Annotated in this window: 184 protein-coding genes and 2 pseudogenes (1 of these 186 cut by a window edge); 83 read left to right on the top strand and 103 right to left on the bottom strand. The window is 73.6% G+C overall.

Annotated features, from left to right (window positions below):
- Positions 1–753, bottom strand: partial view of an ABC transporter ATP-binding protein gene (locus ACZ7RU_RS10125; protein WP_470340411.1) — the 5' portion only. It extends 72 nt beyond the left edge of the window; only the first 753 of its 825 coding nucleotides appear in the window; the start codon lies at positions 751–753; the stop codon falls past the left edge of the window.
- Between the two features lie 225 nt (positions 754–978).
- Between ACZ7RU_RS10125 and ACZ7RU_RS10120 the strand changes: the two genes are divergently transcribed.
- Positions 979–3,075, top strand: a complete 2,097-nt coding sequence (locus ACZ7RU_RS10120) for an amino acid adenylation domain-containing protein (RefSeq protein ID WP_470340410.1) — start codon at positions 979–981, stop codon at positions 3,073–3,075.
- 7 nt (positions 3,076–3,082) lie between these two features.
- Here the strand turns inward: ACZ7RU_RS10120 and ACZ7RU_RS10115 are convergent, their stop codons facing one another.
- On the bottom strand, positions 3,083–4,411 hold the full coding sequence (locus ACZ7RU_RS10115; protein WP_470340409.1) for a hypothetical protein: 1,329 nt from the start codon (positions 4,409–4,411) through the stop codon (positions 3,083–3,085).
- Positions 4,412–4,480: 69 nt separating this feature from the next.
- Positions 4,481–4,882: a GNAT family N-acetyltransferase gene (locus ACZ7RU_RS10110; RefSeq protein ID WP_470340408.1), complete on the bottom strand. Its 402-nt coding sequence runs from the start codon at positions 4,880–4,882 to the stop codon at positions 4,481–4,483.
- A 156-nt stretch (positions 4,883–5,038) separates the two neighbouring features.
- On the opposite strand from ACZ7RU_RS10110, the gene ACZ7RU_RS10105 reads away from it, so the two are divergent.
- Positions 5,039–6,634, top strand: coding sequence for a M4 family metallopeptidase (locus ACZ7RU_RS10105; protein ID WP_470340407.1), 1,596 nt, complete (start codon positions 5,039–5,041; stop codon positions 6,632–6,634).
- A gap of 240 nt (positions 6,635–6,874) precedes the next feature.
- On the opposite strand, the gene ACZ7RU_RS10100 is transcribed toward ACZ7RU_RS10105, so the two are convergent.
- The gene (locus ACZ7RU_RS10100) at positions 6,875–7,867 is read right to left on the bottom strand and encodes an ArsR/SmtB family transcription factor (RefSeq protein ID WP_470340406.1); all 993 of its coding nucleotides are present in this window, start codon (positions 7,865–7,867) and stop codon (positions 6,875–6,877) included.
- Between the two features lie 84 nt (positions 7,868–7,951).
- Between ACZ7RU_RS10100 and ACZ7RU_RS10095 the strand changes: the two genes are divergently transcribed.
- The 4 genes from ACZ7RU_RS10095 (at position 7,952) to ACZ7RU_RS10080 (ending at position 11,512) form a co-directional block, all read left to right on the top strand.
- Positions 7,952–8,911, top strand: a complete 960-nt coding sequence (locus tag ACZ7RU_RS10095) for an oxidoreductase (protein WP_470340405.1) — start codon at positions 7,952–7,954, stop codon at positions 8,909–8,911.
- 133 nt (positions 8,912–9,044) lie between these two features.
- A complete protein-coding gene (locus ACZ7RU_RS10090) occupies positions 9,045–9,674 on the top strand; it encodes a histidine phosphatase family protein (protein WP_470340404.1) in 630 nt (209 codons plus the stop codon).
- A 97-nt stretch (positions 9,675–9,771) separates the two neighbouring features.
- The gene (locus tag ACZ7RU_RS10085) at positions 9,772–10,347 is read left to right on the top strand and encodes a TetR/AcrR family transcriptional regulator (protein WP_470340403.1); all 576 of its coding nucleotides are present in this window, start codon (positions 9,772–9,774) and stop codon (positions 10,345–10,347) included.
- A gap of 109 nt (positions 10,348–10,456) precedes the next feature.
- Positions 10,457–11,512: an SDR family oxidoreductase gene (locus tag ACZ7RU_RS10080; RefSeq protein WP_470340402.1), complete on the top strand. Its 1,056-nt coding sequence runs from the start codon at positions 10,457–10,459 to the stop codon at positions 11,510–11,512.
- A gap of 50 nt (positions 11,513–11,562) precedes the next feature.
- Here ACZ7RU_RS10080 and ACZ7RU_RS10075 read toward each other — a convergent pair whose 3' ends face one another.
- From ACZ7RU_RS10075 to ACZ7RU_RS10060, 4 genes are all read right to left on the bottom strand, one after another.
- Positions 11,563–12,255, bottom strand: a complete 693-nt coding sequence (locus tag ACZ7RU_RS10075; protein ID WP_470340401.1) for a DUF4937 domain-containing protein — start codon at positions 12,253–12,255, stop codon at positions 11,563–11,565.
- Positions 12,256–12,598: 343 nt separating this feature from the next.
- Positions 12,599–12,946 carry a peptidoglycan-binding domain-containing protein gene (locus ACZ7RU_RS10070; RefSeq protein ID WP_470340400.1) on the bottom strand — a complete coding sequence of 116 codons (348 nt, stop codon included), beginning with the start codon at positions 12,944–12,946 and terminating at the stop codon, positions 12,599–12,601.
- Between the two features lie 347 nt (positions 12,947–13,293).
- Complete coding sequence (locus tag ACZ7RU_RS10065; protein ID WP_470340399.1) at positions 13,294–13,803, bottom strand: hypothetical protein; 510 nt, start codon at positions 13,801–13,803, stop codon at positions 13,294–13,296.
- 104 nt (positions 13,804–13,907) lie between these two features.
- Complete coding sequence (locus ACZ7RU_RS10060) at positions 13,908–14,138, bottom strand: hypothetical protein (protein ID WP_470340398.1); 231 nt, start codon at positions 14,136–14,138, stop codon at positions 13,908–13,910.
- Between the two features lie 241 nt (positions 14,139–14,379).
- Between ACZ7RU_RS10060 and ACZ7RU_RS10055 the strand changes: the two genes are divergently transcribed.
- Positions 14,380–14,880, top strand: a complete 501-nt coding sequence (locus ACZ7RU_RS10055; RefSeq protein WP_470340397.1) for a hypothetical protein — start codon at positions 14,380–14,382, stop codon at positions 14,878–14,880.
- Here ACZ7RU_RS10055 and ACZ7RU_RS10050 read toward each other — a convergent pair.
- The 3 genes from ACZ7RU_RS10050 to ACZ7RU_RS10040 form a co-directional block, all read right to left on the bottom strand.
- Entirely contained in the window at positions 14,871–17,045 is a 2,175-nt protein-coding gene (locus ACZ7RU_RS10050; protein WP_470340396.1) for an acyltransferase family protein, read from the bottom strand. The genes ACZ7RU_RS10055 and ACZ7RU_RS10050 overlap by 10 nt on opposite strands.
- A gap of 222 nt (positions 17,046–17,267) precedes the next feature.
- Positions 17,268–19,007 (bottom strand): glycosyltransferase family 2 protein, encoded by a 1,740-nt coding sequence (locus ACZ7RU_RS10045; RefSeq protein ID WP_470340395.1) that lies wholly within the window; start codon positions 19,005–19,007, stop codon positions 17,268–17,270.
- Between the two features lie 174 nt (positions 19,008–19,181).
- Positions 19,182–19,751, bottom strand: coding sequence for a GNAT family N-acetyltransferase (locus ACZ7RU_RS10040; protein ID WP_470340394.1), 570 nt, complete (start codon positions 19,749–19,751; stop codon positions 19,182–19,184).
- 216 nt (positions 19,752–19,967) lie between these two features.
- Here ACZ7RU_RS10040 and ACZ7RU_RS10035 point away from each other — a divergent pair, with 216 nt between their 5' ends.
- Both ACZ7RU_RS10035 and ACZ7RU_RS10030 read left to right on the top strand, forming a co-directional pair.
- The gene (locus tag ACZ7RU_RS10035) at positions 19,968–21,224 is read left to right on the top strand and encodes an SLC13 family permease (protein WP_470340590.1); all 1,257 of its coding nucleotides are present in this window, start codon (positions 19,968–19,970) and stop codon (positions 21,222–21,224) included.
- Positions 21,225–21,228: 4 nt separating this feature from the next.
- A complete protein-coding gene (locus ACZ7RU_RS10030) occupies positions 21,229–21,720 on the top strand; it encodes a universal stress protein (protein ID WP_470340393.1) in 492 nt (163 codons plus the stop codon).
- 153 nt (positions 21,721–21,873) lie between these two features.
- On the opposite strand, the gene aspA is transcribed toward ACZ7RU_RS10030, so the two are convergent.
- From aspA to ACZ7RU_RS10010, 4 genes are all read right to left on the bottom strand, one after another.
- Positions 21,874–23,310: an aspartate ammonia-lyase gene (aspA, locus tag ACZ7RU_RS10025; protein WP_470340392.1), complete on the bottom strand. Its 1,437-nt coding sequence runs from the start codon at positions 23,308–23,310 to the stop codon at positions 21,874–21,876.
- A 47-nt stretch (positions 23,311–23,357) separates the two neighbouring features.
- Positions 23,358–24,374, bottom strand: coding sequence for an asparaginase (locus tag ACZ7RU_RS10020; protein ID WP_470340391.1), 1,017 nt, complete (start codon positions 24,372–24,374; stop codon positions 23,358–23,360).
- A gap of 99 nt (positions 24,375–24,473) precedes the next feature.
- Positions 24,474–25,913 carry an amino acid permease gene (locus ACZ7RU_RS10015; protein WP_470340390.1) on the bottom strand — a complete coding sequence of 480 codons (1,440 nt, stop codon included), beginning with the start codon at positions 25,911–25,913 and terminating at the stop codon, positions 24,474–24,476.
- Positions 25,910–26,638 (bottom strand): FadR/GntR family transcriptional regulator, encoded by a 729-nt coding sequence (locus ACZ7RU_RS10010; protein WP_470340389.1) that lies wholly within the window; start codon positions 26,636–26,638, stop codon positions 25,910–25,912. Before ACZ7RU_RS10010 ends, ACZ7RU_RS10015 begins: the two co-directional genes overlap by 4 nt.
- Positions 26,639–26,891: 253 nt before the next feature.
- Between ACZ7RU_RS10010 and ACZ7RU_RS10005 the strand changes: the two genes are divergently transcribed.
- Together ACZ7RU_RS10005 and ACZ7RU_RS10000 are read left to right on the top strand one after the other, a co-directional pair.
- Positions 26,892–28,307: a non-reducing end alpha-L-arabinofuranosidase family hydrolase gene (locus ACZ7RU_RS10005; RefSeq protein ID WP_470340388.1), complete on the top strand. Its 1,416-nt coding sequence runs from the start codon at positions 26,892–26,894 to the stop codon at positions 28,305–28,307.
- A gap of 141 nt (positions 28,308–28,448) precedes the next feature.
- Positions 28,449–30,866, top strand: coding sequence for a SpoIIE family protein phosphatase (locus ACZ7RU_RS10000; protein WP_470340387.1), 2,418 nt, complete (start codon positions 28,449–28,451; stop codon positions 30,864–30,866).
- A gap of 75 nt (positions 30,867–30,941) precedes the next feature.
- On the opposite strand, the gene ACZ7RU_RS09995 is transcribed toward ACZ7RU_RS10000, so the two are convergent.
- Positions 30,942–32,099, bottom strand: a complete 1,158-nt coding sequence (locus ACZ7RU_RS09995; RefSeq protein ID WP_470340386.1) for an ROK family transcriptional regulator — start codon at positions 32,097–32,099, stop codon at positions 30,942–30,944.
- Between the two features lie 69 nt (positions 32,100–32,168).
- Positions 32,169–33,599 (bottom strand): xylulokinase, encoded by a 1,431-nt coding sequence (gene xylB / locus ACZ7RU_RS09990; RefSeq protein ID WP_470340385.1) that lies wholly within the window; start codon positions 33,597–33,599, stop codon positions 32,169–32,171.
- Positions 33,600–33,695: 96 nt separating this feature from the next.
- On the opposite strand from xylB, the gene xylA reads away from it, so the two are divergent.
- Positions 33,696–34,868, top strand: coding sequence for a xylose isomerase (gene xylA / locus ACZ7RU_RS09985; protein ID WP_470340384.1), 1,173 nt, complete (start codon positions 33,696–33,698; stop codon positions 34,866–34,868).
- Positions 34,869–34,943: 75 nt separating this feature from the next.
- Here the strand turns inward: xylA and ACZ7RU_RS09980 are convergent, their stop codons facing one another.
- From ACZ7RU_RS09980 to ACZ7RU_RS09955, 6 genes are all read right to left on the bottom strand, one after another.
- Positions 34,944–37,085, bottom strand: a complete 2,142-nt coding sequence (locus ACZ7RU_RS09980; protein ID WP_470340383.1) for an alpha-galactosidase — start codon at positions 37,083–37,085, stop codon at positions 34,944–34,946.
- Positions 37,086–37,127: 42 nt separating this feature from the next.
- Positions 37,128–39,113, bottom strand: a complete 1,986-nt coding sequence (locus ACZ7RU_RS09975; RefSeq protein ID WP_470340382.1) for a glycoside hydrolase family 31 protein — start codon at positions 39,111–39,113, stop codon at positions 37,128–37,130.
- Positions 39,114–39,396: 283 nt separating this feature from the next.
- Entirely contained in the window at positions 39,397–41,679 is a 2,283-nt protein-coding gene (gene yicI, locus ACZ7RU_RS09970) for an alpha-xylosidase (RefSeq protein ID WP_470340381.1), read from the bottom strand.
- Positions 41,676–43,076, bottom strand: a complete 1,401-nt coding sequence (locus ACZ7RU_RS09965) for a GH1 family beta-glucosidase (protein ID WP_470340380.1) — start codon at positions 43,074–43,076, stop codon at positions 41,676–41,678. The genes yicI and ACZ7RU_RS09965 overlap by 4 nt, the downstream gene beginning before the upstream one ends.
- Positions 43,077–43,143: 67 nt before the next feature.
- Positions 43,144–44,127 (bottom strand): acetylxylan esterase, encoded by a 984-nt coding sequence (locus ACZ7RU_RS09960; RefSeq protein ID WP_470340379.1) that lies wholly within the window; start codon positions 44,125–44,127, stop codon positions 43,144–43,146.
- A gap of 198 nt (positions 44,128–44,325) precedes the next feature.
- Entirely contained in the window at positions 44,326–47,172 is a 2,847-nt protein-coding gene (locus ACZ7RU_RS09955) for a glycoside hydrolase family 3 C-terminal domain-containing protein (RefSeq protein WP_470340378.1), read from the bottom strand.
- Positions 47,173–47,395: 223 nt separating this feature from the next.
- On the opposite strand from ACZ7RU_RS09955, the gene ACZ7RU_RS09950 reads away from it, so the two are divergent.
- From ACZ7RU_RS09950 to ACZ7RU_RS09905, 10 genes are all read left to right on the top strand, one after another.
- Complete coding sequence (locus ACZ7RU_RS09950) at positions 47,396–49,078, top strand: ABC transporter substrate-binding protein (RefSeq protein ID WP_470340377.1); 1,683 nt, start codon at positions 47,396–47,398, stop codon at positions 49,076–49,078.
- Positions 49,000–50,022: an ABC transporter permease gene (locus ACZ7RU_RS09945; protein WP_470340589.1), complete on the top strand. Its 1,023-nt coding sequence runs from the start codon at positions 49,000–49,002 to the stop codon at positions 50,020–50,022. The genes ACZ7RU_RS09950 and ACZ7RU_RS09945 overlap by 79 nt, the downstream gene beginning before the upstream one ends.
- Positions 50,019–50,993 (top strand): carbohydrate ABC transporter permease, encoded by a 975-nt coding sequence (locus ACZ7RU_RS09940; RefSeq protein WP_470340376.1) that lies wholly within the window; start codon positions 50,019–50,021, stop codon positions 50,991–50,993. Before ACZ7RU_RS09945 ends, ACZ7RU_RS09940 begins: the two co-directional genes overlap by 4 nt.
- Positions 50,994–51,105: 112 nt before the next feature.
- A complete protein-coding gene (locus ACZ7RU_RS09935) occupies positions 51,106–52,134 on the top strand; it encodes a LacI family DNA-binding transcriptional regulator (RefSeq protein ID WP_470340375.1) in 1,029 nt (342 codons plus the stop codon).
- Between the two features lie 27 nt (positions 52,135–52,161).
- Complete coding sequence (locus tag ACZ7RU_RS09930; RefSeq protein WP_470340374.1) at positions 52,162–54,147, top strand: beta-galactosidase; 1,986 nt, start codon at positions 52,162–52,164, stop codon at positions 54,145–54,147.
- A gap of 33 nt (positions 54,148–54,180) precedes the next feature.
- Positions 54,181–56,334 (top strand): glycoside hydrolase family 36 protein, encoded by a 2,154-nt coding sequence (locus tag ACZ7RU_RS09925; protein ID WP_470340373.1) that lies wholly within the window; start codon positions 54,181–54,183, stop codon positions 56,332–56,334.
- A 221-nt stretch (positions 56,335–56,555) separates the two neighbouring features.
- On the top strand, positions 56,556–58,283 hold the full coding sequence (locus ACZ7RU_RS09920; protein ID WP_470340372.1) for a cellulose binding domain-containing protein: 1,728 nt from the start codon (positions 56,556–56,558) through the stop codon (positions 58,281–58,283).
- 83 nt (positions 58,284–58,366) lie between these two features.
- On the top strand, positions 58,367–59,878 hold the full coding sequence (locus ACZ7RU_RS09915; protein WP_470340371.1) for a glycoside hydrolase family 43 protein: 1,512 nt from the start codon (positions 58,367–58,369) through the stop codon (positions 59,876–59,878).
- Between the two features lie 48 nt (positions 59,879–59,926).
- Positions 59,927–61,678: a cellulase family glycosylhydrolase gene (locus ACZ7RU_RS09910; protein ID WP_470340370.1), complete on the top strand. Its 1,752-nt coding sequence runs from the start codon at positions 59,927–59,929 to the stop codon at positions 61,676–61,678.
- 70 nt (positions 61,679–61,748) lie between these two features.
- Positions 61,749–63,866 carry a beta-galactosidase gene (locus ACZ7RU_RS09905; RefSeq protein ID WP_470340369.1) on the top strand — a complete coding sequence of 706 codons (2,118 nt, stop codon included), beginning with the start codon at positions 61,749–61,751 and terminating at the stop codon, positions 63,864–63,866.
- Positions 63,867–63,928: 62 nt separating this feature from the next.
- On the opposite strand, the gene ACZ7RU_RS09900 is transcribed toward ACZ7RU_RS09905, so the two are convergent.
- From ACZ7RU_RS09900 to ACZ7RU_RS09880, 5 genes are all read right to left on the bottom strand, one after another.
- The gene (locus ACZ7RU_RS09900) at positions 63,929–65,017 is read right to left on the bottom strand and encodes an aldose epimerase family protein (RefSeq protein ID WP_470340368.1); all 1,089 of its coding nucleotides are present in this window, start codon (positions 65,015–65,017) and stop codon (positions 63,929–63,931) included.
- Between the two features lie 83 nt (positions 65,018–65,100).
- On the bottom strand, positions 65,101–66,609 hold the full coding sequence (araA, locus tag ACZ7RU_RS09895) for an L-arabinose isomerase (RefSeq protein WP_470340367.1): 1,509 nt from the start codon (positions 66,607–66,609) through the stop codon (positions 65,101–65,103).
- 11 nt (positions 66,610–66,620) lie between these two features.
- Positions 66,621–67,298, bottom strand: a complete 678-nt coding sequence (locus ACZ7RU_RS09890) for an L-ribulose-5-phosphate 4-epimerase (protein WP_470340366.1) — start codon at positions 67,296–67,298, stop codon at positions 66,621–66,623.
- Positions 67,295–68,995, bottom strand: a complete 1,701-nt coding sequence (locus ACZ7RU_RS09885; RefSeq protein WP_470340365.1) for a ribulokinase — start codon at positions 68,993–68,995, stop codon at positions 67,295–67,297. Before ACZ7RU_RS09885 ends, ACZ7RU_RS09890 begins: the two co-directional genes overlap by 4 nt.
- 324 nt (positions 68,996–69,319) lie before the next feature.
- Positions 69,320–70,351: a LacI family DNA-binding transcriptional regulator gene (locus ACZ7RU_RS09880; protein ID WP_470340364.1), complete on the bottom strand. Its 1,032-nt coding sequence runs from the start codon at positions 70,349–70,351 to the stop codon at positions 69,320–69,322.
- A 454-nt stretch (positions 70,352–70,805) separates the two neighbouring features.
- Here ACZ7RU_RS09880 and chvE point away from each other — a divergent pair, with 454 nt between their 5' ends.
- The 3 genes from chvE (at position 70,806) to mmsB (ending at position 74,780) form a co-directional block, all read left to right on the top strand.
- On the top strand, positions 70,806–71,900 hold the full coding sequence (gene chvE, locus ACZ7RU_RS09875; protein WP_470340363.1) for a multiple monosaccharide ABC transporter substrate-binding protein: 1,095 nt from the start codon (positions 70,806–70,808) through the stop codon (positions 71,898–71,900).
- 93 nt (positions 71,901–71,993) lie between these two features.
- The gene (gene mmsA, locus ACZ7RU_RS09870; protein WP_470340362.1) at positions 71,994–73,541 is read left to right on the top strand and encodes a multiple monosaccharide ABC transporter ATP-binding protein; all 1,548 of its coding nucleotides are present in this window, start codon (positions 71,994–71,996) and stop codon (positions 73,539–73,541) included.
- Positions 73,542–73,544: 3 nt separating this feature from the next.
- A complete protein-coding gene (mmsB, locus tag ACZ7RU_RS09865) occupies positions 73,545–74,780 on the top strand; it encodes a multiple monosaccharide ABC transporter permease (protein WP_470340361.1) in 1,236 nt (411 codons plus the stop codon).
- A 250-nt stretch (positions 74,781–75,030) separates the two neighbouring features.
- Here mmsB and ACZ7RU_RS09860 read toward each other — a convergent pair whose 3' ends face one another.
- The 3 genes from ACZ7RU_RS09860 to ACZ7RU_RS09850 form a co-directional block, all read right to left on the bottom strand.
- Positions 75,031–75,393, bottom strand: a complete 363-nt coding sequence (locus tag ACZ7RU_RS09860) for a DUF1304 domain-containing protein (protein ID WP_470340360.1) — start codon at positions 75,391–75,393, stop codon at positions 75,031–75,033.
- A gap of 146 nt (positions 75,394–75,539) precedes the next feature.
- Positions 75,540–77,027, bottom strand: a complete 1,488-nt coding sequence (locus ACZ7RU_RS09855) for a SulP family inorganic anion transporter (protein WP_470340359.1) — start codon at positions 77,025–77,027, stop codon at positions 75,540–75,542.
- A 124-nt stretch (positions 77,028–77,151) separates the two neighbouring features.
- Positions 77,152–77,754, bottom strand: coding sequence for a carbonic anhydrase (locus ACZ7RU_RS09850; protein ID WP_470340358.1), 603 nt, complete (start codon positions 77,752–77,754; stop codon positions 77,152–77,154).
- 510 nt (positions 77,755–78,264) lie between these two features.
- On the opposite strand from ACZ7RU_RS09850, the gene ACZ7RU_RS09845 reads away from it, so the two are divergent.
- The 6 genes from ACZ7RU_RS09845 to ACZ7RU_RS09820 all read left to right on the top strand — a co-directional run bounded on the left by ACZ7RU_RS09845 (position 78,265) and on the right by ACZ7RU_RS09820 (position 87,301).
- Complete coding sequence (locus tag ACZ7RU_RS09845; RefSeq protein WP_470340357.1) at positions 78,265–80,913, top strand: RICIN domain-containing protein; 2,649 nt, start codon at positions 78,265–78,267, stop codon at positions 80,911–80,913.
- A 220-nt stretch (positions 80,914–81,133) separates the two neighbouring features.
- Positions 81,134–82,069 (top strand): expansin EXLX1 family cellulose-binding protein, encoded by a 936-nt coding sequence (locus ACZ7RU_RS09840; RefSeq protein WP_470340356.1) that lies wholly within the window; start codon positions 81,134–81,136, stop codon positions 82,067–82,069.
- Positions 82,070–82,200: 131 nt separating this feature from the next.
- Positions 82,201–82,731, top strand: coding sequence for a SigE family RNA polymerase sigma factor (locus tag ACZ7RU_RS09835; protein ID WP_401118920.1), 531 nt, complete (start codon positions 82,201–82,203; stop codon positions 82,729–82,731).
- Complete coding sequence (locus ACZ7RU_RS09830) at positions 82,728–83,522, top strand: hypothetical protein (protein WP_470340355.1); 795 nt, start codon at positions 82,728–82,730, stop codon at positions 83,520–83,522. Before ACZ7RU_RS09835 ends, ACZ7RU_RS09830 begins: the two co-directional genes overlap by 4 nt.
- Positions 83,523–83,961: 439 nt before the next feature.
- The gene (locus ACZ7RU_RS09825; RefSeq protein ID WP_470340354.1) at positions 83,962–85,491 is read left to right on the top strand and encodes a cellulose binding domain-containing protein; all 1,530 of its coding nucleotides are present in this window, start codon (positions 83,962–83,964) and stop codon (positions 85,489–85,491) included.
- A gap of 13 nt (positions 85,492–85,504) precedes the next feature.
- Positions 85,505–87,301, top strand: coding sequence for a glycoside hydrolase family 6 protein (locus ACZ7RU_RS09820; RefSeq protein WP_470340353.1), 1,797 nt, complete (start codon positions 85,505–85,507; stop codon positions 87,299–87,301).
- A 57-nt stretch (positions 87,302–87,358) separates the two neighbouring features.
- On the opposite strand, the gene ACZ7RU_RS09815 is transcribed toward ACZ7RU_RS09820, so the two are convergent.
- Complete coding sequence (locus ACZ7RU_RS09815) at positions 87,359–88,381, bottom strand: LacI family DNA-binding transcriptional regulator (RefSeq protein ID WP_470340352.1); 1,023 nt, start codon at positions 88,379–88,381, stop codon at positions 87,359–87,361.
- 329 nt (positions 88,382–88,710) lie between these two features.
- On the opposite strand from ACZ7RU_RS09815, the gene ACZ7RU_RS09810 reads away from it, so the two are divergent.
- Entirely contained in the window at positions 88,711–90,192 is a 1,482-nt protein-coding gene (locus ACZ7RU_RS09810; RefSeq protein ID WP_470340351.1) for a GH1 family beta-glucosidase, read from the top strand.
- Positions 90,193–90,250: 58 nt separating this feature from the next.
- Here the strand turns inward: ACZ7RU_RS09810 and ACZ7RU_RS09805 are convergent, their stop codons facing one another.
- Together ACZ7RU_RS09805 and ACZ7RU_RS09800 are read right to left on the bottom strand one after the other, a co-directional pair.
- On the bottom strand, positions 90,251–90,538 hold the full coding sequence (locus ACZ7RU_RS09805; protein WP_470340588.1) for a hypothetical protein: 288 nt from the start codon (positions 90,536–90,538) through the stop codon (positions 90,251–90,253).
- 68 nt (positions 90,539–90,606) lie between these two features.
- Positions 90,607–91,422, bottom strand: a complete 816-nt coding sequence (locus tag ACZ7RU_RS09800) for a phytanoyl-CoA dioxygenase family protein (protein WP_470340350.1) — start codon at positions 91,420–91,422, stop codon at positions 90,607–90,609.
- A 101-nt stretch (positions 91,423–91,523) separates the two neighbouring features.
- Here ACZ7RU_RS09800 and ACZ7RU_RS09795 point away from each other — a divergent pair, with 101 nt between their 5' ends.
- Entirely contained in the window at positions 91,524–92,339 is an 816-nt protein-coding gene (locus ACZ7RU_RS09795; protein WP_470340349.1) for a helix-turn-helix domain-containing protein, read from the top strand.
- A gap of 93 nt (positions 92,340–92,432) precedes the next feature.
- Here ACZ7RU_RS09795 and ACZ7RU_RS09790 read toward each other — a convergent pair whose 3' ends face one another.
- Entirely contained in the window at positions 92,433–93,407 is a 975-nt protein-coding gene (locus tag ACZ7RU_RS09790) for a glycoside hydrolase family 6 protein (RefSeq protein WP_470340348.1), read from the bottom strand.
- Positions 93,408–93,711: 304 nt separating this feature from the next.
- Here ACZ7RU_RS09790 and ACZ7RU_RS09785 point away from each other — a divergent pair, with 304 nt between their 5' ends.
- From ACZ7RU_RS09785 to ACZ7RU_RS09770, 4 genes are all read left to right on the top strand, one after another.
- Positions 93,712–94,734: a LacI family DNA-binding transcriptional regulator gene (locus tag ACZ7RU_RS09785; protein WP_470340347.1), complete on the top strand. Its 1,023-nt coding sequence runs from the start codon at positions 93,712–93,714 to the stop codon at positions 94,732–94,734.
- A gap of 303 nt (positions 94,735–95,037) precedes the next feature.
- Complete coding sequence (locus tag ACZ7RU_RS09780) at positions 95,038–96,339, top strand: ABC transporter substrate-binding protein (RefSeq protein WP_470340346.1); 1,302 nt, start codon at positions 95,038–95,040, stop codon at positions 96,337–96,339.
- A gap of 204 nt (positions 96,340–96,543) precedes the next feature.
- Complete coding sequence (locus ACZ7RU_RS09775) at positions 96,544–97,545, top strand: carbohydrate ABC transporter permease (RefSeq protein ID WP_470340345.1); 1,002 nt, start codon at positions 96,544–96,546, stop codon at positions 97,543–97,545.
- 17 nt (positions 97,546–97,562) lie between these two features.
- Positions 97,563–98,477, top strand: a complete 915-nt coding sequence (locus ACZ7RU_RS09770) for a carbohydrate ABC transporter permease (RefSeq protein ID WP_470340344.1) — start codon at positions 97,563–97,565, stop codon at positions 98,475–98,477.
- A gap of 77 nt (positions 98,478–98,554) precedes the next feature.
- On the opposite strand, the gene yjfF is transcribed toward ACZ7RU_RS09770, so the two are convergent.
- The 4 genes from yjfF to ACZ7RU_RS09750 all read right to left on the bottom strand — a co-directional run bounded on the left by yjfF (position 98,555) and on the right by ACZ7RU_RS09750 (position 103,227).
- Positions 98,555–99,532 (bottom strand): galactofuranose ABC transporter, permease protein YjfF, encoded by a 978-nt coding sequence (gene yjfF, locus ACZ7RU_RS09765; protein ID WP_470340343.1) that lies wholly within the window; start codon positions 99,530–99,532, stop codon positions 98,555–98,557.
- The gene (locus tag ACZ7RU_RS09760) at positions 99,529–100,611 is read right to left on the bottom strand and encodes an ABC transporter permease (protein ID WP_470340342.1); all 1,083 of its coding nucleotides are present in this window, start codon (positions 100,609–100,611) and stop codon (positions 99,529–99,531) included. Before ACZ7RU_RS09760 ends, yjfF begins: the two co-directional genes overlap by 4 nt.
- Entirely contained in the window at positions 100,608–102,131 is a 1,524-nt protein-coding gene (locus ACZ7RU_RS09755; protein WP_470340341.1) for a sugar ABC transporter ATP-binding protein, read from the bottom strand. Before ACZ7RU_RS09755 ends, ACZ7RU_RS09760 begins: the two co-directional genes overlap by 4 nt.
- A gap of 115 nt (positions 102,132–102,246) precedes the next feature.
- Positions 102,247–103,227: an ABC transporter substrate-binding protein gene (locus tag ACZ7RU_RS09750; protein ID WP_470340340.1), complete on the bottom strand. Its 981-nt coding sequence runs from the start codon at positions 103,225–103,227 to the stop codon at positions 102,247–102,249.
- A gap of 309 nt (positions 103,228–103,536) precedes the next feature.
- Here ACZ7RU_RS09750 and ACZ7RU_RS09745 point away from each other — a divergent pair, with 309 nt between their 5' ends.
- Positions 103,537–105,702 (top strand): glycoside hydrolase family 9 protein, encoded by a 2,166-nt coding sequence (locus ACZ7RU_RS09745; protein ID WP_470340339.1) that lies wholly within the window; start codon positions 103,537–103,539, stop codon positions 105,700–105,702.
- Between the two features lie 109 nt (positions 105,703–105,811).
- Here ACZ7RU_RS09745 and ACZ7RU_RS09740 read toward each other — a convergent pair whose 3' ends face one another.
- The 5 genes from ACZ7RU_RS09740 to ACZ7RU_RS09720 all read right to left on the bottom strand — a co-directional run bounded on the left by ACZ7RU_RS09740 (position 105,812) and on the right by ACZ7RU_RS09720 (position 112,706).
- Complete coding sequence (locus ACZ7RU_RS09740) at positions 105,812–107,218, bottom strand: extracellular catalytic domain type 1 short-chain-length polyhydroxyalkanoate depolymerase (RefSeq protein WP_470340338.1); 1,407 nt, start codon at positions 107,216–107,218, stop codon at positions 105,812–105,814.
- Between the two features lie 67 nt (positions 107,219–107,285).
- Complete coding sequence (locus tag ACZ7RU_RS09735; protein WP_470340587.1) at positions 107,286–109,646, bottom strand: beta-xylosidase/alpha-l-arabinosidase; 2,361 nt, start codon at positions 109,644–109,646, stop codon at positions 107,286–107,288.
- Between the two features lie 8 nt (positions 109,647–109,654).
- Positions 109,655–110,473 (bottom strand): carbohydrate ABC transporter permease, encoded by an 819-nt coding sequence (locus ACZ7RU_RS09730; RefSeq protein ID WP_470340337.1) that lies wholly within the window; start codon positions 110,471–110,473, stop codon positions 109,655–109,657.
- Positions 110,473–111,402, bottom strand: coding sequence for a carbohydrate ABC transporter permease (locus ACZ7RU_RS09725; protein WP_470340336.1), 930 nt, complete (start codon positions 111,400–111,402; stop codon positions 110,473–110,475). The genes ACZ7RU_RS09730 and ACZ7RU_RS09725 overlap by 1 nt, the downstream gene beginning before the upstream one ends.
- 11 nt (positions 111,403–111,413) lie before the next feature.
- Entirely contained in the window at positions 111,414–112,706 is a 1,293-nt protein-coding gene (locus ACZ7RU_RS09720; RefSeq protein WP_470340335.1) for an ABC transporter substrate-binding protein, read from the bottom strand.
- 156 nt (positions 112,707–112,862) lie between these two features.
- Between ACZ7RU_RS09720 and ACZ7RU_RS09715 the strand changes: the two genes are divergently transcribed.
- The 4 genes and pseudogenes from ACZ7RU_RS09715 (at position 112,863) to ACZ7RU_RS09700 (ending at position 118,375) form a co-directional block, all read left to right on the top strand.
- Complete coding sequence (locus ACZ7RU_RS09715) at positions 112,863–113,888, top strand: LacI family DNA-binding transcriptional regulator (RefSeq protein ID WP_470340334.1); 1,026 nt, start codon at positions 112,863–112,865, stop codon at positions 113,886–113,888.
- 396 nt (positions 113,889–114,284) lie between these two features.
- A pseudogene (locus ACZ7RU_RS09710) lies at positions 114,285–115,757 on the top strand (glycoside hydrolase family 10 protein); the annotation flags it as partial.
- 106 nt (positions 115,758–115,863) lie between these two features.
- Positions 115,864–117,291 (top strand): non-reducing end alpha-L-arabinofuranosidase family hydrolase, encoded by a 1,428-nt coding sequence (locus tag ACZ7RU_RS09705; RefSeq protein WP_470340333.1) that lies wholly within the window; start codon positions 115,864–115,866, stop codon positions 117,289–117,291.
- A 196-nt stretch (positions 117,292–117,487) separates the two neighbouring features.
- Entirely contained in the window at positions 117,488–118,375 is an 888-nt protein-coding gene (locus tag ACZ7RU_RS09700) for a lysozyme (protein ID WP_470340332.1), read from the top strand.
- Positions 118,376–118,442: 67 nt separating this feature from the next.
- Here the strand turns inward: ACZ7RU_RS09700 and ACZ7RU_RS09695 are convergent, their stop codons facing one another.
- From ACZ7RU_RS09695 to ACZ7RU_RS09685, 3 genes are all read right to left on the bottom strand, one after another.
- Positions 118,443–120,131 carry a S53 family peptidase gene (locus tag ACZ7RU_RS09695; RefSeq protein ID WP_470340331.1) on the bottom strand — a complete coding sequence of 563 codons (1,689 nt, stop codon included), beginning with the start codon at positions 120,129–120,131 and terminating at the stop codon, positions 118,443–118,445.
- 218 nt (positions 120,132–120,349) lie between these two features.
- The gene (locus ACZ7RU_RS09690; RefSeq protein WP_470340330.1) at positions 120,350–122,185 is read right to left on the bottom strand and encodes a M1 family metallopeptidase; all 1,836 of its coding nucleotides are present in this window, start codon (positions 122,183–122,185) and stop codon (positions 120,350–120,352) included.
- A 136-nt stretch (positions 122,186–122,321) separates the two neighbouring features.
- Complete coding sequence (locus ACZ7RU_RS09685) at positions 122,322–122,951, bottom strand: maleylpyruvate isomerase N-terminal domain-containing protein (RefSeq protein WP_470340329.1); 630 nt, start codon at positions 122,949–122,951, stop codon at positions 122,322–122,324.
- A 204-nt stretch (positions 122,952–123,155) separates the two neighbouring features.
- Here ACZ7RU_RS09685 and ACZ7RU_RS09680 point away from each other — a divergent pair, with 204 nt between their 5' ends.
- The 4 genes from ACZ7RU_RS09680 (at position 123,156) to ACZ7RU_RS09665 (ending at position 126,416) form a co-directional block, all read left to right on the top strand.
- Positions 123,156–123,770: a LysE family transporter gene (locus tag ACZ7RU_RS09680; RefSeq protein WP_470340328.1), complete on the top strand. Its 615-nt coding sequence runs from the start codon at positions 123,156–123,158 to the stop codon at positions 123,768–123,770.
- Positions 123,771–124,171: 401 nt separating this feature from the next.
- Entirely contained in the window at positions 124,172–124,894 is a 723-nt protein-coding gene (locus ACZ7RU_RS09675) for a TetR/AcrR family transcriptional regulator (RefSeq protein ID WP_470340327.1), read from the top strand.
- 106 nt (positions 124,895–125,000) lie between these two features.
- Complete coding sequence (locus tag ACZ7RU_RS09670; RefSeq protein ID WP_470340326.1) at positions 125,001–125,327, top strand: hypothetical protein; 327 nt, start codon at positions 125,001–125,003, stop codon at positions 125,325–125,327.
- Positions 125,328–125,342: 15 nt separating this feature from the next.
- Positions 125,343–126,416 (top strand): M14 family metallopeptidase, encoded by a 1,074-nt coding sequence (locus tag ACZ7RU_RS09665; RefSeq protein WP_470340325.1) that lies wholly within the window; start codon positions 125,343–125,345, stop codon positions 126,414–126,416.
- A gap of 110 nt (positions 126,417–126,526) precedes the next feature.
- Here ACZ7RU_RS09665 and ACZ7RU_RS09660 read toward each other — a convergent pair whose 3' ends face one another.
- The 4 genes from ACZ7RU_RS09660 to ACZ7RU_RS09645 form a co-directional block, all read right to left on the bottom strand.
- Complete coding sequence (locus ACZ7RU_RS09660; protein WP_470340324.1) at positions 126,527–127,912, bottom strand: hypothetical protein; 1,386 nt, start codon at positions 127,910–127,912, stop codon at positions 126,527–126,529.
- 6 nt (positions 127,913–127,918) lie between these two features.
- Complete coding sequence (locus ACZ7RU_RS09655) at positions 127,919–128,692, bottom strand: hypothetical protein (RefSeq protein ID WP_470340323.1); 774 nt, start codon at positions 128,690–128,692, stop codon at positions 127,919–127,921.
- 18 nt (positions 128,693–128,710) lie between these two features.
- Entirely contained in the window at positions 128,711–128,974 is a 264-nt protein-coding gene (locus ACZ7RU_RS09650) for an ABC transporter permease (RefSeq protein WP_470340322.1), read from the bottom strand.
- 405 nt (positions 128,975–129,379) lie between these two features.
- Positions 129,380–130,006 (bottom strand): TetR/AcrR family transcriptional regulator, encoded by a 627-nt coding sequence (locus ACZ7RU_RS09645; protein ID WP_470340321.1) that lies wholly within the window; start codon positions 130,004–130,006, stop codon positions 129,380–129,382.
- 227 nt (positions 130,007–130,233) lie between these two features.
- Here ACZ7RU_RS09645 and ACZ7RU_RS09640 point away from each other — a divergent pair, with 227 nt between their 5' ends.
- Genes ACZ7RU_RS09640 through ACZ7RU_RS09630 form a run of 3 tightly spaced genes read left to right on the top strand, consistent with a single transcriptional unit; the run spans position 130,234 to position 132,745 of the window.
- The gene (locus tag ACZ7RU_RS09640; protein ID WP_470340320.1) at positions 130,234–130,992 is read left to right on the top strand and encodes an SDR family oxidoreductase; all 759 of its coding nucleotides are present in this window, start codon (positions 130,234–130,236) and stop codon (positions 130,990–130,992) included.
- Positions 130,989–131,777: an SDR family NAD(P)-dependent oxidoreductase gene (locus ACZ7RU_RS09635; protein WP_470340319.1), complete on the top strand. Its 789-nt coding sequence runs from the start codon at positions 130,989–130,991 to the stop codon at positions 131,775–131,777. Before ACZ7RU_RS09640 ends, ACZ7RU_RS09635 begins: the two co-directional genes overlap by 4 nt.
- Entirely contained in the window at positions 131,774–132,745 is a 972-nt protein-coding gene (locus ACZ7RU_RS09630; RefSeq protein ID WP_470340318.1) for an NADPH:quinone oxidoreductase family protein, read from the top strand. The genes ACZ7RU_RS09635 and ACZ7RU_RS09630 overlap by 4 nt, the downstream gene beginning before the upstream one ends.
- A gap of 63 nt (positions 132,746–132,808) precedes the next feature.
- Here the strand turns inward: ACZ7RU_RS09630 and ACZ7RU_RS09625 are convergent, their stop codons facing one another.
- Positions 132,809–133,285 carry a hypothetical protein gene (locus ACZ7RU_RS09625; RefSeq protein ID WP_470340317.1) on the bottom strand — a complete coding sequence of 159 codons (477 nt, stop codon included), beginning with the start codon at positions 133,283–133,285 and terminating at the stop codon, positions 132,809–132,811.
- Positions 133,286–133,687: 402 nt separating this feature from the next.
- On the opposite strand from ACZ7RU_RS09625, the gene ACZ7RU_RS09620 reads away from it, so the two are divergent.
- Both ACZ7RU_RS09620 and ACZ7RU_RS09615 read left to right on the top strand, forming a co-directional pair.
- Positions 133,688–134,644, top strand: coding sequence for an ArsR/SmtB family transcription factor (locus tag ACZ7RU_RS09620; RefSeq protein ID WP_470340316.1), 957 nt, complete (start codon positions 133,688–133,690; stop codon positions 134,642–134,644).
- Between the two features lie 154 nt (positions 134,645–134,798).
- Positions 134,799–135,371 carry a hypothetical protein gene (locus ACZ7RU_RS09615; RefSeq protein WP_470340315.1) on the top strand — a complete coding sequence of 191 codons (573 nt, stop codon included), beginning with the start codon at positions 134,799–134,801 and terminating at the stop codon, positions 135,369–135,371.
- A 65-nt stretch (positions 135,372–135,436) separates the two neighbouring features.
- Here the strand turns inward: ACZ7RU_RS09615 and ACZ7RU_RS09610 are convergent, their stop codons facing one another.
- On the bottom strand, positions 135,437–136,258 hold the full coding sequence (locus tag ACZ7RU_RS09610; protein WP_470340314.1) for an NAD(P)H-binding protein: 822 nt from the start codon (positions 136,256–136,258) through the stop codon (positions 135,437–135,439).
- Between the two features lie 80 nt (positions 136,259–136,338).
- Between ACZ7RU_RS09610 and ACZ7RU_RS09605 the strand changes: the two genes are divergently transcribed.
- On the top strand, positions 136,339–136,752 hold the full coding sequence (locus ACZ7RU_RS09605) for a winged helix-turn-helix transcriptional regulator (protein WP_470340313.1): 414 nt from the start codon (positions 136,339–136,341) through the stop codon (positions 136,750–136,752).
- A gap of 110 nt (positions 136,753–136,862) precedes the next feature.
- Positions 136,863–138,029: a serine hydrolase domain-containing protein gene (locus tag ACZ7RU_RS09600; RefSeq protein ID WP_470340312.1), complete on the top strand. Its 1,167-nt coding sequence runs from the start codon at positions 136,863–136,865 to the stop codon at positions 138,027–138,029.
- 19 nt (positions 138,030–138,048) lie between these two features.
- On the opposite strand, the gene ACZ7RU_RS09595 is transcribed toward ACZ7RU_RS09600, so the two are convergent.
- A complete protein-coding gene (locus ACZ7RU_RS09595) occupies positions 138,049–139,329 on the bottom strand; it encodes an alpha/beta hydrolase family protein (protein WP_470340311.1) in 1,281 nt (426 codons plus the stop codon).
- Positions 139,330–139,615: 286 nt separating this feature from the next.
- Here ACZ7RU_RS09595 and ACZ7RU_RS09590 point away from each other — a divergent pair, with 286 nt between their 5' ends.
- Positions 139,616–139,819: a hypothetical protein gene (locus ACZ7RU_RS09590; RefSeq protein WP_470340310.1), complete on the top strand. Its 204-nt coding sequence runs from the start codon at positions 139,616–139,618 to the stop codon at positions 139,817–139,819.
- Between the two features lie 73 nt (positions 139,820–139,892).
- Here the strand turns inward: ACZ7RU_RS09590 and ACZ7RU_RS09585 are convergent, their stop codons facing one another.
- Positions 139,893–141,110, bottom strand: a complete 1,218-nt coding sequence (locus ACZ7RU_RS09585; protein WP_470340309.1) for an acyl-CoA dehydrogenase family protein — start codon at positions 141,108–141,110, stop codon at positions 139,893–139,895.
- Positions 141,111–141,184: 74 nt separating this feature from the next.
- Positions 141,185–142,210: a phosphotransferase family protein gene (locus ACZ7RU_RS09580; protein ID WP_470340308.1), complete on the bottom strand. Its 1,026-nt coding sequence runs from the start codon at positions 142,208–142,210 to the stop codon at positions 141,185–141,187.
- A gap of 246 nt (positions 142,211–142,456) precedes the next feature.
- Here ACZ7RU_RS09580 and ACZ7RU_RS09575 point away from each other — a divergent pair, with 246 nt between their 5' ends.
- Positions 142,457–143,248, top strand: a complete 792-nt coding sequence (locus ACZ7RU_RS09575; protein ID WP_470340307.1) for a hypothetical protein — start codon at positions 142,457–142,459, stop codon at positions 143,246–143,248.
- A gap of 21 nt (positions 143,249–143,269) precedes the next feature.
- On the opposite strand, the gene ACZ7RU_RS09570 is transcribed toward ACZ7RU_RS09575, so the two are convergent.
- Positions 143,270–143,491: a hypothetical protein gene (locus tag ACZ7RU_RS09570; protein ID WP_470340306.1), complete on the bottom strand. Its 222-nt coding sequence runs from the start codon at positions 143,489–143,491 to the stop codon at positions 143,270–143,272.
- Between the two features lie 217 nt (positions 143,492–143,708).
- Positions 143,709–143,939, bottom strand: coding sequence for a Scr1 family TA system antitoxin-like transcriptional regulator (locus ACZ7RU_RS09565; RefSeq protein WP_470340305.1), 231 nt, complete (start codon positions 143,937–143,939; stop codon positions 143,709–143,711).
- A gap of 167 nt (positions 143,940–144,106) precedes the next feature.
- Here ACZ7RU_RS09565 and ACZ7RU_RS09560 point away from each other — a divergent pair, with 167 nt between their 5' ends.
- The gene (locus ACZ7RU_RS09560; protein ID WP_470340304.1) at positions 144,107–145,369 is read left to right on the top strand and encodes a polysaccharide deacetylase family protein; all 1,263 of its coding nucleotides are present in this window, start codon (positions 144,107–144,109) and stop codon (positions 145,367–145,369) included.
- Positions 145,370–145,621: 252 nt separating this feature from the next.
- Here ACZ7RU_RS09560 and ACZ7RU_RS09555 read toward each other — a convergent pair whose 3' ends face one another.
- Positions 145,622–148,633, bottom strand: coding sequence for a hypothetical protein (locus tag ACZ7RU_RS09555; protein ID WP_470340303.1), 3,012 nt, complete (start codon positions 148,631–148,633; stop codon positions 145,622–145,624).
- Between the two features lie 558 nt (positions 148,634–149,191).
- Here ACZ7RU_RS09555 and ACZ7RU_RS09550 point away from each other — a divergent pair.
- Positions 149,192–149,647, top strand: coding sequence for a PASTA domain-containing protein (locus ACZ7RU_RS09550; protein ID WP_470340302.1), 456 nt, complete (start codon positions 149,192–149,194; stop codon positions 149,645–149,647).
- A 332-nt stretch (positions 149,648–149,979) separates the two neighbouring features.
- On the opposite strand, the gene ACZ7RU_RS09545 is transcribed toward ACZ7RU_RS09550, so the two are convergent.
- Together ACZ7RU_RS09545 and ACZ7RU_RS09540 are read right to left on the bottom strand one after the other, a co-directional pair.
- Positions 149,980–152,982 (bottom strand): ATP-binding protein, encoded by a 3,003-nt coding sequence (locus tag ACZ7RU_RS09545; RefSeq protein WP_470340301.1) that lies wholly within the window; start codon positions 152,980–152,982, stop codon positions 149,980–149,982.
- Positions 152,983–153,081: 99 nt separating this feature from the next.
- Positions 153,082–155,145 (bottom strand): transglycosylase domain-containing protein, encoded by a 2,064-nt coding sequence (locus tag ACZ7RU_RS09540; RefSeq protein ID WP_470340300.1) that lies wholly within the window; start codon positions 155,143–155,145, stop codon positions 153,082–153,084.
- Between the two features lie 229 nt (positions 155,146–155,374).
- Between ACZ7RU_RS09540 and ACZ7RU_RS09535 the strand changes: the two genes are divergently transcribed.
- A complete protein-coding gene (locus ACZ7RU_RS09535; RefSeq protein WP_470340299.1) occupies positions 155,375–156,484 on the top strand; it encodes a hypothetical protein in 1,110 nt (369 codons plus the stop codon).
- A 130-nt stretch (positions 156,485–156,614) separates the two neighbouring features.
- Here ACZ7RU_RS09535 and ACZ7RU_RS09530 read toward each other — a convergent pair whose 3' ends face one another.
- From ACZ7RU_RS09530 to ACZ7RU_RS09515, 4 genes are all read right to left on the bottom strand, one after another.
- Positions 156,615–157,514, bottom strand: a complete 900-nt coding sequence (locus ACZ7RU_RS09530) for a Gfo/Idh/MocA family protein (protein ID WP_470340586.1) — start codon at positions 157,512–157,514, stop codon at positions 156,615–156,617.
- Between the two features lie 84 nt (positions 157,515–157,598).
- On the bottom strand, positions 157,599–158,270 hold the full coding sequence (locus tag ACZ7RU_RS09525; RefSeq protein ID WP_470340298.1) for an O-methyltransferase: 672 nt from the start codon (positions 158,268–158,270) through the stop codon (positions 157,599–157,601).
- Between the two features lie 141 nt (positions 158,271–158,411).
- On the bottom strand, positions 158,412–159,071 hold the full coding sequence (locus tag ACZ7RU_RS09520) for a DedA family protein (RefSeq protein WP_470340297.1): 660 nt from the start codon (positions 159,069–159,071) through the stop codon (positions 158,412–158,414).
- 201 nt (positions 159,072–159,272) lie between these two features.
- On the bottom strand, positions 159,273–160,088 hold the full coding sequence (locus tag ACZ7RU_RS09515; protein ID WP_470340296.1) for a class I SAM-dependent methyltransferase: 816 nt from the start codon (positions 160,086–160,088) through the stop codon (positions 159,273–159,275).
- Between the two features lie 311 nt (positions 160,089–160,399).
- Here ACZ7RU_RS09515 and ACZ7RU_RS09510 point away from each other — a divergent pair, with 311 nt between their 5' ends.
- Complete coding sequence (locus tag ACZ7RU_RS09510) at positions 160,400–162,706, top strand: hypothetical protein (protein ID WP_470340295.1); 2,307 nt, start codon at positions 160,400–160,402, stop codon at positions 162,704–162,706.
- A gap of 28 nt (positions 162,707–162,734) precedes the next feature.
- Here the strand turns inward: ACZ7RU_RS09510 and ACZ7RU_RS09505 are convergent.
- The 5 genes and pseudogenes from ACZ7RU_RS09505 to ACZ7RU_RS09485 form a co-directional block, all read right to left on the bottom strand.
- Positions 162,735–163,271 (bottom strand): annotated as a pseudogene (locus ACZ7RU_RS09505) (HAD domain-containing protein); the annotation flags it as partial.
- Positions 163,272–163,388: 117 nt separating this feature from the next.
- Positions 163,389–164,183: a spermidine synthase gene (locus ACZ7RU_RS09500; RefSeq protein ID WP_470340585.1), complete on the bottom strand. Its 795-nt coding sequence runs from the start codon at positions 164,181–164,183 to the stop codon at positions 163,389–163,391.
- Between the two features lie 107 nt (positions 164,184–164,290).
- Positions 164,291–165,277: an alpha/beta hydrolase gene (locus ACZ7RU_RS09495; RefSeq protein WP_470340294.1), complete on the bottom strand. Its 987-nt coding sequence runs from the start codon at positions 165,275–165,277 to the stop codon at positions 164,291–164,293.
- 17 nt (positions 165,278–165,294) lie between these two features.
- On the bottom strand, positions 165,295–165,444 hold the full coding sequence (locus ACZ7RU_RS09490) for a hypothetical protein (RefSeq protein ID WP_470340293.1): 150 nt from the start codon (positions 165,442–165,444) through the stop codon (positions 165,295–165,297).
- Positions 165,445–165,527: 83 nt separating this feature from the next.
- Complete coding sequence (locus tag ACZ7RU_RS09485) at positions 165,528–166,169, bottom strand: hypothetical protein (protein WP_470340292.1); 642 nt, start codon at positions 166,167–166,169, stop codon at positions 165,528–165,530.
- A 272-nt stretch (positions 166,170–166,441) separates the two neighbouring features.
- On the opposite strand from ACZ7RU_RS09485, the gene ACZ7RU_RS09480 reads away from it, so the two are divergent.
- Positions 166,442–167,845 (top strand): selenium-binding protein SBP56-related protein, encoded by a 1,404-nt coding sequence (locus ACZ7RU_RS09480; protein ID WP_470340291.1) that lies wholly within the window; start codon positions 166,442–166,444, stop codon positions 167,843–167,845.
- Positions 167,846–167,882: 37 nt separating this feature from the next.
- Here the strand turns inward: ACZ7RU_RS09480 and ACZ7RU_RS09475 are convergent, their stop codons facing one another.
- The 4 genes from ACZ7RU_RS09475 to ACZ7RU_RS09460 all read right to left on the bottom strand — a co-directional run bounded on the left by ACZ7RU_RS09475 (position 167,883) and on the right by ACZ7RU_RS09460 (position 171,454).
- Positions 167,883–169,142 carry a globin domain-containing protein gene (locus ACZ7RU_RS09475; protein ID WP_470340290.1) on the bottom strand — a complete coding sequence of 420 codons (1,260 nt, stop codon included), beginning with the start codon at positions 169,140–169,142 and terminating at the stop codon, positions 167,883–167,885.
- 209 nt (positions 169,143–169,351) lie between these two features.
- Positions 169,352–169,780, bottom strand: coding sequence for a DUF6114 domain-containing protein (locus ACZ7RU_RS09470; RefSeq protein ID WP_470340584.1), 429 nt, complete (start codon positions 169,778–169,780; stop codon positions 169,352–169,354).
- A 104-nt stretch (positions 169,781–169,884) separates the two neighbouring features.
- Positions 169,885–170,541, bottom strand: a complete 657-nt coding sequence (locus ACZ7RU_RS09465) for a DUF6230 family protein (protein WP_470340289.1) — start codon at positions 170,539–170,541, stop codon at positions 169,885–169,887.
- A gap of 184 nt (positions 170,542–170,725) precedes the next feature.
- Positions 170,726–171,454, bottom strand: a complete 729-nt coding sequence (locus ACZ7RU_RS09460; RefSeq protein ID WP_470340288.1) for a TetR/AcrR family transcriptional regulator — start codon at positions 171,452–171,454, stop codon at positions 170,726–170,728.
- 607 nt (positions 171,455–172,061) lie between these two features.
- Here ACZ7RU_RS09460 and ACZ7RU_RS09455 point away from each other — a divergent pair.
- The 3 genes from ACZ7RU_RS09455 to ACZ7RU_RS09445 all read left to right on the top strand — a co-directional run bounded on the left by ACZ7RU_RS09455 (position 172,062) and on the right by ACZ7RU_RS09445 (position 175,216).
- Positions 172,062–172,730: a Tat pathway signal sequence domain protein gene (locus tag ACZ7RU_RS09455; protein ID WP_470340287.1), complete on the top strand. Its 669-nt coding sequence runs from the start codon at positions 172,062–172,064 to the stop codon at positions 172,728–172,730.
- Between the two features lie 180 nt (positions 172,731–172,910).
- Entirely contained in the window at positions 172,911–173,795 is an 885-nt protein-coding gene (locus ACZ7RU_RS09450; RefSeq protein WP_470340286.1) for an AAA family ATPase, read from the top strand.
- Positions 173,792–175,216: a VWA domain-containing protein gene (locus ACZ7RU_RS09445; RefSeq protein ID WP_470340285.1), complete on the top strand. Its 1,425-nt coding sequence runs from the start codon at positions 173,792–173,794 to the stop codon at positions 175,214–175,216. The genes ACZ7RU_RS09450 and ACZ7RU_RS09445 overlap by 4 nt, the downstream gene beginning before the upstream one ends.
- Positions 175,217–175,322: 106 nt before the next feature.
- On the opposite strand, the gene ACZ7RU_RS09440 is transcribed toward ACZ7RU_RS09445, so the two are convergent.
- The 3 genes from ACZ7RU_RS09440 to ACZ7RU_RS09430 form a co-directional block, all read right to left on the bottom strand.
- On the bottom strand, positions 175,323–176,306 hold the full coding sequence (locus tag ACZ7RU_RS09440) for an alpha/beta fold hydrolase (RefSeq protein WP_470340284.1): 984 nt from the start codon (positions 176,304–176,306) through the stop codon (positions 175,323–175,325).
- A gap of 141 nt (positions 176,307–176,447) precedes the next feature.
- Complete coding sequence (locus tag ACZ7RU_RS09435; RefSeq protein WP_470340283.1) at positions 176,448–179,963, bottom strand: S8 family serine peptidase; 3,516 nt, start codon at positions 179,961–179,963, stop codon at positions 176,448–176,450.
- Positions 179,964–180,148: 185 nt separating this feature from the next.
- Positions 180,149–181,000 (bottom strand): siderophore-interacting protein, encoded by an 852-nt coding sequence (locus ACZ7RU_RS09430; RefSeq protein WP_470340282.1) that lies wholly within the window; start codon positions 180,998–181,000, stop codon positions 180,149–180,151.
- 80 nt (positions 181,001–181,080) lie between these two features.
- Here ACZ7RU_RS09430 and ACZ7RU_RS09425 point away from each other — a divergent pair, with 80 nt between their 5' ends.
- Complete coding sequence (locus ACZ7RU_RS09425) at positions 181,081–181,860, top strand: TetR/AcrR family transcriptional regulator (protein WP_470340281.1); 780 nt, start codon at positions 181,081–181,083, stop codon at positions 181,858–181,860.
- A gap of 75 nt (positions 181,861–181,935) precedes the next feature.
- On the opposite strand, the gene ACZ7RU_RS09420 is transcribed toward ACZ7RU_RS09425, so the two are convergent.
- Both ACZ7RU_RS09420 and ACZ7RU_RS09415 read right to left on the bottom strand, forming a co-directional pair.
- Complete coding sequence (locus tag ACZ7RU_RS09420) at positions 181,936–182,946, bottom strand: aldo/keto reductase (protein ID WP_470340280.1); 1,011 nt, start codon at positions 182,944–182,946, stop codon at positions 181,936–181,938.
- A gap of 216 nt (positions 182,947–183,162) precedes the next feature.
- Positions 183,163–183,360 carry a hypothetical protein gene (locus ACZ7RU_RS09415; protein WP_470340279.1) on the bottom strand — a complete coding sequence of 66 codons (198 nt, stop codon included), beginning with the start codon at positions 183,358–183,360 and terminating at the stop codon, positions 183,163–183,165.
- 186 nt (positions 183,361–183,546) lie between these two features.
- Here ACZ7RU_RS09415 and ACZ7RU_RS09410 point away from each other — a divergent pair, with 186 nt between their 5' ends.
- The 4 genes from ACZ7RU_RS09410 to ACZ7RU_RS09395 all read left to right on the top strand — a co-directional run bounded on the left by ACZ7RU_RS09410 (position 183,547) and on the right by ACZ7RU_RS09395 (position 186,441).
- Positions 183,547–184,905: a D-alanyl-D-alanine carboxypeptidase family protein gene (locus ACZ7RU_RS09410; RefSeq protein ID WP_470340278.1), complete on the top strand. Its 1,359-nt coding sequence runs from the start codon at positions 183,547–183,549 to the stop codon at positions 184,903–184,905.
- Between the two features lie 88 nt (positions 184,906–184,993).
- Positions 184,994–185,518, top strand: a complete 525-nt coding sequence (locus ACZ7RU_RS09405; RefSeq protein WP_470340277.1) for a P-loop nucleotide/nucleoside kinase family protein — start codon at positions 184,994–184,996, stop codon at positions 185,516–185,518.
- A gap of 50 nt (positions 185,519–185,568) precedes the next feature.
- Complete coding sequence (locus tag ACZ7RU_RS09400) at positions 185,569–185,982, top strand: PPOX class F420-dependent oxidoreductase (RefSeq protein ID WP_470340276.1); 414 nt, start codon at positions 185,569–185,571, stop codon at positions 185,980–185,982.
- 57 nt (positions 185,983–186,039) lie between these two features.
- Positions 186,040–186,441: an NTP pyrophosphohydrolase gene (locus tag ACZ7RU_RS09395; RefSeq protein WP_470340275.1), complete on the top strand. Its 402-nt coding sequence runs from the start codon at positions 186,040–186,042 to the stop codon at positions 186,439–186,441.
- Between the two features lie 122 nt (positions 186,442–186,563).
- Here ACZ7RU_RS09395 and ACZ7RU_RS09390 read toward each other — a convergent pair whose 3' ends face one another.
- Together ACZ7RU_RS09390 and ACZ7RU_RS09385 are read right to left on the bottom strand one after the other, a co-directional pair.
- On the bottom strand, positions 186,564–188,765 hold the full coding sequence (locus ACZ7RU_RS09390) for a M4 family metallopeptidase (protein ID WP_470340583.1): 2,202 nt from the start codon (positions 188,763–188,765) through the stop codon (positions 186,564–186,566).
- Positions 188,766–189,141: 376 nt separating this feature from the next.
- Positions 189,142–190,809: a TROVE domain-containing protein gene (locus tag ACZ7RU_RS09385; RefSeq protein WP_470340274.1), complete on the bottom strand. Its 1,668-nt coding sequence runs from the start codon at positions 190,807–190,809 to the stop codon at positions 189,142–189,144.
- A 283-nt stretch (positions 190,810–191,092) separates the two neighbouring features.
- Between ACZ7RU_RS09385 and ACZ7RU_RS09380 the strand changes: the two genes are divergently transcribed.
- The 3 genes from ACZ7RU_RS09380 to ACZ7RU_RS09370 are packed head-to-tail and all read left to right on the top strand — an operon-like array spanning position 191,093 to position 193,988.
- Positions 191,093–191,254 carry a hypothetical protein gene (locus tag ACZ7RU_RS09380; RefSeq protein ID WP_470340273.1) on the top strand — a complete coding sequence of 54 codons (162 nt, stop codon included), beginning with the start codon at positions 191,093–191,095 and terminating at the stop codon, positions 191,252–191,254.
- Positions 191,251–193,488: a heavy metal translocating P-type ATPase gene (locus ACZ7RU_RS09375; protein WP_470340272.1), complete on the top strand. Its 2,238-nt coding sequence runs from the start codon at positions 191,251–191,253 to the stop codon at positions 193,486–193,488. Before ACZ7RU_RS09380 ends, ACZ7RU_RS09375 begins: the two co-directional genes overlap by 4 nt.
- Entirely contained in the window at positions 193,485–193,988 is a 504-nt protein-coding gene (locus ACZ7RU_RS09370; RefSeq protein ID WP_470340271.1) for a copper chaperone PCu(A)C domain-containing protein, read from the top strand. Before ACZ7RU_RS09375 ends, ACZ7RU_RS09370 begins: the two co-directional genes overlap by 4 nt.
- 258 nt (positions 193,989–194,246) lie before the next feature.
- On the opposite strand, the gene ACZ7RU_RS09365 is transcribed toward ACZ7RU_RS09370, so the two are convergent.
- Entirely contained in the window at positions 194,247–195,098 is an 852-nt protein-coding gene (locus ACZ7RU_RS09365; protein WP_470340270.1) for a universal stress protein, read from the bottom strand.
- Positions 195,099–195,359: 261 nt separating this feature from the next.
- Positions 195,360–196,199 (bottom strand): alpha/beta fold hydrolase, encoded by an 840-nt coding sequence (locus tag ACZ7RU_RS09360; RefSeq protein ID WP_470340269.1) that lies wholly within the window; start codon positions 196,197–196,199, stop codon positions 195,360–195,362.
- A 38-nt stretch (positions 196,200–196,237) separates the two neighbouring features.
- Here ACZ7RU_RS09360 and ACZ7RU_RS09355 point away from each other — a divergent pair, with 38 nt between their 5' ends.
- Together ACZ7RU_RS09355 and ACZ7RU_RS09350 are read left to right on the top strand one after the other, a co-directional pair.
- Positions 196,238–197,383: a saccharopine dehydrogenase family protein gene (locus ACZ7RU_RS09355; RefSeq protein ID WP_470340268.1), complete on the top strand. Its 1,146-nt coding sequence runs from the start codon at positions 196,238–196,240 to the stop codon at positions 197,381–197,383.
- Positions 197,380–197,961, top strand: a complete 582-nt coding sequence (locus ACZ7RU_RS09350) for a TetR/AcrR family transcriptional regulator (RefSeq protein ID WP_470340267.1) — start codon at positions 197,380–197,382, stop codon at positions 197,959–197,961. Before ACZ7RU_RS09355 ends, ACZ7RU_RS09350 begins: the two co-directional genes overlap by 4 nt.
- A gap of 101 nt (positions 197,962–198,062) precedes the next feature.
- Here ACZ7RU_RS09350 and ACZ7RU_RS09345 read toward each other — a convergent pair whose 3' ends face one another.
- The 10 genes from ACZ7RU_RS09345 to ACZ7RU_RS09300 form a co-directional block, all read right to left on the bottom strand.
- Complete coding sequence (locus tag ACZ7RU_RS09345) at positions 198,063–198,782, bottom strand: response regulator (protein ID WP_470340582.1); 720 nt, start codon at positions 198,780–198,782, stop codon at positions 198,063–198,065.
- A 199-nt stretch (positions 198,783–198,981) separates the two neighbouring features.
- Positions 198,982–199,515: a hypothetical protein gene (locus ACZ7RU_RS09340; RefSeq protein WP_470340266.1), complete on the bottom strand. Its 534-nt coding sequence runs from the start codon at positions 199,513–199,515 to the stop codon at positions 198,982–198,984.
- Between the two features lie 112 nt (positions 199,516–199,627).
- Positions 199,628–201,451, bottom strand: coding sequence for an aa3-type cytochrome oxidase subunit I (ctaD, locus tag ACZ7RU_RS09335; RefSeq protein ID WP_470340265.1), 1,824 nt, complete (start codon positions 201,449–201,451; stop codon positions 199,628–199,630).
- 170 nt (positions 201,452–201,621) lie between these two features.
- On the bottom strand, positions 201,622–202,527 hold the full coding sequence (locus ACZ7RU_RS09330; protein WP_470340264.1) for a Vgb family protein: 906 nt from the start codon (positions 202,525–202,527) through the stop codon (positions 201,622–201,624).
- A gap of 172 nt (positions 202,528–202,699) precedes the next feature.
- Positions 202,700–203,794, bottom strand: coding sequence for an AI-2E family transporter (locus ACZ7RU_RS09325; protein ID WP_470340263.1), 1,095 nt, complete (start codon positions 203,792–203,794; stop codon positions 202,700–202,702).
- 98 nt (positions 203,795–203,892) lie between these two features.
- Positions 203,893–204,990, bottom strand: a complete 1,098-nt coding sequence (locus ACZ7RU_RS09320) for a winged helix DNA-binding domain-containing protein (RefSeq protein WP_470340262.1) — start codon at positions 204,988–204,990, stop codon at positions 203,893–203,895.
- Entirely contained in the window at positions 204,987–205,691 is a 705-nt protein-coding gene (locus ACZ7RU_RS09315; protein WP_470340261.1) for a glycerophosphodiester phosphodiesterase, read from the bottom strand. Before ACZ7RU_RS09315 ends, ACZ7RU_RS09320 begins: the two co-directional genes overlap by 4 nt.
- Positions 205,688–206,143: a hypothetical protein gene (locus ACZ7RU_RS09310; protein ID WP_470340260.1), complete on the bottom strand. Its 456-nt coding sequence runs from the start codon at positions 206,141–206,143 to the stop codon at positions 205,688–205,690. The genes ACZ7RU_RS09315 and ACZ7RU_RS09310 overlap by 4 nt, the downstream gene beginning before the upstream one ends.
- A gap of 53 nt (positions 206,144–206,196) precedes the next feature.
- Positions 206,197–206,613: a TOBE domain-containing protein gene (locus ACZ7RU_RS09305; RefSeq protein ID WP_470340259.1), complete on the bottom strand. Its 417-nt coding sequence runs from the start codon at positions 206,611–206,613 to the stop codon at positions 206,197–206,199.
- A 101-nt stretch (positions 206,614–206,714) separates the two neighbouring features.
- Positions 206,715–207,899 (bottom strand): ROK family transcriptional regulator, encoded by a 1,185-nt coding sequence (locus ACZ7RU_RS09300; RefSeq protein ID WP_470340258.1) that lies wholly within the window; start codon positions 207,897–207,899, stop codon positions 206,715–206,717.
- 109 nt (positions 207,900–208,008) lie between these two features.
- Here ACZ7RU_RS09300 and ACZ7RU_RS09295 point away from each other — a divergent pair, with 109 nt between their 5' ends.
- From ACZ7RU_RS09295 to ACZ7RU_RS09260, 8 genes are all read left to right on the top strand, one after another.
- Positions 208,009–209,253: an MFS transporter gene (locus tag ACZ7RU_RS09295; RefSeq protein WP_470340257.1), complete on the top strand. Its 1,245-nt coding sequence runs from the start codon at positions 208,009–208,011 to the stop codon at positions 209,251–209,253.
- A 107-nt stretch (positions 209,254–209,360) separates the two neighbouring features.
- Entirely contained in the window at positions 209,361–210,140 is a 780-nt protein-coding gene (locus tag ACZ7RU_RS09290; RefSeq protein WP_470340256.1) for a dienelactone hydrolase family protein, read from the top strand.
- Positions 210,141–210,157: 17 nt separating this feature from the next.
- Positions 210,158–210,715 (top strand): RICIN domain-containing protein, encoded by a 558-nt coding sequence (locus ACZ7RU_RS09285; protein ID WP_470340255.1) that lies wholly within the window; start codon positions 210,158–210,160, stop codon positions 210,713–210,715.
- A gap of 48 nt (positions 210,716–210,763) precedes the next feature.
- Positions 210,764–211,558, top strand: a complete 795-nt coding sequence (locus tag ACZ7RU_RS09280) for a TVP38/TMEM64 family protein (RefSeq protein ID WP_470340254.1) — start codon at positions 210,764–210,766, stop codon at positions 211,556–211,558.
- 82 nt (positions 211,559–211,640) lie between these two features.
- Positions 211,641–212,156: a DinB family protein gene (locus ACZ7RU_RS09275; RefSeq protein WP_470340253.1), complete on the top strand. Its 516-nt coding sequence runs from the start codon at positions 211,641–211,643 to the stop codon at positions 212,154–212,156.
- Between the two features lie 282 nt (positions 212,157–212,438).
- Positions 212,439–212,831 (top strand): cell division protein SepF, encoded by a 393-nt coding sequence (locus ACZ7RU_RS09270; RefSeq protein ID WP_470340252.1) that lies wholly within the window; start codon positions 212,439–212,441, stop codon positions 212,829–212,831.
- A 150-nt stretch (positions 212,832–212,981) separates the two neighbouring features.
- The gene (locus tag ACZ7RU_RS09265) at positions 212,982–213,659 is read left to right on the top strand and encodes a TetR/AcrR family transcriptional regulator (protein WP_470340251.1); all 678 of its coding nucleotides are present in this window, start codon (positions 212,982–212,984) and stop codon (positions 213,657–213,659) included.
- On the top strand, positions 213,656–215,227 hold the full coding sequence (locus tag ACZ7RU_RS09260) for an MFS transporter (protein ID WP_470340250.1): 1,572 nt from the start codon (positions 213,656–213,658) through the stop codon (positions 215,225–215,227). Before ACZ7RU_RS09265 ends, ACZ7RU_RS09260 begins: the two co-directional genes overlap by 4 nt.
- Before the next feature lie 81 nt (positions 215,228–215,308).
- Here ACZ7RU_RS09260 and ACZ7RU_RS09255 read toward each other — a convergent pair whose 3' ends face one another.
- From ACZ7RU_RS09255 to ACZ7RU_RS09215, 9 genes are all read right to left on the bottom strand, one after another.
- Positions 215,309–217,804, bottom strand: a complete 2,496-nt coding sequence (locus ACZ7RU_RS09255) for a SpoIIE family protein phosphatase (RefSeq protein WP_470340249.1) — start codon at positions 217,802–217,804, stop codon at positions 215,309–215,311.
- A gap of 148 nt (positions 217,805–217,952) precedes the next feature.
- The gene (locus ACZ7RU_RS09250; RefSeq protein ID WP_470340248.1) at positions 217,953–218,573 is read right to left on the bottom strand and encodes a TetR/AcrR family transcriptional regulator; all 621 of its coding nucleotides are present in this window, start codon (positions 218,571–218,573) and stop codon (positions 217,953–217,955) included.
- Positions 218,574–218,686: 113 nt separating this feature from the next.
- Complete coding sequence (locus ACZ7RU_RS09245) at positions 218,687–220,285, bottom strand: 4-coumarate--CoA ligase family protein (RefSeq protein ID WP_470340247.1); 1,599 nt, start codon at positions 220,283–220,285, stop codon at positions 218,687–218,689.
- Positions 220,286–220,598: 313 nt separating this feature from the next.
- Positions 220,599–221,771: an acyl-CoA dehydrogenase family protein gene (locus tag ACZ7RU_RS09240; protein ID WP_470340246.1), complete on the bottom strand. Its 1,173-nt coding sequence runs from the start codon at positions 221,769–221,771 to the stop codon at positions 220,599–220,601.
- Positions 221,772–221,783: 12 nt separating this feature from the next.
- A complete protein-coding gene (locus ACZ7RU_RS09235) occupies positions 221,784–223,844 on the bottom strand; it encodes an acetyl/propionyl/methylcrotonyl-CoA carboxylase subunit alpha (protein WP_470340245.1) in 2,061 nt (686 codons plus the stop codon).
- A gap of 15 nt (positions 223,845–223,859) precedes the next feature.
- Complete coding sequence (locus ACZ7RU_RS09230; RefSeq protein ID WP_470340244.1) at positions 223,860–225,458, bottom strand: acyl-CoA carboxylase subunit beta; 1,599 nt, start codon at positions 225,456–225,458, stop codon at positions 223,860–223,862.
- On the bottom strand, positions 225,455–227,185 hold the full coding sequence (locus ACZ7RU_RS09225) for an acyclic terpene utilization AtuA family protein (protein ID WP_470340243.1): 1,731 nt from the start codon (positions 227,183–227,185) through the stop codon (positions 225,455–225,457). Before ACZ7RU_RS09225 ends, ACZ7RU_RS09230 begins: the two co-directional genes overlap by 4 nt.
- Positions 227,186–227,367: 182 nt before the next feature.
- Positions 227,368–228,102 (bottom strand): hypothetical protein, encoded by a 735-nt coding sequence (locus tag ACZ7RU_RS09220; RefSeq protein ID WP_470340242.1) that lies wholly within the window; start codon positions 228,100–228,102, stop codon positions 227,368–227,370.
- Positions 228,103–228,238: 136 nt separating this feature from the next.
- The gene (locus ACZ7RU_RS09215) at positions 228,239–229,093 is read right to left on the bottom strand and encodes a LysR family transcriptional regulator (protein ID WP_470340241.1); all 855 of its coding nucleotides are present in this window, start codon (positions 229,091–229,093) and stop codon (positions 228,239–228,241) included.
- A gap of 81 nt (positions 229,094–229,174) precedes the next feature.
- Between ACZ7RU_RS09215 and ACZ7RU_RS09210 the strand changes: the two genes are divergently transcribed.
- On the top strand, positions 229,175–229,669 hold the full coding sequence (locus ACZ7RU_RS09210) for a cupin domain-containing protein (protein WP_470340240.1): 495 nt from the start codon (positions 229,175–229,177) through the stop codon (positions 229,667–229,669).
- A 66-nt stretch (positions 229,670–229,735) separates the two neighbouring features.
- Entirely contained in the window at positions 229,736–230,095 is a 360-nt protein-coding gene (locus ACZ7RU_RS09205) for a DoxX family protein (protein WP_470340239.1), read from the top strand.
- A gap of 158 nt (positions 230,096–230,253) precedes the next feature.
- Here the strand turns inward: ACZ7RU_RS09205 and ACZ7RU_RS09200 are convergent.
- The coding region (locus ACZ7RU_RS09200) for an IS5 family transposase (RefSeq protein WP_470340238.1) at positions 230,254–230,686 on the bottom strand (433 nt) is incomplete at its 5' end.

Here is a 230,686-nt window from a genome sequence, read left to right as displayed (position 1 = left end):
GTGGCCGAAGGTCTCGCTGATCAGCTCCGTGGTCATCACCTCCGCCACCGGCCCGGCCGCGACGCACTCGCCGCCGCGCAGCAGCAGGGCGTGGGTGGTGCTCTCCGGCAGCTCCTCCAGGTGGTGGGTGACCAGGACGCTGGCCAGTTCCGGGTGCTGGTGGCGCAGCAGGTCCAGGCTGTCCAGCAGCAGTTCGCGGGCGGTCAGGTCGAGGCCGGTGGCGGGCTCGTCGAGCAGCAGCAGCCGGGGGCTGGGCATCAGCGCGCGGGCGATCAGGGCCCGGCCGCGCTCGCCCTGGGAGAGCGTGGTCCAGGCGGCCTCGGCCAGCGCGCGCATGCCGAGCGTGTCGATCAGCAGCTCGGCCCGCTCCAGCGCCTCCGGGGCCGGCTTGCGGTGGAACTCCGGCTCGATGGTGTTGGTGTGCCCGGTGAGCACCACCTCGCGCACGGTCAGCGGCGAGCGCAGCGGGTGGCGCGGATTGACGTGCCCGAGATGGGCGCGCAGCTCCCGGACGTCCACCCGGCCGAGCCGGCGGCCGAGCACGTCCACCTCGCCCCGGGTCGGGTGGGAGACCGCGCCGAGCAGCGCGAGCAGGGTGGACTTGCCCGCGCCGTTGGGGCCGAGCAGCGCCCAGTGCTCGCCCGGCCGGATCTCCAGGGTGATCCCGCGCAGCAGGTGGCGGCCGTCGCGCACGACGTCGACGTCCCGGGTGCGCAGCAGCGGCCCGGCGGCGTCGGGGGCAGATGGGTGCATGGGGCTCCGATCGCGGCGTCGGACGGGGCGTGCGGGCGGGGCGCCGCACGCGGGCAGGGTGGGAGGGGCGCGGCGGACGTGCCGGCGCCGTCCGTCCGCGTGCAGAGTACAACCGTCGCCCGGGGGCGGGCCCGCCCGTCCGAGGGGTGGACGCGCCAGAACCCTGTTGCCCGGCGGGAGTTGGTAGGAGGATCGTGCCTCCGAGGGGAACAGGGGGAGACGAGGATGACCGAGGAGCGGGCCGACACCCTGCACGCACTGGTCGAACGGCGGGCCCGCCGGGCGCCGGAGGCGGTGGCCGTGCGCTGCGGCGAGCGGGAGCTGACTTACCGGGAACTGGACGCGCGGGCCGGACGGCTGGCCGCCGTGCTGACGGAACGGGGCCTGGCCCCGGGCGGCCGGGCGGCGGTCGCACTGGGCCGGGGCACCGAGGTGTACGTGGCGCTGCTGGCCGTGCTGAAGGCGGGCGCGGCGTTCGTACCGCTGGAGCCGACCGCGCCGGACACCTTGCTGCGGCACGTGCTGGCGGACGCCGCGCCGGACGTGGTGGTGACCGAGAAGCGCCACCGCGGCCGGCTGGCGGACGCCGGCGGGGTGCGGCTGGTCTGCGTCGACGAGGCCGCCCCCGCGACGGCCCCGTTCGAGCCGCCCGAGACCTCCTCCGCGGACCTCGCCTGCGTCCTCTACACCTCCGGCTCCACCGGCCTGCCCGTCGGCGCGCTGATCGAGCACCGCAACCTGCTGTCCGCGTACGAGGGTTGGCGCGAGGTGTACGGGCTCACCGCCGAGGACCGGATCCTGCAGACCGCGAGCCTGGAGTTCGACGTCTTCACCGCCGACTGGGTCCGCGCCCTCGGCACCGGCGCCACCCTGGTCGTCACCCCGTTCAACCTCGCCCTGGACCGTGCCGTCGACCTCGGCGCGCTGCCCGCCCTGGTCGCCGCCGAGCGGATCACCGTCCTGGAGCTGAACGTCCGCACCGCGCGCAGGCTGGCCGCGCTGCTGGCGCGGACCGGCGACGGGCTGCCCGGGGTGCGGCTGCTCACCGTCGGCGCCGAGAAGTGGTACCTGGACGAGCAGTCGGGCCTTCAGCGGCTGCTCGGCGAGCGGACCAGGGTGCTGAACGTCTACGGCCTGGCCGAGGCCACCGTGGACAGCACCTGGTTCGACGCCCGGGGCACGGCCGCCGCCGACGGCGCCGAGCGGGTCTCGCTGGTCGGCCGGCCCTTCCCCGGCACCCGGGTGTACGTGCTGGGGCCGGAGGGGACGCCGCTGCCGCGCGGACGGTTCGGCGAGATCGCGATCGGCGGCGCCGGCCTGGCCCGCGGCTACCTGAACCGGCCCGCGGACACCGCCCGCAGCTTCGTCCGGGCGGACTTCGACCCGGACGGGCGGGTGCTGCTGACCGGCGACGTCGGGCGGCTGCGGGACGACGGGGTCCTGGAGTTCACCGCCCGGGCGGCGACGGTGGTCGGGCCGCTCGGCCCCCGGCCGGTCGCCACGGTGCTGCCCCTGGTCCGGGCGGCGGCGCGGGCCGAGGGCGTGCTGCGCGGCCATCCGGGGGTCCGGGAGGCGGCCGTCGTCGAGGTGGAGCCCCGACCGGGCAAGCGGCAGCTGGTCGGCTACGCGGTGACCGAGCCGGGCTGGGACGGGACGGACGGCTGGTCGCTCTCCCAGTACCTGGGGACGCGGCTCCAGGGCCGGTCGGTGCCCGCCGCCGTCGTCCCGGTGCCCGAGCTGCCGCGCACCCGGGCGGGCAAGCTGGACCGCGCGGCGCTGCCGCTGCCGGCCCCGCCGGGGCACACCGCCCCGCGTCCGGGCGGGTCGGCGGGGGCGAAGGGCGGTCCGCGCCGTAGTGGTGGCAAGGCCGGGGGCGCGGGCGGCGGCGCGGACGAGTCCCTGGGCTGCGCGGCGGCACTGCTGGTGGCGATCGGGGCGCTGTTCGCCTGGCTGACCACCGAGGTGTTCTTCCCCGGCGCGACCGACCTCAGCGGCGTGCCGTCCGGCTACCGGGCCGGCTTCCAACTGCTCTACCTGTGCGAGAACCTGGCGTTCGGCGCCGGGGTGGCCTTCCTGGTCCTCGGCTTCCCGGCGGTGCTGCGCCAGGGCCGGTCGTTCGGGCTGTCGCTGCTCGCCCACCTCTCGGCGGTCTGGCTGCTGGCCTCCTGGTGGCCGCAGGACAACCTCTACCGGCTCACCTCGGCGACGGACTGGCCGCGCCAGACGGCGATGGTGTTCGCCTTCAACGTCCCGTTGATGCTGGCGGCGGTCGTCGTGGTGGCCTTCCTGTTGCGCAAACCCCGTGCCCGCAAGGGTCGGTGACGATTCGTCAGCGAAGCGCCTCGAAGATCCCGGCCAGGGCGTGGTGGGCCGCGGTGACCAGGGCCTCGGCGGCGTCCAGCGCCTCGAGGTCCGGCCCAGCGAGGGCGAGGCCGACGGTGGGCTCGGGCTCGCGGCCGGCGGTCGGGATCAGCGGCAGCAGGGTGACGCCGAGCCGGGCGCAGCGCGGCCGCAGCCGTTCCAGGTGGTCGTGCAGCGCGCCCTGGTCGAGCCGGGCGCCGAGCGGCATCGCGTCCAGGGTGCGCACCAGGTGGCCCGGGCCGCGCACCCGGTCGAGGCGGGCGCGCAGCATGAGGGCGACGGCCGGGCCGGTGAGCCGCAGGTTGATCTCGGTGGGGGCGAGCCGGCGCTCCCGGTCGGTGACGAAGTCGACGTCGTACCAGCCGCGGTAGCCCTCGGCGGCCAGCCGCTCCCCCACCGCCAGGGTGAACCGGCGGGCGGTGTCGGCGGCGCCCCGCGGCACCGCGCCGGGGCCGACGGTGACGCCCCGGTAGCGGGTGCCGGCCACGTCCATGGCGCCCGCGCCGACCGGGTGGACCGTGCCGTCCGGGCCGACCAGGGCGTCGTAGGTGAGGTCGCGCAGCCGGGCGGCCGGGCCCGGGTCCACGTACTCCTCCAGCAGCAGCGGGCCGTCGGACGGCAGGTCTCCGGTCCGGACCAGCCGCCGCAGCAGGGCCCCGCCGCCACCCGCGGCGAACAGTTCGGCGGGCTCCACCACGACGGTGCCGTGGCCGCCGACGCCGTACGGGCTCTTCAGCACCGTGGTCAGCCCCCGGACGGCGCGGGCGGTCAGCCGGCGGGCGGCCCGGCGCCGGCCGTCCGGGCGCTCCTGGTGCGGCACGCGGATGCCGGGGTGCTCGGGGGCGAGGGCGGCGAACAGGTCGTGGGCGGCGGCCTTGGACTCGAAGCGGCGGACGGCGGCGAGCTCGGGCCCCTCGCCCTGCGCGGCCGTCCGGCCCCAACCCACCACCGGACGGCCGGAGCCGGTGATCCGCGCCGCCAGGGCGGGGCGGTCGGCGAGCGCCTCGGCCACCGTCCGGTCCGGGGCCACGCCGGCGTGCACCTCGACCGGGCCCCAGGCCAACTCCCGGCCCAGCCAGGCGGTCCACTCCGGGGCGACCTCGGCGGGCAGCACCAGCACGGCCGGTTCGGGGCTGTAGCCGACGGCCAGGCAGGCGTAGTGGTGGGCCTGCCGCAGCCGGCGCAGGCGCTGCGCCCGGTCCGTGCCGGGGGCGAGGAACTGCGCGTCGAAGTCCGCCACGTCGCCCACGTGGACCGCCGCCCGGCCGCCGGTCCAGGCCCCCACCCATCCGTCCATGGGGCGGAAGCCTAGGGGGTGCGGCCACGCCGCCGACAGCCCCCGGTCCGGTCGGCGGCGGGCCCCCGGTCAGAGCGCCAACAGCCCCGCGTCGGTGGGCCGCAGGCCGCAGGCGTCGAGGTAGTAGGGGCGCAGGTGCGGCTCGAAGTCGACGTGCAGCCAGCTGCAGCCGGCCGCGCGGGCGCCGTCGGCGGCCTCGGCGACCAGCCGGGTGGCGACTCCCTGCCGCCGGGAGTCCACGGCGACCACGGTGTCGAGCAGGAAGGCGTGGACGCCGCCGTCCCAGGCGAGGTTGACGAAGCCGACCAGGGTGCCGTCGGCGGCGCGGCGGGCGGTGACCCAGCCGAGGCTGTACCGCTCCAACCGGGCGATCCGGCCGTCGGGTTCCACGGGCCCGCCGAAGCCCTCGGCGTGCAGGGCGCCGAGTTCGGCGCCGGTGAGCGGTCCACGCCACAGATAGTCGATCGTCACGACGGCACTGTAGACCGCTTGTTAATTCCTGGTCACTTTTGACCGTCCAAGGACACAACTTGGCAAAGTTATGACCTTTCCTCTAGCTGCACCTGACTGACCGCCGTCAATCTCTGACCAGCTCCTTTCCCTGCAGCTACCCCCACTGGAGTCAGAGTGATCCCCACGCCCTCCTCCCGCCGTGCCCGCGTGGCCGCGGCCGTCGCGGTCGTCGCCGCCCTCGCCGGCGCCACCGTCCCGGCCGCCACGGCCTCCGCCGCCACCGGCCCGCGCGACGCCGCGATATCCCAGGCCCGCGCCAACGTGGCCCACAACGCCGCGGTGTTCGGCTTCGGCACCGGTCAGGACCTCGTGCTCAAGGACGTCGTGCTGGACGCCGACGGCACCTCGCACGTGCGCTTCGACCGCACCTTCCAGGGCCTGCCGGTGGTCGGCGGCGACCTGGTCGTCCACCAGGACGCCAAGGGCCGGCTCAAGGACTCCTCCCGCGCGGCCGCCCACGACGCCGCCGTGAAGTCGACCGTCCCCAAGGTGACCGCGCAGTCCGGCGCGGCCGGCGCGCTGGCCGCCGCCCCGGGCGTCCAGGACGCCGTCAGCACCCCCGAACTGGTCGTCTGGGCCGCCGACGGCACGCCCCGACTGGCCTGGCGCACCACCGTCGAAGGCACCGGCGAGCACGGCCAGCCGGCCGGCAAGGTGGTCGTCACCGACGCCACCACCGGCGAGCAGATCGAGTCCTACGACGCCGAGCACCAGGCGACCGGCACCGGGAACTCCGAGTACACCGGCAAGATCAGCATCGACACCACCGCCAAGACCGGCGGGGGCTACACGCTGACCGACCCGATCCGCGGCCACGTCACCAAGGACGCCAACAACCTCTCCGCGAGCTCGCTCAAGGCCACCTCCGGCACCCCGTTCAGCAGCACCACCAACGTCTGGGGCGACGGGCGCAAGTTCTCCACCGACCGCTCCACCGCCGCCGTCGACGCCCACGCCAACACCGCCTGGACGTACGACTACTACAAGAACGTCCACGGCCGAAACGGCATCAAGAACGACGGCAAGGGCGCCACCGTCTTCGTCCACGTCGGCACCAACTGGGACAACGCCCAGTGGTCCGACACCTGCTTCTGCATGATGACCGGCGACGGCGACGGCACCACCGACCCGGAGCAGGTGGACCTGGACACCATGGGCCACGAGATGACCCACGGCGTCACCAGCGCCACCGCCAACCTGCGCTACAGCGGCGAGTCCGGCGGCCTCAACGAGTCCACCAGCGACATCTTCGGCACCATGGTCGAGTGGTACGCCAACAACAGCATCGACACCGGTGACTACCTGTTCAGCGACCAGTCCACCCCGCCGTGGCTGCGCCGCTTCGACAAGCCCTCGCTGGACGGCCGCTCGGCCGACTGCTGGAGCAGCTCGGTCGGCAAGCTCGACGTCCACAACTCCTCGGGCGTCGGCAACCACTGGTTCTACCTGGCGAGCGAGGGCAGCGGCAGCAAGACTGTCAACGGCGTCACCTACAACAGCCCGACCTGCAACGGCTCCACGGTGGCCGGCGTCGGCCACGACAAGATCGCCAAGATCTGGTACCGCGCGCTGACCGTCTACATGACCTCCACCACCACCTACAAGGGCGCCCGTACCGCCTCGCTGAACGCGGCCCGCGACCTGTACGGCGCGGGCAGCGCCGAGTACAACGCGGTGGCGGCTGCCTGGAGCGGCGTCAACGTCAGCTGACGCCGTCCGGCTCCACCCGTTCCCACCGACAGCGGCCCGGCCCGGCGGATCCCCGCCGGGCCGGGCCGTCCGGCTACCGGAGTTCCGGGGGGGCGCAGGCCTTAAGACGTGTCTGACGGCGGCGGAGGTACGGAGGGGTACCCCGGGGCGCCGACGAGGTGTCATGGCCCGCGCGCTGCGGGCGTCCGGAGCCTCCGGGCCCGAGGACGCCGTCGCGTCGGGCGGGCCGGGGTCACCCGGTCACCCGCGCTCGAACGGGGCCAGCAGTGCCTCCGCCGAGGCCGTCCGGGCGTAGAGCACCCAGCGGCCCGCACGGTGGGCGCTCACCAGGTGCGCGTCGCGCAGCGCCGTCAGGTACTGCGAGACGGCCGAGGGCGAGAGTCCGGTGCGCCGGGCGAGTTCGGTGGTCGACGCCGGGTCGGCGAGCTCCGCCAGCAGCAGGGCGCGGGAGCGGCCGAGCACCGCGGCGAGCGCCCCGGTGCCGGGGATCGGCGCCGTCGCCCACAGGCCGCCGGTCCCGCGGGCCGGGTAGGCGACCTGGGGCGGGTCCGCCGGGGCGAGCCGGGTGAACAGGCCCGGGCCGGTGAAGGCCGACGGGATCAGCAGCAGGCCCGCTCCGGCCTTCCGGTCGGGCAGCGGGCGGGACCGGTGGAGCAGCCGGAGGGTGTCCTCCGACCAGCGCAGCTCCGCGTGCAGGTCGTTCAGCACCCGCGCGGCTCCGTACTCGGCGGCCTGCCGGGCCCGGCGCAGCACCTCGGCGTCCAGAACGGCACGGATCCGCGCCCAGTACGGTGCCAGCGCCAGCTCCCAGTACGTCCCGATCGCCCCGGTCAGCCGGGGCAGTCCGGCCTGCGGATCGGCGTGCAGGGCCCGCAGCCGGGGCCCGAGCGGGCCCTGTTCCTCCGCCAGCCGGTCGAGGTCGCGCCGGACCCGCGCGGTCGGGGTGGCCCGGATCGCGGCGAGTTCCTCGGCGAGGGTCGGCGCGGGCCCGGGCGGGGCCGGGTTGATGAAGTCGGGCACGTAGCCGGTGGGCGGGACGAGTTCCGCGAGCAGCCCGTACGCCGGGCCGAGCGCGGCGAGCCGGGGCCGGACCTGTTCCACCCACGGCTGGTGGACGGCGTGCGGGAGGCCCGAACGCAGCAGGCGCAGGCTCGGACCGACCTCCCACATCGGCGAGACCGCGAACCGCATCCGGGCCAGGTCGCCCGCCGTGAACAGCAGCTCGGTCGGCAAGGCTCCCCCTGATCGGCCTCCGGTGGATTCACACATTCCCGAATCACTGGCGGTCAGGTTAGAGCATTGGCGATCATGATCGGCATGACTTCCGACAGTGCCTCGATCACCGCCCCCGCAACCACCGCCCGCGCAACCAGCACGCCCGCGAGCATCACCGCCGCCGCCTCCGGCACCTGGCGGCTCGGCGACCGCACCGTGCACCGGATCGGCTTCGGCACGATGCGCCTGCCGCAGACCGGCCCGGCGCTCGTCCCGCACGCCGTCCCGCGCGACCGCGACCAGGCGCTGCGGGTGCTGCGCCGCGCGGTCGAACTGGGTGTCAACCACATCGACACCGCCGCCTTCTACTTCTCCCCGCTGCGCTCCGCCAACGAGCTGATCAACCGGGCGCTCGCGCCGTACGCCGACGACCTGGTGATCGCCACCAAGGTCGGCCCCGGCCGCGGCCTCGACGGCGAGTGGGTCGAGCACGCCCGCACCCCCGAGCGGCTGCGCGCCCAGGTCGAGCAGAACCTGCGCCAGCTCGGCCGCGACCACCTCGACCTGGTGAACCTGCGCGTCCTCGGCACCGACTCGGTCGCCGAACGCTTCGGCGCGCTGGCCGAGCTGCGCGAGGCCGGGCTGATCCGGGAGCTGGGCCTGTCCAACGTCCACCCGCACCAGCTCGCCGAGGCGCGGACCATCGCGCCGGTGGTCTGCGTGCAGAACCCGTACGGCATCGGCGCCTCGGCCGAGCAGGACGAGCTGCTGCGGATCTGCGGGGAGCAGGGCATCGCCTTCGTCCCCTTCTACGCGATCGCCGGGGCCGGACGGGAGGGCGGCGCCGGCGAGGCCGAGTCCGCCCAGGTCCGGACGGTCGCCGAGGCGCGCGGGGTGAGCACCGCCCAGGTGCGGCTGGCCTGGACGCTGCAACGCGGACCGCATGTGCTGGCCATCCCGGGCACGGGCGACGTGGCGCACCTGGAGGACAACATCGCCGCCGGGGCGCTGCGGCTGTCGGCGGAGGAGCTGGCGCTGCTGGACGAGGCCCACCGGGGCTGACCCCGGCGCGACCACCGGGCCTCCGGGGGCTGGCCCCGGCCCGGCTCACCGGGCCTGACCCGGAACCGGGCACGGCCCGCGGTACGTCACTCCGGCACGACGTGATCTTCGTCCATCGTGAGGAGTCCCGAGCATGACCGACCGCGCCACCCGTTACCTCTACCTGGCCCGCCACGGCGAGGCCGCGTCCGAAGGCGACGACAGCGGACTCACCGCCGCCGGCCGCCGCCAGGCCGCCCTGCTGGGCCGGCGGCTGGCCGGACGCCCGGTCTCGGTGCTGTACCACGGCCCGCTGCCCCGGGCGGCCGAGACCGCGCGGCTGGTCGCGGAGCAGCTGGGCGGCGTACGGCCGGAGCCGTGCGAGGAGGCCGGGGACTTCGTTCCGTACGTGCCGGCGCGGGACGAACTGCCCGACGACAGCGCCGAGTTCCTGCTGGCCTACCTCGCGGGCACCACGGCGGAGGAGCGGGCGGGCGGGGCCGCGCTGGCACGGCGGGCCGTCGAGCGGTTCACCGGGCCGGTGCCGGGCGGCGAGGAGCGGCACGAGCTGGTGATCACCCACGCCTTCCTGGTCGGCTGGCTGGTCCGGCACGCGCTGGACGCCCCGGCCTGGCGCTGGCTCGGCGTCAACGCCGCCAACGCGGCGCTGACCGTCCTGCGCTACGCGCCCGGCCGGCCGCCCGCCGTGCTGCTGCTGAACGACCAGGGCCACCTGCCGGAGGAGCTGCACTGGACCGGCTACCCGCCCCGAATCCGCTTCTGACAAGGGACCGAGCGCCGGCCGAAGGGCCGTCGCGAGCCTTCGGAAGCCTGTCGGAAGCTTGTCGACAGGAATATGCAGACCGGTCTACTATCGCCGCATGGGAGTCAAGGGCGAGGAGACCCGGGCCCGGCTGATCGCCGGCACCAGGGAACTGATCGAGGCGCAGGGCTACTTCGGGACGGGCCTCAACCGGATCGTGGCCGCCACCGGCGCCCCGCGCGGTTCGCTCTACTTCCACTTCCCCGGCGGCAAGGACCAGTTGGTGGCCGCCGCGCTCACCCAGGCCGGCCAGGAGGTCGAGGCGCTGCTCACCGCGCTGGCCGGGGACGGCGCCGACACCGCCGCCCTCGCCGAGCGGCTGATGGAGGCCTTCGCCGAACGCCTGGAGCACTCCGACTACGCCAGCGGCTGCCCGATCGCCACCGTCGCCCTGGAGGTGGCCGGCACCAACGAGACCCTGCGGACGGTCTGCGCCGAGCTGTACGCGGGCTGGCAGCAGGTCCTGGCCGGCCGACTGGAGGCCGAGGGCTTCAGCCCGGAACAGGCCGAGGCCGCCGCCGGGCAGGTGCTCGCCCTGCTGGAGGGCGCCGTGCTGCTCGCCTCCGTCCGGCGCAGCCGCGAACCGCTGGACCACGCCCGGCACGCCGTACGGCACCTGCTCGGCCGCGGGTAGGCGACGGGTGGGCGGTAGGTAGGCGGCGCACGGGCCGAACACCCGCGCCGCCTCCTGCCCAAAAAATATGCAGACCGGTCTACTGATTCCTGATACCTGGAGCTTCGCCATGATCCCCGCCACACCGCCCCGCACCCTCGTCCTCGGCGCCACCGGCTTCCTCGGCCGCTGGCTCCTCCTCGAACTCCTCACCCGCGGCGAGCCGGTCGCCGCCGCCGTCCGCGACCCGCGCAGCGCCGACGCCCTGCGCCGGTGGCTGCACGACCACGGCGCGGACGGCAGCGCGCCGACCACCGTCACCGCCGACCTCACCCGCCCCGGCCTCGGCCTCTCCCCCGAGGACGACGCCCGGCTCGGCGAGGTCCGCGACGTCCACAACCTCGCCGCCCGCTACGCCTTCGGCCTCACCCGCGCCCAGGCCGAACCCGCCAACGTCCTCGGCGCCCTGCACACCCTGCACTGGTCCGCCACCCGCCCCGGGCTGCGCCGCCTGGTCCACCTCTCCGGCTACCGCGTCGGCCGCGACCCCCGGCCGCGGTACCCCCTCGACCCGACCGCCACCGCCGCGCTCTACACCCGCCTCGGCGCGTACGAGGCCTCCAAGCAGCTCGGCGACGCCGCCGTCCGGGTCACCGCACCCCGCCTCGGCGTCCCGCTCACCACCGTCAACCCGAGCAGCGTCATCGGCCACTCGCGGACCGGCGAGGCCGGCCAGTACCTCGGCCTCGCCCACCTCGTCCGCCTACTCCACCGCGGCCGGCTCCCCCTGCTGCCCGGCACCCGGCGCACCTTCCTCCCCGTCGTCACCGTCGACCACCTGGCCCGCTTCCTGGCCGCCGCCCCCGAGCACGACCGCGCCCCGCTCGCGGCCCACACCGTCCTCGACCCGGCCACCCCCCGCCTCCCCGAGCTGATCGCCCTCCTCGCCCACCACCTCGGCGTCCGCCCGCCCCGCGCCCTGATCCCCGTCCCCCTCGTCCGCCGCCTCCCCCGCGCCCTCACCGGCGCCGACCCGGAGACCCTCACCTTCCTCTCCGAGGACCGCTACGACACCGCCTCCGCCGACCACCTCGCCACCACCGCCGGCCTCGCCCACCCACCCCTCACCCCGGCCCTGACCCGCTGGGCCGACCGCTTGGCGGCGGAGGACTTCGGCACACCGTGACGCCGCACGGGAAGCCGGCCCCGCCGACTTCCCACGCGGCACCCGGCCCCTCAACCACCGAGGCGCCGGCGGGTGCGGGTCCGGTGACCAGCGGGAGGCTCGGCGGGTCGTGGAACGGGCAGGACGCGCCAGGCCGCCTCAAGGGGCAACACGTGGCCGGTCATCGACCGGATGTCACCCTCCGGTGCGGCGCGGGAGCGCAGGGCCGGCAGGTGCCGGGTGGCGTAGCGCCGGTGGGCGGTGGAGCCGGACCACAGGGTCGTGACCAGGTAGCGGTCCGCCTCCAGCCGGGTGACGGCACCGGCGAGCATGCCGCCGGCCGCCGCCATGCCTGGAGCCCACACCGTGCGCTGGACGTCGAGGAAGTGCTCCCTGCGTCCGGGCAGTAGCCGGCAGTCGGCGACCCGTAGGAGAGTGGCGCGTGGAAGAGCACGGGCCAGACCGGCCGTCTCCCCCCGCATCTCCAGGACGGTCCCGCCGGTGGCGGCCTCGACCACGCAGTAGCCGACGCCCTGTCGGTCGTCGGCGACCACCGCGTCGTGCCGCTCCCGCATGAAGCCGCCGTAGGCCTCCGCATCGGTCCACAGTCCCAGCAGATGAGCACAGCCGGTGGCCGGATCCCAGCCGCCGACCTGCCCGACCAAGCCTGGTTGATCACTGATCCCCGACCAGCGGAGCTGGTCCGCGAAGAACTGTCCACGCGCCGCCGCCGGTACCCTGCAACTGATCCATTTGCCCCACATGAGCAGCTTGCTCCCCACCCGACCACGACGGACCGACGCAGGGAATCATCGATCGCGGCCCCCGACCGGCGTCAATCGGCCCGCGGACGAAGCGAGCCCGGGACCAGCGAAGTAGGACCCGAGGCGTAGCCGGCGGCTCCCCGGTGGAGCCGAGTCGACCGACGTACGCCCGGCTCGGGACAATGCGGTCGGCACCGGTGGCCTGTCGGGTGCGATCCTCCCGCCGGGGCGCCATGACGTGATGCTCCGTCAGTTCAGCGCGGGGAGAGGCTGGACAGTGTTCGCCGGTACGGGCTGAGGCCCGGCCGCGTGCGGGCGGGGCCGGGCCTCAGGGCGCGGTGGGTCAGCAGGCCGAGCCGGACGCCTTGGTCCACTTGTCGAGCTGCGCCCAGGTCTTGGGGCCGACCAGGCCGTCCTGCGCGAGGCCGACGCAGCCCTGGAACTTCTTCACGTCGCTCAGGGTGGCCGGGCCGAAGTCGCCGTCGCGGGTCAGGTTGCTGCTCACCATCGAGTAGTAGAGCTCGCACTGGAGCTGCTTGACGGCCGTCGAGTGGTCGCCGTACGACAGGAACGGCTCGCTGTTGGTGTAGGCGCACCGGCTGGACGACTCCGCGGAGGCGGCGGGCGCGGCGGCGACGCCGACCGAGAGCGCGAGCGCGGCGACGCCGAGCGCGGCGGTGATCCTCTTCATGGGGCATGCCTTTCAGGGCTCGTCAGGAACCGGGGGCAGGAGACCGCACCCGGCACGGACGGGGGGCGATGGACGCGGCGCCGGCCGGAGGCCGTCCCCGGCGTTCTCCGACCGCTGTCTCCCCCGTCGGCACAGCCATCGTGCCGACGGCCCCGACCCGGCGTCGCCCTACTTCGGCGTCACCCGAATCACGGACAATCGCGGCGTCCTGCCCGCACCACGCGAAATCCCCCGTGCCGTGCCGTGCAGGAGAGCACGCGGCCGCCTCCGCTGCGCCCACGGTCGAACTCGCCCGGAACAGCGCCGTGTTCGGACGGCGATGCGCTCGGAGCGGACGGCGGGCGGGTTCACTCCGCCTCGCGGACGACCACCGCGTCACCGGCCGCGGCCGCGCCGGCGAAGAAGTCCCGCAGCTCGCGCAGGTCGTGGACGACGAGTGCCGCCCAGGTCTCGGACCAGGGCGTCGGGTAACCGAGGTGCGCGGCCTTGCGGGCGAGCACGGTGTTCTGCTGGCGGACGAGTTCGCCGAGCGCCGAGCCGCGCAGGAAGGCGGCGGCCGCCGCGACCTGTTCGGGGCGCAGCACCGGCACGGCGCCGTCCGGCAGCGCCCCGTCCGGTTGGTGGCGTCCGCCGCCGTAGACGGGCAGTCGGGCGGCCGGGTCGGGATGGAGGCCGTTCTCGGTGAGTGCGAGTTCCATCAGGACGGCGGTGCGCCGCACACCGAGGGCGAGCCCGGCGGAGGCCAGCCGGTCGTACCGGACGTCGCGGTCGCGGGGTACGAGTTCGCCGAGCTCCTCCGGCGAGCAGGCGTCCACGGCCCGGCCGGGCACGCGGCGCCAGAAGTGATCCACACTCACCCGCCCAGCGTAACGAAGTCACGGGGTCGGCCTTCCTGCCCCCGGCGGGTTCCGGCCGCGCCGACCCGGTGCGGAATCCGGGGCCGGACCCGGCCAGCAGCCGGTCAGGCCTCGCCGGGGTGCCAGGCGGGCCACTCCCACGGGCGGTCGGCCCAGTGGACCCGCCGGGGGTCGCGCGGGTCGAGGTCGGGGAAGAGCTGGTGGACGCGCGGCTCGAACTCCTCCGGTGCGAGCGGCTCCCAGCCGTGGCCCTCGAAGTGGACGAGCCGGTAGCGGCTGTCGGTCCGGAACGCGGCCACCTCGACCAGGGCTTCGGACGTGCTGTTGGTCTCCATGCCCCCCAGCATGTGGCGCGGTGGCAATCAACGCCCGTCCAGACCCCTCTTCCGGGTCATGTCCCGGCGTCGGCGCGCTCGTTGAGCACGGAAAGGTTCGAGGGGGGCCGCTGGAAGGGACGAGCACATGACTGGGCAGCCCACCGGAGGGCCGTGGCAGTGGCCGCAGAACGCTTGGCAGCCGCCGCCGGTCCCGACGAATCCGCTACCGCCGTGGTCCACCGCCCCGCCGCCGAGGCGGTTGTCACGCAAGGCCTGGACGGCCGCGATGGTCGGGACGGGCGCCGTGCTGGCGTCCGTCCTGGTGATGTGCGGGCCGGGGAAGGGGGACGAGGTCAGCGTGGCGGCGGTGCCGGACGCCTCGCCCTCCGCCTCGGAGTCGGCGGCGCAGCTGCTGCCGGTCTCGCCGTCACCGGCCACGCCCGCGCCGTCCCCGCTGCCGCCGCCCGCCCCGGGCACGGCGGTGCCGGTGGGTGGTCCGGTCCCGGTGCCGGCCGCGTCCGGTGCCGGGGCCGACGCGACGCCCGACGCCCAGCGCGCCTCGGCGAGCGCGCGTCCCAAGCCGACGCACAGCCCGCACTCCGCGGCTCCGGCCCGTAGCCCGTCGGGCGCGCCCGCCCCGGCGAGTGCCGGGGCGGGCTCGGGCGGCGGCCGGAGCACCATCTGCGACCAGGCGGAGCGGGCGGGCCACTGGCCGCCCGGGTCGGACCAGGCCCGGATCTGCCACAGCCTCTACGGCTGAGCCGACGGCGGCCCGGGGGCCACGGACGCGGCGGGAGCGGCCGGACCGGTCGCACCGACCGGGGCCCCCGGCGCCCCCAGCAGGCCCTTGTCCAGCCGGGGCGCCAGCACCCGCGCCAGGGTGTCGGTGATGTGCCCGGTGTCCCGGTACAGCACGACGCCCTCCAGCACGGCCGGGCAGGACGGCCCGGTGCCGGGGCAGAGCAGCGGTCCGAGGTCGAGGGTCCGCACCCCGTACCGGGCGGCGAGCCCGCCGTCCAGTACGGGGTCCGGCTCGAAGGCGGTGTCGCGCGGGAAGAAGCAGGCGTCCGAGCGCCCGTCGGAGGCGGCCAGGCAGGTCGGGATGTCCTTGCCGGGCATCGGGGTGTCGCCGAGGTAGGCGAGCGGGGCGCCGAGGGCGGTGAGCCGGTCCAGGGTGCGGGTCCAGCCCTCGGCGCGCTCCTCCTGGCTGCCGTACCGGTTGAGCCCGGCCATCAGGACCAGGCGCGGTGCGGGCCCGGAGGTCAGCCGGGTGAGGGTGTTCTCGCGCCAGCGGTCGCACTCCTCGAAGGTGCGGCCGAGCACGTTGTTGCGCACGGTGAGGGTGGCCAGCGGGCAGCCGGGCTTGACCAGGACCTCCAGGGCCCAGCGCCGCTGCTCGGCCAGGGCGAGGGCGGCGGAGATCCACTGCCCGGCGTGCGAGTCGCCGACCAGCACGATCCGGTCGGGGCTGTCCTCGGCGCCGAAGAGGCAGCGCGGGCTGCTGTCGGCGTGGAGCGGGATCTCGCAGCCCTTGCCGGGCGGGAAGTCCTCCCTGGCCCGGGCCAATGAGGGCGTCAGCGCGAGCACCCGGGTGCCGGGGGCGAGCAGGTTCGGGCCGTCGGCGGCTCCGGCGGGGGCCGCCGTGGGCCCGGCGGCGGGGTCGCCGAGAGCGCGGACGGTGCCGCCGCCGAGGGTGAGTGCGGCGATCAGCGGGATGACCAGGGCGCTGGCGCCGACCGCGAGCCCGCGCCGGGGAGCCGGGCTGCTGCCGTACCGCAGCGGCCGCTCGACCAGTCGCAGGGTGAGCCAGGCGGGCAGCGCGCTGGCGGCGGTGAGCGCGAGCAGGGTGGTCCAGGGCAGCGCGCCGTACCGGGCCTGGGCGATGGTCAGCACCGGCCAGTGCCAGAGGTACCAGGCGTAGGAGAGCCGTCCGGCGGCGCGCAGCGGGCGGCCGACGAGCAGCCGTCCGGCGTCGGCGGCGCCGGGGGTGCCGCGCCCGGCGAGCAGGACGGCGGCGGTGCCGAGGACGGGCAGCAGCGCGGCGGTGCCGGGGAAGGCGGTGGTGCGGTCGTACAGGACGACCGGCGCGAGGACGGCGGCCAGGCCGAGCCATCCGACCACCCGTGCGAACCACGCCGTCGGCCGCCGCTCGGCGCGGGAGGCCAGTGCGGGGACCGCCAGCGCCGCGCAGGCGCCGACCGCGAACTCCCAGAGCCGGCTGCCGGTGGAGAAGTAGGCGAGCGGCGCGGAGCTGGCCGTCCAGCGCAGGCAGAGCGCCAGCGAGACGCCGCCGACGGCCACGGTGGCGAGGGTGATCGCCAGGGTGCGGCGGCGCCCGTGCAGGTAGCGGGCGAGACCGAGCAGCAGGACGCCCCAGAGCAGGTAGAACTGGTTCTCCACGCCCAGCGACCAGAAGTGCTGCAACGGACTGGGGTCCCGTTCGGCGGCCAGGTAGTCGGTCTGCTGGCCGACGAGGCGCCAGTTGGCGAACTGGCCGGCGGAGGCGATCAGGTCGCGGGCCAGGTCGGTGCCGCGCAGCGGGTCGAGCAGGGCGCCGCCGGCGACGGCGGTGGCGACCAGCACGGTGGCGGCGGCGGGCAGGATGCGCCGGGCCCGGCGGGCGGCGAAGTCCCACAGGCCGAGCGGGCGGCCGATGAGCAGGCCGGTGATCAGGAAGCCGGAGATGACGAAGAAGACGTCGACGCCGACGAAGCCGCCGGTCAGGCCGGGGACGGCGGAGTGGAAGGCGAGGACGCAGAGCACGGCGACGCCGCGCAGCCCCTCGATGTCGGGACGGAAGGCGGCACGCGGGCTGGTCCGCCCGTTCTCGGCGACGGCGGCGCGCTGCGGGGCGGCGGCTTCCCGACCCACCCGGACGACGCCGGGCAGCAGGTCGGTGGACGTCTCCGCGGAGTCGGCGGGCATCCCGGCGGAGTCGGCGCGTATCCCGGAGACGGAGGCAGCGGAAGAGGAGGAATCGGAGGACGGCGATGGTGGTACGGCCGTTGACACGGCGGTGCTCCTTGCAGGAGTGGCAGCGGTGGTCGGGCCCGCCGGGCCGATGGGGCGGCCGGGCGGTGTCCGCGCCGGTGGGGCGACGCGCAAGGAAACGCAACGATCGGTCGGTGAAGTGGAACTGACGGCAGGTCAGAAGATCAGCGGATCGGCCCAGCCGGAGGCCAGCAGTCCGCACAGCAGCAGGACGGCGGTGACGGCGACGGCCTCGGCCCGGCCGAACCCGAGGTCGGAGCGGCCCCGGGCGGGCGCGGCGACCTCTCCGACGGCGGCGCCCTTGCCGCCACCGGACCCGTTCAGCAGCGGCCACAGCTCCCGGATCAGCGGGACCATGGTGTACGCGGTGAGCGCGAGCAGCCCGGCGAGCGCCCAGTAGGGCTGCCAGCCGTACAGCAGCGCGGCCCGGACCAGTCCGGCGATGCCCGCGAGGACGACGAACCCCAGCCAGCCGACCCCGATCCGGGCGACGGCGCGGGCGAGCGAACTGCCGCCGGAAACGGCGCCGGTGGGCACCCAGTCGGCGGAGCGGCGGCGCAGCGCGTGCGCGATGGCGACCACGTGGCAGAGCCCGCCGAGGAGTTGGACCCGGGTGACCTCGAAGCGCCAGCGGGTGCGGGACATCGCGGGCAGCAGCACCAGGGCGACCCAGATCGGCGGCAGGAACGGCAGCACCTGCCAGGGCTGGATCTCCTCCGGCCGGAAGAACAGCATGATCAGGGCGGGCAGCGGCACGGCGAAGACGTTCACCGCGCTGGTGACGTAGCCGAGGATGCCGTTCCAGAAGCAGAGCCGGGCGGACCTGGGCAGCGGCCCCTTGCGGAAGTCCGGGTCGCGGACCAGGGCCAGGGAGCCGAGGCACCAGCGGTACTGCTGGCTGATGAAGGCGGGCAGCCCGGTGGGCGACATGCCCTTGGCGACCAGCGCGGGGACGTAGCGGGTGGCCCATCCGGCGCGGGCGAGGGCGAGGCCGGTGTAGAGGTCCTCGCTGTGGTCGATCTCGGCGAAGCCGCCGATCCGCTTCAGTGCGGCGCGGCGGTAGAGGGCGTTGGTGCCGCAGCAGACGGTGCCGTCCTGCGCGTCCCGGGAGGGCTGGATCCAGCGGTAGAAGATCTCCTGGGTGGCTCCCGCGGCGCGTTCGAGCCAGGACATGTCGGCGTCCGTGTCGAAGCACTGCGGGCTCTGCACGATGCCGACCTCGGGGTTGTCGAGGTAGGGCACCAGGTGGTGCAGGAAGTCGGGGCGGGGGCAGAAGTCGGCGTCCAGGACGGCGACGATCTCGCCGGTGCCCTCGGCCAGGCCGTGGTTGAGGTTGCCGGCCTTCTTGAACCGGCCCCGGTCGGGGCGGGCGCGGTACCGGAAGCCGTAGGACTCGGCGAGTCGGCGCACCTCGGGGCGGCCGGCGTCGTCGAGGACCAGGACGGTCAGCTCACCGGGCCACCGGACGGCCGCGGTGTGCCGGTAGGCGTTGTCCAGGACGGCCAGCGGTTCGCCGGCGGTCGGCAGCAGCAGGTCCACGCTCGGGGCGCGGGCGGGGTTCCAGGCGCGCAGCAGCAGGTCGTGCGAGTCGCGGGTGAAGCGCCGGGCGCGCTGGCCGTCGGCGAGCGAGAGCAGCCAGGTGGCCGCGTTGAGCACGGTGAGCACCAGGAACGGCCAGAGCAGCGGCTTGCTGAGGGCGAACAGGCCGAGTGTGGCGGTGGCTCCCGCGTAGGAGAGGGTGGCGCAGAGCAGCACCCAGCGGCGCTGCGGGCCGAAGTACCAGTAGAGCTCCTCGTCGTCGGGCGGGCTGGGCAGTCGGTGGTCGTCGGGCTCCTCGGGTGTCCGGCGCGGGCCGGTGTCGGGTGCGGGCATGGCGGTGCCATGGAGAACGGGCATGCGGAAATGGCCCCCCTGGGCATCGGACGGAACGTGGCCGTTCGCGCTCAGCTTCTCACATTGGCCTAGACCAATAATGAACGAGGTGTGACATCTCCGCATCGCCCCAGCTCAGCGACTTGACAGGGCGTCACCTGCGGAAACCGGGTCCAACGGCACCGAATCGCCCACTCCTCACCCGGCCGCCGTCAACTCCTTGACGAGGTGGGCGAACCGCAGGTCCGGCCGCAGCGGTATGCCGAACCGCTCGTCGCCGTACGGGAACGGGCTGAACTCCCCGGTGCGCCGGAAACCGCGCCGCTCGTACCAGGCGATCAGCTCGGCGCGCTGCTCGATCACCGTCATCTCCATCGCGCCGACGCCCCACTCCTCGGCGGCCACCCGCTCCGCCTCGGCCAGCACGGCCCGGCCGATCCCGCCGCCCTGGAGCCCGGGGCGCACCGAGAACATGCCGAAGTACGCCCGCTCGCCGCGCCGTTCGAGCTGGCAGCAGGCGAGCAGTTCGCCGTCCCGCTCGGCCAGCAGCACCAGGCCCTCGGGGTGGCCCACGGCCTCCGTGACGGCCTCCGGGTTGGTGCGCCGGCCGTCCAGCAGGTCCGCCTCGGTGGTCCACCCGGCCCGGCTGGCGTCGCCCCGGTAGGCGGACTCGACCAGCTCGACCAGCGCCGGGACGTCGGCGGGCACGGCGGGCCGGAACACGGGATCCCCGGCGGGCCCGGTGGATGCGGTGGCGGTCTCGGTCATGGCTGGTCCTCTCCTCACCTTCGCGGGGCCGCCCGTGGTGGCCGGCCCGCGGGCATCGTGCCACAGCGCGCCGGGCGCCCCCGGAACCGACCGGGCCCGCCCCGGCACTCCCCCGCCCGGCGCTCTCCGGCCCGCTCCCCGCGCCGCCCCTGGTGGCACCGTCGCAACCGGTACATTCCTACCGGTTCACCCGCGTCACCTGCGAGGAGCAAGACCCTGAGTACGTCATCCGCGGAAACGCTGTCCATCGGGCTGCTGGTGCTGGTGCTGGTCTGCGCCGTGGTGCGGCCGTGGGGCTGGCCGGAGGCCGTGGTCGCGGTCCCGGCGGCCGGGTTGGTGGTCGCCGCCGGGGCGATCTCCTGGGACCACGCGGTGGCCGAGGCGCAGCGGCTCGGGCCGGTGATCGGGTTCCTGGCGGCCGTGCTGGTGCTGGCGCAACTGTGCGACGACGAGGGCCTGTTCCGCGCCTGCGGGGCGTGGATGGCGCGGACGTCGGCCGGGAGTCCGCGGCGGTTGCTGGCGCAGGTGTTCGTGGTCGCCTCGGTGGTCACGGCGGTGCTCAGCCTGGACGCCACCGTGGTGCTGCTGACACCGGTGGTGTTCGTCACCGCGGCCCGGCTCGGCGCCCGGCCCAAGCCGCACCTGTACGCCTGCACCCACCTGTCGAACACCGCGTCGCTGCTGCTGCCGGTCTCCAACCTCACCAACCTGCTGGCCTTCGCCGCCAGCGGGCTGAGCTTCACCCGGTTCGCCGCGCTGATGGCGCTGCCGTGGCTGGCCGCCATCGCCGTCGAGTACGTGGTGCTGCGCCGGTTCTTCGCCGCCGACCTGGACGCGGGCGCCCCGACCGCCGACGAGGTGACGGCGCCGGAGATGCCGCTGTTCGCGCTGGTCACCGTCGCCTGCACGCTCGCCGGGTTCGTCCTCACCTCGGTCGTCGGCGTCGATCCGGCCTGGGCGGCGCTGGCCGGAGCGCTCGTGCTCGCCGTCCGGGCGCTGGTCCGGCGCCGCACCACCCCGCTGGCGATCGTGCGCTCGGCCGCCGTTCCGTTCCTGGCCTTCGTGCTGGCGCTCGGCATCGTGGTCCGGGCCGTCGTGGACAACGGGCTGGCCTCCGCGCTCGGGCACCTCGTCCCCCACGGCACCTCGCTGCCCGCCCTGCTCGGCGTCGCGGCGCTGGCGGCGGTGCTGGCGAACGTCATCAACAACCTGCCCGCCACCCTCGTGCTGCTGCCGCTGGCCGTCCCGTCCGGCGCCGGGGCGGTCCTGGCGGTGCTGCTCGGGGTGAACATCGGCCCCAACCTCACCTACGCCGGCTCCCTGGCCACCCTGCTGTGGCGGCGCATCGTCCGTGAGCACGACACCGACATCGGCCTGGGCGAGTTCACCCGGCTCGGACTGCTCGTCGTGCCCGCCGCCCTGGCAGCGGCCGTGGTGGCACTGTGGGCATCCCTACAAGTCCTCGGAGGCTGACACCGTGACCGTCGTCGTCTGGATCACCGAAGGCACCTGGCCCGCCTGTGTCGACGCCGCCCGCGCGCACGCGCCGCAGGGAGCCGAGATCGTCCTGCTGCACGTCAGCGGCCAGGAGGTGCCCGGCGTGGCGCACGGCGCCTTCGCCGGACTCCTCGGCCGCGGCCACCGCGAACGGGACCCCGGCACCCGGGTGGAGACCCTGGCGGCGGCCTCCGCCCGACACCTGCTCGACGCCGCGGCCGACCGTCTCGGCCTGCCCTGCGCCCACGTGGAACGCACCGGACGGGTCGAACGCGAGGTCGTCGCGGCCGTCGAGGGCGCCGAGTTGCTGGTCCTCGCCCGCGACGGCGACCGCACCCGGCTCGGCCCGCACAGCCTCGGCCCCGCGACCCGTTTCGTCGTCGACCACGCGCCCTGTCCCGTCCTGCTGGTCTGGCCGGAACCCGCACCCGGCGCCGACACGCTTCCTCCCCCGCCGCACCACCACCGGTGACGCGACCGGCCGGCGTCCGGTGTCCGGAGCCGGCCCGGGCGGACGGGGCGGGCGGGGCGGACGGGGCGGCGGCACCGGACGGACGGACGCGACGAGCCGCCGCACCGGCACCGGTGCGGCGGCTCGTCCTGCGTTCGCGAACGGCGCCCGCGCTCAGGCCACGGGCACGCCGCTGCCCGCGATCACCTCGAGCGCACCGCTGCCCGCCAGCACCTCGGGCCGCAGCAGCGCCCTGAGCGTCTCGGCCGGGAGCAGACCCTTCTCCAGGACGAGTTCGGCCACGCCCCGGCCGCTGGCGAGGGCTTCCTTGGCGATGTCGGTGGCGGCCGTGTACCCGATGTGCGGGTTGAGGGCGGTCACCAGGCCGATGGAGTTCTCGACGCTCGCGCGCAGCGCCTCGGTGTTGGCGGTGATGCCGACCACGCAGCGCTCGGCGAGGGTGAGGCAGGCCGCGCGCAGGTGGGTGACGGACTCCGAGAGCGAGTGCAGGATGATCGGTTCGAAGGCGTTGAGCTGGAGCTGACCCGCCTCGGCGGCCATGGTGACGGCGACGTCGTTGCCGATCACCTCGAAGGCGACCTGGTTGACGACTTCGGGGATCACCGGGTTGACCTTGCCGGGCATGATGCTCGAACCGGCCTGCACCGGCGGAAGGTTGATCTCGCCCAGACCGGCCCGCGGCCCGGACGACAGCAGGCGCAGGTCGTTGCAGGTCTTGGAGAGCTTGACGGCGATGCGCTTGAGCACGCCGGACATCTGGACGAACGCGCCGCAGTCCTGGGTGGCTTCGACCAGGTTGGCCGCGGTGACGAGGGGCAGCCCGGTGATGGCCGCGAGGTGGCGCCGGGCGGCTTCGGCGTAGCCGGCGGGGGCGTTGAGGCCGGTGCCGATCGCGGTCGCGCCGAGGTTGATCTCGTGGATCAGACCGACCGCCTCGGCGAGCCGGCTGCGGTCCTCGTCGAGCATGACCGCGAAGGCGGAGAACTCCTGTCCGAGCGTCATCGGCACGGCGTCCTGGAGCTGGGTGCGGCCCATCTTCAGCACGTCGCGGAACTCGACGGACTTGCGGGCGAACGCGTCCTGGAGGACGGCCATCGCGTCGAGCAGGCCGCGCACCGCGAAGACGGTCGCGATCCGGACCGCGGTCGGGTAGACGTCGTTGGTGGACTGGCCGAGGTTGACGTCCTCGTTGGGGTGCAGGTGCCGGTACTCGCCCCTGGCGCGGCCCAGCAGTTCCAGCGCCCGGTTGGCGATGACCTCGTTGGCGTTCATGTTGGTCGAGGTGCCGGCGCCGCCCTGGATGACGTCCACGACGAACTGGTCGTGCAGCGTCCCACCGCGGATCTCGCGGCAGGCGGCGACGATCGCGGCGGCCTTGCGGGGCTCCAGCAGGCCGAGTTCCTCGTTGGCGAGGGCGGCGGCCTCCTTCACGGCGGCCAGGGCGTCGATCAGGTGCGGGTAGGTGGAGATGGGCGTGCCCGTGATGGGGAAGTTCTCGGTGGCACGCAGCGTGTGGACGCCCCAGTAGGCGTCGGCGGGGACGTCGCGGTCTCCGAGCAGGTCGTGCTCGCTCCGGGTGGCGGCGGTCATGGTGTGCGGGTCCTCTTCCTGAGGTGGGTGCGGGGTTCGTGGACCGGTCACGCCGGAGCGGCGCAGGCCTGCGGCGCCAGGGCCGGCACCGGGCGGACTTCGCCGACGCGGTGGCCGCCGCCGGCCGTCGCCTCGCCGGCGCAGTCCACCAGCAGCGCGGGATCGACTCCGGCCAGCGCCAGGGCGGCGGCCGTCACCGGGACGCGTGCCCGGTTCGCCCCGTCCGCGATCTTCACGGCGACGGCGCGACCGTCCGGCAGCGCGGCGGTCTGGACGCCCTCGAAGCCGTCCTTGGCGAGCAGTCCGGGCACCGCGCGCATCAACGCGGCCGTGTCCCGTCCGCTGCCCGAGGCCATCTCCGGGTGGCCGCGCAGCGCGTCCGCGACCCGGAACTCGGCGGTCCCCGGTGCCGCGGCGGCGATGCGGGCGGCGGCGAGGGCGAGGCCGCGCAGGGAGACCGCGAACAACGGGGTGCCGCAGCCGTCCACGCTGGTGTGCGCGGTGCGCCGGCCGGTGAGCTCCTCGACGACGGCGGCGATCTCCCGCTGGAGCGGGTGGCGGGGGTCGAGGTAGGTGGTCAGGGGCCAGCCGTTGAGCTTGCAGAGGTAGAGCATCGCGGCGTGCTTGCCGGAGCAGTTCTGGGCGAGCCGGGACGGCGGCCGGTCGGCCCGCACCCAGGTGTCCCGGACGGCCGGATCGTACGGGTGGTCCGGGACGTTGCGCAGGTCGTCCTCGGTGAGTCCGGCCAGTTCGAGGATCCGCCGGGTGCCGGCGAGGTGGCGTTCCTCGCCGGAGTGGCTGCCCGTCGCGAGGGAGAGCAGTTCGCCGTCCAGCGGCAGCCCGGCCCGCACCATGGCGACGGCCTGGACCGGCTTGAGCGCCGACCGCGGATAGCAGGCCGCCTCGATGTCACCGAGCCGGAACCGGACCTCGCCGTCCGCGTCGAGGACGACGACGGAGCCGTGGTGGACCCCCTCGATCATGCCTCCGCGGGTGACGTGGGCGACGGGGACGTGGTGGGGTTCGCGGATCGCCGGAGCGTCCGCCGGGGAACTTCTGTGCATCACTGCCTCGATCGGTGGTGGGTCACTTCCGGTCCGTCGGCCGGCGGGCCCCGGCGACGGCGGGACCGGTCCGCACGTCGCCGTGGGCCGCCGCCCGGTTCAGTCGTCGGTCCCGGCGGCTTCGCGCGCGAGGCGCCCGCGGACGGCGTACCAGCCGGCGACGAGCGCGGCGGCGATCAGCGGCACGCACAGCACGGTGGTGCGTCCGGCGCCGCCGTCGGCGTACATGAGGACCAGGACGGAGGCGAGGAAGGCCAGCGTCACGATCTCGGTCCAGGGCGAGCCGGGCAGGCGGTACGCGGGGCGGGCCAGTTCGCCGGCCCGGGTCTTCCGCCAGAAGAAGAGGTGGCAGACCATGATCATGGCCCAGGTCGCGATGATGCCGATCGCCGCGAGGTTGAGCACGATCTCGAACGCCTCGGCGGGCACCACGAAGTTGAGGCCGACGCCCAGGACGCACATGCCGCTGGTGAGCAGGATGCCGCCGTACGGCACCTGGCTGCGGCTCATCCGGGCGGTGAAACGCGGGGCGGACCCGTTGACGGCCATCGAGCGCAGGATGCGGCCGGTGGAGTAGAGGCCGGAGTTGAGCGAGGACATGGCCGCGGTGAGGACGACCAGGTTCATCACGCTGCCGGCCGCCGGGACGCCGATGTGGGACAGCACGGTCACGAAGGGGCTCTGGCCGGCGGAGTACCTGTTCCAGGGCATCAGCATCGAGAGCAGGAGGACCGAGCCGACGTAGAAGAGGCCCACCCGCCACATGATCGAGTTGATCGCCTTCGGCATGATCTTCTCGGGGTTCTCGGTCTCCCCGGCCGTGACGCCGACCAGTTCGACGGAGGCGTAGGCGAAGACGACACCCTGGATGATCAGCAGCATGGGCATCAGGCCGTGGGGGAAGACGCCGCCGTTGTCGGTGATCAGCGACGGTCCCGGGACGGTGCCGTCCACCGGGTGCCGGGTGACGACAAGGAAGATCGCGATGCCCATGAAGACCACCAGCGCGCCGACCTTGACGATGGCGAACCAGAACTCCAGTTCGCCGAAGAACCGCACCGAGATCAGGTTCACGGTGAGCACCACGGCCAGGGCGATCAGCGCGATGACCCACTGCGGGACGCTGGAGAACAGGTGCCAGTAGTGGGTGTACGTCGCCACCGCGGTGATGTCGGCGATGCCGGTGGTCGCCCAGTTGAGGAAGTACATCCAGCCCGCGGTGTACGCGCCCTTCTCCCCGAGGAACTCCCGGGCGTACGACACGAAGGCCCCGGAGGACGGGCGGTAGAGGACGAGTTCGCCGAGCGCGCGCACCACGAGGAACGCGAAGAGGCCGCAGACGGCGTAGGCGACGAACAGCGAGGGGCCGGCGTCGGCGAGACGCCCGCCGGCGCCGAGGAAGAGGCCGGTGCCGATCGCGCCGCCGATGGCGATCATGTTGACGTGACGGGGTTTCAGGGACTTGCTGTAGCCGGTGTCCCCGGCATCGACGTGACGGGTCGTGGGGCGCTTCTCGTCTTCGAGGAACTGCTCGCTCACGCCTCGGATCCGCCTTCCGTGGGGGTGTCCGCCCGCTTGGGGCGCACGATGTCGGTGAGGGTCGTCTCGACCCGGTGGAGGTGGTGGGACATCGCCTCGACGGCGTCGTGCTCGGAACCGTCCACCAGCGCCTCGACGATGGCCCGGTGCTCGCAGTTGGACTGTTCGCGCCGGCCGCCCAGCTCGTTGAGGAAGGTCGACTGACGCGCCAGTGCGTCACGGATCTCCTCGATGACCCGGCGGAACACGGGGTTCTGGGCCGCCTCCGCCACCGCCAGGTGGAACACGGTGTCCAGCGCGACCCACGCGGTGGTGTCGGTCTCCCGCTCCATGCGGTCGAGCAGGTGGGCCAGGTGGTCCAGGTCCTCCGGGGTGCGACGCAGCGCCGCGTACCCGGCGACCGGGATCTCGACGTGCCGACGCACCTCCAGCAGGTCACTCGCCGCGTAGTCGCCGAAGGTGGGGTCCTCGACCGCGTTCGCCACGACGAAGGTGCCCTTGCCGCTCCTGGAGACGGTCAGGCCCATGGCCTGGAGGGCCCGCAGTGCCTCCCGCAGCACCGGCCGGCTGACCTCCAGGGTCCGGCACAGTTCCGCTTCGGACGGGAGCTTGTCGCCCACCGCGTAGTCACCGCGCTCGATCGCGCCGCGCAGGTGGCCGAACACGGCTTCGGTGGCGCTGATCCGCCGCGGGGTGCCAGCTGTCTGGCTGTCTGACAGGTTCACGGGGCCGATCCTCGGGGCACCGGTGCCACGGTGTCAAGGCATCGGCGCGACCGGAACGGCCCGCCGTGCGGCGTGCGGAAGTGGGCGGAAGACAGTGCTCGCACGTCTCTGGACAGGGTAGAGGCGCCGGGTCTATAAACGTGGAATCCACGCCGCGCTCTCGTCGCTGACTCTGCTTCAGCATTTTGTTAGCGCTAACATTCCACGTCGCCCTCCCTCCCCCACCGAGCCGCTCGCCCAAGGATGACGACCCATGTACAGATCGAGTTCCCTCCGCACCCGTCCCTTCGCGGTGCTCGCCGCCGCCGTCGCGGCCCTGGCCGCCCTGGCGGCGATGCTCGTCGCCGGCCCGGCTCAGGCGGCCACCACCGGCGCCGTGCGCGGCACGGCCTCCGGCCGGTGCCTCGACGTGCCGGGCGCCGACCGGACCGACGGCACGAACGTGCAGATCTACGACTGCTGGGGCGGGACCAACCAGCAGTGGACGTCGACGGACAGCGGTCAGCTGACCGTGTACGGCGACAAGTGCCTGGAGGCCCCGGGCCACGCCACCACGGCCGGGACCCGGGTAGCGATCCGGGGCTGTGGCGGCGGCGCCAACCAGCAGTGGCGGGTGAACGCCGACGGCACGATCGTCGGCGTCGAGTCCGGGCTGTGCCTGGACGTCTCGGGCGGCGGGACCGCCAACGGCACGGCGGTGCAGCTCTGGAACTGCACCGGCGCCGGCAACCAGCGGTGGACCGGCCTGTCCACGACCTCCTGTTCCCTTCCGTCGACGTACCGCTGGACGTCGACGGGACCGCTGGCGCAGCCGGCCAACGGGTGGGTCGCGCTGAAGGACTTCACCACCACGACGTACAACGGCAAGCACCTGGTCTACGCCACGACCTCTGACGGAACGTCGTGGAACACGATGGGGTTCGCCCCCTTCACCAACTGGTCGGACATGGCCTCGGCCGCCCAGACCGGCCTGCCCCGGTCCGCGGTCGCGCCCCAGCTGTTCTACTTCGCGCCGAAGAACGTCTGGGTGCTGGCCTCCCTGGGGTGGGGCACCTCCTGGTCCTTCACCTACCGCACGTCCAGCGACCCCACCAACCCCAACGGCTGGTCCGCGCCGCAGGACCTGTTCACCGGCAGCCTCCCGACCGGCGGCCCGATCGACCCGACCCTGATCGCCGACGACCAGAACATGTACCTGTTCTTCGCCGGTGACAACGGCAGCATCTACCGGGCGAGCATGCCGATCGGGAACTTCCCGGGCAGCTTCGGCTCCTCCTACACCACCGTCATGACCGACACGGTGAAGAACCTCTTCGAGGCCCCGCAGGTCTACAAGGTCCAGGGCCAGAACCAGTACCTGATGATCGTCGAGGCCCGGGGCACCAACGAGCAGCGCTACTTCCGCTCCTTCACCGCCACCAGCCTGAACGGCACCTGGACCCCGCAGGCCGCCACCGAGAACAACCCCTTCGCCGGCAAGGCCAACAGCGGCGCCACCTGGACCAACGACATCAGCCACGGCGACCTGGTCCGCGACAACCCCGACCAGACCATGACCGTCGACGCCTGCCGCCTGCAGTTCCTCTACCAGGGCAGGGACCCCAGGAGCGAGGGCACTCCCTACCTGCAACTGCCGTACCGGCCGGGCCTCCTCACCCTGCAGCGCTGACCCGCCCGACGCACCACGACCGCGCGCGCGGGTGGCCGGCACCCCGGCCACCCGCGCGCGCTCGGCGGGGGCCGAACCTAGGCTGGAGCAAGGCGCCGGAATCCCCCTCCGGCGTGCACGGCTGCCCGGACGGAGGCACGGGTGGAGACCGCTGGCGAGCAGGACGCACCCACCGCCGTCGTCATGGTCGGCCCGGACGGCGTGGTGAGCGGCTGGAGTGAGGGCGGGCGCTCGCTGCTGGGCTGGACGGCGGAGGAGACCGTCGGCCGCCACCTCACGGATCTCCTGGTCGATCCCCCGCCCGGATTCCCCGGGAGCGACGGCCCCGACCTCACGGAACTGGTCACCGTGCGCCACCGGGACGGCTCCACCGTGGACGCCGTGCTGACGGCCCACTCCGTGCACGGCGCCGACGGGCCGGCGGCGGGCCGCGTGGTGACCCTGCGGCGCTGGGACCGCCGCCCGGTGATCGCCGACCGGGCCTTCGAGCAGTGTCCCTTCGCCCTCGGCGTCTACGACCCCGACCTGCGGTTCCTGTGGGTGAACGCCGCCGCGTGCCGGGTGATGGCCCACTCGGAGGTGCAGGTGCTCGGAGAGAAGTACCGCGAGCTGTTCCCCGAGCTGGACGACGCCGCGTACACCGACAAGCTCGTCGAGGTGGCCAGGACCGGCGTGCCCGCGCGCCTCATCACGATCTTCCGCCCGCTGGGCAGCGCCTACGCGAACGCCTGGGCCACCAGCATGTGGCCCGTCCGGGACGCCGGGGGCACGGTGCGCGCGGTGGCCAACTGGGGCTTCGACATGAGCGCCGAGTACTGGGCCCGCCAGCGCCTGCTCATCCTCAACGAGGCCACCAGGGGCATCGGCCGGGCCCTGGACGTGATCAGCACCGCGCGGGAGCTGGCCGAGACCCCGGTGCCGGGCTTCGCCGACCTCGTCACCGTCGACCTCTTCGACGAGGTGCTGCGCGGCGAGGAACCGCCCGCCTCCGCCGCCGTCACCACCGGCGACACCGTCACGCTCGGCCGCGCCGCCCGGCACAGCACGAAGGAGGACCCCGGCCTGCCGCCCGGACCGGTGGCGCCGGTCGGCTACGCCCCCGGTTCCGTCGCCGCCCGTTGCATGGCCACCGGCAGGTCCGTGGTGCAGCTCGCCGCCGAGCCGAGCCAGGGCGGCGAGTGGGCCTTCGGCCCCGGCCTCGCCGCCGACCCCGCCCACTGGCCGCCGGGCACGCCGCTGATCGACCGGTCGATCGCCGCCAAGGGGCTGAGCGGCCGGATCACCGTGCCGCTGCTGGCGCGGGGCGCCGTGCTCGGCGTCGTCGCCTTCGCCCGCCGCGACCGGCCCGAGGCCTTCACCGCCGACGACCTGATCCTCGCCGAGGAGCTGGCCGCCAAGGCCGCCGTCGCCATCGACAACGCCCGCCGGTACACGCGCGAGCACACCCTCGCGCTGACCCTGCAACGCAGCCTGCTCCCCCAGCGCCTGCCGCACCACCGCGCCGTCGACGTGGCCTCCGGCTACCTGCCCGCCGGGGCCGGCGCCGGCGTGGGCGGTGACTGGTTCGACGTCATCGCGCTGTCCGGCGCCCGGGTCGCCCTGGTCGTCGGCGACGTCGTCGGCCACGGCGTGCACGCCTCGGCCAGCATGGGCCGGCTGCGCACGGCGGTCCGCACCCTGGCCGACGTGGACCTGCCACCGGACGAGCTGCTCACCCATCTGGACGACCTGGTCCTCCACCTTCCCGACGACGCCCGGCCCGAAGGCGGCTTCGAGCCCACCGGCGAGACCGGTGCCACCTGTCTGTACGCCGTGTACGACCCGGTCTCCCGACGCTGCGCCATGGCGAGCGCGGGCCATCCGCTGCCGCTGGTCGTCCTGCCGGACGGCACCCGCGCCCCGGTCCTCGCGCAGCCGGGGCCCCCGCTCGGCGTCGGCGGGCTGCCGTTCGAGGCGACCGAGATCGAGCTGCCCGAAGGCAGTCTGCTCGCCCTCTACACCGACGGTCTGGTGGCGGGCCGGGAGCGCGACGCGGATCGGGGGACCGCCGACCTGCTCCGCCTCCTGACCGAGCCGGCCGCGTCGTTGGAGGCGCTCTGCGACACGGCGATGAAGGCCATGCTGCCCGACCACCGCACCGACGACGCGGCCCTGCTGCTCGCCCGCACCCGCGCCCTGGACCCGGACCACGTGGCCGACTGGGAGATCGAGCCCGATCCCGCCCAGGTGGCGAACGCGAGGCGGCTGGTCGCCGACCAACTGGCCCGGTGGGGCCTGGAGGAGCCGGCGTTCGTCACCGAACTGGTCGTCAGCGAACTCGTCACCAACGCGATCAAGTACGGCCGGCCGCCCATCAGGCTGCGGCTGATCCGCGACACCTCGCTGATCTGCGAAGTCTCCGACGGCAGCGACACCGCCCCGCACCTGCGCCGGGCGCGCACCTTCGACGAGGGCGGCCGCGGCCTGATGCTGGTCGCCCAGCTCACCCAGGGCTGGGGCACCCGGCACACCACCAACGGCAAGACCATCTGGTGCTCCCAGGGCCTGGGCCCGACGTGATCCCGGCTGCCACCGGCCCCGTGCGGGAGTGGTCGGAGCGGCCACGGCGACCGACCCGTCCGGCACGGCCCGGGGTCACTCCGCGGCCAGCAGCAGGGGGTCGGCCATGATCCGGCGCACCGTCGTCAGCGCCGCGCCCAGCAGCGGGCCCCGCCGCCCCAGCGCGGAGGGGCGCAGCGCCTCCGGGGCCCAGGGCCGCACGGTGACCCGGGCGGCCAACTCGGCGCGCACCGGGGGCAGCAGCCAGTCGGCGAGTTCGGCGTAGGCGCCGCCGAGGACGAGCCCGTCCGGGTCGACGAGTTCCACCGCGGAGGCGAGGGCCAGGCCCAGGGCCCGCCCCGCACCGTCCAGCGCCCGCAGGGTGGGCTCGTGTCCGGCGGCGGCCCGCTCGGCGAGCGCGGCGACCGGGTCGCCCGGGCGGTGCCGCCCGAGCCCGGACTCGCGCAGCACCGCCGCCTCGCCCGCGTACTGCTCCAGGCAGCCGCGGGCACCGCAGACGCACCGGACGCCGTCCGGCCGGACGGGGATGTGGCCGAGTTCGCCGGCGAAGCCGCGGGCGCCCCGGAACAGCCGTCCGTCGATGACCAGGGCCGCGCCGATCCCCGCCTCGGCGGAGACGTGGACGAAGGTCTCCGCGGCCTGTCCGGCGCTCCAGTACTCGGCCAGCGCCCCGAGGTTGGCCTCGTTCTCCGGCTCGGGCACGGTGTCCGGGTCGGGCCAGTGGTCGGCGAGGCGGACGCCCCGCCAGCCGAGGTTGGGGGCGCGCTCGACCAGCCCGGCCGGTTCGTTCGGCACCACCCCCGGGACGGCCAGGACGCGGCCCTCGACGCGCAGGCCGAGGGCCGCCGCCTCGGCCTGCGCCTGGGCCGCCAGCTCGGCGGTCTCCGTCAGCACCTCCCCGGCCCGCCGGCCCGCGTTCTCCCGTTCGACCCGGCGCCACACCCGGGGCTCGCCCCGCAGGTCCACCACGCACGCGCCGAGGTGGGTGACGCCGATCTCCAGGCCCAGCCCGGCCGGGCCCCGGTCGTTCACGGCCAGCGCCCGTCCGGGGCGGCCGATCCGTCCGCTGGCCGTGGCCGCCGCCTCGGTCAGCGCTCCGCGGCCGATCAGCTCGTCCACCAGGGAGGAGACGGCCGCCCTGGTCAGGCCGACGCGCCCGGCGACGTCCGCGCGGGAGAGCGGGCTGTGCCCGGCGACCGCACCGAGCACCAGTGAGAGGTTCCGCCGTCGCATGTCCTGCTGCGACGCGGGTCCGCCTTCCGACCCCTTGCCCGCCCTGATCGCCACCGTCACGCGCCCCTCCTACCGGTCCTCGGCCGGCGCGCCCTGCAGGGCCCCGGCCCGACGCAGGGTATCCCCGATCCGTTCGAGCGCGTCGTGGTCCTTCTCGACGGCTTCCAGCACCGGGCCGTCGGCCGTCCGCCAGCGGCGCGCCACCGCGTCGGCGGGCTCCGCGGTGAGCAGTGCGGCGGCCTGGGCGGCGGCGCCGAGCGCGACCAGCTCCTGGGCGACGGGCACCTGGACCGTCCGGCCCGATAGCCGCAGGACGGTCCGCTGCCAGGCCTGGCCGCGGGCGCCGCCGCCGATCAGCAGCAGCGGTTCGTCGCCCCGGGGGTCCTCGCCTCCCGCGAGGAGGACGCCGTCCAGAGCGGTGAGCAGGGCGTGGGCGGCGCCGTCGTAGGCGGCCTGGAGCAGCCGGCCCCGGGTGGTGTCGTGGCGCAGGCCGTGGACCAGCCCGGACGCACCGGGGAGGTCCGGGGTGCGTTCGCCGTCCAGGTAGGGCAGGACGACCGCGGTGCCGCCGTCCTCGACCTCCTCGCGGCCGCATCCGAGCAGGGCGGCGAAGCGGTCGACGGCCAGGGTGCAGTTGAGCGTGCAGGCCAGCGGCAGCCAGCCCCCGAGGGCGTCGGCGAAGCCGGCGACGGTGCCGCTCGGATCGGCGGGCCGCGTCCGGCCGACGGCGTAGACGGTGCCGGAGGTGCCGAGGCTGAGCACCGGCTGCCCGGGCAGGAGGCCGAGCCCGAGGGCCGCCGCCATGTTGTCGCCCGTGCCGGTGGCCACCAGCGCCCCCTCGCGCAGCGGCAGACCGGGACGGACGGTGCCGGCCCGCGCGCCGGGCGGGAGGACCCGGGGCAGGAGGCCGGGATCGAGGCCGATCCGGGCGAGGACGTCCGGGTCGTACCCGTCCGGGCCCCACCAGCCGGTGCCCGAGGCGTCGCCCCGGTCGGTGACGGCCTCGCCGGTCAGCCGTTCCGTCAGGAAGTCGTGGGGAAGGCGGACGGCCGCGACGCGGTCGGCCGCGGCGGGCTCGTTGGTGCGCAGCCAGGCCCACTTGGGGGCGGTGAAGGCGGCGGTCGGGACGCTGCCGGTGCGGCGGGCGATCTCCACCGCGCCGAGCGCGTCGCGCAGTTGCGCGGCCTGCGGCGCGGACCGGACGTCGTTCCAGAGCAGCGCCGGGCGCACCGGGCGCCCGGCCCGGTCGAGGGTGACGAGGCCGTGCTGCTGGCCGGCGACGGAGAGGGCGGCCGCGCGGTCCGCCCAGCCGGTGAGCGCCGCGGCCTCGACGAGCGCCTCCCACCACTGCTCGGGGTCGCTCTCCCGGCCGGCGCCCGTGCTGACGGTGTGCCGGGCGCGGCCCTCCCCCACCACCTCGCCGGTGTCGATGTCGACGGCCAGGGCCTTGGTGGCCTGGGTCGAGCTGTCGACGCCGATCACGACACGCTGCTCAGCCATGTGTTCCTCCGGTGCGGGTTCCTTTTGACGTCCCGGCATACTAATTTGTTGAGAGCCCTGACAAACACCCTCCGCACGCGATTCGGAGCCGCTTCCATGTCCAGCGACCCGCTCGTCCCCACCCCCGCGCACAAGTTCACCTTCGGCCTGTGGACCGTCGGCTGGCAGGGGCGCGACCCGTTCGGCGACGCGACCCGTCCCGCCCTCGACCCGGTCGAGACCGTCCAGCGGCTGGCCGCCCTCGGCGCCCACGGCGTCACCTTCCACGACGACGACCTGATCCCGTTCGGCGCGGGCGAGGCCGAGCGCGAGCAGGTGGTCAAGCGCTTCCGCGCCGCCCTGGACACGTCCGGGCTGAAGGTGCCGATGGCCACCACCAACCTGTTCACCCACCCCGTCTTCAAGGACGGCGCGTTCACCGCCAACGATCGCGACGTGCGGCGCTACGCGCTGCGCAAGACCATCCGCAACATCGACCTGGCCGCCGAGCTCGGCGCCTCGGTCTACGTCGCCTGGGGCGGGCGCGAGGGCGCCGAGTCCGGCGCGGCCAAGGACGTGCGCACCGCCCTCGACCGGCTGAAGGAGGCCTTCGACCTGCTCGGCGAGTACGTCGAACGGCAGGGCTACGACCTGCGCTTCGCGATCGAGCCCAAGCCCAACGAGCCGCGCGGCGACATCCTGCTGCCCACCGTCGGCCACGCCCTGGCGTTCATCAACGAGTTGGAGCGCCCCGAGCGGGTCGGCCTCAACCCGGAGGTCGGCCACGAGCAGATGGCGGGGCTCAACTTCCCGCACGGCATCGCCCAGGCCCTGTGGCACGGCAAGCTGTTCCACATCGACCTCAATGGCCAGTCCGGCATCAAGTACGACCAGGACCTGCGTTTCGGCGCGGGGGACCTGCGGCAGGCCTTCTGGCTGGTCGACCTGCTGGAGTCGGCCGGCTACGACGGCCCCCGGCACTTCGACTTCAAGCCGCCCCGCACCGAGGACGCCGACGGCGTGTGGGCCTCGGCGGCCGCCTGCATGCGCAACTACCTGCTGCTGGCGGAGCGTTCCCGGGCCTTCCGCGCCGACCCGGAGGTCCGGGCCGCGCTCACCGCCTCGCGCCTGCCGGAACTCGCCCTCCCCACGGCGCAGGACGGGCTGGCCGGGCTCCTGGCGGACCGCTCCGCCTTCGAGGACTTCGACGTCGACGCCGCCGCCCGCCGCGGCATGGCCTTCGAGCAGCTGGACCAGCTGGCCTACGAACACCTCCTCGGCGCCCGCTGACCGGAACCGCCGTGGCCGGCGGCGAGCCACCGGGCTCGCCGCCGGCCACGGCGGTCGTCAACGTGAAGGTCGAGTTCACTCCTGCGAGGCGGGCGGCTGTGCCTGTGCCTCGATGACCAGTGCGTGGCCGGGGTGGTTGGTCAGGCCCGGGGCGGCGAGGCCGACCTCGGCGAGGTACCGGCCGGTCAGGGTGAGCGCGGCCGTACGCCGGGCCCAGGTGGGCCAGGACTGCTCGGGGCAGGAGAGCTCGGGGCGCACCCGTAGCGCGTAGCGGGTCGTGGGCTCCAGGCCCGGCAGGCGTACGGGCGCGCCGTTCTCGGCGACGGAGGTGTCCAGCTGGACGTAGGCGAAGACGGCGTGGGCCCGGTCCCGGGAGACGACCCCGTGGACCCAGGCGGCCGGGTCGGGGTGGTCGGCGCGGACGACGTCGCCGCCGTGGAGCAGCGGCCGCAGTTCCTTGTAGGCGCCGACCCAGGAGGTGAGCGCGGCCAGGTCGCTCTCCGGCCAGGCCGTGATGTCGGCCTCGATGCCGGCGTGTCCGAACAGGGCGGTGGCGCAGCGGAAGGCGAGCGTGGTGTCCCGGCGGCTGATGTGGGCGGGGGCGGAGCCGACGTGGGAGCCGATCAGCTCGTAGGGCAGGAGGAGACCGGTCCAGCGCTGGATCGCCTGGCGCTCGATCGGGTCGATGTTGTCCGATCCCCAGATCCGGTCCGTGTGCTCCAGGATGCCGAGGTCCGCCCGGGCCCCGCCGGAGGAGCAGGACTCGATCTCCAACCCGGGGTGGCGGCCGCGCAGTTCGTCCAGGAGCCGGTAGACCGCCGTGGTCTGCGCGTGCACGCCGGGTCGGCCGTCGTGGACGGCATCGGCCAGGTCCCGGTTGTGGTCCCACTTGAGGTAGTCGATGCCGGCCTCCCCGACCAGGGTGCTGAGCCGCTCCAGCAGGTGGGCGTAGGCGTCGGGGTTCGCGACGTCCAGGACGTGCTGGTGGCGCTGCTCGAACGGGAGGCGTTCGGCATCGGCGAGGAACCAGTCGGGGTGGGCGCGGGCCAGGTCGGAGTCGGGGTTGACCATCTCGGGCTCGACCCAGAGGCCGAACTGCATGCCGAGCCCGTGGACGTGGTCGGCGATCGGGCGGAGCCCGTCGGGCCACACCTTCTCGTCGACGTACCAGTCACCGAGGCCGGCCCGGTCGTGGCGGCGGTGCCGGAACCAGCCGTCGTCCACGACGAACCGCTCCACGCCGACCTTCGCCGCGGTGTGCGCGAGGGCGCGCACCCGTTCGGGGTCGTGGTCGAAGTAGACCGCCTCCCAGATGTTCGCGGTGACCGGCCGGGCGGTGTTCGGGTGCCGGGGCCGGTCCCGGAGCATGGCGTGGAATCCGCGGCTGATCCCGTCCAGGCCCGAGCCGGAGGTCGCGAAGTACACCCACGGGGTTCGGTAGCACTCGCCCTCCGCCAGCCGGATCTCGCCCGCGTCCAGCAGTTCGCCGCCGCCGAGGACCGTCGTCCCGTCCGCCAGCCGCTCCGCGTACTGGACGTGGTTGCCGCTCCAGGCGGGGTGCACGCCCCAGACCCGGCCCTGCCGGAAGCCGAAGCCCGCGGTGCCGGCGAGCAGCAGTCCGGCGTCGAAGCCGGTACGGCCGCGCCGGCTCTCCCTCGACCACACGCCCTGCCGCAGCGGGGCGCGCTGCGGGGAGCGTTCACGGGCCCAGCGGCCCGCGAAGTCCAGCAGTTCCGCGGCGTGGGCGGGCACCGGAAGGACGCACGCCAGGACGTCCAGGGTGTAGGGGTCGGTCCCCGTGTTGGTCAGGGCGTGGCGCAGCCGCACCACGCCGTGCTCCGTCATCTCCAGCTCGGTGTCCAGCGCGAGCCCCGCGCCACGGTCCAGGGCCCGCACGTGGACGGCGCCGCCCCGGCCGTCCCGGACGGCGCGTAGGCCGACCGGTTCGGCGAGTTCGAAACGCGGGGGGCGGACCCGGCCTTCGCGGTGCCCTGCCAGGGCCGGCCGTCCGAACCAGCCCTGACCCTGGGCGGGCATCAGGCTCCCGGCCCGGTGGTCCGGGGCCCGGCCCATGGCGTCGAGCACCTGCGCGGCGTCGCCGGCCCGGAAGCCGGGATCGACGCCCCAGTGCAGCACCCGGGGTATCCCGGGGCCGGCGGTGTCCAGCGCGAGGGCCGCGTCACCGGCCGTCAGTACGACGACGTTCGAGTCGGTCATCTCATCCTCGTTCGAGAGTGGTCCAGTACTGGTCGGCGGGGCCTACGGAGTCAGCCGGTCCGCGACGTCGGCCCCTTCCCGCACGAAGACCGGGACGCGTTCCAGCGGGGCCGGCGCGTCCAGCGCCGTGCCGCCCTCCAGCACCCGGCCGGTGACCGGGTCGAGCCAGCGGGCGCCCGCGGGCAGGTACACCCGGCGGGCCCGGACGCCCGCCTCGTACACGGGGGCCACCAGCACGTCGGGGCCGAGCAGGAACTGGTCGTCCACGTCCCAGGCGTGCGCGTCCTCGGGGAACTCGAAGAACAGCGGACGCATCGGCGGGGCGCCGGTGCGGTGGGCCTCTTCGGACAGGCTCCTCAGGTACGGGCGCAGCCGCTCGCGCAGCACCAGGTGGTCGCGGAGGATGCCGTACGCCTCCTCCCCGTACGACCAGACCTCGTTGGGCCCGCCGGTCATGTCCGTGGCGAAGGCGGGGAAGTTGGGCTCGCGGTCCCCGTGCAGCCGCATGACCGGGCTGAAGGTGCCGTACTGGAACCACCGGATCAGCAGCTCACGGTACGCCGGGTCGTCCGGATCGCCGCCGAAGAAGCCGCCGATGTCGGTGTTCCACCAGGGGATGCCGCTCATCGCGACGTTCAGCCCCGCCCTGATCTGGCGCCCGAGGGAGTCGAAGGTCGTGGGGATGTCGCCGGACCACAGCAGGGCCCCGTGCGCCTGGCTGCCCGCCCAGGCCGAGCGGATCAGCGACAGCGGCCGGTCCTCGCCGTCCGCGCGCAGGCCGTCGGCGACCCCCCGGACGTGCTCCAGCGGGTAGAGGTTCGCGGCCTCGGCGGCCGGCCCGGCCGCGTAGACGGCGCGCTCGGCGATGTTCGGGGGGAGGTCGGGTTCGCAGGCGTCCAGCCAGAAGCAGGCCACGCCCAGCGAACGGTAGTTGTCCCTCAGCCGCCGCCACAGCTCGGCGCGGGCCCCGGGGTGGGTGGCGTCGTAGTACGCCATCGGGCGGATCCGCTCCTGCCCGCCGAACCGGGACGGCCACGGGAAGGTGAGCAGGCCGCCGCCCGCGTCCCGGACGAGTTGCCCGGACGAGCGCAGCCCGTCATAGGTGTCGCTGCCGGGCTCGACGGTGGGCCAGACCGAGACGGCGAGTTCCACCCCGAGCTCCGACAGCTCCTTGACCATGGCGGCGGGATCGGGCCACTCGCTCTCCTCGAAGCGCCAGTCGCCCATCCGCGGCCAGTGGAAGAAGTCGCAGACGATGACGGACAGCGGCAGGCCACGCCGCCTGTACTCCCGCGCCACGGCCAGGAGTTCGTCCTGGGTTCGGTAGCGGAGCCTCGACTGCCAGAAGCCCGAGGCCCAGTCGGGCAGCAGCGGCGGGCGGCCGGTGGCCCGGGTGTAGGAGTCCAGGATCCCGGCCGGGGTGTCGCCGGCGGTGATCCAGTAGTCGATGCGCCCGCCGGCGTCGGCCGTCCACCGGGTGGCGTCGGCGCCCAGTTCGACGCGGCCGGTGGCGGGGTTGTTCCACAGCAGCCCGTAGCCGCGCGAGGAGTGCAGGAAGGGCACGGCGGCCACGGTGTTGGACTGGACGAGGTCGATCACGCAGCCCTTCTGGTCCAGGCGCCCGTGCGGGTGCTGTCCCAGGCCGTGCAGTCGTTCGCCGTCGTACGACGCGAAGGACTGCTCCGTCCGGCCGCCCGGCGCGTGGACGCGGGAGCCGGCGTGGTGCGCGTGCGGGATCCGCTCGGCGAGGAGTTCGCGGCCCGAGACGGTGTGACGGAACGTCAGTCGGCCGTCCGGCGATGCCTCGACGGCGATGCGGCCGTTGGCCAGGCGGGCGCCGCCGTCCTCCGAGACGGACGCTTCGGCCTGCGGGCAGGGCTCGGGGGCCTCCAGGGCGCCTGGGGCGGCGGGGTCGATCGTCCCGGACGCGGCGCGCACCCGCAGCGCGTCCGGCCCCCAGGGCTCGATCCGCAGGACTTCTGCGGGGGTGTGCCGTTCCAGGCCGCCCGCGCGGATGCTGTAGGACAAGGGTGGTTCCTCCGTTCACGTGGCCGTCGGGTGCGGGCGGACGCCCGCGGTGGCGCTCCTGGAGCGGGGAGGGGGTGGGCGCTGTCGAACCAGCCGTCGGTGAGCTCCCGTTCGAGGCGGCAGCCCGTCCCGGCGCGGGCGCGCAGCAGGGAGTCGAGCGCGCCGGGCGTCAGGTGGCGCTTGGTGCGGCTCTGCACGGGCGCCTCCGGCGCCGTCGGGAAGAGGGGCGGGTGCCCGTACGGTCCGTCCGGTGACGTACGGGCACCCGCGTGAGGGAGCGGCCTCAGGCCGGATGGGGCAGTTCGGCCTCGTGGGTGCCGGCCGAGCTGATGTGCAGGGCCCCGTCCGGGCCGCCGATCCGCAGCTGCCAGGGGTGCGGGCTGTCGGTGGTCACCGTCAGCCGGTCGCCGGTGCGGCGCAGGTGGAAGCGGGCGGCCTCGCCGACGCCTTCGGTGCGGGGGATGACGACGGTGCGCTCGGCGCCGTCGGCGAAGGCGTGCACCCGGAGTTCGACGCCCTCGGCCCAGGCGGAGACCGGGCGCTGGTCGTCCGCGCCGAAGGGGATGACGGAGTCGGGGCGGGCGAGCAGCGGGAGGGTGTGGAAGCCGTGCTGTTCGCGCACCCAGCGCGGGCCGGTCACCTGGTCGCCGGTGAGGACGTTGGTCCAGGTGCCCTCGGGCACGTAGAACTCGACCGTGCCGTCCTCGGTGAAGACCGGGGCGACGAGCAGGTCGTCGCCGAGCAGGTACTGCCGGTCCAGCGAGGCGGCGGCCGGGTCGTCCGGGAACTCCAGCACCATCGCGCGCATCACCGGCAGACCGGTGGCGTGCGCCTGCTGGGCGGCGCGCTGGAGGTAGGGCGCGAGCCGGTGCTTGAGCAGGGTGAACTCGCGGGTGACCTCGACGGCCTCCTCGCCGAAGTCCCACGGCACCCGGTAGGATTTGCTGCCGTGCAGCCGGCTGTGCGAGGAGAGCAGGCCGAACTGGGTCCAGCGTTTGAAGACCGCGGGGGTGGGGGTGCCCTCGAAGCCGCCGATGTCGTGGCTCCAGAAGCCGAAGCCGGACAGTCCGAGGGAGAGTCCTCCGCGCAGCGACTCGGCCATGGCGTTGAAGTGCGATTCGCAGTCGCCGCCCCAGTGCACCGGGTACTGCTGGCCGCCCGCGGTGGCGGAGCGGGCGAACAGCAGCGCCTCGCCCTCGCCGCGCTCCTCGCGGAGCAGCTCGAAGACGGCCTGGTTGTACAGGTGGGTGTAGTAGTTGTGCATCCGCTCCGGGTCGGAGCCGTCGTGCCAGAGGACGTCGGTGGGGATGCGCTCGCCGAAGTCGGTCTTGAAGCAGTCCACGCCGACCTCGAGCAGGGTGCGCAGCTTGCCGGTGTACCAGTCGCGGGCGGCGGGGTTGGTGAAGTCGACCAGGGCCATGCCCGGTTGCCACAGGTCCCACTGCCAGACGCTGCCGTCCGGGCGGCGCACCAGGTGGCCCTCGCGCATGCCCTCGGCGAACAGCTCCGACTTCTGCGCGATGTACGGGTTGATCCACAGGCTGACGCGCAGTCCCTGTGCCTTGAGCCTGGCGAGCATGCCCGCCGGGTCCGGGAAGGTGTCCTCGTCCCAGTGGAAGTCGCTCCACTGGTACCCGCGCATCCAGAAGCAGTCGAAGTGGAACACGCTCAGCGGGATGCCGCGTTCGGCCATGCCGCCGACGAAGCGGTTGACAGTGGCCTCGTCGTAGTCCGTGGTGAAGGAGGTGGTCAGCCACAGGCCCAGCGCCCAGGCCGGGGGCAGCGCGGGGCGCCCGGTCAGGGCCGTGTAGCGCTCCAGGATCTGCTTGGGGGTCGGGCCGTGGACGACGAAGTACTCCAGCGACTGGTCCTCGACGCTGAACTGCACCTGGCCGACGGACTCGGAGCCGATCTCGTAGCTGACCTTGCCGGGGTGGTTGACGAACACCCCGTAGCCCCGGTTGGTCAGGTGGAACGGGACGTTCTTGTACGCCTGCTCGCTGCTGGTGCCGCCGTCCGCCTGCCAGACGTCCACGACCTGGCCGTTGCGGACGAACGGGGTGAACCTCTCCCCCAGCCCGTAGACCAGCTCGCCGACGCCCAGGGAGAGCTGCCCGAACATGTGGTGGCGGCCGTCGGCGTCGGTGACGAAGCCGGTGCCGCGCTCGCCGGCCGTGGTGAGCACCCGGCCGTCGGCGGTGAACTCCAGCTGCCAGGGCTTCGAGGTGTCCACCCGCAGGGACAGTTCCCCGGCGCGGAGTTCGACCACGTCGCCGTCCCGGTGCACCTTGCCGCCGCCCTGCTCGGCGCCGGGCAGCGCGAACTCGGGCCCGCCCCGCACCGAGCCGGCGTGGTGGGTGGCGCGCACCCCGATCACGCCTTCGGCCGGGGACCAGCACTCGACGGTCAGCAGCGGGCTGTTGAGCGTGTCGCCGCGGCCGCGCACGTGCTTGACGGGCGCGTAGAGGGTCAGCCGGTGCTCATCGGCGCGGACGTCGGCGACCTCGGTGGCGTAGCGCGCGGTGACGCCCGGGCGCATCAGCCAGTAGCCGTCGGTGAACTTCATCGGGCGGATTCCTCCGTCCGCGCTCGGTGCGCGGTGATCAGGCCCCGGTACCAGTGGTAGCTGTCCTTGGGGGTTCGGGTCAGGGTGTCGTAGTCGACGCGGACGAGGCCGAAGCGCTGCTCGTAACCGCGGGCCCACTCGAAGTTGTCCAGCAGGGACCAGACGTAGTAGCCGCGGACGTCGACGCCGGCGGTGATGGCGTCGGCGACGGCGGCGAGGTGGCCGGCCAGGTAGTCGACGCGCTCGGCGTCGTGGATCCGGCCGTCGGGGGTGACGCTGTCGGCCTCGGCGGAGCCGTTCTCGGTGATCCAGAGCGGCGGGAGCCCCGGGTAGCGGGCGTCGATGTCGCGGAGCAGCTCGGTGAACGCGGACGGGACGACGGGCCAGCCCATGGTGGTCAGCCGGGTGCCGTACGGGTTCGGTTCGGTGACGCCGATGTCCGTGGCGGTGCGCTTCTCGGGGTCGGGCTCGCGGTGCGGGGCGGCTTCGACGGCGACCGGCCGGTAGAAGTTGATGCCGACGAAGTCCAGGGGCGCGCCGATGAGCCGGAGGTCGCCCGGGCGCCGCCAGTCGCCGTCCGCCAGGCCCGCCCAGGTCTCCTCCTCGTGCTCGGGGTAGCGCCCGGCGAACAGCGGCTCCGTCCAGACCTCGTTGTGCAGGACCTCGGCCCGGCGCAGGGCGGCGAGGTCCTCGGGGCGGCCGGAGGCGGGGTGCAGGCGGTCGAGGTTGAGCGTGGTGCCGACCTCGCGGGCGCCGGCGGTGCGCAGCTCCCGTACGGCCAGGCCGTGGCCGACGAGCAGGTGGTGGGCGGCCGCGAGCGCCCCGCGGCCCTCCCGGGCGCCGGGTGCGTGCCGGCCCTCGGCGTAGCCCACGAAGGCCGAGCAGAAGGGCTCGTTGAGGGTGATCCACCGCTCGACCCGGTCCCCGTAGCGGTCCCCGGCGACGGCGGCGTACTCGGCGAACGCCTCCGCCGTCTCCCGCACCCGCCAGCCGCCGCGGTCCTCGAGGGCCTGCGGCAGGTCCCAGTGGTAGAGGGTCGCGGCGGGCGCGATGCCGGCGGCCAGCAGTTCGTCGATCAGCCGGTCGTAGAAGTCCAGGCCCTTCTGGTTGACCGCGCCGATGCCCTGCGGCAGCAGGCGCGGCCAGGCGAGGGAGAAGCGGTAGCCGTCCACGCCCAGCTCCCGGAGCAGGGCGACGTCCTCGGGGTAGCGGTGGTAGTGGTCGCAGGCGGTGTCCCCGGTGGCGCCGCCGAGGGTACGGCCCGGGGAGTGGCTGAAGGTGTCCCAGATGGACGGGCCCCGGCCGTCCTCGTCGTGGGCGCCCTCGATCTGGTAGGCGGCGGTGGCGGCGCCGAACCGGAATCCGGGGGGCAGTTCCGGGAACCCCGAGGCACTCATGCGCCCACCTCGCTTCGCTCGCTCAAGCGGTGCTCCTCACTGGTCTGACGGTGGCCGGCCACGGCCGTCACAGCCGCGGTGCGAGCCCGCGCTCGCGCAGCCAGGCCAGCTGGACGGGCGGGTTGGAGCCGCAGCCACCCGCGTGGTCGGCGAAGGGCCACACCGTCATGGTGCGGTCCTCGGCCGCGTAGTGGTTGAAGGCGGCGTAGACCGTCCGGGGCGGGCATACCGGGTCCATCAGCCCGACGCTGAACAGGGCCGGCGCGGTGGCCCGCTGCGCGAAGTTGACGCCGTCGAAGTAGGCGAGGGTGGCGAAGGTCGGCTGCACCCGCTCCCGGCTGTGCCAGCGCAGGTACTTGACCAGCTCCTGGTACGGCCCGTCCAGGGAGGTCTGCGCGCCCTCGCGGTAGTGGCACAGGAACGGGACGTCGGGCATCACCGCGGCCACCCGGTCCCCGGTGAGCCCGGCGACGGCGAGGGCCAGGCCGCCGCCCTGGCTGCCACCGGTCAGGACGATACGGTCGGTGTCGAGGCCGGGCAGTTCCGCGACGGCGTCGACGGCGCGCACGCAGTCGGTCATCAGCCGCCGGTAGTAGTGGTTCTCCGGGGAGTCGATGCCGCGGGTCATGAAGCCCTCGACCCACTGGGTGCCCTCGCCCACGCTCCGGTCGGGGGTGTCGTGGCCCTGGCCGCGGCTGTCCACGACGAGTTGGGCGTAGCCGGCGGCGGACCAGAACAGGTGCTCGGTGGGCAGTCCCCGGCCACCGGTGTAGCCGATGTAGGTGACGACGACCGGCAGCGGGCCCGCCGCGCCGCGCGGGCGCAGCAGCCAGGCGGCCACCGGTTCGCCGTTCCAGCCGGGGAACCGTACGTCCTCGACCTCGACGGTGCGCAGGCCGTACTTCCCGGTGACGCGTTCCGCCTTGACCGCCCCGCCGTGCGAGCGGGCCTCGGCGAGGGTGCGCCGCCAGAACTCGTCGAAGTCCTGCGGGATGGTCGGCTCGGGGCGGTAGGCGCCGAGTTCGTCGGCTCCGAAGTCGATGGGCGGCACGGGGGCTTCCTCCGGGTGCTGCGAGTTCGAGGTGATGGAGTGAGGCGTGAGAGCTGACATGCGGGCCGCCTCCGGGCGGTGGTGGGCGAGGTCGGTGCGGGTGCGGCGCGGACGGTCGGGGGCCCCTGCCCGGCCCCGGGCAGGGCGTGGCGGTCCGCCCTCCGTGAGCGGACCGCCGGTCCAGCGGGGATGCCGTCCTCAGCCGGCCGCGCCGAAGCGGAAGGCGGTGAGCCGGAAACCGCCGTACAGGGTCAGGCTCAGGTCGTGGACGCCGCCGAGCGCGGCGGCGAGGCCGGCGGTGGTGCTCGTCCAGGCGTAGCGGTCCCCGGTCACGGGCACGTCGATCTCGGCCAGCACCCGGCCGTCGGCCCGGACTTCGAGCCGCGCCCCGCCCTCGCCGTCGCGCTCGCGGGCCGTCTCGACCTCGATCGCGGCGGCGCCGGTGAGGTCGACCTCGCGGAAGTGGAGCGTGGCGGGCCGCGCGGGGTCGGCGGGCGTGACGGCGTCGCCGTCGGTGCGGGTGGCGTCGACGATGGCGGCTTCCTCGTAGTCGTCGAAGTCGACGGCCAGGATCCGGTGCCCGGTACCCGCGCGAGGGCCGGCGGGCTCCCCGGTCACGGCCAGCGGGGCGGCGAGCACGGGGTGGTCGGCGCTGCGGGCGACGATCACCTCGTAGCCGCCGGGGTCGACGGTGAACTCGCCGGTGGCCACTGACCAGTGGGCGAGGTGTTCGGCCGACAGCCGGAAGGCCAGCTCGCGGCTCTCCCCCGGCTCCAGCCGGACCTTGCGGAAGTCGGCCAGGCGCAGCCGGGGCGCCTCGTACCGGGCCTCCAGGGCGCGGACGTACACCTGGACGACCTCGCTGCCGGGCCGCGCACCGGTGTTGTCCAGGGTGACGGTGACCCCGACCGCACCGTCCCGGCCGATCGAGGACTGCGACAACCGCAGGTCGCGGTAGGCGAACTCGGTGTACGAGAGCCCGTGGCCGAAGGGGTAGAGCGGGGTGGAGCGGTGGTACTGGTAGGTCCAGCCCGCCTTGATGACGTCGTAGTCGAGCGGGGCGGGCAGCGGGTCGTCGCCCCGGTACCAGGTCTGCGGCAGGCGGCCGGCGGGCTCGGCCTCGCCGAGCAGCACGGCGGCGAGCGCGTGTCCCGTCTCCTGCCCGCCGTGGGAGGTCCACACCACGGCGGGCAGGTGCTGGTCGGCCCAGTCGAGGGCGTACGGGTAGCTGCTCATCACGACCAGCGCGGTGTCCGGGCGCACCCCGGCGACGGCGCGCAGCAGCTTCTCCTGCCCCTCGGGCAGGGCGATGTCCGCGCGGTCCTCCGTCTCGCGGCCGTTGATCAGCGGGTGGTTGCCGAGGACGACGACGGCGACATCGGCGGCAGAGGCGGCCGCCCTGGCCTCGGCGACGCCGTCGCGCACCACCTCGCGCTGCCAGTGCTCGGCCTCCTGCGCGGTCTCGGCGGTGACGCTGACCCGGCCGTCGGTCGGGTCGACGGTGGCGTAGCGCCCGGTGAACACGTTGCGCAACAGCACGGTGTCCGGGCCGGCCGGTTCGATCCGGAAGGTCTCCTTGACGAACCAGCTCTTGATGATCTCCTGGCCGGGGGCCAGGGTGCCGTCGTCCTGGAGGCAGAGGTAGCGGCCGGTCTCGGCGTCGCGCAGGGTGGAGGCGCCGCCGCCCCAGTCCGTCACGTCGAAGGCGGACTTGCCGAGTTGTTCGCCCGTGGTCCGCGAGCGCAGGGTGATCCGGTCGGAGCCCTCCACGTGGACGACCTCGCCGCCGTGGGCGCCGAGGGCCGCGGCCAGGCCGGCGGCGGCGCTGACCTGGTACGGCAGGGTGCCGCTGTACCAGTCCTCGAACAGGGTGCCGGCGAGCGGGCCGATGACGGCGATCCGGGCCGTACGGGCCGGGTCGATCGGCAGCAGGCCCTCGTTCTTGAGCAGGACGGCCGACTCGGTCGCGGCCCTGCGGGCCAGGCCGCGGTGCTCGGGGCTGTCGATCACCTCGGGGCCGGTGCCGGCGTACGGGTCCAGCTCGGGGTCGAACTCGCCGAGTCGGAAGCGCACTTCGAGCTGCCGCCGGACGGCGCGGTCCACGTCGCCCTGGTCGATCAGGCCGCGTTCCAGCGCCGCGCGCAGCCGGCCGACCACCGTCTCCGTGTCCTCGCCGTGGTCGGTGAAGCTGTCGATGCCGGCCTTGAGCGCGGCGGCGTGGCCCTGCGCGTGGTCGTCGAAGTAGTGCTCCGGGTCGACCAGGTTGGAGGGGGCCTCGGCGTCGCTGACCACGAACAGCTCGTGGCCGGTCGGCTCGGCCCAGCGGCGCAGCTCGTCCTCGATCAGCGGACTGACGTGGCAGGGGCGGCCGTTGACGAGGTTGTAGGCGGCCATCGCGCCGGTCGCGGCGCCGGCGGCGACGACGGGGCGGAAGGCGGCGAGGTCGTACTCCTGGAGCACGCGCGGGCGCAGTGCGGAGGAAGTGGTGCAGCGGTCGTCCTCGTTGTTGTAGGCGAGGAAGTGCTTGAGCACCGGGGCGGCGCGCAGGTAGACCGGGTGGTCCCCGGCCAGGCCCCGGCAGAACGCCTCGCCGACCTTCGCGGTGTGCACCGGGTCCTCGGAGTACCCCTCCTCGTTGCGCCCCCACCGGGGGTCGCGCAGCAGGTTGAGCACGGGGGCCCACGCCTGGAGGGAGTTGGGCCCGCGGTCGGGGGAGCCGACCGCCGGCGGGCGGTGGTAGTGGAAGGCCCGCAGCTCGGTCGAGACCGCCTCGCCGACCTCGCGCACCAGGTCCTCGTCCCAGCCGGCGCCGAGGCCGACGGCCTGCGGGAAGACCGTCGCCTCCCCGAGCCAGGAGACGCCGTGCAGGCCCTCGCTGCCGGTGCGGAACGGGCCGACGCCCAGGCGGGGTACGGCCGGCGAGTACTGGTGCAGCATCGCCAGCCGTTCGTCGACGGTGAGCCGGTTCAGCAGATCGTCGACGCGCTCCCGCAGAGGAAGCGTGGGGTTGCGGAAACCGGGCAGACCGGTAGCGGAATCGGGCACGGAACTCACGTGGAACACCCCTCGGGCGGGCTCGGCTCGGAGATCGTTGATCGAAGCGCTTCGACGCTGACACGCTCCAACCATCGTGTCAACTCCCCAGAGCAGAACCAATTTTGACTTTGTTCAGGCTCTTGCCCAACCCGTAACGCGTCGTTAGTGTCGCCGAAACATCCAAGCGCTTCGACGCTCACACCGCGCTTCGACGGAGAGGGGCTACGCCACCATGAGATCCGGATTGAACCGCAGGAGCTTTCTGACCACCGCCGCCACGGTCGCGGGGGCCGCCGCGATGGCACCCCTGCTGTCCGCCTGTGGAGGCGGCTCGACCAAGAAGGCCGGAGCGAACACCAAGGAGGGCCTGAAGGCGGCCCTGCCGACCTACGTGCCGAACGCCAACGCGGTCAAACCGGACATAGCCCCCGTACAGGGCTCGGGCGACACCGCGACCGACCCGGCCTACCTCGCCTACCCCGCCTCTCCGCCCACCAGCGTCTCCGGCGTTCCCGGCAAGGGCGGCAGCTACACGGCGATCACCCCGCTGTGGGGCACCGCCCCGCCGGTCGGCAACTCCTTCTACCAGGCGATGAACAAGGCACTCGGGGTCGACCTGACCGTCAAGCCGACGGACGGCATCAACTACAACACCATCATCCCGACGATGACCGCCGCCAAGAAGCTGCCGGACTGGATCAACCTGCCGGCCTGGATGAACGACGCCTTCAACACCGGCGGGCTCGCCGGCGCCCAGCTCGCGGACCTGACCCCCTACCTGTCCGGCGACAACATCAAGAAGTACCCCAACCTGGCCGCCCTGCCCACCGGCGCCTGGCAGCACGGTGTCTGGGGCGACAAGCTCTACGGGATCCCCTGCTTCTCCACCAGCTTCGGCATCCCCGGCGCCACCTTCTACCGCCGGGACGTCCTCGAAGCCCGGGGCATCACCGCGGACCAGATCAGGTCCGCGGACGACCTGATGAACCTCGGCAAGGAACTGACCGACGCCAAACGGGGCGTGTGGGCCTTCGACGACGTGTGGACCTACCTCCAGTTCTCCTGGAACGTCCCCATGAAGTGGAGGGTCGACAACGGCAAGCTGGTCCACCCGTTCGAGACCCAGGAGTTCCTGGAGGCCGTCGACTGGCACTACCGCCTGGCCACCTCGGGCTACATGCACCCGGACGCGCTCGCCGGTGACGTCTCCAACAGCTCCACCCGCTTCTACAGCGGCAAGACGCTCATCGGGGGTGGCGGACTCGGCGCCTGGAACCTGTCCGACCACCAGTCCGGCGCCGCCGCGGACCCGAACTACCGGCGTGGCGCCTTCAACGCCATCACCGCCGACGGCAAGGGCACGCCGGTGGTCTACACGGGCGCCGCCGCCAGCATGATCAGCTACCTCAACGCCGACCTGAAGCCGGAGCAGGTCCAGGAACTGCTCGCCGTCGCGAACTACCTCGCCGCCCCCTACGGCACGGCCGAGTACACCATGGTCAACTTCGGCGTCGAGGGCGTCCACCACACCCGGGTCAACGGCATGCCGACCTTCACGGAGGAGGGCAAGAAGGACGTCCAGGTGACGACCTACAACTTCCTGGCCGCTTCCGGCTCCGTGATCAGCAACCCGGGCGGCGAGCAGACCACCCAGGACTACGCGAGCTGGTCGGCCGCCAACGTCAAGTACCTCACCAAGCCGCCCTTCTGGGGCATGAACTTCAGCATGCCCCAGGCCATCGCCTCGGCGTCGGCCGCGCAGAGCGTCAACGACACCCTGAAGGACTGCTACCACGGCAAGAAGAAGGTCTCCGAGTTGCAGGACGCCATCTCCAGCTGGCGCTCCGGCCCCGGGGAGCGGCTCAAGCAGTGGATGACCGACAACGTCCTCGACAAGTACGGCACCGGCCAGTGAGCACGACGAGCCCTGAGCGCCCGGTCGGCCCCGCGCGGCTCAGCCTGCGGACCAGGCTGCGGCGCGACAAGTCCCTCCTGCTGATGACGGTCCCCGCGGTCGTCCTGCTCCTGGTGTTCAACTACGCGCCGCTGTTCGGCATCGTCACCGCCTTCCAGGAGTACGACCCGCTGGTCGGGGTCTGGAACAGCGAGTGGGTCGGGTTCGACCAGTTCCAGCAGCTGCTCGGCGACCCGGCCTTCTGGGCCTCGCTGCAGAACACGCTGTACCTGAGCTTCGTCCAACTGGTCCTGTTCTTCCCGGTCCCGATCGCCCTCGCCCTCCTGCTCAACTCGGTGATCAGCGAACGCATCCGCAACTTCTTCCAGTCCGTGGTCTACCTGCCGCACTTCTTCTCGTGGGTGCTGGCCATCACGATCTTCCAGCAGATGCTGGGCGGCGCCGGCGTGCTCAACCAGTTCCTGCGCCAGCACGACATCGCCACCTGGGACATCATGACCAACCCGGACACCTTCGCGCTGCTGGTCACCTCCCAGGCGGTCTGGAAGGAGGCGGGCTGGGGGATCATCGTCTTCCTCGCGGCGCTGAGCGCGATCAACAGCGAGCTGTACGAGGCCGCGGCCGCCGACGGCGCCGGCCGGCTCCGGCGGATGTGGCACATCACGCTGCCGGGCCTGCGCGGGGTGATCGTGCTGATGCTCGTCCTGCGCCTGGGCAACGCCCTGTCCGTCGGATTCGAGCAGTTCCTGATCCAGCGCGACGCCGTCGGCCACGAGGCCGCGGACGTCCTGGACACCTTCTCCTTCTACTACGGCATCGCCACCGGCGGCTACAGCTACGGCGCGGCGGCCGGGCTCTTCAAGAGCGTGGTCTCGCTGCTGCTCATCTGGGGCGCCAACAAACTGGCGCACGCCTTCGGCGAGGACGGGCTGTACCGCAAATGACGAACGCACTCACCATGGGTTCGCGGGGCGAGAAGCGCCGCACCACGACAGCAGCCGCCCGCCGCCGGGCCCGCTCCGCCCGTCCGCCCTGGGAGGAGCCGCCCACCGCCGCCGGCCAGGCCGCCAAGGGAATCACGCTCGGCGGGACCCTCGCCGTCATCCTGGTCCCGCTCTACATCATCGTGCTGACCAGCTTCTCCACCCCCGGCGCGATCAACCGGGCGGGCGGCCTGGTGATCTGGCCGGACGGCCTGACCACCGAGACCTACCGCCAGATGCTCAGCGACTCGACGATCGTCACCGCACTGGGGGTGAGCCTCGGGATCACCGTGGTCGGCACCGCGGTGTCGATGGTCGTCTCCGTCCTGTGCGCCTACGGCCTCTCCCGGCCGCGTTCCCTCGGGCACCGCTTCGTCCTGATGCTGCTGATCATCACGATGTTCATCAGCGGCGGCCTCATCCCGGGCTTCCTGGTCGTCACCGGCCTCGGCGGCTACGGCCAGTGGTGGGCGCTGATCCTGCCGAGCGCGGTCTCCGTCTTCAACATCCTGGTGCTGCGCGCCTTCTACCAGGAGACCTCCTCCGAGCTGATCGACGCGGCCCGGATGGACGGCGCCGGGGAGTGGCGGATCCTGTGGTCCGTCGTGCTGCCCACCTCGCGCGCCGTCACCGCCGTCACCGCGCTGTTCTACGCCGTCGGCTACTGGAACTCCTTCTTCAACGTCATGCTCTACATGCCGACGGACAGTCAGAAATGGCCGCTCCAGTACGTGCTGCTCACCTACGTCAACCGCGCCAACGGCCTGCCCGGTTCGGTCAACGCCGGCTTCGGGAGCACCCACGCCCAGACCGCACCGCTGTCCCTGCAGATGGCGGTCGTCGTCCTCACCCTGGTACCACTGGTGATCGTGTATCCGTTCGTGCAGAAGCACCTGCGCACCGGTGTCCTCACCGGAGCGATCAAGGGCTGAGCCGCCTACCGGGCCCGACGGGCCCACCGGCCGGGAGCGGTCCCCAGCGGACCTCTCCGTCGCACGACCGGGACCGCTCCCCCACCGGAACCGACACGAAGGAAGCAGAGCGATGGTGACACTCGCCGATGTGGCCAGGCACGCCGGCGTCTCGTCCAGCACGGTCAGCTACGCCCTCAGCGGCAAGCGCCCGATCTCCGACGAGACCAGGAACCGCGTCGAGCGGGCCATCACGGACCTCGGCTACCACCCCCACGCGGGTGCCCGGGCCCTGGCCGGCAAGCGCTCGCACATCATCGCCCTGGTCGTGCCGCTGCACTCGGAGGTGCACGTGCCCACGATGACGGAGATCGCCATCGCGGTCACCGTGGCGGCCCGCGAACACGGCTACGACGTCCTGCTGCTCACCAACGACGAAGGGCCCGAAGGCGTCCGCCGGGTCGCCGCCACCGGGCTCGCGGACGGCGTCATCCTGATGGACGTGCGGCTCGACGACGACCGCATCCCGGTCCTGCGGGCCGAGGAGATCCCCGCCGCGCTCATCGGTCTGCCCGACGACCCGACCGGACTCTCCTGCGTCGACCACGACTTCGCCACCGCCGGCGCCCTGTGCGCCGACCACCTGGCGGAGCTGGGCCACCGTGACATCGCCTTCATCGGCTACAGCAGCGGCGTCTACCAGCGGCACGCCGGCTACGCCGAGCGCACCCTCAACGGCTTCCGGGCCCGGGCCGAAGCGCGGGGCCTGCGCTTCCTCCACCGGCCCTGCGAGGGCACCTACGAGAGCACCGCCGGCACCCTGGCCCGCATCCTCGCCGACCGCCCGGACACCACCGGCTTCGTCGTGCAGAACGAGACCGCGATCGGCCCACTGCTCAGCCTGCTGCGCGCCAGCGGACGGACCGTCCCGGAGGACGCCTCCGTCATCGCCATCTGCCCCGACCCGCTGGCCGAACAGCACTCCCCCCGGCTCACCTCCGTCACCAGCCCGCAGAAGGACCTCGGGCAGCTCGCCGTCGAGCAGGTCATGGCGAGGATCACCGCGACCGCCGCGGGCCAGGAGCCGCAGGACCGGCTCCTGCTGATGCCACCGGAGCTGCGGCTCCGCGAGAGCACCGCCCCGGCCCCGCATCGAAGTTGACACCCCTCACGGAAGGACGGCTCCCCCATGGACATCCGCCGGCTCACCGACCGCCTCCGCGGGCTCGCCTTCGGCGGGGACTACAACCCCGAGCAGTGGAACGCCGAGGTGTGGAAGGAGGACGACGAGCTGATGCGCCGCGCACGCGTCAACCTCGCCACCGTCGGGGTCTTCTCCTGGGCCCTGCTGGAACCCGAGGAGGGCCGCTACGACTTCGACTGGCTCGACGCCCACCTCGACCGGCTGCACGCCAACGGCGTCGCCGTCGACCTGGCCACCCCGACCGCCTCCCCGCCGCCCTGGTTCACCCTGGCCCACCCGGACGCCCTGCCGGTCCACCCCGACGGCACCCGCCTGACCCACGGCAGCCGGGACACCTACTGCCTCACCGCCCCCGCCTACCGCCGGGCCGCCCGCCGCATCGCCGGCGCCCTCGCCGAACGCTACGGCGACCACCCGGCGCTCGCCCTGTGGCACGTGCACAACGAGTACGTGACCCTCTGCCACTGCGACCACGCCGCAGCCGCCTTCCGGGTCTGGCTGCGCGCCCGCCACGGGTCCCTAGACGCCCTCAACGAGGCCTGGGGGACGACCTTCTGGAGCCAGCGCTACACCTCCTGGGAGCAGATCCTGCCGCCGCGCGCCAGCCAGTGGCACAAGAACCCCGGCCAGGCGCTGGACTACAACCGCTTCTGGTCCGACGAGACGCTCGCCGCCTTCCGCGAACAGCGCGACGCGATCCGCGCCCACAGCGACCGCCCGGTGACGACCAACCTCATGCTGCCCGGCTACCAGAACCTCGACCTGTGGGCCTTCGGCCGCGAGGTCGACCTGGTCTCCATCGACCACTACCCCAGCGCACCCGGCGTCGACGCCGCCGCCCACGCGGCCTTCGACGCGGACCGGGCCCGCTCGATCGCCGGCGGCGCCCCCTGGCTGCTGATGGAACAGGGCACCAACACCGTCTACGACGCCGGCCGCGTCCTCGGCAAGGAGCCGGGGGACGTCCTGCGCCACTCGCTCGGCCACATCGCCCGCGGCTCCGAGGGCGCCCTGTTCTTCCAGTGGCGCCAGTCCCGGGCCGGCGCCGAGCAATGGCACTCGGCGATGATCCCGCACGCCGGACCGGACAGCCGCATCTTCCGCGAGGTCACGGCCGCCGGGGAGGCCGTCGCCCGGCTCGGCGAACTCGCCGGCTCCACCGTCTGCGCCGAGGTCGCCGTCCTGCACGACTCCGACGCCTGGTGGGCGATGACGGTCGACGGCCTCCCCTCGCCCGAACTCGACTACTACGCCGCACTGCGCCGCGCCCACCGGGCGCTGTGGGACGCCGGCCGGACGGTCGACTTCGCCCACCCCGGGCAGGACCTCGGCCGCTACCGGCTGGTCATCGCCCCGGCGCTTTTCCTGCTCTCCGATGTGAGCGCTCACAACCTGCGCCGCTACGTCGCCGGCGGCGGAACCCTGCTGGTACAGCACTTCAGCGGCGTGGTCGACGAGAACCTCCGATCCCGGCTCGGCGGCTACCCGGCCGCACCACTGCGCGAGACCCTCGGCATCCGGTCCGAGGAGTACCGCCCGCTGCGCCGGGACGAGGTGATCACGCTCTCCGACGGCTCGACGGCGACCTCCTGGAGCGAGTCCCTGCACACCGAGGGCGCCGAGACACTCGCCGCCTACACCCACGGCATGCTCGAGGGCCGCCCCGCACTCACCCGCCACGCCTTCGGCTCGGGCCACGGCTGGTACCTGTCCACCCGCCTCGACGACCCCGGATACGCCGCCCTGGTCGAGCGGCTCCTCACGGAGACCGGGACCGCCCCCGAACTGCCGGGACTGCCCCCGGGCGTCGAGGCCGTCACCCGGCACGCCCCGGACGGCCGCGCCTGGCACCTGCTGATCAACCACCGGCCCGAGGCCGTACCGCTGCCGCAGCCGGGCCACGACCTGCTCACCGGTACGACCCTCGGCGAACTGCCGCCCGACGGCTGCGCGGTCCTGCGCGCACGCTGACACCCCGCCGCGTCTCCCGTCCGAGGAAGCATCATGACCGACCCGCACGAGACGATCCGCTGGGGCCACAAGGCTCTGGAGCTGGAGATCGCCCTGGACGAGCAGGGCGCCGCCCGCTTGGTGCGCCTCGGCGCGCCGGGCGAGAAGGGCGCGGCCCCGCGCCCCGGCGCACCGCTGCCGCCGGTGGAGGTGACGACCGCCGGCCTCGGCCGGTACTGGTCCGGCCGGCACCTCGTCAACACCGTCCTCGGCTCGCGGCTGCGGTACCGTTCACACCGCGCGAGCCGGGAGGGCGACTGGCACGTGCTCGACCTCGAACTCCACGAGCCGCGGACCGGCCTGACCGCCGTGGCGCGCTACCGCTCCCCGGACGGCCTGCCGGTGCTGCGCAGCGAGGTGCTGCTGCGCAACGACGGGCCGCACACGCTGCACCTGGAGTCGGTCTCCTCCCTGGTGGCGGGCTGCCTCACCGAGGGCGGCGCCGCGGCCCTGGACGCCGCCGACGTGCTGTGGGCGGAGAACGAGTGGTTCGCCGAGTGCCGCTGGCAGCGCCGGCCGCTGCGGGCCTCCTCGCCCGAGCGCGGCGGCCGGTTCCACACGACCTCCGGTCGCAGCACCGAGGTCCTGGCCGGGCGGGGCGTGTGGTCCAGCTGCGGGCACCTGCCGATGGGTGCTCTGACGGACCGCCGGTCCGGCCGCACCTGGCTGTGGCAGATCGAGCACAACGGCGGGGGCTGGCGCTGGGAGTGCGGCGTGCGCGACGACACGGCGTACGCGGCGCTGCACGGGCCCGAGGCCGCCGACCACGGATGGCACCACCCGCTGGAGCCCGGGACCGGGTTCCGCACCGTGCCCGTGGCGCTCGCGCTGGCCGCGGAGGGCGGCCCGGACGCCGCGTTCGCCGCCCTCACCCGCTACCGGCGCGCCACCCGCCGCCCGCACCCCGACCACCATCGCCTCCCCGTGATCTTCAACGACTACATGAACTGCCTGATGGGCGACCCGACCACGGCGAAGCTGCTGCCGCTGGTCGACGCCGCCGCCGAGGCCGGCGCCGAGTACTTCGTCATCGACGCCGGCTGGTACGACGACGGGGGCAACTGGTGGAGCTCCGTCGGGGCCTGGGAGCCGTCGGCCTCCCGCTTCCCCGGGCCGAGGGGCATCCACGAGGTTCTGGACCGCGTCCGGGAGCGGGGCATGGTCCCCGGCCTGTGGCTGGAGCCGGAGGCGGTCGGGGTGAACAGCCCGGTGGCCGGGTCCCTGCCCGAGGAGGCGTTCTTCCGCCGCGACGGTCAGCGGGTGGAGGAGGGCGGCGGCCGGTACCACCTGGACCTGCGCCACCCGGCCGCCCGCGCCCACCTGGACTCCGTGGTGGACCGCCTGGTCGGTGAGTGGGGCGTCGGCTACCTCAAGCTCGACCACAACACCGACCCGGGGTCGGGCACCAGCGCCCACCCGGGCGAGGCCCCGGCGGCCGGCCTGCTCGGCCACAACCGGGCCCAACTCGACTGGCTCGACGGCATCCTGGACCGGCACCCGGACCTGGTGATCGAGAACTGCGCCTCCGGCGGCATGCGGATGGACCACGCCCTGCTCTCCCGGCTCCAGCTGCAGTCCACCAGCGACCAGCAGGACCTGCTGCGCTACGCACCGATCGCGGCGGCGGCCCCCACCGCCGTCACCCCGGAGCAGGGCGCCGTCTGGGCCTACCCGCTGCCCGAGGACACCCCCGACGAGGTCGCCCTCACCATGGCCGGCGCGCTGCTCGGCCGCATCCACCTCTCCGGCCGGCTCACCGAACTCCCCCCGCGCTCCCGGGAGCTGGTCCACGAGGCGGTAGCCGTCCACAAGGCGATCCGTGCCGACCTGCCGCGGGCGGTGCCCGCCTGGCCGCTCGGGCTCCCGGGCTGGGAGGACCCGTGGCTCGCCCTGGCGCTGCACACCCGGTCGGACGGGCCGGGCACCACCTACCTCACTGCCTGGCGCCGCTGGGGTGAGGAGCCCGTCAGGGACCTCGCCCTGCCCCACCTGCTCGGCGCCGCCGTCCACGCCGAGGTGCTCTACCCGGCCGACAGCAAGGCCTCGGCCACCTGGCACCCGGACACCGCCGAGCTCACCCTGACCCTGCCGGCGGCCCCGTCCGCCGTCCTGCTGCGCCTCACCGCATGGGCTCACGAAGGGAGTTGACGATGCCTGATGCGCTCGCGCGCGGCCCGCCGCGCCGACCCGCGTTCCGAGGAAACAGTTTCGCGTCCGGGCCCGATCCCTGCAGCCGCACGGGCCCCTGCCGTCCAGATCGCGGGAGTTCGTTCCCCCACTCGAACCCCTCGCACCCCCACCGCTGGAGGGACGCCATGAAATCGTCAGCCCGCACCTGTCATGCTCGCGCTATAGCCGCCCTGGCGGCCGTGGCGCTCGCGGCCACCGGCGTGCTCGCCGCGGTCGCGCCGCGCGCCGCCGCCGCACCGCCCGCCGTCACGGCGAACCCCGTGTCGGTGTCGGTCGACGCCGCCCTGAACCTCGCCGACATCCCCGCCACCGGCGTCGGCGTCAACATCCCGGTCTACGACGCCAACATGAACTCCGGCGCCACCTCCGGCCTGCTCAGCACGGCCGGCATCAACACCGTCCGCTACCCCGGCGGCAGCCACTCCGACGTCTACCACTGGAAGACCGGCACCGCCGAGAACGGCCAGTACGTCGCCCCGAACACCGGCTTCGACGCCTTCATGGGCACCGTGCGCGCCGCCGGAGCGCAGCCGATCATCACCGCCAACTACGGCTCCGGCACCCCGCAGGAGGCCGCCGACTGGGTCCAGTACGCCAACGTCACCAAGGGCTACGGCATCAAGTACTGGGAGATCGGCAACGAGGTCTACGGCAACGGCGAGTACGGCGCCACCTGGGAGTACGACACCCACAGCAGCAGGAGCGCCACGACCTACGCGAACAACCTGCTCCGGTACGTCTCGGCGATGAAGGCGGCCGACCCGAGCATCAAGATCGGCGCCGTGCTGGCCACCCCCGGCTACTGGCCGGACGGCATCGTCGGCCCGGGCGACACCCAGGACTGGAACCACACCGTCCTGTCGATCGCCGGGACGAAGATCGATTTCGCCGTCGTGCACGCCTACCCCACCAGCACCAGCCCCGCCGACCTGCTCACCAAGCCGCAGGCCCAGAACCCGACCATCGCCGGCACCGTGCGTTCGCTGATCAACCAGTACGCCGGGTCCAACGCCCCCGATGTCGGCATCGCGGTGACCGAGGCGAACGCCCAGGCCTACCTCGACACTTCCCCCAACGGACTGTTCGCGCCGGACGACTACCTCACCTGGCTGGAGAACGGCGCGTTCAACGTCGACTGGTGGGACCTGCGCAACGGCACCGACTGCGCCAAGGTGACCACCGTCGAGGGCGCCACCGACTACGACGACGGCGGCATGGTCTCCGCCGGCGCCTCCTGCGAGCCGGCCGTCAACACGCCCTTCCCTGCCTACTACGGCATCCAGATGATCAGCAGGCTGGGCGCGCCCGGGGACACCCTGGTCAAGGCAGCCAGCTCGTCCTCGCTGCTCACCGCGCACGCCGTCCGCCGCGCCGACGGCGACGTGGACGTCATGCTGATCAACAAGGACCCGAACAACGCCGTCACGGTGAACCTCTCGTACAGCGGGTTCACCCCCTCCTCCGCCACCCCGACCGTCCACTCCTACCTCAAGAACGCCCACGGGATCGGCACCGCCCGGTCCGGCAGCCCGACCACCCAGACCGTGCCCGCCTACGGCATCACGGTCGTCCGGATGCGCCCGGTCGACGCGCCCTGCCGGGTCGTCTACGCCAAGAGCCAGTGGTCGGGCGTCACCGTCGCCGACCTGACCGTCGTCAACAACGGCCTCGGCCAGGTCAACGGCTGGTCCCTCGGCTTCGACTTCCCCGGTGACGACGGCATCACCGACACCTGGAACGCCTCGGTCTCGCAGAGCGGCCCGAACGTCACCGCCCAGAACGTGTCGTACAACGCCTCCGTCCCGCAGGGCGGCAGCGTCCAGTGGGGCTTCCGGGCCACCTGGTCCGGCAGCGACGCCAACCCTTCCGCCTTCCGGTTCAACGGCGCCTCCTGCGCGATCGGCTGAACCGCCGAACCGGTGGTGCCCCGGGCACCCCGGGGCCCGGGGCACCACCCCCGACCCATGAAGACCCGAGAGGAACCGACCACGTGTCAGTCCAGCCCGAGCCCGCCGGCACCGTCCCCAACCCGGTGATCCCCGGCTTCCACCCCGACCCCAGCATCTGCCGCGCGGGCGACGACTACTACCTCGCCTGCTCCAGCTTCGAGTACTTCCCCGGCATCCCGGTCTTCCACAGCCGCGACCTGGTGAACTGGACGCAGATCGGCAACGCCCTGGACCGGCCGAGCCAGCTGAACCTGCCACCGGAGTCGCCGTCCTCCGGCGGGATCTACGCCCCGACGCTGCGCCACCGCGACGGCCGGTTCTGGCTGATCGCCACCAACGTCAGCGGGGACGGGAACCTGCTCTTCACCGCGACCGACCCGGCCGGCCCCTGGTCCGACCCGGTCCGGCTGCCCGGCGTCCACGGCATCGACCCGGACCTCGCCTGGGACGAGGACGGCACCTGCTACTGCACCGTCGCCGGCGTCTCCCAGGTCCGCCTCGACCCGGCCACCGGCGAGACCCTCGGCGAGCCGCGGCGGATCTGGTCCGGCGCCCCCGGCGCTGCGGCCCCCGAGGCCCCGCACCTGTACCGGATCGGCGACTACTGGTACCTGATGATCGCCGAGGGCGGCACCGAACGCGGCCACGCCGTCTCCATCGCCCGCGGCACCTCGCCCTCCGGCCCGTTCGAGCCGTGCCCCGCCAACCCGGTGCTGACCCACCGCGGAATCAACAGCCCCATCCAGAACACCGGGCACGCCGACCTCGTCCAGGCGCCCGACGGCTCCTGGTGGATGGTGCTGCTCGCCGTCCGGCCACGCGGCGGCACCCCCGCCTGGTACGTGCTCGGCCGGGAGACCTTCCTCGCCCCCGTCGAATGGGTGGACGGCTGGCCGGTGGTCGGCCGGGTCACTCCCGAACTGGCCACCCCGGCCTGGCCGTTGCACCCGATGCCCGCCGTCCCGGCCCGGGACGACTTCGACCAGGCCGAGCTGCACCCCCAGTGGATCTCCGTACGCCGGCGCACCGAGCAGCTGTGCACCACGAAGGAACGGTCCGGCTGGCTCACCCTGCGCGCCGCCGGCGCCTCCCTCGACGAGAACGACGTGGTGTTCGTCGGCCGGCGCCAGCAGCACCTCGGCTGCCGTGCCCGCACCCTGATCGATCCCACCGAGGGACGCGGCGGCCTCGCCGTCCGCCTGGACGAGGAGCACCACTACGAGATCGAGGCGGCCGACGGCGAGGTGAAGGTCTTCGCCCGGATCGGCTCGCTGCGCACCGAGGTCGCCTCCCGGGCGGTCCCCGCCGGAGCCGTGGTGCTCGGCGTCGATGTCGTCCCGCGCCGGACGCGGGGCCCGCGCACCGGCCCCGACGACGTCGTCCTCGGCGTCGAGGAGCCGGACGGAACCTTCACCGAACTCGCGGGCCTCGACGGCCGCTACCTCTCCACCGAAGTGGCCGGCGGCTTCACCGGCCGGGTCATCGGCATGTACGCCGCCGAAGGCACCGTCCACTTCGACCGGTTCGACTACGAGCCGCTCCCGTTTCCCTGACCACACGTCAGGGGCTCCCCCCACCCCGTTCACCCGAAGGGACGACCCGTGAACACCGCACGACACACCGCCCGACCGCTCGCCCGCCGGCTCCGGCGCACCGCCGGCCTCGTGGTGGCCCTGGCCACCACCGGCGCCCTCTGCGCCGGCACCGCCGTCGCCGCCCCCGCCGAGAAGGCCCCGTCGGCGGCCGAGGCCGCCGGGGTCCGGGTCCCGAAGGACCCGATGGCCGCCGTGGCGCAGATGCAGCCCAGCTGGAACCTCGGCAACACCCTCGACGCCCTCCCCGACGAGACCTCCTGGGGCAACCCGCTCACCACCAAGGCCACCTTCGACGGCCTCAAGGCCCAGGGCTTCCGCAGCGTCCGCATCCCCGTCAGCTGGTACCCGCACCAGTCCGCCACCGCCCCGTACACCATCGACCCGGTGTGGATGAAGCGGGTCAAGGAGGTGGTCGACCTCGCCCTGGAGGACGGGCTCTACGTCGAGATCAACGTCCACCACGACTCGTGGCAGTGGATCAAGTACATGTCCACCGACCACGACAACGTCATGGCCCGGTTCAACTCCACGTGGCAGCAGATCGCCACGACCTTCAAGGACGAGCCGCGCACCCTGCTCATGGAGAGCATCAACGAACCGCAGTTCGCCGACGCGACCGACGCCCAGAGGACCCAGTACCTGCGCGAGCTCAACACCTCGTTCCACAGCATCGTGCGCGACTCCGGCGGCAGGAACAAGGACCGCCTGCTCGTCCTGCCCTCGGAGGAGACCAACAACGCCCAGCACTGGCTGGACGACCTGTCCGCCACGATGAGTTCGCTGAAGGACCGCAACCTGGTCGCCACCGTGCACTACTACAGCTGGTACCCGTTCAGCGTGAACATCGCGAACGGCCCGACCTACGACGCGAAGGCCCAGTCGGACCTGACCGAGGGCTTCGCCCGGGTGCACGACACCTTCGTCGCCAAGGGCATCCCCGTCTACCTCGGCGAGTACGGCCTGCTCACCTCGCCCTACTCCGGTGTCGTCGAGCGCGGCGAGATGCTCAAGTACTTCGAGCACGTCAACTACGAGGCGCGGCGCAACGGCATGACCTCCGCCGTCTGGGACGCCTTCCACGACTTCCTGAACCGCTCCACCATGCAGTGGGAGGTCCCCGAGATGAAGGCGCTGATCCAGAGCTCCTGGCGAACGCGCTCGGGCACCGCCTCCACCGACAACGTCTTCCTGCCGAAGTCCGGCGCCATCGCCGCGCAGACCGTCACGCTCAACCGCAACGGCCTCGCGTTCGCCGGGCTCTGGCAGGGCGACCGCCCGCTGATCCCCTTCCTCGACTACACCCTCGACGGCGACAGGCTCACCCTGACCTCCTCCGCCCTCACCCGGCTCGCCGGCGACCGTGCCGCCGGGGTCAACGCCACCCTGGAGGTCCGGTACTCCGACGGCGTCCCGTGGAAGCTCTTCGTGCGCTCGTACGACAAGCCGGCGATGTCCTCCGCCACCGGAACGCTCGACGGGCTGACCATCCCGACCCGGTTCAACGGCGCCCTGATGGCCAACGTCGAGTCCACCTACGCCGACGGCACCGCCGCCGGCCCGGCCTCCTGGACCACCTTCCAGTCGTTCGACAACTACCGCGCCGACTACGGCGCCGACACCACCACCGTCAAGGCCGACTTCCTCAAGTCGCTCAAGGACGGCGCCCCCGCGACGCTCACCTTCCGCTTCTGGACCGGTGACACCGTCACGTACCACGTGACCAGGTCCGGCGACACCGTCACCGGCACCGTCGGCTGATCCTCCCCCCACCCACGCCCCGGCCGCCGCTCCCCCGGCGGCCGGGGCCCCGACCCGCCGAGGTTCTCCCATGGTCCAGCTGCCCCCGCGCGTCCTGTTCGGCGCCGCCTACTACCACGAGTACCAGCCGTACGAGCGGCTCGAGGAGGACCTCGACCTGATGGCGGCGGCGAACTTCACCGTCATCCGGGTCGGCGAGTCGGTCTGGTCCACCTGGGAGCCGGAGAACGGCCGGTTCGAGCTGGACTGGCTGCGGCCCGTCCTCGACGCCGCCCACGGGCGCGGCATCTCGGTCGTCCTCGGCACGCCCACCTACGCCGTGCCGCCGTGGCTGGCCCGCCAGTACCCCGAGATCGCCGCCGAGAACGCCACCGGGCGGACCGGCCACTGGGGTGCCCGCCAGGAGGTCGACTTCAGCCACCCAGCCTTCCGCTTCCACGCCGAGCGCGTCGTCCGGCGGATCGTCGCCCGCTACGCCGGCCATCCGGCCGTGATCGGCTACCAGGTCGACAACGAACCGGGCTGCCGGCTGCCGCACAACCGGGGCGTGTTCCAGCGCTTCGTCGACGACCTGCGCCGGAGGTACGGCGACGTGGCGACCCTCAACCGCGTCTGGGGCCTGGTCCACTGGTCCCACCGGCTGTCCGACTGGTCCGACCTGTGGACGCCCGACGGCAACGCCCAGCCGCAGTACGACGTCGCGTGGCGGGCGTTCCAGGCCCGCCAGACCACCGAGTTCATCGCCTGGCAGGCCGGCCTGGTGCGCGAGTACGCCCGCCCCGGGCAGTTCGTCACCACCTGCCTGCACTACACCCACCCCGCGCTGGAGGACGACGAGCTGACCGACGCCCTGGACGTCACCGCGGGCAACCCGTACTACGACATGCAGGACGCCCTCGCGCTGCCCGACCCCACCCCCGACGACCACGAGCAGCGGTGGAAGACCACCGGCGTCTGGGCCCTGTACCAGCAGGCCGACCGGATCTTCTCCTCCCGGCAGGAACCGTTCCTGGTCACCGAGACCAACGCCCAGGCCATCGGCGGCCCCGAGGACAACCGGCCCGCCTTCGACGGCCAGTGGCGGCAGGCCGCCTGGGCGCTGGTCTCCCGCGGCGCGCGGATGATCGAGTACTGGCACTGGCACACCCTGCACTTCGGCGCCGAGACGTACTGGGGCGGCATCCTGCCGCACAGCGGCAGGCCCGGCCGGGTGTACGCCGAACTCGCCCGCCTGGGCGCCGAGTTCGAGACGGCGGGGGCACTGGTCGCCGGGATCGAACCGGATGCCGACCTCGCGATGGTCTACTCCGTGCCCAGCAAGTGGCTGATGGAGAAGTACCCGCCGCTGGCGAGGCCGGACGGCGGCCCCGACCCGGCGTCCTACCACCGGATCTTCGACTCGTTCTACCGCGGCGCCTTCGAGGCCGGCCGCCAGGTGCGGATCCTGCACGCCCGCCGGCTGCACGACGCCCGCGGTGAGCACGAGGGCCCGACGCCCGGCGCGGCCGCCCGGCGCCACCCCGTCCTCGTCGTCCCCGCGCTCCACCTCGCCGAGGACTCCCTGCTCGACTGGCTCGCGGCCTACGCCGAGGCCGGCGGCCACCTGGTGCTCGGCCCCCGCACCGGCTACGCCGACCACGAGGCCCGGGCCCGCCACGAGACCGCCCCGCCGCGCCTGGCCGCCGCCGCGGGCGCGTGGTACGACGAGTTCGGCAACCTGCCCGGGGACCTCCCGCTGCGCGCCGTACCCGGCAGCCCCCTGGACCTCCCGGCGGGGGCGACGGCGACCCGCTGGGTGGAGGGCCTCACCGCCACCGACGCCACGCCCCTGGCCGGCTACGACCACCCGCACTTCGGCCGCTGGTCCGCCGTCACCACACGCGTCCACGGCTCGGGCCGGGTCACCTGCGTGGGCACGGTGCCCGGCCGCGACCTGGCCCGGGCGCTGGCCGGCTGGCTGGCTCCCGAGCCGGTCGGCGGCTGGCGCGAGCTGCCCGCGTCCGTCACCGCGACCACCGGCACGGCCCCGGACGGGCGCCGCGTCCACGTGGTGCACAACTGGAGCTGGCAGCCCGTCGAGGTCGCGGCTCCGGTGGGCCTGTCCGACGTGCTGGGCGGCGCCTCGGTGCCCGCCGGCGGGCCGGTCTCGCTCGGCGCCTGGGACGTGCGGGTCCTCGTCGCCTCCTGACGCGGCAGGGCGGTGGGCCCCGCCGGGCCCACCGCCCCGTTCTCACCGCCCGGCGGCCTCCGCTACTCGGCCGAGAAGCGGTACACCGTCCTGGACCGGTACTTCTCCCCCGGGCGCAGGACGGTGGAGGGGTACTCGGGCCGGTTGGGCGAGTCGGGGAAGTGCTGGGTCTCCAGCGCGATGCCCGCGTACGCGGTGTACCGGTGGCCGGAGCGGCCGGTCAGCGAGCCGTCGAAGTGGTTCCCGGTGTAGACCTGGAGACCCGGTTCCGTGGTCAGGCACTCGACCTGGCGGCCGCTGGCCGGGTGGCTCAGCACGGCGGCCCGGCGGAACCCGCTGCCGTCGAGCACCCAGTTGTGGTCGAACCCGCGACCGGCCGCCCGGATCTGGGGGTGTTCCGCGGTGACGCAGGTGCCGATCCTGCGGGCGCGGCGGAGGTCGAACGGCGTGCCGACGACCGGCTCCACCGGGCCGAGCGGGATCAGCTCCCCGTCCACCGGGAGGTACCCGGCGGCCTCGACGCGCAGCAGGTGGTCGAGCACCGTTCCGTGGCCCTCGCCGGCCAGGTTGAAGTAGGCGTGGTTGGTGAGGTTGACGACCGTCGGGGCGTCGGTGGCCGCCTGGTAGGTGATCGAGAGCGCGCCGTCGGGATCGAGCAGGTACGTCACCTCGGCGGTGACGGTTCCCGGGAACCCCTGGTCCCCGGCGGGGCTGCGCAGCCGGAACCGGACGCCGACCTGCCGGTCCGCCCGGACCGCCACGCCGTCCCAGATGCGGGTGGCGAAGCCGTCCGGGCCGCCGTGCAGGGTGTGGCCGGTGGGCTGGGTCGCCAACCGGTGCACGGTGCCGTCCAGGGGCAGCGCGCCGCCGGCGATCCGGTTGGCGTAGCGGCCGACGGTCGCACCGAGGAAGGCCGCCTCGTCCAGCAGGTCCTCGACGCTGCCGCCCCCGAGCACCACGTCGGCCCGCCGTCCGGCCCGGTCCGGTGAGTGCAGGGCCTGGAGGCGGGCGCCCAGGTTGAGCACCTCCGCCGTCACCCCGTCCCGGGAGCCGAACGTCCACCGGATGATGTGCCGGCCGTCCGGCATGGCCGCGGTGACCTCCTGGGACACCATCAGGTCACCGGTGGAGACGAGGAGGTCTCTGGGCACGGGCTTCTCCGTTCCTTGCGGACTGGGTGGGAGACGGCGGCGCCCGCCCGGGTGGGCGGGCGCCGCCGGTGGGGCGTGCGGGGTCAGAATCCCTGGGCCAGCCGGTGGTAGGCCTGGTTCCAGCGCAGTTCCCTGGTGAACCGGCGGATGTTCGTGTCGTCGTCGATCACCAGCAGTTCCACGCCGATCATCTCGGCGAGGTCCTCCAGTTCCTCGGCCCCGAGCGCGCGGGAGAGCACGGTGTGGTGCGGTGCGCCGGCCGTCAGCCAGGCCTCGGTGGAGGTGCGCAGGTCGGGACGGGCCTTCCAGACGGCCCGGGCCACCGGCAGGTTGGGCAGCGGCGCCGGCGGCTCGACCACGTCGATCTCGTTGGCGACCAGCCGGAAGCGGTCGCCGAGGTCGGCGAGGCCGACCACCACCGCGGGGCCGGGCGCGGCGTCGAAGACCAGACGGACCGGGTCCTCCCGCCCGCCGATGGACAGCGGGTGGATCTCGCAGGAGGGGGTTCCGGCGGCGATGCTCGGGCAGACCTCCAGCATGTGCGCGCCGAGGATCAGCTCGCCGCCGGACTCCAGGTGGTAGGTGTAGTCCTCCATGAACGAGGTGCCGCCGGGCAGTCCGGTGGCGGCCACCTTGAGGGTGCGCAGCAGGGTGGCGGTCTTCCAGTCGCCCTCGCCGCCGAAGCCGTAGCCGTCGGCCATCAGCCGCTGAACGGCGAGGCCGGGCAGCTGGCGCAGGCCGCCGAGGTCCTCGAAGTTGGTGGTGAAGGCCTTGAAGCCGCCCTGCTCCAGGAAGCCGCGCAGGCCGAGTTCGATCCGCGCCGCGTAGCGCAGCGACTCGTGGCGCTCCCCGCCGGCCCGCAGCTCGGGCGCGAGGCGGTAGGCGTCCTCGTACTCCTTGGTCAGCGCGGTGACGTCGCCGTCGTCCGTCGCGTCCACGGCGGCGACGAGGTCGTTGACGCCGTAGGTGTTGACGGAGACGCCGAAGCGCAGCTGGGCCTCGACCTTGTCGCCCTCGGTGACGGCGACGTCGCGCATGTTGTCGCCGAAGCGGGCGAGCTTGAGGCCGCGCAGTTCGGCGCGCCCGGCGGCGGCCCGTACCCAGGTGGCGACCCGGGCGGACACGGTCGGGTCGCTGACGTGTCCGGCGACGGTCTTGCGGGGGACGCCGAGGCGGGACTGGACGAAGCCGAACTCGCGGTCGCCGTGGGCGGCCTGGTTCAGGTTCATGAAGTCCATGTCGATGGAGTCCCAGGGCAGTTCGACGTTGGCCTGGGTGTGCAGGTGGAGCAGCGGCTTGCGCAGGGCGTCCAGCCCGGCGATCCACATCTTGGCCGGGGAGAAGGTGTGCATCCAGGCGATCAGGCCGATGCAGTCGTCGGCGGAGTTGGCCTCCAGACAGATCCGGCGGATCGCGTCGGCGTCCGTGAGGACGGGCTTCCAGACGATCTCGACCGGGACGGCGGGGTCGCGGTCCAGGGTGTCGGCGATCCGCTGGGACTGCTCGGCGACCTGGCGGAGGGTGTCCTCGCCGTAGAGGCCCTGGCTTCCGGTCAGGAACCAGACCTGGCGGCCTTCGATGGGCTTGGTCATGGGGTGGCTCCTCACCGGCCCTGGGGCTGGCCGTAGACGTTCTGGTAGCGGAAGTTGAGGCTGTCGATGTCCGCCTGGGCGATCGGCAGGGGTTCGCCGAGCTGGCGGGAGAGGTGGACGGTGCGGGCGACGTCCTCGCACATCACCGCGGCCTTGACGGCCGCCTTGGCGTCCTTGCCGATGGTGAAGACGCCGTGGTTCTGCATCAGGACGGCGGGCGAGCGGTGGCCCTTGAGGGTGTCCACGATGCCCCGGCCGATCGAGTCGTCGCCGATCAGGGCGAAGGGGCCGACCGGGATCTCGGCGCCGAACTCGTCGGCCATCGCGGTGAGGACGCAGGGGACGGCCTCGCCGCGGGCCGCCCAGGCGCAGGCGTAGGTGGAGTGGGTGTGCACCACTCCGCCGACCTCGGGCAGGTGGCGGTAGACGTAGGCGTGCGCGGCGGTGTCGGAGGAGGGCGCGTGGTCGCCCTCGACGACGTTGCCGTCCAGGTCGCAGACGATCATGTTCTGCGGCGACAGTTCCTCGTAGGAGACGCCGCTCGGCTTGATGACGAGCAGGTCCGCTCCGGGGACGCGGGCGGAGACGTTGCCGGCGGTCCAGACCACCAGGTTGTAGCGGACCAGTTCCTGGTGCAGGTCGCTGACCTGGCGGCGGATGAGGTCGACGGTCGCGTGGGTCGCGTTCACTGGGCCTCGCTCGGTGTGGTGAGGGCGGCGTTCCGGATGTCCCGCAGGCGGTGCAGGAGCTTGTCGGCGCCGAGCCCGAAGTGGTCGTGCAGGGCGCGGTACTCGGCGAAGAGCAGGTCGTAGGTGTCGGCGGCGGCGCGCCGGGGCCGGTAGGCGCCCCGCCGCACCCGGCCCATGGCCTCGGACGCGGTCCGGACGTCCGGGTACGCCCCGGCGGCGACGGCGGCGTGGATCGCCGAGCCGAGCGCGGGGCCCTGCTCGGACTCGGCGACCGAGACCGGGCGGCGCAGCACGTCGGCGTAGATCTGCATCAGCAGGGCGTTCTTCTTCAGCCCGCCGGTGACGATGAACTCGGTGACGGGCACGCCGCCCTGCTCCAGGGCCTCGACGATGACGCGGGTGCCGTAGGCGGTGGCCTCCAGCAGCGCCCGGTAGATCTCCTCGGGGCGGGTGGCGAGGGTGAGGCCGGCGATCACCCCGGAGAGGTGGTGGTCGACCAGGGTGGAGCGGTTGCCGTTCATCCAGTCGAGCGCCACCAGGCCGTGCGCGCCGACGGGTTGGGCGGCGGCCTTGCGGGTCAGCAGCTGGTGCGGGTCCTCGCCGTTCTCCTCGGCTTCGGCCAGGTAGTCGGCGGGCAGGCCCTGGCGCAGCCACCAGGCGAAGATGTCGCCGACGGCGCTCTGGCCGGCCTCGTAGCCGTAGGAGCCGGCGACGATGCCGTCCTGGACCACGCCGCACATGCCGGGGACGTCGGCGAGCGTCGCGCCGTTGACGACGTGGCAGGTGGACGTGCCCATGATGGCGAGGAGCCGGCCGTCGTCGACGGCGCGGGCGGCCGGGGCGGCGACGTGGGCGTCGACGTTCCCGGCGGCGACCGCGATGCCCTCCGGGAGCCCGGTCCACCGCGCGGCCCGCGCGGTGAGCGGGCCGACCCGGGAGCCGAGCGGGGAGAGCGGGTGCTCCAGGCGGGTGCGGGCGAAGTCGGCGAAGTCCGGGTGGAGCGCGGCGAGGTAGTCCTCGCTGGGGTAACTCCCGTCCTGGTGGATGCCCTTGTAGCCGGCGGTGCAGGTGTTGCGGCTCTCGGCGCCGGTGAGCTGCCAGACGATCCAGTCGGCGGCCTCGATCCAGCGGACGGTCGCGGCGTAGACGGCCGGGTCCTCCTCCAGGACCTGAAGCGCCTTGGCGTACTGCCACTCGGCGGAGATCCGCCCGCCGTAGCGGGAGATCCACTTCTCGCCCCGGGCGTGGGCCAGGGCGTTGATCCGGTCGGCCTGGCCCTGGGCGGCGTGGTGCTTCCAGAGCTTGGGCCAGGCGTGCGGGCGGCTCGCCCACGCGGAGGTCTCGGCGAGCGGGGTGCCGTCGGCGAGCACCGGCAGGACGGTGCAGGCGGTGAAGTCGGTGGCGATCCCGATGACGTGCGCCGGGTCGACGCCGGCGGCGGCGAGCGCGGCCGGGACGGCGGTGCGCAGCACCTCGCGCCAGTCCCCGGGGTGCTGCAACGCCCAGTCGGGCGGCAGCGACTGCCCGGTGCCGGGCAGTTCGCGCTCGATCACGGCGTGCGGGTAGTCGTGGACGGCGGTGCCCAGTTCCTCGCCGTCCCGGACGCGGACCACCACGGCGCGGCCGGAAAGGGTGCCGAAGTCGACGCCGACGACGTACCGGTCCGGCTCGGGGGCGGCGACAGGGATCACGGTCACTTTCTCATCCTTCGTACGGGAGAGCTGTGTTGGCGCCTGTCGCCGGTGCGGTCGTCGGCCAGGGCAGGGCGGCACGCACCGGCGACAGGCTTCGTTCCGCTACCTCTCCCTCTGAAGGGCGGAACGTGTGGCCGTCGGCCGGGCGACCCGGAAGCGGGATGACGGCGGCCCGGCCGACGGAGCGGAAGGGGCGTTGTTGTGAACGCTCACCCGAATTGTTAGCGCTAACAAAGTGGCTGTCAAGGGATGTCGCGAGCCCGGACCCCGCGAGGCCGGAGGCCCTGGAAGCGAGCGTGCGCCGCGCCGCGGACCGGCGCTACCGGATCAACGTCCGGCGATCGGGCCGGCGCTGCGGCGCAGCACCAGCTCCGGGGAGATCTGCAGATGGGCCGGCGAAGGCGTGGCGGCCTCCAGCTCCCCGACGAGCAGTTCCAGGGCCCGCCGGCCGAGTTCGCCGAAGTCCTGCCGCACGGTGGTCAGCGGCGGGATGAAGTAGGCCGCCTCCGGGATGTCGTCGAAGCCGACCACGCTGATCTCGTCCGGGACCGACCGGCCGGCCTCGTGCAGGGCCCGCAGCAGGCCGAGCGCCATGTGGTCGTTCGCGCAGAACACGGCGGTGATGTCGGGCAGTCGGGCGATACGCAGCCCCGCCTGGTAGCCCGAGCGGGCGCTCCAGTCGCCGCGCTCCACCTCGGGCACCGGGGCTCCGGCCGCCTCCAGCGTGGAGCGCCACCCCTCCTCCCGGTCCTGGCTCTCCAGCCAGCTGACCGGTCCCGCCACGTGGTGCACGGTGCGGTGGCCCAGGTCGAGCAGGTGCCTGGTGGCCTCTCCGGCGCCGTAGCGGTTGCCCACCGACACCATCGGCACCTGGGACTGGTTGCCCGAACCGACCGCGACGAGCGGCACCGAACTGGAGAGCCGGGCCACCGCGCTGACGGCGGAGATCTGCGGCGCGATCACCACGACGCCCTCCACGCCCTGGTCGCGCAGCCGGTCGACGGCCTCCTGGACCGAACGGCCGTCAAGGGAGCGCAGGCTGGTCACGCTGACGAAGTAGCCGGCGCTGCGCGCGGCCTGCTCGATGCCGTCCAGCATCGACGCGGGGCCGTACAGGGTCGAGTCGAAACTGACCACCCCGAGGGTCTGCGAGCGCCGGGTGACCAGCGCGCGGGCGGCGGAGTTGGGCCGGTAGTCGAGCTCCCGTATGGCCGCCAGCACCCGGTCCCGGGTGTCGGGCCGCACGTGCGGGGCGCCGTTGAGCACCCGGGACACCGTCTGGTGGGACACCCCCGCCAGTTTCGCCACGTCCGCCATCACGGGCTGGCGCGATTCCGTCCCGGCGCTCTCGGTTCCCACTCGCAGTCCCCTCCTCGGCTGCGGACCACAGTACGCGACCAGGTCCGGGCCAATCCGTCACCCTCGGTCCGACCGGCGGCTTCTTCATACCAGCCGTGCGGGGTGCCCACATCTGCCAACCTTGCCAAGTTAACGTTCACAGCCGCACCGCGGAGGTGAATGCCGAGATCACCCGCGGGGCGACGGTGGCCGGTGGCCGGTGACCGCTTCGGCACTCGGCGTGATCGGACACCGGGATCGGGCCGGTGGGCGCACCGCGACCCAATGGTGATCCGACGCCTCTTGACGTCGCCGTTGTGAGCGTTAACACTCATGTCACGCCAGGCCAGGGTGACCGTAACCCCGATGCCCCACAGCCCCGAGGGACCACTCCCGGCCGGCCCCGCTCGACCGCTCCCAGCCCGCCCAGTCAGGGGACGCGCTGCGCCGGTCGCGGAACACCACTGGAGGAACTGTGCGGAAGATTTCGGCGGGTCTGGTCGCCGCGGGCCTGGTGCTCTCACTGGCGGCCTGCGGCCAGAGCGCCAACGGCGCCGGCGACGGCCCCGCCAAGGGGGACGCCAAGGGCGGTCTGGTCGGCATCGCGATGCCCACCAAGTCGTCCGAACGCTGGATCAACGACGGCACCAACATGGTCAAGGAGTTCCAGGCCAAGGGCTACAAGACCGACCTGCAGTACGGCGACAACGTGGTGGAGAACCAGGTCTCCCAGGTGGAGAACATGATCACCAAGGGCGCCAAGCTCCTGGTGATCGCCGCCATCGACGGCGCCTCCCTCACCAACGTGCTGCAGAAGGCCGCCGACGCCCACATCCCGGTGATCTCCTACGACCGGCTGATCAAGGGCACCCAGAACGTCGACTACTACGCGACCTTCGACAACTACAAGGTCGGCGTCCTCCAGGGCAGCTACATCGCCGACAAGCTCGGGCTCAAGGACGGCAAGGGGCCGTTCAACATCGAGCTGTTCGCCGGCTCGCCGGACGACAACAACGCCACCTTCTTCTTCAACGGCGCCATGAGCGTCCTCAAGCCGTACATCGACGAGAAGAAGCTGGTCGTCCAGAGCGGCCAGACCGAGTTCAACCAGGTCGCCACGCTGCGCTGGGACGGCGGTGTCGCCCAGTCCCGGATGGACAACCTGCTGAGCAAGGCCTACACCTCCGCCCACGTCGACGCCGTGCTCTCGCCGTACGACGGCATCTCGATCGGCATCCTCTCCTCCCTCAAGGGCGTCGGCTACGGCACCGCCAAGTCGCTGCCCGTCGTCACGGGCCAGGACGGCGAGCTGGCCTCGGTGAAGTCGATCATCGCGGGCGAGCAGACCCAGACCGTCTACAAGGACACCCGCCAACTGGCCAAGGCCGCCGTCCAGATGGGTGACGCGCTGCTGACCGGCGGCAAGCCCGAGGTCAACGACACCAGCCAGTACAACAACGGCGTCAAGACCGTCCCGGCCCAGCTGCTCCAGCCGGTCAGCGTCGACAAGGACAACTACCAGAAGATCCTGGTCGACAGCGGCCAGTACACCGCGGACCAGCTCAAGTAGCCCGCGGGGCCCGACGGACGGGCCCTTGCCGAACCGGCGGTGCGGCGCCCCGAGACCGGCCCGCACCGCCCCGAACGATACGGACGCACACCCATGGCTGGACCCGTTCTCGAAATGCGGTCGATCAGCAAGTCGTTCCCCGGCGTCAAAGCACTCTCCGAGGTCAACCTGAGCGTCGCCGCCGGAGAGGTGCACGCCATCTGCGGCGAGAACGGTGCCGGCAAGTCCACCCTGATGAAGGTGCTCAGCGGCGTCTACCCGCACGGCGCCTACGAGGGCGAGATCCTCTTCGAGGGCGAGCCCTGCCGGTTCAGGGACATCCGGGCCAGCGAGCAGCGCGGCATCGTCATCATCCACCAGGAACTGGCGCTGGTGCCGTACCTGTCCATCGCCGAGAACGTCTTCCTCGGCAACGAGCACGCCGCCCGGGGCATCATCAGCTGGCAGCGCACGCTCACCCACGCCGCCGAACTGCTCCGCCAGGTCGGCCTCGACGAGAATCCGCACACCCGGATCGCCGACCTCGGGGTGGGCAAGCAGCAGCTGGTCGAGATCGCCAAGGCGCTGGCCAAGAAGGTCAAGCTGCTCATCCTGGACGAGCCGACGGCCTCGCTGAACGACGAGGACAGCCGCAAGCTGCTCGACCTGATCCTCGAGCTCAAGGCGCAGGGCATCTCCTGCATCATCATCTCGCACAAGCTGAACGAGATCGCCCGGGTCGCCGACTCCGTCACCATCCTGCGCGACGGGCGGACCATCGAGACCATCGCGATCGGCCCCGAGGGCATCTCCGAGGACCGGATCATCCGCGGCATGGTCGGCCGCGACCTGGAGCACCGCTACCCGGAGCGCACCCCCGAGATCGGGGAGGTCGCCTTCGAGGTCGAGGACTGGAGCGTCCGGCACCCGCTCGACCAGCAGCGCATGGTGGTGGACGGCGCCTCGCTGAACGTGCGGCGCGGTGAGATCGTCGGCATCGCCGGACTGATGGGCGCCGGCCGCACGGAACTCGCGATGAGCGTCTTCGGCCGCTCGTACGGGCGGTGGGCGGCCGGCCGGGTGCGGCTGCACGGCCGCGAGATCCGCACCCGGACGGTGCCCGAGGCGATCGGGCACGGCCTCGCCTACGTCACCGAGGACCGCAAGCACCTCGGGCTGAACCTCATCGACGACATCAGCCGGAACATCTCGCTGAGCGCGCTCGGCAAGGTCGCCCGGTACGGCCGGGTCGACCGGCACGAGGAGGCCAAGGTCGCCGAATCGTTCCGGCGGACCATGAACATCAAGGCCCCGACGGTGTTCACCCGGACCGGCACGCTCAGCGGCGGCAACCAGCAGAAGGTCGTCCTCAGCAAGTGGATCTTCGCCGAGCCTGAGGTGCTGATCCTCGACGAGCCCACCCGCGGCATCGACATCGGCGCCAAGGCGGAGATCTACACGGTCATCGCCGAGCTGGCCGCGCAGGGCAAGGCGGTCCTCGTCATCTCGTCCGAACTCCCCGAACTCCTGGGGCTGTGCGACCGGATCTACACCATGGCCGAAGGCCGGATCACCGGCGAGGTCGCCCGTGCCGACGCCACCCAGGAATCCCTCATGCGGCTCATGACCATGAGCGCCGCATCCAGCAACGAGCAGGTGTGAGGCATGGCCCAGACCGAGATCATCCCGGATTCGTCCCCGAAGGCGCCGCAGACCGGCCAGAGCCCCTCCATCGGCTCCGCCCTGGCCGGCGCGCTGCGCGGCAACGTGCGCCAGTACGGCATGCTGGTCGCGCTCGCGCTGATCGTCCTGCTGTTCCAGATCTGGACGGACGGCATCCTCCTCCAGCCGCTCAACATCACCAACCTGATCCAGCAGAACGGCTACATCCTCATCCTGGCGATCGGGATGATGATCGTCATCATCGCCGGGCACATCGACCTCTCGGTCGGCTCCCTGGCCGCCTTCGTCGGGGCCGCCGCCGCGGTGATGATGGTCAAGCAGCACCTGCCGTGGCCGGTGGCGGTGCTGGCCGCGCTGGTGATCGGCGCCCTCGCCGGCGCCTGGCAGGGCTTCTGGATCGCCTACCTCGGGATCCCGTCCTTCATCGTCACCCTGGCGGGCATGCTGCTGTTCCGCGGCGGCACCCAGATCCTGCTCCAGGGCCAGTCGGTCGCCCCGTTCCCCAAGGGCTTCCAGAGCATCAGCAGCGGCTTCCTCCCCGAGGTCGGACCGCACACCGACTACCACAACCTCACCCTGCTGCTGGGTCTCGCGGTGCTGGCCGTCGCGATCCTCCAGGAGCTGCGCGGGCGGCGCCAGACCGCCTCGTACGGGATGGAGCCGCTCCCGCTCGGGCTGTTCCTGGCCAAGCTCGCCGTGATCACCGCGGCCGTGGTCGCGTTCACCATGCTGCTGGCCAGCTACCACGGCGTGCCGATCGTCCTGCTGATCCTCGGCGCCCTGCTGGTCGGCTTCGGCTACCTGATGCGCAACTCGATCATCGGACGGCACACCTACGCCATCGGGGGCAACGAGGCCGCGGCCAAGCTGTCCGGGGTGAAGAGCAAGCGGGTCGTCTTCCTCGCCTTCACCAACATGGGCGTCCTCGCGGCGCTCGCCGGACTGGTCTTCGCCGCGCGCCTCAACGCCGGCACCCCGCAGGCCGGCATCAACTTCGAACTGGAGGCCATCGCAGCCGCCTTCATCGGCGGCGCCTCCGCCAGCGGCGGTGTGGGCACCGTCCTCGGCGCCATCATCGGCGGCCTGGTGCTCGGCGTGCTGAACAACGGCATGTCCCTGGTCGGCGTCGGCACCGACTACCAGCAGGTCATCAAGGGCCTGGTGCTGCTCGCGGCCGTCGGCTTCGACGTCTACAACAAGCGCCGCGCCGGTTCCTGACCGGACCCGACCCGACCTGCCCAGGACCGCGGGCGGGGACCGGACCGGTGAGCTGTGCTCACCGCTCCGGTCCCCGCCCGTTCGTCGTCCCTCCGCCCGCCGCGCCACGCGGAGTCCTCCGTACGGACTTCTCCGTACGGAGGACTCGTAGGGCGTTCTCCCGTACGGGAGCGGTTCCAGGGCCCGGTCGTGAGAAGACGGGAGGGGTGCCTCTCGGGAGAGGCACCCCTCGGTGACGGTCGTTCGCGATTCAGTGGGCCAGGAGCACCAGGACCAGCACGACCACTGCCGGGACGGTCTGCACGAAGAGGATCTTCCGGGAGGCCGTCACCGCGCCGAACAGCCCGGCGACGGCCACACAGGAGGCGAAGAAGACCCGCACCCGGAAACCGACCGGATCGGCGGCGAAGGCGCCCCAGAGCAGCCCGGCTGCCAGGAAGCCGTTGTACAGGCCCTGGTTGGCGGCCATCGCCCTGGTCTCCAGCGCGAACTCCTGGGACGTTCCGAAGGCGGCCCGGGCCCTGGGAGTGGTCCACAGGAACATCTCCAGGACCAGGATGTAGACGTGCAGGAGGGCGAGCGCGACAACCGCAATCACGGCAACTGTGGACATGCCGGGCATCCTACGCAGTAGCGGGGCCGTCAGCTCGCGATGTGAGCGATCACAAGCCGCGGGCCCGGCATTCCGCTCAGTCCGTCGCCGAATCGTCAAGTCCGGCCCCCGGACGGCCCGCCCGCGCGCCGGAGCCGGGCCTCCGGTCAGGCCGCCGCGGCCGGGAGTCCGACCAACTCGGCGGAGCCGCTGCGGCCGTGGCGCTCCTGCCACAGTTCCAGGGCGCTGCGGCAGGCGTGGTCGAGGTGGCGCACGCCGGAGAGGTCGAGCCTGACCGGGCGGTCCGCGGGCAGCCCCTCCAGGGATTCCAGGGTCTCCAGCAGCCGGGGCAGCCGGAGGAAGGTGGCGTTCCCGTGCAGGGTCACCCGGACGGCACCGCCGCCCGGATCGGTGACCGCGATGTGCAGGTGCGAGGTGTCCCAGGCGCTCTTGAGCACCGCGAGGAGCAGGCCGAGCAGCACGCCTTCGAGCAGGTTGGTCACCACGATGGCCAGGGCGGTGACCGTCAGGATCGCCGCCTCGCCGCGATCGGCCCGCCAGAGCGGGCGCAGCGTGCGGACCGGGACCAGCTTGGCGCCGGCATGCACCAGCACGCCGGCCAGGGCGGCGAGCGGGATGGCGGAGAGCGCGGCCGGGAACAGCGCGGCGAAGAGCAGCAGCCACAGTCCGTGCAGCACCCGGGAGGCCTTGGTGCGGGCGCCGGCCTGCACGTTGGCGGCGCTGCGCACGATCACGGCGGTCATCGGGAGCGCGCCGAGGAATCCGCAGACGGTGTTGCCGACGCCCTGGGCGAGCAGTTCACGGTCGTAGTCGGTCCGCGGGCCGTCGTGCAGGCGGTCGACGGCCGCGGCGCTGAACAGGCTCTCGGCGGAGGCGATCAGCGCGAACGCGAGCGCCGTACCGAGGACGCCGGCGCTGCCGAGCGCCGCGAGGTCGGAGGCGCCGGGCAGGTGGACCACCCCGGCGAGGCCGGCCACCCGGACCCGGTCGACGGGCAGGTCGAGCAGGGCGGTGGCGGCCGTCGCGGCGGCGACGGCGGCGAGCGGTGCGGGCACCGTCCGGACCCGGGCGGGCAGCCGCGGCCAGACCAGCAGGACCGCCACCGTCCCGGCGCCGATCGCGACGGCGGCGAGGGCGTGCGGGCTCCCGGCGACGTCCGCGGCCAGGCCCGGGAGGCCGGCCAGTTTGGCCGGGCCGTCGGCCGGTGCCTTGGCGTCGGCCATGGCGTAGAGCTGGCCGGCGATCAGGACGAGGCCGATCCCGGCGAGCATCCCCTGGACGACGGAGACGGATATCGCGCGGAACAGCCGGCCGAGCCGGGCCGCGCCCATGGCGAGTTGGAGCAGGCCGGCCGCGGCGGTGACGACGCCGAGGGTGGCGAGGCCGTGTTCCTGGACGGCGGCGAGGACCAGCACGGTCAGGCCGGCGGCGGGGCCGGACACCTGGAGGCTGCTGCCGGGCATCAGCCCGGTCACCACGCCGCCCACGATGCCGGTGATCAGGCCGAGTTCGGCCGGCACGCCGGAGGCGACGGCGACGCCCACGCAGAGCGGGAGCGCGACCAGGAAGACGACGACGGAAGCGGGGAGGTCAGAGCGCAGAGTGCTCAGCCGAAGGGCGGGACGACGGGTCATCGGGTCCTCGGGAGAGTAGCGGTGCGGACGGTGTCGGTCCGGAGGGTGGTGGTGGCGCCGCGGTGCGCGGAGCGGGGAGGGGTGGCCGGGTCCACCGGCGGCGGTACCCCGGTTCGTGCCGGTGTCACAGCGGCAGGAAGAGGCCGGCGTCGGGGCGGTGGGCGAGCACCAGCCCGGTGTGGATCTCGTAGAACCAGCCGTGCAGCCGGATCGTGCCCTCCGCCAGCCGCCGGGCCACGGCCGGGTAGCCGCGCAGCCGGTCCAGCTGGGCCAGGACGTGGCGCTGCACCGGCCCGGCGACCGTCGGGTCGAACACGTCCGCCCCGTCCGCGCCGAGTTCGGCCGGGTCGGCCTGGCGCAACCAGGCACGGACGGCGGGGACGACGCTGAGGTCCTCGCCGCGGACCACCGCGCCGACGGCACCGCAGTGCGAGTGGCCGCACACCACGACGTCGCGGACGCCGAGCACCTCGACGGCGTACTCGATGGTGGCGGTCTCGCCCGAGGCCCGGTCGGACCGGTAGGCGGGGACGATGTTGCCCGCGGTGCGGAGCTCGAAGAGGTCGCCGGGGTCGGCGTTGGTGATCAGCGCGGGCACCACGCGCGAGTCCGAGCAGGTGATGAACAGGGCCTGGGGTGCCTGGCCGGCGGCGAGGCCGGTGAGTTCCCGGCCGGTGTCGCCGGCGCGCTGCGGAAAGGCGCGGGCCCGGTCGATGAGCGGATCCATGGGGTCTGCCTCCTTCGTGACCCCGGCGGTTTCGGCCGGGGAGCGATGGACGGGGCGGTGCACGGAACGGGGCGGTGCCTCGGAAGGGGCGTCGGCACGACGCCCGCGGCACGCCGCTGGGCCGCGTCGTCGTCGGTGCCGCTCCGGCAACCTGATGACGCGTCAAGAACGAGTAAAGCACGGACATGGGAAGAGTAAAGACGCATTCCGGGCGCACATTGGGTCGATCTCGTTAACATCCTGTTGCCTCGAACGGCCTGGAACCTTCCGCTCCGGAAAGCCGTCACCGGTCGCGCGAGCCGTCCCGCGGGTCCACCCGCGCCCGCGGCCCCGGTCCGGTCGAAGAATTTCCGAACGGCGGCAACCTCCGCCGCGACGGCGGCAACTGAGGGGCGACACCAAGGGCGGAACACCCGACGGACCGTCCGATCCGACCGCCGACCGCCGCCGCGCCACCCGTCCGCTCCGGGCAGGTGCGCGGCGGCGGGGCCGAAGCAAGGAGTAGCCCCCATGAACGAGACGGAACCCACCGCGGGCGGTCGCGGCCGGCGCGCCCGGGCGGCCGGTGGCGTGCGGCGGCCCCGTGGGCGCCACCGCCGGCGCTGGACCACGCTGGGCCTGGCCCTGGGCGTGCCCGGCGTGCTGGGCCCGTACCTGCTGTTCGTGCAGTCCGACTCCAACGCGGCGTCGGTGGAACCCGACGCGTACTACACGCTGGTGTCCGTCCGCAGCGACAAGGCCCTGGACGTGCCCGGCGCGGACGCGGCCGACGGCGCCTGGGCCCGGCAGATGAACCGCGCGGCCGGGGCCGCGAGCCAGCAGTGGCGCCTGCGGCTGGCGGGCGACGGCTACTACGAGCTGGAGAACCGCGGCACCCACAAGGTCCTCGGCGTCCGCGGTGACGCCTCACGGTCCGCCGCCGCCGTCGAGCAGCAGACCGACCACGCCTCCGCCGCCCAGCAGTGGCGGATGCAGGACGTCGGCGACGGCGCGGTGAAGTTCGTCTCCCGTGCCAGCGGCATGGTGCTGGACGTCTGGGGCGGCGGCAAGGAGGAGGGCGTCCCGCTCATCCAGTACGCCGACCGGGGCAGCAGCAACCAGCAGTGGCGGCTGGTGAAGGCGTCCGGCGCGGGCGGGTACACCTGGCACAACGCGCAGATCGTCGGTGGCGGCTTCGTCACCGGGATTGTCTTCAACCCCGCCCGCAAGGACCTGCTGTACGCCCGGACCGACATCGGCGGCGCGTACCGCTGGGACGCGACGGCCGGGCAGTGGACCCCGCTGACCGACTGGATCGGCGGCGCCGACTGGAACCTGCTCGGGATCGAGAGCCTGGCGACCGACCCGGTCGACCCGAACCGGCTCTACCTCGCCAGCGGCACCTACACCAACGACTGGGCCGGCAACGGCGCCATCCTCCGCTCCACCGACCAGGGCCGGACGTTCCAGCGCACCGACCTGCCCTTCAAGCTCGGCGGCAACGAGGACGGCCGGTCCATGGGCGAGCGCCTGGTGGTCGACCCCTCCGACAACCGCACGCTCTACCTGGGCACCCGTAAGAACGGCCTGTGGCGCAGCACCGACTACGGCGCGACGTGGAGTCAGGTCGGCGGCTTCCCCGTCAAGGACGGCGCGAGCAGCGGGGTCGGCCTGTCGTTCGTGACCTTCGGCCCCTCCGGCAGCAGGACGATCTACGTCGGGGTGGCCGACAAGTCGACCTCGCTGTACCGCTCCACCGACGGCGGCACCACCTGGCAGGCCGTCCCCGGCCAGCCGACGGGCCAACTGCCGCAGCACGGCGTGCTGTCCGGCGACGGCTCGTTCTACCTGACGTACACCGACGCGCCCGGACCGAACGGGGTGAAGGCCGGCTCGGTGTGGAAGTACACGCCGTCCACCGGAGCCTGGAAGAACATCTCGCCGTCCAGCGGAAGCTTCGGCTTCGCCGGGCTGGCGGTGGACCCGCGGCAACCGTCGACGGTGATGGTCACCACGCTGGACCGCTGGTGGCCCTCCGACGAGCTCTACCGGTCGACCGACGGCGGTGCCACCTGGAAGGCGCTCGGCGCCACCTCGGAGCGGGACGCCTCCGCGGCGCCGTACGTGGGGACCGGCATCGGGCACTGGATGGGCACGCTGGCCATCGACCCCTTCGACTCCGGGCACGTGCTGTACGGCACCGGGTCCGGCATGTGGGGCAGCACCGACGTGACGGCGGCGGACAGCGGGCGCCCGACGCACTGGACCATTCCCGCCAAGGGCCTGGAGGAGACGGCGACGCTCGGCCTGGTCAAGCCCCCCGGCCTGCCGCTGATCAGCGCGCTCGGCGACGTCGGCGGGTTCCGGCACGAGGACCTGACGAAGGTCGCCCCCAAGGCGCTGAGCGGGCCGCTGTTCACCAACACCACCGGCCTCGACTTCGCCCAGGGCAAGCCGGAGTTCATGGTGCGGGTCGGCCTCGGCGGGGCGCAGCACGGCGCGTACTCGACCGACGGCGGAGCGGACTGGGCGCCGTTCGCGGCGGCGCCGGTGGGGGACGCGGGCGGCGGATCGGCAGCCGTCTCGGCGGACGGCGCCACCGTGGTCTGGACCCCGGCGGGCCAGGTGCCGTTCCTCTCGACCAACCGCGGCGGGTCCTGGACGGCGGTCTCCGGCCTGCCCAAGGACGCGGCCGTGGTGGCCGACCGATCGACGGCGGGCACCTTCTACGCCCTCAGCGGCGGCACCCTGTACGCCTCCACCGACGGCGGGAGGCACTTCACCGCCCGCGGCACGGGTCTGGGCGACGGGCGGCTCAAGGCCGTCCCGGGCGTCGCCGGCGACCTGTGGATCGCGGGCGGGGGCAACGGGCTGCGGCACTCCACCGACGGCGGGGCGAGCTTCCGCAGGATCGACGGCGTGGAGCAGGCCGGTGCCGTCGGCTTCGGCAAGGCGGCGCCGGGCGCCGGCTACCAGGCGATCTACCTCAGCGGGAAGGTGAAGGGCGTCATCGCCCTGTTCCGGTCCACCGACGGCGGCGCGACCTGGACCCGGATCAACGACGACCAGCACCGGTTCGGCGGCAGCAACATCGACGTCATCACCGGCGACCCCGACGTCTACGGCCGGGTCTACCTCGGCGGCTACGGCCGCGGCGTGGTGTACGGCGACCAGTCCTGACCCGGGTGGCCGGCCCGTGGGCGGGCGGGCGGCGGAACCGTCACGCGCCCGCCCGCGGGCCGGCGGCGAGCGTCACGCCCCTGCCCGCGGGCCGGTGACGGAGCTGTCCCGCCCCCGCCCGCGGGCAGGCCCGAAAAACCCGCGCCGGACCGGCAACCTTTCCCGCTCCGGCGGCCACTGAGTGGTGCAACGCCGACTCGATCTACCGAACTGGATGGGCATGAGGGCAACGAAGCACGCCGACCCGCGGGCGCGGCGGAGGCAGGGACTGGTCGTGGGGATTCCGGTGGCACTGGTGGCCGTCGGGGTGCTGGTGTGCCTGGCTCTCGCGCTCCTCCCGGGGAACGGGGGCGGTCCCGGCACCGACGCCGCGCGACCGGCCGCCGCCGCCGTCGCGGCCACCGAGGCGAGCACGCCACCCGGGTCCGGCGACACCCCGGCCCCAGCCGTGCCCTCGGCGCCGCCGTCGTCGGCCGCCGCCCCCTCGCCCTCGGCCGCCACCGGCAGCGCCCGCGCGGTGCCGTCCACCGCCTCCCCGGCCGGGCGGATCAGGCCCGGAACGAGCTACCCCGGCGTCGCCACCTCCTACGACGCGGCCGACGGCAACGGCGCCTGCTCGTTCGGCCCGTCCGGCGACCTCATGGTCGCGGCGATGAACCACACCGACTACGAGACGTCCGCTGCCTGCGGGGCGTACGTGCTGGTCCGCGCCGCCGGCGGGGCGAGCATCACGGTGCGGATCGTCAACGAGTGCCCGCTGCCCTGCGCGCCCGGGCAGCTCGACCTGAGCCACGAGGCCTTCGGCAAGCTCGCCGAGCTCTCGGTGGGCCGGCTCCCGATCACCTGGACGCTGCTGAGCCCCGGCGCGGCGCCGGACACCATGTCGGTCCGGTACAAGACCGGGTCCACCCAGTGGTGGTGCGGGATCCAGGTGATCGGCCACCGGAACCCGGTGGCCGCGCTGGAGGTCCGGACCGGCGGCGGCTGGCGGCGGTTGTCGCGCACCGACTACAACTACTTCCTCTCCCCCGACGGCGGCGGGTGCGGCGGAACCCTCAGGGTCACCGACGTCTACGGGGAGCAGCTGACCGTCGACGGGATCGCGGTGAAGCCGGACGTCGTCCAGCCGACCCCCGTCCAGTTCACCCGGCATTGACCGCGCCGCCCGCCCGTCGGCCGTCGGCCGTGCCCCTCCAGGCCGGGCCCCGCCCAGCCCCGGAGGCGGGCACTGCTAGGCTCACGCCGATTGTTAACGTTCACAATGCAGGGAGAGGGCGACCGGGGGAAATGCTCCTCGATGACACGTCCGCGGAATTCCATGACTTCTTCGAGCGTCACCACGCCGAACTCGCCCGTCTCGCCCACCTCCTGACCGGCGGGGCGGACGCGGCCGACGACCTCGCCGCGGACGCCCTGGTCGCGCTCTGGCAACGCTGGGACCGGGTCCGCGCGGCCGACCACCCGATCGCCTACGCCCGCGGGGTGGTCGCCAACATGGCCCGGGAGCGGATCCGCAGCGCGGTCCGCGAACGGCGCCGGATCCTGCTGTTCTGGACCCGCAGCCCCGACCGGACCGACGGACCTGACGTCGCGGCCGTGCTGGACGTCCGTGCGGCGCTCGCCCGGCTACCGTTCCGCAAGCGGGCGTGCGTGGTGCTGCGGCACGCCTTCGACCTCTCGGAGAAGGACACCGCCGCGGCGCTCGGCATATCGGTCGGTACGGTGAAGAGCCAGACCTCGAAGGGGATGGCCGAGCTGGAGAGAGCGCTCGGCGCGGGAGCGGTCGGCGAACTGACGACAGGGAGGAGGAACCGGTGAACGAGCACATCGCCCGGCAGCTGCGCGAGGCCGCCGAGGAGCACCAGCCCGACCGCGCCCGGATGCTGGCCCGCGTGCAGCGCGGCACGGCCGGTCCCGCCGTCCGCCACCGCGCCCGGTCAGGCCTGCGGTCGTGGCCCAGGGTCGCGCTCGCGGGCCTCGCCGCCGCCGGCGCCCTGGCCACCGGCGGACTCGCCGTGGCCGGCATCGGCTCCTGGACCCCGCAGCCGTCGGGCACCGCCACCACCGCACCGGCCGACCCGTCGCCGACGGCCACGCCGACGCCGACCCGGTCCGCTCCCCCGCCCGCCGCCCCGGCACCGGCGCCCGCGACCACCGCGCCGCCGGCCGGAACCCCGACCGGCCCCCGACCGACCCCGTCGGCGAGCGGCCGGGCCCAGAACGGTCCGCTGTGGTCGGAGGGGTCGATCGACCCGCACAGCACCGTCTACTGGGCGCAGAGCAACCTCACGCTCAGGACCGTCCAGCCACTCACCTCGCTCACCGTCGAACTGCGCGTCGCGCAGACCGGCGACGTGCGCGACACCGGCAACTGGCGGACCCTGCCGGCCGACGACTTCACCGTCACCGTCCAGGAGACCGGCGGTGCGCTGGTCTACCGCTGGGTGCTCAAGCCGGGCCGTACCGTTCCGCCCGGGCAGCACGAATTCGCCGGCCAGTACAACCACGCCACCGGCGTGCGCGGTTCGGCGAACGACGGCTACCGCGTGGACGCCCAGTCCGCGGGCGGCTCCGCGTCGGTCTGGGGAGGCTTCTCCCCGGGCCGCTGAAGGGGCGGTCGGGTTCTGTCGAAGGGGCGATCGGGTTCTGTCGAAGCGGTCCGGGTGGAGGCTCACCCGGACCGCTTCCGCCCGAACGCACGCTCACACCGTCCCGCTCCGCGGACACGACGGGGCGCCCGCTCGACCGAACGGGCGCCCCGGTCCTGTCGCGCGTGGCAGGACGCGGCGAGGAGCGGCCGCCCGCGGACGGGTGCCGGGCGGCCAGGACGTTCCACAACAAGTGCATGACCAGTGGGAGCGCTCCCACTGTGAGGGATCGCCGCGAGCCGGTCAAGAGGCGTGACACGCCGAGCGCCTCTTCGCACGAATCCCGGCAACTCCCCTTTTCCTCGGCGGCAGTTGGCGCTACGGTCGGTGGCCACCAGTGGGAGCGGTTCCATCAGTCGGCGCGCCGGTAGCGGCGTGTCCTCGCTGCAAGGAGTCGCTCATGCGGCACCCCCCACCCCTCACAGCGCTGCTGGGCGGCGCGGTCCTCACCCTGGTGAGTGCCGTGTCCGCCGCGGCGGGTTCGGGCCCGGTCACCGCCGATCCGCCCGGTTGCTCCGTGGCCTACTCCACGGTCAACCAGTGGGACGGCGGCTTCCAGGCATCCGTCGCCATCACCAACAACGGTGCACCGACCAGCGGTTGGAGCCTCGGTTTCGACTTCGCCGGCGGCCAGCACCTCACCCAGGGCTGGAGCGCCGAATGGTCCCAGTCCGGTAGCAAAGTCACGGCCGTCAACGAGAGTTGGAACGGCTCACTCGGAACCGGCGCGAGCGTCACCATCGGCTTCACCGGCTCCTGGTCCGGCGGCAACCCCGCGCCGACCACGTTCACGCTCAACGGCCTTGCCTGCTCCGCCGGTTCGGGATCGTCCCCCAGCCCGACCGGCACCCCGACCCCGACCTCGACACCGACCCCGACCGGAACCCCGACCTCCACCCCCACCGCGCCCGCCGGCGCGCCCGAGCTCGGCGTCAGCGGCAACCGGCTGACCGACCAGAGCGGCACCACCCGCCGGCTGCTCGGCGTCAACCGCTCCGGCGGCGAGTTCATGTGCGTCCAGGGCCACGGCATCTTCGACGGACCGGTGGACGACGCGGCCGTCCAGGCCATCGCGGACTGGCGGGCCAACACCGTCCGCATCCCGCTCAACGAGGAGTGCTGGCTCGGCCTGGACAACATCCGGCCCGAGTACCGGGGCACCGCCTACACCGACGCCGTCAAGGCACTGGTGGCCCGCGTCCTCGCGCACGGCATGACCCCCGTGGTCGAACTCCACTGGACGTACGGCCAGTACACCGGCAACTCGGCGGGCTGCCCGGACGTGCACGCCTCCTGCCAGAAGCCGATGCCGGACGCCCGCTACGCGCCGGCGTTCTGGACCTCGGTGGCGAACACCTTCAAGGACGACCGCCGGGTGGTCTTCGACCTGTTCAACGAGCCCTACCCGGACCGGGCCACCGCCACCACCGACCAGGCCTGGGCCTGCTGGCGCGACGGCGGCAACTGCCCGGGCATCGGCTACGAGGTGGCCGGCATGCAGGACCTGGTGGACGCCGTCCGCGCCACCGGCTCGCGCAACGTCGTGCTCGTCGCCGGGATCGCCTACGCGAACGACCTGAGCGGCTGGCTCGCCCACGCCCCCTCCGACCCGACCGGCGCCACGGCCGCCGCCTGGCACGTCTACAACTTCAACTCCTGTGCCGGTGAGGCCTGCTGGACCTCCACCCTGGCCCCGGTCGCCGCCCGCGTCCCGCTCGTGGCGGGCGAGATCGGCGAGAACACCTGCGGGCACGCGTTCGTCGACCGCGTCATGAAGTGGTCCGACGACCGCGGCCTCTCCTACCTGGGCTGGACCTGGAACACCTGGGACTGCTCCTCCGGTCCCGCCCTGATCAGCGGCTACGACGGCACCCCCACCGCCTTCGGCCTCGGACTGCGCGACCATCTTCGCGCCCTCGACGGACACTGAAAGGGACCCCACCATGAGCCGCACCACCCACCCCACCGTCAACCGGTTGCGCAGCAGCCGGACCGCCCTGCTCGCCGCCCTCGGCCTGCTGACCGCGACCGGCGCCACCGCCACCGTGCTGTCCACCTCGGCGGGCGCCGCCTCGGCCGGCTGCCGGGTCGACTACCAGGTGTCCAACCAGTGGGACACCGGCTTCGGCGCCAACGTCGTCGTCACCAACACCGGTGACCCGCTGAGCTCCTGGACCCTGGAGTGGACCTTCGCCGGCAACCAGCAGGTCACCCAGGGCTGGAACGCGACCTTCAGCCAGTCCGGGGCCGCCGTCACCGCCCGGAACGTCTCGTACAACGGCAGCCTGGCGACCGGCGGTTCCACCTCCTTCGGCTTCAACGGCTCCTACAGCGGCGCCAACCCCGTGCCCGCCGCCTTCAAGCTCAACGGCGTGGCCTGCAACGGCTCCACCACGACGCCCACCCCCACCCCGACCGGCACGCCCACCGGCACGCCGACCAGCACGCCCACCAGCACCCCGACCGGTACGCCGACCACCCAGCCCGGCACCCGCGTCGACAACCCGTACGCCGGCGCGAAGGTCTACGTGAACCCCGAGTGGTCCGCGCACGCCGCCGCCGAACCCGGCGGCGCCAAGGTCGCCGACCAGCCCACCGGCATCTGGCTGGACCGGATCGCCGCGATCGCCGGCGCCAACGGCAGGATGGGGCTGCGCGCCCACCTCGACGAGGCGCTGCGCCAGAAGGGCGGCGGCGAGCTCGTCGTCCAGCTGGTGGTCTACGACCTGCCCGGCCGGGACTGCGCCGCCCTCTCCTCCAACGGCGAGCTCGGCCCGACCGAGATCGACCGGTACAAGAAGGAGTTCATCGACCCGATCGCGGCCATCCTCGCCGACCCCAAGTACGCGGGCCTGCGGATCGTCACCACCGTCGAGCTCGACTCGCTGCCGAACCTCGTCACCAACACCACGCCGCGCGCCACCGCCACTCCCGCCTGCGACGTGATGAAGGCCAACGGCAACTACATCACGGGCATCGGCTACGCGCTCAAGAAGCTGGGCGCCATCCCCAACGTGTACAACTACGCCGACGCCGGGCACCACGGCTGGCTCGGCTGGGACGACAACCTCGGCGCGTCGGCCGAGCTGTTCAAGCAGGCGGCGACCGCCGAGGGCTCCACCGTCGCCAACGTCCACGGCTTCATCGTCAACACCGCGAACTACAGCGCGCTCAAGGAGAACAACTTCACCGTCGACGACAGCGTCAACGGCACCTCCGTCCGCCAGTCCAAGTGGGTCGACTGGAACCGGTACGTCGACGAGCTCTCCTACGCGCAGGGGCTGCGGACCAAGCTGGTCTCGCTGGGCTTCGACTCCAAGCTCGGCATGCTGATCGACACCTCGCGCAACGGCTGGGGCGGCGCCGCCCGTCCGGCCGGGCCCGGGCCGAAGACCACCGTCGACGCGTACGTCGACGGCGGGCGCTACGACCGGCGGCTGAACACCGGCAACTGGTGCAACCAGGCGGGCGCGGGCCTCGGCGAACGGCCGCAGGCCGCCCCGGCACCGGGGATCGACGCGTACGTCTGGATGAAGCCTCCGGGCGAGTCGGACGGGGCCAGCAAGCTGATCCCGAACAACGACGGCAAGGGCTTCGACGGGATGTGCGACCCGGCGTACACCGGCAACCCGAGGAACAACAACCACATGTCCGGTGCGCTGCCGGACGCGCCGCTGTCCGGCGAGTGGTTCTCCGCCCAGTTCCAGGAGCTGCTGAAGAACGCCTACCCGGCGCTGTGACGCGGCGCTGAGCCCCCGGCCGTCCGGAGCCGCGCACGGCTCCGGACGGCCGACGGGTCAGGAGGACTGCCGCACCACCAGCTCGGTCGGCAGCACCAGGCGGGACGGCTCCGCGTCCTCGCCCGTGATCTGCCGCAGCAGGAGCCCGGCCATCGTGCGGCCCATCCGCTCGATCGGCTGGCGGACGGTGGTCAGCGGCGGGTCGAGGTGGCGGGCCACCGGCGAGTCGTCGACGCCCACCAGCGCGACGTCGCCCGGCACGTCCAGGCCCCGGGCGCGCAGGACGGCGAGGGCGCCGACCGCCATCAGGTCGGAGGCGGCGAACACCGCGTCCAGATCGGGGCGGCGCTCCAGCAGTTCGCGCATCGCCCGACGGCCGCCGTCCTCCGTGAAGTCCCCGGTGGCGACGAGCTGTTCGTCCTCCGGGAGCCCCGCCGCCGCCAGTCCCTCACGGTAGCCGGCCAACCGGCCCTCGGCCGCGTCCATGTCGAGCGGACCGGTGATGGTGGCGATGCGACGCCGCCCGCGCCCGGCCAGGTGGTCCACGGCCGACCGGCCCGCCCCCACGTTGTCGGAGTCCACGTACGCCACCGGTTCGTGCGGCGAGCGGCGCCCGTTCAGCACCACCGGCAGGCCCAGCGCGCGCACCTGGTCCGGCAGCGGGTCGTCCCGGTGGACGGACACCAGCAGCACGCCGTCCACCCGCTGGGCGGCGAGGTACTGCTCGAAGCGCTGCCGCTCCTGCTCGGTGCGGATCAGCGTGAGCAGCAACTGCTTGTCAGACGCGGCGAGTTCGGCGCTCACACCGCGGATGATGTCCAGGAAGTACGGCTCCGCGAACAGCCGCGCCTCGGTCTCCGGCACGACCAGCGCGACCGCGTCGGTCCGGCTGCCGGCCAGGGCCCGGGCCGCCCGGTTGGGCACGTAGCCGAGCTCCGCGACGGCCCGGCCGACCGCCTCCTTCGCCTGCTCGCTCACCCGCGACGAGCCGTTGATCACCCGGGACACCGTCCCGCGCCCGACCCCGGCCCTGGCCGCGACCTCCTCCAGGGTCGGCCTTCCGGTCTGCCGTCCGCCCACCGCCCACCCTCCTTCCGTCGCCGCCGTCACTCTCGCGCCCTCCTGGCAGGGGGATCGTAGGTCACCGGGGCGGGGCACCGCCATGGATCGTCCGGGTTCGGGTGGGCTTCGACCGGCCGATCGGCAGTCACTCCCGGGCAGTTCGGCCTCTTCCCTTGACACCGGATCAGCTGAGGCAGGAACCTTCGGACAGGATGTGGGAGCGCTCCCACGCCCACCTTCGGAAGCCGCCACCGGTGAACCCGGCTGCGCCGGCCCCGAGACCGGCGGTTTCCTCCGCAACGCCCTGGACAACACCTTCACCGTCAGCGTGGTCTCCACCCACCCGAATGCCGAACCCTTCACCGTTGGAGCGACCCGTGCCCGTTCCCTTCTCCCGCCCCCACCCGACCACCACCGCCCCGCCCCGGTTCCCGGCCGGATTCCTCTGGGGCGCGGCCACCTCCGCCTACCAGGTGGAGGGCGCCACCGCCGAGGACGGCCGCACCGCCTCGATCTGGGACACCTTCTGCCGCACCCCCGGCAAGGTCTTCCAGGGCCACAGCGGCGAGATCGCGGTCGACCACTACCACCGCTTCCGCGAGGACGTCCGGCTGATGGCCGGACTCGGGCTGACCGCCTACCGCTTCTCCGTCTCCTGGCCGCGCATCCAGCCCACCGGCCACGGCCCGGCCGTCCAGCAGGGTCTGGACTTCTACCGCCGCCTCGCCGACGAGCTGCTCTCCGCCGGGATCACCCCCGTCGCCACGCTCTACCACTGGGACCTCCCGCAGGAGCTGGAGTCGGCGGGCGGCTGGCCCGAGCGCGCCACCGCCGAGCGGTTCGCCGAGTACGCCGCGCTGGTGGGCGAGGCGCTCGGCGACCGCGTCGGCCACTGGACCACCCTCAACGAACCCTGGTGCAGCGCCTTCCTCGGCTACGGCTCCGGCGTCCACGCCCCCGGCCGCACCGACCCGGTGGCCGCCCTGCGCGCCGCCCACCACCTCAACCTCGGCCACGGCCTGGCCGTCACGGCGCTGCGCGGTGTGCTGCCCGCCGACGCGCAGCTGTCCGTCTCGCTCAACCTGCACGCGCTGCGCCCGCTCACCCCGTCCGCCGCCGACCTGGACGCCGTGCGCCGGATCGACGCCGTCGGCAACCGGGTCTTCCTCGGCCCGATGCTGGAGGGCGCCTACCCGGAGGACCTGCTGGCCGACACCGCCCACCTCACCGACTGGTCCTTCGTCCGGGCCGGCGACGAGAAGGAGATCCACCAGCCGCTGAACTGGCTGGGCGTCAACTACTACACGCCCACGGTCGTCTCCGCGGCCGCCGAGGGCACCGCCCCCGCCCGCGCGGACGGCCACGGCGGTGGCACCGCCTCGCCCTGGCCGGGCGCGGACCGGGTCGGCTTCCACCCGGCACCGGGCGAGCGGACCGCGATGGACTGGGCCGTCGACCCCTCCGGCCTGCACGAGCTGCTGACCGGTCTCGCGCGCCGTCACCCCGACCTGCCGCTGATGGTCACCGAGAACGGCGCCGCCTACGAGGACGAGGTCGGCGAGGACGGCACGGTCCACGACCCGGACCGCGCCGCCTACCTCCACGCCCACCTGGCGGCCGTCCACCGCGCGACCGCCGACGGCGCGGACGTGCGCGGCTACTTCGCCTGGTCCCTGCTGGACAACTTCGAGTGGGCGTACGGCTACGCCAAGCGCTTCGGCCTCGTCCACGTCGACTACCCCACCCAGACCCGCACCCCCAAGACCAGCGCCCACTGGTACGCCCGGGTGGCCCGGACCGGCGAGCTGCTCCCGCCGGCCGAGGGGTAGCCGGCCGAACCGGCGGAGGCCCCCGTCCGCACGGGACGCGGGGCCTCCGCCGGTGCCGCTACCGGGCGTCCGGCTCGGGGACCGGGACGATCCGCTCGAAGAAGTACTCGTGCTTGAGGAAGGAGACGTCGTACTCGTGACCCGGGTACGGCGGGATCAGCTGCGCGGCCTGGAACAGCCGCCAGCCGTCCAGCAGTGCCTCCACCCCGCTCCCGTAGGGCGGTTCGTCGCTGTCGCCGGTGGTGGGCGAGGTGCGGCCGGTGCCGTCGTAACGCGTCCAGCCGACCACCTCCGAGTCCAGCCGGGAGTCGGCCAGGTACAGCACCAGCACCTGCTGGCGCTGCACGGCGGCCTCGCCGGTCCGCGCGGTCCGTGCGGTTGAGGTCGTCGCGGTCGTCGCGGTCGTCGAAGTCGTCATGCCACCGTCTCCTTCGGGCGGTTGGAGACCCTGGTCACCCAGTGGTCGAGGTCGTAGCCCGGGTTGCCGGTCAGCTCCCGCCACAGCAGGATGCGGTTGTACCGCTCCAGCCGGCCGGTCGCCCACTCGTACCACGGGAAGACCGCGTCCAACTCGGTGTCCACCTGCGGGTCGTGGAGGTCGGAGGTGTCCCACAGCAGCTGCTGGCGGACCCTCGGATTGAAGCGGATCTTGAACATGTAGCGGACGGTGTCGCTGTCGTTGCGCCGGCCGCCGTGCCAGAGGCCGTGGTGCAGAAACACCACCGTCCCCGCGGGGCAGACCAGGCGGTCCTGGCCGCGCAGGTTCTGGTAGCGGCCGGTGTCGGACTCGTTGGTCCGCCGCAGGTGGCTGCCCGGCACACTGAGCGTTCCGCCCATCTCCAGCGTCACGTCCTGCGGGTAGTACATCAGCTGCACGTCGAACGCGTCCGGCCGGACGTCGATGATCGCGTCCCCGTGCAGCGGCTGCGCCGAGCCGCCGTGCGGCTCGCGGACGTGCACCGCGTGGTGGTCGACCCACGGGTCCGGTCCGACCAGGCTGTGCAACGCGCCCGCCACCTGCGGCAGTTCCAGCAGGCGACGGACGAACGAGCCCTCCGCGTACGCCTCGGGCACCGGCGTTCCGTACGGCACGTCCGGCAGGCCCGCGGCCAGGACCGCGAGGCCCTCGGCGTTCATCTCCGCCGGGACCACGGCGTCCAGCCGCAGCGACCCCCGTGCCACGAAGCGCGCCATCCGCACCGACGACAGCAGTTCTTCCGTTTTCTCCATGGCCGCCACGCTAGGTCCGGCCGGCGCACCACCGCGTGGGCCGGGTTCACCCTCCGGTGGTCTGTTTTCACCATCCTCCGCGAGTGGTACAACTCGTGGCCATGCGCACAGTCCTCGCCCGGCTCGACGAGCCACCGACCCTCGCCGGCGTCGGCATCGGCGTGCACGGACCGGCCGGCCACATGGACGTGTTCTCGCTGCCGGACCTCTGGCAACTCCATCTGTACGACTACCACGCCGACCTGACGGTGGACGGCACCCCGTACAGCATCCGTCCCGGCCGGGTCAGCCTGGTACCGCCCGGCTCCGACGTCCGTTACCGCTACCGGGGCCGCTCCGAGCACTTCTACGTCCACCTGCGCCTCGGCACCGCCGGCACCCCGCACCGGATCCCCGTCATCCAGCCCGCCGGACCCGAACTCGACCCGCTCACCGCCCGGTTCCGTCAGGCACTCGCCGCCTGGCCGCGCACGCCCGCCCGGGCCGCCGCCGAGATCTGGTCCGCGCTGTGGCGGATCGCCCTGCTCACCCCTCCCGGCGAGTCCGGCGCCCCGACCGTCCACCCTTCGGTCGCCTCCGCCACCGCCCTGATCGAGGCCCGGCTCGCCGAACCCCTCACCGTGCCCGAGATCGCGCGCGCCGTCGGCGTCTCGCACAACCACCTCACCCGGCTGTTCCGCGCCGCCACCGGCGAGACCGTCGTCGGCTACATCCGCGCCCGCCGGATGGAACGCGCCCGCCACTTCCTGCGCGCCACCACCCTCTCCATCCCCGCGATCGCCGCCTCCGTCGGCATCCCCGACCTGCACGCCTTCAACAAGGCCTGCCGACGCGAACTCGGCGCCTCCCCCCGCAGCGTCCGCACGGCCCGGACCCGCCCGGACGACCCGCGCGCCCCGTCGCCGCCCGCCCGGTAGCCGCGCGCCCGGTGGGGCGGCCCCGGAGTCGAGGGCCGCCCCACCGGGCGCTCAGAACGGGCGGGCGGCGACGCGCGCGGGCGTCGTCTCCCGTCAGTAGCCGTAGATCATCTTGTAGGCGACCTCGGGCAGGAACTGTCCGGCGGTGGATCCGGCGCCGACGCCGCAGTTGCCGTCGGACTCGCCGGGTGCCTTGATCCACAGCAGCATCTCGGCGCCGCCGCCGAGCTGCGAGGGCCGGCCGATCCGCCGCCCCGCCGGGTTGCACCACGCCCCGTTGGAGCCGTTGCCGTTGCGGCTGGTGTCGATGACGTAGGGCTTGGTGAAGCCCTTCGTGGACCGCAGGGCCGCGTTGACGGCGTTGCCGTAGGCGGTGTTCTCGGAGGTGGTGAGGTAGTTCGACACGTTCAGCGAGAACCCGTGCGCCCCGCTCACCCCGGCCGCGGCCAGGTGCCGGGCCATGGTGTCGGCGCTCAGCCAGCCGGGGTTGCCCGCGTCGAGGTAGACCCAGGTGTTCGGGGCCTTGGCGTTGAACTGCGCGATGGCGTCGCTCAGCAGGGCGTTGCGCTCGGTGATCTGGGCCGGGCTCATGCAGCTCTCGTCGCCGAGCGAGTCGGGTTCGAGGACGACCACCGCCGGACGGTTGCCGATGCCGCTCGCGAAGGCGGCGATCCAGGTCCGGTAGTCGGCGGCGCTGCCCGCGCCGCCGCCGGACTGGCCCGCGCAGATGTCACGGTTGGGGATGTTGTACGCCACCAGGACGGGCAGCTTGCGGTTGGCGGCCGCCGCACCGACGAAGGAGCCGGTGGCCGTCCCGATGGTGCCGCTCCAGTTGCCGAACCAGCGCGCCGTCGGCACGTCGGCGATCGAGGAGCGGATCGCGGGGGCGCGGCCGTCGCCCGGGTTGGCGTCGACCCACCGCCGCGCGGAGGAGTCGGGGTCCACGTAGAAGCCGCTGGTCATGGTGGTGGGGTCGGCGGCGTGGGCGGCCGTGGGGTTGAGCGTGAGGAGGGCGGTGCTCAGCAGCGGGGCCAGGAGCAGGGAGCGGGTACGGAGCGAACGGGGCATGGTGCTTCCTCCACGGGTGGGGGTTGGGGGGAGGATGGAAGCGCTTCCGGTTCCAGAGGTTGGGGCTTTCCGGACGCGGTGTCAAGACCGATGCCGCACAGGCCCCTTGCTCCGGCCCGTGCCCGGGAGCCGGTGGCCGGCCCGCCGGTTCCGGGTGGAGACGGGGCCGTTCGCCGCACGATCTGGAAGCGCTTCCAGTCGGTGGGGCTAGCGGGTTCGGCCCGATTCGCCCGACGGCCCGGCCCGTCCGTGGAACCATGGTCCGGAGCAGGCACCGGCGGCACGGGGAGGATCGGCGATCACGATGGGGACGTCTCCACGACGCCGGCCGACGCTGGACGAGGTCGCCGCCCGGGCCGGTGTCTCCCGCACCGCGGCGTCCCGGGTGATCAACAACGTGCCGCACGTGAGCGCCGCCAAGCGTGCCGCGGTGGAGCGGGCGGTCCGCGAGCTCGACTACACGCCGAACCCGACCGCCCGGGCGCTGGCGACCCGGCGCGCGGGTGCGGTCGTGCTGGCGGTGTCCAGCGACGAGCCCGGCCTGTTCGCCGACCCGTTCTTCGCCGAGGTGACGGTGGGCGTCAGCTCCTACCTCGACCGGACGGACCTCGAACTGGTCCTGCTGCTGGCCGACACCCCCCGCGGCAAGGAGCGCCTGGAGCGGGTCCTGAGCTCCCACCGGGCGGACGGCGTGATGCTGATGGCGGTGCGCGGCGACGACCCCCTGGGCCGGCTGGCCGAGGAGACGAACCTGCCCGTGGTCTTCGGCGGCCTGCCCCTGGCGGGCACGCCCCGGTGGTACGTGGATCCGGACAACCGGGGCGGCGCGCGGCTGGCCGTCGAGCACCTGGTGCGCGGCGGCCGCCGGAACATCGCGATGATCACCGGACAGGTCGACCTCCAGGCCGCCGTCGCCCGCGAACAGGGCTTCCGCGAGGCACTCGTCCTGGCCGGCCGGTCCGACGCCGGCGTGGCCGCCGGCGGCTTCACCCGGGCCGGTGGCGAGGCCGCGATGGAGCGGCTGCTCGCGGACCGTCCGGACCTCGACGCGGTGTTCGCGGCCAACGACGGCATGGCGCTGGGAGCGCTGCGGGCCCTGCGCCGACACGGCCGGCGGGTGCCCGAGGACGTCGCGGTCGTCGGCTTCGACGACCTCGCCGGCGCCCTGTACGCCGATCCGCCGCTGACGACCGTGCACCAGCCGGTGCGCGCGCTCGGACTGGAGATGGCCCGGATGCTGGTGGCCGTCCTCGACGGCCAGGACCCGAGCCCCCTCGTCCTGCCCACCCGCCTGACCGTCCGCGAGTCCGCGCCCCCGGCCGCCTGACGGTCCGCGAACCCGTGTCCCGACCGCCGGCCGGCACCGCCGGCGATCCGCCCCGCGCGTGACCGGCGCACGGACCCGAACTCCCCTGCTGTCACACCTCTTGACAGTCCGTCTCCGAGGGAGCAGGGTTCCCGTTTGGGAGCGCTCCCACGCCTCGGCCGACGCTCCCGGGGCCGTCAGCGCGAGTCCACCCCGGCCCCTTGCGCCTCCCCACGCACCCCTTCACGACCGCTCGCGGCTCCGCTTCCGGCGTCGCGAGCGCGGCCCACCCCGCGCGTCCCGCTACCGTCCCTGGAGAACCCCATGTTCCTGCGCAGCCGTTCCCGCAGAGCCCCCGCCCTCCTGTCGGCCGCCGTCGTCACCGCGGCCCTGGTCACCGGATGCTCCTCCGGAGGGTCCGGCTCGGACGACCCGAACGCGAAGATCACGCTCACCGTGGGCGACTTCGGCACCTTCGGCTACAAGGACGCCGGGCTCTTCGACGAGTACATGAAGGCGCACCCGAACATCACCGTCAAGGAGAACGCCACCACGGTGGAGGGCGACTACTGGACGGCGTTGCAGACCCGGCTGTCGGGCGGCGGGCTCGACGACATCCAGGCCCTCGAGGTGAGCCGGATCGCGCTCGCCGCCTCCGACCAACTCAGCGCCGCCTTCACCGATCTGTCGAAGGCCCAGGGCGTCGACAAGGACGCCTACCTGCCGTGGAAGTGGAAGCAGGCGACCACCGCCCAGGGCAAGACCGTCGGCCTCGGCACGGACGTCGGCCCGATGGCGATCTGCTACCGCCAGGACCTCTTCGAGGCGGCGGGCCTGCCCGGCGACCCCGCCGCGGTCAGCGCCCTGTGGGCGGGCGACTGGGCGAAGTACGTCGAGGCCGGCCGCCGGTACCAGGCCAACGCCCCCAAGGGGACCTTCTTCATGGACACCGCCACCGGCCTGTACAACGGCGTGGTCTCCTCCAACACCGAGCAGTACTACAAGAACGGCAAGGCCGACTACCAGGGCTCCGCCGGGGTGCGGAACGGCTGGAAGCTGGCCTCCGACGCGGTCCAGGCCGGCATCACCCAGGGGCTCAAGGAATTCGACACCCCCTGGCAGACCGCCTTCTCCAACTCCACGTTCGCCACCACCGTCTGCCCGTCCTGGCAGCAGGCCAACATCGAGAAGTACTCCGGCCCCGGCAACGCCGGGAAGTGGAACGTCGCCCAGGCCCCCGCCGCCGGGAACTGGGGCGGCTCGTTCCTGACTGTGCCGGCCTCCGGCAAGCACGTCGCCCAGGCCCAGGCGCTGGCCGTCTGGCTCACCGCGCCCGAGCAGCAGGCCAAGGTCTTCCAGAAGGTCGGGAACATCCCCTCCAACCAGAAGGCGTACACGCTTCCGGGCGTCACGGACTTCACCAACCCGTACATCGGCCCGAACGCCCCCACCGGTCGGATCTTCTCCACCGCCGCCAAGGCCATCCAGCCGGCCGAAACGGGGCCGCACCACGGTGACTTCCACGGGGCGTTCGGCAACGGCGTGCAGCTGATGGAGCAGAACCACCAGAGCCCCGAGGAGGCCTGGGCCGCCACCGTCAAGCAGCTCGCGAGCACCGTGCAGTAACCGCGGGGCCCGGGCCGTACGGACCGCGTGGCACCCTCCCCCGCGCGGTCCGTACGGCCGCCGCTCCCCCGCGCGGTCCGTACGGCCGCCGCTCCCCCGCGCGGTCCGTACGGCCGCCACCCACGAACAGCCGAGACCGACCGATCCCTGTCCAGAAACGACGCGACGACCCCAGCCGGCCGTCGACCCGGCACGGAGGAACCTGTGGCCACCCCGACCCGCACCCCCCGAAGAGACCCGGCCGACCCACCCGCCCCGAGCCCCCCGGAGCGCCGCGCGGCGCCGACCGGCCTGCGCCGCCGGCTGCACCGCTGGGACCACGCCGGCTCGCCCTACGTGTTCGTCGCGCCCTTCTTCGTGGTGTTCGCGGTCTTCGGGCTCTTCCCGCTCGTCTACACCGGCTGGCTGTCCCTGCACCAGGTCAGCCTGTACAACGTGGACCAGACCGACTGGGTCGGTCTCCAGAACTACCGTGACCTGCTGTTCGGGCCGGCGAGCGACCTCTTCTGGAACGCCCTGCGCAACACGGTCAGCCTCGGCGTGCTGTCCACCGTCCCGCAGCTGCTGATCGCGCTCGGCCTCGCCCACCTGCTCAACTACCGCCTGCCGGCCCGTGGTTTCTTCCGCACCGCGCTGCTCGCGCCGTACGCGACGTCGGTGGCGGCCGCCACGCTCGTCTTCGCGCTGATCTTCAGTCCCGAGGGCGGCATGGCCAACTGGCTGCTCGGCCTGGTGGACCTCGGGCCGGTCCGCTGGGAGTCCGGCACCTGGAGCTCCCAGCTCGCCGTCTCGGTGATCGTCATCTGGCGCTGGACCGGCTACAACGCGCTGATCTACCTCGCCGCGATGCAGGCCGTCCCCCGCGAGCTGTACGAGGCCGCCGCGATCGACGGAGCCAACCGCTGGCAGCAGTTCCGCCACGTCACGATCCCCGAACTGCGCCCGACCATCCTGTTCACCGTCGTCGTCTCGTTCATCGGATCGACCCAACTCTTCGGCGAGCCCTATCTGTTCGGCGGGCAGAGCGGCCACCAGGGCGGCACCGACCACCAGTACGAGACCCTCGGCATCCTCATGTACGACCAGGGCTTCCACTACAGCCTGCTCGGACGCGCCTCGGCCATCGCCTGGCTGATGTTCGGGCTGCTCCTGCTGGTCGGCCTGGCCAACACGCTGATCGCCCGCCGCCTGCGCGCCGCCAAGTGACCGGGAAGGACGACTCCATGACCACCATCCCCGCCCCCGACTCCGCCACCGCGCGGCGGGCCACCGGGCGCCGGAGCCGGCTGCGCTCCCCGGGCGCGGGCGACCAGCACCGGGCCGGGCCGTTCGCCCTGGTGGCGCTGGTCGTGGCCGCCCTCGTCTCGCTGTTCCCGCTGTACTGGACGCTCGTGGCGGCGTCGACCGACAGCCACCGGGTGGTCTCCACGCCCCCGCCGCTCCTGCCCGGATCCAACCTGTTCCACAACATCGGCTACGTGTGGGACAACGCCGGAGCGCGCGGCATGGGCGTCGCGCTGCTCAACTCCACCCTGGTCGCCGGCACCGTCGCGCTCAGCACGGTGGCGTTCTCCGTTCTGGCCGGCTTCGCGTTCGCCAAGCTGCGCTTCCGCGGCCGCGGGGCGCTGCTGTCCCTCGTCGTCGCCACCATGGCGGTGCCCGCCCAGGTCAGCGTCGTGCCGCTGTTCATCCTGATGCGGCACCTGGGGCTCGGCAACCATCTCGGCGCGCTCGTCCTGCCCTCCCTGGTGACCGCCTTCGGCGTCTTCTTCATGCGCCAGTACCTCACCCAGGCCCTGCCCACCGAACTGCTGGAGGCGGCCCGGGTCGACGGCGCGCACTCGCTGCGGGTCGTCTGGCACGTCGTCCTTCCGGTCGCCCGGCCCGCCATGGCCGTCCTGGGGATGCTCGTCTTCGTCCAGTCCTGGAACGACTTCCTGTGGCCCGTCATCGCCATGAACGGCGCCACGAATCCCACCGTCCAGGTCGCCCTCGCCGGGCTCGGCACCGGCTGGTCCACCGACTGGTCCGTCATCACCGCCGGCGCGCTCGTCGGCACCGCGCCGCTGCTCCTGGTCTTCACCGTCTTCGGCCGCCAGATCGTCGGCGGCATCACCCAGGGCGCCCTGAAGGGGTGACCGGCCGCCGCCCCGGCCCCGGCTCCGCAGGCGTGCGCGGGGCCGGAGCCGGGGCGGATGACGACCGTGCCCGGCGGTCAGCGCCGGCGGGCGGTGATCAGGCGCTGCAGCACGATGAAGACGAACAGCAGGGCGCCGATGACGATCCGGGTCCACCAGGAGCTGAGGGTGCCCTGGAAGCTGATCACGGTCTGGATCAGTCCGAGCACCAGCACCCCGAGCACGGTGCCGAGCAGGTAACCGGAGCCGCCGGTGAGCAGGGTGCCGCCGATGACGACCGCGGCGATCGCGTCGAGTTCCAGGCCGACCGCGTGCAGGCCGTAGCCGGAGAGCATGTAGAAGGTGAGCAGCACACCGCCGAGCGCGGAGCAGAAGCCGCTGATCGCGTACACGGTGGTCTTGGTGCGCTGCACCGGCAGGCCCATCAGCAGGGCGGACTGCTCGCTGCCGCCGAGCGCGTACACGTCGCGGCCGAGCCGGGTGTAGTGGAGGACCACGAATCCGACGGCGACCACCAGCAGGGCGATCACCGCGCTCGGTGAGACGAACAGACTGCCGAGCGGGATCCGGGTCTGCGCCATGGCGGTGTACTGCGGGTCGGTGATGGAGATCGAGTCGATGCTGATCGTGTAGCACAGGCCGCGCGCCAGGAACATGCCGGCCAGGGTGACGATGAACGGCTGGATCTCGAAGACGTGGATGACCCAGCCCATCAGCCAGCCGCCGCCGGTGCCCATCAGCAGGACCAGCGGGATGACCAGCAGCGGTGGCCAGCCGTGCTGTTCGACCAGCCAGGCGGAGACCACGGTGGACAGCGCGACCACCGCGCCGACCGACAGGTCAATGCCGCCGGTCAGCACGACGAACGTCATGCCGACCGCGACGACCAGCAGGAACGCGTTGTCGATCAGCAGGTTGAGCACGACCTGGCCGGAGAGGAAGCCGTCGTACTCCACCGAGCCGACGCCGAACATCGACACCAGCAGCACGGCGGTGACCAGCAGCGGGACCTGCCGGCGGAGCCGGGCGGACAGCGCGTGGGTGTTGGCGTTCATTCGCCGACCTCCCGGTTGGTGGGGGCCGCGGGGTGCGACCGGGCGGTGTGCCGGGACCGGGCGCCGCGGCCGGCGAGCTTGGCCCGGAAGGCGGGCGACTGGACCAGGCACACGGTGATCACCACGAACGCCTTGAACACCAGGGTGGTCTCCGGCGGGATGCCGATGGTGTAGACGGTGGTGGAGAGGGTCTGGATGATCAGCGCGCCGAGGACGGTGCCGCCGATCGAGAACCGGCCGCCGTTGAGCGAGGTCCCGCCGAGCACCACGGCGAGGATGGCGTCGAGTTCGATCCACAGGCCGGCGTTGTTCCCGTCCGCCGCCGAGACGTTGGAGGAGACCATCAGTCCGGCGACCGCCGCGCACAGCGCGCTGAACACGTACACCAGACCGACCAGGCGGGTCGCCCGGATGCCGACCAGCCGGCTGGCGACCGGGTTGCCGCCGACCGACTCCAGCAGCAGGCCGAGCGCGGTGGAGCGGGTGAGCAGCGCGGTGAGCAGGGCGACCAGGCCGGCGAGCAGGATCGCGAACGGCACGGTCAGCCAGTAGCCGCCGCCGATCAGCTTGTACGGCTCGCTGGTGACGGTGATGATCTGGCCGTCGGTGATCAGCTGGGCCAGCCCGCGCCCGGCGACCATCAGGATCAGGGTGGCGATGATCGGCTGGACACCGGCCCTGGCCACCAGGACGCCGTTGACGAGGCCGAGCACCAGGGCGGTGCCGAGGGCGTAACCGGCGGCGGTCAGCACGGTGCCGACGCTGCCCGGGTCGGCGGACCGGCTGATGTGCAGGCAGGCCAGGGCCCCGGAGATCGCGACGGTCGAGCCGACCGACAGGTCGATGCCGCCGGTGGCGATCACCAGGGTCATGCCCAGGGAGACCAGGATCAGCGGGGCGCCGAAGTGCAGGATGTCGACCAGGGAGCCGTAGAGGTGGCCGTCCCGCAGGTGGACGGCGAAGAAGTCGGGGGTGAAGGCGAGGTTGGCGACCAGGAGCACGACCAGCACCGCGGCCGGCCAGAACAGCCGGTACCGGGTCACCGCCTTGACCGGGCTCGCCGCCGTTGCCGCGCTCATCGCTCCGCTCCGCTCGCGATGGCGGCCATGACGCGCTCCGGGGTGAGCCCGCCGTCGTTGTCCAGCTGGGCGACCATCCGGTGGTCGCGCAGCACGCCGACCCGGTGGCTGAGCCGCAGCACCTCCTCCAGTTCCGCGGAGATGAAGAGCACCGCCATCCCGTCCTCGGCGAGGTTCGCCACCAGCTTCTGGATCTCGGCCTTCGCCCCGATGTCGATGCCGCGGGTCGGCTCGTCCAGGATCAGCAGCTTGGGGTCGGTGATCAGCCAGCGGGCGAGCAGCACCTTCTGCTGGTTGCCGCCGCTGAGGTTGCGCACCAGCGCCTCGGGGTCGCCGGGGCGGATGTCCAGGGCGCGGATCCAGCGCAGCGCCAGCGCGTCCTGCGCGGTGCGGGACAGCGGACGGGTCCAGCCCCGGGCCGCCTGTAGCGCCAGCACGATGTTCTCCCGGACGGTCAGTTCGCCGACCAGGCCCTCGGTCCTGCGGTTCTCCGAGCAGAACGCGATGCCGTGGGCGATCGCGTCGCGCGGCCCGCGCAGTACGGTTCCGGCGCCCTCGATCCGCAGGGTGCCGCCGTCGCTCCGGTCGGCGCCGAACAGCAGCCGGGCCGCCTCGGTCCGGCCGGAGCCCAGCAGCCCGGCCAGTCCGACCACTTCGCCCGACCGGACGGCCAGGTCGTACGGTTCGACGGCGCCCCGCCGGGTCAGCCCCTCGGCTTGCAGGAACACCGCCGCGGTGGCCGGAGCGGTGCGTTCGCGCCGCTCGCCGCCGCCGAGCCGGTCGAGTCCGGCGAGCTCGGCGCCGATCATCCGGGAGACCAGCCGGGTCTGGTCCAGCTCGCTGGTCAGGTACTCGCCCTCGAGCCGTCCGTTGCGCAGCACGGTCATCCGGTCGCAGATCTCGTAGACCTGGTCGAGGAAGTGCGAGACGAACAGGATGGCGACGCCCTGGTCGCGCAAGCGGCGCATCACGGTGAAGAGTTGGCGGACCTCGTCGCGGTCGAGGCTGGAGGTGGGTTCGTCCAGGATCAGCACCTTGGCGGAGACGTGGACCGCGCGGACGATGGCCACGAGTTGCTGGACGGCGATGGAGTAGCTGTTCAGCGGCGCGCTGACGTCGATGTCCAGTTCCAGTTCGCGGACCAGTTCGGCGGCCCGGCGGCGCATCGCGGCCCAGTCGATCAGGCCGAACCGGCGGGGTTCCCGCCCGATGAGGACGTTCTCCGCGACCGACAGGTTCGGGCAGAGGTTCACCTCCTGGTAGACCGTGCTGATGCCGGCCTGCTGGGCCTGCGCCGGTCCGGAGATCCGCACCGGTCGGCCGGCGAGCAGCACCTCGCCGCCGTCGACCGGGTGGACTCCGGTGAGCACCTTGATCAGCGTGGACTTGCCGGCGCCGTTCTCCCCCATGAGGGCGTGCACCTCGCCGGGGAAGAGCCGGAAGTCGACTCCGTCCAGCGCCACCACCCCGGGGAACTCCTTTCGGAGCCCCCGGACTTCCAGGACCGGTTGCTGCCGCACCCCGGTTCTCCTTTCGTGTCTCCCGGAGCGCGGACCGCCCTCGGGCGGTCCGCTCCGGGCCGTGCGGGGCCGTGCGGGGTCGGCCCGCGGGAGCGGCCCCGCACGGATCGGGCGGTCAGTACTGGCGGTTCGGCAGGGCCGCGGTGGCCTGCTCGGGGGTGAAGGTGCCCTCCTCGGTCTTGATCCGCCGGGGCACCTGCTCACCCGCCTTGACCTTCTTCACCAGGTCCATCAGCTGGTCGCCGAGGAGCGGGTTGCACTCGACGTCGTAGTTGATCTTGCCCTGGCTCATCGCAGTGAAGGCGTCCTTGACGCCGTCCACGGAGACGATCTTGATGTCGGTGCCGGGCTTCTTGCCGGCCTCCTCGATCGCCTGGATCGCGCCGAGCGCCATGTCGTCGTTGTGCGCGTACAGCACGTCGATCTTCGGCTGGGACTTCAGGAAGGCCTGCATGACCTCCTTGCCCTTGGCGCGGGTGAAGTCGCCGGTCTGCGAGGCGACCACCTTGAACCGGGGCTGCCCCTTCACGGCGTCCATGAAGCCGGACTTGCGGTCGTTGGCCGGCGCCGATCCGGTGGTGCCCTCCAGCTGGACGATGTTCACGTCGCCGTCGCCGGCCGCGTACTCCTTGACCAGCCAGTCGCCGGCCGCCTTGCCCTCCTCGACGAAGTCCGAGCCGAGGAAGGAGGCGTAGAGCGACTCGTCCTTGGAGTTCACCGCGCGGTCGGTCAGGACGACCGGGATGTGCGCGTCCTTGGCCTCCTTGAGCACGGTGTCCCAACCCGACTCCACCACCGGCGAGAAGGCGATCACGTCGACCTTCTGCTGGATGAACGAGCGGATCGCCTTGATCTGGTTCTCCTGCTTCTGCTGCGCGTCGGAGAACTTCAGCTCGATCCCGGCCTTCTTCGCCGCCTCCTGGATCGACTTGGTGTTGGCGGTGCGCCACCCGCTCTCCGCGCCCACCTGCGAGAAGCCCACGACGAGCTTGCCGCCGGAGGCCTTGCCGGCAGAGCCTCCGCCGCCGGAACCACAGGCGGCGAGGAGGGCGACCATCGTGCCGGCGACCAGGGCCGCCGCAACTCTCTTGGACATGGGGGGACTTCCTCTCGGGATCGTCGATCGCTCGATTGTTAGCGCTAACATTCGACTCGACAAGATTCGCCGCAGCCCGTTATCCAATCTTGACCAGCCCCGGCAGCGCCCGGCAGTCCCGTCCGACAGTCCGTCACCACCGGTTCCGAGAGGACGACCGATCTGATCTGACGCTCCGTCAACTTCCGTTCGTGCACCGCATCTTGACGCACCCAGCGGACGGCTGGCTTCATGGGGGGAACTGGGAGCGCTCCCACGGTCCATGCTCCCGCGCCCCCGACTCCCCGCCCCCGACGGAAGGCCCCACCCATGCCTCCCCTCCTCCCCGGCCGCCGACTGCCCCGGCGCGCGGCCGCCGTACTGACCGGTCTGGCCCTGGCCGCCGCCGGGTCGACGGCCGCCGGGTTCGCCCCGGCCACCACCGCGGCAGCGGCCACGGCCACCACGGCCGCCGACTTCCCCGTCCGCGTGAACCAGCTCGGCTACCTGCCGGACGGGCCCAAACGGGCCACCGTGGTCAGCTCCGCGACAGCCCCGGTCCCCTGGCGGCTGCGCGACGCCTCCGGCGCGCAGGTCGCCGCCGGCACCACCACCGTGCACGGCGCCGACCGGGCGTCCGGCCAGTCCACGCACCTGGTGGACTTCGGCGCATACACCGGCACCGGCACCGGCTTCACCCTGGTCGTGGACGGCGGCGCGAGCCACCCGTTCGACATCTCGGCGTCGCTGTACGACGGGCTGCGTGCCGACAGCCTGTCGTTCTTCTACCAGCAGCGCAGCGGCATCGCCATCGACGCGGCCCTGGCCGGCAGCGCGTACGCCCGCCCCGCCGGCCACCTGGGCGTGGCGCCGAACCAGGGCGACACCGGCGTGCCGTGCCAGGCCGGGGTGTGCGACTACCGCTCGGACGTCCGCGGCGGCTGGTACGACGCCGGGGACCAGGGCAAGTACGTGGTCAACGGCGGCATCGCGACCTGGGAGCTGGTCAACTCCTTCGAACGGGCGCACCGTTCGGGCGCCGACGCGGCCCTCGGCGACTCCACTCTGCGCGTTCCCGAGCGCGGCAACGGGGTGCCGGACGTCCTGGACGAGGCCCGCTGGGAGCTGGACTTCCTGCTGCGGATGCAGGTCCCGGACGGCCGGCCGATGGCCGGGATGGCCTTCCACAAGCTGCACGACGCCCAGTGGACCGGCCTGCCGACCCGGCCCGAACTCGACGACCAGCCACGCGAGTTGCACAAGCCGTCGACCGCCGCCACGCTCAACCTGGCCGCCGTCGGGGCACAGTGCGCCCGGGTGTACGCGCCGTACGACGCCGCCTTCGCCGCCCGCTGCCTGGACGCGGCCCGCCGCGCCTGGACGGCGGCCAGGGCCAACCCGGGCGTCCTCGCCCCGGCGAGCGACAACACCGGCGGCGGAGCGTACGAGGACGCCGACGTCTCCGACGAGTTCTACTGGGCCGCGGCCGAACTCCTCGCCACCACCGGCGAGTCCCAGTACCGGGACGCAGTCACCTCCTCCCCGCACCACACCGGGCCGGTCGACGGGTTCTGGTGGGGCGGCACCGCGACGCTCGGCCGGATCACCCTGGCCACCGTCCCCGGCGTGGCCCTGCCCGCCGCCGACGTGACGCGCCTGCGCGGCCTGCTGACCGCGGCCGCCGACAGCCATCTGTCCACCATGGCCGGACAGGGCTACGCGGTGCCGATCGCCGCCGACGGCTACGTCTGGGGGTCCAACAGCTCGGTCGCCAACAACGCGATGGTGCTGGCCGTCGCCCACGAGCTGACCGGGGCCGCGCGCTACCGGACCGGCGCCCTGGAGGCAATGGACTACCTGCTCGGCCGCAACGCGCTGGACCACTCCTACGTGAGCGGCTACGGCGAGCGGGCCTCGGAGAACCAGCACCACCGGTTCTGGGCGCACCAGAACGACGCCGCACTGCCGCACCCGCCGGCCGGCTCCTTCGCGGGCGGCCCGGACGCGGGCCTGGAGGATCCGGTGGCGAAGGCCAAGCTGACCGGCTGCGCACCGGCGGCCTGCTACGTCGACGACATCGGCTCGTACTCGACCAACGAGGTGGCGATCAACTGGAACGCCTCGCTGGCCTGGCTCGCGGCGTTCGCCGCCGAACGGCGGACGGCACCGACCCCGCCGACGGCGTCCTGCGCGGTGGCGTACAAGGTCGACAACGCCTGGAACGGCGGGTTCACCGCGACGGTGACCGTACGGAACACCGGCACCGCCACCGTCTCCGGCTGGACCCTCGGTTGGAGCTTCCCGGGCGACCAGCGGATCTCGACCGGGTGGAACGCGGCGATCACCCAGTCCGGCAGTGCCGTGAGCGCGCGGGACGCCGGCTGGAACGGCACCCTGGCGCCCGGGGCGAGCGCGGGCTTCGGGTTCCAGGCGACGGGCTCCGGCGCCAACCCGGCACCCTCCCGCTTCACCCTGAACGGCGCCGACTGCACCTGAGCACCCCCGGACCAGGCCGCCCGCCGCACCGTCACGGTGCGGCGGGCGGACCGCGCGGTCACGGCCGGACCGGGTCACCGCGACCGGCCGTGACCGCGGTGTCATCCGGTCATCCGAGCGTCCACTGCTGGTTCCTGCCGCCGCTGCAACTCCACAGCTGGACGGGCGTGCCGTCGGCGGTGGCCAGACCGGCCACGTCCAGGCAGAGCCCCGACTGCACCCCGGTGATGGTGCCGTTCGGGTTCAGCCGCCACTGCTGGTTGGGCTGGCCGTTGCAGGACCAGACGACCACCTTGGTGCCGTCGGTGGTGCCCTTGGCGCTGGCGTCCAGGCACAGCGTGCTGCCGCCGACGGTCACGGTCAGCTGGTTCGACGCCGTACGGGTCCAGGTCTGGTCGGCTCCGCCGTTACAGCCGTGGATCTGCTGCTGGGTGCCGAGCGTCGCGTTGTTCACCGCGGTCAGGCACTTGCCCGCGTCCACCGCGTGCAGCGCGCCGGTCGTGCCGCCGCCGGAGGGCGCCGCGTCCAGGCCCATGAAGCGGATGGCCTCGGCGGCCATCGCGGTCCCCTGGACCGGCAGTTGGTGTCCGGCCCCGGCGATGCTGTACGCCTCGACCTGGGTGGTCCCGGCGCTGTTGTCGTACCGCGTCCGGTTCCAGTTGGCCGTCGGGGTGTCCGTGGCCGACGGCGTCCGGCTCACGCCGAGGACGTCGGTCCACTCCTTGATCTCCTCACCGAGGTTGTTGTGGCTCAGGATCGTGTCGGCGGTTCCGTGCCACAGCTGCACGCGCGGACGCGGCCCGGTGTAGCCGGGGTACCCCGTGTTGCGGACCAGGCCGCCCCACTGCTGCGGGGTCATGGACACCCTGCCCTGGGCACAGTCCGCGTTCCAGCCGCGGACGGAGCCGGTGTAGAAGCAGTGGTAGGGCACCCCCATGAACGCCGCGCCCGCCTTGAACACGTCGGGGTAGTCGGCGAGCATGACGTTGGTCATCATCCCGCCCGACGACTGGCCGGTCACGTACACGGCGTCGGCGTTGCCGCCGTAGTGCTGCTCCGTGTAGGTGATCATCGACCTGAGCCCGATCGGGTCACTGCCGCCGTTGCGGGTCAGCGCCTGATCGGAGGAGACGTCCCAGCAGCTTCCGCTCGGGTTCGTCGAGGGATAGATGACGAGGAAGCCGTACCGGTCGGCGAGCGAGCCGAAGTCGGTGCTGGAGTACAGGTAGGGCCCCGTCCCCTGGCACCCGTGCAGGGCCAGCAGGATCGGGGGGTTGGCCCTGACGCTGTTCGGCACGTACAGGTGCATCAGCAGCCCGGTCGGGTTGGCGCCGAAGTTCGTGATCTGCGTCAGCGAGCCGGTGGTCTGCGGGGTGGCGGCCGGCGTGGCGGCCGGGGTGGCGGCCGCCGGGGCGGCGGCGGCCTGCGGCGCGGCCTGAAGACTCAGGCCGACCGCGAGGCCGACCGCGGCGACGACGCCCAGGAGACGGGACGGTAACGAGCGGTTTCGGAACATGGGACCTCTCCGTCGAGATTGCCATGAGTGCGAGGAAGGTTCCGGTGCCGGCTGGCGCGGTGGCGGATCAGGTGCACTGGAAGTCCGCGTGCAGGCGCCGGGTGTGGTCCAGGACTCGGACCGGGCCGTCCAGTCGGACGGTGGCGGTGAGCCGGACGTCGGTGCTGGAGGCGGCGATCCGCAGCTCCAGTTCGCCGGGCTCGACGATGCGTCGGCCGTCGCGTCCGGTGAAGGACGCGAGGTCGGCGGGGACACGGACCCTGATCCGGGTCCGCTCACCCGCGTCAAGGGTGAGCCGCCGGTAGCCGATCAGCCGCAGGACCGGCTGCACGACGGAGGCGACGGGGTCGTGCAGGTAGAGCTGGACGGTCTCGCTGCCGCTCCGCTCACCGGTGTTGCGCAGGGTGAAGGCGAGGCCGAGCTCGCCGTCGGTCGCGGCGGCGGCCCGGTCCACCTCCAGATCGGTCCACGCGAACGTGGTGTAGCCGATGCCGTGCCCGAACCCGAACGCGGGGGTCGGGTCGGTGCTGGACACCTCGCTGGGTCCGGCCAGCCGGGCGGCGAGGTAGGTGGAGGGCTGCACGCCAGGCCGGGCCGGGATGCTGACCGGCAGCCGGCCCGAGGGGTTGGTCCGGCCGCTGAGCACGGCGGCGATCGCCTCGGTCCCGGCCTCCCCGGGGAAGAAGGTCTGCACCAGGGCCGCCGCCTCGGTCGCCGCACGCCCCAGCGCGTAGGGGCGCCCGGCGAGCAGCACCGGCACGACCGGCTTGCCGGTGTCCAGCAGCGCGTCGAGCAACTGCCGCTGCACCCCGGGCAGTTCCAGGGACTCGACGTCGCAGCCCTCGCCGCTGGTACCGCGCCCGAACAGGCCGGCCCGGTCCCCGAGGGCGACGATCACGACATCGGCCTGCCGGGCCGCCTCGACGGCCTCGGCGAAGCCGGACGTGTCGGGCCCGTCGACGCTCGCCCCCGCCGCCGTGCGGATCTCGCTTCCGGGGAACTCGGCCGCCAACGCCTGCCCCAGCGTCGGCAGTTCGATGCCGACCGGGACCCCGGGGTGCTGGCTGCCGACGTGCACCGGGAAGGCGTAGCAGCCCAGCACCGAGGTCGGGGTGTCGGCGTTGGGGCCGATCAGCGCGATCCGGCGGGGGCCGCGCAGCGGCAGGGTGCCGTCGTTGCGCAGCAGCACCACCGCCTGCTCGGCGATCTCCCGGGCGAGGGCGCGGTTCTCCGGGCGGTCCAGGTCGACCGAGCCCCGCAGGGCGGCCGGGTCGTCGAGCGAACGGCCGGCGAGCGCCGCCGGGACGGCGTCCCAGTCCTCGTCCAGCAGGCCGAGTCGGGCCTTCTGCGTCAGCACCCGGCGCAGCGCCCGGTCCACCAGCGCCTCGGGCACGGTCCCGTCCTCGACGGCGCGCAGCAGCGGCTCCCCGAAGGTCTTCACGGTGGGCAGTTCCACGTCCACGCCGCTGGCCAGGGCGAGGGCGGCGGCCTCGGCCCAGTCCCCGGCGACGCCGTGCAGCACCTTGAGGAAGGCGATGCCGAAGTAGTCGGCGACCACGGTCCCCTCGAAGCCCCAGGTGTCGCGCAGCAGCCCGGTCAGCAGCGCCTCGTCGGCGGCCGAGGGGACGCCGTCGGTGTCGGTGTAGGCGTGCATGACCGAACCGGGCCGGCCCTCGCGCACCGCCATCTCGAACGGCGGCAGGATCACGTCGGCACGCTCCCGCGCACCCATGCCGACGGGGGCGAGGTTGCGCCCGGCGCGCGAGGCCGAGTACCCGGCGAAGTGCTTGAGCGTGGCGACGATCCCCGCCGACTCCAGGCCCTGCACGTAGGCGGTGGCCACCGTGCCGACCAGGTAGGGGTCCTCGCCGATGGTCTCCTCGACCCGGCCCCAGCGGGCGTCGCGGACGACGTCGAGGACCGGGGCGAGGCCCTGGTGGACGCCGACCGCGCGCATGTCGCGGCCGACGGCCGCGGCCATCCGCCGGATCAGGTCCGGGTCGAAGGTGGCGCCCCAGGAGAGCGGCACCGGGTAGGCGGTGGCGCCCCAGGCGGCGAAGCCGGCCAGGCACTCCTCGTGCGCGAGGGCCGGGATGCCGAACCGGTTCGCGGCGGCGATGCGCTGCTGGCTGCGGGCCAGGGAGAGCGCGCCCAGCGCCGGGTCGACCGGCACCGTGCCGAAGGGCCGGGTCAGCTGGCCCAGCCCGGAGGGGAGCAGGTCGTCGAGGGCGGGCGGCTCCTCCATGTCGTGCTGGTGCGGGGCGACGTCGCCGCCCTCGTCGGAGGCGCCGACCCAGACGCCGACGAGCTGGGCCAGCTTCTCCGGCAGGGTCATCTCGGCGAGCAGGGAGTCCGCGCGTTCCTCGGGGCTGAGCGCGCGGTCGCGCCAGCGGGTGGTCGGGTCAGCGGACGGGACGGCCGGGTTCATGGTGCCGGTCACTTTCCTCCGACGCCCATCAGGCCTTGGACCAAGGCACGGCGGGCGAACAGGTAGACGATGAATACGGGGAGCGTCGACAGCACGACGGCACTGAGCAGGCCGGGCACGTTCACGCCGTGCTCGGTCTGGAACTCGTACAGGCCGAGGGTGATGACCTTGGTGCCCTCCGACTGGGTGAGGATCAGGGGGAACAGGAAGCCGTTCCACGCCTGCAACGCGGAGAAGACCACGACGGACGAGAGGCCGCCCCTGGACAGCGGCAGCACCAGCTGCCAGAACACCCGCCAGGGGGTGGCGCCGTCCATGGCCATCGCCTCGTAGAGCTCGCCGGTGATGTCCCGCATGGCGCCGGTGAGCACCAGCGTGCAGACCGGCAGGCAGAACGCCGCGGTGGGCAGGATGACGCCGAGCAGGTTGTCGTAGAGGCCGGCCTTGCCGATGACGTAGAACATCGGCACGATCACGGCCTGCGCCGGAATCGCCAGCCCCAGCAGGAAGACCCGGAAGACCGTCCCGATGGCCCTGCCCCGGGCCCGGACGATCGCGTAGGCGAGCGGGGGCACCACGAGCAGCACGATCGCGACCACGCTCACGGTGACGAGGAGCGTGTTGAGGAAGTCCCGGCCGAAGCCGTTGGAGAAGTCGTCGACGTAGTTCTGCAGGGTCAGCCGCGCGGGGAAGGTGAGCGGTCCCTGCGAGGAGTAGTCGGACCGGGTCCGGAAGGTCGCGATCAGCAGCACGTACAGCGGGAAGCCGACGAGTGCCAGCCAGACCAGCGAGCCGAGCCCGGCGAGGTGGTTGGGACGCCGTCGCATCACAGTCCCTCCGTGGTGCTGCGCATCCTGTCGTAGCCGGACAGCCGCACGACGGCGAGCGAGATCAGGGTGGCGACCACCACGAGGACCAGGGCGATGGCCGAGCCGGCACCGAAGTCGAAGCTCTTGAAGGCCTGTTGGTACATGTAGTAGGCGCTGTTGGTGGTGTCGGTGCCGGGGCCGCCCTGGGTGAGGATGAGGACGGTGTCGAAGGTGGTGAGGCCGCCGACCAGCATCAGGATCACCGACGTGATGACGGTGTTGCGCAGCTGCGGCAGGGTGATGTGGAAGAACTGCCGCACCCTGCCCGCGCCGTCGATCGACGCGGCCTGGTAGAGCACCTGCGGGATCGCCCGGGCGCCGCCCTGGTAGAGCAGGGCGTGCATGGGCGTCCACTGCCACATGCCGACGAAGGTGAGCACCGCGACGGCACTCCCCTGACTGCCCATCAGGTTGCCGTCGCCGAACAGCCATTCCAGCTGCGAGGGCACGCCGAAGTTGGGGTCGAGGATGGCGCGCCAGACCACCGAGACCGCGGTCGCGGACAGCAGCAGCGGCACGAAGAAGATCGCGGACAGCACCGCTCGGTTGCGTTGGTGCCCGGCCGCCCACACGCCCAGCAGGATGCTCACCGGGGTCTGCACGACCACCCCGGCCACGGTCAGCACCAGGGTCAGACCGACGCTCTGCGTCATGACCGGGTCGTGCAGCAGTTTGGTCCAGTTGGCGAAGCCGTTGAACCGGGGGGCGTCGACGCCGTTCCAGCTGGTGAAGGAGAGCACCGCCACCAGGACCAGCGGCAGGACCGCGAACACCAGGAAGAACACGGTCGCGGGCAGCGCCCAGGCGAGGCCCGGGCGGGTCACCCCTACGCCGGTCCGGCGGGGCCGCGCCCCGATCGCCGGAGGGTCTAGGGAGGTAGCACTCATGGCGATCCGTCTCAGGAGGCGGGCAAGGCCTGCATGGCCTTGATGAAGCCGTCCGCATCGAGCTTGCCGTTGAAGAACTGCTGGACGGCGGTGTGGATCGGCGTGTTGGCGGCCGGCGGGTACGCCTGGTCCCAGGACAGCTGGAACGACGGGGCGGCCTTGACCAGGTCGTACTGGTACTTCGAGTAGTCGGGGCTGTCCGAGGTGGCGAGGAACTGTTCGGTGTTGGTGGTGGTCGGCAGGTTGCCGATCGCCAGCTGCGCCTTCACGAACTCGTCGGAGTACATGAGCTTCAGGAAGGCGGCCGCCGCCTCGGGATGCTTGCTCTTCTTCAGCACCGAGTAGAAGTTGTTGGTGTTGCCGACCAGGTCGGCCGGGTCGCCCTTGCCGCCGGCGACGGCGGGGAAGGTTCCGTACCCGAGGCCGCCCTTGGCGAAGTCGGGATTGGCGTCCCGCTGGGTGGCGTACTCCCAGGAGCCCATCAGCTCGAAGGCCGCCTTGCCCTTGGCCAGGAGGGCCGGGGAGCCGCCGTCGGTGAACTTGACCGAGTCGAAGTTCGATCCGAACGCCCCGGCGTCGACCAGCTGCTTGAGCATGCCCAGGGCCTTCCTGGCGTCCTCGCTCTCCCAGGCGCTCTTGTCGCCGGACAGCACCTTCCGGAACAGCTCGGGGCCCGCGACGCGGTCGAAGACGTACTCGTACCACATCAGGGTCGGCCACTGGTCGCCGCCGCCGAGGGCGATCGGGGTGACGCCCTTGGACTTGAGCACCTGCACGGCACTCAGGAGGTCGTCCCAGGTCTTCGGGGCGCTCAGGCCGGCGTCGGCCAGCACCTTCTTGTTGTGGAACAGCAGCACGGGCTGGGTGCCGCGCATCGGGATGCCGTAGGACTTGCCGTCGATCACGGCGGTGTCGAACACCGAGGGCAGGAAGCTGCTCTTCAGCGCCGGGTCCGCGGCGATCATGTCGTCCAGCGGGAGCAGCAGGTCGGACTTCACGTAGGACTGGATGCTGCCGCCGCCCCAGTTGAAGAAGACGTCCGGCGCCTGGGGGGTGTTGATGACGGTGTTGAGCTTGGCCTGGTAGTCCGCGCCGGGGATGGTGTCGAGGACGGCCTTGACCTTCGACGTCTTGTTGAAGGTGTCGACCAGCTGCTTCTCGACCTTGTTGCTGGCGTCCCCGTAGACCAGCACGTGGATCGTGCCGGAGCCGCCGCCGGCGGAGGAGCCGCCGCTGCCGCAGGCGGCTGTCCCGACCATGACCGCGGCCAGTCCGAGGGCGGCGGCGAAAGCGCGTCTCTTCATCGGGTCTCCCCTAAAGTTTCGACGGGTTTCTCGAAATAACTGCATGGCGGGGACGCTAGGTTGCGAACATGTTTCGGGTCAACCCCCCGGGCGAAGGGGATGTCGAAGTTGTGATGCGCCAACTGTCTTGCGTCGCCGGTGCCTTATGCTGCCCCCATGGAAAAGGGCGATGAACTGGGACGGGTGACCCTCGCGGACATCGCGCGCGAGGCCGAGGTCTCCGTTTCGACGGTTTCGAAGGTCCTCAACGGCCGTACCGACGTGGCGGCGGCCACCCGCGTGCGCGTCGAGCAGGTCCTGAACGACCACGGCTACCGGCGCACCGCGCGCGGCGGCGGCGAAGCCCCCCTCGTCGAGATCGTCTTCCACGAGCTCGACAGCCTCTGGGCGATGGAACTCCTGCGTGGCGTCGAGGCCGTGGCGAACGAGCACGGCGCGGCGGTGGTGGTCACCCACAGCGGTTCCCGCCACGCCCCCGGACCGGAGTGGATCGAGGCGGTGCTGCGTCGGCGCCCCCTCGGCGTCGTCCTGGTCTTCTCCAGCCTGCCGCCCGAGTTCAAGCGCCAACTGCGCGCGCGCTCCATCCCGTTCGTGATCGTCGACCCGGCCGGCAACCCCGACCCGGACGTGCCCTCGGTGGGCTCGGCCAACTGGGCCGGCGGCCTGGCCGCCACCCGGCACCTGATCGAGCTCGGCCACCGGCGCATCGCCATCGTCACCGGCCCGGAGGACACCCTCTGCTCCCTGGCCCGGCTGGACGGCTACCGCTCCGCGCTGTCCATGGCCGGCCTGCCGGTCGACCCCGCGCTGACCGCCTTCGGCGACTTCCACGCCGAGGGCGGATTCGCCCGGGCCGGACGACTGTTGGAGCTCCCCGACCGGCCCACCGCGATCTTCGCCGGCAGCGACCTGCAGGCCCTCGGGGTCATGGAGGCCGCCCGGGTGCGCGGTCTGCGCGTCCCCGAGGACCTGTCCGTGGTGGGCTACGACGACCTGGACATCGCGCAGTGGACCAGCCCCGCGCTGACCACCGTCCGCCAGCCGCTGCGCGAGATGGCCGAACAGGCGACCCGCCTGATCTTCAACCTCCGCGCCGGGGCGGCCCCGGCCGCCCCCACCCGCCTCGAACTCTCGACCACCCTGGTGGTGCGCTCCAGCGCCGTGGCGCCCGGTCGGCCGTGAACCGTTTCGAAAGTTTCGCCGCTGCTCCGCATCGCTGACGCCGCCTCGGCTCCAACCACCACACGCCTGACCGGCTCCGCTCTCCGGCGGTGTAGACCCGGGGCCGCGCGAAGTTGTCGCTGTTTTTGCCGAAAGCGTTGACAGCTTGACGGGCTCAGGCCAACACTGGCGCCGTCGACACGTCCGAGGGGCCTTGGATCCCCGGCCCCGCGCCAACCACCCACGGGCGCGGTCCTGTCGACGCCGTACATCGCCTGTCGGAGACCTCGCCTGAACATTCCGGACAGGGGCCGCGGCCGCCGCGAATTGTTAGCGCTAACAGTATGCGCTGACCGGCAGGGCGGGCGCCACGTCCGGTTGTGCAGGCCTCCCCCCACCCGAGGAGAACGATCCGTCATGCCACGACTCACCACGAAACCCCGACTCCGCAAGGCCCTGACGACGGCCGCGTGCCTGCTCGTCGGCGCGGCCACCGCCGTCACCGCGATCCCCACGGCGCAGGCCGCCGGGGCGACCACGCTGGGCGCGGCCGCCGCCGACAGCGGCCGCTACTTCGGCACCGCCGTGGCCGCCGGCCGGCTCGGCGACTCGACGTACTCCACCGTTCTCGACCGGGAATTCAACATGATCACCCCGGAGAACGAGATGAAGTGGGACACCATCGAGCCGTCCCGCGGCAACTTCAACTTCGGTCCCGCGGACTCGATCGTCAACCACGCCAACGCGCACGGCCAGCGGATGCGCGGCCACACGCTGGTCTGGCACTCCCAACTGCCCAACTGGGTCAGCTCCATCGGCGACGCGAACACGCTGCGCAGCGTGATGAACAACCACATCACCGCCGAGATGAACCACTACAAGGGCAAGATCTACGCCTGGGACGTGGTCAACGAGGCGTTCGCCGACGGCGGCAGCGGCCAGCACCGCGGCTCGGTGTTCCAGAACGTGCTGGGCAACGGCTTCATCGAGGAGGCGTTCCGCACCGCGCGGAACGTCGACCCCTCGGTCAAGCTCTGCTACAACGACTACAGCATCGAGAACTGGTCCGACGCCAAGACCCAGGGCGTCTACAGCATGGTCAAGGACTTCAAGTCCCGCGGCGTGCCCATCGACTGCGTCGGCTTCCAGAGCCACTTCGGCAACGGCGGACCGCCGGCGAGCTTCCGGACCACGCTGGCCAACTTCGCCGCGCTCGGCGTGGACGTCCAGATCACCGAACTCGACATCGCCCAGGCTCCCGCCACCGCGTACGCCAACACCGTCCGGGCCTGCCTCGACGTCGCCCGCTGCACCGGCATCACGGTGTGGGGCATCCGCGACAGCGACTCCTGGCGCACCGGCGAGAACCCGCTGCTGTTCGACAACAACGGCAACAAGAAGCCGGCCTACGGAGCGGTCCTCACCACCCTGGGCGGCGGTGGCAGCGGCACGCCGAGCGGGGGCATCGTCTCCGGCACCGTCTACACGCTCTCCGCGGCGGGAGCCGGCGGGCGCGTCCTCGACGAGCCCGCGGGGCAGAACGGCAACGGCACGCCGCTCCAGGTGTGGGACGCCGCCGGTGCCGCCAACCAGCAGTGGCGGGCCGACCAGAACGGGGACGGCTCCTACACGCTGACCAACATCGCCAGCGGCCGGGTCCTGGACGAGCCGGCCGGCCAGACGGGCAACGGCACGAGGATGCAGGTCTGGGATCCCAGCGGCGGCGCCAACCAGCACTGGAAGGCCGCTCGGAACGGCGACGGCTCCTACACCCTCACCAACGTCGCCAGCGGCCGCGCCCTGGAGACCCCCGGCGGTCAGACCGCCAACGGCACGCCCGTCCAGATCTGGGACTCCAACGGCGGCGCCAACCAGCACTGGAACCTCAGGTGAGCTGAGCCGCGGGGCGCGCGCCTGCCGGCCGGCGCGCGCCCCGCGCGGGTGAGCGATGACGAAGCCGGGTGACAGTTCCACATCCGTCCACGAAGGAGATCCCATGCACGAACGAGGTTCCCGCCCCAGGCCACCGTCCGCGGTGCTCACCGCCGTGGTCGCGGCCGTGGCGGCACTGGCGGCCATGCTCGTCGCGACCCCCGCCCAGGCGGACACCAGCGGCGCCCTGCGCGGTACGGGTTCCGGTCGGTGCCTCGACGTCTCGGGCGCCAGCCGGACCGACGGCGCGTCCCTGCAGATCTACGACTGCTCGGGCGGTGCCAACCAGCAGTGGACGTCGACGTCCGGCAGCCAGCTGACCGTGTACGGCGACAAGTGCCTGGACGTGCCGGGCCACGCCACCACGGCCGGCACCAAGGTGCAGATCTGGACCTGTAGCGGCGGCGCGAACCAGCAGTGGCGGGTGAACTCCGACGGCACGATCGTCGGCGTCGAGTCGGGGCTGTGTCTCGACGTGACCGGCGCCGGCACGGCCAACGGCACGTCGGTGGGGCTCTGGACGTGCAGCGGCGGCAGCAACCAGAAGTGGACCGGCCTGTCCGGGACGACGCCGCCGGGCGGTAACTGCGCCCTTCCGTCGACGTACCGCTGGTCCTCGACGGGTGCGCTGGCACAGCCGGCGAACGGCTGGGGTGCGTTGAAGGACTTCACGGACGTGGTCTACAACGGCAAGCACCTGGTGTACGCGTCGAACGTCACGGGTTCGTCGTACGGTTCGATGGCGTTCGCCCCGTTCACCAACTGGTCGGACATGGCCTCGGCTCCCCAGACGGCGATGAACCAGAACGCGGTGGCACCCACCCTGTTCTACTTCGCGCCGAAGAACATCTGGGTGCTCGCGTACCAGTGGGGTGCGTGGCCGTTCATCTACCGCACGTCCAGCGACCCGACCAACCCCAACGGCTGGTCCGCGCCGCAGCCGCTGTTCACCGGCAGCATCCCCAACTCCGGCACCGGCCCGATCGACCAGACCCTGATCGCCGACGACCAGAACATGTACCTGTTCTTCGCCGGTGACAACGGCAGCATCTACCGGGCGAGCATGCCGATCGGGAACTTCCCCGGCAACTTCGGCTCCTCCTACACCACCGTCATGACCGACACGGTGAAGAACCTCTTCGAGGCCCCGCAGGTCTACAAGGTCCAGGGCCAGAACCAGTACCTCATGCTCGTCGAGGCCCGCGGCGCCAACGAGCAGCGCTACTTCCGCTCCTTCACCGCCACCAGCCTGAACGGCACCTGGACCCCGCAGGCCGCCACCGAGAACAACCCCTTCGCCGGCAAGGCCAACAGCGGCGCCACCTGGACCAACGACATCAGCCACGGCGACCTCGTCCGCGACAACCCCGACCAGACCATGACCGTCGACCCCTGCCACCTGCAACTCCTCTACCAGGGCAAGTCCCCCACCGCGACCGGCCCCTACGACCAGCTCCCCTGGCGGCCCGGCCTCCTCACCCTCCAGCGCTGATCCCCGGCGGACCGGCAGAACCGGCAACACCCGTTGCCCGCCATGGCGTTCCGGCCCGGGTGACGTGCGTTCACCCTGTGAAAAAAGCTGCCTGGCGGCGGTAGCAGGTACATGGCTACTCTGCGGTACGGCCGGTCCGACCCCGGCCGTACCGGGTCATTTCGACCTTCCCCTCGCACGGACCAGAGGAGTGCTCATGTCCCGCTCTTCCCGCTCCGCCCGCACCACGACCGGCACCGACAGACCGGCCCGCCGCCGCCTTCCCGCCCTGGCCGCCCTCGCCGCCGCGACCGCCCTGGTCGCCGGCGTGGCCGCCCCGGCGTACGCGGCCGAACCCGCCCCTGTCGCCCCCGTCGTCGAAGGCCACCCCGGCTTCCACCCCGAGCAGGACTTCGCCGGCTCCACCGTCGCCGCCCACGAGGGCCGCGGCGGCGCGCCGTTCGCGTCCCTCGCCGCCACCCAGACCCCGGGGCTGGACGTCTCCAGCTACCAGGGCAACGTCAACTGGTCCTCGGTCGCCGCCAACGGCGCCAAGTTCGCCTACGTCAAGGCCACCGAGGGCACCGGCTACACCAACCCGTACTTCGCGCAGCAGTACAACGGCTCGTACAACGCCGGTCTGATCCGCGGCGCGTACCACTTCGCGCTGCCGAACGTCTCCTCCGGCGCCACCCAGGCCAACTTCTTCGTCAGCCACGGCGGCGGCTGGTCCGCCGACGGCAAGACCCTGCCGCCCGCGCTGGACATCGAGTACAACCCCTACGGCGCCACCTGCTACGGCCTCAGCCAGAGCGCCATGGTCAGCTGGATCCGCGACTTCAGCAACACCGTGCACTCCCGCACCGGCCGCTACCCCACCATCTACACCACCACCAACTGGTGGACCCAGTGCACCGGCAACAACGGCGGCTTCGGCACCACCAACCCGCTCTGGATAGCCCGCTACTCCACCTCCGTCGGCACCCTGCCGAACGGCTGGGGCTACCAGACCTTCTGGCAGTTCGCCGACTCCGGCACCTTCCCCGGTGACCAGAACTACTTCAACGGCGCCACCGACCGCCTCCGCGCCCTCGCCCTGGGCTGACCGGCCGTCCGTCGGGCCCCCGTCGCCGAGGCGGGGGCCCACGGGTGCGGACGTCCGACGTCCGGGTCTACAGGGCCCTGAGGCCGTCCAGCAGTTGCTGGCCGCCGGGACTGCCGAGGCCGGTGCACGGGTCCCAGTCGGGCCCGGAGGCGTACGCGCCGTTGCTGCCCTTGGTGATGTCCCGCAGGACTCCCCTCGCGAACTTCGCGTACAGCAGCGGGTTGAGGAAGCCGACCTGGGCGGACCCGGGCAGGGCCTGGTTGATCCGGGCCAGCAGGGCGGACCACATCGGGGCGGCGGCGCTGGTGCCGCCGATCTGGTTGAAGTGCACACCGTCGACGCTCGGGATGACCACGCCGGTGTCGGGGTCGGCCAGCGCGGACACGTCGGGCGCACCGCGCCCCCGGGCGTGCGGCGGGTTGGCCGACGGCGGCACCTGGGCGTCGGCCTGGTACGGGGGTACCGGGAAGACCTTGCTGATACCGCCACCCGTCCGGCTGCCCGGGCCGTTGTCCCAGCAGACCTCGCTGACGACCTGCCCGTGGGAGACCACCAGCCTGGTGCCGCCGACGCCGAGCACGTGCGGGCTGGCGGCGGGGAAGTCGGCGTGGGCGCGCTCGTCGTGGATCTGGTCGCGGGAACCGTCGTCGCCCGAGGCGCAGCAGATGCTGATGTTCTTCTCGGCCGCGTTGGCGAACGCGGCGTCGACCCGCTTCATCGCCCCGACCGTCCACCGGCTGCCCGGGCTGGCCTCGGGGTTGCCGTAGCTGGAGGAGATCACGGTCGGCCGGTTCACCGTGTCGTTGACGATCCGGGTGATCACGTCGACCCAGCCCTGTTCGGTGAACCTGCTGAAGTACACGACGATCTTCGCCTTGGGCGCGAGGCCGCCGACGACCGCCAGGTCGAGCATGATCTCACCGCTGGTGTCGGCCGTGTCGAAGTCGGAGTCCTGGCCCGGTTCGTTGCCGGGGGTGCCGACGCCCGGGATCACCATGTTGGTGATGTCCGGCATGTCCTGGTGCAGGACGCCGACGAAGTAGCTCCGCAGGGCTTCGACCGAGTAGCCGCCGGACGGGACGCCTGGCGGGGTCTCGCCGTTGAAGGCGAGGACGGCGATGCACTGCCCGCTCCCGTCGGTGCCGGCCGGGTAGGCGTACGGCGCCTGGAGCTGCGGTGGCAGGAAGGCTCCCGGTTGGACCGTCGGGGTGGCGCGTGCCACCGGGATCGTGTTGGCCGCCCGGCGGATCAGCAGGCGGGTGCCGATCGGGCGGTCGTCCAGGCCGAAGACGCCGGTGACGATGCCGTCCAGCTCGGCTGGTACGTAGATCTGCCCTTCCCTGCCGCGGTAGGTCCGGGGGGCGCCGTCGGCGTCCTGGTAGCGGTAGCGGGCCAGGGTCACCTGGAAGGCGTCCGCGATGTCCCGGGTGGTGCCGGTCAGCTGGATGCTGCGGGCGAGCGGGTCGGGGTTCGCGGCCTTGAGGCCGTGCTCGGCGGCGAAGGCCTCGACCGCCTTGAGGTCGGTGTCCAGCCACCGGTGGGTGGCGGCGTACTGGTCGTCGCTGGGCAGGGTGCGCCGGGCCGGCGCCTGGAGCGCCAGCTCGTACACGTCCGGACGCGGCTGCGCGGCGGGGTCGCGCCGCAGGTAGACGGTGACGGTCATGGGTGTCTGGGGATGGGCCGGTCCGATGACCCGCGCTCCGTCGAGCGGAACGCGGGAGCTGTCCGGCAGCGGCACGTAGTGGTTGGTCGACATGATCGCTCCAGCGGTCGGTCAGCGCCGGGAGCTCGCGACTCTTGGTCGTGCGCTTTCGACTGTCCGTATACGGCAGACGCTTATGTCGTATACGGCCAGCGTCTCTCCGGCCCGCCGTGCCGTCAAGGGGCCTCGACGGGCACGGCGGAGCACCGGAAGGACGTCGAAGGGCGCCGCCCCGGCCGGGACCGGGGGCGGCGCCTTCGGGGTGCGCGGGCTCAGCCGTCGATGCGGTGCTGGCTCCAGAAGGAGGTCAGGTCCACGGTGGTCGCGGCCTGGGCCGCCGCCTTGAACTCGGCGGTGGTGGAGACGCCGTTCCAGTGCCCCTGCGCGTAGTTCCGCAGCAGCGTGGTCATCGCGCTGTCGCCGATCGTCCGGCGCAGGTCGTGCAGGGCGCACTTGCCGTAGCCGTAGACGACGGTGGAGTAGCGGGAGGAGTTGGCGTCCCAGTACGCCATCGAGTTGGTGATCTTCTCCGCCGAGGAGGCCCAGGAGACGTTGTTCCAGCAGCCGTTGCCGGTCTTGCCGAGGGCGAGGTCGGTGGCGTAGTCGGTGAAGGACTCGTCCAGCCAGGGACTGGTGTACTCGTCGTCGCCCACGATGCCGTACCACCACTGGTGACCGATCTCGTGGGTGAGCGCCGTGGTGCTGACCAGGTCGAGGACGAAGCCCGGGTACTCCATGCCGCCGAACCAGAAGTTGTTGTCGATCACCGCGTCCAACTCGCCGTACGGGTAGGCGCCGAAGCGCTGGGCGTGGGCGTCGACCGCCGAGGTCGCGGTGGAGAGCATCGACTTGGAGTCGGCCGCGCTGATCCCGGCCACCGAGTAGACGTTGACCTTCACCCCGGCCGCGGAGGTGCCGGAGATCCTGGTGAATGGCCCGGCGCCCCAGGCGAAGTCGCGCACCTTGCTCGCGGTGGCCTTGGTGACGGTCCGTCCGGCCGTGCCGGGGGTGTCCACCGAGGTGCCGGTCGCGGGCACCAGCAGGCCGGACGGGTGGTCCAGGGTGACGGTGAAGTCCGAGGCCACCGAGTAGAAGGACTCGCCGTTGTTGGTGTACGGGTCGAGGTGCCAGCCGGCCGCGTCGCGTATCGCCAGCACGGGCAGGGCGTTGCCGAGGAAGTTGTACGCGCCGTCGTGGCCGAAGCGGTCCGCGCCGCTCGGCACGGTGATGCCGAGGTCGAAGCCGACGGTGCCGCTCTGGCCCTGGGCGAGCGGGGCCGGGAGGGTGATCTTGAGCGCGGTGCAGTTCACGGTGAGCGGGGACGCCGTGCCGCCGGTCACGTTGGTCACCGTGATCGGGGTGCTGGGGCAGCTGCCGTGGGCGTTGTCCCACAGCCGCAGGTACACCTCGTTCAGCGCGGTGGGCGAGGCGTTGCTGAAGGTCACGCTCTCGTGGCCGGTCCAACTGCCGCCGGAGGCGTCGCTGCTGAGGTCGACGCTGTACGCCGGCGCGACCGGGGTGCGGGTCGGGTCGCCGGGCTGGGGCGGGGTGGTGCCGCCGGAGACGTCCAGGGTGACGTCGTCCAGCACGAAGCTGGTCTGCAGGCTGGAGTCCTCGACGCCGGTGAAGGCGAGCGTCACGGCCTGGCCGGCGAAGGCGGAGACGTCGACGCTCCGGTGCACGTACCCGGCCTGGGCGTCCAGGTTGGAGTAGGTGGCCACGGTGGTGGAGCCGACCTTCACGCTCAGCTTGTCGTAGGCGGTGCCGCCGGTCGTCTCGGCGGTGTCGACGTGCAGCCAGAACCCGAGCGTCGCGGTGCCGCACCCGGTGGGGAGGGTGACGGACTGCGAGAGCGTGTCGGTGTGGCTGGAGCCGTAGCCGTCGAGCCAGGCGTAGGAGCTGCCGGAGTGGGCGCTCTGGCCGCTGTCGCCGGTGATCGCGCCGCTCGGCGCCGTCCAGGGCGAACCGCCGGACTCGAAACCGCCGTTGGCCACCACCTGGGCGGGTGTGCAGGCCGCGGCGCTCGCCACATTGGGGGTGGCGAGCGCCGCGAGGCCGGTCGCCGCGAACAGGGCGGCGCCGGTCAGGGCGGGCAGGATTCTTCTCATCGGAGCCTCTCGTGGGGAGCGGGTCGGGAGCAGCAGCGTGACAGCAAACCCGCACCTTTGAAAGGCTCATGACATGAGACGCATACGCCTCATCCGCCGACCGGCCCGCCTGACGGCCGCCTCAGTGGATCACCGGTCACCGGATCACCGGCAGCACCGCCTCCGCGCCGCGGCCGGTCGCCGCCTCGATGAAGGCCACCGGGTCGGCGACCTCCGCCAGCAGCGCGCGGGTGAAGCGCAGCGCCCCCTCGGCGGGCGGCGGACCGCCGACGGCCGCGACCAGGTCGAGCAGGTGGACGGTCGCCTCCATCAGCGCCACCTCGCCGAGCGCCCCCAGCGCCACGCTGCCGAGCAGCGGGTGCGCCACCGTGGTGCCCGGCGGCAGGTCGGCGAGACCGGCCAGGGCGGCCGGTCCCTCGACCCCGAACCGGGCGATCAGCACGGCGGGTTCGGTCCGCCCGGCGGCCTCCCTGGCCGCGTCGGCGATCTGCCCGGCGGCGGTGTGCGCGAGACCGTCGGGGCGGTTGTAGGCGCGCAGGATCCCGGCGCCGGTGGTGATCTCGGCCGGTCCGTCCAGCAGCGCCCCGCGCAGCCCGGCGAACATCTCCGGCACCGGCGCCGCATGGGCGAACAGCTCCCGTACGGTCCACGCGGGCAGCCGGGTGGGACGGTCCCAGTCCTCGGCGGCCAGCGCCTCGCCGCGGGCCGCCCAGGAGGCCCAGGCCTCGGCCAACATCGTTCGCACCGGGTCGTTCTGACTGCTCATCGGCTCTCCTCGGGACGGTGATCACGGGGTCGTCCCACGCTACCCCGGGCCCCGGGAAAACCGTTTGCCGCCCCTGGGCCCGGGCCGCCACCATCGGCCCATGACCGACTCCGCCGTCCGCCCGCTGTCCGCGACCTCCGCCGCCCGCCCGGCCGCGGTCCGACAGCGCTCCGGCCGTCCCCGGAGGCCCGACGCCGCACGCACGTGAGCGCCGCGCTGGCCGCGGGGCTGCTCGCCGGGCTCGGCGTGGCCGTCCCGGTGGGGGCCGTCGGGGCCTACCTGGTGTCACTCACCGCGCGCACCTCGCTGCGCACCGGCGCCTGCGCCGCCCTCGGCGTGGCCACCGCGGACGGGCTGTACGCGCTGCTCGCGGCGGCCGGCGGCGCCGGCCTCGCGCCGCTGCTCGAACCGGTCGCCCGGCCGCTGCGGATCGCCTCCGCCCTGGTGCTGCTGATCCTGGCCGCCCGGACGGCCGCCGCCGCGCTGCGCACCCGTCCCGGCGGCGGCGCCGGGCCGCGGGTCGCGCCGCCCACCCCGGCCCGGGCCTTCCTCACCCTGCTGGGCATCACCCTGCTGAACCCGCTCACCGTGCTCTACTTCGCCGCCCTGGTGCTCGGCGGCGGCGGCCAGGACGGCGTCGCGGCCCGGGCCGCCTTCGCCCTCGGCGCCTTCGCCGCCTCCGCGGGCTGGCAGCTGCTGCTGGCCTCCGGCGGCGCGCTGCTCGGCCGGGCGCTGACCGGCCCGCGCGGCCGGCTGCTCACCGCACTCGGCTCCGCCGCCCTGGTCGCCGTCCTCGCCGTCCGGCTGCTGCTCGACTGACCCCGCCCGACGGTCCGCCCGGACCCTCCCGGTCGGCTACGCACCGCGACCGATCCGACCGCCCCCGTCACCACCCCCGCCGCACCGCCCGCACCCCCGCCGACCGTCACCGCCCGGTCCGTCACGCACCGCCACCGGCCCCGCCGCCCCGGTCGCCGCACCCGCCGCCCGCGCCGGGCCGCCACCGGTCGGCTGACCAGCGGGATCGGCGAAACCGGGCGGCAGAAGCCGCTCACCCGTTTACGTCCGATTCCTACCTTGTATCCTGGTTCTGTATCCGCTGAGTGACGTCCGCCGAAGACCCGCCCCGGCAGCGGGCCCCGTCACCGCCGGTCCGCCGAGCCGCCCCGCCGGCCCGGGCACGGCCGACGACGCTGCCACCGACCCGGAGGAGTGCGGAGATGGCCGAGCAGGACGCCCCCGAGAAGCGGGGCCGGCTGAGCCGCCCGCTGGTGCTGGGCGCAGCCGTGGCCCTGGTCGACCGCGAGGGCCTGGCCGCGCTGACGATGCGCAGGCTGGCGGCCGAACTCGGCGTGGAGTCGATGGCCCTGTACCGCTACACCCCGGGCAAGGAAGCGCTGATCGACGGCCTGGTCGAGGCCTACTTCGACGAGATCAACACCCGGCTGCGGGCCGGCGCCGGCCGCGGTGCCCACGAGGCCGGCTGGCGCGCCGAACTGCGCCGGATCGCCCGGGCGTTCGCCGCGACCGCGCACGCCCACCCCGAGATCCTGCCGCTGGTCGCGACCCGCCCGCTGTCCGTCCCGGTGACCCGCCGCCCGGTCTCGGTGCTGGAGCTCACCGAGCACATCCTGGCCGTGCTCGGCCGGGCCGGCTTCGACGACGCCGGCGCGCTGACCGTCTACCGCACCTTCGTCGCCTGGAACCTCGGCTGTCTCCTGGTGGACAAGCGCCAGGTGGTCGACAACCCGAGCGAACCGGACCCGGCCCTGCGGCTCGGCCTGCACCGGCTGCCCGCCACCGACTACCCGCGACTGCGCGCCCTGGTGCCCCGGTTCGCCGACTTCGACGACGAGGCGGAGATGCTGAGCGGCCTGGACAGCCTGCTCGACGGGATGCCGGAGCCTCCCCTTGACGACTTCTACGGCGGCGACGCATCCTGAGGTATACGAGGTACACGTCGGACATACACGCTCATATCGGCGCCGCCGGGGGAACTGCCGGACACCGCTCCGGCCCCGCTCCGACGGCACCCGGAAGAAGTCCCTCATGTCCGCCGTTCCGAACGAACCGTACGAAGACATCCTGCGCCTCCGCGTGACCGCCAAGGACCCGGAGACCCTGCGCGCACTGCTGCGCGAAACCCGCTCCGACGTCGGCGGACGGCCGCACGTCGAGGCGGACGGCAGCATCGGCGTCGACGTCTATGCCACGGCCGCCCAGGTGCCGGCCCTCGAACGCGAGGGCGTCACCGTCACCCGGACCGGCAACGCCAGTGAGGCCGGGCGCGCCGCCCAGGCCGACATCGGGTCCGGCGACCGGTTCGCCCCCGACGACGCCGTCCCGCGCGGCCTGGCCGCCAAGACCACCGGCTGACCCGGGAGGCCCGCCATGCCGTACCTGAACGTCACCGAGGTCGAGTCCGCCGTGACCAGCCTGGCCACCGCCTACCCCGACACCACCCAGCTCCTCACCCTGCCCGAGCCCTCGTGCGAGGGCCGCACCTCCCACGCCCTGCTGATCGGCGCCCCCGCGGCGCTCCCGAAGCCGTGCGTGATGATGATCGGCGGCGTCCACGCCCGTGAGTGGGGCAGCTGCGAGATCCTCGTCCACCTCGCCGCCGACCTGCTGGAGGCCCACCGCGACGGCACCGGCCTCGGCTACGGCGGCACCGCCTTCACCGCCGGCCAGGTCAGCGACCTGCTCCACCGGATCGACCTGGTGGTCTTCCCGCTGGTCAACCCCGACGGCCGGCACTACAGCCAGACCGTCAGGCCGATGTGGCGCAAGAACCGCAACACCGCCTACACCGGCGGCAGCCAGAACCCGGACTGCGTGGGCGTGGACCTCAACCGCAACTACGACTTCCTCTTCGACTTCGTCACCGCCTTCGATCCGGCCGCCGACGCCCGGGTGTCCAACGACCCGTGCGACCCGCAGGTCTACTGCGGCCCGAGCGCGTTCTCCGAACCGGAGACCCAGAACGTCCTCGCCCTGCTGGAGCAGTTCCCGCGGACCGCGTGGTTCGTCGACGTGCACAGCTACTCGCAGGACATCCTCTACAACTGGGGCGACGACGAGAACCAGTCGGACAACCCCGACATGAACTTCCGCAACGCCGACTTCGACGGCAAGCGCGGCCGGCCCGGCGACCTCACGTACGCCGAGTACATCCCCAAGGACGACGAGGACGCCGCCGTGGAGCTCGCCGAGGCCTTCTGCGAGGGCCTCAAGGGCGTCCGCGGCCTGGCGTACAAGCCGATCACCGGCTTCCACCTCTACCCGACCAGCGGGACCAGCGACGACTACGTCTACGCCCGCCACTTCGCCGAGCCCGACCAGGGCAAGGTGCTCGGCTTCACCGTCGAGTGGGGCACCGAGTTCCACCCGCGGTGGGCGGAGATGGAGGAGATCATCCGTGACGTGGACGCCGGGCTGGTGCGGTTCTGCCTGGCCACCACCTGACCGGACCCCGAACTGACCGTACCCCGAACCACAGTGCCCGACAGCAGGGCGCCCGCCACGACCGTTCGTGGCGGGCGCCCTGGGGTGCGGGTGCTCGGGCCCGGTGGAACTCAGGCGGCCCGGTGGAAGAAGAACGGGTCGATCGACGGCGCGATCCTGGTCACGCCGTCCGTGCTGAGCAGTTGACGGGTGGTGAAGTTGGCGTTGCGCTGGTACGTCACGCCCACCGGGAAGTTGGCCCGGTCGGGGGTGTTGTTGCCGGCGAAGATGCCGTAGAAGTCCTTCCCGACCGTGACCATCCGGATGTAGTCGCCGAGGTAGGGCAGCTGGCTCCCGGCCGACGGGACGTCGCCCGGGGCCTGGTGCAGCACCTGGCTCTCCATGGTCTGGAAGCCGTCGTCGCTCAGCTCCAGCACCGTCGACCACTGGTTGTGGACCAGCTGTTGGTAGACCAGCCCGACCAGGCCGTCGGAGTTGACGGCGAAGGACGGGTTCTTGCCGTTGACCACGTCGGGGCGGGCCGCGGACCAGGTCTGCCCGCGGTCCGCCGAGTGCAGGGTGTGCAGCACGTAGTCGGTGGGGACGGCTCCGCCGAGGTTGTCGCAGTAGGCGACCCACACGCTGTTGGAGTCCGTGGGGTCCACCGCGATCGACAGGTCCGCACCGGTGCGCTCCTGGCCCAGCGTCCGCTGTTGCGGGTTGAACCTGACCTTCCGACCGCTGACCGCGCGTTGGCCGACCTCGCCGTCCGCCGAGTCCAGGAGGTCCTCGAAGGGGCTCGGCCCGATGCCGCCCTTGTCGTCGCGGGTCACCACGACGTCGAAGGTCTTCCGGGCCCGGTCGAGCGGGGCTTCGGCGGTGATGCTCATGAACGCGATGTAGACCGTGCCGTCCGGGTGCGCGGCGATCCGCACCGGCGGCCCGTCGAAGACCACCCCGGAGCGCCGGTCGAGCCGGACGGGTGCGAAGCCGGCCGGGGCGGGCCCGGTCCCGGCGTCGCCCGAGACGTCCACGGTGGCGGTGTTGGCCGGCGACGCGAAGTCGTTGCTGCCGACGTACACCCGGTCGTTGCTGTGGCCGTCCGCCGTCACGGTGACGGCGACGACCCAGGGCTGGTCCTCGTCGGTCCGGTCGACGAGCACGCCCATCGGGGTGGGCGAGGCGATGTTCGGCGCGCGCAGGATCTGCATGTCGCCGGTTCGGCCGTTGAGGATGCCGGTGTAGAGCCGGCCGCCCCGCGAGCCGAAACCGATGCTGATGTCCCCGGTGCCGAGGTTCCCGTTGCCCGGGACGACGCTGTTCAGCACCCAGCTGTTCCCTCCGTCGGAGGAGACGTACACCGGGGCGAGCGGGCCGCCCATCGGATCGGGGGTGAAGGCGGTCGCGACCATCTGGTCCGGGTTCTCCGGGTTGACGGCCAGGTTGGGCTCACTGTCCAGGAGCCGGTCGCCGCTCAGCGCCTTCGGGGTGATGTTGACGACCTTGATGGTGGGCATGTCGGCTCACCTCCGTTCCTGGAGCACGGCGAGCTTCTGCGCCGGCTGGTAGTCGTCGGAGTCGAGCAGCTGGAACGGCGCCCGCGCGGCCAGGTCGCCCTGGGTCGCGTGCAGCAGCCACAGGCCCAGCTGCCCGGCGACCGGCTTGGGCACCTCACGCCAACGGATGTCCACGCTGCTCGGGTAGATGACGGTGGTCCGGCCGGGTTCGACCCGGCCGGACTCGACGTGCGAGACGTCGAGCGCGGCACGCCACCAGTGCGGGGCGTGCTCGGAGTACGCCGGCAGGCCGAGGTCCTCCAGACCGACCACCGTGCCCACGACCACGGCGTCCGCCGTCGCGGCGTGCTCGACGATGTCCTGGTTGTGGATCCGGCGCTGCACCGACGAGAAGGGCATCTCGTCGGCGGTCGTCGCGGCGAGCGCGACATGGGTCTGGACGGCTTCGGCGGGCAGCCGGCCGATCTCCTGGACGCCCAGGCCCTCGCCGTAGACCAGGCCCTGGGTGAAGAACGCCGCCGAGTCACCGACCTGCAGCAGATCGGCGTCGGCGGCCAGTTGGACGGTGACCTCGCTGCCCGCGAGCTGTTTGAAGGCGTCGGGCGCGTGCAGCACCTCTTCCACCTTCACCACGGCCGTGCGTTCGTCGCGGTCCTCAGCCGGGACCGCCGTCAGCGAGGTGCCGCCGACCCGGGTCACGGTGCCGCGGAAGCTGAGCGGGGCCTGCCGGACGAGTTCGGTCAGCCGCTCGCGGCCGACGTCCGGTGTGGGGTCGTTCATGACGGTCCTCCTTCGCCGTCACCGCGCGGCGCGGACCGAGGACGGGTGCGCCCGGCGCCACTCGATCCGCGCGCCGAGCAGGCAGGCGGCGGTGACGGCGGCCGCCAGCGCGACCACCAGCCACTCCGCCGCGCCGCTGCCGGCGTCCGGGTCGAGGCCGAGGAGCGTCTCGATCCACTGCGGCCACACCAGCGTGAGCAGGAACAGCAGTCCGGACAGCCCGCCGATGGCCGTCTCCAGCCAGAAGCGGGGCCGGACCGGATGGGATTGTCGGAAGGGCATCACTGCGCCTCCCCCTTCTCCAACCGCCCGGGCCGCGCGCGACGCGGCGCGCGCCGTTCCCGTGCCGCCGCACCGTGGCGGCGGCACGACCCGGCCGGGCCGGCCCGGGGCGGGGGTTGCTCCCGTTCGGCGCCGCCGGTCGGGGGCGTGGTCGCCGCGGGAGGTGGTTGCTTCGATCCGCAGTGTCGGGGCTGCGGTGGGAGTGCGCCGGGGAGGGGCTCGCGGTGTCACCCTGCGTGCCGGACCGCCTACGCTGTACGCCTACGAGGCACACGTACTTCGTATACGAGTCTGCTCGCACTCCGTGAGTGGGTCAAGGGTGGAACGGCCGTTCCCGTGGTCGGACCGGACGACCGCGCGGTCAGGCCCGGGCGCCTCCGCCGTCAGGCCCGGCCGCCTCCGCGGTCAGACCCGGGCGCCCAGCATCCGCAGCACCAGGTCCCCGTAACGGCGCCCGAGTTCCTCCGGCGCCTCGGAGGAGTTGTCGGTGTACCAGCGCGAGACGTCGATGCCCAGCGAGGTGACCGCGCGCGCCGCCGTCCGCACCTCCGCCACCTGGAAGTCCCCCGCCGCCACGCCCGCCTCGATCAGCGCGCTGACCTCGCGCTCGATGTCCAGCCGCAGCGCCGCGACCACCGCGTAGTCGTCCTCCGGCAGCGCGTGCAGCTCGTAGTTGACCACCCGGCCGACCCGCCGGGCCCGGGCGTGCCAGGCGGTGAACTGCTCGACCAGGTGCCGCATCCGCTCGGCCGGTCCGCCCGGGCCGGCCACCGCGTCCCGGACCAGGGTCAGCGTGGCCGCGTGCCCGGCCCGGCTGATCTCGGCCAGCAGCGCGGCCTTCGACTGGTAGTGGATGTACAGCGCGGCCGGGCTCATCCCCGCCGCGGTGGCGATGTCCCGGGTGGTGGTGGCGTGGAAGCCGCGCTCCGCGAACGACTCGACGGCGGCCTGGAGCAGCCGGTACGCCGCTTCGGGGCGGGCGTCGGTGCCGGGCAGGGTCGGCCAGAGGTCGGCGAGCGGGGTGCTGGTCATGGCGTCATCCTCCCAGAAGACTCGTACAGGCTTTCCCGCCGACCGCTCCGCCGACTTGGTCCTGCCGACCGTCCTGCGGACCGTCCCGCTGACCGCTCTGCGGACCGATCTGCGTCGGACCGGCCGGGGTTCGGCCGACTGTTGACAGGCTCCCGCACCGACAGCATGCTGAGCAAGCGCTTAGTCAGCAGCTGGAAGAGATCCTCGCACGAAAGGCAGGACGCTCCGTGGTGCACTCCTTCAAGGGCCGGGTGGCCGTCGTCACCGGATCGAGCCGGGGCATCGGTCTCGGCATCGCGCGCGAGCTGGTCGACCGCGGGGCCAGGGTCTGCCTCACCGCCCGCAACCCGGAGCCGCTGGCCGAGGCCGTCCGCGACCTGGGCGGCCCGGACAACGCGATCGCCGTCGCGGGCAAGGCCGACGACCCGGCACACCAGGAGGAGGCGGTCGCCCGCACCCTGGAGGCCTTCGGCCGGCTCGACCACCTGGTCAACAACACCGGCATCAACCCGGTCTACGGACCGGTCCTCGACACCGACGAGGCCGCCGCCGCCAAGATCCTCGCCGTCAACGTGCTGGCCCCGCTGGCCTGGACCCGCCGCGCCCACGCCGCCTGGATGGGCGAGCACGGCGGCTCGGTCGTCAACGTCGCCTCCATCGCGGGCATCCGCTCCTCGCTCGGGATCGGCATGTACGGCGTCAGCAAGGCCGCGCTGATCCGGCTCACCACCGAACTCGCCGCCGAGCTGGGCCCCCAGGGCATCCGGGTCAACGCCGTCGCCCCCGCCGTGGTCAAGACGAAGTTCGCCCAGGCCCTGTTCGAGGGCCGGGAGGAGGAGGTCGCCCAGGCCTACCCGCTCGGCCGCCTCGGCGTCCCCGAGGACGTCGCCGGCGCCGTCGCCTTCCTGCTCTCCCCGGACGCCGGCTGGATCACCGGCCAGACCCTGGTCGTCGACGGCGGGGTCACCCTGGGCGGTGGGATGTGACCACCACGGCGTTCGACGGCCGGGGCGTGGTGGTGACCGGCGCCGGCCGGGGCATCGGCGCCGCGCTGGCCCGGGCCCTCGCCGCGGCCGGTGCCCGGGTGGTGGTCAACGACCTGGACGCCGCGGCGGCGCGGGCCGTGGCGCGGGAGTGCGCGGGCGCCGCGCTGCCCGGAGACGCCGCCTCCGCCGACGGACTGGCCGACCTGGTCGACCGGGCCCGCGCGGAACTCGGCGAGATCGACGTCTGGTGCGCCAACGCCGGCGTCGCCCCGGTGGGCGGGGCCGACGCGCCCGCCGCGGCCTGGGCGAGCGCCTGGGAGGTCAACGTCCTCGCCCACGTCCGGGCCGCCGAACTGCTGCTCCCCCGCTGGCTGGAGCGCGGCGAGGGACGCTTCCTGGCCACCGTCTCCGCCGCCGGGCTGCTCACCATGCTGGGCTCGGCCCCGTACGCCGTCAGCAAGCACGGCGCGCTGGCCTTCGCCGAGTGGCTCTCCGCGAGCTACCGGCACCGGGGCGTCCGGGTGCACGCGCTCTGCCCGCAGGGCGTGCGCACCGACATGCTCGCCTCCACCGGCGCCGTCGGCGAGGCGCTGCTCGCCCCGACCGCGCTCGACCCGGCGGACGTCGCCGAGGCGGCGCTGGACGGGATGCGCGCGGAGCGCTTCCTGCTCCTGCCGCACCCCGAGGTCGCCGACTACTACCGCGTGCGGGCCACCGACCCGGACCGCTGGATCGCCGGGATGAACCGGCTCCAGCAGGGACTGGAGAGGAGCGAGGCACTGTGAGGGCCTGGCAGGTGGGTGAACTGGGCGAGCCGGTCGAGGTGATGCGGCTGGCCGAGGACGTCGCGCGGCCGGTGCCCGGACCGGGGCAACTGCTGGTCCGGGTGCGGGCGGCCGCCGTCAACTTCCCGGACGCTCTGATGGTGCGCGGGCAGTACCAGGTCCGCCCGCCGCTGCCGTTCACACCCGGGGTGGAGCTGTGCGGCGAGGTGGTGGACGGCGCCCGGCGCGGCGAACGGCTGATCGGCAACCCGGTGCTGCCGCACGGCGCCTTCGCCGAGTACGCGCTGCTGGACGCCGCCGCCGCGTTCCCGGCGCCCGAGGCGCTGGACGACGCCGAGGCCGCCGCCCTGCACATCGGCTACCAGACCGCCTGGTTCGCGCTGCACCGCCGGGCCCGGCTGCGGGCCGGCGAGACCCTGCTGGTGCACGCGGCGGCCGGCGGGGTCGGCAGCGCGGCGGTCCAGCTCGGCCGGGCCGCCGGGGCGCGGGTGATCGCCGTGGTCGGCGGGCCGGCGAAGGCGCGGGCCGCGCGGGAGCTCGGCGCCGACCTGGTGGTGGACCGCCGGGAACGGGACTTCGTCGCCGCCGTCAAGGAGGCCACCGACGGGCGCGGCGCGGACGTGGTCTTCGACCCGGTCGGCGGCGAGGCCTACACCGGCTCCACCAGGTGCGTCGCGTTCGAGGGCCGGATCGTGGTGGTCGGCTTCGCCGCCGGGCAGATCCCCGCCCCGGCACTCAACCACGCCCTGGTGAAGAACTACTCGATCCTGGGCCTGCACTGGGGCCTGTACAACACCCACGACCCGCGCGCCGTCCGCGCCGCCCACGACGGACTCACCGGGCTCGCCGCCGAGGGCGCCGTCCGACCCCTGGTCAGCGCCCGGGTGCCGCTGGCCGACGCCGCGGACGCCGTCCGGCGCGTCGCCGCCGGGCTCAGCACCGGCCGGATCGCCGTGCTGGGCGACTGACCCGCCGCGCCGCTCGGAGCGCGGCCCGGGGCGAGGCCGCCGCGGCCTCGCCCCGGGTCGGCGTCAGTAGACCAGGATGTCCCAGTGGCTGCCCTCGTTGCAGTACAGGTTGCCCGAGGCGGCCTTCCACTGGGGGTAGCCGTCGCCCCGGTAGCCGATGTAGGTGAAGCTGTTCTGGACGTAGCCGTCGATGCAGGAGTTGCGGCTGATGTCGACCTTGTAGCCGTTGTAGTGGCTGTAGGTGCCGGAGGCGTGGCCCACCTCGGTCCCGCCCGTGATGTTGATGGCGCAGCCGCTGGCGCGCTTGAGAGTGATGATGGCGTCGACCGTGCCCGAGTTGATCTGTTCGAACGAGGTGCAGGTGGAGTTGGACCGGGTGGTACAGCCCCCGCTGGAACTCCAGGTGATGCCGGCGCTGCTGAACTGAGCGGCGGCCGTCGCCTGCGACAGCTTGGTACCGCTGGCGACGGCCGGGGGCGCCGCGACGGCGAGGCCGGCCACGGCCAGGGCGACGACGGTGGCTGCGGTGCGTGGCTTCATCTGCTCTCCCGGTGAGGATGGTGTGTCTCCGAGCGGACTCCGAGGACCGGCACCGCACCAGAATGGCCCAGCGCCGTCTATGCGGGTAGACCCCGGTCCGTGAATTTCGCGTGACGGGGAACGGCCTTCGGTGCGTCGCCCCGGTCGCCGATACGGCTGCGGCGGGAGCCGGAGCGCTGTCAGGATGCGGGGATGACACCGTTTCAGCCGCCCGCTCCGGCGTCCACTCCGGCGCCGACTCCGGGCCCCGTTCCGGGCCCTGCTCCGGGCCCTGCTCCGGCGTGCGCGACGCGCGGGAGGGCCGAGACGTCGTAGTCACCGCATCTTGACCGAACGACGGAAGCCCGGGGGGGCGTCGTGCTCACTTTCCACCTTTCCAGCGGCGATATCGGCCGCATCCGCATGGCCGAGGGGCTCGATCCCCTCTGGGAGGTCACCACCAGCCTGTACCTGTACCAGAGCCGCGAGGCGACCCTCGCCTTCGACGCGTGGCGCCGCCAGGTCACCGAGCGCATCAGGCGCGGCGGCCTGGAGCGCACCGTGGCCGCGCTGGCCCGGCTGTTCCCGGTCGACGGCTACGCCCCCGACTTCCTGATCCCGCGCCAGGGCGGCACCTCGTTGGAGGAGGGGCTCGACCAGGTCCTGTCCACCCCCCGCCCGCAGATCGCCGCCCAGTTGACCCGGTTCGCCGGGTACCGGCCGCAACTGCCGGCCTGGACGAGGAGGTTGGCCGAGGGCGAGCTCGGCGCCCTGAAAGCGCTCGGCGCCGCGATCAGGCAGTACCACCGGGTCGCCATCGCGCCCTACCGGCCGCGCACCGAGCAGGCCGCCGACACCGACCGCCGGCAGCGGATCCGGGCCGTGCTCTCCGGCGGCGCCGAGGGGCTGCTGTCCAGCTTCGACAAGGACGTGCTGCGCTGGCAGGACGGGACGCTCTCGGCGTCCTGCTCGGTCGACTGGGAGGTGCACACCGGCGGGCGTCCGCTCACCCTGGTCCCGTCGTTCTTCAGCGCGCGTCCGGCCGCCGTCGTCGACGAGGACCTGCCGCTGACCCTCACCTACCCGGTGGCCCGGCCGCTGACCTGGCTCGCGCCGCCGTCGGCCGACGGCTCCTTCGCGGCGCTGGCCCAGCTCGTCGGCCCCGCCCGGGCGCGGATCCTCCTGCTGCTGGACGACGGGCTGAGCACCTCCCGGCTGGCGGCGGCGCTCGGCGTCTCACCCGCCACCGCGAGCTGGCACACCGCCATCCTCCGCGACGCCGGGCTGATCACCACGGGCCGGGAGGGCAGGGCGGTGTGCCATCGGCGCAGCGGGCTCGGCACCGCGCTCCTCAACGGCGGTCCGGAGCCGGCGGAGTGAGGGCGGTGGCCGAGCCCGGCTTCGAGGTGCATCGAAAGGATGGCCCGGACGGACCGCGCCCGGTGAGACTGGCCGGGCCGCGGCCGTCACACCGCCGCGGCTCCCAGGACCGCGGCAACCTGCTCGCGGTACGAGCGACTTCAGGAGAGACCCCATGCGAAACCCGCGCACCCTCGCTCCCCGGGCCGGCGCCGTGCTGGCCGCCGCGCTGATGGCGGCCGGACTGCTGGGCGGAGCCGCCGCCCAGGCCGCACCGGCCGGAACCGCCGCCGGGACCACCTCCGGGGCCGCCGCGGTGAGCGCGACCGCCACCGCCGTGTCGGACGCCGACCAGACGGTCGTCCAGGGCACCGCGGGCCTGAGCCGCGGGCAGAGCTGGTCCTCGCCCGACGGCGGCACCGTGCTGTACCAGCAGGGGGACGGGCACGTGGTGCTGTACCACAACGGGGCCGCGATCTGGACCGCCAACGGCACGTACGGCGTCGGCTCGTACTTCTACATCCAGGCCGACGGCAACCTGGTCGCGTACGACGCCGCCATGCGCGCGGTGTGGAACGCCCAGACCTGGGGCCACCCGGGGGCCTACCTCGCCATCCAGAACTCCGGGAACATGGTCGTCTACTACGGCAGCACGCCGCTGTGGTGGTCCAACTTCCGCCCCGGCGGCACCGGACCGGTCGACCCCGACCCCGAGTGCACCCCGACCCCGCACCGCCTCTGCCCGTAAGCCGTACGCCGTACGCGGACCGGTGGTGCGGGAGCCGGCACCACCGGTCCGCGCCGGGCGACGCCTCACCGGCCGTCGGCGATGACCTCCAGGGCCGGGCGGGGCTCGCGGCCGAGCAGTGCCGCCAGGTCGCCCGGCCCACCCGGGCCGGCGAGGAAGCCGTGGGCGATCGCCGAGTAGGTGCCCACCAGCATCGGTACCTGGAAGGCCTGCGCGTCCGAGGCGGCCACCGCCGCCCGGGCCTCGGCGAGCCGTCCCGGCCGGTACTCGGCGCCGAGTGCCTCGGCCAGCTCCGCACCGCCCAACGCCCGCTCCCCCACCAGCTCGTAGGTCCGGCCCGCGTGCCCGGCGGGTGCCAGGGCGACGTTCACCGCCGCCTCCGCCAGGTCCGCCCGGGCCACCGCCGCGAGCTTCCCGTCCCCGAGCGGGGCGCCGATCACCCCGTCCGGTCCCGGCGCGGCGATCGCCCCCAGGAACTCGGCGTACAGGCCGTTGCGCAGCACCGTCCAGCGCAGCGTGGCGGACGCGCGCAGCCGCCGTTCCGTCCAGCGGTGGGCGAGGGCGTAGGGCAGGTGGTCCCCGTCGCCGGACAGGCTGGTGTAGATCACCTGCTCGACGCCCGCCCGCTCCGCCGCCTCGATCGCGGCGCCGTGCCGGGCGATCACCACGTCGTCCTCGGCGGCGCCGGCCGAGATCAGCAGCAGGGTCCGCACCCCGGCGAAGGCCCGCGCCAGGGTGTCCGGCCGGTCGAAGTCGACCAGCCGGGCCGGAACGCCGTCGGGCACCTTCTCCGGCGTCCGGGAGCCGGCGACGACGCCGTCCCGCCCGGCGAGCCGCTCCAGTACGAGCGCGCCCAGGCCTCCGTTGACTCCGGTGACGAGCAGCATGGGTTCCTCCAGGGGTGATCGGTCGTCGGCGACGCGACCATCCTCGATAGCCTGGGCGTCCGGCGTAAGGAGGCACTTTCATGTCAGCAGGGCACACCGCGGTAACCACCCCTCGCCCGGTGGTCTGGTGCGAGGACGGCGTGGACTGCGGGATCCGCGACCTGCTGGACCGCCTGGGCGACAAGTGGTCCGTCCTCACCGTCGTCGAACTGGCCCAGGGCGTACGGCGGTTCCGCGAGCTGCAACGCGCGCTTCCGGGCATCTCGCAGCGGATGCTCACCCTCACCGTGCGCCGCCTGGAGCGCGACGGCGTGGTCTCCCGGACCGTCCACCCGACCGTCCCGCCGCAGGTGGAGTACGAGCTGACCGCGCTCGGCCACAGCCTGACCCACCTGGTGCGGGCGATGACGGACTGGTCGTACGACCACCACGACGCGATCGTCTCCTCCCGCCGCGCGTGGGACGAGGCCAACCCGGGCTCGGAGATCCGCTGACCCGTTCGGGCGGACTCCGGTCCCCGCGGGAATGGCCGTCCTCGTACGGCTGTTGTTGCTCTCCGGCCGGCGGACGACCGGCAGTCGACCGACGGCGGGGGCAGCAGGCGATGGCGCACGACGACAGCAGCGTTCACGGGACGGTGGCGGCGGGGTTCGAGGGCGTGCGGGAGGAGTTCGCCGCGGTGCTCGGCGAGCAGCGCGTCGCACCGGAGGCGCAGCTCGTGGTCCACCTCGACGGCCGCCGGGTGGCCGACCTGTGGGCCGGCCCCGGTACCACGGCGGACACCCTGACCGGCCTCTACTCCATCGCCAAGGGCGCCGCCCACCTGGTGGTGGCGCTGCTGGTCCAGGACGGCGTGCTCGACCTCGACCGGGAAGTGGCCGCGTACTGGCCGGAGTTCGGGGCCGAGGGCAAGGACCGGCTCACCCTGCGCGAGCTGCTCGCCCACCGGGCCGGCGTGGTCGGTGTCGACGGCGGCTTCACCGCCGCCGAGCTGGCCGACGACCGGCTGATCGCCGCCCGGCTCGCCGGCCAGCGGCCGTTCTGGGAGCCGGGTACGGCGTACGGCTACCACGGCTTCGTGATCGGCGCGCTGACCGGCGAGGTGGTGCGGCGGGTGACGGGCCGTTCGATCCAGGAGATCTACGAGGAGCGGATCCGGGCGCCGTACGGCCTCGACTTCCACCTCGGCCTGCCGGAGGCCCTCGAACCGCGCTACGCCGAGGTGCTGCCGATGCTGCCGACGCCGGAGGAGGCCACGCGGCTCGCCGCCGGCGCGGTGGCGCCGGACAGCATCACCGGCATCGCGTTCAACCGGAACGCGCCCGGGCCGCAGGACATGGTGGCCTTCGCGAACACCCGGGCCGTACGGGCGCTCGGACCGACCTCCTCCGGCGGGGTCGGCACCGCCCGGGGCGCGGCGGGGATGTACGCCGCGGCGATCTCCGCGGTGGACGGCCGGGCGCCGCTGCTGAAGCCGGAGACCGTCGCCGAGTTCGCCCGGGTCCACTACCGCGGGACCGACCTGGTCACCGGCAACGAGGACGTCTTCGGCCTGGGCTTCGAGGAGCTGAGCGGCCGTTACCGCGCCCTGGGCCCGAACGCGTTCGGCCACAGCGGGGCGACCGGCTCCCTCGCCCTCGCCGACCCGGACAGCGGCATCGCCTACGCGTACACCCGCCGCCGCTTCGGCCTGCCGTCGGGGTACGGCGCGGGCCCGGAGAACCACCGGCTGATCACGGCGGCGATCCGGGCGGCCGGCGGCCGACGCTAGGGCGCTGCGGCCGGGGCGGCTACCGCTCGTACGCCATCTCCGGGAAGCGCGCCGAGGGCCCGTCCAGCAGGTGGTCGTCCTGGCCGCGCAGCCAGCGGTCGAAGAAGGACGCGACGTACGAGCGGGTGGCGAGTTCGGCCCGGCCGGGGCGGATGTCGCCGACGTCCTTGCGCAGCTGTTCGGCGTCGAGCACGCCCTGCCGGGCGAGCTGCGGCAGCAGGGGCTGGGCGTCGGTGTACGAGCCGTGGCGGGAGCCGGTGAGGGTGACGTCGGCGTGCCAGCCGGTGCTGTGCTGCCACAGGGCGTTCCAGCCGGGCTGGTCGCGGTAGCTCCCGGAGTCCTCGCTCCCGGTGCCCATCAGCAGGAACGGCCGGTTCAGGCCGTCCTCGGCGACGCTGGGCAGGACGACGCCGGTGTGGCCGTCGGGGCCGGGGAAGTGCAGCTGGCCGTCCATGTTGACGCCGGCCGTGATCCGCGGGTCGTCGTGCATGGTCTGGAGCGCGGTGAAGCCGCCCGCCGACTGGCCGACCATGCCGATCCGGCCGAGGTCGAGGGCCCCGGCCACCCCGGTGGGCAGGCCCGGCCGTTCGCCCAGCCCGGCGAGCCGGTCCAGCACGAAGCGGGTGTCGGCGACCCGGGTGTCCATCGCCTTGTGCAGCACCGCGCTGATGTCCAGGTCGGGCTGCCCGAGCATGCCGGGGAGCACCGAGGGGGCCAGGTCGCCGCCGGGGAAGGCGACTTCGGAGGCCTCGTAGGTGTGGTCGACGGTGACCACCACGTAGCCGCGCGAGGCGAGGTCCTCGACCAGCGCCGTCCCCCAGGTGCGCGGGTCGCCGAGGCCGGGCGAGTACAGCACCACCGGGCGCGGGCCGCCGGACAGCGCCGGGGCGTCCCTGCGGGCGTGGGTGCGGATCGCCGACCAGTCGGTGCGGCCGGGCGCGGTGCCGTAGTTGAGCAGGCCGACGCCGTCCGGGCCGTCGAAGTGCTTCCCGGCGGCGGGCTCCATGTACGGGACGCGCTCGTCGCCGGCGGCCGGGCGGGAGGTCGGGTACCAGAGGCTGATCATCAGCTCGCGCCGCTGCCCGGGGTGCCACGGGTCCTCCCGTCCGGTGTCGGTGAGGTGCAGCGCGGTGGTCCCGATCGGGTACGGCCCGCTGGGCTCCGGCAGCCAGGCCCGCGCCTGCCGCCCGGGGCTTCCCTCCCCGGGCGCCGCCGCCACCGCTCCGGTCGCACCGATCGTGCCCACGGCCGCTGCCGCCGCCAGTACCACCGCTGCCACGGCCCGTCCCGGAATGCCCATGGTGTTCCTCCGTCTTCCCGATCACCGAACACTCAGGACACTACGGTCGGGGACAGGTCGCGGCCGTCATACCAGGGGGCCAACCAGTCCCCGAGGACCCTGAGTACCCGGGTATCACTCCCCTACGGGTGGCCGCGCGGGCCCGCGTCGGCCGTCCGGGGGAATGTGCGGCGGTTCGATGCCGAACCACCGCCGGTACTCGGCGTTCCGGACCACCGCCGGTGCTAGCTTCCAGCTGCCGCCCGGTCGGGGCGGCGCCCTCAGCCGCCACTCGAAGGAGCGATCCATGACCCAGGCCGGCGCGTCCGACGCGGACCACAAGAAGTCGCTGGTGAGGGAGGCCGCAGGCACCAAGACCTGGCGTCACGTCATCAAGCCGGACGCGGACGCCGCAGCCGCCTACCTCAACGTCGACCCCGCCCAGGGCCCGGGCGAGGCGACCATCGCCACCCGGCCCGACGGGCAGATCGACATCCTCCTGCTGCTGTAGGAGCCGGCTCACCACGTCGGGCCGGTGCCGCGGCGCGCCTCGGGCGCCGCGGCACCGGCATGCCCGGCGGCGGCTAGCGGTACTTCCGCAGCTCCCGGCGGGCCAGCGAGCGCTTGTGCACCTCGTCCGGGCCGTCGGCCAGCCGCAGGGTGCGGTTGCCGGCCCAGAGCTGGGCGAGCGGGGTGTCCTGGCTGACACCGGCGGCGCCGTGGGCCTGGACGGCCTTGTCGAGGATCCACTCGACGGTGCGCGGGGTGGCGATCTTGATCGCCTGGATCTCGGTGTGCGCCCCCCGGTTGCCGACGGTGTCCATCAGCCAGGCGGTCTTCAGCACCAGCAGCCGCAGCTGCTCGATCCGCACCCGGGACTCGGCGATCCAGTCCTGCACCACGCCCTGCTCGGCCAGCGGCCTCCCGAACGCCACCCGCTCGCCGGCCCGGCGGCACATCAGCTCCAGCGCCCGCTCGGCGATGCCGATGGCGCGCATGCAGTGGTGGATCCGGCCGGGGCCGAGCCGGGCCTGGGCGATGGCGAAGCCCGTCCCCTCCTCGCCGATCAGGTTCTCCACCGGGACGCGGACGTCCTCGAACAGCACCTCGGCGTGGCCGCCGTGGTCGGCGTCGTCGTAGCCGAAGACCGTCATGCCGCGCTTCACCGTCACGCCCGGGGTGTCGCGCGGGACGAGCACCATGCTCTGCTGGCGGTGCGGCTCGGCGGCCGGGTCGGTTTTGCCCATCACGATGAGGATCCGGCAGTCGGGGTTCATCGCCCCGGTGATGTACCACTTGCGGCCGTTGATCACGTACTCGTCGCCGTCCCGTTCGATCCGGGTGGCGATGTTGGTGGCGTCCGAGGAGGCGACCTCGGGCTCGGTCATCGCGAAGGCGGAGCGGATCCCGCCGTCGAGCAGCGGGCGCAGCCATCGCTCGCGCTGCTCGGCGCTGCCGAACTGGGCGAGCAGTTCCATGTTGCCGGTGTCGGGAGCCGCGCAGTTGAGCGCGGGCGGGGCCAACTGGATGCTGCGGCCGGTGATTTCGGCGAGCGGCGCGTACTGGAGGTTGGTGAGGCCGGCGCCCGGTTCGCCGGGGAGGAAGAGGTTCCAGAGGTTCTGTTTGCGGGCCTCGACCTGGAGGTCGGCGACGACCGGGGGGACGGCCCAGGGGTCGCGGTCCCGGTCCCGCCCGGCGAGTTGGGCGGCGAGGACGGGCTCGGCTGGGTACACGTGCTCGTCCATGAAGGCGAGCAGTCGCTCGCGGAGTTCGTTCGTCCGGGCGTCGTAGGCGAAGTCCATCGGTGCTCAGTTCTCCTTGAAGGGCTCAGGCCCTGGGGTGCTCAGGCCCTGGGGTGCTCAGGCCATGGGGGCGCTCAGGCCTTGAGGGTGCTCAGGCCGTGCCGGGCGAGGATCGGGGCCATCTCGCCGGCGCGCTCGAAGCCGGCGCCCAGGGTGCGGCCCTGCTGGAAGCGGAAGTGGATGCCCTCGGCGACGGCGGCGAGCTTGAAGGAGGCGAAGGCGACGTACCAGTCGAGGTCCTCCGCCCGGCGGCCGGTCGCGTCGGCGTAGCGGGAGACGATCTCGTCGGGCCCGGGGAAGCCGGGGGCGGTCATGGCGGAGGGGATGATGCCGCCGCCGACGCCCGCGAGTTCGGTGTACATCACCAGGAGGCCGACGTCGGTGAGCGGGTCGCCGAGGGTGGACATCTCCCAGTCCAGGACGGCGGCGATGTCGTCGTCCGCGTCGACCAGCACGTTGTCCAGGCGGTAGTCGCCGTGCACCAGGGCGGGCGCGGGCGAGGCCGGCAGCCGTCGGCCGAGGAGGTCGCCCAGCCGGTCCAGGTCCGGCAGGTCGCGGCTGCGGGAGGCGGCGAGCTGCTTGGCCCAGCGGCGCAGCTGGCGTTCCAGGTAGCCGTCCGGGTGCCCGAAGTCGGCGAGGCCGACGGCGGCGGGGTCGATCCGGTGCAGGGTGGCGAGGGTGTCGACCAGCCTGCGGCCGAGCGCGTGCACCCGCTGCTCGCCGAGGGCGGCGAGCGGGGCGGCGTCCCGGTGGGCGGTGCCGGGCACGTACTCCATGAGGTACCAGGGCGCGCCCAGCACCTCCTCGCCCTGGTCGAGCAGGAGCGTCCGGGGAACGGGGACTCCGGTGTCGCGCAGCGCGGTCATCACCCGGTACTCGCGGCCCATGTCGTGGGCGGTGGCGAGGACGTGCCCGAGTGGGGGCCTGCGCAGCACCCAGCGGGAGGCGCCGTCGCCCAGGAGGTACGTGAGGTTGGAGCGGCCCCCCTCGATGAGGTCGGCCCGCAGCGCGCCCTGGAGGGTGCCGGGCAGCTCGCGCTCCAGGTGGGACCGGAGTCGGGCCAGGTCCAGGCCGGGCGGGTCGGCGGGGGTCTCGGCCATCGGGCGGCTCCTCCAGGCGGCATCTGTTGACTAAGCGCTTGCTTAGCATTCAACCGCGGGCGCCCCCTGTCAATGCCACGCACCGGAACGACCGACAGCGCCCCACCCGGGCGCGGCGGCTCCTACGAACGACCGCGCGAAGTGCTGAATGCCCCGCGGAGCTGCCCGAGCCCCCGACGAAGCCCGCAGATCATCTTTCCGCCGAGGAATCCGCAGGACATCCCCTACCCTGCCGGGGTGGCTGGAATGAGGATCATCGTGTGCCTGCCCGGCGCTGAGGCGACCAGGGTGGACGAGGCGGTCGCGGAGGCGATGCGGCCCTTCGCGTCGGACGGCGTGGGCGCCGCGGAGCGGGACGTGTGGGACAGCTACCGGATCACCGGCGGCGGAGGCCTGCCCGTCCTGCCCGGCCACGAGGGCGACCCGCGCCTGGTCGCCGGGCGGCCGTTCCACGACGGCACGCCGGACGACACGGAACCCGGCCTGTGCGCGGGCGGGCCGCGCGAGCTGATCGACTTCCGCGACCGGCAGCGCGCGGAGGCCGCCGCACACACCGGCCTGGTGTGGGACCGCTGGCAGGCGGTGGCCGCCGAACACCCCGTCACGCACGGCGAGTCCGTGTTCCACGGGCGCCACCTCGCCGCCGGCGGAACCCGGGCGTCCTACCCGGGTTCGCAGGAGGCCACCGACTTCCGGGCGCAGCCGGCCGTACGCGCCTGGGCCGAGGTCGCGCCGGCCCTCGACCGGCGCGACCTCGGCGACCACTTCACCTTCGGCTGGGACCCGGTCGGCATCGGCGAGCGCGGCCGCGAGGAGTTCACGCTGGCGTACGCGTTCAGCCTGCTGCCGCCGCGCGGCGTGCTCACCCTCGACGGATGGTGGTGCGACGGGGACGAGGATCCGCTGCACGGCGCCTGCCACGGCCGGGCCACGTGCACCCACGAGCCGGCGGTCTCCGGCAGGCGCCAGGATCTGCTGGCCTATCTCGTAGAACTACCCGGCGACACCCTGCTGGTCAACGTGCGCTGCCACGTGTGAGTCGAGGGCGCCGCTCCCGGCTCAGCGGGCTTCGGCGGGCTGAGTGGCCCCGGCCACGCCGTACACGGTGGTGGCGGGCGCGGGGACCGAGCCGGGAGCGGCGGTCGCGGCACCGGCGGTGCCGACGGCGATCCCGGTGGCGACGCAGGCGAGTACCGCGGCGGCCCCTGCGGCGGAGGCGAGCCGGCTCCGGCGGGTCGTGGTCGACGGACGGTCCAGCGGGCGGTAGTACGTCCTGTTCATGGCACACCGGTCCAATCGGGAAGGCCCACGGGGGCGCCACACGAGGACCGTGTGGCGCCGGGGTGTTCGTCGGGCTGGAGCGACCCTAGCCGGGACCGGAACGATTGGGTACGGAATGCCGTGGCCATGCCACGAACTTGGCCGGAAAGCTGCGGCACCCTCATGGCTCAGAGCTCCTTCCTGGCCTTGTGGAGCAGGTCGAGGGACGCGGTTCTGGTCAGCGCTTCCACCTGCAACCGATCGTAGGCCGTTCCCACGCCCTGACAGTCGTTGTCCTGCCGCACGACTCGAGCTGCGCCCACATGGTCGCGGCGCCACCCACCGGCCGACGAATGCCACTCTCGTCTATCACCGCATGAATGGGCGCCGGTTCAGGGCGCTTGAGCAACCGCTGTCGCGCGGCCAGGAACTCGAATCGCTCCTCGGTGTGGCCGCCGAGGCCTTCCACCGGATCCTCCGAGCCGCCATCCTCCCTGCGACGTAAGGGAGTTGCTCCCTACACACAGCCGTGCCGGATCCGCCTCGACAGAGTTCGATCAAAAGTGTTCTGATGATCACATCCATCGATCGTCTTCAGAACACCGCCTGATCGAAGATCAGAGAAATGGGGGTCCGGTGCGGACTGCTCGCAGCTCGGCCATCCTGCTGGCAACGGGGGTCCTCGGGGCCTCCGCCCTCGCGACGGGATGCTCCGGCACGCAGAGCAGACCCTCCGCCGCCACCGGCACCACGCCGTCCAGCCCCGCCGCGAGCACCACGACCGAGGCCCCCGCCCCGCCACCGCCGCCCGCTCCCACCCCCACCTGGGACGGCCAGGTCAAGGTCCTCGGCGACGGCTCCACCTCCGACACCGGCCCGCAGCCCGCGCAGCCCGTGGCCGAGCGGCTCAAGCCGGGCGAGAAGCCGCCGCAGTTCGTCGTCTTCTCCTGGGACGGCGGCCTGGAGGGCGACGAGCGGCTGTTCTCCCGCTTCCGCAAGCTCGGTGTGGAGAACAACGCCCAGATGACCTTCTTCCTGACCGGCCTCTACACCCTCCCCAAGTCCAAGAGCACGCTCTACCAGCCGCCGCAGCACAAGCCCGGCGAAGCCTCCATCGACTTCGCCACCGACCCCCACATCAAGGACACCCTGGAACAGGTGCGCCTGGCCTGGCTGGACGGCAACGAGATCGGCACCCACTTCAACGGGCACTTCTGCGGCCCCAAGGGCGGCGGCGACTGGAGCACCGAGGAGTGGAAGAGCGAGCTCGACCAGTCGATCTCCTTCGTCACCAACTGGAAGACCAACACCGGCCTCAAGGACCTCCCGCCGCTCCCCTTCGACTACACCAAGGAGCTGGTCGGCGGCCGCGCCCCCTGCCTGGAGGGCCAGAAGAACCTGCTGGCGGCCGAGAAGGCGGCCGGCTTCCGCTACGACGCCAGCTCACCGGGCGAGTTCCAGGTCTGGCCCGTCAAGAAGGACGGCATCTGGAACTTCCCTCTCCAAATGCTCCCCTACTCCGGCAAGTCGACCCAGAGCCTCTCGATGGACTTCAACTTCCTGGCCAACCAGTCCGGGAACACCACCAACGGCGACCCCAAGAAGTACGACACCTGGGAGAAGGAGACCCGGGAGAGCTACCTCGCCGGCTTCGAACGCGTCTACAACGGCAGCCGCGCCCCGCTCTTCATCGGCAACCACTTCGAGTCCTGGAACGGCGGCATCTACATGCAGGCCGTCGAGGACGTGATGAAGAGCGTCTGCAAGCGCGAGGGCGTCCGCTGCGTCTCCTTCCGTCAGGTCGCCGACTGGCTGGACGCCCAGGACCCGAAGGTCCTCGACAAGCTGCGCCAGCTCGACCCCGCCCAGCCGGCCGAGTGGTCCCGCCTGGTCAAGTGACCGGGCGGGACCAGGGCGAAGCCCGGTCAGTGGCCGTGCCGACGCGTCCCGCGCCGTGCCCTGGTGAACTTCTGCCGTCCGGCGCCGGCACCGGCGGCGAGTTCACCGAGGCGCTCTCCGACCGCGGAGACGGCGGGGCGGGGCTCCAGCGCGTAGTTCTGCGGCGGCGACGAGCTGGTCCTCACCCCTGCCGAAGCCGAACGCAGGCAGGGCGCCCGGTGGGACGGACGGACGGACGAGCGGGCCGGGGCGTCAGCCCCGGTTGCCGACCAGCGGGACGTCGCCCGGGATGCCGAACTTCGTGCGGTAGACCACCAGGTCGGAGTTCTCGGCGGCGCCGTAGAAGGTCTGGTCGCCGGGCCGGTAGACGCCGATGGTCTCCTTGCCGGTGCCGTCCCAGTCGCCCTTGATCGGGACGTCGCCGGGGTTGCCGAACCTGACGCCCGGGCGCGGGTGCTCGTTCTCGTTGGAGTCGTTCAGGTAGAAGATCTGGGTCTGCGGGTCGTAGACGGCGACGGTGGTGGTGCCGTTGCCGTCCCAGTCGCCGACCAGCGGCTTCCAGCCCGGATTGCCCAGCTTGATCCGGTACCTGACGGTGGAGTTGTCGTCGGAGAGGTAGAAGAACTGGTCGCTGGGCCGGTAGACGCCGACCGTGCTCCGCCCCTGCCCGCTCCAGTCGCCGACCAGCGGGATGTCACCGGCGGCTCCGAAGGAGAAGGTGGCGGCCACGGTGGCGTTGTCGTCCGACAGTTGGAAGGTCGCGGTGTCGGGGTGGTAGACGCCGATGGTGTCGGTGCCCGGGCCGTTCCAGTGGCCGGTCAGCGGGACGGCGTCGCCGCCGCCGCCGAACACGGTCCGGCCGGTGTACCAGCCGTTGTGGGCGGCCTCGCCGAAGCTGCCGTCCGACGTCCGGTACACGCCCACCGAGGCGGGCGCCGGCGTGGGCGTGGCGTTGACCACGGCCGTGCCGATCCGCTGCTGCGCCGCGACGGTCAGCGGCACCTTGGCCGGTTGGTCCGGGCCCAGCCAGCGGAAGTTCTGCAGGTAGACGACGCGGGGGTCCTGCGCGGCGATCGCGCGGTACTCGGCGTTGTACGCCGCGATGTCCGCGTCGGTCTTCCCCGGGTAGCAGTTGTCGGCGACGCCGGTCTCGTTGGTGGACTCCGGGAAGAGCATCAGGTGCTGGTCCGGCGAGGAGAGGAAGGTCTTCAGGTTCGCCAGCCGCCACTGGATCTCGCCGCGGCCCACGCAGTAGTAGTCGAAGCCGACGATGTCGACCGTGGACGGGATCGGCGCGGTCTGCTCGGCGTTCCAGCGGTCGAGGCTCATGATCAGCATCTTGTCCGGGAACGCGGCCCTGATCTGCTCCGCCTGCGTCTGGACCTGCGCGGGGCTCAGCCCGTGCGAGTAGGCCTCGTCCGTCAGGTCGACGGCGGCGATCTTGTCGATGTTCGATCCGATCCGCTGCACCAGGTCGAGCAGGTTCTGCGCGGCGTTCGGGTTCGGGGCGAACTGCCAGTCACCCGGCGAGCGCGGGATGACCGTCTCCTGGTTGAGGTCGATCACGCAGGACGCGGGCAGGCACTGCTCCAGGAACTCCAGGCGGCGGTCCTGGTCGCGCAGGTAGGTGTTGAAGTTGGTCCACCGCGCCACCTCCGGCGCGTGGTTGACACCGTTGTTCGGCCAGTCCGGGTCCCGGATGTCGAAGAAGCCGTAGTAGCCGAGCCCGCCCAGCATGGAGACCCGCAGGTCGTCCACCGTGGTGACCTGGCCGGCCGCCGAATGGTGGGCACCGAGCGAGACGTAGCCGTCCCGGGGCAGTCGGGCGGCGGTGCGGCCGGAGAACACCGTCGCGCCGTTGACCCGTACGGTCGCCTGCTGCTTGTCGCCGGTCGCCAGCGCGACCGACACCTCGTAGGAGCCGGCCGGGGCGGCGGGGGCCAGCGCGGTCGGCGTGCCGCCCTGGAAGAGCGTCAGCCCGCCGTCGGCCTGGACGCGCAGGCCGAGCGCGACGTCCTCGGCGTCCACGGCACCCGTGCCGCCGGAGGCGTTGCTGACGGCGAGGGAGGCCCAGTCCTGGCCGGAGGTGCTGCCGGCCACGGGGGTCAGGACGGCGTGCACCGTGTAGGCGCCGGTCGGGACGTCGGAGGTGGCCGGCTTGTTCAGGCGGACGGCCGAGGTGCCCTGGGGGAACGAGAGCACGTTCGGGTGGGCCGGGCTGTTGACCTGTACCGAGCCCGCCGGCGGGTCGAGGGCCAGGCCCTTGACGCCCGAGACGGCGGTGTAGTCGGCGGAGATCAGGCTCGGCTGGCGGGCGCTGAGGTCCTGGTTGAGCCCGTGGTCGGCGGTGGCGTTGGGTGCGCCGTCGAAGGTGTCGACGAGCGGCTTGGCGCTGCGGGTGGCACCGGTGTCGACCCTGCTGACGTCCAGGCCGTGGCCCGCGCCGTCGCCGAAGGTGGTGACCCGGTCCTCGGTGGAGAGGTAGGCGCCCAGGTAGAGGAACTCGCTGCCCGGCCAGCGGGTCACGCCGGCCGGTGCGGAGACCGCGAACGGCGTGCCGTTCACGGTCAGGGTGACGGCCCGGTCGGCCCCGGTGGAGACGGTGAGCGAGACGGCGTACTGCGCCGTGGGCGCCACCGTGCCGGTCCAGAAGGGGGTTTCGCCGCCACCGCCGTGGAAGAGGGCGAGCCGGCCGCCCGAACCGACGGTCAGGCCGAGGTCGACGTCGCCGCCGGTGACGTACCCGTTGCTGCGGTGGCTGCGGCTCAGCACGATCGAGCCCCAGTCGTCGCCGCCCCGGTCGCCGACGACCGGGTCGATCACCGTCGAGACGGTGTAGTGGCCGGTGCCGTCCGCGACGGCCGGCGCGCCGAGCATCACGGCGGAGATGCCCTTGGCGAACAGCAGCCGGTTGGGGTGGTCCGGGTGGCTGGTCTGGACGAACCACTGGTCCGGCGCGACCGAGGTGTCCCAGCGGCCGGAGACCCGGGTGTACGAGATCCCGTGCTGCCCGGCCGGGACCGACTGCCGGGCGTCGAGCCCGACGTTCAGCCCGTACAGCGGGTCGGTGTCCCGGGCCGGGTCCAGCTGGAAGGTGTCCGAGAAGGCGCGCGTGGTGTCGAGGTCCACCGGCGTCGGCCCGGCCCCGTCACCGGCCGGCACGGCAGCCGCCGCGGTCGGCGCGAGGCCCGCGGGCAGCAGCGCCAGCACGAGCGCCGAGGCGCCGGCCAGCAGCCCGCGGCCCAGGCGTTGAGTGAGTATCACCGAGTCTTCGTCTCCCGGTCGTCGAATCGGCGACACGGGAACGCGCCGCCGAAGGGAGCGGACACGGCTGTGTCGTAGCAGCTCAGCGGTCTTCCCCCCGGGGCCGGATCATAGGGCGTGGATACGAACGGCCGCGCCGAGATTCCGGCGCGGCCGCTCCTCGGCCGACCGCCGACGCCGGTGCTTCGGGGATGCGCATGCTTTACGGCTGCATCACGACTTGACCACGGGGCCCGCACTCTTCGGGGCCGGTCGCTACGGTTCCCCCTGTCACAGTCGTCACGACATGGGGGGACCATGCGTCGTACCGCCATCGCCCTGCTCGCCACCGCGACCGTCCTCGGTCTCGCCGCCTGCGATCCGAAGGACTCCACCGGTAGCGGCGCCGCCGGTACCACGGCGAGCCCGAGGGCGGCCGACGCCCCGTCACCGGCCGCGCCCGCTGCCGGTGCGCCGGTTGCCGGTGCGCCGGTTGCCGGTGCGCCGGTTGCCGGTGCTTCCGCAACCGGCGCTCCTGCGGCCGCCGCCAGGACGGCCGCGCTCCCGAACTTCGTCGGTATGGGGCTGCAGTCCGCCCAGGACACCGCGCAGGCCGCCGGGTTCTTCCTCCTGACCAGTCACGATGCGCTCGGGCGCGACCGCAACCAGATCTCCGACCGCAACTGGAAGGTCTGCACGCAGAATCCGGCTCCGGGCGAGCACCCCACCAGCACGAAGATCGACATGGGGGCGGTGAAGCTGGACGAGAGCTGCCCCGCCCAGGACCAGGGCGCCAGCGGGCCCACCAAGGCCGGATCCACCATGCCCGACTTCAAGGGCAAGGCGGTCTCGGTGGTACGGGACTCGCTGCCGGGCAACACCTCGCTCAGCTCGAAGGACGCCAGCCCGAAGAACCGGGTCATCCTGGTGCAGTCGAACTGGCAGGTGTGCGGCCAGGACCCGGCGCCGGGTGCCGCCCTCACGGGCCAGCCGGTCAGCGTCACGGCCGTGAAGTTCGGCGAGGCCTGCCCGTAGCACCTGGCGCACCGTGACGGCCTGAGCACCCTCGCCTGACACCCGGCCCATGGCCCCGGACGCCGGGCCGTCCCGCGATCGCGGGCCGCTGGATGTGCCTCCGGCCGGGTCCGTCCCCTGCGCGGACCCGACCGGCTGCCCATGCGGCGGGTACCGGACGGGCGCGTCGACCGGGCCTGGGGCCGGGTGCGTGCGCCTGTCCTGTGCCGTGGGGATCGAGCCTAGGCAGGGGCGTCTTACCGAATGCTTACCGATTGCCCGGCGACCGGTACGACGGCGGTGAGGCGGTAAGCCCGTATGACGGTAGGACCGCCGGCGTCCCCGGCCCGCCGCTACCGGATGTCGCTCAGCTCCCGCGCCTCCGCCAGCACCCGCGCCGCCGACTCGGGCAGCCCGGCCGCCTCGTACGCCCGGCCGAGCGCGCGGAGCGCCTCCGCGAGGAAGGAGCGCCAGCCGCGGGCACGCCACACCAGGACGGACTCCTCCAGGTGCGCGACCGCCGAGGCGTGGTCCCCCGCCGCCAGGTCCAGCTCCCCGAGGATGCCGAGCGCCTGGGCGAGGTGGTGTCCCAGGTCGAAGCGGCGGGCGATGGCCAGTGCCGCCTCGGCCGTCTCGCGGGCCCGGCCGTCTCCGGTGGCCGCGTACAGCACGGCCAGGTAGAGCAGCGAGAACGCCTCGACGTAGCGGTCCTTGAGGGAGCGGGCCATGGCGAGCGAGCGGAGCAGCAGTTCGCCGCCGCGCTCCACCTGGCCGGCCCGGCCGTGGGCCGCTCCCAGGAACTGGATCGCGGTCGCCTCGAAGCGGGTGTTGCCGATCAGCCGCGCCAGTCGCAGCGTCTCGGTGAGGTGCTCGATCGTGCGGTCGAGGTCCGTTTCCCCGTAAGCGATGGCGATGATCTGGTGGGCCCGGGCCTCGCCGCCCGGGTGGTCGTGGGCGGCGGCGAGGTCCAGGGCGCGGCGGCCGGCGTCCAGGGCCTCCTGCTCGCGGCCCTGGGCCACCAGGCTCCACGCGGTCAGGACGAGGGCGTCGGCGGTCCCGCGCGGTTCCCCCACCTGCTCGAACAGATGCTGGAGGTGCCGGGCGCGGTCCGCCAGGGCGACCATCGTCTGGGAGCCGTCCGCCAGGTCGACGGCCGTCCCGGAGCCGTCGGCCGGGGTGGTCCAGGTCGTCACCTCGATCAGGCCGCGGGTGAGCACGGCCGTGCCCAGGCCGTCGCCGGCCGAGCGGCAGGCCTGGAGGACGGCCAGGTGGGTGGTGCGCCACTCGTCGTACAGGCCGCGCACGTCGCAGTACTTCTCCTGGCAGGCGGCCAGGTCCCAGGCCATCGGCACCATGCGCAGCGCGGCGGCCTGCCGGGCGCTCGCGGTCAGGGCCGGCTGCTCGGCGTCGAACCAGGCCATCGGGTCGTCCAGCAGTGCCGCCGCGAGGCCGGACGGCATCGGGTGGCGCGGCGCGGCGCCGTGGATCGGCGCGAAGCACGGCCCGGGCACCTGGTCGGCCGCCTGCTCGGCCAGCCAGAGCCAGGCACCGAAGGCCCGTTCGAGCGCGGCGGCGCGTACGGCCGGTTCGTCGGCGGCCTCGGCGTGCTCGCGCGCGTAGAGCCGGACGAGGTCGTGGAAGCGGTAGCGCAGGTGCGGCTCCGTGCCGGTCTCCTGCAGCAGTTGGGCGTCGATCAGTTCTTCCAGCTGCCGCTCGGCCCGCTCCGGCGGGATGCCGGCCAGCGCCGCCGCGGCCCACGGTGCGAAGTCGGGCGCGTCGAGCAGTCCGAGCAGCCGGAACGTCCGGCGGGTCGGCTCCGACAGCCGGGCGTAGCCGACGGCGAAGCCGGCCCGTACGGCGAGGTTCCCGGCGGACAGCTCGTCGAGCCGCCGCCGTTCGTCGCGCAGCAGGTGCGCGAGCCGGGCCAGGGTCCAGCGCGGCCGGGCGGCCAGCCGGGCCCCGGCGATGCGGACCGCCAGCGGCATGCCGCCGCAGAGTTCGACGATCTGGGCGGCGGCCACCGGTTCGGCGGCGACCCGGTGGTCCCCGAGGATGCGGCGCAGCAGCGTCCGCGCGTGGGGGGCGTCGAGTTCGTGCAGGTCGACGAGGCGGGAGCCGGGCAGGGCCGTGAGCGCGGCGCGGCTGGTGACCAGGACGGCCGGGCGGGCGCCCGCTTCGCCCACCTCACTCGTGCCGCCCGCGTCCGCCGGGGTGCCCGGGAGCAGCGGCCCGATCTGCTGCTCCCCGGCGGCGTTGTCGAGCAGGACGAGCATACGGCGGCCGGCGAGCAGGGTGCGGTAGAGCGCGGACCGCTCCTCCAGGGAGGCCGGGATCTCCCGGGGGTCGGCGCCGAGGGCGCGCAGGAAGGCGGCCAGGACGCCGGCCGGATCGGCGGGCGTTTCGTCGGCCCCGCGCAGGTCGGCGTACAGCCGGCCGTCGGGGTAGTCGGCGGCGGCGCGGTGCGCGGCGTGGACGGCCAGCGCCGTCTTGCCGATGCCGCCCATGCCGGCGATCACCGGCACCCGGCCGGCCGCCAGGGCGTCCAGGACGATCCGCACCTGCTCGTCGCGCCCGGTGAAGTCCGGGATGTCGCGGGGGAGTTGGGAGGGCACGCGGGCCGGGCCCGGGCTCGTGCGGGCGCCCTCCCGGTCGTGCGCCAGCAGCGCCAGGAAGACGTTCTGCACCTGCTCGCCCGGCTCGATCCCGAGCTCCTCGGACAGCCGCCGGCGCAGCGCCTGGAAGCGGCGCAGTGCCTCGGCCGCCCGCCCGTCCGCCGCCAGCAGCTCCAACAGGGCGGCCTGCACGGGCTCGTCGAACGGGTGCTCCTCGGCGAGCGCCGTCAGGGCGGGGACGGCGGTCCGGGCCGCTCCGGCGGCCGGCGCGGCCCGTGCCAGGGCCAGGACGGTGGCGCGCACCTCGTCCGCCACGGACGTCACCAGCGGGTCCTCGCGGTTGATCCGCTCCAGCCCGGCCAGCACCGGGCCGCGCCGCAGCCCGATCGCCCCGGCCGGGTCCCCGTCGGCGGCGAGCCGGCGGAACCGTCCGAGGTCCACCGCGTCCGGCCCGGTCACCAGCCGGTAGCCCTGCGCGTCGGACTCCAGCGCCACCGCCTCGTCCCCGAACCGCCCGAGCCAGGTACGCAGCCGCGACATCCCGGTGTGCACCGCGCCCCGCCCGACCCGGTCCGCCTGCCCCGCCCACACGAGGTCCAGCAGCCGCCCGACGGGCAGCCGCTCCCCCTCCGCGAGCAGCAGCGCCCCCAGCAGCCCGCGCAGCACGGTGGCCCGCGGCAGCGCCTGCGGCACCGAGTCCACGGCGACCGTCAGGGGCCCCAACAGCCCGAACGTCGTCTTCATCCGCTTCAGCCTAGTAGCGCGAGGGGCCCCTGCCACCGCTGGCTCCCGACTTCCGGATGCGACCTGCGGGGCACGCCGCTCGACGGGCCCCGCAGCGGGCTACCGGGCGGCCGTCGACCTCATGTAGGTGGACCAGATGCGGGTCGGCAGGGCGGCGTCGGAGGTGTCCGGGGTGGCGCCGCCGAGGCCTTCCAGGGAGAGCAGCTTCATGTCCTTCAGGTCCGCGCGGAACACGGTGACCGCCGTCGAGAGCTGCCCGTCGTAGCCGACGAACCACCCCGCCGTACGGTCCGCGGTGGTGCCGGGCTTGGCGGCCAGGTTCGGGCCGGCGTCCGCCACGGCCTTGGCGGCGCCGTCGCGGACCGAGCCCTTGAGCGCCGCGTCCACCTCGCCCGCGACCGCCGGGGCCAGCACCTGGACGGCGGCCGGCAGGCGCAGGGGGAGCTGGACGCCGTTGCGGGAGACCTTGAGCACCGAGTACGGGTCGGTGTGGCGGCCGCCCGCCGCGAAGGTGGCGTACGCGTCGGCGGTGCGGACGGCGCTGGGGGTGGAGTTGCCGACGCCGAGGGCCGGGACGAGTTCGCCCAGGCTGGTGGGGAGCAGGCCGAGGTCGGTGGCGGTCCGCTGCACCCGGTCCAGGCCGACGTCCATGCCGAGCTGCATCAGCGGCCCGTTGACGGACTGCTCGACCGCGTTCCGCAGGCTGATCGTGCCCCAGCTCCGCCTGCCCTCGTTGGCGGTCTTGACGATCTTCCCGTCCCTCCCCCAGTACGGCCCCTCCGGGGTCATCACGTTCACCCCGTCGTCGCCGTTGTAGGGGGTGGCGGGCGTCACCGGGGTGCGGTCGCCGCCCCGCCGGCGCTGCGCCCCCTCGCCGAGCCCGGCCGCGTACACCACCGGGGTGAAGGCCGAACCGATGGGCACGGTGGTGGTGTTGGCGTTGTTGAAGCCCTGCTTCAGGTAGTCGGGGCCGCCGTAGAGCGCGACGATCCTCCCGTCCGGGGCCACCGAGGCGGCGCCGACCTTCAGGAGCTTGTCGGCCTCCCGGCCGTCCGGGTCGATCCCCGCGGTGCCCTCCCGCACGGCGGCGGCCAGGGCGTCGACCTTCGGCTTCTCGAAGGTGGTGCGGATCTGGTGGCCGCCGAGGTCGAACTGGGCGGGGGTGATGTCGCTGTGACTCTCCACGTAGGCGCGGGCCATGTCCACCAGGTACCCGATCTGGCCGCTCAGCCCCGCCGACTTCGGCTGCGGCCTGGGCTCGGGGAAGACCGTGTACCGGGCGCGCTCGGCGGCGGACAGCTTGCCGACCTTCACCATCCGGTCCAGGATCCAGGACCAGCGCTCCTCGGCCCGCTCGTGGTTCTCCGGGCCCACCCCCGGGTCGTACTGCCCGGCGCCCTTCAGCACGGCGGCCAGCAGGGCGCCTTCGCTCGGGTCGAGCTGGGAGACGTCCTTGCCGTAGTAGGCCGCCGCCGCGCGCTCGATGCCGTAACTGCCGCGCCCGAACCAGCTGGTGTTGAGGTAGCCGGCCAGGATGTCCTGCTTGCTCATCCGGTCGTCCAGCTTGACCGCGATGACGATCTCGCTGAGCTTGCGGGAGATGTCCTGGCGCTGGTTCAGGTAGATGTTCTTGACGTACTGCTGGGTGATGGTGGAGCCGCCCTGGGTGTCACCGCCCATGACCATCTGGGAGACGGCGCGGCCGATGCCGGTCACGGAGATGCCCGGGTCGGTGTAGAAGGTCTCGTTCTCGGCGGCGAGCACCGCCCACTGGACGTGCTCCGGCACCTGGCCGAGCGGCACCTCCTGCCGGTTGGTCGGGCCGATCCGCGCTATCTCGGTGCCGTCCGCCCAGTAGTAGACGTTGTTCTGCTGGGTGGCGAAGGAGTTGAGGTCCTCCGGGACGGCGGTATTGACGTAGAACCAGACCAGCCAGCCGGTCAGCGCCGCCGCGCCGGTCCCGCCCGCCAGCAGCAGCTGCCGCCAGGACGGGAGCCAGCGGCGGATCCCGCGCCGTCCGCGGCGCGGGTAGTCGATCCGCGGCGAGGGGCGCCACCCCCGGGGCGCACGCGCCCCCCGGAACGGCCTGCGTCGCCAGGGAAACCACCCCCGTCGGCGTCCGGGCTTCTCGTCCTCGGGCCCGCCGTCTTGCTGAGCACGCACAGTCCGGTCTCCGATTCGCTCGTGGACTGATCCTCCGTACTCAAGACGCGATGAGAACATCAGTACGTACGCCTGGCCTCGGTGTGATCGTGGTCATACTCCGAGCCCCTGACACGGTGACGGGCAGGGCGCGTGGCGGGCGGGCGCCGGGCGGGCGGTCGGCGACGGGGGGGCGCCGACGTGCGGAAACCGGTCCGCGGCACCCCCGGCGTACCGCCAGAATGGCGCCATGAGGATGATCGAGACCGCGCTCGGCGCGCTGCTGCTCCTACTGGTCGTCGGCAGCATCCTGCGCACGCTGGTCGTGCCGCGCGGGCTCTACTCGGCGCTGGTGATGCGGCTCTGGCGGGTGCTGCGCACCGTGCTGCGGCTGTCCGCCGTACCGGCCCGCGGGTACCACGCACAGGACCGGGCGCTCACCTGGCTGGCGCCGCTGGTCCTGCTGGGCATGCTCGGGGTGTGGCTCAGCTGCATGCTGACCGCCTACACCCTGCTGCTGCACGGCACCTCCGAACTCAGCTGGTCGGTGGCCGTGCGCGAGGCGGGGTCCAGCCTGTTCACCCTCGGCTTCGCCAGCGGCGAGCGGCTGCACCTCTCCGCGATCGACTTCATGGCCGCCTCCAGCGGTCCGCTGGTGATCGCCCTCCAGATCTCCTACCTGCCGACCCTCTACGCCGCCTACCAGCGCCGCGAGACCGAGGTGACGCTGCTCCAGTCCCGGGCCGGCGAGCCCGCCTGGGGCCCCGAGCTGCTGGCCCGCCAGTCCCTGGTGGACACCGAGACCGCGCTCCCCCAGCTCTACCGGGACTGGGAGCGGCTGGCCGCCGACATCGGCGAGAGCCACTCCAACTACCCGGTGCTGCTCTCCTTCCGCTCCCCGCAGCCCAACCGCAGCTGGGTGGTCGGGCTGATCGCCGTGATGGACGCCGCCGCCCTGCACCTGGCGCTCTGCCCGCGCTCGGCGCCCCCCGAGGCCCGGCTGGTGCTCCGGGCCGGCTTCACCGCGCTGCGCGACATCGCGCGCTCGCTGCGGATCGGCTTCGACCCGGACCCGGACCCGGACCTCCCGATCCGGCTGACCTACGCCGAGTACCTGGGCGCGGTCGCGATGATCACCGCGGCCGGCTTCCCGCGCGAGCGGCCGGTCGAGGACGCCTGGGCGCACTTCCACGGCTGGCGGGTCAACTACGAGGCGCTGGCGTACGAACTGGCCCGCCGCAGCGACGCCGTCCCCGCGCTGTGGACCGGCCCGCGCGACTTCCACGCCCCGGTCATCCCCCCGGCCCGGCCCACCGACCGCCGGCCGTCCTCGGCTCCGCCGCAGCTGCCGCCGTCCTGAGGCACGGGACGCGGCGGGGCCCGGTGCGGATCCTGCTCCGCACCGGGCCACGCCGTCTCAGGCGCTCAACCGCTCAGATGTCCAGACGTTCAACCGGCTCAGACGCTCAACCGCTCAACCGCTCAACCGCTCAGACGTCCACCGTGGCGCCGCTCGCCAGCGAGCGTTCGGCGGCGGCCAGGATCTCCACCACCCGCAGGCCGAAGTCCGCCCCGCAGGGGTGCGGCTCGCCGGAGGCGGCCGAGGCCTGGAGGGCGTCCAGCGCCCGGTGCAGCGCCGCGACCGGGCCCTCGCCCCGCGCGGGCAGCTGCACCACGCCGTGCTCGCCGCGCAGCTCCATGCCCGTCCCGCCCGCCGCGAGCGGCGCGGTCAGGCTGAGCGCGAGCGTGCTGGAGGCGCCGCCGGCGTGCCGCACCACCAGGTGCACGGTGTCCAGCGGTCCGGCCGCCGCCGTCACCCGGGTGGCGTCGCCCAGCACCGGCAGCAGCACGGACAGCGCGTGCGGGCCGACGTCCCACAGCGCGCCCTTCTCCACCCGCCACGGTGAGGCCGCGTACGGGCTGCTGCTGCCGGGGGCGAACACCGAGCCTAGCCAGTCCGAGCGGCCGGTGAACCAGCCGCCGAGCTCCGCCTGCCGCTCGATCCACGGGATCTGCTCGCCGCCGAAGCGCACGGTGAAGAAGACCACCGAGGCGACCTTGTGCTCGCGCACCGCCTTGGCCACGGCCTCGGCGTCCGGCACGGTCAGCGCGACCGGCTTGTCCAACAGCAGGTGGCAGCCGGCCTCGGCGGCCCGCACCGCGAGGCCCGCCTGCACGGTCGGGGGCAGCGCGATGGAGACCGCGTCCACCTCGGCCAGCAGCCGGTCGAGGTCCGCGTACCCGGGCACGCCGTACGCGGCGCCCAGCTCCTCGGCCGCCTCCGGTCGGCGGCCCCAGACGCCGGTGAACTCCAGCCCGGGGTGCTCGGCCAGGACGGGCGCGTGCACCCGCTCCGCCCAGGGGCCGGTTCCCAGCAGTCCGATCCGCACGATGTCTCCGTTCTCCGATGTTCGAGTGTTCACGTCATTCGAGTGTTTCCGGCGGACGTCCCCGGCGGGCGTCCCCGGCGGGGTTCAGCCCTGGACGCGGGCCAGGGTGAAGCCGTCGTAGCCCTTGCTGCCGACCGTCTGCACCGAGGTCGCGGTGACCGTCGGCTCGGCCGCGATCAGCTCGTGCAGCGCGCGGGTGCCGAGCACCGCAGGGTCGGTGCTGGCCGGGTCGGCGACCGCGCCGCCGCGCACCACGTTGTCGACGATGATCAGCGACCCGGGCCGGGTCAGCTGGAGCGCCCGGCGGAAGTACTCCGGGTTGCTCGGCTTGTCGGCGTCGATGAAGACCAGGTCGAACGGCTCCACGCCCTGCTCCACCAGCGCGGCCAGCGAGTCGGCGGCCCGTCCCGCCCGTACCTCGGCGACCCCGGCCAGCCCGGCGGCCGCCAGGTTGTCCCGGGCGACCTCGGCGTGTCGGGGGTTCAGCTCCAGGGTCAGCAGGGTGCCGTCCACGGGCAGCGCCCGGGCCAGCCAGATCGCGCTGTATCCGCCGAGCGTACCGACCTCCAGGATCCGCTTCGCGCCCTGGGCCAGTGCCAGCAGGTGGAGCAGCTTGCCCTGGTTGGGGGCCACCGCGATCCTCGGCAGCCCGGCCGCGTCGGCGGCGGCCACGGCCTGCTCCAGCACCGCGTCGTGCCCGACCAGCTGCTCGGAGAAGTACGCGTCCACGGCGTCCCAGGTCGGCTGCAAAGACATCGGGCCCTCCGGAGTGCAAGATCGGCAGGTACCCGGCCGATGCTACTCCGAGGGCCCGAGGGCACCACGACGACGGTTACGGACAACCGATCGAGGACCGGCCGGACCAGCGATCGGTCCGTGTCCGGCCGACCCGCCCGGCTACTCGGCCGCGGCGCCGGCCTTGGCCGCCTCCGCGGCCTCCTCCGCCTCGATCCTGGCGTGGGTCTTGGCGGCGCGGCGCTTCATGATCCAGGCCGAGAGCACGCCGATCACCAGCGCCGCCCCCAGGCCCGCCCAGGAGAACCGGGACAGCCAGGGCTCGATGCTCTTGCCGACCTTGTAGATCAGCAGCGTCGTACCGCCGGCCCAGACGATGCCGCCCAGCACGTTGGCGATCAGGAACTTCCAGTACGGCATCTTCAGCGCGCCCGCGAGCGGACCGGCGAAGATGCGCAGCAGGGCGATGAACCGGCCGAAGAAGACCGCCCACATGCCCCACTTCTGGAACGAGCGCTCGGCGGTGGCCAGGTGCGAGGGCCCGAAGTGCTTGGGGAACTTGCGTCCGAGCTTCTCGAAGAGCGGCTTGCCGCCCTTGCGGCCGATCGAGTAGCCGATCGAGTCGCCGATGATCGCGCCGGCGATCGCACAGATCGCGACGCCCCACGGGCTCACCACACCCTTGACGGCCATGAGGGACGCCGTGACCAGGGCGATCTCGCCGGGCAGGGGAATGCCCAGCGATTCCAGTCCGATGATCAGACCGACCACGGCGTACACCGCCGTCGGCGGAATCCCCTCGATCCAGGCGTCGATGTGCAAGGCCAGTCCCTCCGTGGCAGGACGGGACCGGCCGCGCTCCCCCTGGAGCCGCGTGCCCGTCCCGGCAGTTCGTCCGATGGCGGCACCCAGGCCGCTCCCCCAGAGCGAGCCTAACGTGCCGGGCGGCCTGTCCCCCCGGCCGATCACCCGTGGTTACGACGTACGCCCCGGGCCCATGGTTCCAGGTCGGCCGGCGTTTCTTCAAGATTCGGCAAAGCGCAGTGCGACCACGGACGGGCGCTGCTTGATCCGGCGCGCCAGCGGCAGCAGGGCGCTCACCGGCCAGCGCCCGCCCTCCGGGTACACCTCGCGCAGGTCGGTGACGCGGGGGTGCGCGGTGGCCAGCCGGCCGCGCTCGTCCGCGTCCATCCCGAACGGCATCGGCGGGGCCTGATAGCACCGGTCCCGGAGCTTGCCCTCGACGGCCCGCCGGCTGAACCAGCGCGGCACCGCGTCCAGCACCATGGCCCCGCCGGGGAAGCGCTCGGCGCAGGCCGCGATCAGGTCGCGGACCTCCTGCGGCCGCAGGTACATCAGCAGTCCCTCGGCGCTCAGCAGCACCCCGTTCGCCGGGTCCACCTCGTCCATCCAGCCCAGGTCGGTGACCGAGTGGGCGACGATCCGGTGCCGCTCGTCCGGCGGCAGCAGCCGCCGCCGCAGCGCGGCGGTCTCCGGCAGGTCCACGGACAGCCAGTCCGCCCGCCCGTTGTCGACCCGCCAGGCCTGGGTCTCCAGCCCGTCACCCAGCCCGACCACGGTGCCGCGCGGGCAGCGGATCAGGAAGTCGCCCACCTCGCGGTCGAAGCAGGCCGCCCGCAGCGCCTGGAGCTGGCTCACCAACGCGTTCTCCCCGAACCGCTCCGCGAACGGGTAGTCGATCCGGTCCACCAGCTCGACCGCCTTCGGGTCCGGCAGCACGGTGTCCGCCCGCCGCGCCTCCAGCGCCCGGTGCCACAGCGTCCACAGCGCCGTCTCCGGCACCTGTTCCAGCTCCGGCCGCACCCCGCCGCCACTCATCGTTCGCTCCTTCGGACGTGGTCCCGTCATGGGCATGAACCCGCCGATTCTGACACCCCGCCCCTCCCTCCCCTCCCGCCGACGCGCCGACCACCGCGAGGGGGCGCATCCGCCCCAACAGGGGCGCACGCGGTGCGGCACGCGCCCACGGACGACCCACTCCAGGCATAGGTCAAGGAGAGCGGCCCGAGCCATTGCACACGGGCGAGACCGTCACGGCTGGACACGTACCGCGCGACGACTCGTCGTCGCCTCGACAGTCTCCGGTCTCCCCTCCTGACTGGTAGATCGCGCGGTGGGAGGATGGCCGTGTGGAATCGCTGTACGACTGGCTGTCGCAGCGAGGCGTGGACACCGGGATCATCTGGCGGCTGCCCCGCTGGAACGCGGGGTCACCGGACGGGGAGAGCCGGTCGGACCGGGGCGCCGGGCGGCCGCCGCAAGCCGATGACACCGGCTCGACGCCGACGTACGAGAAGCTGGTGGACCGCACGGTGGGGCCGTGCGTGCGACAGGTATCCGATACCCCGGGCGGTGTGGCGCGGCTGCTGCTGGTGGTACTGAACGAGGTGGAGCAGGCCTGGCAGCTCTCCTACACGTTCGACCGCTTGCTGGGCACCTTGCACGGGACCGAGAGGTGCCTGGCCTCTGTTCACGCACCTCGTTCTCCGGACGAACTCACAGCGGAAGCGGCCGTCCGTGCACTGATGTGGAGCCTGGCTGCGCAGATCCGCTCCGAGGAGGCCATGACCGGCGGCCTGCTCGACATCCAAGCGGACACGGCGGACGAAGCGTCCTTGTGGGCTCGGCGGGCAGTCCGGCTTGTACGAGGTGTTTCGGAGCGGTTCCGCCGGATTCACAGTGACGTGGTGGACCAGGTCATGAAGCGGGGGCGGCGGTACGACCACTGGCAACGCGCGATGGCCATGGCCACACGAGCGCTCGCCGCGTTCTACGCCTCGGGTGACTCACTCAGCCCCGCGGTCGAGGCGTTGCGCCGGGCCGAGACGGACGAGGCCCTCGGGGACGACGAGGACAGCGTGAGTACGTTGCGCGCGCTCCGGTACGACCTGCTCGAGTTGCAGGGGCGAGCAGTGGGTCGGTGGCTGCGAGTGGGGCGTGGAAAGCTGATCTATCTCTACCCGTTCGCCGTGCGCGGAGTGGAGGCCGCTGACCTGGTCAACGCAGTCGGGCAGGACGGGGCGCCGTATTGGCCACTTGTCGGCACCGGCCCGGTCAGGGCGCACGGCTCGCTCGATCTCGATGACGTGTGGAAGAGCCATGACAGCCTGGGCCGCCGCTACGACGGTGCGCTGGTGGTGATGCCGGACGCCGTCGTCCGTGCGCCGAACGGTCGGACGCTGGCCAGACTCGGCGTCCAGGTACGGCTCTCGCTGCTGGGGAACCACTACGTGCGGTTCGAAGCGGACCTGGTCGACGTCTCAGCGGTCGAGCTGTTCGCCATGCTCTTCTGGGCCGGACCGGAGGCCGGGGCGCTGCACATCGGATTCGACCGCACAACTGATGTCAGCACGGACCGTGGCCGGCGGTGGTGGCCCCGGTTGTCGGACCTGGCGATGGACTTGGCGCAGGACTCGCTGTCGGTGCGGCCGGAGGCAGAACGAGCGGTCGTGTGCCGACCGGGGCTGTACCAGGTGGTCATGGAGGTGACCGCCGCCCATACGGTCGTCGGACCGGCCGGCCGGGATCGCTCGGAGATCCGGACGAGCGATCAGTTCGTCACGGCGGTGGGCGCGCACATCCTTACGAGTCCGGCACCGAGCCTGATCGGATCGATGGCGGAGTGGGTCCGGTATGCGAAGGCACACCCGGCGTCGCCGGAGATCACGGGCACCACGGGGGAGTGGGTCTTGCGAACCTGCAACACCACGCTTCTGATCTCCCTCGGTCTGCCGGCCTTCGTCCGGGACTTCTGGGGCTCGATCCTGGAGTTCGCGTCCTCCTTGGACGGGCTGCTCGAGGGCTGGTCCACGGACCTTGCCAAGCATCACCGGGACGCGAAGGCACGCGAGGACGAGGCCGATGCGCTGGGTCCCCAGGCCAGCAGCGCTGCGCTCAGGAAGCTCTCCGACCGGTTGGACGAGGAGAAGCTGAAACTGGACCGGCTGGCCGTCGACGTCCGGGCGAAAAGTGCACTACTCCGATCGCCGTCGCTGCTGGCCTCGCCCTTGGCGGCACAGCGGCTGGACGTGCTGTTGAAGGCGTCCGGCTACCAGCGCAAGGCCGACGAACTCTCGCGTTCGATCACCGAGGTCACCCAGGAGCAGCTGACGGGTGCGATCGAGAAGCTGGCCAGCGAACGGAGGGAGAGCGAGAAGGAGGACCGCAAGGCCGCAGAGCGTCGCCAGCGGGTGAAGGTGGACACCCTGCTGGCGTTCATCGCCGGGATGAGCATCGCGGGGCTGGGCCAGGTCCTGGAGGCCGGCTTGAACTACCACCAGGTCGTGTGGGTGGTGCTGACCGCCGTGGGAGTTCTCGTCATCGCAGCACTGTTCGGCTACTGCGTCTATCTCACGTCGAGCGGGCAGCGCGCCGGTCGTGAGGCGAATGACGAGGCGCCGGCCGGTGACGAACTTGGCGGTGACGGTCACCTGTAGTCGGCAACCGGTCCTCTTCGCATCGCCCTTTCGACCAGTCCGCCAGCCGGGCGAAGTCCTCCGCCGTCAGGCCGGCCCTCGGGTCGACGTGGTGGAGAAGGGCCGGCCCGTCGTGGTGGGCGGCGACCCAGGCGCGGTCCGCGTCCGTGATCAGGTCGTCGACCCAGGCGAACGGGCGGCCCTGCGCCCAGGCGACGATCTCCGGGGTCTTCCAGAACACCCCGCCGTCCGGCTCGGGCCGGGGCTCGGACCAGGCGAGGTACGGCAGGGCGGGCAGTCCCAGGAGGGGCGCGATGAAGGTATTGGCTTCCTCTTCCCAGGTCGTCGCCCAGACCAGGTCGAAGGGCAGCGCGGCGAGGGCCGGCCCGTGGGCCGGGTTGAGCCAGACCCGCAGCGGCTTCGGGGGCTTGTGGGGAAGGCCCCACGCGGTGAGCCGGCGGCGCTCGGCCGCCGCCCAGCGCGGTGTCATCAGGCGGTGGGTCCGGTAGCCCTCGGGCCGCCGGTACGGCTTCGCCGCGTACGGGTTCAGCGGTCCGTCGACGTCCACCAGCAGCAGCGGCCGCATCGTCTCGCCTCCTCCGGGATCGTCCCCGCACGCTATCGGCGGGGACGGGGCAGGACCAGCGGATTTCCGTGCCCGGGCCGCCGGGGCGGGGCCTCGGGGCCTCAGGGCCTCGGGGCCTCAGCCGATGCTGAAGGCGCCGTCCGGCGGGGGCGGGGAGTCGGTGGCCTCGGCGTCGGTGACCGGGGCGGTCCGGCCGACCAGGGCCGCCAGGTCCTCCCCCTCGGTGAGCCGGGCCGGGAAGATGTCGCCCGCGAGCAGCCGGGTCAGCTCGGCGACCGGCAGCGGCGCCGTCGAACCGGCCAGCAGGATGTTGCCGTACCGGCGGCCGCGCAGCACCGGCGCCTCCGCCACCAGGCAGACGTACGGGAACACCGCCCGCACCGTCGCCGCCTGCGCCTTGGCGAAGGCCAGCGGCGGGCCGTCCGCCAGGTTCGCGGCGTAGCAGCCGCCGGGGCGCAGCGCGGCCGCCGCCAGCCGCAGGAACTCCACCGAGGTGAGGTGGGCGGGGGTGCGCGAGCCGTGGAAGACGTCGGCGATCACCAGGTCCTGGGAGCCGGCCGGGACCTCGGCGAGCGCCGCCCGGGCGTCGCCGACGGTCGCGGTGATGTCCGCGCCGGGGCCCTGCCAGGGCAGGTGCTCGGCGACCAGTTCCAGCAGCGGCCCGTCGACCTCCACCACCCGCTGACGCGAGCCGGGCCGGGTGGCGGCCAGGTAGCGGGGCAGGGTGAGGGCGCCGCCGCCGAGGTGCAGCGCGTCCAGCGGCTGCCCGGCGGGGGCCAGGGCGTCGGCGAGGTGGCCGAGGCGCCGGGTGTACTCGAACTCCAGGTGGGTGGGGTCGGCGAGGTCGACGTACGACTGCGGGGTGCCGTCGAGGGTGAGCAGCCAGCCGCCGTCCCGGTCGAGGTCGGGCATGAGCTTGGCGAAGCCCAGGTCGGTCTGTCGCCCGACCGGCACCGGCTCGTCGTGCGAGTCGTGCGACTCGTCCCTGTCGTACGAGTCGTGCCCCTGCTGCCCGAAGGTCACGCGTTCTCTCCGGCGTGCCGCGCTGCCACGGGCTCGACGTCCAGGTAGGCGGCGAGCCAGTGGTCCAGCTCGGCGAACACCTCGGTGCGGGCCGCCTCGCCGGAGAGCACCAGGTCGTGCATGCCGCCCTCGATCCGCACGATGGTGACGTGCCGGCCCAGCCGGGGGCCCTGCGCGGCGATGTCGTCGGCGCGCAGCACGGCGTCCGCGTGGTGCAGCGCGTTGTGCCACTTGGTGGTGGAGATGGAGCGGGTCGAGGCCATCAGCAGCACCGGCACGTCGATCCCCAGCCCCTGCCGCAGCCGCCGGTGGCCCTGGTGGATCGCCGACAGCCACCCCGCGTACAGCGGGAAGCTCTCGGGGCGCTTGAGAGTGAGGTCGAAGTCCCACTCGCCCTGGTGGTCCTTGTGCAGGCTGTGGGTGTAGTGCGGGTTGAGCGCGGACGGCAGGACGCGGGTCGGCGCCAGCCGCCCGAGCGCCGTCAGGGGCGGCCCGCCGAGCGCGCGGACGGCCGGCCCGGTCGGCATCGACAGGAACGGGCTGTTCAGGAACAGCCCGTCCACCAGCCCGCGCCCGGCCCGCCGGCCGGCCCACAGCGCGCCGATGAGGCCGCCGGTGGAGTGCCCGTTCAGCAGCAGCTGCCGGTGGCCGTCCAGCTCGCGGATGATCCGGACCGCCTCGTCGATCTCCTCGTCGTACTCGGCGAGGTGGCGCACGAAGTTCGGCGACTGGTGCGGGCGCAGCGAGCGGCCGTACTTGCGCAGGTCGAGGGCGTAGAAGGAGAACCCGAGCGCGGTGTAGTGGTCCGCGAGGTTGGTCTGGAAGAAGTAGTCGTTGTACCCGTGGACGTACAGCACCGCCCGCTCCGACCCGGGCACCAGCCGCCGCACGAGCGTCGCGCACACCGGCCCCTCGTCGTCCGGCCGCAGCGTCAGCTCGGCCGCCTCGTAGGGGGCACCCAGGATGTCTTCACGGAACTCCATGGGGTGACTGTACTGGCTCAGGCCTGCTCGGCACCGGCATCGCCGACCTGCTGGGATGTGATGATCGCAATGCTTTCGGAGAGCGAGGCGCAGGCCTCGGCGAAGGCGCGCTCCGACTGCTGCCGGGCCTCCTCGGCGTCGTGGGTTCGGCCGAGGTCCGTGAACACGGCTTGGAGTGTGGTCCGGGTACTGCCCTCACCCGGGTGGTCGCCGAGTTCCCGGTTGACCTCGCGGGCGTTCCCGAAGGCCGTCAGCGACTCTGCGAACCACCGCGACGGCGTCGTCGCCCCGGGACCACCGGAGCAGGTGGCCGACCAGCGACGCGGACAGCCGCACGGCCACGGTGTGGACACCGGTGGCCGCCACCCGCGCTCTGCTCGACGAGGGCGCTGCCGACGAGGCGGGCGAGCCGGGAGCGGACCTCGCGGACCTTCGCATCCGCCAGGGCGGCGACCGCCTCAGTGGAGATGTCGGGGCCGGGGTCGAGGGCCAGGAGCCGGAACAGCTCCGCCTGCGGCGCGGTGAGCCGCCGGTGCGAGCGGTCCGGCACGACGCGGATGCCGACCTCGCCGTCGTCCGGCAGGTCCAGCCGGGCGGCGCGATCGGCCAGGTCGTCGGCGAGTTCGTCCGGGCGCAGATGCGGGTCCAGGACGCGTTGGGCGGCGGCGAGGCGCAGGGCGAGCGGGAGGTGACCGCACAGCGCCGCGATCCGCTGGGCGGCCGCCGGGTCGGTGGTGACGCGGTCGTCGTCCGCGCGGGCGGCCCGGGCGGCGGTGCCGAGGAGGTCCACGAGGAAGGCCGCGCCGAAGTGCCCGGCGCCGAGCAGCGCGTGGCCGACCGCGACCGCTGGCGTCGTCTTGCCGATCCCGCCGAGACCGGTGACCGTCAGCATCGGCGGGCCGTGCGAGCGACGCCAGGAGTTCGGCGAGGTCCTGGTCGCGCCCGGTGAGGGCTGAGGTGAGCGGCGGCAGACCCGCGATGGTGGGCGCCGGGCGGGGAGGGTCACGTGCGCCGTGTCGGCCTGGACGACCGGGGCGTGGAAGTCCCCCCGCGAATGCTGTTGCGCACCCCGCCAAGGTAGCCGCCCGCCCCTTGTGCGCCTGCTGTGCGCCGGTGGTCGTGTGGAACGCTTCCCGGACGGACAAGGCGAGTTGGGGAGTCTGCATGCAGCACGGGCACATCGATCCGTCGCTCTACCGGTCGGCCGCCGAGGCGATCGCCGCTCCGCCGGAGAAGCTGGCGTACGTGGCCGGCTTCGACCGGTCGGGGCGGCGGCCGGACGCGCTGCTGAGCGTCGACACCGATCCGGACTCGGCGAGCTACGGGAAGGTCCTGAACTTCGCCGAACTTCCCACGCTCGGAGACGAGTTGCACCACTTCGGCTGGAACGCCTGCTCCAGCGCCCTCGCCCACGCCTGCCACGAGAACCCGGAGCGGCGCTACCTGCTGCTCCCCGGGCTGCGCTCCTCCCGGCTGCACGTGCTGGACACCCGTCCCGACCCGGTCCGCCCGCGCCTGGTCAAGACGATCGAGGCCGAGGAACTGGCCGCCAGGGCGGGCTACTCGCGCCCGCACACCCTGCACTGCGGTCCCGACGGCGTCTTCCTCTCCTGCCTCGGCAGCGGCGAGGGCGACGACGGCCCGGGCGGGGTGGCGCTGCTCGACCACACCACCTTCGAGGTGCTGCGCGCCTGGGAGACCGAGCGCGGGCCGCAGCACTTCGCCTACGACGTCTGGTGGCACCTGGGCACCAACGTGGGCGTCACCAGCGAGTGGGGCACCCCGCGGATGGTCGAGGACGGCGTGGTGCCGGACCTCCTGCTGGGGCGCGAGTACGGCCACGCGCTGCACTTCTGGGAGCTGGACTCCGGCCGGCACCTCCAGCGGGTGGACCTCGGCGACCAGCACCAGATGGTGCTGGAGCTGCGGCCGGCGCACGACCCGCAGGCGGAGTGGGGCTTCGCCGGGGTGGTCACCAACGTCGAGGACCTCTCCTCCTCGGTGTGGCTCTGGTACCGGGAGGGGCCCGCCTTCACCGCGCGCAAGGTGATCGAGATCCCCGCCGAGCCGGCGAAGGCCGAGGACCTGCCGCCGGCGCTGCAACCGTTCGGCGCGGTGCCGCCGCTGGTGACCGACATCAACCTGTCGGTGGACGACCGCTGGCTGTACGTGTCAGCCTGGGGCACCGGCGAGTTGTTCCAGTACGACGTGTCGGACCCGTTCCACCCCCGGTTGGCCGGCTCGGTTCGGCTCGGCGGGATCGCCGCCCGCACCCCGCACCCGGCCGAGCCCGGCCGTCCGCTGAGCGGGGCGCCGCAGATGGTGGAGATCAGCCGGGACGGCCGACGGGTCTACCTCACCAACTCGCTGTACGGGGCCTGGGACGACCAGTTCTACCCGGACGGCATCGAGCCGTGGATGGTCAAGCTGGACGCCGACCCGGAGGCCGGCGGGCTGAGCATCGACGAACGCTTCTTCCTGCACGGCGCCGACTTCCGGGGCCTGCGCGTCCACCAGACCCATCTGGCGGGCGGCGACGCCTCCTCCGACTCCTACTGCTACCGCTGAGCCACCCGCTCCACCCGCTCACCCCACCCCACCGGTATCACCGGAACAGCGCCTGGTCGAACCGCACCCGCGCCGGCGGCAGCCCGGCCGCCGCCAGCCGGGTGCGGACGGAGCCGACCATGCCGACCGGCCCGGTGACGCAGGCCAGGTGCTCGCGCCAGTCGCCGGACGCCGCGACGGTGTCGGCGAGTTCGCCGACCGTGACCGGGGTGACGGTCAACCACGGCTTGTGCAGGCCGAGTTCGGCCAGCGACTGCCAGTCGTAGAGGTCCGCGCGGTCCCGGGCGCCGACGAACAGGTGGACCAGCCGGCCGGTCGGCCGGTGGGCGGCCTGCTGCTCGACGATCGCCTTCATCGGGGCGAGGCCGGTGCCTCCCGCGACCAGCAGCAGGTCGCGGGCGTCCTCGTCGGGCAGCAGGCCGCCGCGCGGCGGGCCGAGGCGCAGCCGGTCGCCGACGGCGGTGTGCTCGACCAGGGCGGCGCTGACCCCGCCGGGGCCGGTGCGGCGGACGTGGAACTCCAACTCGTTGTCGGCGCGCGGGGCGCAGCCCATCGAGTACTGCCGCCAGGTATGCGGCAGCGCCGGGTGCTCGACGGTGCCGTACTGCCCGGCCCGGTACGGGTACGGTTCGCCGGTGCGCACCCGCAGCACGGCGAGGTCGGGGCGGCGGCGCTCGTGGCCGGTGACCACGGCGTGCCAGTACGGGGGTTCGGTGAGCGCGGAGTCGGCGCCGGCGACCATCGCGCCGACGGCGAAGCGCAGCATCCGCACCCAGGCGCCCTCCAGCTCCTCGGTCCAGTGCTCGCCGGCCCGGTGCCGGACGGCCGCGCACAGGGCCTCCTCGAAGGCCTCGTAGTGCACCGGCCGGACGCCCAGTTTCCGGTGGTCTCGGCCGAGTTGGCGCAGCGTCCGGTCCAGTTCGGCCGGCCGGTCGAGGTGGTCGATCAGGTGGTGGAAGATCCGTTCCAGATGGAGTTGCTGGAACTCCATGGAGGCGGGGAAGAGCGGTCGCAGGTACGGGCGGTGGTTGAACATCACCGCGTAGAGGTGGTCGATCAGGTCCGCGAGCGGGGAGATCAGGTCGAGGTCGCGCCGGATCAGGTGCTGGTCGGCCGCGCCGTCGTAGCCGCCGTCCCCGCCGTAGGCGCCGTACCCGCCGTAGGCGCCGTACCCGGGGTCGCCGCCGTCCGAGGGGGACGGGGCCAGGAGTTGACGTCGCAGGCGCATCGCGTGATGGCGGGCGATCAGGCGGTCGTACTCGGCGGTGGTGGCGGCGGTGGCGGTGCCAGTGCTCATGCTGCTGCTGTTGTCCATGTCCTGTTCAGTCAACTGTCCGGCCGCCGAACGCGAGAAGGGCCGATCGCCCCGGGCGGACCCGGGACCATCGACCCCTTGCGGTGGGGAGGGTGCGTCCCATGCCCTGGCGCCCCCGTGCCCCGGCGCCCCGCGCCCTGGTGCTCTCCCGTCACCAGGACCCGGGGCGCCGCCGTGGCAAGCCCTGCCCGTCAGGCTCCCGCCCGGCGCGCCTCCCGGCGCTCCAGCCGCCGCTGCCGGCCCTGGCGCAGCGGCTGGTCGGGCAACCACCCGAAGGTGAGGCAGGCGCCGACCGCCCCGAGCAGCATCCCGATCACGAAGCCGCCCAGGTTGGAGGTGATCCAGCTGCCCAGCGAGGCCAGCAGGGCGAGGATGGAGTAGAACAGCCGCTGGGCCGGGTTGAACAGGATCAGCAGGCCGCACAGCATCATCACCGCCGGCACCAGGTACCCCGCCAGCCCCTGCATGCCGATGTGCAGGATGACGGGCAGCGGGGCCTTCAGGGTGAAGAGGATCTCGGCGCCGCCGAGCGTCACCAGCAGCCCGCCCCAGAACGGTCGCCCGCCCCGCCAGTCGCGCTTGACCGGGCGTGCGGCGGGCTCGGCGGCGGGGGCCGCCACGGCCTGGGCGGGCGCGGCCGCCGACCCCTCGGCGGCCACCCCCTCGGCCAGGGCCGCGGTGTCCCCGCCGGTGCCGGCCGGCTCCGGTACGGACTCCGTCATGGTCAGCAGCCCGTGGAGCTGAAGCTCAGCCGCAGGTTGGGCAGCTTGAACCCGACGGCGGTGCTCGCGTAGTTGTGCTGGTTCAGGTTGGTCAGCGTGACGTGGTCGGCCTGCTGGCCGAACACGCCGGGGTTGCCCTTGCCGATCGGTCCGGCCTTGGTGTACGTGCTGGCGTCGCCGCCGATCTCGATGTTCCTGAACTCCGCGTCGCCGGAGAGCAGGTCGGAGTCGGTGGTGAGGTCGGAGGCGGTGACGGGGGTGCCGCCGTCGCCCGCGTGGATCACCAGGTTGATGCCGCCGAGGTCGACGCTCTGGCAGAGGTTGGTGATCTCGGCCTTCTTGATCGCCGACACCGCGACCAGCACCTGGCCGCCGGTGGAACCGGCGTTGGGGCTGTCGGGGATCATCGAGTCCAGTGCGCCGAACTGCGCGAAGCCCTCGCCGTCCAGCTTGTCGGCGGTGATGGTGAACGGCATGCCGGAGATGGAGAACTGGGCGGCGAGCACGCCCTGCGCGGTGAGCGCCATCAGGACGCCCCCGGCCGCGACGGCCGGCACGGCCATCAGGGCGGTGCGCTTCATCCGAACCCGGCCTCTTCTCGGCGCGCTCGGCGTCTGCGGGGTCTCGGCCGCCGTGGCGGCGTCCTCGGACATGGCCATGTGTGCTCCCTGTGGATGGAATGGGTGTGCAGGCACGGCACGTTGTCCTGGCGCGGACAGCGTTACCCGGCCCGACCGGGGCGTCCGCCCCTTGGCAGCGGGGCGGGACCGGTCGGCGCTCGGCGAGTAACTGGGAAGCTACTGCCCGGTATTGGCCGGGTCAATACGGGTGCACGAAGGATCTTCACCAGTCTGCGACCCGCTTCGGCCAGTCCCGCACCCCCAGCCGCTCGGCCGCCTCCGCCGGGCCGAGGAAAGGCGACAGGCAGAACATGCTCAACACCGGTAGCAGTTCCATCAGTTGTTCAGTCCGGCCGGAGTCGATCCGCCGGTAGATCGCGCTGTAGACGCCGCCCACCACGGCGTCCACCATCTCCTTCGCCTCGACCCCGCCCGGCAGTTGGGGCACCTCGGCGAAGAACCCCCGGAATCTGGTGAGAAGTTGGGCCCTCTCATGCCGGCCGGCCGGTCCGACGGCCTCGATCTCGATCACCGCCATGGTGGCGAACGCCGGTGTCCCGGCGAGTAGTTGGAGCATCACGCCGAGGGCCTTCCGGATGCCCCGGCACCAGTCGGATTCCGCCGCGAAGGCCTCCGCCATCCGCCGGATCACCACGCCCGTGCCATGCCGGTGCGCGGCCAGGAAGGCGTCCTCCTTGCCGCTGAACAGCTCGTAGAAGACCGGCCTGGTCACGCCGGCCGCCCGGCAGATGTCGCTGACCGTGGCGTGCTGGTAGCCGCGCTCGGCGACGGTCCGCACCAGACCGTCCAGCAGCCGGTCGCGCTGGGTCGCGGCGACCACGCCGGCGGGCAGCCGGCGCGGGCCGGGTTTGATCGAGCGGGCCGGATCGCGGCCGGTCCGGGCGCCCGGCAGCAGGACCACGTCGGCTCCGCGGAGGTGTTTCCGATCCATCACCAACTCCTGTGTCCTGTATTGACATTGACGGAACACCGGGTTTACAACACTGACAGGTTTCCAACCGGTGGGCGAGCAGGCCCCCACCGGCCGAACCTCCGGGGGCCCCGACGGCCCGAGGCGAACGCCCGGGCCGTCGGGACCACGGCGGAGGCGGGACCGTGACGGTGGCAGCCGTCGACGTGCCACCACGGCACCGCACGTCCCCGACCGAACGGCGCAGTGCCGCTGGTGGTCCACGCCGCCGTCCGTACGCAGGGCCGCACCACAGCACCACCGCACGCCGGTACCACCGCACCACCACGGCACCACCCGCACCGCGCACCACCGCACCTCCGTACGCCCACCCTCGCGTACGACCGCACCGCCGTACCGTACGGGCGGGCCCGTGGCGCCGGGCCCGCCCTCCCTCGGCACCGGCCGAAGCCCGCGCGACGCATCCTGCGGGACACATCCTGCGGGACGTACCGGCTCGACGAGCCTTCGGCACGAAGCCACCGGTACCGAGCCTCCGGCACGCCATGCACCTCCCCCGTCGTGCTCACCACCACACCCGCACGCCGGGATTCCCCCACCCGTCCTCCGGACGGAGAGAGGTACCCTCATGCGCATCCGCCGCACCCTCGCCACCACCGCCCTCGCCGCACTCGCCCTCACCGGCGCGGCCGTGTCCCCCGCCCAGGCCGCCGGCGCGGTCCTGACCACCGGCGGTCCGACCGGCCCGGCCGTCGCCGTCGGCGACGTGCTGACCGCCAACCTGGTCTCCGGCACCTCCGCGACCTTCTACAACAGCGCGACCGGGACGACCGGCGTCAAGTGCGCCGCGTCCTCCTTCTCGGCGACCGTCACCTCCAACCCGGCCGCGCCGGGCAGCGCCGTCGAGCGGCTCGACACCCAGACCTTCGGGTCCTGCACCTCCAACGTCACCGGCGTCACCGGCGTCAAGAGCGTCACGGTCACCAGCCTGCCGTTCACCAACACCGTCAGCGACGCCGCCGGCTACCCGGTCAAGCTCACCCCCGGCGCGGCCGGCGTGATGGGCACCACGGTGGTGCTCAACACCATCCTGGGCAGCATCAGCTGCAACTACCAGAACTCCACCGGGATCAACGGCAGCGCCTCGAACACCGGCAACACCATCGGCTTCAAGGCCCAGCCCTTCACCCTGGCCTCCGGGCCGAGCCTGTGCTTCGCGACGGGCTACTTCACCGCCACCTACGGCCCGGTCGTCGACACCTCCGTCGCCGGCAGCCCGGTCCTCTTCGTCAACTGACGCCAGGGCCCACCCGGCCCGTCCTGACGACGGCGGCGTACGGCACCCTCACCGGGCCGTACGCCGCTCCGCCGTACCCGCGCCCTGACCGGACCCCGGACCCGGACCCCCGCGACAGCGAAGTGACCGGCCGGTAGGGTGGCGCCGCACGCAGACGGCCAACCGGAACGGGGCACGCGGATGAGCGAGGACAGCAGCGGGGACAGCACGGGCTTCTTCACCTCGGTGGCGGACGCCGCCGAGCAGTTGGCCGCCACCGGCTACCTGGCCTCCGCCGCCGTGGCCACCACCGTCTTCCTCGCCGACCGCCTCGGCAAGCCGCTGCTGGTCGAAGGCCCCGCCGGGGTCGGCAAGACCGAACTCGCCAAGGCGGTGGCCGGGATCGGCCGCGCCCGGCTGGTCCGGCTCCAGTGCTACGAGGGCATCGACGAGGCCCGCGCCCTCTACGAGTGGAACCACGCCAAGCAGCTGCTGCGGATCACCGCCGGCCGCGACGAGGGCTGGCAGGAGGCCCGCACCGACATCTTCGGCGAGGAGTTCCTGCTCACCCGCCCGCTGCTCACCGCGATCCGCGGCGAGGAGCCGACCGTGCTGCTGATCGACGAGATGGACAAGGCCGATGTCGAGGTCGAGGCGCTGCTGCTGGAGGTGCTCAGCGACTTCCAGGTCACCGTCCCCGAGCTGGGCACCATCACCGCGACCCGCCGCCCCTTCGTCCTGCTCACCTCGAACGCCACCCGCGAGCTCTCCGAGGCGCTGCGCCGCCGCTGCCTCTTCCTCCACCTCGACTACCCCGACGCCGAACTGGAGCGCCGGATCGTCCGGCTCAAGGTGCCCGGCCTGGACGAGACGCTCGCGGAGTCGCTGGTGCGGATCGTCGGCGCGCTGCGCGCGATGGAGCTGCGCAAGGCGCCGTCCGTCGCCGAGACCATCGACTGGGCCCGCACCCTGCTCGCCCTCGGCGCCGACACCCTGGACGAGGCGGTCGTCCGGGACACCCTCGGGGTGATCCTCAAGCACCAGGACGACGTCCGCAAGGCCGCCCAGAAGCTCACCCCGGCGTGACGGCGCCGCAGCCGGCCGACACCGCCGCCCGGCTCACCGGCCTGGTCCGCTCCCTGCGCGGGCACGGGCTGCGGATCGGCCCGGCCGAGACGGTGGACGCCGCCGCGGTACTGGACGTCCTCGGCTTCGCCGACCGCGAGCGGATGCGGGCCGGCCTGGCCGCCGCCCTGCTGCGCTCGGAGGGGCAGCGGACGGTCTTCGACGCCGCCTTCGACCTGTACTTCCCGCTCGGCGTCGGCACCCCGGAGGCCGTCCGGGCCGACCCGCCGCCCGTCCCCGACGGCCCCGAGCCGCCGCGCTTCGGCCGCCCCGACCCGCTGCGCGAGCAGCTGCGCGAGCGCCTCGCCGCCGCACTGGCCGCCGACGACCGCGCCGCCCAGGCCCGGCTGGCCGGCGAGGTGGTGGAGGCCTTCGGCCGGTACGGCACCGGCGGCTCGCCCGGCACCGGCGGCTGGTCCGCCCAGCAGGCGCTCGGCCGGCTCGCCCCCGAGACGCTGCTGGCCCGCGTCCTGGCCGCCCTGCGCGAACGGCAGGGCACCCCGGACCTCTCCGACCTGGTGCTCGCCGACGAGATCCGCCGCCGCATCCGGGACTTCCGCGCCCTGACCGCCGGCGAGGCCCGCCGCCGGGTCGCCGAGCTGCACGGCCCCGAACGGATCGCCGAACGCGCCGTCGCCCCCACCCCCGACCTGGTCGACTTCCTCTACGCCGGCCGCGACCAGCTCGCCGAACTGCGCCGCACCGTCCACCCGTTGGCCCGCAAGCTGGCCACCCGGCTGGCCGCCCGGCGCCGCCGCGCCGCCCGCGGCGAGATCGACCTGCGCCGCACCCTGCGCCGCTCGCTGACCACCGGCGGCGTACCGCTGCGCCCCGCGTACCGGCTGCGCCGCCCGGCCCGCCCGGAGCTGGTGCTGCTGTGCGACGTCTCCGGCTCGGTGGCCGGCTTCGCCGACTTCACCATGCTGCTGGTGCAGGCGATGAGCGAACAGTTCAGCAAGGTCCGGGTGTTCGCCTTCGTCAACCGCACCGCCGAGGTCACCGGCCTGCTCCGCGGCGGCGACGACCCCGCCCGGCTGGCCGCCCGGATCCTCACTGAGGCCGAGGTGACGGGCTACCACGGCAACAGCGACTACGGCTCCGCGCTCGGCGGGTTCGCCGAGCACCACCTGGACGCGGTCGGACCGCGCACCTGCGTACTGGTCCTCGGCGACGCCAGGAACAACCAGCGCGACCCCAACCTGGACGCGCTGCGCCGGATCGCCGCCCGGGCCCGCCGGGTGTTCTGGCTCAACCCCGAGCAGCCCTCGCTCTGGCCGACCGGCGACTCCGCCGCACTCGCCTACGCGGGCGTGGTGGAGATGCACTCCTGCCGCAACGCCCGCCGCCTCGGCGAGCTGATCGCCCGCCTGCTGCCCGTCTGACGCCGACGGGCAGCAGGCGGCACCTCGGCCGGCACCGGGCCGGCACCGGGCCGGAAGGCCGGTCACGGCCCCCTCGGCGGACGGCCGCGACCGGCGCCCCGCCCGGCTACTTCTCCAGCCGGGCCAGGAAGTCCAGCAGCGCCTCGTTGACCTCGGCCGGCCGCTCCTGCTGCGTCCAGTGCCCGGTCTCCGGGATCCGGACGTACCGGTGCAGCCGCGGCGTCACCTGCTCCAGCAGGTACGTCATCACGTCCGGCGGAACCATCGCGTTCACCAGGTCCTGCTCGCCGGCCACGTACAGCGCGGGTGCCTCGATCCGCCGGCCGGCGAACGCCGCCATCAGCTCGTTGTTCCGGTCGATGTTGCGGTACCAGTTGAGCCCGCCGGTGAAGGCGCGGTCGCCGTGCCGGGCGTAGTCGGCCGCGAACGCGTCGATGTCCGCCTCGGTGAGCCAGTCCGGCAGCCGCTCCGGCTCCGGGACGGTGTCCAGCAGCCCCTTGCCCTCGGGGACGGCCCAGACCCGCGGCTTCCCGTCCGGGTGGAACCCGCCGAGGACGCGGCGGAAGGAGGACTTGGGATCGGCCGCCAGCTCGGCGTCGGCCCGGCCCGGCTGCTGGAAGTAGATCTGGTAGAAGCCGTCGCCGAAGGCCTCCCGGGCGCCCGCCAGCGGCGGCGGCCCGGACGGCAGCGGCGGCACGCTCAGCCCGGCCACCCCGCGCACCAGGTCCGGGCGCAGCGCCGCGGTGGCCCAGGCCACCGCGGCGCCCCAGTCGTGTCCGACCACGACGGCCCGCTCCTCGCCCAGCGCGCCGATCAGCGCGGTCACGTCGCCGACCAGGTGCAGCAGGGTGTAGGCGTCCACCCGCTCGGGCTGCTCGCTGCGGGCGTACCCGCGCTGGTCCGGCGCGACGACCCGGTAGCCGGCCCCGGCGAGCGGCGCGAACTGGTGCCGCCAGGAGTACCAGCTCTCCGGGAAGCCGTGCAGCAACAGGACCAGCGGCCCCTCGCCCTGCTCCGCGAAGTGCAGCCGTACGCCGTTCACCTCGGTCTCGCCGTGCTTGATCGCGTCGTTCAACTCGTAACTCCCCATCAGGTGAAGACATCCGTACACTCCCGACCCTGCCCAGCCGTCCGCCCCGGGAACCCCGCCGCCCGGCCGAGCGAAACGGCCGAGGCCGCCCCGCTGATCCGGGACGGCCTCGGCCTCAGTCGCGGCGAACCTGACGTGGCGTCAGTTCACCGTGTAGCTGTACGGGATCGCCGCGAGCACCGAACCGGTGGTGTTCAGGACGTTGTTGGCAGTGGCCACGCCGGTCGGGCCGGACACCAGGTACAGCACGCCCTTGACGGTGCTGCCCCGGGGGCCGGCCGGGGTCAGCGTCACCTGGAGCGAGCCGGTGGCGCCCGGGGCGACGGTCACCGGGACGGCGGCCGCGGCCGAGGCGTCCACCGAGGCGGCGTACGGGTCACCGGTGCTGGAGGTCAGCGCCGGGTCGAAGGCCAGGGTGTGCGCCGTGGCCGTGATGGTGGAGGTGCCGGCCGGCGCGCCGCCGTTGCCGAACGGGCCGATCTGCTGGACGAAGGCGCCCCAGTTGCCGGGGACGACCGGCTGCTCGGTGGTGCCGTGGTCGGTCACGACCGAGACGGTCGAGCCGTCCTGGGCCTTCTTCAGGTCGCCGAACAGGTCCGGCGAGCCGGCGGTGGCGCTCAGCTCGATCTGCGCCGGCGTCGAGGACGCCGCCACGGCCTGGAGCCGGTCGGTGCCCGGCGGCACCAGGAAGGACGGCACCGCGGAGTCGAGGCTGAGCGGCAGGCTGACGGTCGCCGAGGCGCCCCGCGGCACCAGCGGCAGGTCCACCCGGCGGTCCAGCCGGCCGTCGGCCGCGATCCGCTGGGTCGCGGCGGTGTTGTTGGTGTAGTTCACCTGGACGGTGACCGGCTTGCCGGCCGCCAGCCTGGTGCGGGCGTCGTTCGGCAGCCCGGCCGCGGTGGCCTGGTTCCGGTTGAACGCCACGGTGCCGGTGAAGTCCTGGGCGAGCTCCTGGCCGCTGACCGGGCCGAGCACGTTCAGGACGAACCGCCAGCGGCCGGCGGCCGGGGCGACGGCGGTGGCCGAGACGCCGTCACCGGTGCCGGACAGGTTGCCCTGGGCGTCGAACAGCCCGTTGCCCTCGATGTCGACCGGGGTGCCGTTCGGGCTGATCAGCGCGCCCTGCATGAGCAGCTTCGGGTCCTTGCCGACGGTCACGCCGACCCGCAGGTCCCGCTGGCCCTTCGGGACGTCGAAGGCGTACGAGAAGCTCTGCGTCGGCGAGGCGCTGCGGGCGTTGCCACCGGTGACGGTGCCGGTGAAGGTGCCCTTGCCCTGGTCGACCGGGACGAGGCTGCGCAGCACGACCGGGACGCTGGTGGTCCTGCCGTCGGAGCTGGAGACCAGCACGGCCTCGCTGGAGTCGCCGCTGGTGGCGGGCGTGGTCAGCTGAACCTTGAGGGTCCTGGTCTGGCCCGGCTTCAGGTCGGTGGTGCTCGGGTTCACGGCGCCGGCCGGCACCGCGCGCTGGGTGGCGGTGCCCAGCTGGACCTCACCCTTGTAGCCGGCGGGGCCGGCCGGGGTGTAGAGGACCGCGGTCCACTCGCCGGCCACCGGGTGCGGGACGTCGACCAGGCCGAAGTCCGCCGGGGTGGCGCCGCCCTGCGGACGGGTGTTGGTCTCGAAGCGGCCCGAGGGGTCGAGCAGCGTCATCCGGACCACCGGCCCGTTGGTGACCGGGTCGGGCGCGCCCTGCCAGGCGATCGAGGCCGCGAGGCGGTCGGCGCCGGGCGGGACGGTGAACTTGACCTGCTTCTGCACCCACTCCGCGCCGTTGGTCGCGTACTTGAAGGTGTCCTTCGAGGACGGGTCCAGCTGGACGCTCTGCCGGTTGCTCGACTGCGGGGCGAAGGTGCGGGTCGTGGCGCTCACCGTCTGGGTGCTGTCACTGGTGTTGGTGACGGACACGTCGGCGGTGTGGGTCGAGCCGGGGGCGTCGGCGATGTCGACCTGGCCGGTGTCGACCACCACGGTCCGCGCGCCCTCGGTGCCGTCCCCGTCGTCGTAGCCGCGGGCGGCCTCGACGGCGGCGCGGACGTTCAGCAGGCCGGCGCCCTGCTCCTCGGCCGGCACGCCGAGGTCGGTGGCGGTGCCGGTGAGGAGCTTCTTCACCAGGGCCGGGGACGGCGAGTCGCCGCCGTGGGTGTCCCGGTAGGCCTGGATGACCAGGGCCGCGGCGCCGGTGACGAACGGGGCCGACTGGCTGGTGCCGCCGAACGGCTGGATCGGCGAGGGCTGGCCGTTGTAGCCCTTGCAGTCGGTGTACCTGCTGGTGTCGGGCGTGCACAGCGCCCAGTCCGACTCGCCGGGCGCGACCAGGTCGACGGTCCGACCGGCCTGGGTGAAGCCGCCCGAGGAGAGCGCGGAGATGCGGTTGTCGCTCCAGGTCCGGTTGGAGAACTGGGAGGCCGCGTAACCGGTCTGCTGGTAGTTCTGGTTGTCGGTGGAGGCGCCGACCGCGATCACGTACGGGTCGGTGGCCGGGGTGCCGATCGTGCCGCTGATGCCGGCGTCACCACTGGAGACGGCGACGGTGACACCGGCCTTGACGGCCTGCTCGTTGAAGAGCGAGATGGTGTCGTGCGCGCCGCTGTCCGGGGTGACGTTGCCGCCGAAGGACTCGTTCAGCACGTCCACGTGGGCGACCCGCACCGCGTAGTCGATCGCCTGGAGGATCGACGAGTTGGACATCATCTCGCCGCCGGCCTTCAGCGCGACCAGGTCCGCGTCCGGGGCGAGGCCGCGGATGCGGATGGTGCAGCCGGTCGGCAGCGGGTGCGAGGCGTTGACGAACTGGGAGACGTCGTAGACCTGCCGGCCCTGGGCGATGACCGCCGAGGCGTCACCGAAGGCCTCGGCCGCGCCGGTCGGCGCGTCCCAGCCGTCGCCCGCGAAGTCCTGGTAGTCGACCACGGCGTGCGAGCCGTCGGCCCGGATGAAGTCCGGGTTGTTCGGGTCGAGGCCGTCCGCGATGTAGGCGACCTTGACGCCCTTGCCGGTGGCCAGGTGCTCCACGCCGGGCTTGCCGTTGCCGGTGACGGCGCGGGTCGAGTACAGGCCCTCGGGCTCCAGGAGCGGCTTGCCCGGGTCGGAGGGGCAGACCGTGTTGGTCGCGTTCTCCTCGGCTGCCTGGGCGTTGCCGCCCTGAGCACTGCCGCCCTGACCGTTGCTGCCCGGAACGGCCTGCGGAGCGGCGTCGGCCCTGGGCGCCTTGGCACCCGCGGCGGCAGCGGCGGCCTTCGCCTTGGCCGCGGCCGGCGGGGCGACCTGGACCTGGGTGTCCGCCACCACCGCGGAGACCGCCGGGTCCCCCTGGAGCCGGGCCCGCAGGGCGGGACCGACCGTGGCGGAGAAGGCGTTGCCGACCACGAAGGTCCTGATGTCGGTGCCGCCGCCCGCCCTGACCTTGTCCAGCAGCGGCGCCTGGGCGTCCGCGGCCTTCCGCTGCCGGGCGCCCAGGTGGCCGTGGTCGGCCGGGGCGTCCGCGATCTGGTCCTTCAGGATCACGATCACCGGCACCGGGGCCCCGTCCGCGGGCGCCGCCTGGGCGTTCTGCGGGTCGGGGGCCGCGCCGGCGACGGTCCCGAGGCTCAGGACCATGGATGCGGCGGTGACGGTGACGGCGGCTGCGAGCTGGGTTTTCCTCCAGCTGATCATATAAATCCTCTCGTCAGATGGATAGCTGACGCATTCCAACGCACCTGAGAGGATCACGACAAGGGGGTAAATCCCCATCAGAAAGTAAAGTTGACCATCAATCAGTAAAATTCGGAGAGGAAATCGGGCCGAACCCGCATCATTCAGCCGATCGGCCCTTTGCGAGCCCACCGGGCGCCCCCCGGTCAGTAGCCGGCCGGCCGCTCCCGGGCGTCCGCCAGGTCCTCGGCGGTGGGCGCGTCGTCCTGGGTCAACCGGTGCCGCCAGTAGCCGGTGAAGTCGATGTTCCCCTTCGGCACCCCCTGCTCCTCGACCAGGCACCGCCGGACCGCCCGGACCGCGCCCGCCTCCCCGGCCAACCAGACGAAGGGCTCGCCCCCCGGCAGCGCACCGTCCCGGAACGCCTCGGTCAGCACCGCACCCGGGGCCGCGCCGTCGCGGTACAGCCACTCCACCTCCAACTCGGCGCGGCTTTCCAGGTCCTGGCGTTCCGCCCGGTCGGCGACCTCGATCCAGGCATACGCCCGTACCCCCTCGGGCAGCGCCCCGACCAGCGTCGCGAGCGCCGGCAGCGCGGTCTCGTCACCGGCCAGCAGCACCCAGTCGGCGGCCGCCGCCGCCTCGGCGAACGGCACCGGCGGGGCGTACAGCGCGGACGGGCCGACCATCCCGAGCCGGTCCCCCGGCGCGGCCCGCAGCGCCCAGGCGGCGGCCGGGCCGGTGTCGCCGTGCAGCACGAAGTCGATCTCCACCAGGCGGGTGCCGGGGCGCCGGCCGCGCAGGGTGAAGCTGCGCAGCAGCGGGCGCCGCTCCTCGGGGATCGCCAGGTAGGCCTGGTACCAGCCCATCGGGTCGTCCTGCCGGGCGGGCAGCTCCGGCTCGCGCTGCCCCGGGCGCGGGAAGCAGAGCTTCAGCTGCTGGTCGGGGGCGGTGCCGACGGTGTCGGGCAGCTCCTCGGCGGCGAAGGTGATCCGGGCGGTGCGCGGCGTGATCCGGCGGACCTCGACGACCTCGACGAAGGTGACGGGCAAGGTCATCGCGAAACTCCTCCGATTGGTAACCTTACGGCATAAAGAGTTGCTGTCCAGCGATACTTTACGCCATAAGGAGATGTCGGATGACCGTCTACGCCGGGCAGGGCGACACCCACCGCTCGCTCGCCCTGCTCTGGGGCGCACCCGAGGAGCCGCGCACCGGGCGCAGCGGCCCCAAACCGGGCCTCAGTGTGGACGCGATCGTGTCCGCCGGCATCGCGGTCGCCGACGCCGAGGGCATGGCCGCGCTGTCGATGCGCGCCGTCGGCGAACGGCTCGGCCGCACCGCGATGGCGCTCTACACCTACGTGCCCGGCAAGGCCGAACTCCTCGACCTGATGCACGACCGGGCGCTCGCCGAACTCCCCACCGCGGTCCCCGCCGGAACACCCGCGGCCGACGACTGGCGGGCGGCCGTCACCGCCTGGGCCGGGGAACTGTACGCCTGCTACCTGCGCCACCCGTGGGTGCTCCAGGTCTCGCAGGCCCGTCCGGTGCTCGGCCCCGCCGAACTCGCCGCGATGGAGGCGCTGTTGCGCGCGCTGCGGCCGGCCGGCCTGACGCCGCCGCGACTGCGCGGGGCGGTCGCGGCGCTCTGGCAGTTCGTCCGCGGCCTGGCCGCCACCACCGCCGACGCCCGTGGCGCGGCGGCCGCGACCGGGGTCACCGACGAGCACTGGTGGGCCGCCCGTTCCGCCCGACTCGCCGAACTGGCCCCGGACTTCGCGCAACGCTTCCCGCTGCTCGCAGCCCTCCGGACCACCACCGGCGGCGCCCCGGAGGACGCCCACCGGGAGGCCTTCCGCACCGGGCTCGCCGTTCTGCTCGACGGCATCGCGGCGGAGGAGAAGCCGGGCGGCTGAGGGCGTCCGCCCGCAGGTGCCGCAGCCCGAGAAGACCGAGGTCAAGGACGCGTCGAAGGCCCGGCGGCGCCCGGGCTACCGGGAGCCCGCCGCAGGGCGCGACTTGTAGAAGGACTCCTCCAGGTAGGCGGCCTCGTGCGGCTGGTAGGGCTCCTCCAAGTAGGCGGCCTCGTCGTCGTCGAGTTCGACGTCCACCGCGGCGACCGCGTCGGCCAGCTGGGCCGGCTTGGTGACCCCGACGATGGGCGAGGTCACCGCCGGGTTGCGCATGACCCAGGCCAGGGCGACCTGCGCCGGGGACAGACCCCGCCTGCCCGCGATCTCGTGGACGCGCTCGGCCACCGCCTGGTCCCCGTCGCGGTAGAGGATCCTGCCGCCCTCGTCGGTCTCGGCACGCGCCGTGGCGGTGTCCCGGACCCGCGTCAGCCTGCCCCGCGCCAGCGGGCTCCACGGGATCACGCCGATGCCCTGGTCGGCGCAGAGCGGGAGCATCTCCCGCTCTGCTTCCCGGTGGATGAGGTTGTAGTGGTCCTGCATCGACACGAACCGGGTCCAGCCGTTCAGGTCGGCCAGGTACAGGGCCTTGGTGAACTGCCAGGCGTACATGGAAGAGGCTCCGATGTAGCGGACCTTCCCGGACTTGACCGCGTCGTGCAGCGCCTCGAGGGTTTCCTCGATCGGGGTGTCGTAGTCCCACCGGTGGATCTGGTACAGGTCGATGTAGTCGGTCCCCAACCGCTTCAGGGAGGCGTCGAGCTCGGTGAAGATCGCCTTGCGGGACAGCCCGGCGCCGTTCGGGCCGGGGCGCATCCGCATCCAGACCTTGGTGGCGAGAACGACCTCCTCACGCCGGGTGAAGTCCTTGACCGCCTGGCCGACGATCTCCTCGCTGCTTCCGGCGCTGTACCCGTTGGCCGTGTCGAGGAAGTTGACGCCGCTCTCGAGGGCCTGCCTGATGATGTCCCGGCTGGCGTCCGCGCCCAGCGACCAGGGCTCGCCGCCCCGGTCAGGCTCGCCGAAGCTCATGCAGCCGAGAGTGATGGCGGAGACTTCCAGACCGGTCGTTCCGAGTTTGATGTAGCGCATGCTTCGGAACCTACGATTTGGAGTGCGCTCTAACGCAAATCCGGAGGCGTGGGGCAGGCATGGGCTCGCCCGGTCACGGGGCCCTCTACGCTTCGTGATCACCGGGGGATCCGCGCCTGCCGCCCCGTCACGCGTTCTCGACCCGGGCCCGGCCCGCTACCGCTGGGACACCCGACCCCGGAGGCCAACGCAGCCGACGACCTACCGGCGGTCGCCCTAACCGTGGTGGGCGGCGGGAAGGGCCAGCACGACGCCGAGCACCACCAGGGTCGCGTACCCGGCGACCTCGTGGCCGACCGGCACCAGCACCCGGACGAAGCCGAACAGCCGGAAGCCGTCGATCCAGGTGGACAGCAGGCCGGAGGTACCGCCGACGATCAACACGGAACCGAGGTAGCCGAGCAGGGTCTTCATGATCCCGAGCCTAGGAAGCCGTCCCTCGGCCGGACATCCGACTTTCGGCGCGGGCGGGCACCACCAAAGTCGTGGTTTCCGCGCGGCTCCACGCGGCCGCGCACGGGGCGGCTCCACGCGGCCGCGCACGGCACGGACGGAGCAGCAGGCCCGGCGGCCCGGCGGCGGCCCGGGTACGTTCGCCGTGTGCTCCCCACCCGCATACCGCCGAAGCCGCCGTACGCCACCAGGGCCGCGGCCGCGGCCGCCGCCGGTACCGCCCTGGTCCTCGCCGTCGCCGCCCCGGCGGCCCTCGCCCAGGACGCCGTCCCCGCCGTCGGCGGGGAGCGGCTCGGCCTCCCGGCCGTCCAGGTCGCGCCGCTGGCCGGGGCCCCCGCGCTGCCGTCGGGGCTGACCGGCCGCTCCTGGCTGATAGCCGACGCGGCCACCGGCGAGGTGCTGGCCGCCCGTGACGCCCATCTGCCGCTGCCCCCGGCCAGCACCCTCAAGATGCTGTTCGCGGACACCGTGCTGCCCAAGTTCGACCGGGCGCTGGAGCACCGGGTCACCACCGCCGAGCTCGCCGGCCTCGGCGCGGGCAGCAGTCTGGTCGGCGTCAAGGAGGACCTGCCGTACCGGGTCGAGGACCTCTGGCGGGGCGTCTTCCTCAGCTCCGGCAACGACGCCGTCCACGTCCTCGCCCACATGAACGGCGGCCTCCAGCGGACCGTCGCCGAGATGCAGGACCGCGCCCGGGCGCTCCAGGCCCGCGACACCAGAGTGGTCTCCCCCGACGGCTACGACATGGACGGCCAGGTCTCCTCCGCCTACGACCTGACGCTCTTCGCCCGGGCCGGGCTGCGCAACGCCGACTTCCGCGCCTACTGCGCCACCCGCACCGCGCGCTTCCCCGGCGGGCTGGACAAGCTCACCGGCCAGCGCACCAGCTTCGACATCGCCAACACCGACCGGCTGCTGGGCAAGTACCCCGGCCTGATCGGCGTCAAGAACGGCTACACCACCAACGCGGGCGCCACCTTCACCGGCGCCGCCGAACGCGGCGGCCGCACCCTGCTGGTGACCGTGATGCACCCGGAGGCGCAGAGCAAGGTCTACGACGAGGCCGCCAGCCTGCTCGACTGGGGCTTCGCCGCCGCCGGGAAGGTCCAGCCGGTCGGCAGGCTGGTCGACGAGGCCGCCGCGCCCTCCCCCACCGCTCAGGCCGGCGCCCAGGGCGAGGCCGAGGCCGAGGCGGTCGAGCAGGTGCCGCCCTGGTCCCGCCCGCCGGTGACCGGCGGCTCCGACTCCGGCTCCGGCCTCGCCCCCGCCGCCTGGACCGCCGCCGCCCTCGGCGCCGCCCTCACCGCCTGGGCCACCGCCCGCACCGCCGCCCGCCGCCGCACCGCACCCGCCCGCGCCGTACCGGCCCCGGCGTACGGCGGGCGCGGCGCGACCGCCCTCGGGGGCGCCACCGGCGTCGGCGGGCGCGGCCGGCGCCGCCTCACCCGCCGCGCCCGCGCCCTGGTCCACACCGCCCGGACCCGCGGGCACCGCCCGCCGCGCTGAGCGTCGGCCGCTCCCGCCGGGGGGCGGGCCCGTGACCGGCCGGACAAATCGGTGGCCGAACGCCCCGCCCCGCTGGCACCATCCGGGGGTGACGACGTTGTTCCTGATGGTCGGCCTGCCGGGGGCCGGCAAGACCACGGAAGCCCGGCGGCTCGCGGCGGAGCACGGCGCGCTGCGCCTGACACCCGACGACTGGATGATCCCCCTGTTCGGCACGGCGGAGGCGGACGGGAAGCGCGACGTGCTGGAGGGGCGGATGCTCTGGCTCGCCCTCCAGGCGATCCGGCTGGGCACCGACGTCGTGGTGGACTACGGCTGCTGGTCCCGGGACGAGCGGTCCGCGATCCGCTGGCTGGTGGAGGCGGAGGGCGCGTGCTTCCGCATGGTCTACCTGCCCGTGGACGACGCCACCCAGCGCGCCCGGATCGCCCACCGCTGGGCGACGGCCCCCGAGGAGACGTTCCCGATGACCGAGGCCGACATCCGGTACGGGCGAGCGCACTTCGAGGAGCCCGACGCGGCGGAGCTGGGAGGCCGCGAGCCGGTCGGCCCGCCGCCCGGCTCGGCGGACTGGCGGCAGTGGGCCGCCCACCGGTGGCCGTCGTTCGCCTGACCCGCGCCGACGCGCGGGGCCGCGCCCGGGCAACGCCTAGACTTCCGGCCATGACCACGCCCGACCCCTCCGCCGCGGACCGGCTCGCCCGGATCGTCCAGCTCTCCTCCGGGAGCTACCTGCTCGTCACCACCTACAAGAAGGACGGCACCGCCGTGCCGACCCCGGTGTGGGTGGTGCGCGACGGGGAGGCGCTCGGTGTCTGGACCGTCGCGGACTCCTGGAAGGTCAGGCGGATCCGCAACCGCGCCGACGTGCTGGTCGGCCCCTGCGACGTCAAGGGCCGCCCGACCGGTGAGCAGTACCCCGCCACCGCCGAGATCCTCGGCCCCGAACGCACCGGCGCCTACCGCACGCTGCTGCGTCAGAAGTACGGTCTGCTGGGCGTGCTCACCCTGCTCGGCAGCCGGCTGCGGCGCGGCGAGCGCGGGACCGTCGGCATCCGGATCACGCTGGCGGACTGACCGCGGCCCGGACGCCGGCCCACGGCGGAACCCCCCGGGGGTGGCAGGCTGGCGGCCATGGAACAGAACGAGGCCGCGCCGCCGCCCCTGCTGGTGGTCGACGGCGCGAACGTGGTCGGCTCCGTCCCGGACGGCTGGTGGCGGGACCGGCGGGGCGCCGCCGGGCGGCTGCGCGACGCCCTGGTCCCGCTCGCCGCCCGGGGCCTGCCGGAGCTGCCCGGCCCGCTGGAGGTGGTCCTGGTGGTGGAGGGTGCTGCACGGGGTGTCGCCGGGCTGCCCGAGGTCCGGGTGGTCGAGGCGGACGGCAGCGGGGACGACCGGATCGTGGAGCTGGTCCGGACGGCCCGGGCCGAGCACCCGGAGCGAGCCTGCCTGGTGGCCACCGCCGACCGCGAGCTGTGCGCCCGGGTCGGCGCCCTCGGCGCCGCCGTGACCGGGCCGCGCAGCGTGCGGCCGTAACGCCGGGCCCTGACCAGGTGGTCCGGCGCCCGGCGACGACCCGTACCGCAGGTCCGAGGTGATCCGGTCGGCGAAGTGAGCGCTCCGCCGACCGGATCACCTCGGTGAGGCCGCGGTCAGGATCAGAAGACGAGCTTCCAGCCGTCGAGGCGGCCCGAGTCGCCGCGGTACACGTCCTGCACCCGGAGCCGCCAGGTGCCCTTGGCGAGCTGGGCGGAGGCGTCCACCGTGTAGGTCTCGGCGACGTTCTCGGCCGAGTCGCCGAGGTTGCTCTTCTTCAGCGGGTACACCGTGCCGTTCGGGCCGACCAGGTCGATGGCCAGGTCACCGCGCCAGGTGTGCTTGATGTCCACGGACACCTTGAGGTCGCTCGGCGCCTGGCCGGGGAGCCGGTCGACGGCGATGTCCGAGAGGACCGCCGGGCCCCCGTCCGGGATCGGCAGGGGGGTGGTGTTCGCGAAGATGCCCGCGGAGACCTTCCAGGAGAACGTCGTCGTCAGGCTGCTGTGGTGGGAGGCCTTGGCGGTGAGGGTGACCGGGTACGTGCCGGGAAGGGCCGGGACGCCGGTGACGCGGCCGGTGACCGGGTGGAGCGTCAGACCCAGCGGAAGGCCGGTCGCGTGGTACGTGACGACGCCGGGGTTGAAGTTGACGGCCTTCACCTGGAGGTCGGCGGCGGTGCCGATCGCGGTGATCTGGCCGGCGACGGGGTCCAGCAGGAGGCCGTCGACGACGCGCGGGCCGACGTTGATGGCCGCCCAGGCGTTGGCGGTGTTCTGGTAGGTCGCGCTGGTCTGCCCGTACAGGTCGGCGGCGGCCCGCAGGGTGGCGGTGCGGGCCGCCGCGTAGTCGGTGGACGAGGTCATGTAGGTGGTCAGCGCCCGGTACCAGATCTTGGCGGCCGCGTCCCGGCCGATGCCGGTCACCGGCAGGCCGTCGGAGGTCGGCGAGTCGTAGGTGACGCCGTTGACGGTCTTGGCGCCGCTGCCCTCGGAGGCCAGGTAGAACCAGTGGTTGGCCGGACCGGAGGAGTAGTGCACGTCGACGGAGCCGAGGTCGGACGACCACTGATCCCGTGACTTGCCGTCCTTGGAGGGCTTGTCCATGTAGCGCAGCGGGCTGCCGTCGCCCCTGATGTCGATCTTCTCGCCGATCAGGTAGTCGCCCTTGTCCTCGGGGTTGTCCGCCCAGAACTCGATGGCGGTGGCCATGATGTCGGAGGTGGCCTCGTTCAGACCGCCGGACTCGCCGCTGTAGACCAGGTTCGCGGTGGCGGAGGTGACGCCGTGGGTCATCTCGTGGCCGCCGACGTCGATCGAGGTCAGCGGCTTGACGTTGCCCGCGCCGTCGCCGTAGGTCATGCAGAAGCAGGTGTTGGACCAGAACGCGTTGACGTAGTTCTTGCTGTAGTGGACCCGGGTGTACGCGGCGACGCCGTCGTCCTTGATGCCGTTGCGGCCGTGGACGTTCTTGTAGTAGTCCCAGGTGAGTTGGGCGCCGTAGGCGGCGTCCACGGCGGCGGTCTGCCGGTTGGCGACGGTGCCGTCGCCCCAGGTGTCGGTGGGGTTGGTGAACAGCGTCCTGGTGGTGCCGCTGGTGCCGTTCAGGTCGTAGGTGCTGTGGCCGCCACGGGTGTTGTCGGTCAGTGCGTAGCCGCCGCCGGCCGCCGCGGTGCCGATGGTGACCTGGCCTGAGTACTTGCTGTTGCCGACGCCGGTCTCGATGCCCTGGTACTCGAAGATCTTCTTGCCGGAGGTGGCGTCGGTGATGACGTGCAGCTCGGACGGCGTGCCGTCCTCCTGAGTGCCGGTGACCACCGTCTCCCACGCGAGTCGCGGGGTGCCGGACGCGGCCCAGACCACCTTGCGGGCGTCGTCGGCCGCCGCCTCCGCGACCTTCGCGCTCCCGGCGCTGTCGAGCGCGAGGACCTTCGCCGCCTCGGCGCTCTCCTGCGCGGTGGTGTCGACGGCGATGCTCGCGTCGGTGGCCTTGGTGACGCCCTTCGTGGAGCCGTCCGCCGCGGTGTGGACGACCAGGTCGCCACCGAGCACCGGGAGTCCGTCGTAGGTGCGCTCGTAGCGGGTGTGCAGGCTGCCGTCCGCGTCCTTGGTGACGCCCCTGACGACCAGCGCCTCCTTCGAGCCCAGGTCCAGCGATGCGGCGGTCTGCGCCAGGGAGGCGTCCGCGGCGGCCAGCAGCTCGCCGCGCTGCTCCGGCGACAGCTGCACCGGCAGCGCGCCGGCGAAGGCCTGGACCTCGGCCGGGGCCACGGTCGGGGTCCCGTCGGCGACGGCGACACCGGACGTCAGAGCAGCCAGTACCATCGCCGCGCTGGCTATCAACGCGCCTGCGGCGGGGGTCTTTCCAGGGGATCGAGTCACACGGAACTCCTTCTGCGACGGCCGGGTTCGGGGCGGCCGGAGCCAGCCGGGCGGCGGAGGATGGTGCCGCCCGGTAGAGCTGGTGGTTCGAACGGGTGGAACGGTGCCCGACGTGATCGCCGCGTCGGGTGGTGCGCGTGCGACGACAAGGGCTCTGCCGCGATGGGACGGAACAGTGCCAGCTTTGGTGGGAACGCGTCACCCCGTGCGGCGACAAGTGGCCGAAAATCCTTCGCCATCAACGTAATGTCGAGGCAATCCGCCGTCAGCGGGCGGGCAAAGCGGGGGAGAAGACGGGCCGGAGCCGGGGACGGCCCGATCAGTCCCAGGGCCAGCCGGCGGCGTGGCCGTTCTCGAGCAACGGGATCAGTTCGAAGGACGCGTCGCCGAGGCCGCCGAAGGTGTGGCGGCGCGGGCCGGGGGCGGTGTGGCCGGTCGGGTAGCCGGCCAGGTTCCAGGTGTAGACCGGCACGTCCGCGGGGACGGGGGCGAACGGGTCGGAGCGCGACCGGTCGTCCTGCTCGTCGGTGACCACGATCACCCGGTCGTGCTCCCGGTAGTGCTTGAGGACGGCGGCGGCCGTACGAGTGCCGCCCAGGGCGCGGAAGCGTCCCACGGTCTCCAGCACCGACGGGGCCGGTTCGACCGTCCAGCTGCCGCTGCCGAACTGGACCAGGTCGGCCTGCTCTGCCCGCAGGGCCAGGGCGGCGCCGAAGACGGCGGCCGTGTCCGCCCGGTTGAGCTCGGTCCGGGCCGACGGATGGTCGAACATCGAGCCCGAGCGGTCCACCAGCACCAGGGTGCGGCCGGGCAGCGCGGGCACCCTGGCCAGCGAGTGGCCGAGGGCGGTCTCCAGGGCCTCGGACCAGCGCGGCGACCGCGCGGCGCGGTGGGCGGCCAGGAAGCGGAACGGGAACTGCCGGGAGCGCCGCACCTCCTCCGGGTCGGCGATCCGGCGGGCCACCTCGGCCGCCGCCGCGTCACCGACCCCGGCCTGGTCGAAGTTGCGCAGGTTCCGAACCAGCGCCATCAGCCCCATCGTGGGGATGACGGCCTCCCAGACGGCGGCGTCCAGCGGGCCCTGGAGCCAGCCGGCCAGCGCCTCCCAGGTCATCCCGGCCTCGGCGAGGCGGTCGGCGCCGCCGGGGCCGGTGACGAGGGCGCGGCGGTCGGCGCGCGGGACGGCGAGCAGCGCGTGGTGGCTGTTCAGCAGGTGCTCGCCGGCGGGCGGCAGGGCGCTCTCCGGGTGGTGGCGGCGGTCCAGCGCGTAGCGGAACAGCGCGCCCTGCCAGGGCCTGGCCGGGTCGGGCGCGGGGTGGGTCAGCTCCAGGACGTCGCCGAAGCGGAAGCGGCGCGCGGGGGTGTCGTACTTCACCAGGGCGCGGCCGGTGTAGAGCCGGCGGACCGCGTCGCCGATGCCGCGGCGCAGCGGCTGGGGCAGCCGGCGGCCGTACCGGGCGGTCCAGTGTTCCAGCAACTCCCCTGGCTCGTCGGGTCGTTGGAGCACCGCGTCGACGGCCTGGCGGGAGAAGCCGACGGCGCCGGCGGCGGCCCGGGCGTGGACGAACTCGGCGGCCCCGGCCACCGCGGCCGTCCGGATGCCGGCCTCGGTGCGCAGCCGGCGCAGCAGGCCGAGGGTCCACCGCGGGTCGTTCACGGCCTGCTCGCGGACCAGCCGGAGGTAGCGTTCGTCGCGTTCGGCGGCCGTCTCGTAGTAGCTCTCCTGGCCGAACAGGTGGGAGACGGCCAGCAGGAACAGCTCCGTCCTCGGTTCCCGGACGTACCCGGATCCGCCCTGGTGGTTGGCGACGCCCCGGCGCCGGACGACGGGGGGCGGCGCCGAGCGCAGGTGCCGGACCTCGGGGACCGGCCACGCGCCGTCGGTGGCGAGCGGGGAGGACACCCCGCGCCTGGTGAGTCCCGGCAGTTCTCGCTGGATCTCGGCCCTGGTGTCGGCCTTGGTCCGTTGGCGGCTGAACCGGGTCATGCAGATGTCCCCCTGGTGGGTGGTCCGGCTGGGATGGGCGGGTGCGCGGGCACGCCGGGGCGGGCGGCGCCTCCCGGGATCGGAAGTGGCACCGGTGGCACTTGTGTTCGTCAGGAAGTAACCGGGGCCTGGGCGCATCGGGAGGCGCCGGTGGGACGGTACCCGGTCGGGCGACGGGCCGTCATCCGATTATTCGCGCCCCGATTCCGGAGCGTACGGGAACCGTCCGTGGTGGCCGTCCGACTGGTGGGGCGTGAGTGCGAAGTCGCCGGGTGTCCGGCCGTTGAGTGTGCTGGCGGGGTTCCTCCTGCTGCTGGTGGTGGTGTTCGTGGTGGCCTACGGGGTGGGGCGGCAGGTGGGGCCGGTGTCGCCCGGGCTGCGGCCCGCCGACGGCGGCGGCGCGTCGCCCGGGATGGGTGGGCACGACATGGGCGGCATGCGGTGAGCGCGGTCACGGAGCCCGTGGTCGCCACCGATCTGGCGGTCGGCGGGATGACCTGCGCCGCCTGCGTGGGCCGGGTCGAGAAGCGGCTGGCCCGGATCGGGGGCGTGACGGCCGGGGTGAACCTGGCGACCGGGCGGGCCCGGGTGCTGCACCCGGCCGGGGTGCCGGTCGCCGAGCTGGTGGCGGCGGTCGAGCGGGCGGGCTACAGCGCCGAGCCGCTGCCCGCGGGGGCGCCGGTCAAGGTGGCGGCCGAGGAGCCGGACGGGCGGTGGCGGCTGTTGGTCACCGCCCTGCTGGCCGTCCCGGTGCTGGTGCTGTCGATGGTGCCGTCGGCGCAGTTCACCGCCTGGCAGTGGGTCTGTTTCGGGCTCGCCGTCCCGGTGGTGACCTGGGGGTCGGCCGGCTTCCACCGCCGGGCCTGGCAGGGGCTGCGGCATGCGGCGGCGACCATGGACACCCTGGTCAGCCTGGGCGTGGCGGCCTCCTTCGGCTGGTCGGCGTACGCGCTGTTCCTCGGCGGGGCCGGCGATCCGGGCATGCGGATGCCGTTCTCGCTGACCGCCGACGGCGGCGGCACCGCGCACGTGTACCTGGAGGCGGCGGTCGGCGTGCCGCTGTTCGTGCTGGCCGGGCGGCTGCTGGAGGGCCGGGTGCGCCGGCGCAGCGGCTCCGCGCTGCGGGCGCTGGCCGAACTGGGCGCCAAGCAGGTGTGCCTGCGGGACGCGGACGGCGAGGAGCGCCTGGTGCCGATCGGACTGCTGCTGCCCGGGCAGGAGTTCGTGGTACGGCCGGGCGAACGGGTGGCCACCGACGGGGTGGTGGTCGAGGGCGGTTCGGCGCTCGACCTGAGCCTGCTGACGGGGGAGAGCGCGCCGGTCGAGGTCGGCCCCGGGGCCCTGGTGGCGGGGGCGACGGTGAACGTCGGCGGCGCGCTGGTGGTCCGGGCCACGGCGGTCGGCGCGGACACCCAGCTGGCCCGGATCACCGCGCTGGTGGCGGAGGCCCAGGCCGGCAAGGCGCGGGCGCAGCGGCTCGCGGACGCGGTGGCCGGGGTGTTCGTGCCCTGCGTGCTGGCGATCGCGGCGAGCGTGCTGGGCTTCTGGCTGGGTGCGGGCGCCGACCCGCAGGCGGCGGTGACGGCGGCGGTCGCGGTGCTGGTGGTGGCCTGCCCGTGCGCGCTCGGACTGGCCACGCCGACGGCCCTGCTGGCGGCGACCGGACGGGGCGCCGAGCTGGGCGTGCTGGTGCGCGGCCCGGAGGTGCTGGAGAGCCTGCGCCGGGTGGACACGGTGGTGATGGACAAGACCGGGACGCTGACCACCGGCCGGATGGAGCTGGCCGCCGTCACCACCGTGGGCGGGCTCCCGGAGGACGAGGCACTGCGGCTGGCCGGCGCGGTCGAGCACCGCTCGGAGCACCCGATCGGCCGGGCCGTCGCGGCGGCGGCCCGGGAGCGCTGCGGGCCGCCGCCGGCCGTGGACGGTTTCGCGGCCGCCACCGGGCTCGGGGTGTCCGGGACGGTCGAGGGCCGGGCCGTCCGGGTGGTGCGGCCGGACGACACCGTCCTGCCGCCGGCCCTGGCCGAGGCGGTCGCGCGGGCCGGGGAGACGGGCCGCACGGCCGTCGCGGTCGAGCTGGACGGGCGGCCGGCGGCCGTCCTGGAGGTCGGCGACACGGTGCGGTCGGGCAGCTGGCGGGCGCTCCACCGGCTGCGCGGGCTGGGCCTGGAGACCGTCCTGCTGACCGGGGACGGCCCCGGCGCCGCCCGCGCGGTGGCGGCCGAACTGGGCATCGGGCGGGTGCACGCCTGCGCCTCCCCCGAGCGCAAGGCCGAGGTGGTGGCCGAACTGCGCGCCGCCGGACGGACGGTGGCGGTGGTCGGCGACGGCGTCAACGACGCGGTGGCCCTGGCCTCGGCGGACCTCGGGGTGGCCCTGGCCTCCGGCAGCGACGCCGCGATCGGCGCGGCCGGGCTGACCCTGGTGCGCGGCGACATCGAGGCGGTGGTGGACGCCGTACGGCTGGCGCGGCAGACCCTGGCGACCATCCGGGCCAACCTGCTCTGGGCCTTCGGCTACAACCTGGTGCTCATCCCGCTGGCGGCGGTCGGGCTGCTCAACCCGATGCTGGCGGCGGTCGCGATGTCGCTCAGCTCGCTGCTCGTGGTGGGCAACAGCCTGCGGCTGCGCACCTGGGAGCCCGGGCACGGGCGGCGCCGGGGAGGACGTCGGTGAAGGCGATCGGAGGATTCGGGGTGCTCGGACGGCTCGGGGTGCTCGGCCCGCCGGTCGGCGCGGCGGCGCTGGCGCTGGTCCTGCTCACCGGGTGGACGGCGGTCGGCGGGGCCGGCCGCGCCCGCCCGGTGGAGGCCGGGCCGGGCTGGGTGCTGCTGCCGTCGGCGGGCGCGGCCTCCGCCACCGCGGCCTTCTTCACGGTCCGCAACCCGGGCGACGTGCCGGACGAACTGACCGGCGCCAGCTGGCGGTTCGGCGGCCGGATTACCCCGAAGCGGCATCTGCACCAGGGGGCGGCGGGCCGCTGGGAGGCGGCCCCGGCCCTCCCGGTGCCGGGCCGCGGCGAGCTGCGGATGACCCCGGAGGACGCCGACCTGATGATCGCCGACCCGCCGCCGCTGCGGGCCGGGCAGTGGGTGGAGTTCACCCTCGCCTTCCGTCACAGCCCGCCGCTGCGGCTCGCCGCCCAGGTGCTGCCGGCGGCCGAGCGGCCGCGCTGAGCATCGGGGTGAGGGCCGGGTCGGGCGTCATGGCGATGCCCTCCTTCAACCGCGGGGCTTCGGCTTCGACCGCCGGGTTCGCGCGCGTGCCCGGCGGTCCCGCCGCTACCGAGGGTGCGCGCCCGGCACGGGCCGGCGAAAGCGCCCTTGGGCCTGTTCCGCACGCCGTCCTCGGTCCCGCCCCGGGCCGTCCTCGGACCTGGGGAGGGCCCGTCCGGTGGATCGGGACGGGGGCGGATCCACCGGACGGGCCGCCCGTCACCCGTGCGGAACGACCGCGACGGGGGCCTCGGCGTGGTGCAGTACGGCGTGCGCGACCCGGCCGAGCCGGGGGCCGAACTCGATCGGGCGGCGGCCCCGGCCGACCACGACCAGCGCGGCGCCGGCCGAGGCCTCCACCAGGGCGCGGGCGGCGCCGAGCTGCACGTCCTCGACCACCTCGACGTCCGGGTGCCGCTCGCGCGGCCCGGCCAGGGCGAGCGTCAGCAGCTTGGCCTCCAGCGCCTCCAGCTGGGCGAGCTCGGCCGCCGGAAGGGCGCCTCCCGCATAGCCGAACACCGGCGGCAGCTCCCAGCCGTGCACCGCCCGGACCCGGGCGCCGCGCAGGGCCGCCTCGCGGAAGGCGAAGTCGAGCACCTCGGCCTCCGGGGTGTGGACGTCGACGCCCACCACCACCTCGCCCGCGCCTTCCGTACCGGTCTCGCGCACCACGACCAGCGGCACGGTGCCGCGCCCGGCCACCGACATGCTGACCGAGCCCAGCAGCAGCCCGGTGAAGCCGCCCCGGCCGCGCGAGCCGATCACCAGCAGCTCCGCCTCCGCGGCGGCGGCCACCAGTCCGTCCACCGGCGCGTCCAGGACGGCGTCGGTCTCCACGGCCAGGTCCGGGTGCAGGCTCCGGACGTCCTCGGCGGCCTCGGCCAGGGTGCGGCGGACGGCTTCGGGCAGCGCGTCCGGCTCGGCGAAGGACGACACGCCGTCCGTCAGCCACGGCCAGGCGTGCACCAGACGCAGCGAGGCGCCCCGGCGCACCGCCTCGGTGGCGGCCCAGCGGGCGGCCGCGGTGCTCTGCGGCGATCCGTCGACCCCGGCCAGCACGGTTGACGTCATGAGTCTCCTCCACACTGTCGACACGCTGTCGACGCTCGCGGTTCGGCGCGGGCCGCGGTGCGCTCTGACGCCCCGTCCGCTCCTCCCCCACCCTGGCAGCGGCACACGCCCCGGCGGCAGAGGCCGCAGGACCCTCTGCGCCGGGACGAAAGGCCCACCCGACGGAGCCTACGGCCGACCCCGGCGTCCCCACCGCCGACACGATGGCGCGGACCGGGAACACCCGGTCCGCGCCGGCGGCGCTGCCGCGCGGCGGGACCGTCAGCCCCGCAGGGCGCGCAGGAAGCCCAGGAGGTGGGCGTTGAACTCGGCCGGCCGTTCCATGTTCGGGTAGTGCGCGGTGCCCTCGACGGTCACCGCGCGGCCGTCGACGACGGTGCGGCAGACCCGCTCGGCCAGGCCGATGTGGTCCACCGAGTCGATGCCGCCGTTGATCGCCAGCAGCGGGACGGTGATGCCCGTCAGCCGCTTCCAGGTGTCGGTCACCGGCACCAGGTACTGGGGCTCGTCGGGGGTGTGCTTGGCGACGGTGTTCCGGGTCATCTCCTTGAGCCGGCGCACCACTTCGGGGTCGACCTCGTCCAGGCCGCGGTGCGGACCGGAGGCGAGCCGGGTGAACGAGTCGAGCCAGCGCTCACCGTCGCCGTCGGCGAGCGCCGCGCCCTGCTCCGCAGCCAGTTCGCGCAGCCACGGGTCGTTGAACTCGGACTCGCCGGTGCCGTTGCCGCTGATCACCAGCGCGCGGACCAGCTCGGGGTGTTCGAGCGCCAGGTCGAGGGCGATCGTCCCGCCCATGGACAGCCCGACCACGGTCACCGGGCCGAGGCCGAGGTGGCGCAGCAGGTCCGCCAGGTCGTCGGCGGGGCGGAACGGCCGGCTCGCGTTGTCGGAGGCGCCGTGGCCGCGGGTGTCCGGGGCGATCACCCGGTGCTCGGGCAGCAGGGCGGGGAGCTGGTCGGTCCAGCTCCGGTGGTCCAGCAGGCCGCCGTGCAGCAGCACCAGCGGCTCGCCCGTACCGGCGTCGAGGTAGGCGAGGCGGCCGTGGCCGCTGTCGAACGCATGCAGGGCGAAGGTCGATTCGGGGGCAGCGGAGTACGTCATGACGCCAATTTTAGGTCGGGCGACCTATATTTGTCTCCATGAGCACCGACCCCGTCGCCGACGGCCTGCCCGTACACCCCACCTTCCCCTCCGACCGCCTCAGCCACAACCCCGACGGCCCCGTCCTGCTGGTCGGCGGCTACGGCACCGTGGGCACCGAACTCGCCCGACTCGCCTCCCCCGCCTGGCCGTTGCTGCTCACCGGCCGCTCCGAGCGGCGCGGCGCCGCCCTCGCCGCCGAACTGGACGACACCACCGTCCGGCGCTGGGACCTCGCCGACCCCGAGCCGTTCGGCGCCGCCGTCCGGGCGGTGGTCGGGGTGGTCAACGACCCGGACGACCGGGTGCTGCGGGCCGCCGTCCGCGCCGGTGTCCCGTACGTGGACGTCACCCGCTGGACCGCCCGGCTGCAACGCGCGGCCACGCTCGCCGCCCTGCTGCGCCCGACCGCCCCGGTGCTGCTCTCCTCGGCCTGGATGGGCGGGGTGACCAGCCTGGTCGCCGCCGCCCTGGCGGACCGGCTGGGCGGCGCCGAGCGGATCGAGACCGCCGTCCGCTGGGACCTCGCCGACCGGGCCGGCGCCGACTCGGTGGAGTTCATGGACCGCCTCGGGCTCGACTACGAGGTGGTGCAGGACGGCCTGCGCCGCTCCGTCGCCCCGCTCAGCCGCCCGCGCACCGTCCGGATCGGGGACGCCCCGACCCTGGTCGCCGGGATCGACACCCCCGAGCAGTTCACCCTCCCGCTCACCCTCGGAGCGACCACCGCCACCACCCGGATCGGCTTCAGCTCCCGTTCCTCCACCACCGCCCTGCTGGCCGCCCGCCGCGCCGGGTTCTTCCGCTGGGGGCGCGGCGAGCGGTGGCAGCCGGCTCGCCGCGCCCTGCTGTACTCCCCCGGCGAGGGCGGCACCGCCCGGCTGCGCGTCGACGTCGGCTCCGGCGGACACACCCTCACCGCCACCGTCGAGGACCGGGCCGGACAGGCCCGGCTCACCGCCGTCGGCGCCCTGCTCGCACTGCGCCGGGCGCTCGGCACCGACGGCGCCCCGCCGCCCGCCGGGGTGGCCTTCCCGGAGCAGACCCCGCTCCCCGGACGGGTACTGGGGGACCTCGCGGCGCTGGACGTCACCGTCACGGTCACCGCGGCCGACGGGCGGCGCGGTACGGAGGCGGCGGCATGAGCAACGTCCGGGGCCTGAGCGGCAAGGGCGCCCAGCGGCGCGAGCAACTGCTGGACACCGCGGAGGAGTTGCTGGCCACCGTTGGCGGCACCGAGCTGTCCATGCGGGCGGTGGCGACCGCCGCGGGCGTGCGCCTCGGCCACCTCCAGCACTACTTCCCGACCCACGCCGAGCTGGTGGCCGGCGTACTGGAACGCGTCCTCGGCCGCTCGGCGGAACGACTCGCCCCGCTGCTCGACCCGGGTCACGACGAGGACGACCTGATCCGCGCACTCCTCGCGGAGCAGCAGGACCTCCGCCTGGTCCGGCTGTTCGCCGAACTGTGGGCACTGGCCGCCCGCGACCCCTCGGTGGCCACCGCCGTCCGGGCCTTCTACGCCCGCTACCGGGACCTGGTCGCCTGCTTCCTCGCCGAACGCCGCCCGACCCTCGGGGAGGACGAACGCCGCGCCCGCGCCCAGGTGTTCATCATGCTGATCGAGGGCGCCTCGCTCTTCCGCTCCGGCCTGGCCGGCGCCCCGGACACCGCGGCGGACGCCGAACTCCTGCGCACTGCCGGCGCGTTGCTGGGTCTGTGAGGACCCGGCGAGGGCCCCGCCCGACGGCCCTTCGGTCTCCCGGGGTACGCACCCCTGGGACCGAAGGGCCGTTCACCCCTGGACGGTGCCGAGCAGCCGGGTCAGAACCGGCCGGTGCGCAGCACGGAGGACTTCGGGGCCGCGGAGGCCTGGCGCAGCTCGGTGGCGATCAGGGCGGCCTGCACCCGCCGCTCGACGCCGAGCTTGGCAAGCAGCCGCGAGACGTGGTTCTTGACGGTCTTCTCGGCGAGGTAGAGCCGCTCGCCGATCTGCCGGTTGGTCAGGCCCTCGCCGATGAGCTCCAGGACCTCCTGCTCACGCGCGGTCAGGCCGGGCCCGGTGGTGACCGGCTGGGCGGGCTCGGCGTCGCTGCGCAGCCGGTTGAGCAGGCGGGTCGCGGCGCCCGGGTCCAGCATCGAGCGCCCGGAGGCGACGGTGCGGACGGCGGCGACCAGGTCGGTCCCGCTGATCTGCTTGAGCACGTAGCCGGCGGCGCCCGCCATCACGGCGTCCAGCAGCGCCTCCTCGTCGTCGAAGGAGGTCAGCATCAGGCAGGCCAGCCCGGGCATCCGCGAGCGCAGCTCACGGCAGACCGAGACGCCGTCGCCGTCGCCCAGCCGGACGTCCAGCACGGCCACGTCGGGCCGCAGGGCGGGCACCCGGACGAGCGCCTGCTCGGCGGTCGCCGCCTCCCCGACCACCTCCAGGTCCGGCTCGCCGTCCAGCAGGTCGTGCACGCCGCGGCGCACCACCTCGTGGTCGTCCAGCAGGAACACCCGGACCGGTGCCGAGGCCTCGGCACCCTCCGTCTCGGTCGCCATCATGATGCGGCTCCACCTTCGTCAACCCCCGCACACTCCCAGCGGGGCCCAGGGCATCATCCCCCGGTTCCGGCCGCCGACCCAGGGCCCAACGGCCCCATTCGGACCGGGCCGAAAGTGCCCTGGTCCCCGGCGCCCCGGCCCGGCGCCCGGAGCCGTCGGCGAGGACGCCCGGGGCCGTGGCGCCGGGGAGGGCGCCTCAGCGCCCCTGCCGCCGTACGCTGCCCAGCCCCATCAGCAGGAAGGCGAGCGCGACGCCCGCGCCGCTGACCGCCGCGAGCGCCACCCGGGGCACCACCGCGCCGCCGCCGGACAGCAGGATGGCCACCGCCCCGAGCGAGGCGACGGCCGCACCGACCACCAGCCACCCGGCCAGGGCCGGCGCCGGCTGCCGGTGGGAGCGCGGGGCGGGCCCGGCGTCCAGGGCGGCCCAGCGGGCGGCCGCCTCCCGCACCTCCCGGCGGCGGTCCCACAGGGCCCGCAGCCGCAGCGCCGTGCCGCCGACCAGTCCGGCGAGCGCGATCTGCGCGGCGGGCCGCCAGTCCGGCAGGACGAGCAGCAGCCCGCCCGCCAGCGCGAGCCCGGCCCACCACAGCACGCAGGCCGCGGCGGCCGTACGGGTGGAACGGGGCCGGTCGGCGCCGGCCTGGAGGTCGGCGATGGCGGGCAGGTACCAGACACAGCCGCTCGCGGTGAGGGCGGCGGTGCCGATGGCGAGAACGGTGTGGTTCACGACCCGGCCTTCCTGGTCACGAAGGGGTGGGGAGAGGTGGACGGCGGACGGGCCGTCCCCGCCCGCCCGGGGGCGGCGAAGCGGGCGGGGACGGCGTTCCGGGGGAGCGGGCTCAGCCGCCCGACGGCGGGTCGGCGGGCCCGGCGGCCGGGGCCCTGGCGGCGAGGGCGGCGGCCGCCCGGTCCGCCCGGCTCAGCGGCCGGTCGTACTTCGCCGGCTCCACGCCCTCCAGGTGCTTGGCGGGCTCCCCGCTGTGCTCCAGCACGTCCCGGGCCGCGATGTCCGGGTGGTGGAGGTCGAAGGCCGGGGATTCGGAGCGGATCCGCGGCAGCTTCACGAAGTTGTGCCGCGGCGGCGGGCAGGAGGTCGCCCACTCCAGCGAGCGGCCCCAGCCCCACGGGTCGTCCACGGTGACCTTCTCGCCGTACTTGGCGGTCTTCCAGACGTTGTAGAGGAACGGCAGGATCGACAGGCCGAGCAGGAACGAGCCGATGGTGGAGACGGTGTTCAGGGTGGTGAAGCCGTCCGACGCCAGGTAGTCGGCGTACCGGCGGGGCATGCCCTCGGCGCCCAGCCAGTGCTGCACCAGGAAGGTCGAGTGGAAGCCGACGGTCAGGGTCCAGAAGGTGATCCGGCCCAGGCGCTCGTCGAGCTTCCTGCCGGTCATCTTCGGCCACCAGAAGTGGAAGCCGGCGAACATCGCGTAGACCACGGTGCCGAACAGCGTGTAGTGGAAGTGCGCGACCACGAAGTACGAGTCGGAGACGTGGAAGTCGATCGGCGGGGCCGCGAGCAGCACGCCGGTCAGACCGCCGAAGAGGAAGGTGACCAGGAAGCCGACCGTCCAGAGCATCGGCGTCTCGAAGCTCAGCGAGCCCTTCCACATGGTGCCGACCCAGTTGAAGAACTTCACGCCCGTCGGCACGGCGATCAGGAAGGTCATGAAGGAGAAGAACGGCAGCAGCACCTGCCCGGTGACGTACATGTGGTGCGCCCACACCGTCACCGACAGGCCCGCGATGGCCACCGTCGCGGCGATCAGGCCGGAGTAGCCGAACATCGGCTTGCGGCTGAACACCGGGATGACCTCGGAGACGATCCCGAAGAACGGCAGCGCCAGGATGTACACCTCGGGATGCCCGAAGAACCAGAACAGGTGCTGCCAGAGCATCGCCCCGCCGTTGGCCGGGTCGAAGACGTGCGAGCCGAACTTGCGGTCGCACTCCAGCGCCAGCAGCGCGGCGGCCAGCACCGGGAAGACCAGCAGCACCAGCACCGAGGTCAGCAGCACGTTCCAGCAGAAGATGGACATCCGGAACATGGTCATGCCCGGAGCGCGCATGCAGATGATGGTGGTGATGAAGTTGACGGCGCCGAAGATGCTGCCGAAGCCGGACAGCGTCACGCCCATGATCCACATGTCGGCGCCGACGCCGGGCGAGTGGATCGCGTCGGACAGCGGCGCGTAGAGGAACCAGCCGAAGTCGGCGGCGCCCTGCGGGGTCGCGAAACCGGCCGCGGCGATCAGCGAGCCGAACATGAACAGCCAGTAGGACAGCATGTTCAGCCGCGGGAAGGCGACGTCCGGCGCGCCGATCTGGAGCGGCATGATCCAGTTGGCGAAGCCGGTGAACAGCGGCATCGCGAACAGCAGCAGCATCACCGAGCCGTGCATGGTGAAGGCCTGGTTGAACTGCTCGTTGGAGAGGATCTGCGTTCCGGGCCGGGCGAGTTCGGCGCGCATGACCAGGGCGAGGATGCCGCCGATCAGGAAGAACGCGAACGAGGACACCAGGTACATGGTGCCGATCGTCTTGTGGTCGGTGGTGGTCAGCAGCCTGACCAGGGCCGAACCGGGCCTCCTGGGCCTGACCGCCCCGGCGGGGAGGGCCGTCGGCGGTGAGGTGGGGTCGCCCTGTGCCTGGGTGGCGCTCAAGGACGCGCTCCTTCGGAACGTCGTGCGGATGGATGGCGATCCATGATCCGAACGGACCGCCTCCGCACCCCAGGGCCCTTCGACCCGCCCACCCGGGGCCGCTGGGCCCGAGTTCCCGGGCCCCGACCGGGACCTCCCGACCGCGCGGCCGGGACCTCACCGACCGGCCGTCAGGCGGCCGACCCCGGGCCGCCCTCCGTCCGCGCCGGCGCCAGCCGGGCGATCTGCCCGCGCTCCAGCGCCACGTACACGGTGCCGTCCGGGGCGACCGCGATGCCGTGCGGCTCGGCGCCCTCGCCCGGGACGGGGTAGCCGTCGAGCCGCCCGTCCGGGGTGAGCACCCCGATCCGGTCGGCGCCCCACTCGGTGAACCAGAGCCGTCCGTCCGGGCCGGCCGCGATCGCGTGCGGGCGGGCCGAGCGGTCGGCCAGCGGGTACTCGGTCACCTCGCCGTCCACGGTGATCCGCCCGACCAGCCCGCCGCCGATCCCGACGTACCAGAGCGCCCCGTCCGCACCGGCGGTGATCCCGACCGGCGCGGTGCGCTCGGTGGGCAGCCGATGGACGGTCACCTCGCCGTCCACGGCGATCCTCGCCACCGCGTCCGCCTGGTTGAGCGTGCACCACAGCGCCCCGTCCGGCCCGGCGGCGATCATCGCCGGGAACGCCCCTTCGACCGGCAGCGGGTACTCCGTCACCTCGCCGTCCACGGTGATCCGCCCGATCCGGTTCGCGGTCAGCTCGGTGAACCAGAGCGCCCCGTCGGGCCCGGCCGCGATGCCGAACGGCCCGGCGTTCTCCGTCGGCACGCCGAACGAGCCCACCGTCCCGTCCGCGCCGATCCGCCCGATCCGGTGGTCCTGCATCCGGCTGAACCACATCGCCCCGTCCGGCCCCGCCGTGATCACCGAAGGGCCGCATTCGGGCGCCCCGAGGGCGTGGAGCCGGACACCCCCGTCCGCGTCGAGCCGTCCGACCTCCCCGCCGTGCACCAGCGTGAACCAGACACTCCCGTCCGGCGCCACCGCGACTCCGTACGGCCCGGCCCCCGCCCCGGCCACCTCGATCAGTTCCATCCGACCCCTCCAAGCGCTATTGCGACTCTCGTCGCATTAGCGATCCTCGCATGTGCCCCCGCCCGACAGCAAGCCGCGCCCGCCCCGGACGGCCGGCCGCACCTCGGCCAGGACCGCCCGGCACCAGGCACGGGGGCGCCGGGGGTGCGGGGGCACTCCGGGAGGTGAACTCCTAACGGTCCGCCGCCGGTTCCGGGTCGCCGCGCAGGACCGAGACGACGCCCATGCCGGCGGCGCAGACCGGGACGGCGAGCAGGGCGCCGATGATGCCGGCGATGCCGGAGCCGGCCACCACGGCGACCATGATGGTGGCCGGGTGCAGCTCCACCGTCCGGCTCTGGATGACCGGTTGGAGGATGTTGCCCTCGATCATCTGCACCGCCAGCACCACGCCGAGCGCCCACAGGGCCGTGCCGAGGCCGCCGTCGGCGAGGGCCACCAGCACCGCCACCGTTCCGGACAGGAAGGCGCCGACGAAGGGGATGTAGGCGCCCATGAAGACCAGCGCCCCGAGCCCCGGCGCGCCCGGCACGCCGAGGGCGACCAGGCCGACGGTGATGAAGCCCGCGTCGATCAGGGCGATCAGGGTGGTGCCGCGCATGAACCCGGCCATCGCGGCGAAGGCCCGCTCGGCGCAGGCGATCACGGTCGTGGCGCTGCGCTCGGGCAGGTAGGAGCGGATGGCGTCGCCGGTGCGGTGGCCGTCCCGGAGGAAGAAGAACACCAGGGCGAGCGACAGCACCGCACCGGCGATCAGCTGGGTGAGCAGGCCGAGCCCGGAGAGCACCCCGTTGGTGAGGGTGGAGACCAGCGAGTTGGTCTCGCCCTTGGCGTTGCTGAGCGCGTGCTGGATCTTCGCCCCGAACGGGCCGAGCCAGTCGGCCAGCCGCTCCCCGGCCTCCTGGAGCGAGGAGGCGATCTGCGGGGCGCTGTGCACCAGGGAGTTGACCAGCAGCGCGAGCACCCCGCCGACCGCGCAGACCAGCACCGTGCAGGTCAGCCCGGCGGCCAGGCCCCGCCCGACGCCCCGGCGCACCAGCCAGGGCACCACCGGGTGGAGCAGCGAGGCGCCGAGCAGCGCCAGGACGAACGGCACCGTCGCGGCCCGCAGTTCGACCAGCGCGAAGACCACCAGCGAGGCGACGGCGATCAGCAGCATCACCGCCACCGACCAGGCCGCCGCCTGCCGCAGCGCGGGCGGCAGCATCAGGTACGGCCTGCGGTGGTCCGGTCGCCGCCGCTCGCCGGGCTCGCGCTCCACGGACACGGCCACCTCCGCCGGGGTCGTCGGGATTCCGGACCGCCCCAGCTCAGCAGAGGTTCCGACGGGCCGCGCGGCGGACCGGCCGGGAGTACCCGAACGGGTTACCCGGGCGCCTGGAACCGCACCACGCCGTCGTCGCCCGCCCCCGCGAAGGCCAGCACCCGCTGCGCCTCGGCCTCCGCCGCCTGCCGGTCGGCCCGTCCCAGCGGCGCGAACGGGACGACGTCCACCTCGCGTTCGCCGGTCAGCCGCCAGGTGCCGGCGACCAGCCCGTCCACCAGCAGCGTCCCGGGCACGATGCCGTTCCGGGTCATCACCCGGCCCCGGTGCTCCTCGGGCAGCACCCGGGTGCGGTCGGCGTGCGACAGCAGCAGGTTGTCGAAGGGCGCGACCAGCCGTACCGGCGCCGGGGTGTCCGGGTCGGGGCGGGGCGCCTCGGGCAGGTCGTACAACTGTCGGCCCTGCTCGTCGCGGAAGGCCAGCAGCCGCGGTGCGAGCCGCCGCAGCACCGGGGCGAGGCCGGCCAGGCCGCACCACTGGCGCAGGTCGGCCGCGGAGGCCGGGCCGAAGGCGGCGAGGTGGCGCAGCACCAGGACGTCCGGGTCGGGCGACGGGTCGAGCGGGCGGCCGAGCCAGGCCTCGGCGGTGGTGTGGGCGGCCGGTCCGCCGCGCCCCCACAGCCCGCGCGGCGGGACCTGCACCAGCGGCAGCCGGCAGCGGGCGGCCTGGGCGAGGGCGGCCGGGTCGCGGCCCGGCCGGCGCTCGGCGAGCAGCGCGCCGAGCTGCTGGAAGGTACGCGGCTCCGCCTCGACCAGGGTGCGGGCCTCGGCGGCGAGCGCGTCCAGATCCAGGTCGGCGAGCCGTTTGCCGTAGGTGGTGCGCAGCGCCTGGTCCAGCATCGGCTGGAGGAGCGGGCGCAGCGTCAGGCAGTCCTCGGCGGTGACCAGGTGGATGGTGCCGCGGTGGAGGGCGATCCGGACCGCGGCCCGCTGTTCGAGCAGCGTGCTCAGCCGCTCGGGCGTGAAGCCGTCGATCCTGGCCAGCAGGCCGAGGTAGGGCGGCTGGGGTGCGGACTGGGCCTGGAGTCCGCCGAGGTGGCGGATCACGGCGGCGGGCGCCTGATCGGTGCGGGCGAGCAGGTGCTGGCGTGCCAGCAGGGCCCGGCCGAGCGCCCGCCGTCCGAGGACCGGGCCGGTCACCGGCGGCCGTCCAGCACCGAGCGCAGGACGCCGATCCGGTTGGAGGTGATGGAGGCGACGCCGGTCCCGCGCAGTCGGCGCATGGTGCGGCGCAGGTCGGCGGTCCAGGTGGAGACGGCGAGTCCCTCGTCCGTCGCGGCGGCGGTGAACTCGGGGGTGACCAGGCCGAACGGCGGGTTGAGGTAGCGCGGGCGCAGGTCGTCCAGCAGGGCGCGCACGGGCATCCGGGGCTGCTTCCAGGTGAGCGCGATCTCGGCGTCCGGGCTCAGCTCGCGCACGGCGAGCATGGCGGCGGCGGGGCCGCAGAAGCCGACCGCCCGTTCGGCGCCGAGCCCGGTGACCACCGACCAGGTGGCGGCGGCCGGCCCGGCGTCGTCCAGGTCGATCAGCAGCCGGCAACCCTCGGCGGCGGCCACCGCCTTGACCGCCTCGGCGAGGGTGGGGACGGCGAGCGGGCCGCGCCGCAGCTCCTCCAGCTGGTCGGCGGTGACCCGGTCGATCGGGCGCGGGTCGCCCCAGAGCCGCTCCAGGGTGCGGTCGTGCAGCAGCACGGGCACCCGGTCGCGGGTGAGTCGGACGTCCACCTCGACGGCGTCGGCCCCGGCGGCGAGCGCGGACTCGACGGAGGGCAGGGTGTTCTCGCGGAAGCGGTACGGGTCGCCGCGGTGGGCGACGGCGAGCGGCGTGGCGGCGGCGTTCATCGGATCCTTTCGGCGAGCCAGGGGGTGAGGCTGTGGACGCCGATGCCCTCGCGGTAGCTCGGCTCTCCGGGGACGGTGACGATCAGCGTGGTGGACGGCGGGAAGGTGCGGGCCCGGACGTGCACCAGGTCGGACCAGACGGCGTTCAGGAAGCCGGGGACGCGGTCGCGGTCGACGTCGAAGGGGACGCCCTCGACGGTCACGGTGACCTCGTCGTGGGTGAACAGCCGGACGGTCACGGCGGGCCGCCCGTCGAACTCCAGCAGCGCCTCGTGCGGGAGGCCGGCCGGCTCCCCCGCCGGGCCGTCCGGGCCGACCAGCCCGGCGAAGGTCTGGTCGCGGCCGATGTCGTGCTGGGCGCGGACGGTGCGCCCGTGCCGGGCGGCCACGGCCTCGACGGCGAGCACGGCGCTCTGCGTGGTCGGCAGGTGCGGGGGCGGCGGGGGCGGCATCCGGGGCCTCTCCTTCGGTTCCGGGACTCGGGCGGCTCGTGCGAGGGGATCGGCTAGCGCCGTTCGACCATCACGTTGGTGGACTTGACGACCGCCGTGGCGGGTGCGCCGGGGACCAGGTTCAGCTCCTCCGCCGACTCCCGGCTGATCAGCGACACCACCCGGAACGGCCCGGCCTGGATCTCCACCTGCGCGGCCACGTCGCCGAGCACCACGTGGGTGACGATCCCCGGGAAGCGGTTGCGGGCCGAGGACGGGCGGCCCTCCGCCTCGGCGTTCTCCGGCCGGGCCAGCTCCCGGGCGAAGGCGGCGAGCTCGGCCCCCGGGATGATCCGGTGCCCGTTCTCGTCCCGCGCGGCGGCGACCCGGCCGGCGTCCACCCAGCGGCGCATGGTGTCGGCGCTGACGCCGAGCAGCGCCGCGGCCTCGCCGATGCGGTACGGGTTGGCCGGCACCTCGGGCTGGCCCATGTGCGTCTCCTGACGGGGGTTCGGGATCCGGGGGCGGGTACCCCCGCGCCATCCTGCCGTACCGGCGGAGCGGGTGATCACCCGAGGGCGGCGGACCGGCGCTACGGCTCGCCGAAGAGGTCGCGCCGCACCGCGTCCCCGGCGGTGAGCACCGCCCCGGCGAGCACCGCGCCGCCGCCCGCCGTGCCGGCCCGCACCTCGGTGCTGAGCGGGGAGAGCCGGGCCAGCCGCCGTTCGACCCGGCGGGCCAGCTCCGGTCCGCCGGCCCGGCCGATCTCGCCGCCGAGCACCACGCAGCCGGGGTCCAGCACCACGCAGACGCCGGCCGCGCCGATCGCGATCCGTTCGGCCAGTTCGTCCAGGAAGCCGTCGCCCGCCGCGCCGGCCGACAGCGCGGCCCGGACGACGGCCTCGGCGGCGGAGGCGTCGCCGGCCGGGTCCGCCGGCAGTCCGTGGGCGCGGGCCAGCGCGCAGATCGCGGCGCTGCCCACCAGCCCGTGGAAGCCGCCCTCGCAGCTGTCGGCGCTGGGCAGGCCGACGGTGCCGGGGACGGGCAGGAAGCAGATCTCGCCGGTGCCCCCGGAGAAGCCCCGGCGCAGCCGCCCGTCCAGGATCACGGCGGCGCCGACGCTGTGGCCGAGCCACAGCAGGACGAAGGTGTCGCGGTCGCGCGCGGCGCCGACCCGGTACTCGGCCCGTCCGGCCAGGTTGACCTCGTTCTCCAGGATCACCTCGGTGCCGGGCAGGTCCCGCAGCTCGGCGAGGAGTTCGGCGTGCCAGGCGGGGAGGTTGCCGGTGCTCTGCAGCCGCCCGGTGGCCGGGTCGACCAGCCCGGGGGCACCGACGGCGACGGTGTGCAGCCGTTCGACGCCGGCGCCGCGGGCGGTCTCCCGGAGGGTGGCGACGATGGTGCCGGCGGTGTCCGGCCCGCCGTCGCCCTCGACCGGGACCTCGGCGGTGGCGAGGGTGCGCCCGGCCAGGTCGGCGACGACCAGGCCGACGCCGCCGGAGCGGACGTCGAAGGCGGCCAGGTGGGCCCGGGAGGCGACCAGCGCGTAGAGCCGGGCGTTGGGGCCGCGCCGCTGTTCGCCGCGCTCGCCGACGACGGCGACCAGGCCGGTGCGCTGGAGGCGTTCGAGCAGGTCGGCGACGGTCGGCCGGGACAGGCCGGTGAGGTCGCGCAGTTCGGTCGCGGTCAGGGGTCCCTGTTCGAGCAGCAGGTTGAGTGCCAGCCGGTCGTTGATCGCCCGGGCGGTGCTCGGCGTGGCCGTACGCGCGATGGTCATGGCAGATCATCCTTCCAGAGCATTTCTATCAGGGTCCCTTCCTGATAATTTATCGACCGTCACAGGGCACTGTCGCGCCCCTCGTCGCGCGACCGGGAGGGAAGACCGAATGAGCGGGACCACCGCAGCACCACCGCCGGAGCCGCTGACCGCACCGCGCCGGGCCCGGGCGGGCATCGCCCTGGTCTTCGGCGTGCACGGAGCCGTCAGCGGCAGCTTCGTCACCCGCATCCCGTGGATCCAGGACCGCCTCCACCTCTCCGCCGGACAGCTCGGCCTGGCCCTGGTCATGCCCGCGATCGGCTCCTCCCTCGCCATGCCGCTGGCCGGCCGCTTCGTGCACCGCTACGGCGGCCGGGCGGCGGTGCGCGGGCTGATCTCGCTCTGGTGCGTGGCCCTCGCCCTGCCCGCGCTCGCCCCCTCGCTGCCCACGCTGTGCGCGGCCCTGCTGGTGTACGGCGCCACGGCCGGGATGGCGGACGTCGCGATGAACGCCCAGGGCGTGGAGATCGAGGAACGGCTCGGCCGCTCGATCATGTCCGGACTGCACGGGATGTGGAGCGTCGGCGGTCTGCTGGCCTCCCCCTTCGGCATCCTCGCCGCCCACCTGGACCTGGACGCCCGGCTCCAACTGGCCGTCACCGCACTGATCCTGCTCGCCCTCGCCCAGCCCGTCTGCCGCGCCCTGCCCGACATCCGGGCGCACGAGGGCGCGGAGGAGCCGCCGCGGTTCGCGCTGCCGCCGCGCAGCTCGCTGGCGATCGGGCTGGTCGGCTTCTGCGCGGTCTTCGCCGAGGGTGCCTCGATGGACTGGAGCGGCGTCTACCTGCGGGACGTCACCGGCGCCTCGGCCACCGTCGCCGCCGCCTCGTACACCGCCTTCTCGCTCACCATGGCCGTCAGCCGGCTCGCCGGGGACGCGGCGATCCGCCGCCTGGGCGCCGTCCGCGCCACCCGCATCGGCGGCGCCGTCGCCACCGCCGGCGGCCTGCTGGTGGTCGCCGCGGACACCCCGGCCGTGGCCATCCCCGGGTTCGCCCTGATCGGCGTCGGCATCGCGGTGATCGTCCCGCTCGCCTTCGCCGCGGCCGGCCGGATCGGCACCAACCCCAGCCAGGCCATCGCGGGCGTCGCCACCGTCACCTACACCTCCGGCCTGATCGCCCCCGCGGTCATCGGCGCCCTCGCCCAGGCCACCTCGCTGACCGTCTCCTTCACCCTGGTCACCGCGCTCGCCTGCGCCCTGCTGCTGAGCGCCGGGGCGCTGCGGGTGGCCGAACGGAATTCCGGCGACGGAAACGTGACCGCACGGTCACCGGAAAAGTCTTCCGGAAAAGATCTCACTGCGATATGATGGCGAATTCCCGAGGGAATTCCCGCTAAGGTCTCGAACCGCCGGGCGCACACCGCGCCCGGCGGTTTTCGCGCTCCCGCCCCCGTGCCCCGCGAGAGGGATTCCCCGTGTGCTACGACCCGGACGCCGCCCCGCCCGCCTTCAGCCCCGCCCGGTGGGCGCTGGCCGAGGCCGCCCCGCTCACCCTGACCTCGGCCGACGGCACCCGCTTCGGCGCCTTCCTCGCCCGCCCCGAGGTCGCCACCGGGCCCGGCGTGCTCGTCCTGCCCGACAACAAGGGCCTTTCCGCGTTCTACCGGCAGACCGCCACCCGGCTCGCCGAACAGGGCCATCCGGCCCTCGTGCTCGACTATTACGGCCGCACCGCCGGGGCCTTTCCGGAAGAGCGCCCGGCGGAATTCGGTGAAATGCCGGGCCTGCTCCCCCACCTGCTCGCCCTCACCCCCGGGGGACTGGACGCCGACATCACCGCCGCCCTGGAACGGCTGCGCGCGGTCGGGCCCGGCGAGGTGGTCGCGCTCGGCTTCTGCTTCGGCGGCCGGCAGGCCTTCCGCACCGCCGCCCCGCGCTTCGGCCTGGCCGGCGCGGTCGGCTACTACGGCTACCCGGACGCCCTCCGGGGCGCCCCGGGGCCCACCCAGCTGGCCGGGGAGCTGACCGCCCCGATCCTCGCCTTCTGGGGCGGCGCCGACGAGCACGTCCCCGCCGACACCGTCGAGGCCTTCGACGCGGCGCTCACCGCGGCCGACTGCCCGCACGAGTTCGTCGGCTATCCGGGCGCACCGCACAACTTCTTCGAGCTCTCCGCGGTCGGACACGCCGACGCGGCAAGGGACTCCTGGCAACGACTGCTGGGATTCCTCGCCCGGCCGCGCCAGGTGCACTGACCACGGAGGCCGAACAGATGCCCCGAAGAACCCGTCTCCCCCTCGCCGCCGCCGTCCTCGCCACCACCGCGGTGGCGCTCGCCGCCCCGCCCGCCACGGCCACCACCGCCGCTGCCCCGGCCACCACCGACTTCGGACCCGCCGAGATCCGCACCGGGATGTACCCCGGGCCGAACGACCTCTGCCTGGAGGTCGCCGACTGGCGCACCGACAACGGCGCCCCGGTCCGGATCTGGACCTGCACCGGCGGCGACAACCAGAAGTGGACCCAGACCGCCCAGGGCTGGATCAACCTGCACAGCGGCAAGTGCCTGGAGATCCCCGCCTTCAGCACCGTCTGGGGCACCCGGGCCGGCCAGTGGACCTGCAACGGCGGCACCAACCAGCAGTGGAGCGACCCGCCCGCCAGCCACCCCGGCACCCCGCGCCGGATCGAGAACGCCAACAGCGACCTGGTGCTCGACGTCTCCGGCGGCGTCCTCGCCGACGGCACCCCGGTGATCCAGTGGAAGTTCCTCATGGGCGCCTACAACCAGTACTGGCACTACAACCCGGCGAAGAACCCGAACAGCTGAGCCGGGACCCGGCGCGGGCGCGGCCCGGGCACCGGTTAGGCTCGGGCGGTGTTCGAGCCCGATGCCGTTCCCGCACCGCCCGTCGTGGCCGTTCCCGCACCGCCCGTCGTGGCCGTTCCCGCACCGCCCGCCGAGCCGCAGCGGGCGTCCGTCGCCACGCCGCAGCCCGCCGCCGCGCCGCGTTCCCCGTGGTGGCGGTTCGCGCTGCTGGTGGCGGTCCTCGCGGCGGCGGCCGGGTCGCTGCTGCTGTGGAGCCCGACCGAGCTGCTCTCCGGCGGGCTGGCGGACCGGATGCCCGGGTACTGGTTCGGCCCGCTGTTCGCCCTGGTCTACGCATTGGGGACGCTCGCCTTCGTGCCCCGGCCGGCGCTGAACGCGGTGGCCGGGCTGCTGCTCGGCATCCAGCAGGGCGTGCTGCTGTCGGTGCTCGGCACCACGGTGGGCGCCGCCCTGGCCTTCGGGCTCGGCCGGGGCCTCGGCCGCGAGGCGCTGCGCCCGTACCTGCGGGGGAAGGTGCTCGGGGCGCTCGACCGGCGGTTCACCGAGCAGGGCTTCCGCAGCGTGCTGGTGCTGCGGCTGCTGCCCGGCATGCCGTTCCAGGCGGCCAACTACGGCGCGGCCTTCTCCGGGGTCCGTTTCCTGCCCTTCGTGCTGGCCACCGCGATCGGCGTGGTGCCGACCACCGCGGTGTACGTCACGGCGGCGGCCAGCGCGGGCCGGCCGGGCTCGGCGGCCTTCCTGCTGTCGGCGGGGGTGATCGCGCTGCTGGTGCTGGGAAGCGTGGTGGGGCTCTGGCGCACGGCCCGGACCCGCCGCCGGACGACGGCCGGCCGAACCGGCTGAGTCGGCCGAGTCGGCTGAACAGTGAACGGCCCCGGGCAAAAGCATTCGCGCTCAGGCGCCCCCGGACGCCAGGATGGCGCGCATGACCGAACTCGACCCGCGGGTGGACCCGCCGACGACGGCCGACGAGGCCGCCACCCTGATCGCCTTCCTCGACTACCACCGCGACACCCTCGCGGTGAAGTGCGAGGGCCTGACCGACGACCAGCTGCGGCTGCGCTCCGCCCCGCCGTCCAAGCTCTCGCTGCTCGGCCTGGTCCGGCACCTGGCCGACGTGGAGCAGCACTGGTTCCAGTCCATGCTGCCCGGCCGGGAGATCACCGCCTGGCACTTCTGGACCGAGGAGAACAGGGACGACGACTTCGACGGCGTCGACACCGCCGACGTGGCGGCCGACTTCGCCACCTGGCGCGCCGAGGTCGAGGCGGCCCGCCGGGCCACCGCCGGCCTGCCGCTGGACACCGTCGCCAAGAAGCTGCGCCACGGCGAGCCGGTGACGCTCCGCTGGATCCTCACCCACATGATCGAGGAGTACGCGCGACACAACGGCCACGCGGATCTTCTGCGCGAATTGATCGACGGTTCGACCGGCGAGTGACGCGACGGGTGAAATCGTTTCCGCATTGTTGACAGAAGGTCAATTACGCAGTGACCGCGACCGATAAGGTCAACGCGCGCAACCGTACGGCGCTGCGCCGCGTCCATCGGAGTACCCGGGTTCGCCCGGGTTTCCGGCGCGGCACGACTCGTACGGGGGTTGCGAGCGGGCACGGGACCGGTGAACAGTGCGATACTCGGACAGTTCCGACGAGTGGATGACGTGTCAAGAACGGCACGCGACCCCGGGGGACCAGGACGGGACGAGGCAGGGAGGCGCGGCATGGGAGCACTTCGCGACGAGCACCACAACGGGTGGCTGATGCCCTCGGGGAACTACCCGGCCGCGGTGTACGACGACGAGTGGGTCGATCAGGAGACGGTTCCGGCCGCCCCGGCGCCCACGAAGATCGTCTCCCTGCGGCCGACCGGCTTCGAGGCGGCCCGGACGGTCGGTGAGCACATCCGGGCGAGCATCCCGGTGGTCATGGACCTCACCGAGATGGACGAGGCCGAGGCCAAGCGCATGGTCGACTTCGCCTCCGGGCTGATCTTCGGCACCCGGGGCGGCATCGAGCGGATCGCCCGGAGGGTCTTCCTGCTCACCCCGGCCGACGTCGAGGTCATGGTGATCGACCGCCCGATGGACGAGACCGGCTTCTACAACCAGAGCTGAGCCGGCCGGAGCCCGGCGGCCACCCCGAGCCGGGGACGGTACACCACCGTCCCCGGTTTTTTGCTGCCCGCCGTCCCAGCCTCGCGTCTCAGTTGAGAGCCCGGCCATAAAAATGAGACACCGATGTCTCATATGAACTAGACTCGGCTCATGGCCACCGATCGCGACACCGTCCTGGAAGCCGCCGTCAGCGTGCTCTCCCGCCGCCCGACCGCCCACCTGGACGAGATCGCGCGCGCCGCCGGCATCAGCCGCGCCACGCTGCACCGGCTCTTCCCGGGGCGCGACGCGCTGACCCGCGAGGTCGGCCTGCTCGGGCTGCGCCGGTTCGCCGCCGCGCTGGACACCGCCGAGGTCGAGCAGGGCGACGCCGAGGCCGCGCTGCGCCGCCTGGTGGACGCCTCCGTCCCGGACGCCATGCTCTGCGCCTTCCTGGCCGGCGAGAACCAGCTCTACGAGCACGACGACATCAACGACCTCTGGGAGGTGCAGATCGCCCGGCTGCACGCGCTCTTCCTGCGCGGCCAGCAGCAGGGCGTGTTCCGGATCGAGCTGAGCGCCGCCTGGCTGAGCGAGGCCTTCTTCGACCTGGTGGCCGGCGTCGGCTGGTCCATCCAGGACGGCCGGCTCGCCCCGCGCGACGCCGCGTTCTCGCTCGCCGAGCTGTTCCTCGGCGGCGCGCTGCGCAGACCGGACGCCCGCACCGCCGCTGCCGCCACCGCCGGCAGCACGACCACCCACGGCTCCACCGGTGCCACCGGTGCGACCGCCCACGGCACCACCTCCCCCAGCACCGCCGACCACAGGCCGGACACCGATAAACCATGAGCACCCTGACCGCCCGCCAGCGCTGGACCGGCCTCGCCGTCCTCGTCCTGGCCGTGACCGTGGTCGCCCTGGACGCGACCGTCCTGTCCCTCGCCATCCCGTCGATCAGCGAGACGCTGCGCCCCAGCGGCACCCAGCTGCTCTGGATCGGCGACTCCTACTCCTTCGTGCTGGCCGGCCTGCTGGTCAGCATGGGCGCCCTGAGCGACCGGATCGGCCGCAAGAAGCTGCTGCTGGCCGGGTCCACCGCCTTCGGCGTGGCCTCGCTGCTGGCCGCCTACGCGCCCAGCGCCGGCTGGCTGATCCTGGCCCGCGCGCTGCTCGGCGTGGCGGGGGCGACGATCATGCCCTCCACGCTCTCGCTGATCCGCAGCCTCTTCCCGGACGACCGGGAGCGGGCCACCGCGATCGGCATCTGGGGCGCGGCCGCCACCGCCGGAGCCGCCCTCGGGCCGGTGGTCGGCGGGGTGCTGCTGGAGCACTTCTGGTGGGGTTCGGTGTTCCTGCTGAACATCCCGGTGCTGATCCTGCTGCTGGTGACCGGCGCCTGGCTGCTGCCGGAGTCCAGGGACCCGGAACCGGGCCGCTGGGACGTGCTCAGCGTGCTGCTGTCGATGGCCGGTGTGATCAGCGTGGTGTACGCGGTCAAGGAGGCCGCCGCGCACGGCGTGGACCGCTGGGACGTACCGGCCGCCTTCCTGCTGGGCGCCGCCGCACTGTTCGTCTTCGTCCGCCGCCAGCTGCGGCTGGACACCCCGCTGCTCGACGTCCGGCTGTTCCGCGACCGGCGGTTCACGGCGGCCGTCTCGGCCTCGCTGATCTCCCTGGTCGGGCTCTCCGGCGTGATCTTCGTGGTCTCCCAGTACCTCCAGCTGGTCCGCGGCTACCAGCCGCTCCAGGCGGGCCTGGCCGAGCTGCCGGCCTTCGCGGGCTCGGTGGTCGGCGGTCTGCTGACCGCCCGGATCGCCCGGCGCTTCGGCGCCCGCAGGGCGCTGACGGCCTGTCTGCTGGCGATGGGTCTGGGCGTGGGCGCGCTCGGCTGGCTGGCGCAGGACACCACCTACCTGCTGCTGGCCGCCTCGTTCCTGCTGGTCGGGACGGCCGAGGGCGTGGTCTACACGCTCGGCGCCGACCTGGTGCTGGGCGCCGCGCCCGCCGACCGGGCCGGCGCCGCCTCGGCGGTCTCGGAGACGGCGTACGAGCTGGGCACCGCGCTCGGCATCGCGCTGGTGGGTTCGGTGGTCGGCTCGGTCTACGCGAACGGGCTGGCGGTCCCGGCCGGGACGGATCCGGCGGCCGCCGCCCGGGCCGGCGAGTCGCTGGGCTCAGCCGTCGAGACGGCGCAGGGCCTGTCCCCGGAGCTCGCCCGGCCGCTGCTGGCGAGCGCCCGGGAGTCGTTCGTCCACGGCATGAACAACGCCGGGCTGCTGTCCGCCGCGCTGCTGGTCGGGGCGGCCGTGATGGCCTGGCGGCTGCTGCGCGGAGTGTCCGAGCCGAAGCCCGGGACGGGGACGGACGCGGAGGACGTGGTCGCCGCGCCGACCGCGCAGCCGAAGGTCGACGCGTAGGGAGACAGACCCGCGAGGACAGACGAGAACGGCCGTTTCCCCCAGGGGAACGGCCGTTCTCGTGCGCGCGGAGAACGTTCTCTACGAGGTCCCGAAGGGCAGTTCCAGCTCCGCCCAGACCACCTTGCCGTCCCGGGTCAGCCGGCTGCCCCAGCGCTGCGCCAGCTCGCTGACCAGGAACATCCCGCGCCCGCCCTCGTCCTGCTCGGCGAACGGGCGCAGCTGCGGGGTCTGCCCGCCCGCGTCGGAGACCTCCACGGTGAGCACCCGGTCGCGGAACAGCCGCAGCCTGCGCGGGGCGTCGGCGTGCAGCAGGGCGTTCGTGACCAGTTCGCTGACCAGCAGCTCGGCGTAGTCGGTGAGCGTCGACAGGCCCCAGGCCTCCAGGGTGGCGCGGGTGAAGCGGCGGGCCTTGCCGGGCACCCGGCCGCCGCCGGACAGCGGCAGGGTGGCTATCCGGTCGGCGGGCAGCGGCAGCACCCGGGCCATGATCATCGCGATGTCGTCCTCGGTTCCGTCGGTGACCAGCGCCGCGAGGACGGCGTCGCAGCTCTCCTCCAGGGTCCGGCCGGGGCCGGCCAGGGTGCGGGCGAGCTGGTCGATCCCGGCGTCCAGGTCCTGGCCGCGCCGCTCGACCAGGCCGTCGGTGTAGAGCGCGACCATGCCGCCCTCGGGGATGCCGAACTCGATCGACTCGAAGGCCACCCCGCCGACGCCCAGCGGCACCCCGGGCGGCACCTCCACGACGGACGCGGTTCCGTCGGGGGCGACCCGGACCGGCGGCAGGTGCCCGGCCGAGGCGACCTGGACGGTGCGCTCCAGCGGGTCGTACACCGCGCAGATGCAGGTGGCGAACTGGCCCTCGCCGATCCCCGAGGCGGTCTCGTCCAGGCGGGTGAGGACCTGCTCGGGCGGCATGTCGAGGGTGGCGAGGGTCCGGGCGACGGTGCGCAGCTGGCCCATCGTGGCGGCGGCCCGGATGCCGTGGCCCATCACGTCGCCGACCACCAGGGCGACCCGCCCGCAGGACAGCGGCACCACGTCGAACCAGTCGCCGCCGACCTCGCTGACCACGCTGCTGGGCAGGTAGCGGTAGGCGATCTCCAGACCGAGGGTGCGGTGCACCTCCTGCGGCAGCAGGCTGCGCTGGAGGGTGAGCGCGGTCTCTCGCTCGCGGCGGTAGAGCCGGGCGTTGTCGAGCGCCAGGGCGGTGCGGGCGACGAGTTCCTCGGCGAGGGCGACGTCGGCGGCGGTGAACGGCTCGGGGTTGCGCATCCGGATGAACTCGGAGCCGCCGAGCACCATGCCCCGTGCGGTGATCGGCACCATCAGGTACGAGTGGATGCCCGCCGCGACCCCGGGGGCCACCCGGTCCTCGCTGGCCACCAGTCCGCGCAGCGCCTCCTCGTCCACGTGGGCGCGCAGCAGCGGCTTCCCGCTGCGCAGGCACTGGACGTAGCTGCGGTCGGGGGCGTACTCGGAGGTCTCGCCGACCACGTCCACGGCGTGCGCGAGGCCGGACTCGTAGGACTCCCCGACGGCGACGGCGCGCAGCGTGACGTTGCGGTCGGAGGGGATCGCGGCGGGCTCGGCGCCGCGCAGCACCGGCTCCAGGAGGTCCACGGTGGCGAAGTCGGCGAACCGGGGGACGACGGCCTCGATCAGCTCCTCGGCGGTGCGCTGGAGGTCGAGGGTGGTGCCGATCCGGGCGGTCGCCTCGGCGATGGTGGCGAGCCGCTCCTGGGCGCGGGCGGCGCGGGCCTCGGCCTGGAAGCGCTCGGTGACGTCGATGATCGAGGAGCAGACCCCGAAGACCCGGCCGGTGGAGTCCTCCAGCCGGAAGTAGGAGGCGGACCAGGCGCGGTCCCGCTTGGGGTCGCCGGGGACCCGGCCGTGCGAGCGGGCGTCCACCACGGGCTTGCCGGTCTTGAGCACCTGGCGCATGATCTGCTCGATCTCGGCGCTGTTGATGCCGGGCAGTACCGCCGATATCCGGCGGCCGAGGTGGGCGGCGACGGGCACCCCGTTCATCCGGGCCAGCGCCTCGTTGATCCGGATGTAGCGCAGCCCGGTGTCGTAGACGGCCATGCCGATCGGCGAGCGGCCGAAGATGCCGTCCAGCACCGCGAGGTCGGCCTCGACGGCGTGCAGGGCGCGGGTGTCGGAGGCGGTGGCGAGCAGCAGCAGGGTGCCGGCCGGGCCGGCGATCGGGTAGGTGCGGAACTCCAGGTCGACGGTGTGGCCGTCGCGGTGGCGCACCGGGAAGACGCCGGACCACCCCGTGCCGCTCATGATCCGCTGGAAGAGGCCGAGCACCTCGGCGCGGTCGGACTCGTCGGTGAGCAGCTGGGCGGCGTAGCTGCCGACGGCCTCCTCGGCGGGGTAGCCGAGCAGGGCCTCGGCGTCCTCGCTCCAGTGCAGGATCAGCCCGTCCTGCTGGAGCAGCGCCGTCGCGAGCGGGACGAGCCGATGGCCGGTGGGCCGTTCGCCCTCGGCGCGGGCGTCCTCGGGACGCGCCGGGGTGCCGCCCGGTGCCGGGTCGGCGGCGTCGGTCGCGTCCCACTGGTGTCCGTGCATGATCAGACAGCACCCCGGTTCGGCTCGTGCCCGGCCGGATGGGCCTCGCGGTCCGCGCCGGCCGGGGTTCTTCTCCAGACTGCACGGACATCGGCCGCCCGGCGACCCCTTGGTCAGGGGGCGTCCGGCCGCTCCGGGTGTACGGGCGTCATGGGCGTACCGGCCGCAGCGTACTCTCCAGAACGCCCGCCCACTGCCGGATCACTCCGGAACGTCGGTGGCTGTCGTCGGTGAGCAGGTTGGCGAGGCCCAGTCCGCGGGCGAGGTCCAGTGTGGCCTGCACCGATTCGCGCACTCCGGGGCGGGTCTCGTCGGCGTCCAGGAACTCCACGGCGGCCCGGTGGGCCTCCCGGCCGACGTGGCCCTCCAGGGCGATGATCCGCTCACGCAGCGCCTCCTCGGTGGCGGCGGCGGTCCACAGGTGCAGGGCGGCGCGGAACAGCGGGCCGGTGTAGAGCCGCACGATCATGTCGACCACGGCCCCGGTGCGGTCCGGCCCGGCGGCCGGCAGCTCGTCCGCGTGGGCGCGGACGGCGGCCAGCCGCTCGGCGGTGACGTGCTCGACGGCCGCGGTGAAGAGGTCCTCGCGGGTCGGGAAGTGGTGCTGGGCCGCGCCCCGGGAGACCCCGGCCCGCTCGGCGACGACGGCGACGGTGGAGCCGTGCCAGCCGAGCTCGGCCAGGCAGTCCACGGCCGCCGCGAGCAGCCGGGCCCTGGTCGCTCGGCTGCGGTCCTGCTGCGGGGTGCGGACGGCGGGGTGGCTGGTCATGGCGGCGGGCGGTTCCTGTTCCGGTCGGGGCGCGGCGGGTCCCGGTCGGGGCGCGGCAGGAAGATCCTCACAGACGGGCGCCGGTCCTCGGCCGCCGGGGCGGCCCGGGCCGGTCAGCGGGCGGCGGCGCGACCGGCCTCGCGGGCGCGCAGCTCGCGGCGGAGGATCTTCCCGGCCGCGGACTTGGGGACGGCGTCCACGAACTCCACCGCGCGGACCTTCTTGTAGGGGGCGACCTGCCGGGCGACGTAGCCGGTGACCTCCTCCGCGGTCAGGGCGCTGCCCGGGGCGCGGACCACGAAGGCCTTGGGGCACTCGGTGCCCTCGGCGTCCGGGATCCCGATCACGGCGGCGTCGGTGATCTGCGGGTGGCCGAGCAGGACGGCCTCCAGCTCGGCGGGGGCGACCTGGTAGCCCTTGTACTTGATCAGCTCCTTGACCCGGTCGACGATGTGCAGGTAGCCGCGTTCGTCGACGAAGCCGACGTCGCCGGTGTGCAGCCAGCCCTCGGCGTCGACCACCGCGGCGGTCTCGGACGGGCGGCCGAAGTAGCCCTTCATCACCTGGGGGCCGCGGATCAGCAGCTCGCCGCGCTCGCCGGGCCCGAGGTCGCCGTCGGAGCCGTCCAGGGCGGCGATCCGCAGCTCGGTGGAGGGGACCATCCGGCCGACCGAGCCGGGCGGGGGGTCGCCCTCGCGCGGGGAGACGACGTGGGTGACCGGGGAGAGCTCGGTCATGCCGTAGCCCTGGAGCAGGTGCGGCAGGCCCAGCCGGCGGGCGCAGGCGTCGGCGAGTTCGTGGTCCAGCGGGGCGGCGGCGCACAGCAGGTACTCGACCGAGGAGAGGTCGTACTGCTCCACGACCGGGTGGCGGGCCAGCGCGAGGGCGATCGGCGGGGCCACCACGAGGGCCTGCACCCGGTGCTCCTGGATCGCGCGGCAGAACTGCTCCAGGTCGAAGCGGGGCAGGACGACCACGGTGGCGCCGCAGCGCAGCGGCTGGTTGAGCAGCGCGGCCAGTCCGTAGATGTGGAAGAACGGCAGGACGGCGAGCACCCGTTCGCCCTCGGCGGGGCGGTAGAGGGCGTCGCACTGGGCGAGGTTGGTGGCGATCGAGCGGTGGGTGAGCATCACGCCCTTGGGCAGGCCGGTGGTGCCGCTGGAGTACGGCAGCACGGCGATGTCCTCGCCCGGGTCGATGGCGACCTCGGGGGCGGGGCCGGCGGCGGCCAGCAGGTCGGTGAGCGAGCGGTGGTCCTCGGCGCCGTCCAGGACGATGATCTCGGCCAGCGGGTGGCCCTGTTCGGCGAGCAGTTCGGCGGCCGCACGGGCGGTCGGCAGGAAGCGGGAGACGGTGACCAGCCAGCGGGTGCCGCTGTCGCGCAGCTGGCCGGCCAGCTCGGGGGGCGTGGCGAAGGAGGAGACCGTGGTGACGGTGGCGCCGGCCCTGGTCGCGCCGAAGTAGGCCATCGGGTAGGCGGTCGAGTTGGGGCTGAAGAGGGCGACGACGTCACCGCGGCGCACGCCTGTCTCGGCCAGCCCCGCGGCCACCCGCTCGACGGCGGCGGCGAGTTGGGCGTAGCTGGTGCTCTCGCCGGTGATGCCGTCGATCAGGGCCGGACGGTCGCCGTACCTCCGCGCGGCGCCGAGCACCGCTTCGTGGATCGGCAGGTCGACCACGGGGACGTCGGGGAACTCGCTTCGGAACACCAAGGTGAGCCTCCAGTAAGGAAGTTGACGTGGCAACAAAACCCGGTGAGCGTTTCGGTGCGGTGCGCGTTCAGGAGCATACGGACAGTCAGGGGTCCGGCTCGGCCATTGTGGGGAACCGGGAGCGGGGGATGCGGGGCGCGGTTGCTCCCGGGGGGCGCCCGACCGGGCGTCGCGCACCACACCCACCCGCCCCCTGGCGCTCCCCCGCCGGGTGGCCCCCTCCCCCGCCCCCGGCCCGGACCCGCCCGTGGACGCCGCACCGGCCGCGAGGACGGCACCGTGGTGTTCGCGCATCCGTGCGAGGGCCGGCGACTCAGTACGACTTGGGCAGCCCGAGGGTGTGCTGGGCCACGTAGTTGAGCACCATCTCCCGGCTGACCGGGGCGACCCGGCCCACCCGGGTGGCGGCCAGCAGCGCGCCCAGCCCGTACTCCTGGGTCAGGCCGTTGCCGCCGAGGGTCTGCACCGCCTGGTCGACCGTACGGGCGGCGGCCTCGCCGGCGGCGTACTTGGCCATGTTGGCGGCCTCCCCGGCCGCGAGGTCCTCGCCCGCGTCGTAGAGCAGGCCGGCCTTCTGGGTCATCAGCCGGGCCAGTTCGATCTCCACCGCGCACTGGGCGAGCGGGTGGGCCAGGCCCTGGTGGGCGCCGATCGGGGTGGACCAGACGGTGCGGGTCCTGGCGTACTCGACGGCCTTGCCGAGGGCCTGGCGGGCGAGGCCGAGCGAGAAGGCGGCGGTGAGGATGCGCTCGGGGTTGAGGCCGGCGAACAGCTGGAGCAGGCCCGCGTTCTCGTCGCCGACCAGGGCGTCGGCGGGCAGCCGGACGTCGTCCAGGAAGACCTGGAACTGCTTCTCCGGGGCGACCAGCTCCATCGGGATCGCCCGGTACTCGAAGCCGGGGGTCTCGCGCGGGACGACGAACAGGCATGGCTTCAGCCGGCCCGTGCGGGCGTCCTCCGTACGGGCGACGAACAGCACCGCGTCGCAGTGGTCGATGCCGGAGACGAAGACCTTGCGCCCGGTCAGCAGCCAGTCCTCGCCGTCCCGGCGGGCGACGGTGGATATCCGGTGCGTGTTGGAGCCGGCGTCCGGCTCGGTGATGCCGAAGGCCATCTTGCGGCTGCCGTCGGCCAGTCCGGGCAGCCAGCGGCGCTTCTGCTCCTCGGTGCCGTAGCGGGCGATCACGGTGCCGCAGATCGCCGGGGAGACGATCAGCAGCAGCAGCGGGCAGCCGGCGGTGCCGAGTTCCTCCAGGACGATGGCGAGGTCGGTGACGCCGCCGCCCCCGCCGCCGTACTCGGCGGGCAGGTTGACGCCGAGGTAGCCGGCCTTGCCGGCTTCCGCCCACAGTTCGTCGGCGGGCTCGCCGGCCCGGGCCTTGGCGAGGTAGTAGGCGGAGCCGTAGCGGCGGCCGAGGTCGCCGACGGCCTGGCGCAGGGTCCGGCGTTCGGGGGTCTCCAGGAGCTGACTGCCGATGGTGGACATGCGGGTCCTTCCTCAGGCTTCGGTGGGCTGGACGACGGCCGGGGCGGGCTGCGTGGCGGCCGGGGCCGGCTGTACGGCGGTCGGGGCGGGCGGGGCGGCGGTCGGGGCGGGCTGGCCGCCCGGGACGGGCTGGACTACGGCCAGCAGGGTGCCGGTCTCGACCTGCCGGCCCGGGGCGGCGAGCAGTTCGACGAGGATGCCGTCGGCCGGGGCGGCGACGCGGTGCTCCATCTTCATCGCCTCCAGAACCAGCAGCGGCTGCCCTGCGGTGACGGTGTCCCCGACGGCGGCGGCGACCCGGACGACGGTGCCGGGCATCGGGGCGAGCAGCGCGCCGGGGTCGGCGCGGACGGCGGGGTCGGGGAAGCGCGGCAGCGCGGTGAGCGCGGTGCCGCCGGCCGGGGTGTCGACGTGCACCCGGTCGCCGTACCGGGCGATCCGGTAGGTGCGCCGGAGCCCGCCCTCCGACAGCACCACCCGGTCCGGCGCGGCCTCGACGAGTTCGACCCCCGGGTGGCCCTCGGCCAGCAGGCCGGTGCGGGTGAACCGGTAGCGGACGGCCAGCTCGGTGCCGTCCCCGGTGCCGTCCTCGGTGCCGTCCTTGCTGCCGTCCTCGGCCCGGTAGCGCCTGAGCTGCGGCTGGGAGGGCAGGTTGCGCCAGCCGGAGGGCAGCGCGCCGCGGCGGCCGGCCGCGTCGGCCAGGGCGGCGGCCAGCGCGGCGCGGGCGACGCCCTCGGTGTCCGGGACGGTGAGGTCGGCCGTGTGCTCGGCCAGGAAGCCGGTGTGCAACTCGGCGGCCAGGAAGGCCGGGTGGCGCAGCACGCGGACGAGCAGCTCCCGGTTGGTGGCCGGGCCGTGGATCCGGGCGCGGGCGAGCGCGTCGGCGAGCCGGCGGGCGGCGGTCGCGCGGGTGGGCGCCCAGGCGATCACCTTGGCGAGCATCGCGTCGTAGTGCGGGGTGATCTCGCTGCCGGCCTCCACGCCGGAGTCCAGCCGGAGCCCGGTTCCGGTGAACTCCTGGTACGGGAGCGTGAGTTCGAGCCGGTGCAGGGTGCCCGTGGCCGGCCGCCAGTCCTGCGCCGGGTCCTCGGCGTAGAGCCGGGCCTCGATCGCGTGGCCGCTGGGGGCGGGGGGCTCGGGCGGCAGTCGCGCGCCCTCGGCGACGGCGAGTTGCAGGGCCACCAGGTCCAGGCCGGTGACCGCCTCGGTGACCGGGTGTTCGACCTGGAGTCGGGTGTTCATCTCCAGGAAGAAGAACCGGCCGTCCTCGGCGAGCAGGAACTCGGCGGTGCCGGCGCCCGTGTAGCCGATCGCCCCGGCCGCGTCGCGGGCCGCCGTGTGCAGTGCGGCGCGGACCTCCGCCGGCAGGCCGGGGGCCGGGGCCTCCTCGATCACCTTCTGGTGCCGCCGCTGAAGCGAGCAGTCGCGGTCGCCGACCGCCCAGACGGTGCCGTGGGTATCGGCCAGCAGCTGGACCTCGACGTGCCGGCCGGCGGGCAGGTAGCGCTCGCAGAACACCTCGTCCGAACCGAAGGCCTTGGCCGCCTCGGCGCGGGCGGCCGCCAGCTCGCCGGGGAGGTCGGCCAGGCTCCGGACGACCCGCATGCCGCGTCCGCCACCGCCCGCGGCGGCCTTGACCAGCAGCGGCAGGTCGGCCTCGGTGGGCTCGGTGAGGGCGCCCAGCACCGGCACCCCGGCCTCGGCCATCAGGCGCTTGGCGGCGGTCTTGGAGCCCATCGCGGCGATCGCGGCCGGCGGCGGGCCGACCCAGACCAGGCCGGCGTCCAGCACGGCCCGGGCGAACCCGGCGTTCTCGGACAGGAACCCGTACCCGGGGTGGACGGCGTCGGCCCCCGCGGCCAGCGCGGCCCGGACGATCAGGTCGGCGCGCAGGTAGGTGTCGGCGGGAGCGGCGCCGGGCAGCCGGACGGCGGTGTCGGCCTCGCGCACGTGCGGGGCGCCCGCGTCCGGGTCGGAGTGGACGGCGGTGGTCGCGATGCCGAGCTCCCGGCAGGTGCGGAAGACCCGGCGGGCGATCTCACCCCGGTTGGCGACCAGCAGGTTGGTGATCATTGTCTGGGGAGTCCCTTACAGTCGGAAGACGCCGTAGCCGCGCGCGCCGTCGACCGGCGCGTTGTGGATCGCGGACAGGCACAGGCCGAGCACCGTCCGGGTGTCGCGCGGGTCGATGACGCCGTCGTCGTAGAGCCGGCCGGAGAGGAACGCCGGCAGCGACTCGGCCTCGATCTGCTGCTCGACCATCGCCCGGATCGCCGCGTCCGCGTCCTCGTCGTACGGCCGCCCCTTCGCCGCGGCCGACTGCCGGGCGACGATCGACAGCACCCCGGCGAGCTGCTGGGGGCCCATCACCGCGGACTTGGCGCTCGGCCAGGCGAACAGGAAGCGCGGCTCGAAGGCGCGGCCGCACATGCCGTAGTGGCCGGCCCCGTAGGAGGCGCCCATCAGCACGGACAGGTGCGGCACGGTGGAGTTGGCGACGGCGTTGATCATCATCGCGCCGTGCTTGATGATGCCGCCCTGCTCGTAGTCCTTTCCGACCATGTAGCCGGTGGTGTTGTGCAGGAACAGCAGCGGGGTGTTCCGCTGGTTCGCCAGCTGGATGAACTGGGCGGCCTTCTGGGACTCCTGGCTGAACAGCACGCCCTGGGCGTTGGCCAGCACGCCCACCGGGTAGCCGTGCAGGCGGGCCCAGCCGGTGGCCAGGCTGGTGCCGTAGAGCGGTTTGAACTCGTCGAAGTCGGAGCCGTCGACGATCCGGGCGATCACCTCGCGCGGGTCGAAGGGCACCTTGAGGTCCCCCGGGACGATGCCGAGCAGCTCCTCCTCGTCGTACCTCGGCGGCTCGGCCAGCGGGTCCGGATCGGGGCCGGGCTTGCGGTGGTCGAGCCGGGCGACGATCCGGCGGGCGGTCCGCAGCGCGTCCGCCTCGTCCACCGCGAAGTGGTCGGCCAGGCCGGAGATCCGGGCGTGCATCTCGGCGCCGCCCAGCGACTCGTCGTCGGCCTCCTCGCCGGTGGCCATCCGTACCAGCGGCGGGCCGCCGAGGAACACCTTGGCGCGCTCCTTGACCAGCACGGTGTGGTCGGACATGCCCGGCACGTAGGCGCCGCCGGCCGTCGAGTTGCCGAACACCACGGCCACGGTGGGGACTCCGGCGGCGGAGAGCCGGGTGAGGTCGCGGAAGAGGGCGCCTCCGGGGATGAAGATCTCCTTCTGGCTGGGCAGGTCGGCGCCGCCGGACTCGACCAGGTTGACCAGCGGGAGGCGGTTGGCCAGCGCGATCTCGTTGGCCCGCAGGGCCTTGCGGAGGGTCCACGGGTTGCTGGCGCCGCCGCGCACCGTCGGGTCGTTGGCGGTGATCACGCACTCCACCCCCTCGATCACGCCGATGCCGGTGACCAGGGCCGCGCCCACCGGGTGGTCGCTCCCCCAGGCGGCCAGCGGGGACAGCTCCAGGAACGGGGAGTCCGGGTCGACCAGCAGCTCGATCCGCTCACGGGCCAGCAGCTTGCCGCGCTTGCGATGGCGCTCCACGTACGTGGGGCCGCCGCCCGCCAGCGCCTTGGCGTGCTCGGCGTCGAGCTCGGCGAGCCTGGCGAGCATCACGGCGCGGTGCTCGGCGTACTCGGGCCCGGCCGGGTCGACGCGGGTGGTCAGGGCGGTCACAGCAGGGCCTCCGGGGTGTCCAGGAGCATGGTCGGGATGTCGAGGTGGCGGGAGCGCAGCCACTCCCCGAGGGCCTTGGCCTGCGGGTCGAAGCGGTGCCGGGCGGCGACGCCCTCGCCGAGCAGGCCGGTGAGGGTGAAGTTGACCGCGCGCAGGTTCGGCAGCAGGTGCCGGGTGACGGGCAGGTCGGCCGTCTCGGGGAGGAGTTCGCGGAGCCTCTCGGCGGTGAGGGTGTGCGCCAGCCAGCGCCAGCCGTCCGCCGAGCGGGCCCAGACGCCGAGGTTGGCGTCCCCGCCCTTGTCGCCGCTGCGGGCGCCGGCCACCAGGCCGAGCGGGGCCCGCCGGGTGGGGCCGGCCGTCGGCGGTTCGGGCAACTCCGGTTCCACCGGCTCCGGTCGGGCGGTGGTGACGGGCGCCGGCGGTACGGCGATCCGGCGGCCGTCCGGCAGGACGGCGGTGTGCTCGACGGCTTCGGCGTCGACGTACGCGGCGCTGAACACCCCGTACGGCGCGCCCGGCCCGGGCGGGGCGGCGAGGTGGAATCCCGGATACCCGGACAGCCCCAACTCCACGGCGGCCTTGCCGAGTTCGCGCCCGACCCGGGCCGGGTCCGGGTCGCGGGCGGCCAGCCGGAGCAGGGCGGAGGCGGCCTCCTCGGTCGGGGCGTCCGGGTGGTCGGTACGGGCCAGCGTCCAGCGCAGTTCGGCGGGGCGGGCTCCGGGCGGCAGCGCCTCGGCGAACTGCCGCCGCGCCAGGGCGGCCTTGGCCTCGATGTCCAGGCCGGTGAGGAGGAACACCACCTCGTTGAGGTGGCCGCCGAGCCGGTTGAGGCCCGCCTTCAGGGTGGGCGGCGGGGCCTCGCCGCGCACGCCGTCGATCCGGACCCGGTCCGGGCCCTCCCCGGTGAGCCGCACGGTGTCCAGCCGGGCCGTGACGTCCGGGCCGAGGTAGTGCGGTCCGCCGGTCTCGTACAGGAGTTGGGCGGTGACGGTGCCGGTGGTGACGGCTCCGCCGGTGCCCGGGTGCTTGGTGATCACGCTGGAGCCGTCGGCGTGGAGTTCGGCCAGCGGGAAGCCGGGGCGGGTGACGTCGTGCTCCTGGAAGAAGGCGTAGTTGCCGCCGGTCGCCTGGGCGCCGCACTCCAGGACGTGCCCGGCCACCACCGCGCCGGCCAGGGCGTCCAGGTCCTCGTGGGTCCAGCCGAAGCGGGCGATCCCCGGGCCGACGACCAGCGCCGCGTCCGTCACCCGGCCGGTCACCACCACGTCGGCGCCGCCGGCCAGGCAGGCGGCGACGCCGAACCCGCCGAGGTAGGCGTTGGCGGCCAACAAGCCGTCGGGCAACCCGAGTTCGGCCCGGCGCGGGAGCAGGTCGTCGCCCTCGACATGGGCGACGGCCGCTTCGACGCCCAGCCGCCGGGCCAGCGCGCGCAACTCCTCGGCCAGCCGGGCCGGGTTGAGGCCGCCGGCGTTGACCACGATCTTCACGTCCCGCTCGCGGGCCAGGCCGAGGCACTCCTCCATCTGCCGCAGGAAGGTCCGGGCGTAGCCGAGCGACGGGTCCTTCAACCGGTCCCGGGCGAGGATCAGCATGGTCAGCTCGGCCAGGTAGTCCCCGGTGAGCACGTCCAGCGGCCCGCCGGTGAGCATCTCCCGCACCGCGGCGAAGCGGTCCCCGTAGAACCCCGAGGCGTTGCCGATCCGCAGTACCGTGCCGTCGCGCGCCAATGCGCCTCCCCTGCCGGTGAGTTGGCGGCACCCTCGGACGGGCGCCGCCGGGCAGCAGCGTGGCACCGCCCGAAGAAAAAAGCAATCACGCTTGCTTGTTTTCGGGCACCCGTTTCCCACCGTCCGGCATGCGCCGACACCCTCCGGCACGGCAACGGGCGGGCTGTATCCGCATCCGCCTGCTACTCCGCGGCGGCGGCCAGCCCCTGCCCCGCCGCCCAGGTGCGCAGTGCGGCTTCGGCTTCCTCGCGGGACTGCGGGCCCCGGTCGAGGTGGAGTTGCTGGAGGTGGCGGATGGCCGCCCCGATCACCCGGCCCGGCGGAATGCCGAGCAGGGCCATGATCTCCCCACCGTCGAGCGGCACCGGGACGCCGGGCAGCCGCTGGTGGAGGGCGCGCTCGGCTGCGGCCCGCTCCTCGCGCTCGCGCTCGGCCCGCTCCCTGGCGTGCCACTCGTCGTAGTCGGCCACGTCGCGGGCCTTCAGCGCGGCCCGACGCCAGTCCTCCTCGTCCCGTCCCCGGCCGAGGCCCACTTCCGTGAACAGGTCGCGGTGGTCCGGCGCGCCGGGGCCGGCCGGCGCCGCACCGAGCCGGGCGAGCGCCGCGTTGATCGGCCAGTCCTCCCGCGGACCACTGAACTCCGAGGTGTGCACGGGCCCCCACTCCCGCGCACCGGCCCGCCAGACGGCGGCGGTCTGGTCCCCCTCGCCGCCCCAGAAGTCCGCTTCGACCCGGGCCACCGGCCCGCTCCGCGAGAGCTCACGAAGGATCCGCGGCAGCTCACCGCGGAGCGCGGTGGAGAGCGGCAGCAACCCCATGCGCTGCCCGAGCGGGGCGACCACCGCCCCCGGCACCCCTTGGGCCCAGCTCCGCAAGTGGTCGAAGTCGCCGATGACGGCATCGAGTCGGTACGACATCCGCGCACGGTATCCGCGTTCCCGCGGCACCGGCCACCCGCCTCCAGCGCCGACGGATGACGGTGGAACCGGGTGGGTCCGCGGATTCCGCCGGGGCGCACAACCGGTGCCGCGCCGGACCGGCCGACGCACGTGCTCAGCGGCGGTACACGGCCATGGCGGTCTCGACGAAGGAGCGGACCAACGGGTTGGTGTCCCCCGCGTTCCACACCGCCACCACCCGGCTCGGCGCCATGTCGGCCAGCGGCACCAGGGCCAGCTCCGCGGGAAGGCCGTGTCCGAGCGGGGCCAGGCCGACCGTGCCGTTCCACAGCACGGCCTGCAGGCGTTCCTGGACGACGCGCACCACCGGGCCCTCGCGCGGCCTGCCACCGTTCCAGTACGACTGCCAGCGAGGGTCGGTGCCCTGCGGGAACTGGAACCAGCGGCGGTCGTCCAGCTCGGCCAGCCGTAGCCGGTCGCGGTGGGCCAGCGGGTCGTCGGCGCGCAGGACGACGCCGACCGGATCGGTCCGCAGGGTACGTACCGTCAGGGCGGTCTCGTCGAACGGCGCCCGGGTCAGCGCGACGTCGACCAGTCCGGCGCGCAGTCCGCAGGTCGGGTCGGTCAGATCGGTCTCCCGGACGCGGATGTCGATGCCGGGGTGGCTCCGCCGGTAGGCGTCGGCCAGCCTGGCGGCTGCCGGGTCGGTGCCGTCGCCCAGGATGCCGAGGGTGACGGTGGCGAGGCCGGCCGCCGCCGCGCTCACCCGTACCCGGACGCGGTCGGCCTGGTCGAGGAGGGCCCGCGCCTCGTCGAGTAGCACCGATCTCACCGCGGTGAGCGTGACCCCCGTACCCGAGCGGACGAACAGCGCGGCCCCGACCTCGGCCTCCAACCGCCTGATCACCCGGCTCAACGGCGGCTGGCTCATGTGCAGTCGGGTGGCGGCCCGGCCGAAGTGGAGTTCCTCGGCGACCGCCACGAAGTACCGCAAGGTCCGCAGCTCCACGCTGCAACGATACCCACGGGGTATCGGCGCCGCGGAACGGGTCTTGGACACCGGCGGCGGCCCGGCGGTGCACTGGTGGGCATGACCGAGGCAGCGAGGAGCAACGAGCCGCAGGCCGCCACCGCCGCATCGGTGGTCGGCCCCGGCGACGGCGAGACGATCGTCCTGGGCACCACGCGCATGCGGGTGCTGGAGGACGGCAGTCACACCGGGCACCGTCTGGCGATCGCCGAGTCCGTCCTCGTCCCGCACACCCAGGGGCCGCCGCAGCACCGCCACCGCGACCACGACGAGGGCTTCTACGTCCTCTCCGGCACCGTGCGGTTCACCGTCGTCGGCGACGACCACGACGCCACCGCCGGCACGCTGGTGGTGGTACCGCCCGGCACCCCGCACACCTTCGCCAACCCGACCGACCAGCCCGCCGTCATGCTCAGCACGTTCACCCCCGACCTCTACGTGCAGTACTTCCGGGACCTCCGGGACGAGCTCGCCGCCGGCCGGCCCCAGACGCCCCGGACCAGCCTCGGCGCGATGAGCCGCTACGCGACCGAGCCCGCCACCGGCCTCGGGTGAAGGGCCCTTCCGGCAATCCACACCATCGACGTGCCGCCGTGGACCTGCGGCCCTGGAACGAGAACCATGAACACGGCCTACTGGATCGTCGCGGGACCGCTCGCGCTCTTCTACTTCTACGCGGGCACGCTGAAGGCGGTCCGCAGCCGCGACGAACTCCGCCCGATGATGGCCTGGGTCGACCGCCTGCCCCTGCCTGCCCTCAGAGCACTGGGAGCGGTCGAGATGCTCGGCGCGACCGGCCTGCTCCTGCCACCGCTGACCGGCATCGCCCCCTCCCTGGCACCGGCCGCCGCCGTCGGCTTGGTCCTTCTGCAGACCGGCGCGATCACCGTCCACCTCACGGGCGGCGACCGCCGCATCGCACTCAACGCCGGGCTCACCGTTACGGCGGCCGTGACCATCTGGCTGGCCACCGCGCCGTGACCGGGCACGGCCCTCGGCCGGTCGGCCCGGCGGACGGCGGGTCGGTAGGCCGTCCTGGACGAACCCCTCACTCGTTCCAGGACTGCGGTGGAGCCGGTTCGGTCTCAGCCCGGCGCTGCTGTGACGGCCACATCGGAGGCGGTCGGCCTTTAGAGGAGCTAACACAAGGCCCGGACGCGTCGGTAGGTGATCACGCAGCAGGCCAGTTTGAGGAAGGCCTCGTGGATGTCGTCGCGGATGTCCCAGCGGATCCGCAGGCGCCGAAAGCCGTGGATCCAGGCGTTCGTGCGCTCGACGACCCACCGCACGGCTCCGAGCCCGGAGCCGTGCGGCACTCCTCGGCGGGCAATGACTGGCTTGATGCCCCGTTTCCACAGCAGCCGACGGTACTTGTCGTAGTCGTAGCCACGGTCGGCGAACAGCTGGCGGGGCCGATGGCGCGGCCGACCGGTCTTCCCACGGATGTGCGGGATCGAGTCCAGCAGCGGCAGGAGTCGGGTGACGTCGTGACGGTTGCCGCCGGTCAGGGTGATGGCCGGCGGCGTGCCCCGGCCGTCGGTGATCACGTGGTGCTTCGAGCCCGGTCGAGCG

Source organism: Kitasatospora sp. NPDC114501 (assembly GCF_055633695.1).
This window is presented reverse-complemented; position numbering and strand designations above follow the sequence as displayed.

Bases quoted from the DNA above. Each gene is read 5' to 3' on its own strand.
- ACZ7RU_RS09735 (WP_470340587.1), bottom strand. From the start codon at position 109,646: ATGAACCCGGCCGTCCCGTCCGCTGACCCGACCACCCGCTGGCGCGAC.
- ACZ7RU_RS09275 (WP_470340253.1), top strand. From the start codon at position 211,641: ATGACCGAACTCGACCCGCGGGTGGACCCGCCGACGACGGCCGACGAG.
- ACZ7RU_RS09255 (WP_470340249.1), bottom strand. From the start codon at position 217,804: ATGCACGGACACCAGTGGGACGCGACCGACGCCGCCGACCCGGCACCG.
- ACZ7RU_RS09390 (WP_470340583.1), bottom strand. From the start codon at position 188,765: ATGGTACTGGCTGCTCTGACGTCCGGTGTCGCCGTCGCCGACGGGACC.
- ACZ7RU_RS09315 (WP_470340261.1), bottom strand. From the start codon at position 205,691: ATGAACGCCGCCGCCACGCCGCTCGCCGTCGCCCACCGCGGCGACCCG.
- ACZ7RU_RS09305 (WP_470340259.1), bottom strand. From the start codon at position 206,613: ATGGGCCAGCCCGAGGTGCCGGCCAACCCGTACCGCATCGGCGAGGCC.
- ACZ7RU_RS09570 (WP_470340306.1), bottom strand. From the start codon at position 143,491: ATGAACAGGACGTACTACCGCCCGCTGGACCGTCCGTCGACCACGACC.
- ACZ7RU_RS09720 (WP_470340335.1), bottom strand. From the start codon at position 112,706: ATGAAGAGACGCGCTTTCGCCGCCGCCCTCGGACTGGCCGCGGTCATG.
- ACZ7RU_RS09980 (WP_470340383.1), bottom strand. From the start codon at position 37,085: ATGACCGACTCGAACGTCGTCGTACTGACGGCCGGTGACGCGGCCCTC.
- ACZ7RU_RS10075 (WP_470340401.1), bottom strand. From the start codon at position 12,255: ATGTGGGGCAAATGGATCAGTTGCAGGGTACCGGCGGCGGCGCGTGGA.
- ACZ7RU_RS09585 (WP_470340309.1), bottom strand. From the start codon at position 141,110: ATGGACTTCGCCTACGACGCCCGGACGAACGAACTCCGCGAGCGACTG.
- ACZ7RU_RS10090 (WP_470340404.1), top strand. From the start codon at position 9,045: ATGACCGACCGCGCCACCCGTTACCTCTACCTGGCCCGCCACGGCGAG.
- yicI (WP_470340381.1), bottom strand. From the start codon at position 41,679: ATGAAGTTCACCGACGGCTACTGGCTGATGCGCCCGGGCGTCACCGCG.
- ACZ7RU_RS09270 (WP_470340252.1), top strand. From the start codon at position 212,439: ATGGGAGCACTTCGCGACGAGCACCACAACGGGTGGCTGATGCCCTCG.
- ACZ7RU_RS09650 (WP_470340322.1), bottom strand. From the start codon at position 128,974: ATGCCCTTCCGACAATCCCATCCGGTCCGGCCCCGCTTCTGGCTGGAG.
- ACZ7RU_RS09705 (WP_470340333.1), top strand. From the start codon at position 115,864: ATGCACGAACGAGGTTCCCGCCCCAGGCCACCGTCCGCGGTGCTCACC.
- ACZ7RU_RS09685 (WP_470340329.1), bottom strand. From the start codon at position 122,951: ATGAGCAGTCAGAACGACCCGGTGCGAACGATGTTGGCCGAGGCCTGG.
- ACZ7RU_RS09350 (WP_470340267.1), top strand. From the start codon at position 197,380: ATGAGCAACGTCCGGGGCCTGAGCGGCAAGGGCGCCCAGCGGCGCGAG.
- ACZ7RU_RS09220 (WP_470340242.1), bottom strand. From the start codon at position 228,102: ATGTCGTACCGACTCGATGCCGTCATCGGCGACTTCGACCACTTGCGG.
- aspA (WP_470340392.1), bottom strand. From the start codon at position 23,310: ATGACCGCCGCCACCCGGAGCGAGCACGACCTGCTCGGAGACCGCGAC.
- ACZ7RU_RS10045 (WP_470340395.1), bottom strand. From the start codon at position 19,007: ATGCCCGTTCTCCATGGCACCGCCATGCCCGCACCCGACACCGGCCCG.
- ACZ7RU_RS09265 (WP_470340251.1), top strand. From the start codon at position 212,982: ATGGCCACCGATCGCGACACCGTCCTGGAAGCCGCCGTCAGCGTGCTC.
- ACZ7RU_RS09295 (WP_470340257.1), top strand. From the start codon at position 208,009: ATGAGCGGGACCACCGCAGCACCACCGCCGGAGCCGCTGACCGCACCG.
- ACZ7RU_RS09310 (WP_470340260.1), bottom strand. From the start codon at position 206,143: ATGCCGCCCCCGCCGCCCCCGCACCTGCCGACCACGCAGAGCGCCGTG.
- ACZ7RU_RS09725 (WP_470340336.1), bottom strand. From the start codon at position 111,402: ATGAGTGCTACCTCCCTAGACCCTCCGGCGATCGGGGCGCGGCCCCGC.
- ACZ7RU_RS09205 (WP_470340239.1), top strand. From the start codon at position 229,736: ATGAACACGGCCTACTGGATCGTCGCGGGACCGCTCGCGCTCTTCTAC.
- ACZ7RU_RS09785 (WP_470340347.1), top strand. From the start codon at position 93,712: ATGGGGACGTCTCCACGACGCCGGCCGACGCTGGACGAGGTCGCCGCC.
- ACZ7RU_RS09925 (WP_470340373.1), top strand. From the start codon at position 54,181: ATGACCGACCCGCACGAGACGATCCGCTGGGGCCACAAGGCTCTGGAG.
- yjfF (WP_470340343.1), bottom strand. From the start codon at position 99,532: ATGAACGCCAACACCCACGCGCTGTCCGCCCGGCTCCGCCGGCAGGTC.
- ACZ7RU_RS09435 (WP_470340283.1), bottom strand. From the start codon at position 179,963: ATGATCAGCTGGAGGAAAACCCAGCTCGCAGCCGCCGTCACCGTCACC.
- ACZ7RU_RS10115 (WP_470340409.1), bottom strand. From the start codon at position 4,411: ATGGACGGATGGGTGGGGGCCTGGACCGGCGGCCGGGCGGCGGTCCAC.
- ACZ7RU_RS09430 (WP_470340282.1), bottom strand. From the start codon at position 181,000: ATGACCTTGCCCGTCACCTTCGTCGAGGTCGTCGAGGTCCGCCGGATC.
- ACZ7RU_RS09675 (WP_470340327.1), top strand. From the start codon at position 124,172: ATGGCCGAGCAGGACGCCCCCGAGAAGCGGGGCCGGCTGAGCCGCCCG.
- ACZ7RU_RS09850 (WP_470340358.1), bottom strand. From the start codon at position 77,754: ATGGATCCGCTCATCGACCGGGCCCGCGCCTTTCCGCAGCGCGCCGGC.
- ACZ7RU_RS09580 (WP_470340308.1), bottom strand. From the start codon at position 142,210: ATGGCCGAGACCCCCGCCGACCCGCCCGGCCTGGACCTGGCCCGACTC.
- ACZ7RU_RS09715 (WP_470340334.1), top strand. From the start codon at position 112,863: ATGGAAAAGGGCGATGAACTGGGACGGGTGACCCTCGCGGACATCGCG.
- ACZ7RU_RS09600 (WP_470340312.1), top strand. From the start codon at position 136,863: ATGGCGCACGACGACAGCAGCGTTCACGGGACGGTGGCGGCGGGGTTC.
- xylA (WP_470340384.1), top strand. From the start codon at position 33,696: ATGTCCAGCGACCCGCTCGTCCCCACCCCCGCGCACAAGTTCACCTTC.
- ACZ7RU_RS09670 (WP_470340326.1), top strand. From the start codon at position 125,001: ATGTCCGCCGTTCCGAACGAACCGTACGAAGACATCCTGCGCCTCCGC.
- ACZ7RU_RS09465 (WP_470340289.1), bottom strand. From the start codon at position 170,541: ATGGCCATGTCCGAGGACGCCGCCACGGCGGCCGAGACCCCGCAGACG.
- ACZ7RU_RS09740 (WP_470340338.1), bottom strand. From the start codon at position 107,218: ATGTTCCGAAACCGCTCGTTACCGTCCCGTCTCCTGGGCGTCGTCGCC.
- ACZ7RU_RS09940 (WP_470340376.1), top strand. From the start codon at position 50,019: ATGACGAACGCACTCACCATGGGTTCGCGGGGCGAGAAGCGCCGCACC.
- ACZ7RU_RS09820 (WP_470340353.1), top strand. From the start codon at position 85,505: ATGAGCCGCACCACCCACCCCACCGTCAACCGGTTGCGCAGCAGCCGG.
- ACZ7RU_RS09695 (WP_470340331.1), bottom strand. From the start codon at position 120,131: ATGTCGACCAACCACTACGTGCCGCTGCCGGACAGCTCCCGCGTTCCG.
- ACZ7RU_RS09935 (WP_470340375.1), top strand. From the start codon at position 51,106: ATGGTGACACTCGCCGATGTGGCCAGGCACGCCGGCGTCTCGTCCAGC.
- ACZ7RU_RS09400 (WP_470340276.1), top strand. From the start codon at position 185,569: ATGACCACGCCCGACCCCTCCGCCGCGGACCGGCTCGCCCGGATCGTC.
- ACZ7RU_RS10080 (WP_470340402.1), top strand. From the start codon at position 10,457: ATGATCCCCGCCACACCGCCCCGCACCCTCGTCCTCGGCGCCACCGGC.
- ACZ7RU_RS09475 (WP_470340290.1), bottom strand. From the start codon at position 169,142: ATGAGCACTGGCACCGCCACCGCCGCCACCACCGCCGAGTACGACCGC.
- ACZ7RU_RS09620 (WP_470340316.1), top strand. From the start codon at position 133,688: ATGGCCGAGGGGCTCGATCCCCTCTGGGAGGTCACCACCAGCCTGTAC.
- ACZ7RU_RS09450 (WP_470340286.1), top strand. From the start codon at position 172,911: ATGAGCGAGGACAGCAGCGGGGACAGCACGGGCTTCTTCACCTCGGTG.
- ACZ7RU_RS09665 (WP_470340325.1), top strand. From the start codon at position 125,343: ATGCCGTACCTGAACGTCACCGAGGTCGAGTCCGCCGTGACCAGCCTG.
- ACZ7RU_RS09535 (WP_470340299.1), top strand. From the start codon at position 155,375: ATGAGGATGATCGAGACCGCGCTCGGCGCGCTGCTGCTCCTACTGGTC.
- ACZ7RU_RS09780 (WP_470340346.1), top strand. From the start codon at position 95,038: ATGTTCCTGCGCAGCCGTTCCCGCAGAGCCCCCGCCCTCCTGTCGGCC.
- xylB (WP_470340385.1), bottom strand. From the start codon at position 33,599: ATGGCTGAGCAGCGTGTCGTGATCGGCGTCGACAGCTCGACCCAGGCC.
- ACZ7RU_RS09610 (WP_470340314.1), bottom strand. From the start codon at position 136,258: ATGCTGCTCGTCACCGGAGTCAACGGAGGCCTGGGCGCGCTCGTACTG.
- ACZ7RU_RS09995 (WP_470340386.1), bottom strand. From the start codon at position 32,099: ATGCGACGGCGGAACCTCTCACTGGTGCTCGGTGCGGTCGCCGGGCAC.
- ACZ7RU_RS09930 (WP_470340374.1), top strand. From the start codon at position 52,162: ATGGACATCCGCCGGCTCACCGACCGCCTCCGCGGGCTCGCCTTCGGC.
- araA (WP_470340367.1), bottom strand. From the start codon at position 66,609: ATGACCAAGCCCATCGAAGGCCGCCAGGTCTGGTTCCTGACCGGAAGC.
- ACZ7RU_RS09645 (WP_470340321.1), bottom strand. From the start codon at position 130,006: ATGACCAGCACCCCGCTCGCCGACCTCTGGCCGACCCTGCCCGGCACC.
- ACZ7RU_RS10050 (WP_470340396.1), bottom strand. From the start codon at position 17,045: ATGCCCGCCGACTCCGCGGAGACGTCCACCGACCTGCTGCCCGGCGTC.
- ACZ7RU_RS09550 (WP_470340302.1), top strand. From the start codon at position 149,192: ATGGGGCTGCAGTCCGCCCAGGACACCGCGCAGGCCGCCGGGTTCTTC.
- ACZ7RU_RS10095 (WP_470340405.1), top strand. From the start codon at position 7,952: ATGACTTCCGACAGTGCCTCGATCACCGCCCCCGCAACCACCGCCCGC.
- ACZ7RU_RS10060 (WP_470340398.1), bottom strand. From the start codon at position 14,138: ATGGAGACCAACAGCACGTCCGAAGCCCTGGTCGAGGTGGCCGCGTTC.
- ACZ7RU_RS09845 (WP_470340357.1), top strand. From the start codon at position 78,265: ATGAACGAGACGGAACCCACCGCGGGCGGTCGCGGCCGGCGCGCCCGG.
- ACZ7RU_RS09760 (WP_470340342.1), bottom strand. From the start codon at position 100,611: ATGAGCGCGGCAACGGCGGCGAGCCCGGTCAAGGCGGTGACCCGGTAC.
- ACZ7RU_RS09500 (WP_470340585.1), bottom strand. From the start codon at position 164,183: ATGCCCGACCTCGACCGGGACGGCGGCTGGCTGCTCACCCTCGACGGC.
- ACZ7RU_RS10070 (WP_470340400.1), bottom strand. From the start codon at position 12,946: ATGAAGAGGATCACCGCCGCGCTCGGCGTCGCCGCGCTCGCGCTCTCG.
- ACZ7RU_RS09360 (WP_470340269.1), bottom strand. From the start codon at position 196,199: ATGACGTACTCCGCTGCCCCCGAATCGACCTTCGCCCTGCATGCGTTC.
- ACZ7RU_RS09810 (WP_470340351.1), top strand. From the start codon at position 88,711: ATGCCGAACCCTTCACCGTTGGAGCGACCCGTGCCCGTTCCCTTCTCC.
- ACZ7RU_RS09250 (WP_470340248.1), bottom strand. From the start codon at position 218,573: ATGACCAGCCACCCCGCCGTCCGCACCCCGCAGCAGGACCGCAGCCGA.
- ACZ7RU_RS09425 (WP_470340281.1), top strand. From the start codon at position 181,081: ATGACCGTCTACGCCGGGCAGGGCGACACCCACCGCTCGCTCGCCCTG.
- ACZ7RU_RS09300 (WP_470340258.1), bottom strand. From the start codon at position 207,899: ATGACCATCGCGCGTACGGCCACGCCGAGCACCGCCCGGGCGATCAAC.
- mmsA (WP_470340362.1), top strand. From the start codon at position 71,994: ATGGCTGGACCCGTTCTCGAAATGCGGTCGATCAGCAAGTCGTTCCCC.
- ACZ7RU_RS09285 (WP_470340255.1), top strand. From the start codon at position 210,158: ATGCCCCGAAGAACCCGTCTCCCCCTCGCCGCCGCCGTCCTCGCCACC.
- ACZ7RU_RS09690 (WP_470340330.1), bottom strand. From the start codon at position 122,185: ATGAGAAGAATCCTGCCCGCCCTGACCGGCGCCGCCCTGTTCGCGGCG.
- ACZ7RU_RS09210 (WP_470340240.1), top strand. From the start codon at position 229,175: ATGACCGAGGCAGCGAGGAGCAACGAGCCGCAGGCCGCCACCGCCGCA.
- ACZ7RU_RS10040 (WP_470340394.1), bottom strand. From the start codon at position 19,751: ATGACCGAGACCGCCACCGCATCCACCGGGCCCGCCGGGGATCCCGTG.
- ACZ7RU_RS09745 (WP_470340339.1), top strand. From the start codon at position 103,537: ATGCCTCCCCTCCTCCCCGGCCGCCGACTGCCCCGGCGCGCGGCCGCC.
- ACZ7RU_RS09385 (WP_470340274.1), bottom strand. From the start codon at position 190,809: ATGACCCGGTTCAGCCGCCAACGGACCAAGGCCGACACCAGGGCCGAG.
- ACZ7RU_RS09770 (WP_470340344.1), top strand. From the start codon at position 97,563: ATGACCACCATCCCCGCCCCCGACTCCGCCACCGCGCGGCGGGCCACC.
- ACZ7RU_RS09700 (WP_470340332.1), top strand. From the start codon at position 117,488: ATGTCCCGCTCTTCCCGCTCCGCCCGCACCACGACCGGCACCGACAGA.
- ACZ7RU_RS09460 (WP_470340288.1), bottom strand. From the start codon at position 171,454: ATGGATCGGAAACACCTCCGCGGAGCCGACGTGGTCCTGCTGCCGGGC.
- ACZ7RU_RS10020 (WP_470340391.1), bottom strand. From the start codon at position 24,374: ATGCACAGAAGTTCCCCGGCGGACGCTCCGGCGATCCGCGAACCCCAC.
- ACZ7RU_RS09795 (WP_470340349.1), top strand. From the start codon at position 91,524: ATGCGCACAGTCCTCGCCCGGCTCGACGAGCCACCGACCCTCGCCGGC.
- ACZ7RU_RS09855 (WP_470340359.1), bottom strand. From the start codon at position 77,027: ATGACCCGTCGTCCCGCCCTTCGGCTGAGCACTCTGCGCTCTGACCTC.
- ACZ7RU_RS09750 (WP_470340340.1), bottom strand. From the start codon at position 103,227: ATGTCCAAGAGAGTTGCGGCGGCCCTGGTCGCCGGCACGATGGTCGCC.
- ACZ7RU_RS09515 (WP_470340296.1), bottom strand. From the start codon at position 160,088: ATGAGTGGCGGCGGGGTGCGGCCGGAGCTGGAACAGGTGCCGGAGACG.
- ACZ7RU_RS09660 (WP_470340324.1), bottom strand. From the start codon at position 127,912: ATGCCCACCATCAAGGTCGTCAACATCACCCCGAAGGCGCTGAGCGGC.
- ACZ7RU_RS09330 (WP_470340264.1), bottom strand. From the start codon at position 202,527: ATGGAACTGATCGAGGTGGCCGGGGCGGGGGCCGGGCCGTACGGAGTC.
- ACZ7RU_RS10085 (WP_470340403.1), top strand. From the start codon at position 9,772: ATGGGAGTCAAGGGCGAGGAGACCCGGGCCCGGCTGATCGCCGGCACC.
- ACZ7RU_RS09525 (WP_470340298.1), bottom strand. From the start codon at position 158,270: ATGTCTTTGCAGCCGACCTGGGACGCCGTGGACGCGTACTTCTCCGAG.
- ACZ7RU_RS09655 (WP_470340323.1), bottom strand. From the start codon at position 128,692: ATGAACGACCCCACACCGGACGTCGGCCGCGAGCGGCTGACCGAACTC.
- ACZ7RU_RS09575 (WP_470340307.1), top strand. From the start codon at position 142,457: ATGAGGATCATCGTGTGCCTGCCCGGCGCTGAGGCGACCAGGGTGGAC.
- ACZ7RU_RS09840 (WP_470340356.1), top strand. From the start codon at position 81,134: ATGAGGGCAACGAAGCACGCCGACCCGCGGGCGCGGCGGAGGCAGGGA.
- ACZ7RU_RS09355 (WP_470340268.1), top strand. From the start codon at position 196,238: ATGAGCACCGACCCCGTCGCCGACGGCCTGCCCGTACACCCCACCTTC.
- ACZ7RU_RS09485 (WP_470340292.1), bottom strand. From the start codon at position 166,169: ATGCTGACGGTCACCGGTCTCGGCGGGATCGGCAAGACGACGCCAGCG.
- ACZ7RU_RS09625 (WP_470340317.1), bottom strand. From the start codon at position 133,285: ATGAAGCCACGCACCGCAGCCACCGTCGTCGCCCTGGCCGTGGCCGGC.
- ACZ7RU_RS09480 (WP_470340291.1), top strand. From the start codon at position 166,442: ATGCAGCACGGGCACATCGATCCGTCGCTCTACCGGTCGGCCGCCGAG.
- ACZ7RU_RS09235 (WP_470340245.1), bottom strand. From the start codon at position 223,844: ATGATCACCAACCTGCTGGTCGCCAACCGGGGTGAGATCGCCCGCCGG.
- ACZ7RU_RS09950 (WP_470340377.1), top strand. From the start codon at position 47,396: ATGAGATCCGGATTGAACCGCAGGAGCTTTCTGACCACCGCCGCCACG.
- ACZ7RU_RS10005 (WP_470340388.1), top strand. From the start codon at position 26,892: ATGTACAGATCGAGTTCCCTCCGCACCCGTCCCTTCGCGGTGCTCGCC.
- ACZ7RU_RS09905 (WP_470340369.1), top strand. From the start codon at position 61,749: ATGGTCCAGCTGCCCCCGCGCGTCCTGTTCGGCGCCGCCTACTACCAC.
- ACZ7RU_RS09615 (WP_470340315.1), top strand. From the start codon at position 134,799: ATGCGAAACCCGCGCACCCTCGCTCCCCGGGCCGGCGCCGTGCTGGCC.
- ACZ7RU_RS09545 (WP_470340301.1), bottom strand. From the start codon at position 152,982: ATGAAGACGACGTTCGGGCTGTTGGGGCCCCTGACGGTCGCCGTGGAC.
- ACZ7RU_RS09260 (WP_470340250.1), top strand. From the start codon at position 213,656: ATGAGCACCCTGACCGCCCGCCAGCGCTGGACCGGCCTCGCCGTCCTC.
- ACZ7RU_RS09590 (WP_470340310.1), top strand. From the start codon at position 139,616: ATGACCCAGGCCGGCGCGTCCGACGCGGACCACAAGAAGTCGCTGGTG.
- ACZ7RU_RS09730 (WP_470340337.1), bottom strand. From the start codon at position 110,473: ATGCGACGGCGTCCCAACCACCTCGCCGGGCTCGGCTCGCTGGTCTGG.
- ACZ7RU_RS09495 (WP_470340294.1), bottom strand. From the start codon at position 165,277: ATGGAGTTCCGTGAAGACATCCTGGGTGCCCCCTACGAGGCGGCCGAG.
- ACZ7RU_RS09800 (WP_470340350.1), bottom strand. From the start codon at position 91,422: ATGGAGAAAACGGAAGAACTGCTGTCGTCGGTGCGGATGGCGCGCTTC.
- ACZ7RU_RS10120 (WP_470340410.1), top strand. From the start codon at position 979: ATGACCGAGGAGCGGGCCGACACCCTGCACGCACTGGTCGAACGGCGG.
- ACZ7RU_RS09440 (WP_470340284.1), bottom strand. From the start codon at position 176,306: ATGGGGAGTTACGAGTTGAACGACGCGATCAAGCACGGCGAGACCGAG.
- ACZ7RU_RS09860 (WP_470340360.1), bottom strand. From the start codon at position 75,393: ATGTCCACAGTTGCCGTGATTGCGGTTGTCGCGCTCGCCCTCCTGCAC.
- ACZ7RU_RS09595 (WP_470340311.1), bottom strand. From the start codon at position 139,329: ATGGGCATTCCGGGACGGGCCGTGGCAGCGGTGGTACTGGCGGCGGCA.
- ACZ7RU_RS09605 (WP_470340313.1), top strand. From the start codon at position 136,339: ATGTCAGCAGGGCACACCGCGGTAACCACCCCTCGCCCGGTGGTCTGG.
- ACZ7RU_RS09395 (WP_470340275.1), top strand. From the start codon at position 186,040: ATGGAACAGAACGAGGCCGCGCCGCCGCCCCTGCTGGTGGTCGACGGC.
- ACZ7RU_RS09965 (WP_470340380.1), bottom strand. From the start codon at position 43,076: ATGAGTGCCTCGGGGTTCCCGGAACTGCCCCCCGGATTCCGGTTCGGC.
- ACZ7RU_RS09835 (WP_401118920.1), top strand. From the start codon at position 82,201: ATGCTCCTCGATGACACGTCCGCGGAATTCCATGACTTCTTCGAGCGT.
- ACZ7RU_RS09365 (WP_470340270.1), bottom strand. From the start codon at position 195,098: ATGACGTCAACCGTGCTGGCCGGGGTCGACGGATCGCCGCAGAGCACC.
- ACZ7RU_RS09420 (WP_470340280.1), bottom strand. From the start codon at position 182,946: ATGCGCTACATCAAACTCGGAACGACCGGTCTGGAAGTCTCCGCCATC.
- ACZ7RU_RS09240 (WP_470340246.1), bottom strand. From the start codon at position 221,771: ATGTCCACCATCGGCAGTCAGCTCCTGGAGACCCCCGAACGCCGGACC.
- ACZ7RU_RS09415 (WP_470340279.1), bottom strand. From the start codon at position 183,360: ATGAAGACCCTGCTCGGCTACCTCGGTTCCGTGTTGATCGTCGGCGGT.
- ACZ7RU_RS09825 (WP_470340354.1), top strand. From the start codon at position 83,962: ATGCGGCACCCCCCACCCCTCACAGCGCTGCTGGGCGGCGCGGTCCTC.
- ACZ7RU_RS09345 (WP_470340582.1), bottom strand. From the start codon at position 198,782: ATGGCGACCGAGACGGAGGGTGCCGAGGCCTCGGCACCGGTCCGGGTG.
- mmsB (WP_470340361.1), top strand. From the start codon at position 73,545: ATGGCCCAGACCGAGATCATCCCGGATTCGTCCCCGAAGGCGCCGCAG.
- ACZ7RU_RS09455 (WP_470340287.1), top strand. From the start codon at position 172,062: ATGCGCATCCGCCGCACCCTCGCCACCACCGCCCTCGCCGCACTCGCC.
- ACZ7RU_RS09790 (WP_470340348.1), bottom strand. From the start codon at position 93,407: ATGCCCCGTTCGCTCCGTACCCGCTCCCTGCTCCTGGCCCCGCTGCTG.